211 protein-coding genes, 1 rRNA gene, 1 other RNA gene, 6 pseudogenes and 1 riboswitch (1 of these 220 running past the window's edge) are annotated in these 228,671 nt (G+C 56.9%); of the genes and pseudogenes, 112 read left to right on the forward strand and 107 right to left on the reverse strand.

The genetic code is table 11. The annotated features are described in order from the left end of the window. The first annotated feature begins 1 nt into the window (after position 1). Both rrf and V2S86_RS00010 read left to right on the forward strand, forming a co-directional pair. Positions 2-117, forward strand: a 5S ribosomal RNA gene (gene rrf / locus V2S86_RS00005). Positions 118-545: 428 nt separating this feature from the next. After that, on the forward strand, positions 546-1,856 hold the full coding sequence (locus tag V2S86_RS00010) for an MFS family transporter (protein ID WP_330760713.1): 1,311 nt from the start codon (positions 546-548) through the stop codon (positions 1,854-1,856). A 1-nt stretch (position 1,857) separates the two neighbouring features. On the opposite strand, the gene V2S86_RS00015 is transcribed toward V2S86_RS00010, so the two are convergent. The 5 genes from V2S86_RS00015 to trxC all read right to left on the reverse strand — a co-directional run bounded on the left by V2S86_RS00015 (position 1,858) and on the right by trxC (position 7,828). Beyond that, the gene (locus V2S86_RS00015) at positions 1,858-2,190 is read right to left on the reverse strand and encodes a YfiM family lipoprotein (RefSeq protein ID WP_330760714.1); all 333 of its coding nucleotides are present in this window, start codon (positions 2,188-2,190) and stop codon (positions 1,858-1,860) included. A 79-nt stretch (positions 2,191-2,269) separates the two neighbouring features. Further along, complete coding sequence (gene pssA, locus V2S86_RS00020; RefSeq protein ID WP_330760715.1) at positions 2,270-3,625, reverse strand: CDP-diacylglycerol--serine O-phosphatidyltransferase; 1,356 nt, start codon at positions 3,623-3,625, stop codon at positions 2,270-2,272. A gap of 153 nt (positions 3,626-3,778) precedes the next feature. Further along, positions 3,779-6,427, reverse strand: a complete 2,649-nt coding sequence (locus V2S86_RS00025) for a bifunctional acetate--CoA ligase family protein/GNAT family N-acetyltransferase (RefSeq protein ID WP_330760717.1) — start codon at positions 6,425-6,427, stop codon at positions 3,779-3,781. Positions 6,428-6,585: 158 nt separating this feature from the next. After that, the gene (locus tag V2S86_RS00030; RefSeq protein ID WP_330760718.1) at positions 6,586-7,290 is read right to left on the reverse strand and encodes a tRNA-uridine aminocarboxypropyltransferase; all 705 of its coding nucleotides are present in this window, start codon (positions 7,288-7,290) and stop codon (positions 6,586-6,588) included. A 118-nt stretch (positions 7,291-7,408) separates the two neighbouring features. After that, the gene (gene trxC, locus V2S86_RS00035; protein ID WP_212557561.1) at positions 7,409-7,828 is read right to left on the reverse strand and encodes a thioredoxin TrxC; all 420 of its coding nucleotides are present in this window, start codon (positions 7,826-7,828) and stop codon (positions 7,409-7,411) included. A 208-nt stretch (positions 7,829-8,036) separates the two neighbouring features. Between trxC and V2S86_RS00040 the strand changes: the two genes are divergently transcribed. Then, positions 8,037-9,128 (forward strand): tRNA/rRNA methyltransferase, encoded by a 1,092-nt coding sequence (locus V2S86_RS00040; RefSeq protein ID WP_330760719.1) that lies wholly within the window; start codon positions 8,037-8,039, stop codon positions 9,126-9,128. A 123-nt stretch (positions 9,129-9,251) separates the two neighbouring features. Here V2S86_RS00040 and emrB read toward each other — a convergent pair whose 3' ends face one another. From emrB to V2S86_RS00070, 6 genes are all read right to left on the reverse strand, one after another. Continuing rightward, the gene (gene emrB, locus V2S86_RS00045) at positions 9,252-10,787 is read right to left on the reverse strand and encodes a multidrug efflux MFS transporter permease subunit EmrB (RefSeq protein ID WP_330760720.1); all 1,536 of its coding nucleotides are present in this window, start codon (positions 10,785-10,787) and stop codon (positions 9,252-9,254) included. A gap of 17 nt (positions 10,788-10,804) precedes the next feature. Next, positions 10,805-11,977, reverse strand: a complete 1,173-nt coding sequence (gene emrA, locus V2S86_RS00050; protein WP_330760721.1) for a multidrug efflux MFS transporter periplasmic adaptor subunit EmrA — start codon at positions 11,975-11,977, stop codon at positions 10,805-10,807. A gap of 25 nt (positions 11,978-12,002) precedes the next feature. Beyond that, complete coding sequence (locus V2S86_RS00055; protein WP_330760722.1) at positions 12,003-13,454, reverse strand: efflux transporter outer membrane subunit; 1,452 nt, start codon at positions 13,452-13,454, stop codon at positions 12,003-12,005. 28 nt (positions 13,455-13,482) lie between these two features. Continuing rightward, a complete protein-coding gene (mprA, locus tag V2S86_RS00060; RefSeq protein ID WP_006318604.1) occupies positions 13,483-14,001 on the reverse strand; it encodes a transcriptional repressor MprA in 519 nt (172 codons plus the stop codon). 135 nt (positions 14,002-14,136) lie between these two features. After that, positions 14,137-14,469: a hypothetical protein gene (locus V2S86_RS00065; RefSeq protein WP_330760723.1), complete on the reverse strand. Its 333-nt coding sequence runs from the start codon at positions 14,467-14,469 to the stop codon at positions 14,137-14,139. 124 nt (positions 14,470-14,593) lie between these two features. Further along, positions 14,594-15,793, reverse strand: coding sequence for an MFS transporter (locus tag V2S86_RS00070; RefSeq protein WP_330760724.1), 1,200 nt, complete (start codon positions 15,791-15,793; stop codon positions 14,594-14,596). Between the two features lie 104 nt (positions 15,794-15,897). On the opposite strand from V2S86_RS00070, the gene V2S86_RS00075 reads away from it, so the two are divergent. Beyond that, positions 15,898-16,776 (forward strand): LysR family transcriptional regulator, encoded by an 879-nt coding sequence (locus V2S86_RS00075; RefSeq protein ID WP_004953774.1) that lies wholly within the window; start codon positions 15,898-15,900, stop codon positions 16,774-16,776. A gap of 30 nt (positions 16,777-16,806) precedes the next feature. Here V2S86_RS00075 and proX (V2S86_RS00080) read toward each other — a convergent pair whose 3' ends face one another. The 6 genes from proX (V2S86_RS00080) to V2S86_RS00105 form a co-directional block, all read right to left on the reverse strand. Continuing rightward, entirely contained in the window at positions 16,807-17,808 is a 1,002-nt protein-coding gene (proX, locus tag V2S86_RS00080) for a glycine betaine/L-proline ABC transporter substrate-binding protein ProX (RefSeq protein WP_330760725.1), read from the reverse strand. 34 nt (positions 17,809-17,842) lie between these two features. Beyond that, positions 17,843-18,838 carry a glycine betaine/L-proline ABC transporter substrate-binding protein ProX gene (proX, locus tag V2S86_RS00085; protein ID WP_330760726.1) on the reverse strand — a complete coding sequence of 332 codons (996 nt, stop codon included), beginning with the start codon at positions 18,836-18,838 and terminating at the stop codon, positions 17,843-17,845. A gap of 61 nt (positions 18,839-18,899) precedes the next feature. Beyond that, positions 18,900-20,027 (reverse strand): glycine betaine/L-proline ABC transporter permease ProW, encoded by a 1,128-nt coding sequence (gene proW, locus V2S86_RS00090; protein WP_330760727.1) that lies wholly within the window; start codon positions 20,025-20,027, stop codon positions 18,900-18,902. Beyond that, positions 20,020-21,222, reverse strand: coding sequence for a glycine betaine/L-proline ABC transporter ATP-binding protein ProV (gene proV / locus V2S86_RS00095; RefSeq protein WP_330760728.1), 1,203 nt, complete (start codon positions 21,220-21,222; stop codon positions 20,020-20,022). The genes proW and proV overlap by 8 nt, the downstream gene beginning before the upstream one ends. A gap of 416 nt (positions 21,223-21,638) precedes the next feature. Continuing rightward, on the reverse strand, positions 21,639-22,325 hold the full coding sequence (locus V2S86_RS00100) for a response regulator (RefSeq protein ID WP_330760729.1): 687 nt from the start codon (positions 22,323-22,325) through the stop codon (positions 21,639-21,641). A 51-nt stretch (positions 22,326-22,376) separates the two neighbouring features. Beyond that, a complete protein-coding gene (locus V2S86_RS00105; protein ID WP_330760730.1) occupies positions 22,377-24,002 on the reverse strand; it encodes a sensor histidine kinase in 1,626 nt (541 codons plus the stop codon). A 325-nt stretch (positions 24,003-24,327) separates the two neighbouring features. Between V2S86_RS00105 and V2S86_RS00110 the strand changes: the two genes are divergently transcribed. Together V2S86_RS00110 and V2S86_RS00115 are read left to right on the forward strand one after the other, a co-directional pair. Then, on the forward strand, positions 24,328-25,683 hold the full coding sequence (locus tag V2S86_RS00110; RefSeq protein ID WP_330760731.1) for a 2-hydroxycarboxylate transporter family protein: 1,356 nt from the start codon (positions 24,328-24,330) through the stop codon (positions 25,681-25,683). 378 nt (positions 25,684-26,061) lie between these two features. Next, positions 26,062-27,006, forward strand: a complete 945-nt coding sequence (locus V2S86_RS00115; protein ID WP_330760732.1) for an MBL fold metallo-hydrolase — start codon at positions 26,062-26,064, stop codon at positions 27,004-27,006. Between the two features lie 27 nt (positions 27,007-27,033). Here the strand turns inward: V2S86_RS00115 and V2S86_RS00120 are convergent, their stop codons facing one another. Further along, positions 27,034-27,927: a LysR family transcriptional regulator gene (locus V2S86_RS00120; RefSeq protein ID WP_330760733.1), complete on the reverse strand. Its 894-nt coding sequence runs from the start codon at positions 27,925-27,927 to the stop codon at positions 27,034-27,036. A gap of 124 nt (positions 27,928-28,051) precedes the next feature. Between V2S86_RS00120 and V2S86_RS00125 the strand changes: the two genes are divergently transcribed. Beyond that, a complete protein-coding gene (locus V2S86_RS00125; protein WP_330760734.1) occupies positions 28,052-28,792 on the forward strand; it encodes an SDR family oxidoreductase in 741 nt (246 codons plus the stop codon). Positions 28,793-28,868: 76 nt separating this feature from the next. Further along, the gene (locus tag V2S86_RS00130; protein ID WP_330760735.1) at positions 28,869-29,078 is read left to right on the forward strand and encodes a DUF1289 domain-containing protein; all 210 of its coding nucleotides are present in this window, start codon (positions 28,869-28,871) and stop codon (positions 29,076-29,078) included. Between the two features lie 69 nt (positions 29,079-29,147). On the opposite strand, the gene nrdF is transcribed toward V2S86_RS00130, so the two are convergent. From nrdF to V2S86_RS00155, 5 genes are all read right to left on the reverse strand, one after another. Continuing rightward, on the reverse strand, positions 29,148-30,119 hold the full coding sequence (gene nrdF / locus V2S86_RS00135; protein ID WP_330760736.1) for a class 1b ribonucleoside-diphosphate reductase subunit beta: 972 nt from the start codon (positions 30,117-30,119) through the stop codon (positions 29,148-29,150). Positions 30,120-30,127: 8 nt separating this feature from the next. Continuing rightward, entirely contained in the window at positions 30,128-32,272 is a 2,145-nt protein-coding gene (nrdE, locus tag V2S86_RS00140) for a class 1b ribonucleoside-diphosphate reductase subunit alpha (protein ID WP_330760737.1), read from the reverse strand. Continuing rightward, complete coding sequence (nrdI, locus tag V2S86_RS00145) at positions 32,254-32,658, reverse strand: class Ib ribonucleoside-diphosphate reductase assembly flavoprotein NrdI (RefSeq protein ID WP_006318556.1); 405 nt, start codon at positions 32,656-32,658, stop codon at positions 32,254-32,256. Before nrdI ends, nrdE begins: the two co-directional genes overlap by 19 nt. 8 nt (positions 32,659-32,666) lie before the next feature. Then, positions 32,667-32,903, reverse strand: a complete 237-nt coding sequence (nrdH, locus tag V2S86_RS00150) for a glutaredoxin-like protein NrdH (protein ID WP_330760738.1) — start codon at positions 32,901-32,903, stop codon at positions 32,667-32,669. 281 nt (positions 32,904-33,184) lie between these two features. Continuing rightward, complete coding sequence (locus tag V2S86_RS00155; RefSeq protein ID WP_330760739.1) at positions 33,185-33,616, reverse strand: carboxymuconolactone decarboxylase family protein; 432 nt, start codon at positions 33,614-33,616, stop codon at positions 33,185-33,187. Positions 33,617-33,713: 97 nt separating this feature from the next. Between V2S86_RS00155 and pdxR the strand changes: the two genes are divergently transcribed. Continuing rightward, on the forward strand, positions 33,714-35,150 hold the full coding sequence (pdxR, locus tag V2S86_RS00160) for a MocR-like pyridoxine biosynthesis transcription factor PdxR (protein ID WP_330760740.1): 1,437 nt from the start codon (positions 33,714-33,716) through the stop codon (positions 35,148-35,150). Positions 35,151-35,213: 63 nt separating this feature from the next. Here the strand turns inward: pdxR and V2S86_RS00165 are convergent, their stop codons facing one another. Then, positions 35,214-35,522 (reverse strand): DUF883 family protein, encoded by a 309-nt coding sequence (locus tag V2S86_RS00165; protein ID WP_330760741.1) that lies wholly within the window; start codon positions 35,520-35,522, stop codon positions 35,214-35,216. A gap of 228 nt (positions 35,523-35,750) precedes the next feature. Here V2S86_RS00165 and asr point away from each other — a divergent pair, with 228 nt between their 5' ends. After that, the gene (gene asr / locus V2S86_RS00170; RefSeq protein WP_330760742.1) at positions 35,751-36,209 is read left to right on the forward strand and encodes an acid resistance repetitive basic protein Asr; all 459 of its coding nucleotides are present in this window, start codon (positions 35,751-35,753) and stop codon (positions 36,207-36,209) included. Positions 36,210-36,403: 194 nt separating this feature from the next. Here the strand turns inward: asr and V2S86_RS00175 are convergent, their stop codons facing one another. After that, positions 36,404-36,784: a DUF4440 domain-containing protein gene (locus V2S86_RS00175; RefSeq protein ID WP_062791793.1), complete on the reverse strand. Its 381-nt coding sequence runs from the start codon at positions 36,782-36,784 to the stop codon at positions 36,404-36,406. Beyond that, complete coding sequence (locus tag V2S86_RS00180; protein WP_330760743.1) at positions 36,781-38,163, reverse strand: MFS transporter; 1,383 nt, start codon at positions 38,161-38,163, stop codon at positions 36,781-36,783. The genes V2S86_RS00175 and V2S86_RS00180 overlap by 4 nt, the downstream gene beginning before the upstream one ends. 106 nt (positions 38,164-38,269) lie before the next feature. On the opposite strand from V2S86_RS00180, the gene V2S86_RS00185 reads away from it, so the two are divergent. Beyond that, complete coding sequence (locus V2S86_RS00185) at positions 38,270-39,166, forward strand: LysR family transcriptional regulator (RefSeq protein WP_330760744.1); 897 nt, start codon at positions 38,270-38,272, stop codon at positions 39,164-39,166. On the opposite strand, the gene V2S86_RS00190 is transcribed toward V2S86_RS00185, so the two are convergent. After that, on the reverse strand, positions 39,126-40,163 hold the full coding sequence (locus tag V2S86_RS00190; protein ID WP_330760745.1) for an alpha/beta hydrolase family protein: 1,038 nt from the start codon (positions 40,161-40,163) through the stop codon (positions 39,126-39,128). The genes V2S86_RS00185 and V2S86_RS00190 overlap by 41 nt on opposite strands. 144 nt (positions 40,164-40,307) lie before the next feature. On the opposite strand from V2S86_RS00190, the gene V2S86_RS00195 reads away from it, so the two are divergent. From V2S86_RS00195 to V2S86_RS00205, 3 genes are all read left to right on the forward strand, one after another. Continuing rightward, positions 40,308-41,321 (forward strand): helix-turn-helix domain-containing protein, encoded by a 1,014-nt coding sequence (locus tag V2S86_RS00195; RefSeq protein ID WP_330760746.1) that lies wholly within the window; start codon positions 40,308-40,310, stop codon positions 41,319-41,321. Positions 41,322-41,415: 94 nt separating this feature from the next. Then, a complete protein-coding gene (locus V2S86_RS00200) occupies positions 41,416-42,606 on the forward strand; it encodes an MFS transporter (RefSeq protein ID WP_330760747.1) in 1,191 nt (396 codons plus the stop codon). A gap of 102 nt (positions 42,607-42,708) precedes the next feature. After that, complete coding sequence (locus tag V2S86_RS00205; RefSeq protein WP_330760748.1) at positions 42,709-43,047, forward strand: DUF2002 family protein; 339 nt, start codon at positions 42,709-42,711, stop codon at positions 43,045-43,047. 27 nt (positions 43,048-43,074) lie between these two features. Here V2S86_RS00205 and V2S86_RS00210 read toward each other — a convergent pair whose 3' ends face one another. Together V2S86_RS00210 and V2S86_RS00215 are read right to left on the reverse strand one after the other, a co-directional pair. Then, on the reverse strand, positions 43,075-43,521 hold the full coding sequence (locus tag V2S86_RS00210) for a DUF1198 family protein (protein ID WP_006318537.1): 447 nt from the start codon (positions 43,519-43,521) through the stop codon (positions 43,075-43,077). A gap of 66 nt (positions 43,522-43,587) precedes the next feature. Continuing rightward, positions 43,588-43,959 carry an MbeD/MobD family mobilization/exclusion protein gene (locus tag V2S86_RS00215; RefSeq protein ID WP_330760749.1) on the reverse strand — a complete coding sequence of 124 codons (372 nt, stop codon included), beginning with the start codon at positions 43,957-43,959 and terminating at the stop codon, positions 43,588-43,590. A 182-nt stretch (positions 43,960-44,141) separates the two neighbouring features. On the opposite strand from V2S86_RS00215, the gene smrA reads away from it, so the two are divergent. Then, a complete protein-coding gene (gene smrA / locus V2S86_RS00220) occupies positions 44,142-44,714 on the forward strand; it encodes a DNA endonuclease SmrA (RefSeq protein WP_330760750.1) in 573 nt (190 codons plus the stop codon). A gap of 51 nt (positions 44,715-44,765) precedes the next feature. On the opposite strand, the gene V2S86_RS00225 is transcribed toward smrA, so the two are convergent. Further along, positions 44,766-45,179, reverse strand: a complete 414-nt coding sequence (locus V2S86_RS00225; protein ID WP_006318525.1) for a DoxX family protein — start codon at positions 45,177-45,179, stop codon at positions 44,766-44,768. A gap of 117 nt (positions 45,180-45,296) precedes the next feature. Here V2S86_RS00225 and V2S86_RS00230 point away from each other — a divergent pair. Then, positions 45,297-45,575 (forward strand): annotated as a pseudogene (locus tag V2S86_RS00230) (GNAT family N-acetyltransferase). Between the two features lie 33 nt (positions 45,576-45,608). Here the strand turns inward: V2S86_RS00230 and V2S86_RS00235 are convergent. Together V2S86_RS00235 and V2S86_RS00240 are read right to left on the reverse strand one after the other, a co-directional pair. Further along, a complete protein-coding gene (locus tag V2S86_RS00235; RefSeq protein ID WP_330760751.1) occupies positions 45,609-45,791 on the reverse strand; it encodes a YodC family protein in 183 nt (60 codons plus the stop codon). Between the two features lie 158 nt (positions 45,792-45,949). Further along, positions 45,950-46,684, reverse strand: coding sequence for a class I SAM-dependent methyltransferase (locus V2S86_RS00240; protein ID WP_330760752.1), 735 nt, complete (start codon positions 46,682-46,684; stop codon positions 45,950-45,952). Positions 46,685-46,844: 160 nt separating this feature from the next. Here V2S86_RS00240 and V2S86_RS00245 point away from each other — a divergent pair, with 160 nt between their 5' ends. After that, positions 46,845-47,297, forward strand: a complete 453-nt coding sequence (locus V2S86_RS00245; protein WP_330760753.1) for a GNAT family N-acetyltransferase — start codon at positions 46,845-46,847, stop codon at positions 47,295-47,297. A 66-nt stretch (positions 47,298-47,363) separates the two neighbouring features. Here the strand turns inward: V2S86_RS00245 and V2S86_RS00250 are convergent, their stop codons facing one another. Beyond that, positions 47,364-48,227, reverse strand: a complete 864-nt coding sequence (locus V2S86_RS00250; RefSeq protein ID WP_330760754.1) for an aldo/keto reductase family oxidoreductase — start codon at positions 48,225-48,227, stop codon at positions 47,364-47,366. Between the two features lie 114 nt (positions 48,228-48,341). Between V2S86_RS00250 and V2S86_RS00255 the strand changes: the two genes are divergently transcribed. After that, positions 48,342-49,232 carry a LysR family transcriptional regulator gene (locus tag V2S86_RS00255; protein WP_330760755.1) on the forward strand — a complete coding sequence of 297 codons (891 nt, stop codon included), beginning with the start codon at positions 48,342-48,344 and terminating at the stop codon, positions 49,230-49,232. Between the two features lie 106 nt (positions 49,233-49,338). Here the strand turns inward: V2S86_RS00255 and V2S86_RS00260 are convergent, their stop codons facing one another. From V2S86_RS00260 to V2S86_RS00300, 9 genes are all read right to left on the reverse strand, one after another. Beyond that, the gene (locus tag V2S86_RS00260) at positions 49,339-50,160 is read right to left on the reverse strand and encodes an MrpH family fimbial adhesin (RefSeq protein WP_330760756.1); all 822 of its coding nucleotides are present in this window, start codon (positions 50,158-50,160) and stop codon (positions 49,339-49,341) included. Positions 50,161-50,808: 648 nt separating this feature from the next. Beyond that, a complete protein-coding gene (locus tag V2S86_RS00265) occupies positions 50,809-51,513 on the reverse strand; it encodes a helix-turn-helix transcriptional regulator (protein WP_330760757.1) in 705 nt (234 codons plus the stop codon). A gap of 2 nt (positions 51,514-51,515) precedes the next feature. Beyond that, positions 51,516-52,448 carry an NAD(P)-dependent alcohol dehydrogenase gene (locus V2S86_RS00270; protein WP_330760758.1) on the reverse strand — a complete coding sequence of 311 codons (933 nt, stop codon included), beginning with the start codon at positions 52,446-52,448 and terminating at the stop codon, positions 51,516-51,518. Positions 52,449-52,633: 185 nt separating this feature from the next. Beyond that, the gene (locus tag V2S86_RS00275; protein WP_330760759.1) at positions 52,634-53,422 is read right to left on the reverse strand and encodes a carboxymuconolactone decarboxylase family protein; all 789 of its coding nucleotides are present in this window, start codon (positions 53,420-53,422) and stop codon (positions 52,634-52,636) included. Positions 53,423-53,456: 34 nt separating this feature from the next. After that, complete coding sequence (locus V2S86_RS00280) at positions 53,457-54,176, reverse strand: putative quinol monooxygenase (protein WP_330760760.1); 720 nt, start codon at positions 54,174-54,176, stop codon at positions 53,457-53,459. 14 nt (positions 54,177-54,190) lie between these two features. After that, positions 54,191-54,766, reverse strand: coding sequence for an NAD(P)H-dependent oxidoreductase (locus V2S86_RS00285; RefSeq protein WP_330760761.1), 576 nt, complete (start codon positions 54,764-54,766; stop codon positions 54,191-54,193). Between the two features lie 148 nt (positions 54,767-54,914). Continuing rightward, entirely contained in the window at positions 54,915-55,949 is a 1,035-nt protein-coding gene (locus V2S86_RS00290) for an amidohydrolase family protein (protein WP_330760762.1), read from the reverse strand. A gap of 137 nt (positions 55,950-56,086) precedes the next feature. Next, entirely contained in the window at positions 56,087-56,776 is a 690-nt protein-coding gene (locus V2S86_RS00295; RefSeq protein WP_330760763.1) for a type 1 glutamine amidotransferase domain-containing protein, read from the reverse strand. Next, positions 56,773-57,096, reverse strand: coding sequence for a superoxide dismutase (locus V2S86_RS00300; protein WP_330760764.1), 324 nt, complete (start codon positions 57,094-57,096; stop codon positions 56,773-56,775). The genes V2S86_RS00295 and V2S86_RS00300 overlap by 4 nt, the downstream gene beginning before the upstream one ends. A gap of 141 nt (positions 57,097-57,237) precedes the next feature. Between V2S86_RS00300 and V2S86_RS00305 the strand changes: the two genes are divergently transcribed. Then, on the forward strand, positions 57,238-58,137 hold the full coding sequence (locus V2S86_RS00305; protein ID WP_330760765.1) for a LysR family transcriptional regulator: 900 nt from the start codon (positions 57,238-57,240) through the stop codon (positions 58,135-58,137). Between the two features lie 289 nt (positions 58,138-58,426). On the opposite strand, the gene ssrA is transcribed toward V2S86_RS00305, so the two are convergent. Beyond that, positions 58,427-58,807: a transfer-messenger RNA gene (ssrA, locus tag V2S86_RS00310) on the reverse strand. Positions 58,808-58,856: 49 nt separating this feature from the next. Continuing rightward, entirely contained in the window at positions 58,857-59,339 is a 483-nt protein-coding gene (gene smpB, locus V2S86_RS00315; RefSeq protein WP_004953643.1) for an SsrA-binding protein SmpB, read from the reverse strand. A gap of 161 nt (positions 59,340-59,500) precedes the next feature. Here smpB and V2S86_RS00320 point away from each other — a divergent pair, with 161 nt between their 5' ends. Next, positions 59,501-59,935 carry a type II toxin-antitoxin system RatA family toxin gene (locus V2S86_RS00320; protein WP_197721716.1) on the forward strand — a complete coding sequence of 145 codons (435 nt, stop codon included), beginning with the start codon at positions 59,501-59,503 and terminating at the stop codon, positions 59,933-59,935. After that, a complete protein-coding gene (locus tag V2S86_RS00325; RefSeq protein WP_330760766.1) occupies positions 59,928-60,212 on the forward strand; it encodes an RnfH family protein in 285 nt (94 codons plus the stop codon). Before V2S86_RS00320 ends, V2S86_RS00325 begins: the two co-directional genes overlap by 8 nt. A gap of 114 nt (positions 60,213-60,326) precedes the next feature. Here the strand turns inward: V2S86_RS00325 and bamE are convergent, their stop codons facing one another. From bamE to nadK, 3 genes are all read right to left on the reverse strand, one after another. After that, on the reverse strand, positions 60,327-60,665 hold the full coding sequence (bamE, locus tag V2S86_RS00330) for an outer membrane protein assembly factor BamE (protein ID WP_004953634.1): 339 nt from the start codon (positions 60,663-60,665) through the stop codon (positions 60,327-60,329). A 361-nt stretch (positions 60,666-61,026) separates the two neighbouring features. Then, positions 61,027-62,688, reverse strand: coding sequence for a DNA repair protein RecN (gene recN / locus V2S86_RS00335; RefSeq protein ID WP_330760767.1), 1,662 nt, complete (start codon positions 62,686-62,688; stop codon positions 61,027-61,029). 86 nt (positions 62,689-62,774) lie between these two features. Beyond that, the gene (gene nadK / locus V2S86_RS00340) at positions 62,775-63,653 is read right to left on the reverse strand and encodes an NAD(+) kinase (protein ID WP_004953629.1); all 879 of its coding nucleotides are present in this window, start codon (positions 63,651-63,653) and stop codon (positions 62,775-62,777) included. A gap of 124 nt (positions 63,654-63,777) precedes the next feature. Between nadK and grpE the strand changes: the two genes are divergently transcribed. Further along, the gene (gene grpE / locus V2S86_RS00345; protein ID WP_330760768.1) at positions 63,778-64,350 is read left to right on the forward strand and encodes a nucleotide exchange factor GrpE; all 573 of its coding nucleotides are present in this window, start codon (positions 63,778-63,780) and stop codon (positions 64,348-64,350) included. Positions 64,351-64,401: 51 nt separating this feature from the next. Here the strand turns inward: grpE and ung are convergent, their stop codons facing one another. Continuing rightward, entirely contained in the window at positions 64,402-65,085 is a 684-nt protein-coding gene (ung, locus tag V2S86_RS00350; RefSeq protein WP_004953626.1) for a uracil-DNA glycosylase, read from the reverse strand. A 346-nt stretch (positions 65,086-65,431) separates the two neighbouring features. Between ung and grcA the strand changes: the two genes are divergently transcribed. The 3 genes and pseudogenes from grcA (at position 65,432) to V2S86_RS00365 (ending at position 67,709) form a co-directional block, all read left to right on the forward strand. Next, positions 65,432-65,815 carry an autonomous glycyl radical cofactor GrcA gene (gene grcA / locus V2S86_RS00355; RefSeq protein ID WP_330760769.1) on the forward strand — a complete coding sequence of 128 codons (384 nt, stop codon included), beginning with the start codon at positions 65,432-65,434 and terminating at the stop codon, positions 65,813-65,815. A gap of 187 nt (positions 65,816-66,002) precedes the next feature. Continuing rightward, positions 66,003-66,962 (forward strand): phospholipase, encoded by a 960-nt coding sequence (locus V2S86_RS00360; RefSeq protein WP_330760770.1) that lies wholly within the window; start codon positions 66,003-66,005, stop codon positions 66,960-66,962. Next, positions 66,955-67,709, forward strand: a pseudogene (locus tag V2S86_RS00365) (ankyrin repeat domain-containing protein). The gene V2S86_RS00360 and the pseudogene V2S86_RS00365 overlap by 8 nt, the downstream one beginning before the upstream one ends. Before the next feature lie 59 nt (positions 67,710-67,768). Here the strand turns inward: V2S86_RS00365 and srmB are convergent. Beyond that, positions 67,769-69,094, reverse strand: coding sequence for an ATP-dependent RNA helicase SrmB (gene srmB / locus V2S86_RS00370; protein ID WP_006318472.1), 1,326 nt, complete (start codon positions 69,092-69,094; stop codon positions 67,769-67,771). Between the two features lie 99 nt (positions 69,095-69,193). Here srmB and trmN point away from each other — a divergent pair, with 99 nt between their 5' ends. Then, positions 69,194-69,976 (forward strand): tRNA(1)(Val) (adenine(37)-N(6))-methyltransferase TrmN, encoded by a 783-nt coding sequence (trmN, locus tag V2S86_RS00375; RefSeq protein WP_330760771.1) that lies wholly within the window; start codon positions 69,194-69,196, stop codon positions 69,974-69,976. 28 nt (positions 69,977-70,004) lie between these two features. Here the strand turns inward: trmN and nadB are convergent, their stop codons facing one another. Then, the gene (gene nadB, locus V2S86_RS00380) at positions 70,005-71,606 is read right to left on the reverse strand and encodes an L-aspartate oxidase (RefSeq protein WP_330760772.1); all 1,602 of its coding nucleotides are present in this window, start codon (positions 71,604-71,606) and stop codon (positions 70,005-70,007) included. A 214-nt stretch (positions 71,607-71,820) separates the two neighbouring features. Here nadB and rpoE point away from each other — a divergent pair, with 214 nt between their 5' ends. Genes rpoE through rseC form a run of 4 tightly spaced genes read left to right on the forward strand, consistent with a single transcriptional unit; the run spans position 71,821 to position 74,512 of the window. Next, complete coding sequence (gene rpoE, locus V2S86_RS00385; RefSeq protein WP_004929136.1) at positions 71,821-72,396, forward strand: RNA polymerase sigma factor RpoE; 576 nt, start codon at positions 71,821-71,823, stop codon at positions 72,394-72,396. Positions 72,397-72,426: 30 nt separating this feature from the next. Next, positions 72,427-73,080, forward strand: coding sequence for an anti-sigma-E factor RseA (gene rseA / locus V2S86_RS00390; protein ID WP_330760773.1), 654 nt, complete (start codon positions 72,427-72,429; stop codon positions 73,078-73,080). Then, a complete protein-coding gene (rseB, locus tag V2S86_RS00395) occupies positions 73,080-74,039 on the forward strand; it encodes a sigma-E factor regulatory protein RseB (protein ID WP_330760774.1) in 960 nt (319 codons plus the stop codon). Before rseA ends, rseB begins: the two co-directional genes overlap by 1 nt. After that, complete coding sequence (rseC, locus tag V2S86_RS00400) at positions 74,036-74,512, forward strand: SoxR-reducing system protein RseC (protein WP_330760775.1); 477 nt, start codon at positions 74,036-74,038, stop codon at positions 74,510-74,512. Before rseB ends, rseC begins: the two co-directional genes overlap by 4 nt. On the opposite strand, the gene V2S86_RS00405 is transcribed toward rseC, so the two are convergent. Further along, on the reverse strand, positions 74,509-75,348 hold the full coding sequence (locus tag V2S86_RS00405; protein WP_330760776.1) for a hypothetical protein: 840 nt from the start codon (positions 75,346-75,348) through the stop codon (positions 74,509-74,511). The two genes, rseC and V2S86_RS00405, sit on opposite strands and share 4 nt — an antisense overlap. 540 nt (positions 75,349-75,888) lie before the next feature. Between V2S86_RS00405 and lepA the strand changes: the two genes are divergently transcribed. The 7 genes from lepA to acpS all read left to right on the forward strand — a co-directional run bounded on the left by lepA (position 75,889) and on the right by acpS (position 82,390). Then, entirely contained in the window at positions 75,889-77,688 is a 1,800-nt protein-coding gene (gene lepA, locus V2S86_RS00410) for a translation elongation factor 4 (RefSeq protein ID WP_311994341.1), read from the forward strand. A gap of 32 nt (positions 77,689-77,720) precedes the next feature. Next, on the forward strand, positions 77,721-78,698 hold the full coding sequence (gene lepB / locus V2S86_RS00415) for a signal peptidase I (protein ID WP_006318463.1): 978 nt from the start codon (positions 77,721-77,723) through the stop codon (positions 78,696-78,698). Between the two features lie 182 nt (positions 78,699-78,880). Then, on the forward strand, positions 78,881-79,561 hold the full coding sequence (rnc, locus tag V2S86_RS00420; protein ID WP_004953587.1) for a ribonuclease III: 681 nt from the start codon (positions 78,881-78,883) through the stop codon (positions 79,559-79,561). Then, the gene (gene era, locus V2S86_RS00425; protein ID WP_004953584.1) at positions 79,558-80,466 is read left to right on the forward strand and encodes a GTPase Era; all 909 of its coding nucleotides are present in this window, start codon (positions 79,558-79,560) and stop codon (positions 80,464-80,466) included. The genes rnc and era overlap by 4 nt, the downstream gene beginning before the upstream one ends. Positions 80,467-80,474: 8 nt before the next feature. Then, a complete protein-coding gene (gene recO / locus V2S86_RS00430; protein ID WP_004953582.1) occupies positions 80,475-81,206 on the forward strand; it encodes a DNA repair protein RecO in 732 nt (243 codons plus the stop codon). A gap of 72 nt (positions 81,207-81,278) precedes the next feature. Then, positions 81,279-82,010 (forward strand): pyridoxine 5'-phosphate synthase, encoded by a 732-nt coding sequence (pdxJ, locus tag V2S86_RS00435; RefSeq protein WP_330760777.1) that lies wholly within the window; start codon positions 81,279-81,281, stop codon positions 82,008-82,010. Further along, positions 82,010-82,390: a holo-ACP synthase gene (gene acpS, locus V2S86_RS00440; RefSeq protein ID WP_126528613.1), complete on the forward strand. Its 381-nt coding sequence runs from the start codon at positions 82,010-82,012 to the stop codon at positions 82,388-82,390. Before pdxJ ends, acpS begins: the two co-directional genes overlap by 1 nt. A gap of 63 nt (positions 82,391-82,453) precedes the next feature. Here the strand turns inward: acpS and V2S86_RS00445 are convergent, their stop codons facing one another. Then, positions 82,454-82,714: a YfhL family 4Fe-4S dicluster ferredoxin gene (locus V2S86_RS00445; protein ID WP_330760778.1), complete on the reverse strand. Its 261-nt coding sequence runs from the start codon at positions 82,712-82,714 to the stop codon at positions 82,454-82,456. 215 nt (positions 82,715-82,929) lie between these two features. Here V2S86_RS00445 and V2S86_RS00450 point away from each other — a divergent pair. Together V2S86_RS00450 and V2S86_RS00455 are read left to right on the forward strand one after the other, a co-directional pair. After that, positions 82,930-83,660: pseudogene (locus V2S86_RS00450) on the forward strand (recombinase); the annotation flags it as partial. A 221-nt stretch (positions 83,661-83,881) separates the two neighbouring features. Next, complete coding sequence (locus V2S86_RS00455; RefSeq protein WP_330760779.1) at positions 83,882-84,796, forward strand: hypothetical protein; 915 nt, start codon at positions 83,882-83,884, stop codon at positions 84,794-84,796. Here V2S86_RS00455 and V2S86_RS00460 read toward each other — a convergent pair. Then, on the reverse strand, positions 84,783-85,025 hold the full coding sequence (locus tag V2S86_RS00460; protein WP_330760780.1) for a hypothetical protein: 243 nt from the start codon (positions 85,023-85,025) through the stop codon (positions 84,783-84,785). The two genes, V2S86_RS00455 and V2S86_RS00460, sit on opposite strands and share 14 nt — an antisense overlap. 120 nt (positions 85,026-85,145) lie before the next feature. Then, entirely contained in the window at positions 85,146-85,589 is a 444-nt protein-coding gene (locus tag V2S86_RS00465) for a hypothetical protein (RefSeq protein ID WP_330760781.1), read from the reverse strand. Between the two features lie 269 nt (positions 85,590-85,858). Between V2S86_RS00465 and V2S86_RS00470 the strand changes: the two genes are divergently transcribed. The 5 genes from V2S86_RS00470 (at position 85,859) to V2S86_RS00490 (ending at position 88,993) form a co-directional block, all read left to right on the forward strand. Further along, complete coding sequence (locus V2S86_RS00470) at positions 85,859-86,239, forward strand: hypothetical protein (RefSeq protein ID WP_330760782.1); 381 nt, start codon at positions 85,859-85,861, stop codon at positions 86,237-86,239. Between the two features lie 395 nt (positions 86,240-86,634). Further along, positions 86,635-86,874, forward strand: coding sequence for a hypothetical protein (locus V2S86_RS00475; RefSeq protein ID WP_330760783.1), 240 nt, complete (start codon positions 86,635-86,637; stop codon positions 86,872-86,874). A 6-nt stretch (positions 86,875-86,880) separates the two neighbouring features. Further along, positions 86,881-87,684 (forward strand): hypothetical protein, encoded by an 804-nt coding sequence (locus tag V2S86_RS00480; RefSeq protein ID WP_330760784.1) that lies wholly within the window; start codon positions 86,881-86,883, stop codon positions 87,682-87,684. 255 nt (positions 87,685-87,939) lie between these two features. Next, positions 87,940-88,449 (forward strand): hypothetical protein, encoded by a 510-nt coding sequence (locus V2S86_RS00485; protein ID WP_330760785.1) that lies wholly within the window; start codon positions 87,940-87,942, stop codon positions 88,447-88,449. A gap of 175 nt (positions 88,450-88,624) precedes the next feature. Continuing rightward, entirely contained in the window at positions 88,625-88,993 is a 369-nt protein-coding gene (locus tag V2S86_RS00490; RefSeq protein WP_330760786.1) for a phage tail fiber protein, read from the forward strand. Between the two features lie 28 nt (positions 88,994-89,021). Here the strand turns inward: V2S86_RS00490 and V2S86_RS00495 are convergent, their stop codons facing one another. The 3 genes from V2S86_RS00495 to V2S86_RS00505 all read right to left on the reverse strand — a co-directional run bounded on the left by V2S86_RS00495 (position 89,022) and on the right by V2S86_RS00505 (position 90,647). After that, positions 89,022-89,282, reverse strand: coding sequence for a hypothetical protein (locus V2S86_RS00495; RefSeq protein ID WP_330760787.1), 261 nt, complete (start codon positions 89,280-89,282; stop codon positions 89,022-89,024). Further along, the gene (locus V2S86_RS00500; RefSeq protein WP_330760788.1) at positions 89,257-89,499 is read right to left on the reverse strand and encodes a DinI family protein; all 243 of its coding nucleotides are present in this window, start codon (positions 89,497-89,499) and stop codon (positions 89,257-89,259) included. Before V2S86_RS00500 ends, V2S86_RS00495 begins: the two co-directional genes overlap by 26 nt. Positions 89,500-89,798: 299 nt before the next feature. Next, complete coding sequence (locus tag V2S86_RS00505; protein ID WP_330760789.1) at positions 89,799-90,647, reverse strand: MurR/RpiR family transcriptional regulator; 849 nt, start codon at positions 90,645-90,647, stop codon at positions 89,799-89,801. Between the two features lie 433 nt (positions 90,648-91,080). Here V2S86_RS00505 and murQ point away from each other — a divergent pair, with 433 nt between their 5' ends. From murQ to yfhb, 3 genes are read left to right on the forward strand one after another with little or no spacing between them, the layout of a single operon-like run. Then, positions 91,081-91,974, forward strand: a complete 894-nt coding sequence (gene murQ, locus V2S86_RS00510; protein ID WP_330760790.1) for an N-acetylmuramic acid 6-phosphate etherase — start codon at positions 91,081-91,083, stop codon at positions 91,972-91,974. Between the two features lie 19 nt (positions 91,975-91,993). Next, positions 91,994-93,361, forward strand: coding sequence for a PTS transporter subunit EIIC (locus V2S86_RS00515; protein ID WP_330760791.1), 1,368 nt, complete (start codon positions 91,994-91,996; stop codon positions 93,359-93,361). Between the two features lie 3 nt (positions 93,362-93,364). Further along, positions 93,365-94,021: a phosphatidylglycerophosphatase C gene (gene yfhb, locus V2S86_RS00520; RefSeq protein ID WP_065506495.1), complete on the forward strand. Its 657-nt coding sequence runs from the start codon at positions 93,365-93,367 to the stop codon at positions 94,019-94,021. A gap of 83 nt (positions 94,022-94,104) precedes the next feature. Here the strand turns inward: yfhb and V2S86_RS00525 are convergent, their stop codons facing one another. Further along, entirely contained in the window at positions 94,105-95,157 is a 1,053-nt protein-coding gene (locus tag V2S86_RS00525) for a DUF2157 domain-containing protein (protein ID WP_330760792.1), read from the reverse strand. A 183-nt stretch (positions 95,158-95,340) separates the two neighbouring features. Between V2S86_RS00525 and tadA the strand changes: the two genes are divergently transcribed. Beyond that, on the forward strand, positions 95,341-95,847 hold the full coding sequence (gene tadA / locus V2S86_RS00530; protein ID WP_004952136.1) for a tRNA adenosine(34) deaminase TadA: 507 nt from the start codon (positions 95,341-95,343) through the stop codon (positions 95,845-95,847). Here the strand turns inward: tadA and mltF are convergent, their stop codons facing one another. Then, positions 95,848-97,308 carry a membrane-bound lytic murein transglycosylase MltF gene (mltF, locus tag V2S86_RS00535; protein WP_330760793.1) on the reverse strand — a complete coding sequence of 487 codons (1,461 nt, stop codon included), beginning with the start codon at positions 97,306-97,308 and terminating at the stop codon, positions 95,848-95,850. Between the two features lie 278 nt (positions 97,309-97,586). Here mltF and purL point away from each other — a divergent pair, with 278 nt between their 5' ends. From purL to V2S86_RS00610, 15 genes are all read left to right on the forward strand, one after another. Further along, complete coding sequence (gene purL, locus V2S86_RS00540) at positions 97,587-101,477, forward strand: phosphoribosylformylglycinamidine synthase (protein ID WP_330760794.1); 3,891 nt, start codon at positions 97,587-97,589, stop codon at positions 101,475-101,477. Between the two features lie 901 nt (positions 101,478-102,378). Then, a complete protein-coding gene (locus V2S86_RS00545; RefSeq protein ID WP_330760795.1) occupies positions 102,379-103,815 on the forward strand; it encodes a sensor histidine kinase in 1,437 nt (478 codons plus the stop codon). Between the two features lie 3 nt (positions 103,816-103,818). Beyond that, positions 103,819-104,691 (forward strand): two-component system QseEF-associated lipoprotein QseG, encoded by an 873-nt coding sequence (qseG, locus tag V2S86_RS00550; protein WP_442995904.1) that lies wholly within the window; start codon positions 103,819-103,821, stop codon positions 104,689-104,691. After that, on the forward strand, positions 104,688-106,025 hold the full coding sequence (gene glrR, locus V2S86_RS00555; protein WP_330760796.1) for a two-component system response regulator GlrR: 1,338 nt from the start codon (positions 104,688-104,690) through the stop codon (positions 106,023-106,025). The genes qseG and glrR overlap by 4 nt, the downstream gene beginning before the upstream one ends. A gap of 129 nt (positions 106,026-106,154) precedes the next feature. Beyond that, positions 106,155-107,777, forward strand: coding sequence for an NAD+ synthase (locus V2S86_RS00560; protein WP_330760797.1), 1,623 nt, complete (start codon positions 106,155-106,157; stop codon positions 107,775-107,777). 13 nt (positions 107,778-107,790) lie between these two features. Continuing rightward, a complete protein-coding gene (gene glnB, locus V2S86_RS00565) occupies positions 107,791-108,129 on the forward strand; it encodes a nitrogen regulatory protein P-II (protein ID WP_004847623.1) in 339 nt (112 codons plus the stop codon). A gap of 381 nt (positions 108,130-108,510) precedes the next feature. Beyond that, positions 108,511-109,434 carry a LysR substrate-binding domain-containing protein gene (locus tag V2S86_RS00570; RefSeq protein WP_330760798.1) on the forward strand — a complete coding sequence of 308 codons (924 nt, stop codon included), beginning with the start codon at positions 108,511-108,513 and terminating at the stop codon, positions 109,432-109,434. Between the two features lie 115 nt (positions 109,435-109,549). Further along, complete coding sequence (locus V2S86_RS00575) at positions 109,550-111,013, forward strand: gamma-aminobutyraldehyde dehydrogenase (protein WP_330760799.1); 1,464 nt, start codon at positions 109,550-109,552, stop codon at positions 111,011-111,013. A 72-nt stretch (positions 111,014-111,085) separates the two neighbouring features. Continuing rightward, a complete protein-coding gene (gene ydcS, locus V2S86_RS00580) occupies positions 111,086-112,240 on the forward strand; it encodes a putative ABC transporter substrate-binding protein YdcS (protein WP_330760800.1) in 1,155 nt (384 codons plus the stop codon). A gap of 193 nt (positions 112,241-112,433) precedes the next feature. Beyond that, positions 112,434-113,462, forward strand: a complete 1,029-nt coding sequence (locus V2S86_RS00585) for an ABC transporter ATP-binding protein (protein WP_330760801.1) — start codon at positions 112,434-112,436, stop codon at positions 113,460-113,462. 7 nt (positions 113,463-113,469) lie between these two features. After that, positions 113,470-114,408, forward strand: coding sequence for an ABC transporter permease (locus V2S86_RS00590; RefSeq protein WP_442995930.1), 939 nt, complete (start codon positions 113,470-113,472; stop codon positions 114,406-114,408). Continuing rightward, positions 114,398-115,204: an ABC transporter permease gene (locus tag V2S86_RS00595; protein ID WP_006327351.1), complete on the forward strand. Its 807-nt coding sequence runs from the start codon at positions 114,398-114,400 to the stop codon at positions 115,202-115,204. Before V2S86_RS00590 ends, V2S86_RS00595 begins: the two co-directional genes overlap by 11 nt. 172 nt (positions 115,205-115,376) lie before the next feature. Continuing rightward, positions 115,377-116,801 carry an aminobutyraldehyde dehydrogenase gene (patD, locus tag V2S86_RS00600; RefSeq protein WP_330760803.1) on the forward strand — a complete coding sequence of 475 codons (1,425 nt, stop codon included), beginning with the start codon at positions 115,377-115,379 and terminating at the stop codon, positions 116,799-116,801. Positions 116,802-116,887: 86 nt separating this feature from the next. After that, the gene (locus tag V2S86_RS00605) at positions 116,888-118,798 is read left to right on the forward strand and encodes an NAD(P)-binding protein (protein ID WP_330760804.1); all 1,911 of its coding nucleotides are present in this window, start codon (positions 116,888-116,890) and stop codon (positions 118,796-118,798) included. Further along, on the forward strand, positions 118,795-119,982 hold the full coding sequence (locus tag V2S86_RS00610; protein WP_330760805.1) for a c-type cytochrome: 1,188 nt from the start codon (positions 118,795-118,797) through the stop codon (positions 119,980-119,982). The genes V2S86_RS00605 and V2S86_RS00610 overlap by 4 nt, the downstream gene beginning before the upstream one ends. A gap of 41 nt (positions 119,983-120,023) precedes the next feature. On the opposite strand, the gene hmpA is transcribed toward V2S86_RS00610, so the two are convergent. Beyond that, complete coding sequence (gene hmpA / locus V2S86_RS00615; RefSeq protein ID WP_330760806.1) at positions 120,024-121,214, reverse strand: NO-inducible flavohemoprotein; 1,191 nt, start codon at positions 121,212-121,214, stop codon at positions 120,024-120,026. A 373-nt stretch (positions 121,215-121,587) separates the two neighbouring features. Here hmpA and glyA point away from each other — a divergent pair, with 373 nt between their 5' ends. Both glyA and V2S86_RS00625 read left to right on the forward strand, forming a co-directional pair. Further along, positions 121,588-122,841 carry a serine hydroxymethyltransferase gene (glyA, locus tag V2S86_RS00620; RefSeq protein WP_330760807.1) on the forward strand — a complete coding sequence of 418 codons (1,254 nt, stop codon included), beginning with the start codon at positions 121,588-121,590 and terminating at the stop codon, positions 122,839-122,841. Positions 122,842-122,996: 155 nt separating this feature from the next. Next, on the forward strand, positions 122,997-124,148 hold the full coding sequence (locus V2S86_RS00625) for a 3-phenylpropionate MFS transporter (RefSeq protein ID WP_330760808.1): 1,152 nt from the start codon (positions 122,997-122,999) through the stop codon (positions 124,146-124,148). Here the strand turns inward: V2S86_RS00625 and csiE are convergent. Then, the gene (csiE, locus tag V2S86_RS00630) at positions 124,145-125,410 is read right to left on the reverse strand and encodes a stationary phase inducible protein CsiE (protein WP_330760809.1); all 1,266 of its coding nucleotides are present in this window, start codon (positions 125,408-125,410) and stop codon (positions 124,145-124,147) included. The two genes, V2S86_RS00625 and csiE, sit on opposite strands and share 4 nt — an antisense overlap. Before the next feature lie 178 nt (positions 125,411-125,588). Here csiE and V2S86_RS00635 point away from each other — a divergent pair, with 178 nt between their 5' ends. Together V2S86_RS00635 and V2S86_RS00640 are read left to right on the forward strand one after the other, a co-directional pair. Beyond that, positions 125,589-126,224: a DUF1007 family protein gene (locus V2S86_RS00635; RefSeq protein WP_330760810.1), complete on the forward strand. Its 636-nt coding sequence runs from the start codon at positions 125,589-125,591 to the stop codon at positions 126,222-126,224. Then, positions 126,215-127,237, forward strand: a complete 1,023-nt coding sequence (locus tag V2S86_RS00640) for a nickel/cobalt transporter (protein WP_330760811.1) — start codon at positions 126,215-126,217, stop codon at positions 127,235-127,237. The genes V2S86_RS00635 and V2S86_RS00640 overlap by 10 nt, the downstream gene beginning before the upstream one ends. A 62-nt stretch (positions 127,238-127,299) precedes the next feature. Here V2S86_RS00640 and suhB read toward each other — a convergent pair whose 3' ends face one another. Continuing rightward, the gene (gene suhB / locus V2S86_RS00645; RefSeq protein WP_004952100.1) at positions 127,300-128,103 is read right to left on the reverse strand and encodes an inositol-1-monophosphatase; all 804 of its coding nucleotides are present in this window, start codon (positions 128,101-128,103) and stop codon (positions 127,300-127,302) included. Between the two features lie 119 nt (positions 128,104-128,222). On the opposite strand from suhB, the gene trmJ reads away from it, so the two are divergent. The 24 genes from trmJ (at position 128,223) to V2S86_RS00765 (ending at position 156,222) form a co-directional block, all read left to right on the forward strand. Then, positions 128,223-128,957, forward strand: coding sequence for a tRNA (cytosine(32)/uridine(32)-2'-O)-methyltransferase TrmJ (trmJ, locus tag V2S86_RS00650; RefSeq protein WP_006318201.1), 735 nt, complete (start codon positions 128,223-128,225; stop codon positions 128,955-128,957). 194 nt (positions 128,958-129,151) lie between these two features. Beyond that, a complete protein-coding gene (iscR, locus tag V2S86_RS00655; RefSeq protein ID WP_004952096.1) occupies positions 129,152-129,646 on the forward strand; it encodes a Fe-S cluster assembly transcriptional regulator IscR in 495 nt (164 codons plus the stop codon). A 54-nt stretch (positions 129,647-129,700) separates the two neighbouring features. Next, complete coding sequence (locus V2S86_RS00660; RefSeq protein ID WP_212557650.1) at positions 129,701-130,915, forward strand: IscS subfamily cysteine desulfurase; 1,215 nt, start codon at positions 129,701-129,703, stop codon at positions 130,913-130,915. A 24-nt stretch (positions 130,916-130,939) separates the two neighbouring features. After that, complete coding sequence (gene iscU / locus V2S86_RS00665) at positions 130,940-131,326, forward strand: Fe-S cluster assembly scaffold IscU (RefSeq protein WP_004952090.1); 387 nt, start codon at positions 130,940-130,942, stop codon at positions 131,324-131,326. Positions 131,327-131,451: 125 nt separating this feature from the next. After that, on the forward strand, positions 131,452-131,775 hold the full coding sequence (gene iscA, locus V2S86_RS00670; RefSeq protein ID WP_004952089.1) for an iron-sulfur cluster assembly protein IscA: 324 nt from the start codon (positions 131,452-131,454) through the stop codon (positions 131,773-131,775). A gap of 63 nt (positions 131,776-131,838) precedes the next feature. Then, complete coding sequence (hscB, locus tag V2S86_RS00675; protein WP_004952088.1) at positions 131,839-132,360, forward strand: co-chaperone HscB; 522 nt, start codon at positions 131,839-131,841, stop codon at positions 132,358-132,360. Positions 132,361-132,386: 26 nt separating this feature from the next. Further along, complete coding sequence (hscA, locus tag V2S86_RS00680) at positions 132,387-134,237, forward strand: Fe-S protein assembly chaperone HscA (RefSeq protein WP_330760812.1); 1,851 nt, start codon at positions 132,387-132,389, stop codon at positions 134,235-134,237. 2 nt (positions 134,238-134,239) lie between these two features. Further along, a complete protein-coding gene (fdx, locus tag V2S86_RS00685) occupies positions 134,240-134,575 on the forward strand; it encodes an ISC system 2Fe-2S type ferredoxin (RefSeq protein WP_004952086.1) in 336 nt (111 codons plus the stop codon). A 32-nt stretch (positions 134,576-134,607) separates the two neighbouring features. Continuing rightward, positions 134,608-134,808 carry a Fe-S cluster assembly protein IscX gene (iscX, locus tag V2S86_RS00690; protein ID WP_006327336.1) on the forward strand — a complete coding sequence of 67 codons (201 nt, stop codon included), beginning with the start codon at positions 134,608-134,610 and terminating at the stop codon, positions 134,806-134,808. A 223-nt stretch (positions 134,809-135,031) separates the two neighbouring features. Further along, positions 135,032-136,327, forward strand: a complete 1,296-nt coding sequence (gene pepB, locus V2S86_RS00695) for an aminopeptidase PepB (protein WP_330760813.1) — start codon at positions 135,032-135,034, stop codon at positions 136,325-136,327. Positions 136,328-136,416: 89 nt separating this feature from the next. Further along, positions 136,417-137,247, forward strand: coding sequence for an enhanced serine sensitivity protein SseB (gene sseB, locus V2S86_RS00700; RefSeq protein WP_013814152.1), 831 nt, complete (start codon positions 136,417-136,419; stop codon positions 137,245-137,247). 265 nt (positions 137,248-137,512) lie between these two features. Beyond that, positions 137,513-142,504 carry an alpha-2-macroglobulin family protein gene (locus tag V2S86_RS00705; RefSeq protein ID WP_330760814.1) on the forward strand — a complete coding sequence of 1,664 codons (4,992 nt, stop codon included), beginning with the start codon at positions 137,513-137,515 and terminating at the stop codon, positions 142,502-142,504. A 61-nt stretch (positions 142,505-142,565) separates the two neighbouring features. After that, entirely contained in the window at positions 142,566-144,944 is a 2,379-nt protein-coding gene (gene pbpC / locus V2S86_RS00710; protein WP_330760815.1) for a peptidoglycan glycosyltransferase PbpC, read from the forward strand. Between the two features lie 121 nt (positions 144,945-145,065). Continuing rightward, entirely contained in the window at positions 145,066-145,491 is a 426-nt protein-coding gene (gene ndk / locus V2S86_RS00715; RefSeq protein ID WP_004952077.1) for a nucleoside-diphosphate kinase, read from the forward strand. 275 nt (positions 145,492-145,766) lie between these two features. Next, positions 145,767-146,963 carry a bifunctional tRNA (adenosine(37)-C2)-methyltransferase TrmG/ribosomal RNA large subunit methyltransferase RlmN gene (locus tag V2S86_RS00720; protein WP_004952075.1) on the forward strand — a complete coding sequence of 399 codons (1,197 nt, stop codon included), beginning with the start codon at positions 145,767-145,769 and terminating at the stop codon, positions 146,961-146,963. Positions 146,964-147,050: 87 nt separating this feature from the next. After that, positions 147,051-147,797, forward strand: coding sequence for a type IV pilus biogenesis/stability protein PilW (pilW, locus tag V2S86_RS00725; protein ID WP_330763126.1), 747 nt, complete (start codon positions 147,051-147,053; stop codon positions 147,795-147,797). Continuing rightward, positions 147,787-148,770, forward strand: a complete 984-nt coding sequence (gene rodZ, locus V2S86_RS00730; protein WP_330760816.1) for a cytoskeleton protein RodZ — start codon at positions 147,787-147,789, stop codon at positions 148,768-148,770. The genes pilW and rodZ overlap by 11 nt, the downstream gene beginning before the upstream one ends. Positions 148,771-148,817: 47 nt before the next feature. Next, complete coding sequence (gene ispG, locus V2S86_RS00735; protein ID WP_004952070.1) at positions 148,818-149,939, forward strand: flavodoxin-dependent (E)-4-hydroxy-3-methylbut-2-enyl-diphosphate synthase; 1,122 nt, start codon at positions 148,818-148,820, stop codon at positions 149,937-149,939. Positions 149,940-150,078: 139 nt separating this feature from the next. Beyond that, positions 150,079-151,353 (forward strand): histidine--tRNA ligase, encoded by a 1,275-nt coding sequence (hisS, locus tag V2S86_RS00740; RefSeq protein ID WP_330760817.1) that lies wholly within the window; start codon positions 150,079-150,081, stop codon positions 151,351-151,353. Positions 151,354-151,366: 13 nt separating this feature from the next. Then, entirely contained in the window at positions 151,367-151,987 is a 621-nt protein-coding gene (locus tag V2S86_RS00745; protein ID WP_330760818.1) for a YfgM family protein, read from the forward strand. 11 nt (positions 151,988-151,998) lie between these two features. Continuing rightward, the gene (bamB, locus tag V2S86_RS00750) at positions 151,999-153,180 is read left to right on the forward strand and encodes an outer membrane protein assembly factor BamB (RefSeq protein WP_330760819.1); all 1,182 of its coding nucleotides are present in this window, start codon (positions 151,999-152,001) and stop codon (positions 153,178-153,180) included. A 132-nt stretch (positions 153,181-153,312) separates the two neighbouring features. Continuing rightward, positions 153,313-154,794, forward strand: a complete 1,482-nt coding sequence (gene der, locus V2S86_RS00755; RefSeq protein ID WP_119804927.1) for a ribosome biogenesis GTPase Der — start codon at positions 153,313-153,315, stop codon at positions 154,792-154,794. Positions 154,795-154,891: 97 nt separating this feature from the next. After that, complete coding sequence (locus tag V2S86_RS00760) at positions 154,892-155,848, forward strand: AEC family transporter (RefSeq protein WP_006318145.1); 957 nt, start codon at positions 154,892-154,894, stop codon at positions 155,846-155,848. 152 nt (positions 155,849-156,000) lie between these two features. Beyond that, a complete protein-coding gene (locus V2S86_RS00765) occupies positions 156,001-156,222 on the forward strand; it encodes a zinc ribbon domain-containing protein (protein ID WP_330760820.1) in 222 nt (73 codons plus the stop codon). 4 nt (positions 156,223-156,226) lie between these two features. Here the strand turns inward: V2S86_RS00765 and V2S86_RS00770 are convergent, their stop codons facing one another. From V2S86_RS00770 to V2S86_RS00780, 3 genes are read right to left on the reverse strand one after another with little or no spacing between them, the layout of a single operon-like run. Further along, a complete protein-coding gene (locus tag V2S86_RS00770) occupies positions 156,227-156,568 on the reverse strand; it encodes a protealysin inhibitor emfourin (protein WP_119804929.1) in 342 nt (113 codons plus the stop codon). Then, positions 156,568-157,593, reverse strand: coding sequence for a M4 family metallopeptidase (locus V2S86_RS00775; protein WP_330760821.1), 1,026 nt, complete (start codon positions 157,591-157,593; stop codon positions 156,568-156,570). Before V2S86_RS00775 ends, V2S86_RS00770 begins: the two co-directional genes overlap by 1 nt. Positions 157,594-157,653: 60 nt before the next feature. After that, positions 157,654-158,736, reverse strand: coding sequence for a LacI family DNA-binding transcriptional regulator (locus tag V2S86_RS00780; protein WP_330760822.1), 1,083 nt, complete (start codon positions 158,734-158,736; stop codon positions 157,654-157,656). A gap of 365 nt (positions 158,737-159,101) precedes the next feature. Between V2S86_RS00780 and V2S86_RS00785 the strand changes: the two genes are divergently transcribed. Then, positions 159,102-160,409 (forward strand): MFS transporter, encoded by a 1,308-nt coding sequence (locus tag V2S86_RS00785; RefSeq protein ID WP_330760823.1) that lies wholly within the window; start codon positions 159,102-159,104, stop codon positions 160,407-160,409. Positions 160,410-160,420: 11 nt separating this feature from the next. Next, positions 160,421-162,787 carry a glycoside hydrolase family 31 protein gene (locus tag V2S86_RS00790; protein ID WP_330760824.1) on the forward strand — a complete coding sequence of 789 codons (2,367 nt, stop codon included), beginning with the start codon at positions 160,421-160,423 and terminating at the stop codon, positions 162,785-162,787. 18 nt (positions 162,788-162,805) lie between these two features. Here V2S86_RS00790 and xseA read toward each other — a convergent pair whose 3' ends face one another. Further along, the gene (gene xseA, locus V2S86_RS00795) at positions 162,806-164,191 is read right to left on the reverse strand and encodes an exodeoxyribonuclease VII large subunit (RefSeq protein ID WP_330760825.1); all 1,386 of its coding nucleotides are present in this window, start codon (positions 164,189-164,191) and stop codon (positions 162,806-162,808) included. 170 nt (positions 164,192-164,361) lie between these two features. Here xseA and guaB point away from each other — a divergent pair, with 170 nt between their 5' ends. From guaB to V2S86_RS00810, 3 genes and pseudogenes are all read left to right on the forward strand, one after another. Beyond that, a complete protein-coding gene (guaB, locus tag V2S86_RS00800) occupies positions 164,362-165,825 on the forward strand; it encodes an IMP dehydrogenase (RefSeq protein WP_004952045.1) in 1,464 nt (487 codons plus the stop codon). 177 nt (positions 165,826-166,002) lie between these two features. Then, the gene (guaA, locus tag V2S86_RS00805) at positions 166,003-167,580 is read left to right on the forward strand and encodes a glutamine-hydrolyzing GMP synthase (protein WP_062868280.1); all 1,578 of its coding nucleotides are present in this window, start codon (positions 166,003-166,005) and stop codon (positions 167,578-167,580) included. 242 nt (positions 167,581-167,822) lie between these two features. Continuing rightward, positions 167,823-168,002, forward strand: a pseudogene (locus tag V2S86_RS00810) (IS481 family transposase); the annotation flags it as partial. On the opposite strand, the pseudogene V2S86_RS00815 reads toward V2S86_RS00810, so the two are convergent. Then, positions 167,968-168,102, reverse strand: a pseudogene (locus V2S86_RS00815) (xylose isomerase); the annotation flags it as partial. The pseudogenes V2S86_RS00810 and V2S86_RS00815 sit on opposite strands and share 35 nt — an antisense overlap. 496 nt (positions 168,103-168,598) lie before the next feature. Between V2S86_RS00815 and V2S86_RS00820 the strand changes: the two are divergent. From V2S86_RS00820 to V2S86_RS00835, 4 genes and pseudogenes are all read left to right on the forward strand, one after another. Next, positions 168,599-170,038 carry an MFS transporter gene (locus V2S86_RS00820; protein ID WP_330763127.1) on the forward strand — a complete coding sequence of 480 codons (1,440 nt, stop codon included), beginning with the start codon at positions 168,599-168,601 and terminating at the stop codon, positions 170,036-170,038. A gap of 62 nt (positions 170,039-170,100) precedes the next feature. Further along, positions 170,101-171,780, forward strand: a complete 1,680-nt coding sequence (locus V2S86_RS00825; protein ID WP_330760826.1) for a glycoside hydrolase family 43 protein — start codon at positions 170,101-170,103, stop codon at positions 171,778-171,780. A gap of 76 nt (positions 171,781-171,856) precedes the next feature. Then, positions 171,857-172,038, forward strand: a pseudogene (locus V2S86_RS00830) (hypothetical protein). 188 nt (positions 172,039-172,226) lie between these two features. Further along, positions 172,227-173,606, forward strand: coding sequence for a carbohydrate porin (locus V2S86_RS00835; RefSeq protein WP_330760827.1), 1,380 nt, complete (start codon positions 172,227-172,229; stop codon positions 173,604-173,606). Between the two features lie 52 nt (positions 173,607-173,658). Here the strand turns inward: V2S86_RS00835 and V2S86_RS00840 are convergent, their stop codons facing one another. The 7 genes from V2S86_RS00840 to V2S86_RS00870 form a co-directional block, all read right to left on the reverse strand. Beyond that, positions 173,659-174,849 carry a cytochrome c biogenesis protein DipZ gene (locus tag V2S86_RS00840; protein WP_330760828.1) on the reverse strand — a complete coding sequence of 397 codons (1,191 nt, stop codon included), beginning with the start codon at positions 174,847-174,849 and terminating at the stop codon, positions 173,659-173,661. A 19-nt stretch (positions 174,850-174,868) separates the two neighbouring features. Then, positions 174,869-175,624: an alpha/beta hydrolase gene (locus V2S86_RS00845; RefSeq protein WP_330760829.1), complete on the reverse strand. Its 756-nt coding sequence runs from the start codon at positions 175,622-175,624 to the stop codon at positions 174,869-174,871. A 147-nt stretch (positions 175,625-175,771) separates the two neighbouring features. Then, complete coding sequence (locus V2S86_RS00850; protein ID WP_330760830.1) at positions 175,772-177,082, reverse strand: ATP-binding protein; 1,311 nt, start codon at positions 177,080-177,082, stop codon at positions 175,772-175,774. Beyond that, positions 177,079-177,819, reverse strand: coding sequence for a response regulator (locus tag V2S86_RS00855; protein ID WP_330760831.1), 741 nt, complete (start codon positions 177,817-177,819; stop codon positions 177,079-177,081). The genes V2S86_RS00850 and V2S86_RS00855 overlap by 4 nt, the downstream gene beginning before the upstream one ends. Positions 177,820-177,924: 105 nt before the next feature. Beyond that, positions 177,925-178,896 (reverse strand): alpha/beta fold hydrolase, encoded by a 972-nt coding sequence (locus V2S86_RS00860; protein ID WP_330763128.1) that lies wholly within the window; start codon positions 178,894-178,896, stop codon positions 177,925-177,927. A gap of 53 nt (positions 178,897-178,949) precedes the next feature. Continuing rightward, the gene (locus tag V2S86_RS00865) at positions 178,950-180,275 is read right to left on the reverse strand and encodes an epoxide hydrolase family protein (protein WP_330760832.1); all 1,326 of its coding nucleotides are present in this window, start codon (positions 180,273-180,275) and stop codon (positions 178,950-178,952) included. A gap of 32 nt (positions 180,276-180,307) precedes the next feature. Beyond that, positions 180,308-180,781, reverse strand: coding sequence for a DUF6130 family protein (locus tag V2S86_RS00870; RefSeq protein ID WP_330760833.1), 474 nt, complete (start codon positions 180,779-180,781; stop codon positions 180,308-180,310). 260 nt (positions 180,782-181,041) lie between these two features. Between V2S86_RS00870 and V2S86_RS00875 the strand changes: the two genes are divergently transcribed. Beyond that, positions 181,042-181,242 carry a zinc-binding dehydrogenase gene (locus V2S86_RS00875; protein ID WP_330760834.1) on the forward strand — a complete coding sequence of 67 codons (201 nt, stop codon included), beginning with the start codon at positions 181,042-181,044 and terminating at the stop codon, positions 181,240-181,242. Between the two features lie 7 nt (positions 181,243-181,249). Here the strand turns inward: V2S86_RS00875 and V2S86_RS00880 are convergent, their stop codons facing one another. Further along, positions 181,250-181,432 (reverse strand): hypothetical protein, encoded by a 183-nt coding sequence (locus V2S86_RS00880; protein WP_330760835.1) that lies wholly within the window; start codon positions 181,430-181,432, stop codon positions 181,250-181,252. Further along, positions 181,422-181,796, reverse strand: coding sequence for a winged helix-turn-helix transcriptional regulator (locus tag V2S86_RS00885; RefSeq protein WP_037433513.1), 375 nt, complete (start codon positions 181,794-181,796; stop codon positions 181,422-181,424). Before V2S86_RS00885 ends, V2S86_RS00880 begins: the two co-directional genes overlap by 11 nt. 123 nt (positions 181,797-181,919) lie before the next feature. Between V2S86_RS00885 and V2S86_RS00890 the strand changes: the two genes are divergently transcribed. Beyond that, on the forward strand, positions 181,920-182,753 hold the full coding sequence (locus V2S86_RS00890; protein ID WP_330760836.1) for an enoyl-CoA hydratase/isomerase family protein: 834 nt from the start codon (positions 181,920-181,922) through the stop codon (positions 182,751-182,753). A gap of 39 nt (positions 182,754-182,792) precedes the next feature. Here V2S86_RS00890 and V2S86_RS00895 read toward each other — a convergent pair whose 3' ends face one another. Together V2S86_RS00895 and V2S86_RS00900 are read right to left on the reverse strand one after the other, a co-directional pair. Beyond that, complete coding sequence (locus V2S86_RS00895) at positions 182,793-184,574, reverse strand: hybrid sensor histidine kinase/response regulator (RefSeq protein ID WP_330760837.1); 1,782 nt, start codon at positions 184,572-184,574, stop codon at positions 182,793-182,795. Continuing rightward, on the reverse strand, positions 184,571-185,203 hold the full coding sequence (locus V2S86_RS00900) for a response regulator transcription factor (protein WP_330760838.1): 633 nt from the start codon (positions 185,201-185,203) through the stop codon (positions 184,571-184,573). The genes V2S86_RS00895 and V2S86_RS00900 overlap by 4 nt, the downstream gene beginning before the upstream one ends. Positions 185,204-185,382: 179 nt before the next feature. On the opposite strand from V2S86_RS00900, the gene V2S86_RS00905 reads away from it, so the two are divergent. After that, positions 185,383-185,697 carry a hypothetical protein gene (locus tag V2S86_RS00905; protein WP_006318086.1) on the forward strand — a complete coding sequence of 105 codons (315 nt, stop codon included), beginning with the start codon at positions 185,383-185,385 and terminating at the stop codon, positions 185,695-185,697. A 230-nt stretch (positions 185,698-185,927) separates the two neighbouring features. After that, positions 185,928-188,999: an autotransporter outer membrane beta-barrel domain-containing protein gene (locus V2S86_RS00910; protein WP_330760839.1), complete on the forward strand. Its 3,072-nt coding sequence runs from the start codon at positions 185,928-185,930 to the stop codon at positions 188,997-188,999. 69 nt (positions 189,000-189,068) lie between these two features. Here the strand turns inward: V2S86_RS00910 and rluF are convergent, their stop codons facing one another. Together rluF and V2S86_RS00920 are read right to left on the reverse strand one after the other, a co-directional pair. Beyond that, positions 189,069-189,830: a 23S rRNA pseudouridine(2604) synthase RluF gene (gene rluF, locus V2S86_RS00915; protein ID WP_330760840.1), complete on the reverse strand. Its 762-nt coding sequence runs from the start codon at positions 189,828-189,830 to the stop codon at positions 189,069-189,071. A 349-nt stretch (positions 189,831-190,179) separates the two neighbouring features. Beyond that, on the reverse strand, positions 190,180-190,623 hold the full coding sequence (locus V2S86_RS00920; protein WP_330760841.1) for a winged helix-turn-helix transcriptional regulator: 444 nt from the start codon (positions 190,621-190,623) through the stop codon (positions 190,180-190,182). A gap of 94 nt (positions 190,624-190,717) precedes the next feature. On the opposite strand from V2S86_RS00920, the gene V2S86_RS00925 reads away from it, so the two are divergent. Then, on the forward strand, positions 190,718-191,959 hold the full coding sequence (locus V2S86_RS00925) for an MFS transporter (RefSeq protein ID WP_330760842.1): 1,242 nt from the start codon (positions 190,718-190,720) through the stop codon (positions 191,957-191,959). Here V2S86_RS00925 and V2S86_RS00930 read toward each other — a convergent pair. Beyond that, on the reverse strand, positions 191,936-192,616 hold the full coding sequence (locus V2S86_RS00930) for a class I SAM-dependent methyltransferase (RefSeq protein WP_330760843.1): 681 nt from the start codon (positions 192,614-192,616) through the stop codon (positions 191,936-191,938). The genes V2S86_RS00925 and V2S86_RS00930 overlap by 24 nt on opposite strands. A gap of 346 nt (positions 192,617-192,962) precedes the next feature. On the opposite strand from V2S86_RS00930, the gene V2S86_RS00935 reads away from it, so the two are divergent. Continuing rightward, a complete protein-coding gene (locus tag V2S86_RS00935) occupies positions 192,963-194,213 on the forward strand; it encodes a glycoside hydrolase family 68 protein (RefSeq protein WP_330760844.1) in 1,251 nt (416 codons plus the stop codon). A 78-nt stretch (positions 194,214-194,291) separates the two neighbouring features. Here V2S86_RS00935 and V2S86_RS00940 read toward each other — a convergent pair whose 3' ends face one another. After that, the gene (locus V2S86_RS00940) at positions 194,292-194,717 is read right to left on the reverse strand and encodes a GNAT family N-acetyltransferase (RefSeq protein WP_006327257.1); all 426 of its coding nucleotides are present in this window, start codon (positions 194,715-194,717) and stop codon (positions 194,292-194,294) included. Between the two features lie 68 nt (positions 194,718-194,785). Next, a riboswitch (TPP riboswitch) is annotated at positions 194,786-194,877 on the forward strand. 36 nt (positions 194,878-194,913) lie between these two features. On the opposite strand from V2S86_RS00940, the gene thiM reads away from it, so the two are divergent. The 3 genes from thiM to V2S86_RS00955 all read left to right on the forward strand — a co-directional run bounded on the left by thiM (position 194,914) and on the right by V2S86_RS00955 (position 197,050). Then, a complete protein-coding gene (thiM, locus tag V2S86_RS00945; RefSeq protein WP_330760845.1) occupies positions 194,914-195,708 on the forward strand; it encodes a hydroxyethylthiazole kinase in 795 nt (264 codons plus the stop codon). Continuing rightward, entirely contained in the window at positions 195,705-196,505 is an 801-nt protein-coding gene (thiD, locus tag V2S86_RS00950; RefSeq protein WP_330760846.1) for a bifunctional hydroxymethylpyrimidine kinase/phosphomethylpyrimidine kinase, read from the forward strand. The genes thiM and thiD overlap by 4 nt, the downstream gene beginning before the upstream one ends. Before the next feature lie 86 nt (positions 196,506-196,591). Further along, positions 196,592-197,050: an inhibitor of vertebrate lysozyme family protein gene (locus tag V2S86_RS00955; protein ID WP_330760847.1), complete on the forward strand. Its 459-nt coding sequence runs from the start codon at positions 196,592-196,594 to the stop codon at positions 197,048-197,050. Positions 197,051-197,092: 42 nt separating this feature from the next. Here the strand turns inward: V2S86_RS00955 and gutQ are convergent, their stop codons facing one another. The 16 genes from gutQ to V2S86_RS01035 all read right to left on the reverse strand — a co-directional run bounded on the left by gutQ (position 197,093) and on the right by V2S86_RS01035 (position 213,013). Further along, a complete protein-coding gene (gene gutQ / locus V2S86_RS00960; RefSeq protein ID WP_330760848.1) occupies positions 197,093-198,064 on the reverse strand; it encodes an arabinose-5-phosphate isomerase GutQ in 972 nt (323 codons plus the stop codon). Continuing rightward, on the reverse strand, positions 198,057-198,830 hold the full coding sequence (gene srlR, locus V2S86_RS00965; RefSeq protein WP_004951988.1) for a glucitol operon DNA-binding transcriptional repressor SrlR: 774 nt from the start codon (positions 198,828-198,830) through the stop codon (positions 198,057-198,059). The genes gutQ and srlR overlap by 8 nt, the downstream gene beginning before the upstream one ends. Positions 198,831-198,913: 83 nt before the next feature. Beyond that, positions 198,914-199,270: a transcriptional regulator GutM gene (gutM, locus tag V2S86_RS00970; protein ID WP_330760849.1), complete on the reverse strand. Its 357-nt coding sequence runs from the start codon at positions 199,268-199,270 to the stop codon at positions 198,914-198,916. A gap of 44 nt (positions 199,271-199,314) precedes the next feature. Next, the gene (gene srlD / locus V2S86_RS00975; RefSeq protein ID WP_330760850.1) at positions 199,315-200,094 is read right to left on the reverse strand and encodes a sorbitol-6-phosphate dehydrogenase; all 780 of its coding nucleotides are present in this window, start codon (positions 200,092-200,094) and stop codon (positions 199,315-199,317) included. Positions 200,095-200,104: 10 nt separating this feature from the next. After that, positions 200,105-200,467, reverse strand: a complete 363-nt coding sequence (srlB, locus tag V2S86_RS00980) for a PTS glucitol/sorbitol transporter subunit IIA (RefSeq protein WP_330760851.1) — start codon at positions 200,465-200,467, stop codon at positions 200,105-200,107. 23 nt (positions 200,468-200,490) lie between these two features. Further along, positions 200,491-201,471, reverse strand: coding sequence for a PTS glucitol/sorbitol transporter subunit IIB (gene srlE / locus V2S86_RS00985; protein WP_330760852.1), 981 nt, complete (start codon positions 201,469-201,471; stop codon positions 200,491-200,493). A gap of 15 nt (positions 201,472-201,486) precedes the next feature. Beyond that, complete coding sequence (gene srlA, locus V2S86_RS00990) at positions 201,487-202,035, reverse strand: PTS glucitol/sorbitol transporter subunit IIC (RefSeq protein WP_004941528.1); 549 nt, start codon at positions 202,033-202,035, stop codon at positions 201,487-201,489. A 234-nt stretch (positions 202,036-202,269) separates the two neighbouring features. After that, positions 202,270-203,319 (reverse strand): class I fructose-bisphosphate aldolase, encoded by a 1,050-nt coding sequence (fbaB, locus tag V2S86_RS00995; protein ID WP_330760853.1) that lies wholly within the window; start codon positions 203,317-203,319, stop codon positions 202,270-202,272. A gap of 251 nt (positions 203,320-203,570) precedes the next feature. Beyond that, on the reverse strand, positions 203,571-204,257 hold the full coding sequence (locus V2S86_RS01000) for a GntR family transcriptional regulator (RefSeq protein WP_006318231.1): 687 nt from the start codon (positions 204,255-204,257) through the stop codon (positions 203,571-203,573). A 109-nt stretch (positions 204,258-204,366) separates the two neighbouring features. Next, on the reverse strand, positions 204,367-205,839 hold the full coding sequence (locus tag V2S86_RS01005; protein WP_330760854.1) for a mannitol dehydrogenase family protein: 1,473 nt from the start codon (positions 205,837-205,839) through the stop codon (positions 204,367-204,369). Between the two features lie 48 nt (positions 205,840-205,887). Beyond that, entirely contained in the window at positions 205,888-207,177 is a 1,290-nt protein-coding gene (locus V2S86_RS01010) for an MFS transporter (protein WP_330760855.1), read from the reverse strand. Positions 207,178-207,260: 83 nt separating this feature from the next. Next, positions 207,261-208,277 (reverse strand): Zn-dependent oxidoreductase, encoded by a 1,017-nt coding sequence (locus V2S86_RS01015; protein WP_330763129.1) that lies wholly within the window; start codon positions 208,275-208,277, stop codon positions 207,261-207,263. A gap of 14 nt (positions 208,278-208,291) precedes the next feature. Beyond that, positions 208,292-209,506: a D-mannonate dehydratase ManD gene (gene manD / locus V2S86_RS01020; RefSeq protein ID WP_063197340.1), complete on the reverse strand. Its 1,215-nt coding sequence runs from the start codon at positions 209,504-209,506 to the stop codon at positions 208,292-208,294. A 192-nt stretch (positions 209,507-209,698) separates the two neighbouring features. Then, positions 209,699-210,598 (reverse strand): lipid kinase YegS, encoded by a 900-nt coding sequence (gene yegS / locus V2S86_RS01025; RefSeq protein ID WP_330760856.1) that lies wholly within the window; start codon positions 210,596-210,598, stop codon positions 209,699-209,701. A 487-nt stretch (positions 210,599-211,085) separates the two neighbouring features. Beyond that, on the reverse strand, positions 211,086-212,438 hold the full coding sequence (trhP, locus tag V2S86_RS01030) for a prephenate-dependent tRNA uridine(34) hydroxylase TrhP (protein ID WP_330760857.1): 1,353 nt from the start codon (positions 212,436-212,438) through the stop codon (positions 211,086-211,088). A gap of 236 nt (positions 212,439-212,674) precedes the next feature. Further along, a complete protein-coding gene (locus V2S86_RS01035) occupies positions 212,675-213,013 on the reverse strand; it encodes a YegP family protein (protein ID WP_126484534.1) in 339 nt (112 codons plus the stop codon). A gap of 255 nt (positions 213,014-213,268) precedes the next feature. On the opposite strand from V2S86_RS01035, the gene V2S86_RS01040 reads away from it, so the two are divergent. After that, a complete protein-coding gene (locus V2S86_RS01040; RefSeq protein WP_330760858.1) occupies positions 213,269-213,550 on the forward strand; it encodes a hypothetical protein in 282 nt (93 codons plus the stop codon). Here V2S86_RS01040 and baeR read toward each other — a convergent pair. The 6 genes from baeR to V2S86_RS01070 are packed head-to-tail and all read right to left on the reverse strand — an operon-like array spanning position 213,545 to position 224,530. After that, on the reverse strand, positions 213,545-214,261 hold the full coding sequence (gene baeR / locus V2S86_RS01045; RefSeq protein WP_330763130.1) for a two-component system response regulator BaeR: 717 nt from the start codon (positions 214,259-214,261) through the stop codon (positions 213,545-213,547). The genes V2S86_RS01040 and baeR overlap by 6 nt on opposite strands. Next, a complete protein-coding gene (gene baeS / locus V2S86_RS01050; protein ID WP_330760859.1) occupies positions 214,261-215,643 on the reverse strand; it encodes a two-component system sensor histidine kinase BaeS in 1,383 nt (460 codons plus the stop codon). The genes baeR and baeS overlap by 1 nt, the downstream gene beginning before the upstream one ends. Beyond that, positions 215,640-217,073, reverse strand: a complete 1,434-nt coding sequence (locus V2S86_RS01055) for an MFS transporter (RefSeq protein ID WP_330760860.1) — start codon at positions 217,071-217,073, stop codon at positions 215,640-215,642. The genes baeS and V2S86_RS01055 overlap by 4 nt, the downstream gene beginning before the upstream one ends. 19 nt (positions 217,074-217,092) lie before the next feature. Beyond that, positions 217,093-220,173 (reverse strand): multidrug efflux RND transporter permease subunit MdtC, encoded by a 3,081-nt coding sequence (gene mdtC / locus V2S86_RS01060; RefSeq protein ID WP_330760861.1) that lies wholly within the window; start codon positions 220,171-220,173, stop codon positions 217,093-217,095. Continuing rightward, entirely contained in the window at positions 220,170-223,286 is a 3,117-nt protein-coding gene (locus V2S86_RS01065; protein ID WP_330760862.1) for an MdtB/MuxB family multidrug efflux RND transporter permease subunit, read from the reverse strand. The genes mdtC and V2S86_RS01065 overlap by 4 nt, the downstream gene beginning before the upstream one ends. Continuing rightward, on the reverse strand, positions 223,286-224,530 hold the full coding sequence (locus V2S86_RS01070) for an MdtA/MuxA family multidrug efflux RND transporter periplasmic adaptor subunit (RefSeq protein ID WP_330760863.1): 1,245 nt from the start codon (positions 224,528-224,530) through the stop codon (positions 223,286-223,288). Before V2S86_RS01070 ends, V2S86_RS01065 begins: the two co-directional genes overlap by 1 nt. Before the next feature lie 268 nt (positions 224,531-224,798). Between V2S86_RS01070 and V2S86_RS01075 the strand changes: the two genes are divergently transcribed. Together V2S86_RS01075 and V2S86_RS01080 are read left to right on the forward strand one after the other, a co-directional pair. After that, complete coding sequence (locus V2S86_RS01075; RefSeq protein WP_330760864.1) at positions 224,799-225,752, forward strand: aldo/keto reductase; 954 nt, start codon at positions 224,799-224,801, stop codon at positions 225,750-225,752. A 68-nt stretch (positions 225,753-225,820) separates the two neighbouring features. Then, positions 225,821-226,438 carry a pyridoxamine 5'-phosphate oxidase family protein gene (locus tag V2S86_RS01080; protein WP_330760865.1) on the forward strand — a complete coding sequence of 206 codons (618 nt, stop codon included), beginning with the start codon at positions 225,821-225,823 and terminating at the stop codon, positions 226,436-226,438. Here the strand turns inward: V2S86_RS01080 and V2S86_RS01085 are convergent. The 3 genes in view from V2S86_RS01085 to yegD are tightly spaced (at most 47 nt apart) and all read right to left on the reverse strand, a layout consistent with a single transcriptional unit that may run on beyond the window. After that, complete coding sequence (locus tag V2S86_RS01085; RefSeq protein WP_330760866.1) at positions 226,435-226,944, reverse strand: AAA family ATPase; 510 nt, start codon at positions 226,942-226,944, stop codon at positions 226,435-226,437. The genes V2S86_RS01080 and V2S86_RS01085 overlap by 4 nt on opposite strands. After that, on the reverse strand, positions 226,938-227,501 hold the full coding sequence (locus tag V2S86_RS01090; protein WP_330760867.1) for a GNAT family N-acetyltransferase: 564 nt from the start codon (positions 227,499-227,501) through the stop codon (positions 226,938-226,940). The genes V2S86_RS01085 and V2S86_RS01090 overlap by 7 nt, the downstream gene beginning before the upstream one ends. A gap of 47 nt (positions 227,502-227,548) precedes the next feature. Next, positions 227,549-228,671, reverse strand: partial view of a molecular chaperone gene (yegD, locus tag V2S86_RS01095; protein ID WP_330760868.1) — the 3' portion only. 230 nt of this gene lie beyond the right edge of the window; the window shows 1,123 of its 1,353 coding nt (coding positions 231-1,353); its start codon lies beyond the right edge, outside the window; its stop codon occupies positions 227,549-227,551.

Consider the following 228,671-nt stretch of genomic DNA (forward strand, 5'->3'; position numbering starts at 1 on the left):
GCCTGGCGGCAATAGCGCGGTGGTCCCACCTGACCCCATGCCGAACTCAGAAGTGAAACGCCGTAGCGCCGATGGTAGTGTGGGGTCTCCCCATGCGAGAGTAGGACACTGCCAGGCATCAAATAAAGCAACAAGCCCTACGTGAAAGCGTAGGGCTTTTTGTTTTATTTATTTTTGGGTGTTCTATTCGAGCATGGGCATGCGAAAAGTCCGTCGGGAACGGACTTTAACGCCGCTTGCGGCGGCCCGGAAGGGGCGAGTCTCAGGATGAGACGAGTATTGTAGGACACTGCCAGGCATCAAACAAAGTCGAAAGCCTCATGCGAAAGCATGGGGCTTTTTGCTTTGCAAAAAACAAGCTGTAATCTCCTCTTATTTTCATTTCACTATTTAATATTCATCACAAAACCCGCGCTTTACTTCCCGTTTCACCAGATATCCTTCGCCTGCTATCAGGTTTAATTGTTAACTTAAACATAACAAAAAAGTAATAATTAAACGGCAGGACGCCGACTTCACTACTTATCTGGCTCGGAGAAAACAATATGACAGAAACAACCTCGGTTATTGGGGATGGGGATGCCGCCGATCTGGCGGTTCAGGATAAAAAGCAGCGTATTTTCGCTATCGTGGGCGCTTCATCGGGCAACCTGGTGGAGTGGTTCGATTTTTACGTTTACTCTTTCTGCTCGATCTATTTCGCCGCCTCGTTCTTTCCCGCCGGCAACAGCACAACCCAACTGCTGCAGACCGCTGGCGTCTTTGCCGCGGGCTTTTTTATGCGCCCGATTGGCGGTTGGCTGTTCGGTTATATTGCTGATAAACATGGCCGCAAAAATTCGATGTTGATTTCGGTCTGCATGATGTGCGCCGGATCGCTGGTGATCGCCTGTTTGCCAACCTATGACTCGATCGGCAGTTGGGCGCCGGTGTTGTTATTGGTTGCTCGATTGTTCCAGGGCCTGTCCGTTGGCGGTGAATACGGCACCAGCGCTACCTACATGAGTGAGGTGGCAATCAAGGGAAAGCGTGGGTTCTATGCTTCTTTCCAATATGTGACGCTGATTGGCGGCCAATTGCTGGCGCTATTGGTCCTGGTCGCGTTGCAGCAAATCCTTTCTACGGAAGAGTTGAAAGCTTGGGGTTGGCGCATTCCATTTGCGCTGGGCGCCGTGTTGGCTGTGGTTGCGCTGTACCTGCGGCGTTCGCTGAATGAAACCTCCGATGCGAAAACCCGAAACCATAAAGATGCCGGTTCGCTGAAAGGTCTGTGGAAAAACCGCAAGGCGTTTCTGATGGTGCTGGGTTTTACCGCCGGCGGTTCATTGAGTTTCTATACCTTCACCACCTATATGCAAAAATACCTGGTGAATACCTCTGGCATGGACGCCAAGCTGGCCAGCGGTATCATGACCGCCGCATTGTTTATTTACATGCTGTTGCAACCATTGGTAGGTGCGTTCTCGGACAAAATTGGCCGTCGTAGTTCAATGTTGGTCTTCGCTTCGTTTGCCACACTGATGACGGTGCCTATTCTGATGACGCTGAAAAGCGTATCCAACCCTTATGTTGCTTTCGGGTTGATCGTCCTGGCGCTGTTTATCATCAGTTTTTACACGTCGATCAGTGGGTTGTTGAAAGCCGAAATGTTCCCGCCGGAAGTCCGTGCGCTGGGCGTCGGGCTGTCTTATGCGGTGGCTAACGCGATGTTTGGTGGCTCTGCGGAGTATGTTGCCCTGTCGCTGAAGTCGTTCGGCGTGGAGAACGCTTTCTTCTGGTATGTTTCCGGCATGTGTCTGCTGGCTCTGATCGTTTCGCTGAAGTTGCATCGCAAGGGGAAAGAGGTGCAGCTGTAAATCAGCGAGTAGCGTGATACAGACTATAGCCGGTCGCTGCTCCTGCCACGTCCCAGGCAAAATCTTTCCAGCTCCAGCCGGTGCCGCCTTCGCGACTGTCATACAGTTCTTTGGCGGCACCGAGCCCAATGGAGAACATCAGGCCGAAGCTGCGGCTTCTGGCCTCGCTCCAGTTTTGGTGATCGCCATAAGCGGTACCGGCGGCAGCGAAGGCCGCTGAGGCGACGAAATGCTGCGCCTTATCCTTACCTGTCCAGTTATCGTTTGCCACATGAGTGCAACCGCTCGTGAGAAGCAAAAAGGGCAGCGCAAGCAAGAGGCGGAACGGGCGCATAATGAAAACATCCTGTTGTCATGGCGTACAAAAAACCCCAGCCTTGGCCGGGGTCAGTGGTAACTGAATTATAGCGGGATTACAGTATACGGCTAATCAACCGGTCAATACGGATACGGCGTAGACGACGGATCAGCTTGCGCACTTTGACCGGATACTGCTGAATGCTTTGCAGTTCAAGGTAGTTGCCCACCACGGTGGTATGGGTGCGGATACACTCCAGCTCTTTGTGGCGTTGTTCGCGCATCTCCTGTTTCGGATCGTGGATCAGGATGGCATTCTCCAGATCCAGCCGCCAGGCGCGCGGGTTGAGGTTGTTACCGGTGATCAGCTGCCACTCGTCATCTACCCACATGCCTTTCAGGTGATAGCTGTTATCACCGTCTTTCCACAGGCGCACAATCAGCTGGCCGGTATCGATATAACGTTGCAGCCGGCTGAGAAAGCGGCGCAGGTTAATTTCGTACAGATAGGGTAGAGCACCGATAATTTTGAACGGCTGATCTTCAGGAATGTAGAAGTCGTTGGCGGTCTTGTCGCCGACGATGATTTCCACCTGTTTACCCTGGCGCAGCAGATAAATGATATTGCGCACCAGCAGTGCCGGCAGGTTGAAATAGGGGGTACACAGCGTCAGCTTCTGATCGGCGCAGGACATCAGATGATGAATGGTTTTATTCAACACGCTTTGTTTACCCAGCCCAACCAGCGGTGTTACCGCCAGCTCATCGTTGCCCGCGTTGTTACGGAACTGATAACCGGCACGGCGCAGGGCGAAGCGAAACAGGCGAGTTTCGTTTTTGATCTCCGGGCTTTTCGGACGATCGTCACGATCCAAACGCTGTACCGCACCAGCGGCCAACAGATGCTGTTTGATGTAATCGATCAGGGTATCGGCCAGAGCGCCGTTAGTGATCAACTGGTAACGATCGTAACGGTATTTCTCGTGCTGATGCAGATAAACGTCATTGATACTGGCACCGCTGTAAATAACGGTATTGTCGATAACAAAACCTTTCAGGTGCAGCACGCCCAAGGCTTCTCGGGTATTGACCGGCACGCCGTAGACCGGAACTTGCAGCCCCGGGTGCTGATCTGCCATCGAGCAGTACCAATCGGCATTGGTATTGGCGGCCGCGGCGCCAATGCGCCCACGCTGGGCGCGATGCCAGTCGACCAAAATGCAAATCTCCAGTTCCGGACGCCGTTGCTTTGCCTGATAAAGCGCATTGAGAATGTCGCGCCCGGCGTCGTCATGCTCCAGATATAGAGCGACCAGATAGATGCGATGGGTGGCGTTAGCGATCAATTCCAGCAGCGTAGTGCGGTAATCGGAAGGTGTGTACAAGGTACGGACATCAGCTACCGTTTGGGGGAGTTTTGGCAGTTGTGCAAGGTGTTGTTGATGTTTGCTACGTTTAAATTTTGACAACATCACAGTGCGCTTCTTCTCTCATGATTAGATGGCCGGAACGCCAAATACGGGAAAACAATAAAACGAATAATCGGGCGATAATACCACTAGTTGTCCCGATTGTGCGTATGTTTTGGCGTTAAGTGGTGGATTCGTAGCGCATTGCGACACAGGTCACTGCGCGTCGCCAGCCTGCAGCGGCAGGGTCAAATTGACGATCCCGTCCTCAAGTTGCACATCAATGCCAAAGCCCAGTCGTTGTGCCAAGGCAATCATGCCGCGGTTATTCGGCATGGTGATGCCGGTCAGGCGGGTCAGTCCGTGAGCACGGGCATAGGCGATCATCTTTTCCAGCAGTTGGCGGCCGAGGCCCAGCCCTTTCAGATCCGAGCGCACCAGCACGGCGAATTCCGCGTCGGTATTGTCCGGATCGGAAAGCGCACGCGTTACGCCGATGATTTGCTCATCGCGCACGGCGACAAAAGCCATTTCCCGATCGTAGTCGATTTGCGTCATGTTAGCCAAATCGTCGTGGGTAAACTCGTTGATCTCACTGAAATAGCGGTAGTAGAGATCTTCCTTGGTCACGCGATCGATAAAGTGCTTCAGCGCCGGCTCGTCCTCCGGCAGAATGGGCCGGAACAGGCACTGCGAACCATCTTTCAAGCGGATAGCTTCTTCCAGTTCATGGGGATAAGGGCGGATCGCCAGCCGCGCCTGCGGATCGCCCTCGAAAGGCGCAATTTGCATGGAAACGTCCAGCAGCGTGAATTCGCTGCCAGAGGCCAGCACCGGGTGGATGTCCAGCCGGGTGATTTCAGGGCAGTCGAGGATCAGGTTAGAGACTTGCACCAGCAGGCGGCTCAGCCCGGGAATATCCAGCGGCCGCAGTGCGCTGCGCCCACGGATCTTTCCTCCCTTAACCGCCTGCAGCACCAAATAGCGAGCCAGCGCCATATTCAGCGGCGGCAAGGCTACGGCGACCTGATTTTCCTGCCGCCATTCGATACCCCCTTCACCCAGCATGATCAGCGGACCAAAAATAGCGTCCTGCTCTACTGCAATACGCAGTTCCTGCGCTCCGGCACGGTTGGCCATGCTTTGCACCAGCAGGCCGTGAATGCGGGCCTGCGGATAGGTGCGTTTTACGCGATCGAGAATAGCGTCCGCCGCACGCTGGACCTCGGTGGCGGTGCGCAGGTAGAGCATGACGCCCTGAACCTCTGATTTATGAGGAATATCCGGCGAGCGCAGTTTCAGCGCCACCGGATAACCGATTTGTTCGGCGATGTGCACCGCTTCGGTACTGTCCTCGGCAATCCAGGTGGGCAGGGTGGTCAGATCATAGGCCTGCAGAATGGATTGCACTTCGTGGGTATCGAGCTGCGTAGCGCCTTCGGCCAGCGCCTGATGGATTAGCCTATGCGCATCGGCGGTGTTGGCCGTAAGGCCGATCGGGAGCGCCGGGGTCTCTTTCAGCTGCTTCTGGTTACGGCGATATTCCACCATATGCATAAAGGCGGTCACCGCGCCTTCCGGGGTGCGGTAGGTCGGGATACCTGCCTCGGTAAACAATCGGCGGGCTTCTTGCGAAGAGTATTCGCCGCACCAGTTGGTGAGCAGCGTGATGCGTTTACCGCGCGGATGCTGGCGCAGGGTATCGATAATGCGTTCAGCGGTGGCGGTGCCCGGAGCCGCCGCGCTTGGGGCGTGGATCAGCAGCAGAGCATCGTAGTCGTGGCTGTCGAGCAGCGTCTTGACCGCCGCCAGATAACGTTGCGGCGTGGCATCATCACGCAGATCTATGGGGTTACCGGCGCGAATAGACTCCGGCAAAACTTCGCCGAGCTGCGTCAGGCTCTCTTCCCCCAACTGCGCCAGCTTGCCGTTGCGGCCTAGCAGTTCGTCTAATGCCATCGCCGCCGGTGCAGCGCCGTTGCTGACGATCATCAGGCGCTCACCGCGCAGCGGATGCATATGGCTCAGGGTTTCCACCGCGGAGAACAGTTCGTGGGTGTCCTGAACGCGCAATAACCCCGCACGCTGGATGGCGGCATCATAGGCCGCGTCCAGGCCTTGTTGGCTATTGAGCAGCAGTTGGGCCTGCTGGCTGCGGCCGCTTTTGATTACCAGTATCGGCTTATTGCGCGAAGCGCTGCGCGAGGCAGACAAAAAGCGGCGTGCGTCGCTGATGTTTTCCAGGTACAGCAAGATGGCGCTGGTTTTACTGTCGCGAGCCAGAAAATCCAGCAGGTCGTCGACGTCAATATCCAGGCTGTCACCCAGCGCGATAAAATAGGAAAAACCGACCTCGCGTTGCTGAGCCCAGTCGAGAATGGTATTGGCGACGGCGGCAGACTGCGAAATAAACGCCAGTTTGCCTTTGAGGATCGGTACCGGAGAGAAGCTGGCATTGAGTCCTTGCCAGGGGGCCAGCAGGCCCAGGCTATTCGGCCCAAGCAGGCGCATCGAGTAACGTTGCGCGCAGGCTTTCAACTCGACGAACTGTTCCGGTGGGGAGGAGAGCACAATGGCGGTTTTACAGCCGCGTTTGCCCAAGGCCTCAATCAATGCCAGGTTGCGTTGTGCGTGGGTGCAGAGTATCGCCAGATCGGGCGTCAGCGGCAGGCTGGCAACGTCCGGGTAAGCCATCACGCCGCACACGGCCTTATAACGCGGCGTGACCGGCATTACCGGCCCGCTGAAGCCACCGGCCAGCAAGTTGCTCATCATCAGGTTACCGGCGCGGCCGGGCTGTTGTGAAGCGCCGAGAACGGCAATCGATTTAGGACGTAAAAGCGCTTCTAACCCTCGCTGGCTCATGCACGGCTCCTTTATATCCGTTATCCTTCAAAAGACAGGGGTGTTGGCTGCCCTCTCTCACCCAGGTCACTTAGTTAACTAAGCTCCCAGGGATTCGTTCAGTTGCCGCCTACCTGTCTTTCGAATGCTATTGGCTATAGGCAACGTTACCCCTGATTCTAGGCGTTTTGCGGCAGCTTTGCTGTGACCGGTGCCTCCGGGCGCGTAGGTTTCCCGGCCAGATATTGTTGACGGAAATAACGAAAATGCTGGTTCAAACCCTCAGATGCGGCGGTATCGCCGGCCTGCTGTAACAACGCCGCCGCCACTTCTGCCGTGCAGTGCTGCTCGGTGCGGCTGGCTTCACGCAACTGGTAATTCGACGCGGCGGTGACATTGAGCGAAAACACCGGGAATGCGTTCAGATACGGGCTCTTGCGGAACATCTTGCTCGCCTCGGTCCAGGTGCCGTCGAGCATGATAAACAGCGGCGGTTTGCCACCGACAGGCAGTTCGCTGTACACCGGCCGCTCAGGGGCGGCGTAGGAGGCGGGGAAGACTACGTAAGGCTGGCGTTGCGGATCGTTAATCGCCTTCAGCAACTCGGGGTCGATCTCGGTGCGCGACCAGAGGAACGCTTGGGTATCCGGCAGGATATCGGCTATCAGGCGGCCGGTATTGCTTGGCTTCAATGGCTCCGCACCAAACATGATCAAACAGAAACGGCTGGCCGCCGGCTGTGGCTGGATGGTATCGCACAGGCAGTTTTTATGGGGCAGCAGGCAGCCCTGACAACGCGGTATGCGATTACCGCGCGCCAGAAAAGGGCGGGTAGAGCGTTCCAAACGAAATTGGCGCAGGCGGAGTACGGCGTTGTCAGTCATAAATATCCTGGGGAAAACCGCTATTGTAGCGCAGAAAAAAGCCCGGCGGGAGCGCGCGGGCCAGTTCGAATTGCGCCAGTGTCGCCCGCAATGGGCAACACCGCCTATACTTTCTGCGTTAAACTAGTTCATTGAGCCAGTTATCGAACGGCGTTTTCGGCATCGCGCCATTGAGCATGTCGACCATTTTGCCCTCGCGGAACAGCATGATGGTCGGAATGCTGCGGATACGGAAACGGGCGCTCAGTTCCGGTTCGGCTTCGGTGTTCACCTTCACGAAGCGTACTTTGCCGGCGCGCTCTTCGGCAACGTCTTCGAAGACGGGCGCAAAGTTGACGCAGGGGCCGCACCACGGCGCCCAGAAATCGACGACTACCGGCAAGTCATCCTGCAGCAGTTGGTCCAGCGTGGCTGCGGTGGCATTGATCACTTCGCCGTCAAATAACGGGTGGCCGCAGCGGCCGCATTTCGCACCGTCCGACACTCGTTCTTCAGGTACGCGGTTGGTGGCATTGCAAACTGCACAGACTGTATTCATGTTTACCTCGGAGACTGAGAAAGCATTCCACGCCGCAGTCAGGTTGCGGAGTTGTTTCTTTAATGCTGGTTATTATCGGTAAAAACGGGGCATTGAACAAAGAGGTTTGTTCAATGGATACGATAGTTGCTAGCTTTTAGCGCAAGTAGGTGGCTTAGCACCCCAACATCAGGTAATCTTCGCGCCCTGCGCGTTGGTGGAGAAGACAATGAACGATTCATTTAGTGGCAAAAACGGTAAAGTTAAAGTGATGTACGTCCGCAGTGACGACGACAACAGCAGCGACGACCGTAACAAGAATAAACGTCCGGCCGGCAAAGGCCGTCCGGCTGACGGTGCGCGCTCGGGCCGTACCGGTCAGGACAAGCCGCGTGGCAATAATGATCGCCGTGGCTCCGATTCTCGCCGCAGTGAAAGCGATCGTCCTCGCCGTCCGGCGCGTACTGAAGACCGTGGCGGTTATGATTCGCCGTGGAAAACCGTGTCACGCGCTCCGGAAGAAGAGCCGGCGTTCGATCACGGTGGCATCAGCGGCAAAAGCTTTATCGATCCGGAGCAGTTGCGCCGCCAGCGTGCGGAAGAAACCCGCGTCTACGGTGAGAATGCCTGTCAGGCGCTGTTCGCCAGCCGTCCGGACGCCATTGTCCGCGCCTGGTTCGTGCAGTCCGTTACGCCGCGTTTCCGCGAAGCGCTGCGCTGGATGGCGGCTAACCGCAAAGCCTACCACGTGGTGGATGAAGAAGAGCTGGCGAAAGCGTCCGGCACCGAACACCACGGCGGCGTGTGTTTCCTGATCAAAAAGCGTCAGGGTCTGGATGCGCAAACCTATCTGAAAGAAGCCCCGGCGAAAGATTGCGTGCTGGCGCTGGAAGAAGTGGGCAACCCGCACAACCTGGGCGCTATCGTCCGTTCTTGCGCCCACTTTGGCGTGAACGGCGTGCTGTTACAGGATCCGGCGGTGCTGGAGTCCGGTGCGGCGGTGCGTACTGCTGAAGGCGGCGCGGAGCACATCAAGGCGATTAACGCCGATGACTTCCTGTCGGTGCTGGATACCTTCCGCAAAGCGGGTTACACCATCGTCACCACCTCAAGCCACAAAGGCACGCCGTTGGCGCAGGCCAAGCTGCCGGCCAAAATGGTGCTGGTGCTGGGCCAGGAACGTGACGGCCTGAGCGACAGCGCGTGGCAGCAGGGGGATATGAGCGTGTCCATCGGCGGTACCGGCAAGGTGGAAAGCCTGAACGTATCGGTCGCGACCGGCATTTTGCTGGCTGACTGGTGGCGTCAAAATCAAGCGTAACGGTTAGAAAACCGGAACCTTTGAAGCCGCTGTGTCATGGGAGGCAACTCGCAATTCGCAGGGTATCATCGGGAATATAAAGAACGGGCGCCTCAGAAGGGCGCCCGTTTTGTTGGGTGAGATTCAGTGAGCGCCGCCGCCGCCGCTGCCGGAACTGAATGGCGGTTTCGCCACCCAGACCAACGCCAGCAGGATCAGGAACACCCCCGCCGCCAGCCAGAAGATCTCGTTGGCAGAGATAATCAGCCCCTGCGCAGTGATCTCGTTGGCAATATAAGCCGAGGCCTGCTGTTTGCTCATGCCAACCTGTTCCAGCTGTCGATACATCTCCTGCGACTGCGGGTTGTAAGGGTTTACAAACTCCGCCAGTTGCGAGTGGTGCTGCGACTCGCGCTGGGTCCACAGCGTGGTGGTAATCGAGGTGCCGATTGAACCCGCCAGCGTACGGGTAAAGTTCGACAGGCTCGATGCCGCCGCCATGCGCTCCGGCGGCAGGCCGGACAGCGTAATGGTGATCAGTGGCATAAAGAAGCAGGCGATGGCGAAGCCTTGCACAAACTGCGGCCAGGCCGAAGCGCCAAAATCCATTCCCGGCTCAAACGTATAAGCGCGCCAATAGAAGCACACGGCATACATAATGAAGCTGAAGGTCACCAGTCGCCGCATGTCGAGCCGGTTGCCGAATTTACCGATAATCGGCGACAGCAACACGGGTAACAGCCCGATAGGTGCGGAAGCCAGGCCGGCCCAGGTGGCGGTATAGCCATAGACCTCCTGCAACAGCTGCGGCAACAGCACGATAGAGCCGAAGTACAGCATGTAGGCCAGGCTGATGCACAGACAGCCAATGGTAAAGTTGCGCGATTTGAACAGCGACAAATCCACCACCGGGTGGTCATCCGTCAGCTCCCACACCACCAGGAACACCAGCGCCACTACGGCTACGACCGTCAGGACGATAATCTCCGTCGAGTTGAACCAGTCCAGCTCTTTACCCTGATCGAGCATCACCTGCAGCGAACCGATCCCGACAATCAGCAACACCAGACCGACGGTGTCGATCGGTTTGATCTCGGTTTTGGTTTCTCTGCCTTTCAGCGTCGCCATCGCCACCAGGATCACGAACAGGCCTATCGGGATATTGATGAAGAAGATCCAGCCCCAGTGATAGTTATCGCTGATATACCCGCCGAGGATCGGCCCGAATATCGGCGCCACGATCACCGTCATCGACCAGAGCGCCAGGGCCATCGATCGCTTGGCGGGGGGATAGTTATTCAGCAACAGGCTTTGCGACAGCGGGATCAACGGCCCCGCCACCAACCCCTGGATCACGCGGAAGAAGATCAGCATGCCCAGGCTGTTGGAAATGCCGCACAACCAGGAGGCGAGGGCGAACAGCGCCGTGGACCAGAGGAACAGGCGCACCTCGCCGATGCGCTTGGCCAACCAGCCGGTGATCGGAATGGAGATGGCATTCGCCACCCCAAACGAGGTGATCACCCAGGTCCCCTGCGAGTTGGAGGACCCGAGGTTACCGGCGATGGTCGGGATCGCCACGTTGGCGATGGTCGAGTCCAGTACCTGCATGAAGGTCGCCATGGCGAGCGCGACCGTCATCCAGGCTAACTGTGCGCCTTCAAGCGGTTTCTGTGCCAAGGTAGCCTCCCGTGCGCTTAGCCGGCATTCGCATGGATCACGTCGGCGATCATTTGATCAACCGGCGCCAGATTCAACGCCAGTGCGTTGGTCTGGTACAGCGGCTTGTCACGCACCACGTCAGACAGCACGCGGCCGTCCAGATTGGTGGTGTCTACCTTCACCTGCGTCGACAGGCCAATGCGCAGCGGATGGTCGGCAATCTGTTTGGCATCCAATTCGATACGCACCGGCAAACGCTGAACCACTTTGATCCAGTTACCGGTGGCGTTCTGTGCCGGCAGCAGCGAGAAGGCGCTGCCGGTGCCCATATCGATGCCGACGACTTTGCCGTTGTACACCACGTCATCACCGTAAATATCACTGACTACGCTTGCCGATTGGCCGATGCGCATATTGGCGATCTGGGTTTCTTTGAAGTTGGCGTCAACCCAGATGTGCTCGGCCGGGACCACTGCCATCAGCGGGGAACCGGCGGCGATTTGCGCGCCCACCTGTACGCTGCGGCGGGAAACATAACCGGTGATCGGGCTGATGATTTTAGTCCGTTGCAATGCCAGCCAGGCGTCGCGCATCTGCGCGGCAGACTGCTGAATGGCCGGTTGTTTCTCCAGCGGGGTATCCAGCACCATCGCCTGATTGGCGTTATATTGCTGTACCGCCACTTCCAGCGCCGCTTTGGCGCTGTCGACGGCATCGCGCGCGTGTTGCAGCTCTTCGCGCCCGATGGCGTCAACGCTGCCCAACACCACGCGGCGTTTGAGGTCGTTTTCCGCCTTGCTCAGGTCAGATTTGCGCAGGGCAATATTGGCCTGATACTGCTTGCTGTTGATGATCAGCTGGTGGGTTTGGCGCACGCTGTTGGCCAGGCTGGTCTTGGCGCGCTCCAACGCCTGTTCGGCATCGGTCGGATCGAGCGTCAACAGGACATCACCTTGTCTGACATAGTCGGTGTTATCGAAATTGACGCTGTTTACGCTGCCGTTCACCTGCGCCATGATCTGCACCTGGTTGCCGGATACGTAGGCATCATCGGTTTCCTGATGATGACGCAGTACCAGGAACCAATACACTAAATAAGCCACCCCAATAACAATGAAAATAACCGTCAGCAACAGCAGCCAAAACTTACGCTGTTTTTTTTTGCCGCTCGGCTGCTGCGGGTTTTGAGTCTCCGCGCTTGCGCTCATGGTGTTCTCCAAGCTCTCTATTTTATTATGCTTTTGAATCCGCTACGGCCGGGGCTTGATAGCCACCGCCCAGCGCGCGGATCAGTCCTATCTTCGCCTGCAACAAATTGCTGCTGGCCGTCAGTTCCGCCTGTTGCTGCTGCAAGAGCTGCGTCTGGCTGGTCAACAGTTCGTCGCGCCCGATAATCCCTGCCTGGTATCGTGCGTTTGCGACTCGGTACACCTGCTGCATCGATTGGGACGCGGATGCCGCCTGCAGCTGCTGTTGCGCAGTACTTTGCTGGACGGTGATGGCATCGGCGGTTTCCTGCACGGCATTCAGGATGGTTTGGTTATAGGATTCCACGGCTTCGTCATACAGCGCGGACTCCTCACCCAGCTTGCTGCGCAGCGCACCGGCGTGGAAGATCGGCAGCGAAATCGCCGGCATCACGTTCCAGGCCTGGCTGGCCGCTTCAAACAGATTCGGGCTGGTGCCACTGGTATTGGTGGTGGTCAGACCGGCAAAGGCTGAAATGGTCAGGCTGGGGTAAAACTCTTTACGCGCGGCGCTGACGCGCTGGTTGTAGGATTCCACCAATTGACGCTGGGCGGCGATATCCGGGCGTTTACCCAGCAGATCGGCGGTCAGTTCGCCTTGTGGCGCCATCAGCGTATTGGCGGGCAGCGCCACCGGGCGCAGGTTTTGCGTGGCGCTCGGGCCTTGGCCGGCGAGGGCCGCCAGCTGGTGTTTCAGCTGTTCAATCTGCGACTGCAACTGCAGGATCTGTTGTTTGGCGCTGTCGGCCTGCGCCTGGGTTTGTTGCGGAATATCAATACCGGTGATGCCGGCTTTATATTGCCGCTGGCGTAGTTCTGTCAGGCGTTGGTTGTTGTCCACTTCCTGTTGCAGCAGTTTTTCCAGTGCGAAGTTGCTCTGTAACAGGTAATAGGAGGAGGCCACGGAGCTGGTCAGCGTCAGTGCCGCCTGTTCCTGCTCGGCGCGGGCCGCATCGACCTGGGCCTTGGCGGCGTTGACCTGGTTGCGGTATTTTCCCCACCAGTCAAATTCATAGGCCAGGTTCAGCCCCAGCGAGTTGGAGCTTTCATAGATTGGCTTATGCGGATACCCCAACCCCATATTGACGTTTTGCGGCACGCGTTGACGTTCAGTACTGGCGTTCAGATCCAGATTCGGGCCGTTGGCCGCATTGGCCTGGCCCATCACGCTCTGCGCTTCACGCACGCGGGCAGCGGCCTGGCGCAGCGTCGGCGAGCTTTGCAGCGTTCGGGTCATCAGGGCATCGAGCTGCGGATCGTTAAGCGCACGCCACCACTGCGGGCTGACGTTCAACGAGCTGACTTTCGGCTGCGACAGCTGCAGGCTCTGCGAGTCCATCAGCGTGGATTGCGGGGCAATATTATCGGTAGACGCACACCCGGCCAGCAGCAATACCGCGAACAGCGGGGTGAACCTCCAGTTAAATGGGGATCGCATAAGTAAGTACCTGAACAGAAATTGTGAATTAGGATAACTGTTCTGTGATTTCCATTTGATCCAGACGTGCCAATAGTTTGCGCGTCAGCTTTTCAAGCTGTTGCTGTTCATCATTGTTCAGCGTGGACCATAGGAAATGCAGACATTTGTGCTGCGGTGGCAGCAGTTGACTGAGAAACTCTTCGCCCTGGGGCGTCATATGCAGATGCAGGCAGCGGCGGTCATGGTCGCTTTCCCGGCGCTCAATCCAACCGCGTTTTTCCAGCTCATCGGCAATACGCGTAGCATTGGTGCGCGAAGAACCCAGAGCAGAGCTTAGCTCAGAAGGCTGAATGCTGTGATTTTCCTGCGCATCCAGGGTAATCAGCGCCATAAACAATGTTTCGTTAATCCCTTGTGCCTTGAGCATTTTATTGCGATTTTCCAGCAATTTACCTTGCATGTGCATGCACAGCCGGGTCAGCAGAATTTCCTGATAAGGGAAATCCTTCTGACGTTTTGCACGAAAATTAAGCATTTGTTCAATGGGAGTAAACGAGCTTTCCATAATTTAGGGCCTCATTAATTTCGTTCGAGATAGTAACGATAGTGATTAATAATGTAAATGTTCAGCAGAGTGAATAATTTAGCTATTCGTGTCATTTGTCAGTTTTTTGTAAATGACTCACGCCCGAAAAAAAGCTTAAGTGTGATATGGCGCACAAAATAACCGGTTATTCCGTCTGAAAACCATAAATGATTTTAATGATATACCAAAGGTTCCTGCGCCGATCGGCCTAGAGAAAATGATGTTTTTGCTGCGACAAAAGCATAGACCCTGCGCGATAAAACCGGCCGGTAGGGGCATGGCGAGTGGGGCAAAGGATTCCTGCAAGACGTAAACTCGCAGCGACATGCCGAAGGCAAAGGCCACCGACAAAGAGCCGATGATGACGGCTAAACGGTCGGCGATGCCGTTGAATAAGCGGGAACTGGCGGCAGGGAAATTGACGTTTTCTGCAGTTTGGCTGTGCATGTTTTGTTCTGATCGCAGGGTATATAGGACATCAATAGTTTATGCCCAGAACATTACCAGAGAGTGAGTAACGTTTATACCCTGCGGCGCTAATAAATTTCCAATATGATTATTCGCGTGCTAATCAGATCGCTGCCGGTCCCTGCGGGTCGTGATGTTTGCCGCGCCACCAGACCAGCAGATTCAGCACGCACAAAACGCCTCCCGTGGCGGCGACGCCTAACCACCCTGCGTGCTGATAAGCCGAAGCGGACAGCAGCGAGCCGAGCGCACCGCCGATAAAATAGCTGGTCATGTAGCCGGCAGTCAGACGGTTACGCGCTTCCGGCATAATACGGTACATCACGCTCTGGTTGGTGACGTGCACGGCTTGCACCGCCAGATCGAGGATCAGAATACCGGCGATCAGCGCCCACAGCGATTGTGCAGCGAAAGCGATGGGGATCCACGACAGCAGCAGCAGCACCAGGCCCAGGGTAGTGGTCAACCCGGCCTTGCCCTTGTCCGCCAGATGCCCGGCACGGGAGGCGGCCAGCGCACCGGCGGCACCCACCAGACCGAACAGGCCGATCACCCCTTCGGAATAACCAAACGGCGGCGCAGCCAGCAGGAAGGCCATTGAGGTCCACAGCACGCTGAAGTTGGCGAACGACAGCGCACCAATCGCGGCGCGGGTGCGCAGCAGCGGCGTGCCGTAAAACAGGGTAAAGATCGATTTCAGCAACTGGGGATAATTCAGACCCGAATGCAGTTTGTAACGCGGTAGCGCACGCCACAGGATCAGTGCCATCAGGATCATCAGCCCGCTGGCCACCCAGTAAATGGTGCGCCAGCCGCCGATCGACGCCAGCGCCCCGGCCACGGTACGTGCCAGCAAGATGCCGAGCAGCAGGCCGCTCATGATGATACCGACGGTTTTGCCGCGCTTTTCCGGATGCGACAGGGTTGCCGCCAGCGGGACCAGAATTTGCGCCACCACCGAGAACAATCCGGTAAGCGCGGTACCGAGGATCATCATCGGCAAGGTGGTTGAACTGGCGGTGATCAACATGCCGCCTGCTGCCAGCAGCGTCATGAAGACGATTAATCCGCGCCGTTCAAACATGTCGCCGAGCGGGACCAGCAGCAGCAAGCCAACGGCGTAACCCGATTGCGCGGCGGTGACGATAAAACCGGCCTGATTGACCGACAGCTCAAAGTGCTTGGCGATGGTTTCCAGCAACGGCTGCGCATAATAATTACTGGCGACGGCCAGGCCGGTGGCGATAGCGATCAGGACAATCAGCGCCGGGCTGAGGCCCGGATGTGGATTTTGTGGGTTCATGAGGGCTTAGTCACAAGAAGAAGTGATGCGAAGTATCGGGCAGGACAGCACATGAAACCAATGTATAATTTTCATTTGATTAATCTCCTTTTGCGATAGATTCCATGAACCTGAAACAGATCCGCTTTGCACTGGCGGTAGCCGAAGAGCAGAGTTTTACCCGTGCGGCGCAACGCTGCCACACGGTGCAGTCGGCTCTCAGCCATCAAATTGCCAAACTGGAGGAAGAACTGGGCTGTACATTGTTTGAACGTACCTCGCGACGGGTCAGGCTGACCAGCGCCGGGCAGGCGTTTATTCTGCCTGCGCAGCGGCTGCTGGCGGCCAAACAATCACTGGTGGAAGAGGTGGTGGCGGCCAATGGGACGATTTCCGGTACCTTGACCATCGGGACCATCTCCACCATAAACGCGATAGATCTGACCGAAAAACTGAGCAAGTTTCATCGCCACTATCCGGCGGTTAACATCAGGTTATATGTGGGCATGAGCGAGGAGTTGCTCGAAGATGTCCGCCAGCAGAAGACCGATGTGGCGTTTGTCGGGATCTGGCCGGGGGATATCGATATGCTGCCGGTATCCCATCGTCAGTTGACCGATGAGCCCCTGGTGGCGCTGGTGGCAGCGCAACATCCTTTGGCCAGTCGCCAGCGGGTCAATCTGCAAACCCTGTCGGAAGTGCCGCTGGTGGATTTTTACAGCGGTACCGGCGCCCGGCGTCAGACCGATCGCGCGTTTCAGGCGGCGGGCATCAAGCGGCATATCAGTTTTGAAATCGATCATATCGAATGGCTGGAGAATCTGGTGCAGCGGGGATTGGCGGCGGGCATTGTGCCGATCTCGACGGCGCAGCGTCTGAGTGCGCTGGTGTCGATCCCGATTGAGGATGGCCCGCGGCGGCAGGTGTATTGCGTATGGCCGCAGCAACTATCGAGAACCGCCGAGCGCTTCTTGCAGTTCAGCGGGATTGAACTGACGCAATAGGGGGCGCAGCAGCCTGCGCCCCGCAGAGCGTTATTTCTTCGCGGCTTCCGCAGCGGTTTTCACCCAACCGTCGAAGGTCGCCTGGTGCGCCTTGATCCAGCCGTTAACATGGCTTTGGATATCGGCGTCCGACGCCTGGCCTTCATGCATGCGCAGATTCTGCGCATTCACGTCGGCAATCGGCAGCTTCATAATGGCGAACAGCTTGGCGGCCGCCGGGTTGGCTTCTGCCCATTTTTTGTTGGCGGCGATGCGCATGGTGTTCACCGGGAAACCATAGTTGGCACCGTTCGGCAGCTTGGTATCCACATTTTTCTGCTCGCCCGGCAGGGAAGAGAACGGCACTTGCAGCCAAACTACGTCACGGCCCGGCACCAACACGTCGCTTACCCAGTACGGTGTCCAGGTATAGTAGAGTATCGGTTTGCCTTCTTTGTAGCGGGTAATGGTGTCGGCGATCATCGCCGCGTAGTTGCCCTGGTTGTGCTCGACGGTTTTGCTCAGGCCATAAGCCTCGATATGGTGGTTAATCACTGCCTCGCAACCCCAACCCGGCGTACAGCCGGTCAGATCCGCCTTGCCGTCGCCGTTGGTGTCAAACAACTTGGCGATTTTCGGATCTTTCAGCTGCTCGACGTTGGTAATGTGGTATTTATCGGCGGTTTTCTTGTCGATCAGGTAACCCTGCGCCGCGCCGTTGACGTACACCCCTTCACGATAGAACTTGGCATCGCCACCGGCGGCCTTGTACTGATCGGCGTGCAGCGGATCCCAGTTCACCGCGAGGAAGGTGGCGTCGCCGGAGGCAATAGAGGTATAGGCGACGTTATAATCCACTTCACGGGTGTCTTTAACGTCATAGCCCAGCTTTTCCAACGCCTTGCTGACCAGTTGCGTCTGGAAGGTTTCTTCGGAAATGGTGCTTTGTACCGGCTGTACCGTTACGCCTTTTCCCGGTAAGTCAGCGGCGAAAACCGCCTGCGAGCCAATCAGTGTCGTAAGGGCAACCGCCCAGATTCCTGTAGTGCGCATAGTGAAATACCTTTTTTATGTTGTGAAGTCGGGGTTATTTCGCTGCCGCGGCAGCGGTGTTTACCCAGCCGTCAAAAGTGGCCTGATGGGCTTTAATCCAACCGTCTACGTGACGCTGTATATCGTCCGTCCCGTTCTCGCCGTTGTGCATGCGCAGGTTTTGCGCGTTCACGTCCGCCAGTGGCAATTTCATGATGGCGAACAATTTGGCGGCGGCCGGGTTGGCCTGTGCCCACTGTTTGTTGGCGACGATGTGTTCGTTATTGACGGCGAAACCGTAGTTCTTGCCGTTTGGCAACGCGGTGTTGCTGTCTTTCAGTGAACCCGGGCTGGCGGAGAACGGAACGGTCAGCCAGACAACGTCGCGGCCGGGCACCAGTTCGTCGCTGACCCAGTAAGGTGTCCAGGTAAAGTACAGCACCGGTTTACCCTGCTTATAGCGGGTCAGGGTGTCGGCGATGATGGCGGAGTAGTTGCCCTGGTTTTGGGTTACGGTACCGCTGAGCCCGTAGGCCTTGATATGGGTGTCAATCACGCTGTCGCACACCCAGCCCGGCTCACAGCCGGCCAGATCGGCCTTGCCGTCGCCATCGGCGTCAAACAGTTTTGCCAGCTTGGGATCTTTCAACTGGGAAATATCGCTGATGTGGTATTTGTCGGCGGTTTTTTTATCGATCAAATACCCCTGCGCCGCATTGGTGATATAAGCGCCCTGGCGATAAAACGTCTTGTCGCCGCCGGCGCTGTTGTACATATCGGTTTGCAGCGGATCCCAGTTTACCGCCATGTAGGTGGCGTCGCCGGAGGCGATAGAGGTATAGGCGACGTTGTAATCCACCTCACCGGTGGGTTGGACGTCGTAGCCCAGTTTTACCAACGCGCGGTTGACCAGCTCGGTCTGAAAACTTTCTTCCGCGAGTGTGCTTTGCAGCGGTTTAACCGTGACGCCTTTGCCGGGAAGTTCGGCGGCGAACGCCTGTGTGCTTAGCAATGAAGTCAGGGCAACAGCCCAAATTCTTGTCGAGCGCATAGTGTTTCCTTCGGTTTTATGGAGCGGCCGGGCCCCCGACGGTTTGCCGGGGGCAGGGCTATTAAGGCTTTTTGATGAAGGGGCGGGTGAGCAGCCCGATCGGGCCGTGAGCGTACCAGCGGCCCATGCCTTTGCTGCGGCGATCGCGCCCCAGCGACTGGGTGAGACGATCGAGAATAATCGCCAGGATCACGATGCCGACACCGCCCACGGCGGCCAGCCCCATATCCAGCCGGCCGATGCCGCGCAGCACCATTTGCCCCAGACCGCCGACGGCGATCATCGAGGCGATGACCACCATCGACAGCGCCAGCATCAGGGTCTGGTTAACACCGGCCATGATGGTCGGCATCGCCAGCGGCAATTGCACCTTGAACAGCAACTGACGCGGGCTGGAGCCGAAGGATTCGGCAGCTTCTATCAAATCTTCCGGTACCTGTTTGATGCCGAGAATGGTCAGACGCACGATCGGCGGCAGCGCGAAGATAATGGTGACCACCACCCCCGGTACGTTGCCGATACCGAACAGCATGACGATCGGCACCAGATAGACGAACGCCGGCGTGGTCTGCATGGCATCGAGCAGCGGGCGTATGACCTTGGCGGCATGTCTGCTGCGCGCCAGCCAAATGCCAAGAGGCAATCCGATGACAATGCAAAAGAACAGAGCGGTCAGCACCAGCGCCAGCGTTACCATAGCCTGCGACCAGGCGCCAATCGCCCCTATCGCAATCAGGGACACCAAAGTGGCGGCCCCCATGCCGAAGCTGGAGATCTGCCAGGCGATCAGTGAAAACACCAGAATGGCGATCGGTGCCGGCATGCCGAGCAGTAACTGCTGGAAGCCGCTGAGGATAAAGTCGACCGGTACGCGTATCCCCTGGAACAGCGGGCGGAAGTGCAGCACCAGCCAGTCGATGCCTTGAGTCACCCAGGAATCGAACGGCACCCAGGCCTTGTGGAACGGATCGAGCAGGTTGAAATGCTCCGGCTGGGCCGGTGCGCTGTTAAGCCAGTCAGCACCCTGAGCGGCCTGATTGGCTGCGTCGTGTGTTGCCGGTGGCGGTGCGCTGGACCAGGCATCGCCAGCGCCATCGGCAGGCGCTGCGGAAGCGGCGGCATCGGTCGCCGGTGCGGCGCTGGGGTCGGCAGGCGCGGTGGCCCATGGATCCTGTGTTGTATCACTCATTCGCTGGGCCCTCTTTATCCAGGGCCTGCAGCAGCATGGCCTTGGAAATAATTCCAAGATAGTTATTTTCTTCGCAGACTACCGGCACCGCGCAGGGGGCCTGGGCAACCAGGGAAATCAGTTCGCTCAGCGGCATATCCGCCGGTACCGGGGCTGGGGCGTCCAGCAGGGCGTCATCCAGCGTCAGGTTGGCGGCCAGCGCCTGTTTGAGCGAATCTACCGACACCACGCCGATAAATTTCTTTCCGCGTTCAACAACATAACCATAATCGCGGTCTTCATCGCGCAGCAGCTGCAACGCCGAGCGCGGACCAAAACCGGGGGTTTTACGAATCAGGGCTACCGGGCGGCGTTTGGCGATATCCTTTGCGCTGAACACGTGGCTGATATCCACGCCGCGGAAGAAGGTGCGGACATAATCGTTGGCCGGTTTATTTAATATTTCCTCCGGCGTACCGACCTGAATTACCTCACCGCCTTGCATAATCGCAATGCGATCGCCAATACGCATCGCTTCATCCAAATCGTGGGAAATAAACACGATGGTGCGCTGATGCCGGGCCTGTAATTTGACCAGTTCATCTTGCATTTCGGTACGGATTAAAGGGTCCAGCGCAGAGAAGGCTTCATCCATCAATAATATGTCCGGATTATTCGCCATGGCGCGGGCTAATCCCACCCGCTGGCGCATCCCGCCGGAAAGCTCATCGGGATAAGAATGCGCATAATTCTCCAGACCGACCTGTCGCAGGGCTTCCAGGGCTTTTTCCTGACGCTCCTGTGGCGGTATTCCGGCTAATTCCATGCCGAAGGCGGTATTATTCAATACGTTCATATGCGGCATTAAGGCGAATGACTGGAACACCATGCTGATCTTATTTCGGCGTACGGTGCGCAGCGCATTGTCGGATATTTTCGAAATATCCTCACCGTCAATCAGCACCTGCCCGCGAGTGGGTTCTATCAGACGATTGAGAAGGCGTACCAGGGTAGATTTTCCTGAACCGGAAAGCCCCATGATGACAAATATCTCGCCTTCTTCAATGGCCAGAGAGGCGTCTTTCACGCCAAGCGATAATCCGGTTTTTTCAAGCAGTTGGTCTTTTGTCAGACCTTTCTCAATCAGTTTGAACGCGCGTTCCGGATGTTCGCCAAATATCTTATACAGGTTCTTTACTTCGAGTTTAATTGCCATGCAATTTGCTGTTTCCTCTGATGAATTATCAAACGATAAAAACGTCCTAATAGAAAATAATAGTCGCCTATACCCTAACACAGTGAAGTTCTGAGACAACCCTCAATGTCTCGGAATGAGGATATTGGCGGTTTACATCGTTCTGCCGATTAGTTATGGTAGCTTGGCCCACGTTCAATTAAGTTTAGGATATTTCTTAATTATATTTCTCGTCGAAGGTGGACATTTCACAGGAATAATGGCAAGAAAATCCCGCTTTATTTCCCCTTCAGGCTGCCGTGCAGACAATAAAAAACCCGACCATAGGCCGGGTAAAAGTCATCAGTATTTCATCAGTATTCAACGACAGGTGCCGATATCGAGGGGGATATCGTCGCAAGCAATGTACACCCTTTATATGACAGCCATATTGCAGCTTAAGCTTTGCGATACAGGCGGCGCGGATGGCCGATATTGCCGTACATCATCTCCACGCGCACGAATTGGCTGGCGACGCAGTATTCCAGGTAACGTCGGGCGGTGGTTTTGCTGATGCCGACCTGCTCGACGACGTCTTCCACCGCGTGCGCGATCTCAGGCCGGTTGATAAACAGCGCCTGTACCAGCTCCAGCGTATTGGCTTCAATGCCTTTGGCGCTCGGTTCGCTGGAAAACTGTTTGGATTGCAGGTTATACAGCGCGTCGACGCTGCTCTGGTCTATCACTTTGAAGCTGCGCTGGGTTTGCACAAACTGCATAAAGCGCTCCAGCGAGTTACGCAGCCGCTTGTAGGACACCGGTTTGATGATGTAATCGAAGGCACCGTTGCGGATCGCCTGGCTGCAGGTATTCATATCGCTGGCGGCGGTAATAAAGATCACCGAACACCCGGGGTTTTTCACCGCCGGCTCTTCCATCAGTTCAATGCCCTGGCCGTCCGGCAGAAAGTTATCCAGCAGGATCAGCCGTGGCTGGTGCGCGTTGACGTTGGCCCTGGCTTCGGCCAGCGTGGCGGCATGAGCCACCACCCGCAGAGCAAAGTTCTGCTCGATGAACTCTGCGTGCAGCGTCGCCAGCTGCGGCTCATCTTCCACGATCAAAACGTCCAGTGCTTCGTGTTGCATAATCGGGTGCTCAAGACTGTTATAAGGTTTTAGGTCTTTATCCGTCGTCTTTCAAACCTCGGCATTGTTGCTTGCGGCTCGAAAGTCATAGGGGATAAATAAGGAAAATATGGCGCCGTGCGGATCGTTGTCCGACACTTCTATGCTGCCGTGCGCCTGTGCCACATGGCTGGCGACCAGATGCAGGCCGATACCGTGGTCGCCTTTGTCATCTTTGGTGGTGACGCCCTGCTCAAACAGCGTATCGCGCACCTCCGCCGCAATGCCGGTGCCGCGATCGGCCACTTCAATCACCAACTCATTGCTGCTGTCGCTGATATAGAGTTCTACCGCTTCGTGCGGCGCATCGCAATGCAGCGTAGCTTCTACCGCATTATCCAGCAAATTACCGATGATCGACATCAGTTCGGTTTCGTTCAGCGCCGCCGGGATCTGCCGCAGTTGGCAGGCGGGATCAAAGCGCAATTCGACGCCTTTTTCCTTCGCGCTGGAGTACTTGCCCAACAGCAAGCCGCACAGCGCGGCCGAACTGAAGCGCTGAGAGATGAAATCGAGGATCTCCTGTGCGCCTTCCGACTGAGCCTCTACATAACGGATTGCCTCGTCGTAACGCTGCATATGCAGTAATCCGGCGAGGGTAGCGGTCCAGTTCAGTTGTTCATGGCGCATAATGCGCAGGTTGTCGGCATAGCGCTTTACCTGGCTTAGCTGGCTGCTCAGGGTATTGATGTCATTTTTGTCGCGGAAACTGATCACCCAGCCTTGCAGCACATCTTCTTGCATGATGCGCACCCGGCTGGCGATCACCCGCACGTGGTTGAAGCGGCACACTTCATCGTGAGTGTCATGCCCCAGTTGCGACGCACCGAAGAAGTCCGGCTGCGACTGGATCACTTCGCCGATTTCACGGCCCATCAGGGTGCTGGCGGGTTGCCGCAGATCCAGCAGTTCGCGCGCCGCGTGGTTGATGGTGATGATCCGCAACTGGGGATCGACGGCAATAACGCCTTCATAGATCGCTTCCAGCAGGGCTTTTTGCTGGCGCACCAGCAACGCAATTTCTTTGGGCTCAAGCCAGAACATTTGGCGTTTTAAATTTTTCGATAGCAGCCAGGAAAAAATAAACAGGGCAATTAACAACAACACAATGGAACCGACGATCTGCGTCAGGGTTCGCGCATTCAAATTGTCGATATGTGACTTCAGATAGCCAACGGAAACAATGCCGATGACATGATTATTGTCATCCAGTATCGGTGCTTTGCTGCGCAATGAAATGCCGATGCCGCCTTTGCGGATCGAAATAATGCTTTTCCCTTCCAATACTTCTTTATTATCGCCGCCGACCATCGGCGTACCGAAGCGATCGGCGTATTCAGAATGGTAAAGATGCCTGGCGCGATTATCGCCGATGACAATATAACTGGCATCGCTGCTGGCGCGTATTTTCTTCATCAGCGCAGCGATTTGCCCAAGGTCGTTTTTTTCCACGGCGCTGACCAGGGAGGGGATCAAAGCAATCTCCCGCGCCTGTACCTGCGCCCGCACCCCAAGGTCGCGATGCAACTGGGCATCCAACTGATGGTAGGTATAGGCGCCAATCAGCGTCAGCAGCAGACAGGAGAAGGCGACCAGGCACAGGAAAAGCTTGATTTGAAATGAGAGTTTTACGCGCATGGCCTGGGTTCACCCTGAGAGATCCTGAGCGCTTACCCTATCATGAGTCATGATTAATGTAATATTGCGCTCGAGCAAGTTGTGATCGCAGACACGGGATTATACTTACCGGGTATCGCTATTCAACGGCTGCGATAAAACGGATAAATTTTAAATAAAAATAGCATTAACACCATTAACACCGCGCCATATTTTACATAATCCCAATTAACACCATAGAAACCATAACCACCATTAAAAACCCTTTTTAATTTTGAACAAAATCACAACAGATAATCCGTGCATTTCTCTATGATGGCCGAACAAACTAATAAGAGGCCAGATTATGAGCACAACAGATGATTCTTACCTCGTCGCCAAAGACAAAACGGCTGAAATACCGCTGAGAGAAAAATGGTGGCACATACTGGACAATTACAAAGTAGGGATTATTCCGTTACCGTTCTTTATTCTGGCCGGCGTACTTATTTTACTGGATTGCCTGGAGGGGAAATTACCGAGCGATATCGTGGTAATGGTCGCCACGCTGGCTTTCTTTGGCTTTGCCTGCGGCGAGTTTGGCAAACGCCTGCCGCTGATCGGCAAAATGGGAGCGGCGGCGATCTGCGCCACCTTTATTCCTTCCGCATTGGTGCATTATGGTCTGCTGCCGGACGTAGTGGTGGAATCGACCACCAAATTCTATAAATCGACCAATATTCTTTATCTCTATATCTGCTGCATTATTGTCGGCAGCATTATGAGCATGAACCGTCAGGTGCTGATTCAGGGCTTCCTGCGGATCTTCGCGCCCATGCTGTGCGGTGAGATTGTCGGCATGCTGGTGGGGATGGCGGTCGGTATGGCGCTTGGGCTGGAGCCGTTCCAGATCTTCTTCTTCCTGATCCTGCCGATCATGGCCGGTGGCGTCGGCGAAGGGGCTATACCGCTGTCGATGGGGTACGCGGCGATCCTGCATATGGAACAGGGCGTGGCGCTGGGCCGTATTCTGCCGATCGTCATGCTCGGCAGCCTGACCGCCATTATCCTTGCCGGCCTGCTCAACCAGCTCGGCAAACGCTATCCGCACCTGACCGGCGAAGGCAGCCTGATGCCAAGCAAACAGGGTGACGGCGATATGGCCGCCGTGGATAAAATCAGCGGCAAGGTGGATGTCAGCACCATTGCCTGCGGCGCGTTGTTGGCTATTTTGCTGTACATGGTGGGGATGTTGCTGCACCGCATGATTGGTCTGCCTGCACCGGTCGGCATGCTGTTTGCCGCCGTAGCGGTGAAGCTGGCGCACGGCGTGTCGCCGCGCATTCAGGAAGGTTCGCAGGTGGTGTATAAATTTTTCCGCACCGCAGTGACCTATCCGATTCTGTTTGCCGTCGGCGTGGCGATCACCCCGTGGCAGGAACTGGTGAATGCCTTCACCCTGCAGAACCTGGTGGTGATTGTCAGCACCGTCTGCGCGCTGGTGGCGACCGGCTTCTTCGTCGGCAAGAAAATTGGCATGCATCCCATTGATGTGGCGATTGTCTCCTGCTGCCAGAGCGGGCAGGGCGGCACCGGTGACGTCGCCATTCTTACCGCCGGCAACCGCATGTCGCTGATGCCGTTTGCCCAGATTGCTACCCGTATCGGCGGCGCGATTAACGTTTCGCTCTCCCTGCTGGTACTGGCTAAATTTTTCGCATAATAACCAATAAGACCTAAGCATTTCTTTGCCTTTCCCCGCCCCCGCGGGGATTTTTTTGCCCGTTCCACACCCTGGCGGCTGGATTCAATCCGCGCGCATTTCCAACAGTTCCAAAACGTTGCCATAGCGCCACCTTCAAACACCAGATTTTCAAATTGATAGTTCATAATAATTCCTTACTCGTTGTTTAGGGGCGTAAGGAAAATAACGGATACGTTTTTATTAAATATTGAGTGAGGTTGTTTAGATTTTCAGAAAAAAAGCATTAAAATTAAATATTTCTTTGAAAAAGAAATAATTTAATTTTATTTGTTGTGCAGGCGCATCGGCGGTTTTGGGGTAATACTTACCGCTGTCTAATCACAACAAGGAGTCATCATGTTCTGGAAACGCTACCTGTTAGGTGCGGCATTGGCGGTTATGGCGTTGCAGGCTACGGCCGCCGCACCGCAGGTAAAAACGCCTTCACCGGGTTTTTATCGCATCATGCTGGGCAGTTATGAAGTCACGGCCTTGTCCGACGGCGTGATCCGCCTGCCGGTGGATAAACTGCTGCTCAACAGTACACCGCAACAAATTGCCGAGGGCCTGGCGGAACATCATCAGAGCCTGCCGGTGGTTACCTCGGTCAATGCCTATCTGATCAATACCGGCAGCAAGCTGGTCATGATCGATGCCGGAGCCGGTAAGCTGCTGGGGGATGGCCTGGATCAACTGGTGACTCATCTTCGGGCGGCCGGTTATCAGCCGGAACAGGTGGATGAAATTTATCTGACCCATATGCACCCGGATCATTTAGGCGGGCTGACGGAAAACGGTCAGGCGCGTTTCCCGAATGCCTTGGTGCGCGCTTCACAGCAGGATGCCGATTTTTGGCTGAGCGAAAAACACCTGCAACACGCGAAGGCGGAAGATAAGGCCAATTTTGAAAACGCCATCGCGGCGATCAAGCCCTATCAGGCCGCCGGGCATTTCAAACCCTTCAGCAACGACGGCGAGCTGTCGCCGGGTATTGCCGCATTTGCCACCCACGGCCATACGCCGGGCCATAGCGTTTATCAGGTGACCAGCCAGGGTAAAAAACTGCTGTTGTTGGGCGATTTGATCCACGTGGCCGCAGTACAGTTTGCCCATCCGCAAGTGGCGATCAGTTTCGACAGTGACCCCAAAGCGGCGGTCGTGCAACGGCTGCGGGTGTTTGGCGACAGCGCCCGACAAAGTGAACTGGTCGGAGCCGCGCATCTGTCTTTCCCTGGGCTGGGTTACCTGAACAAGCAGGGGGAAGGCTACAACTGGGTGCCGTTGGATTACGGCGCGTTATAGACCGCAGGCCGCCGAACAGGCGGCTTATTATTGATTGCGTGCAGCGAAAACCTCGCTGAACCAGTCGATAAAGACCCGCACCCGTGGCGACAGCTGGCGGTTACGCGGGTAGAGCAGCGAAACCGGCATCGGTGTGGACGGGCATTGCGGCAGCAGCGGCACCAGTTTGCCGCTGGCCAAATCGTCAAGCAGGTGATAGCGCGGTACCTGGATAATCCCCAGCCCCATGCGCGCCGCCGCGACCAGGCTTTCCGCTGCGCTGACCGACACCGTAGTGGGCAAAGTCACCTGTTGCGGCCGGCCGTTGACGCTAAACTCCAGCGGCATCACCGCGCCGGTGGCCGAGGAGCGGAAACCGACCATATGATGCCCCTGAAGGTGATCAAGGCTGAGTGGCGTACCGAAGCGCCGCAGGTATTCCGGCGCGGCACAGGTGACTTCTTCCAGCTCCCCCAAGCGGCGCGCCGCCATATCGCTGTCTTTCAGCTTGCCGACGCGCACCACGCAGTCGATGCCTTCCCGTACCGGATCCACCAGCCTGTCACCTTCGCTCATGTAAAATTCGATATCCGGATACTGAGCTAAAAAGTCGGGCAAGCCCGGCAGCAGAAAGTGCCGCGCCAGCGTGCCATGCACGTCGATGCGCAACAGCCCGCGCGGCTTGGCGCCGGCAAACGCCATCTCGGCATCTTCGATATCGGCCAGAATGGTCAGGCAACGCTGATAGTAGGCTTCGCCATCCAGCGTCGGGCTGACATGGCGCGTGGTACGCTGCAGCAGCCGCACCTGTAACCGCGCCTCCAGCTGTTTGATGGCATCGGTCACCGTCGAACGCGGCAGGTTCATATCCTGTGCGGCTTGAGTAAAACTGCGCTGTTCCACCACGCGGGTGAACAGGCGCATGGCATCGATTCTGTCCATTGTTATTGTTCGTTTATTTCGGATAGTGATAACGAATTTTAGGTGATTATTCGCCGGTGCGAAAGGTGCATGATCACTCCACATCGGCAAGCCTGCCGACGCTGACCTGACGAGGATTGAGAAGATGAACAACAGCAACCCGAAAATCGCCCTTGTGACCGGAGCCTCTCGCGGCATTGGCGCCGCCATTGCCGAGCGGCTGGCAGCGGACGGTTTTACCGTGATCGTCAACTATTCGGGCAACCAGGCATTGGCCGATGAGCTGGTGCGTAAAATTGAACAAAACGGCGGCCGCGCGCTGAGCGCCAAAGCCGACGTCAGCGATGCGGCTGCCGTCGCCCAACTGTTTGACCGCGCCGAACAGGCTTTCGGCGGCGTCGATATCCTGGTGAATAACGCCGGAGTGATTGCTCTGGCGCCTGTGGCGGAAATGAGCGACGCCGACGTCGATCGCCTGATCGACATCAACCTGAAAGGCACCTTCAACACGCTGCGCGAAGCGGCAAAGCGTTTGCGTGACAATGGGCGCATCATTAACTTTTCATCCAGCGTGGTGGGGCTGTTGCAGCCGGGTTACGGCATGTACGCCGCCAGCAAGGCCGCCGTTGAAGCGCTGACCAGCGTATTGGCGAAAGAGCTGCGCGGCCGCAACATTACCGTCAATGCGATTGCGCCTGGGCCGACCGCCACCAGCCTGTTCCTGGACGGCAAAACCCCGGATCTGATCGAGCGTCTGGCGAAGATGGCGCCGCTGGAACGCCTGGGTCAACCGCAGGATATCGCTGCAGCGGTCTCCTTCCTGGCCGGTGCCGACGGCAGTTGGGTCAACGGTCAAACCCTGCGTGCCAACGGCGGCATCATCTGATCCTGCGCAAAGTTCGCGATTTCCCGTTGCCGGATCGGGTATCCTGTGGCGGGCAAATTTAGGGCGGGAGCGTTTTATGGCGGGTAACAATAACTCAGGGGACGACGGCGTTCGGTCGCCCTGCGTCGCCCTTTGTCGGATCGATGCCGATAAGCAGTGGTGTCGGGGTTGTTGGCGCACGCTGGATGAAATCGCCGCCTGGCCAACCGCCAACGACGAGGAGAAACGCGCCGTCTGGCAACGTCTCCGGCTGCGTGCGGAGATGTTTCTCCATGATGAAGAGTAGGGCGCGGCATGCCACGCCCGCTCACCGGCGAGTACTGCAGGGGCGAAGTGACTCGCCGCCGCGTCCCCCTCAGAAATCCCAGTCTTCATCCTCGGTATTGACCGCTTTGCCAATCACGTAAGACGAGCCGGAGCCGGAGAAGAAATCGTGGTTCTCATCGGCATTCGGCGACAGCGCTGACAGAATGGCCGGATTGACCTCCGCCATCGCCGGTGGAAACAGCGCTTCATAACCCAGGTTCATCAACGCCTTGTTGGCGTTGTAGTGCAGGAAGGTTTTCACGTCTTCCGTCCAACCTACGCCGTCATACAGCTCCTCGGTATAGCGCACCTCGTTGTCGTACAGATCCTGCAGCAAATCGAAGGCGAAATTTTTCACCTGCTGGCGCCGGGTGGCGTCAACCTTCTCCAGCCCTTTCTGGAATTTATAGCCGATGTAATAACCGTGGACCGCTTCGTCGCGAATGATCAGGCGGATCAAATCGGCGGTGTTGGTCAGCTTGGCGCGGCTCGACCAGTACATCGGCAGATAAAAGCCCGAATAGAACAGGAAGGATTCCAGGAACACGCTGGCGACCTTCTTCAGCAGCGGATCGTCGCTGCGGTAGTGGGCCAGAATGATGTGGGCTTTTTTTTGCAGCGCGCGGTTCTCCTCGCTCCAGCGGTAGGCATCGTCCACGTCCGGCGTCTGGCACAGGGTGGAGAAAATCGAGCTGTAAGAGCGGGCGTGTACCGCCTCCATAAAGCCAATGTTCGAATAGACCGCCTCTTCGTGCGGCGTCAAAGCATCGGCGATCAGTGCCGGCGCGCCGACGGTGTTCTGAATGGTATCCAGCAGCGTCAGCCCGGTGAACACGCGGATGGTCAGCTGCTGCTCTTTTGGCGTCAGCGTGGCCCAGGAAGGGATGTCGTTCGACAGCGGCACCTTCTCCGGCAGCCAGAAGTTGGAGGTCAGACGGTTCCAGACCTCCAGATCCTTGTCGTCCTCGATGCTATTCCAGTTGATGGCGCGCACCAGCGGCGCCGGTTTATTGATGGTCATAAGTTGCCTCACAGCGCGCAGGACACGCAGCCCTGTACCTCGGTGCCTTCCAACGCCATCTGGCGCAGGCGGATGTAGTAAATGGTTTTGATGCCCTGACGCCAGGCGTAAATCTGCGCCCGGTTGATATCGCGGGTGGTGGCGGTATCGCGGAAGAACAGCGTCAGCGACAGCCCCTGATCGACGTGCTGGCTGGCGGCGGCGTAGGTGTCGATAATCTTTTCCGGGCCAATGTCATAGGCATCCTGGTAATACTCCAGGTTGTCGTTGGTCATATAGGGTGCCGGATAGTACACGCGGCCAATTTTTCCCTCTTTGCGGATCTCGATGCGCGACACGATCGGATGAATGCTTGAGGTCGAATTGTTGATGTAGGAAATGGAGCCGGTTGGCGGCACCGCCTGCAGATTTTGGTTATACAATCCGTGCATCATCACCGACTGACGCAGCGCCAGCCACTCTTCACGGCCTGGAATGGCGATATTGGCATCGGCGAACAGCGTGCGAACCCGTTCGGTCCGCGGCAGCCATTCCCGCTCGGTATATTTGGTGAAGTAGTCGCCGGAAGCGTAGGTGGAATGCTCGAAGCCTTCGAACGCGCTGCCGCGCTCGATCGCCAACCGGTTGGAGGCGCGAATGGCGTGGTAAGCCAGGGTATAGAAATAGATATTGGTGAAGTCGATGCCTTCTTCCGAGCCGTAGAAGATACGTTCACGCGCCAGATAGCCGTGCAGGTTCATCTGGCCCAGGCCAATGGCGTGCGAGCTGCGGTTACCTTCGGCGATTGACGGCACCGAGCGAATATCGCTCATGTCGGCCACGGCGGTCAGCGCGCGAATCGCGGTGTCGACCGCTTTGCCGAAGTCCGGCGCATCCATGGTTTTGGCGATGTTCAGCGAACCGAGGTTGCAGGAAATGTCCTTGCCCACCCGATCATAACTCAGGTCATCGTGATAAGTGCTGGCGCGGTTGACCTGTAAAATCTCAGAGCACAGGTTGCTCATATTGATGCGCCCGGCGATCGGGTTCTCGCGGTTGACCGTATCTTCGAACATCATGTACGGGTAGCCGGATTCAAACTGAATCTCCGCCAGCACCTGGAAAAACTCGCGTGCATTGATGCGCGATTTGCGGATGCGTTTGTCATCCACCATCTCGCGGTATTTCTCGCTGATGCTGATGTCCGAAAACGGCACGCCGTACACCTGCTCAACGTCGTAAGGCGAGAACAGGTACATTTCTTCGTTGTTTTTCGCCAACTCGAAAGTGATATCCGGGATCACCACCCCCAGCGACAGCGTTTTGATGCGGATTTTCTCGTCGGCGTTTTCGCGCTTGGTATCGAGAAAACGCAGGATGTCGGGATGGTGCGCATTGAGATACACCGCGCCGGCCCCCTGACGCGCACCCAACTGGTTGGCGTAGGAAAAGGCGTCCTCGAGCATTTTCATGATCGGGATGACGCCGGAGGACTGGTTTTCAATACGCTTGATGGGGGCACCCACTTCACGAATGTTGGTCAGCAGAAACGCCACGCCGCCGCCGCGTTTCGACAATTGCAGCGCGGAGTTCACCGCCCGGCCGATCGACTCCATATTATCTTCGATGCGCAACAGGAAGCAGGAAACCAGTTCGCCACGCTGCTGTTTGCCGCAGTTGAGGAAGGTTGGCGTCGCCGGCTGGAAACGGCCGGAAATCATCTCTTCCACCAGATCCTGCGCAAGCCGGGTATCTCCCGCCGCCAACGTCAATGCCACCATGCATACGCGGTCTTCGTAACGTTCCAGATAACGTTTGCCGTCAAAGGTTTTCAGCGTATAGCTGGTGTAGTATTTGAAGGCGCCGAGGAAGGTCTCGAAGCGGAATTTTTTGGCATAGGCCTGCTGGAACAACCGTTTGATAAAGCTGAAATCGTACTGCGCCAGCACCGCCTGCTCGTAATAGCCTTCCTCCACCAGATAGCGCAGCTTCTCTTCCAGATTGTGAAAGAACACGGTGTTCTGATTCACGTGCTGCAGGAAATAGTGCCGCGCCGCCAGCCGATCCTTATCGAACTGGATACGGCCTTCGGCATCATAAAGATTGAGCATCGCGTTGAGCGAATGGTAATCCAGCGCGCCGGAGGCGGGCCTGGTCAGTTCTGTCGTTGCCAAAATGCGGTTACTCCCTGTCGAACGTTTGCAACGTCTTGCGTGGTGCCGAGCAGCTCAAAGCGATAAAGAAAAGGCACCTGACATTTTTTGGCGATGATGTCGCCGGCAATGCCGTACGCTGCGCCGAAGTTGGTATTCCCGGCGGCGATAACGCCGCGCAGGTATGAACGGTTCTGCGGATCGTTGAGAAAGCGGATCACCTGGATCGGCACGGCCCCCACGGCGCTGCCGCCGCCATAGCTGGGCACAATCAGGATATAGGGTTCTTCCATCAGCAATTTGCTGCGTGCGCCGGCGATCGGGATGCGCCTCGCCGGCAAGCCCAGTTTTTCAACGAACCTGTGGGTGTTCTCCGAACTGCTGGAGAAATAAACCAACGGGTGCATGGCGGGCCTCAAGACGCGAGAGCGTGGGCCAGGGCGCCAATCTTGTCGGGACGGAAACCTGACCAATGATCGTCGCCGGCGATAATCACCGGAACCTGCTGATAACCCAGCGATTTAACATGATTTAACGCCTGTTGATCCTGAGTGAGATCGATCACCTCATAGCCGATGCCTTGTCGATCAAAGGCGCGATAGGTGGCGTTGCACTGGACACAGTCCGGTTTACTGTAAATAATAATGCTCATGATTCGCATTTACCTTTTAAGATGAAGGAAAGGCGGACAGGTCAGATAACGGAGCATTGAACGGCGTTTCTGACGGCGTTACCCAGCGACAAATCATACCGACACCGGATAAGCTGAATACTATATGTGGATATTTTATTTATCAACCACGCTATATATAGTGTTTTGATGGTTTTTTCGCTAAGGCCGCAGCGGGGCTGGATCTGGGGGCGGGAAATTTATTTCGAGGGCCTGCCGCTTGGAGGTACCCCCTCACAAGGAGAGGGGGAAATGCAGCCCGATTACTGGCGCATGCTGACTGCCAGGCGGTTAAAGGCGTTCATGATGCTGATGGCGAAGGTCAGATCGGCAATTTCTGCGTCACTGAAGTGCATCTGCAGCGCCTCAAATGCGCTATCCGGTGCGCCGGTAGCGGCGATAAGGGTCACGGATTCCGCCCACTCCAGCGCCGCGCGTTCGCGCTCGCTGAATGCATTGCTGACGCGCCAGCCCGCCAGTTGGTCCAGTTTGTCGTTACTGATGCCGCTTTCGCGCAGCGCCTTGCCGTGCATCTCCAGGCAGAAGGCGCAGCCGTTGATTTGGGAGACGCGCATAAACATCAGCTCGATAGTCGTCTTGTCCAGTGCGCCTTTCTCCAGCGCCATCAGCGCGCTTACCAGGCCTTTGTAAGGGGCGGCAGAGAGTTCGGCGTATTTCAATCGTTGCTTAATCATGGTCAACCTCAGTTAGCGGATAGCAAAATCATGGGGGCTACTTTAGCGGCGACATGGACTATGCTATAGAGCCATAAAATGATTATTTAACCGGGCCATGATGCGCCAATTTCTTTCCTCCCTGCGGCTGGATAACCAGCTTGCCGAACCGCTCTACCGGCAGATTTATCTGCGGATTAAAGACGCCATTGCGCAGAGGGCGCTGACGGCGGGCAGCCGGTTGCCTTCGGTGCGTGGATTGGCGAGCGATCTGGGCGTCGCGCGCGCCACCGTAGAAAGCGCCTATGCTCAGTTGATTGCCGAAGGTTTTTTGCAGAGCCGGGGGCAGGCGGGCACCTATGTTTCACCGCAGTTACCTAACCTGCCGGCACGCGCCGCGTCGGTGGCGGAACCCATGCCGGCGGTGGCGCCGAACTCGCTGCATCCGAACGGGACGATGCCGCCGTTTCAACTGGGGCTACCGGCGCTGGACGCCTTTCCGCGCGCGCTGTGGCAGCGGATTGTCGCCCGTCAGTTGCGCACCGGCACCATGGTATCGCTGGCGCATCCGCCCACCAATGGCCTGCCGGAACTGCGGGCGGCCATCGCCAACTATTTGCATCTTTCCCGGGGCATCAGCTGCCGGCCGGAGCAGGTCTTCGTTTGCGCCGGTTATCAGGCGTTGCTCGATCGGGTTATCGGCACCTTGTTAACGCCGGGTGATGACGTGTGGCTGGAGGATCCGGGGTATCCGGTGACGCTGCCGCTGTTTCGCGCTGCCGGCATGCGGCCAGTGGCGGTACCGGTTGACGAGCAGGGGATGGATATCGCCGCCGGTATTAGCGCCGCGCCAGGCGCACGCATGGCGGTGTTGACGCCGACGCATCAAAGCCCGCTGGGCGTGTCGCTCAGCCTGGCAAGGCGTGTGACGTTGTTGGAATGGGCGCAGCAGCGCGCGGCGTGGATCCTTGAGGATGACTATGACAGTGAGGTTCGCTATCACGGCCGGCCGCTGCCGCCGCTGAAAAGCCTCGATCGCCAGGGACGGGTGCTGTACGCCGGTACCTTCAGCAAAACCCTGTTCCCGGCGTTGCGGATGGCTTATTTGGTGGTGCCTGTCGGGCTGGTGGAGGCCTTTGGCCACAGCAGCCGGCTGCGGGGCTGCGGTTGCCCGCCGTTGATGCAGGCCAGCGTGGCGGACTTTATCAATCAGGGGCATTTTTATCGCCATTTGAAGCGAATGCGGCCGATCTACCGTCAACGGCGTGAATGGCTGGCGCAGGCGATCGAGCGACAGTTGAGCGAGCATCTTGCCGTGGCGTCGCAGGCGGGCGGCATTCAGTTATTGGCTCGCCTGACGGCGTCTTCGGGGCTGGATAAGCGTCTGGCGCAGCGTGGCTGGGAAGAAGGGGTGTCGCTGCAGGCGTTGTCGGATTGGCAGATAACTCACCCTTCAGGAGAGGGGCTGCTAATGGGCTTTGCCAACTTTACTCAGCGGGCGGATGCGGAACGGGCAGTGGCCAGGCTGGCCAGGTTATTCAACGGCGGAAATTAAACGGCCCGCGGTTTCCCGTGGGCCAGACGCACATCTGTTTTATCTTTATGACTGCAAGGGGTGTTAACGCCGGGCCAGCAGAACGCCCAGGACGATGCCAACAGCGGCCCCGATCCCTACGCCCTGCCAAGGTTTGTCGTGCACATAGCTGTCGGCTTGATCGACGGCGTCGCGTGCGTGTTGTGTCAGACTGCTGGAACCGTTGAAGCGTGCGCGGGCATCGCGTAATACGCCTTTTGCCTTGCTGTGCAGCTCTTTCAGTTCCTCTTTGGTCTTGTCACCGGATTCGCGTAGCACCTCATCCAACGTATCCGCCAGAAGGGTGACGTCCTGATCGATGTCGCGTTCTACTTTTTCTGATTTCCTAAACATTCGACTCTCCGTTTCGACACATGTCTATTAAGTGTAGACCCTTTTTCAAACTGTGTTGGCGATCACGGAAAAAACCGCACCAGGGTTGGCGCTCATTGCCTCGTTCTCGCTTGTACATTTGGTTACGCGGCGAAACCAATCACTCACGGAAGCGGCTCATCGATTCCTCTAGTATCTGTTTCAACGGCCCAACAGGGCTTACCGAAAAAACACTCTGAGGAATTAAAGATGAAAAAAGTATTAGCCCTGATCGTTGCTGCTACCATGGGTCTGTCTTCTGTTGCTTTCGCTGCCGATACTGCGACTGCTGCTCCAGCAACTACCACTCCGGCTGCAACCACCACCACTACTACCGCTGCGCCGGCCGCTGCTGCTGAGAAAGCACCAGCTAAAGCAACGCATCACAAGAAAGCGAAGCATCACAAAAAAGCCCCAGCTCAGAAAGCTCAGGCCGCTAAAAAGCACCACAAAAAAGCCGCTGTTCAGAAAGCCCAGGCTGCCAAAAAGCACCACAAAGCCACCAAGCAAGCGCCAGCTCAGAAAGCCCAGGCTGCTAAAAAACACCACAAAGCGCCAGTGCAGAAAGCCCAGGCCGCTAAAAAACACCACAAAGCGCCAGTACAGAAAGCTCAGGCCGCTAAAAAACACCACAAAGCTGCCAAAAAAGCCGCTACTCCAGCCGCTTAATTGAGTGAAAAATGCGGGGCCTGAAGGCGCCGCATGATCCAGACAGTATTCAGACACCCGGTCCGCCGGGTGTTTTCTTTGAGGGCTATCTCATGATGATCAATCGCTATCTGTTTGAAGTGATTTTCAGCGCCGTCACCCTGTGCGGGCTGATCGTCGCCTGGGAACTGTTTCTGGCCGACGGTTTCCTGTGATTATTGTGCGAGGGGGGTCTCATGCAGATGCCGCCAGCCCAGGCCGCTTTGGGTCTGTTCAAATACGACCGTTGAGTTACGCAGCGTGGTTGCCTGTCCGGGCAGCGTTTGCCTTTCGCGATAACTGACTACCGCCCCCGTCGGCCATTCGGCCACCAACGTCATTTCTTCTATTGCGATTTCCAGGCCCGGTTTGGCAGCGCGATGCGCGCGGAAAAACGCGCACAATGCGGTGAAGTCCAACCTGCCGCCGTTTAGCGCAATCATGCTGAAGGCCGGATCAAAACGCGCCAGCAGCGCTTGTTCGTCACCCGCTCCTTTTTCAAGCCAGTTTTCAATAGCGGCGTGAGCGTCGATCACTTCGGTAAAATATCGGTTCATGAGGTTTCCTGTTGAGCGTTGAGACGGCGCACGATGGCGCGATTAGCGATGCGCAGACACAGCAGCAGCGGGATTAGCGTGCTGGCGGCGGCAAGGTAAAAACAGCTTCGATAAGCGACAATCGGCGGAAAATGCTCAAGCAGCAGATTGAGCAACAGGCTGAGCAGCGCGACGCCCAGGCAAAAACTGAGTTGGCGATTGATATTCCACAGCGCACTGGCGTCCGCCAACTGTTCATCGGCGATATGCAGGAACGCGCTGCTTTGTGCGGTGCTGCTGCACAGGCTGCCGCCAAAGCCCATCAGGGCAAAGGCGCTAATTTGCCATCCATGATCCCCGGCGTGAGCAATCTGCGACAGCGCCAAAATGCCCAGCCCCTGCAACAGGCAGCCGGCAATAAATAGCGGCCGTGGCCCAAGGCGGTTGAATTTCTTGCCGGTCAGGGTGATGGCCAGGAAGGAGGCCAGCGACCAGGGCAGCATCAGGCTGCCAACCTGCGCGGCGCGCATGCCCAGTTGATTTTGCAAATACAACATGGCGACCAGGCTAACGCCGATAAACAGGCCGGGAATGCACTGATAAATCATCATCGAGGTGCGCAGCAGAGGATCCCGCACCAGCCGCAGGTTCAACAGCGGCTGGGCGACGCGCAGGCTGCGCCGCAGGTAATGGGCCAACACCAGCGCGCCACCGGCCAGCAACAGCGTGCCCTGCAGCAGGCTATCGACCTCACCCAGCCGGGTCAGGCCAAGCAGGATCAGTGTCAGGGCGACGCAGGCGCTGATCAGCCCCTGAACGTCGAGCGGTTTGCGCTGTGGATCTGGGGCCTGGGCGCGCAGCCAAAATGCAGCCAGCAGCAACGCCAGAGCCGCCAACGGCAGATTGGCGAAAAATACCCAGCGCCAGTCAAGCCGATCGACAATCAGCCCGCCCAGCGCCGGTGACAGCGCGGGAGCCAGCAGTCCGACCAGCATAATGGCGGCGGAAAGCCCGGCGCGTTCATGACTGCGGTAGAGCTGATAGGTCAGCGTCTGACCGATAGGGATCAGCAGCCCGCCGCCCATGCCTTGTACCACCCGCCAGCCAATCAACTCGCCGATGGAGCCGGCATAGCCCGCCGCCGCGGTCGCCAGCATAAACAGCGTCAGCGACAGCAAAAATACCCGCCGCCCGCCAATGCGCTGCGCCAGCCAGGCGCTGAGCGGGATCACCAGCGTCAGGCCGAGGATATAGCCATTGCTGACCCAGGCCAGTTCGCTGACCGAGGCATGCAGCGCATGGCCGATGGACGGATAGGCGACATTGGCGATAAACATGTTGATCAGATCGACGAAAAATCCGAGCAGATAGACGATTGCGACTTTGATGCGATAGGGCATGGTGCCTCCGGTTGAAGGCTGGCAGTGTAGCGGTGACGAAAGTGCGGATAAATCGGCCACGGACGATTACACTGTCAAAATTATTTTGACAATAAAGGGCGGCAGCATGCTTAACCTGCAACGGTTGGCTATTTTCGTGGCGGTGGTGGACGCCGGGAGTTTCACCGCTGCGGCGGGGGCGCTCGGGCAAACCAAGGCGGTGGTGAGTTTCAATATCAAACAGTTGGAGAGCGAACTGGGCGTATCGCTGCTGGTGCGCAGCACCCGGCGGTTGGCGCTGACCGATGCCGGCGAGCGATTTTATCAGCGCTGTTTGCGGCTGTTGCAGGATGCGGAAAACGTGCTGGATGATGTGCGCCGCGATCACCACGGATTGAGCGGCGTATTGCGCATCACCACCACGCCGGAATACGGCGCTCAGGTGGTGGTGCCGGCGCTGGCGGCATTTTCACAGTTGCATCCGCGTTTGCGCATTCAGCACGTTTCTTCCTCTTACCATGCCGACTTGATTTCGGAACGGTTCGACGTGGCTATTCGGCTGGGGCAATTGGCGGACTCCAGCCACCGTGCCGCGCTGATCGACAGCTTTGCCATTCTGCCGGTCGCGGCGCCGGACTATCTGGCCCGCCACCCGGTCGGCTCGTTGACGCAACTGGCGCAGGCGCAGTGGATCGCCCACAGTCGCCTCAGTTCGCCGCTGAGCTGGCAGGTGATCACCCCGCAGCGGCAAGCGGTGTTGTTCAAGGTGGAAGACGCCGCCACGCTGATGGGCGACAGCGCCGCCGCGCTGCTGGCGTTTGCCCTGCATGGCGCAGGGGTGGCGCTGTTGCCCGAATGGCTGGTACGGCCGGCCATCGCCGAAGGCAAATTGTGCGCGCTGCTGGCGGACCATCAGTTTCCCGCGCAAAGCATTTATGCGTTGTATCCCAATACTCGCCACGTACCGGAAAAGGTGCGGGCGTTTATTGATTTCCTGCGTGAGCGGGTAGCCACGGGCGGATAAACGCCAGGATAGCTGCCAACGTTTGCCGGTGTACCGCTGCGCGCTGTTCGTCGGAAGCGGCGCACAGCATTTCACCGTCGCCTTCTTCTTCCAGAATTTGCCTCCCGTTGGGCCGGCAAAGCGGCAGAAAATCAAAATGATTGCCGCCGGTCAGCTTGAGCGCGCGGATCGGCTGTCGCCCGGCGTACGCAGCCAGTGCCGCGCCGCCAAGGCTTTGTTGTCGGTTGCCGGGCAAATAGCGTTGCGGCTCGACGATCAGCAGCGGCGCGCCGAGCCGATGCAGGCTGGTCGGTAACAGATAGGGCGCCATTCCGGGATCGAGCGCGACGGCAAAGCGGATGCGCGGGTCCCTGTAATCGGCGTCAAACTGCCGGGCAGGGAGTTGGGCCAGTTCGACCTTTGCCTGAGTATAAAACTGGCAGTCAGGTGACTGAGGGCGTTGCCGACAACCGGCGATAAAATCACTCAGCCTGATCCTGCCACCGAGGGCGGCAATGGCGCTGTAGCCGCCCTTGGAGTGGCCGATAACGCCGATTGCCTGACGGTTGATTGTCGGGCGCCAGCGGGGATCGTCGGTCATGGCGCCAATTAATGCGGAAATATCGCCGGTCTGTAGCCACAGTTGGGCGGAAAGCGCAGGAATTGAGTTGCCGGTGGTACTGCCCGGATGATTGGCCGCTACCACTACGGCACCCTGCTGAACCAGCGCTGCCGCCAGCCACGCTTGGCTGGCATTGTTGCCGCCGCTGCCGTGGCTGAGCACGATCAACGGGAAACGCCCCTTGGCCACCGGCGCTTCCGGCTGGCTTTCGATACCGGTAAACACCGGGTTTTCCCCGACCCACTCCGGCGCACCCGCGGCCAAGGTCGGGTAATAAATGCGGCTCGCCAATTGGCGTGCACCGGTCCGAAATACCTCATCGTGGGTGGCGACCCGGTAAGTGGCGGCATTAGCCGTTCCACACAGCAGCAACCACAGAAACAGCGCTCTTTTCATTTTGACTCCTCAAGGTGTATGCCAATGCGCCGAGGCTGGCATTTGCCGCTTCATCCGGCGACCTCGATCGCGATCGAGGCCGTTAAACAATTGTTTTAACAGGTTTAAGGTCCTACACTGCGAAGCTCGAATAAAGACAACAAGATGTCGCCGATGCCGCTCATTCCTGTCACTTTTCTGTTTGGCCTGCTGTGTTTGGGGTTGCTGTATCGTCTCGGCCGGCCGCAGGCGCGGCGCTGGGTGTTTCAGCTGTTGTTGCTGTTATGCGCCTGGCAGAGCTTGCTGGTGGGTCTGCGTTACGGCTATGGACTGACGCTGTTCAACGGGCTGCAACCCTTAGGTGCGGTGGTGATACCGCCGCTGACCTATCTGGCATTTCTTGCCAGCACCCAGGGAAGATTGAGGTGGCGTGAGCTGTGGCACCTGACGCCGTTATGCCTGACGTTACTGGCAAGCCTCAGAGCACCTTTCTGGCTGGATACGCTGATCGTCGTCACCGATCTCGGCTACGGCACTGCCCTGTTGTACGCGCTGCGGCACGGCGAAAATGCGTTGCAACAGGTGCCGCTGGCGGAAAGCTGGCTCAGCTATCGGCTGTGGCGCGGGTTGGGGATGTTGCTGGTGGCGATAGCGGCGGCAGAAGGGGTGATTGTGCTCGATTTCGCTTATTTCGCGGGGCGACACGCCGCCATGCTGGCGACCTTCGACAACCTGCTGGTGGCGTTGAGCGTTTATCTGGTGCTGTCCCGCAGCCGGCCTTCGGAAACCCCGGCAGAGAGAGTGCCGGAGCCGCCTGACAGCGTCGCGGAAGACGAAGAGCGGCTGGCGGAGTGGTTCGATGTGGTGCAACGGCGGCTGCGGCAGGATGACCTCTATCTGGAGCCTGAGCTGAATCTTGCCCGACTGGCGCGCAAGGCAGGTTTACCGGCGCGGCGCGTTTCACAGGCCATTAATCGGCATACGGGGATGAATGTGTCGCAGTATGTGAACCAACTGCGTATTAACCAGGCCGCGCAGTGGCTGCTGGACGGCGACGATCCGGTGACGGATATCATGCAAAGGGCCGGGTTTACCACCAAATCAAATTTTAACCGTGAGTTCCTGCGTATCCAGGGCGTCAGCCCGAGCGAATGGCGCAGACAGCAAAAGGTTAGTTAAATAATAATTCGTTATAACTCTCATATTTATGATCGGATCGCGCCGGGGTATGCTGAGCGCTGTTGTTTACCCCGTTTGATGCGAGCCGCCTTCGATGACCGCAGTCAGTGCCAAAGAAAACACCTTCCAGCTTAACCGACGTATCTTGTCCGTGGTGATGTTTACCTTCGTCTGTTATCTGACCATAGGTTTGCCGCTGGCGGTGCTGCCGGGGTTTGTGCATAACCACCTCGGATACAACTCGGTGCTGGCCGGGTTAATCATCAGCGCGCAGTATTTCGCCACGCTGTTCAGCCGGCCGCATGCCGGGCGCTATGCCGATCAACTCGGGCCGAAAAAGGTGGTGTTGTTCGGGCTGGCCTGTTGCGGCATGAGCGGGGTGTTTTATGCCGTCGCTTTTTGGTGCGACGGCCAGCCGCTGCTGAGCCTGATGCTGCTGTGCGTCGGCCGGGTGTTTCTCGGCGTCGGCGAAAGCTTCGCCAGCACCGGTTCCACGCTGTGGGGCATTGGTCGGGTGGGGCCGATGCACACCGCTCGGGTGATTTCGTGGAATGGCGTGGCTACCTACGGCGCGATGGCGGCCGGCGCGCCGCTCGGCGTTTACCTCAATCAGCTTTGGGGGCTGGCCGGGGTGGCGGCGTTGATTGTGTTGGCGGTGGCGGTTTCGCTGTGGTTGGCGGGCGGTAAACCGAACGTGTCGATCTCCGCCGGCCAGCGTCTTGCCTTCAGCGCGGTGTTTGGCCGTATCTGGACCTATGGCCTGGGGTTGGCGCTGGGCACCGTGGGCTTTGGCGTAATCGCCACTTTTATTACCCTCTACTACGCTGATAAGGGCTGGAGCGGGGCGGCGTTCTCGCTGACGCTGTTCAGCTGCGCCTTTGTCGGTATTCGCCTGATCTTCAGTCACACCATTAACCGTCACGGTGGCTTGAAAGTCACGCTGGTGTCATTCCTGATTGAAATTGCGGGGCTGTTGCTGATTTGGCTGGCCAAGGATCCGCTGATGGTGCAGGCCGGGGCGTTGCTGGCCGGTGCCGGTTTTTCGCTGGTGTTTCCGGCGCTGGGCGTAGAGGCGGTGAAGCAGGTGCCACAGCAGAATCAGGGCACCGCGCTTGGCACCTACTCGGCGTTTCTCGATTTGGCGCTGGGGATCACCGGGCCGCTGGCCGGTTTGCTGATGAGCCGGATGGGCGTGCCATCGATCTACCTGGCGGCAGCGTTGCTGGTATTTCTGGGGGCATTACTGACGCTGCGCTTGCTGTTGCAGAACCGAGCAAATACCTAGTTAAGGATTATTCCTAAACCCACATCCATACCGAGAAATTTATTGTTTCATCTCATGATTACGGTAAGGTCGCTCAGCGGTCCAGAACGAGAGGAGAAATCGATGTATTTACGGCCGGATGAAGTGGCTAGAGTGTTGGAGAATACCGGCTTTGTACGTGATTATGTCACCGATCAAGCCTATGGTTACCGCAAGGGTGAGCACTACGTGTATGTGAATCGCGAAGCGCGCATGGGCAGAACTGCGCTGGTGATCCATCCTGCGCTGAAAGAGAAAAGCGTGCATTTCGCCACGCCGACCTCACCGGTTCGCGCCAGCGAGCAGTACCTTGAGTTTCCCCTGGATTTAAGCAGCGATGCCCCGAGTGCGCGTTATGGCATTCCGCACGGCTTCAGCTCGCGTGATGCGCTTTCGCGCTATCTCTACAGCATGTTCCTGTAATCTATCCCCCGCCTGCGGGGGAGTACCTCACCCGTTGGCGATCGCCTCGCGGTTAAAGCGCTCATTGTAGGCGCGGCGAAACTGCGCCAGTTCGAACGCGTCAATATCCAGATCGGCAAAGTAAAACAGCGCGGCCTCGGTGTGCTCGGCATGCAGCTCCGGCGACAGCCCGGCACGCAGCAGCGTTTCACGCCACAGGGCGATTTGCTCATCGCTCGCCTGCTTGATAAAGGTCAGATAGATAAACAGCAGATAGGCCGCTTGGTGCATCTCTTCGGTGTAACCGTTATTCAGCGTGCGGATAAAGGTCTGGCTGTTGCGGCTGCCCATTTCCTGAATCATGGATTCAATCAGCATCGGTTTTACTTTCAGCAGATGGGCCAGTGAGTCGATGGCTTTGCGGGTGTCTGAAGTCAGAATGCGGTAACCAATAATAAATACAACGATCAGGGCAGCGATGATGATCCAGGTCATTTATGATTTATTACACTCTCAGAGCGCCAGTATTTGGCAGAAGGCGCTGTGCTACAGCGCCCGGGATCAACGCTGATCGCCGCTAAAGTTGTCGGCAGCCCGCTGTTGATTGCGCAGGTGATGGTTGAACGTGGCGGCGTCTTTAGCCAATGCATCCAGGTGCGCGCCCAGCATTTTGATTTGCTTCACCAGCGCGTGCTGTTCCGGTACCGAGCTGGCCGTGCTCAGCTTGCGCACCAACTGCTCATTCTGCACACGCAGCGCCGCTTCGCGCTGTTTGGCTTCTTCCAGCAACGCGGCTTCGCGTTGTTTGGACTCTTCCAATAACTGCTGCAGAGCCTGATAGCTTTGCTGCCATTCGCGGTGCTGCTTTTCGAAGCTGGCCTGCAACTCACTCATTGCATTTTGAAACTGGATTTCCAGCTCGCGCATTCTCATGGTCTCTTCCTTTGCGGCACTCAATAATGGTTTGCAGTATAACGAAAACTGCACAGAACCTCACCCGTTGACGACGATTGCGGACAAACTCCGCTGACAATTCCGGCTTGCAACCGGGACGCGGCGTCTTACAATCAGATTCATCCGCGCCAAAAGGCTTCCCGTCCAGGAGTGGCAGTGAGATGAGCAACCAGGAAAAAGATGTTTTTGCGCAGGCGATGGCCGATGTCATCCCGTTATCCCGCGGGTGCCAGACGCTGTACCTCAAACCGCAGGAAAGGGGGGATAAAAGCGCGCGCCGCGAAGCGCAGGCGCTGCGGCAGGAGAATTTCCTCAGTACCGGTTTTCTTGAGGTGATCCCCTGCGGGCTGCCGCTGGAATACAAAGGCGAGGGCATTCAACAGGGCGTGCTCGATAAGCTGCGCAATGGCCGCTACCCGCCGCAGGCCAACCTCAACCTGTTGAGACAGCCGGTCGAGACCTGCCGGCAAGAGCTGTTCCGCTTTATTCTGCTGGCGGAAAAGCACAATCTGCGTTCGTTGTTGATTGTCCATGGTCGGGGGCGTGAGGACGAGAGCCACCCCAATATTGTGCGCAGCTACCTCGCCAAATGGCTGGCGCAGTTTGAGCAGGTGCAGGCATTTTGCCGGGCGCTGCCGCGCGACGGGGGAGAAGGCGCTTGCTACGTCACGTTGCGTAAATCGGCGCAGGCCAAGGCCGACAACTTCGAGCGTCATGCCAAGCGTAGTCGCTAGGGGGTAAATAAGGGAAGAGCAGCCGGCAGCATGACTGCCGGCTGAATGGGGCTATTTATTAAAGAATTTATAGTCCAGCGAATAACGCCCGGCACCGGTGACCGCCAACAGCAGCAGCCCGCCGATAATACTGATGTTTTTGAAGAAGTTGATTTCATTGCCCATCATTTCCATCCCGGTCATTTTCCAGAATGGATGGCCGATAAAAGCGGTGCCAAGCACATAGACGGCGAAAATAACCGCAATAGGGCGGGTAAATATGCCGAGAATAAGCGCAATGCCGAAAACAAACTCAACCACCACGGCGATAATCGCCGCCAAATACGGCATTGGCGTGCCGTAACCCTCCATTGCGCTTACCGTTGCGCCAAAGCTGGTCAGTTTCATCCAGCCAAAAATGATAAACAGAACCATCAACAATATTCGGGATAGCAGAATAACGCCGTCTCTTGAGCCGTCACCCATTTTGAACTCCTCAGCCACTGCGGAATTATGTTGTGTTGCTGTTTAAATAATAGACTAACCTTAGGTTATTTCTAGCAGTTGCAAACCATTACGCATTTAAATATCAGGAGAAAGGCTGTGGATCTCGACATTCTGGAAGATGATAAACGTTTCTATATAAACGATCGGCAGGGGAAAACGATCGCCGAGATATCTTTTGTGCCGAGCGGGGATAAATTAACCATTATCGATCACACCTGGGTAGATGAGGTGTTGAAAGGCTAGGGGGTGGGTAAAAAGCTGGTGGCGCTGGTGGTGGCGAAAATGCGTGCGGAAAACCGTAAAATCATTCCGCTGTGCCCGTTCGCCAAACACGAATTCGACACCACGCCGGCATATCAGGACATTCGTGCCTGAAGGTTTAGTGGGGCGCTGCTGCGCCCCGACTGCTCAGCATACGCCAAAATCACCGTCTTCATGATAGAGCGCAACGTCGCTGGCCTGGACTTCCGCACGCTGCTCGCTGCCCAGTTCGTTCCAACTGCAAACCAGTGTGTCACCATCAATGGCCACCACGATCATTTTTGGGCCGCCGGTGGTGCGCTGTACAAAATCGCCGATAGCAAATGCCATTGTTTTCTCTCCGCTTCAAAGGGGGAATAGTTTAAGTATAGTCGGCTGTTGGCGGGCTTTGCGCAAGAAGGCGCAGCGCTACGGGTGGAATAAAACCTTGGGGGGAGGCGGCCTCCCCAGGAATCTATGTGTTAAGGATGTACTGCGAAAGGGAATAATCAGGCGGGTTTACGGGCGGCCAGGATAAAGATCATCGGGCGTTCTTTTTCTTCATCGAGTGCCGGGTTTTCCGCGATTTGCTGCGCCGAAGGGCCCCATTCATTCAAATAGGTGACGATGAATCCCTGTTGTACCAGCAGGTTGATATAGCTGCCGAGCATACGGTGTTGCTTGATGACGCCTTCCGCCAGCCAGTTGGAGGTCCGTCGCCCTTCCTGCTGATAGCCGTTGACCGGCCAGGATTTTTGCCCGTGTTGATCGACCAGCCAGCCCTGATGCTGCGGCGCAGTATAAATCGGGTGCTCTGCGGTGAAGATAAACTGCCCACCCGCCGCCAGCGCCTGATAAACCGTGGCGAACAGCCGGGCCAGATCTTCGATATAGTGCAGCGTCAGCGAACTGTAGGCCAGATCGCAGGATGCCGGCGGCAGTTGAAGCTGTTCCAGATCTTGCCGGCGGTATTCAATGCCGGCGTCCTGCGTCATCTCCCGCGCTTTGTTCAGCATTTTCTCGGAGAGATCCATGCCAAGCACGCTCGCGGCGCCCTGTTCGCGTGCGCTGCGGCAGAACCAACCGTAACCGCAGCCGAGATCGACCACCTTCTTGCCGTGCAAATCTGGCAATATGCTGCGGATAGTCGGCCATTCCGGCGCGCCGTCCAGCCCGTTTACCGAGCGGCTGAGCTGGGCATAACCGTCGAAGAAGGCCTGATTGTCATAAATATTTTGCGTCATAACGGCTCCTGTTTGGGAAAACACTGCCGAATCTTTGGGCAGTGCCGCCATGTTATCCGTACATCCGGCTGATTTCTATCATAAATGCCGTGCTAACCCCTGTCGCTTGTCGCATAATTTTAAGCCGGTTTAAGCAGGGAAAATCACCACAGGAACGGATATGAACATGATTTCGGTGCGTCAATCACCCGAGTTTGCGCAACAAGCGATTCGCTATTTCCAGCAACATTGGGCTTCACCAGACACCCTGATGATGTATGAAGATGCCATCACCCGCTGCATTGGCGCAGCCAATCCGCTGCCGCAGTGGTATTTGCTGATGGATAACCACGACATCCTGGGTTGTGCAGGGTTGATTACCAATGACTTTATCAGCCGTGGCGAGTTGTACCCCTGGCTGTGTGCGCTGTATGTGGAAGAAGCGCACCGTGGGCGCGGTTACGGTTCGCTGCTGATTAATCATGTGGCGGAAGAGGCTCGCAAATTTGGCTTCCCGCAACTGCATCTGTGCACCGATCTTGAGGGCTATTACGAAAAGCAGGGTTTTGCTTTTAACGGATTGGGCTATCACCCCTGGGGCGAGGCTTCACGGGTGTATACGCGGGCGCTGTAAAGACCGCCGCAGCCAGGCCGCCGTAGCAATAAGGCGAATCTGGCAAACGCGGCGTGAGGGGCATTGTCAGGCGAGGGCATCCAGCGCTTTAGCGATATCCTCCGTCCACGGCAAATCAGGTACCGCGAGGTTTTCGCGCAAATGACCGATGGAGGAGGTGCCCGGTATCAGCAGAATGTTGGGCGAACGATGATACAGCCACGCCAGCGCGGTTTGCAGAGGCGTGGCCCCAAGACGCACGGCGATATCTGATAACGCCGAGGATTGGAGCGGCGTAAAGCCGCCGAGCGGGAAAAACGGCACATAAGCGATGCCTTCCTGGGCCAGATGGTCAATCAGCGCATCGTCGCCGCGGTTTATCAGGTTGTAGTGGTTTTGCACGCAAACAATGCTGCAAATCTTGCGCGCCTGCGCCACCTGGGTCGGTGTCACATTACTCAGGCCTATATGTTTCACCCACCCCTGGCGTTGAAGCTCTGCGAGGATCGTCAGGGGTTCTTCTATCGAGCCTTCTGCCGGGCCATGGGTATCAAGCATGATCCTGAGATTGACCACGTCCAGCGTTTCAAGACCCAGGTTGCGCAAGTTGTCATGTACCGCGCTGGTCAGTTCTGCGGCGGAAAAGGCCGGTAGCCATGAGGCGTCCGCCCCGCGGCGCGCGCCGATCTTGGTGACAAGGGTCAGATCGTCCGGATAGGGGGCCAGCGCTTCGCGAATCAATTGGTTAGTGATATGCGGGCCGTAAAAGTCGCTGGTGTCGATATGGTTAACCCCCAGCGCAACGGCTTCCCGCAGTACCGCCAGGGCGGCATCAGGATCCTTCGGGGGCCCGAACACGCCGGGGCCGGCCAACTGCATGGCGCCGTAGCCGAGCCGCTTGACGTTTCTATCGCCAAGGGGAAAGGTGTGCTGCTTGTCGTTATTGGACATAACTTGTCTCCTGTTGGGGTAGTCAGCGGGGTAGTCGCATTTATTTATAATAGGCGCGGGTCATCCCCGTGATAAGTAGTGGAGCAGTGAACGGGGTGTACGGGGAAACGAACAATGAAAACCGATTTAGAAGACCTGCATGCTTTTCTCGCCGTCGCGCGCTCAGGGGGATTTCGTGAAGGTGCGCGAACCTTGGGCCGGAGCGCGTCCGGGGTCAGCGACGCCATCCGGCGCCTGGAAAAGCAGCTTGGCGTGCGGCTGTTTAACCGTACGACGCGCAGCGTAACGCCAACCGCCGCCGGTTACGGCCTGCTGGAAAGGTTGGGGCCGGCGCTCGCCGAGGTGCAGGGCGCGCTCGATGTGGTGAATGGCTTTCGCGATAAACCCGCCGGAACGCTGAAGCTGAATGTCCCGGTCAGTGCGGCACGTCTGGTGTTGCCTGCGTTGATTCCCGCCTTTCTTGCCGCTTACCCGGATATCAAGGTTGAAGTGCAGACGGAAGAAAGCTTTGTCGATGTGCTGGCCGCCGGCTGCGATGCCGGCATCCGTTATGAAGAGCGGCTGGAAAAAGACATGATTGCCGTACCTATTGGCCCCAGGGTTCAGCGTTTTGCCGCAGGCGCATCTGCGGATTACCTTGAACGGCGTGGGCGGCCTGCGCATCCGCATGACCTGTTCTCGCACGCCTGTATCAATGGCCGTTTCCCCAGCGGGAAAAGTTATCCCTGGGAGTTTGCAAAGGGCGGGGAGAATGTCTCTTTTCACCCTGAGGGGCCGCTGACGGTACAGGCCGGTGGTGCGACGGAGCTGGCCATAGCGGCGGCGGTAGCCGGTGTGGGGATTGTCTATCTGTTTGAGGATTGGTTGAAACCTTACCTGACCAAAGGGAGCCTGGAGCCGGTGCTCGAACCTTGGTGGCCGCAGTTTTCCGGCCCGTTTCTCTATTATTCCGACCGGCGGTTTATCCCCGCGCCGTTGCGCGCCTTTATCGATTTTATTAAGTAAGAACCCCGCCACAGGCTTCAAAACAGTTTCATGATGCCTTCTACCCTAGGCAGGATGGGCAGAACCCTACAGGCCGGCATCATGAAAAATGCATTGCGTTCGGTATTCAAGGGAGAGCCAACAGCGCCACTGCGCTCCCCTGGAAAGGGCCTGCCTCAACGTTTCCTACCGTCCTTAATACGGAACTGACTTGTACGCTGGTACCGGTTGGCCCTACCGATAGGGCAATACCTTTGCTGGCCGGCTGGCCATTGAGTTTGAGGTTCGAAAATAAACTGCCGTCGCTACGAAGCATGACCCCTCCAGTGCCTTCACTGATATAGAGCTGGATGTTTGTCTTTTGATCACAGGTAAGCAATAGCGAGTCGGTAGCAGTATTGTTATTCAATTGCTCCGGGGCTAAGACTCCGTGATTCAGCGTTAATTGAGGTGTTTTTATTTCACAGGAGTTTGTTTCATCTGGTGGCATAGCGCATATAGATCCTGGTAACCTTGTTAGCCCACCAACAACGCTCCGTGTCGTATAAAAAACACTTACACAACCTCTGGTGCCAGTAAAACTGGAGTATGGGAAACTACCAGCGCGAGGTACACCTACAAATTGTTTGAAGTTTTGACCTAAAATACCCATTGTTTCAGAATTGGATACCCAAGGATATTCATTCGCCTTCCAGAAACCATCAGTGTCAGCAGTACTTAACGTAAAATTATGAGAGCTGGTGATCATTAACATACAATTTGATTTTTTGTAGCACGGGTTAGGAGTGTCGTCATCTGTCGTCCAATCAAGTAGCTCATAATAAAATCTTCCGCCAAACCAGTTGCCGTCTCTTTTTGTAACCTGCGTATATATGGCTGCATGTGCTGCGTTGGTATAAATAAATACCGCGGAAATAATGAGAATGGCATATTTTTTTATATTCTTCATAAGAATGACCTTGGTGGTATGACGCTTATTTTTTACTTTTCAAGAATAGCATCTTTATTCTTGTTTTTATATTATATACTGAAAATGAAGATAAATTAGATTTAAAATCTGCAATTGAAATTTTGTTGGGTTTTTATTCTGATTTATACTGTTTTGTGACCGATAGATTCCGGATTGTGACGCTTTGTATATAAAAAATTTATTAATTTATTGTGAGGGTTTCTTTTGGTGTATGGGTTAATGCCAAATTTTGAGTGACTTCATGGAGGTTTTTTTAATTTTTCAGCAATTATCGTCGTTGCGTGTGCTCTCAGAAGTTGTGCTCATGTGAAATTTTTATAATCCGATTTTTTTGATGTGGGAAGTTAACAGATTGCAGTATGCATTGCACTTGTTGGGCATTAGCGGCGGCTCCAGTGTATCACCGGTGGCCTATTTGGGCAGTAAACTATCAACTTTGGGTTGTCTGGCTGAAATAAACCTACTGAAAGACAGAATTTAAACCTTGGGAAAGGTTCCCTTTCAATATAATGATAATGGCTATTCGTAGCGATCTTGCGTGTTATCGCCGGCGTAACAGTATGCTGATTCAAACTGATGTGGCTTCATGTTTGCTGATGGGAGAATCTCTTGAGCCCACGACTTTAATCAGCAAATGTCGCCCTGACCGTTGCACGGCCGCATCTCGAGAGCGCGCCACTCCTTGACGAGCAGCCGGCGGCTCCGCAGGTAGCGTTCGGCAAGAACTTCCGCGCTCGTGATATCGTCCATGCCGATCACCCGGAACTGTTCATCCAGCTCGCACCAGGCTGCGACAAACCGCTTGGCTTCGATAAAGCCCAGCATGATCGGCCATATTACCTGTTCATCTTCCGGTGCGTGTTCGAGAGACAGCTTGATGCGCAGCTTACGCTGCTCGCGCAGCGCTCGGCGGATTTCGCTCAGATCAAGATGGGGCGAGCCTTTCAGCGAATGGCCTACATAGATAGTGTCATCGTCGAAGGCCGATCGCATGTCGGGCGGAAGCACGGCGTTGATTTTGGCGAGCGCGTTTGTCACCGCAAGGGCTAACCTGGCGTCGGTCTGGCGACTGACCCACTTGGCACCGGTCGCGAGCGCCAGGATCTCTTCTTCGGTAAAAGACATTGGGGGCAGCAGAAACCCTGGCCGCAGGATGTAGCCGACGCCTGCCTCTCCGTCGATGTCGGCTCCCATGCCTTGCAGTGTGGCAACGTCGCGGCGGATGGTTCGCAGGGACACGCCCAACTCACGCGCCAGTGCCTGGCCCGACACCGTTCTACGGTGCCGGCGGAGCACTTGCATCAGGTCGAACAATCGATGACTTCTGGCCATGCCTACTCCATCGCCACAATGCCTTTACCGCCGAGCTTGCGGCCCTTTTCAAGCTCGGTGATCAGTTTAATCGCCCCCTCCAGAGCAACGGTTTCGCCAATCGCCATTTGGAACTTGCCCTCTTTAGCGGCACTGGCAAGCTTTTCCAGGATGTCGGCTCGCGGCGAACCAATGACAGGCTTCAACCGTCGATCGAAGACGGCCCGAATGAACTTGCCCAGACCGGGGTTGAGATCAAGGAACACGCCCCCGCGGCGTAGCATAGCCACGCCGGCGGATAGGGTCATTGTCGCAGCAGTGTCGTATACCACATCGAAGCGCGTGGTTATTGACGACAAATCCGTTGCGCGATAGTCGTAGACCGTCTCTACGCCAAGAGATTTAGCGCGCTCCATGTCTCGGGAGCTGCAACTGCCGGAAACGATCGCACCGAAAAGCCGTGCGATCTGCACGGATGCTTCCCCCACCGCTCCGGCACAGCCATTAATGAAGACGTGCTGACCCGCTTGCAGCTTGGCCTTGTCGATCAGTCCGTTCCATGCGGTCACGCCCGGCGTACCCAGACAGGCAGCATCCTCGAAGGAGATACTCTCGGGCTTCCTGGCCAGGAAGTTTTCTTTCGTTATCACTGACTGGCCAAGCGCACCGCTTTCCTTGAAGCGAGCGAGGCCGAAGACGGCGTCGCCTACCCGGAAGCGCGAGACACCTGGGCCAATGGAGGTGACGATACCGGAAAAATCCATTCCCATGGCGCGGGGAAAACGTCTGCCGGTGACGATCTTCATCAGTCCGCTGCGCAGCTTCCAGTCGATGGGGTTGATTGCCGCGAACCTGACTCGCACGGCCACTTCATCGTTACCGGGCATGGATAATTCAAACTCATCGACCCGCATCAACTCCGGGCCACCATAACTGTTGTACTGAATACGTTTCATTTGTTTCACCAAGGTTTGAGCGGTTCTGGTCGAAGTAGGGTGCAAATCCTTCTAAAAGACAGGAGGCGATGAGCGCGATTTGGATGCCTCTTCTGCTTGCGAAGACATCCTATAACGCCGTGATGACAGTTTCTGGCACCATTCATCGGGCTCTTTTTGCACCGCTAATCCAGGGCGCTCTATCCTTATCGGGTGCGTAGCACTTCACCGACCACGGGGGCTGCCGAAAAGGCATTTGGCCAGCCGGCATAGAAAGCGCAATGGGTGACGATTTCACCCGCTTCCTCGGCGGTCAATCCATTATCCATGGCCCGGTTAAGGTGGTAACCGATTTGCGCGCTTTGCCCCGATGCTATCAGCGCGCTTACCGTCACCAGACTCCTGTCCCGGGGCTTAAGCGCCGGTCTCTGCCAAAGATCGAGAAAGAGAGGGGCGGTGGTGAATTTGACCAGCCCGGGGGAGATTGGCGCGACATTTTTTTCCACCGTTTCTGAACGCTGTCGTTCAGCATCCCGATTAAGCGGCAGAAGTGCAGGAGAGGCTTCGGCTAACTGTTCTGCAGTGACGCCACGCTCCTGAAAAACACCTTTAGTTACTGCGATAGCCGACATCGCGCTTGGCCATCCGGAATAGAACGCAAGGTGCGTGATAATCTCCGATACTTCGGCCGGCGTGACGCCGCTGTCGAGCGCAACCCCGACATAATGCTTTAGCTCGCTGGGCTGATTCCTGGCAATAAGAATGGCCAGGGTAACGATGCTGCGGTCACGTTGCGAAAGCTCGTCACGTTTCCAGAGATCGTCCGTAATGGCATCGCTACCGAAGCGGGCCAGGGCTGGAGAAACGGATTGGATATCGGCAACTGAAAGGCCCGATGGGTTAATTTTCAACATGGCTTCACCTCTTTTTTCTTCTGCACCCGCGAAATCTGCCAGCACAAGCGACATCACTGCAGCGGCAATCACCTCTTTCATTGCAAACCTCATCTAATCGACTGGCGTTCCGGCGTTAATCATCAAACTGCAGGGCGCCTTTATTTCTGAGAAACACGGGCACGACAGGGATTGATTCCTTCGCGGTTGTCATTTCTGAGGTTTGCTCTATATACCCCCGGAAGTGCGGTGTCTGCCGGTGCCGTTGATAATCAGCTTCGCTGGCGTAAATTTCATAGAAGTACCAGCGATTCTCATTTTTCGCATCGGTTGCGGCATACATAGCCCGCACACCCTCTTTAAGTTTCAGGGAGTCGGACATTTCCGCGAGGACGATATGTTTGAAGGCCTGTTGGTGCTCGGGTTTTACATCGACAATAACCAGGTTATTTATCGTTCTCTCGTTTTGTACTATTCGCTTATCGCCAAGGAATTGCGGTGTGACATCTGTTTTGCTTTTTTTATCTGTGATTTCAGGCGCACGCTCAATAAACGTCTGGTACTGCTCTGAATCTAAGTGTTTTTTATAGGCCTCCTTTCCGGCGTAGATTTCAATCATGTACGCCTGATTGAGATCATCCTTGCGTTTGAGCGAGTACATTGCCAAGGTGCCACTTTCAGACTCAACGGAAGAGGAGATAGTACTTCTGGCGACTTCATCATACTGCCGGCTTTTCCCCGCCTTGATGCCCAGCTCGAAAATATTCATAACGGTTTTATCCAGAGGGGATGAACTGGCCGCAAATGCGGGACTACCGACCAGCAGGCAGAGTGTCATGGTGATGATATTTTTCACGGGATACCTTTGTTTTATACAGCCAGTTTCAATTCTGGGGATAAGGATTTCAACAGCGCGAGCAGTCGTGAGGCATGCTCTTTGGCCATTGTTTTCTGTTGCGCTATTTTATTTTCATCCCTGTCGGCATAACTGATGCCACAGGTATACACCGGCATTTGCAAATCCAGATTGCAAAGTCTGGCGGTGGTTTCAAACTGGGCAAGGTAATTTTCAAGGCTATGGCCAAAAAATCCTTCCGATGAATAGAGCGCTTGCGGTGCGCCGGTGGTAAACGAAAGAATAAGTTTTTTACCGCCAAGTTTTGCCGTTGAACCATGTGCGAACCCGTGGACAAAAACCTCATCCAGCCATAATTTCATCACGCCCGGGAGTGAATACCAGGAGAATGGAAATTGCCAGACGATCACATCTGCTTTCAGCAGGCTTTCCTGCTCGGCTTTTACATTGATTTTGTTGTCCGGATAGAGCCAGTCCAGGCGGCGAATTTCAGCCTCTGGCAATGCCAAGGCTATCTCATCCAGGATAGTCGCGTTACCAATTGACTCGTTAAGATTCGGGTGTCCGGAAATAATCAGGATATTTTTCATTTTCAATAGATTAGAAGTTAATTGTTTACCAGGTCTCCAGTATAGATTGACCGTATTCTGTTTTTTAGGGTATTAATAGCTCAATAACTTTTAGCTAAAAGCTAATAATCACCCTGATTGACTCAAGGCTTCCGTAAAGCCTTTTTTATCAATATGTTAATCCTAGTAACCGCTCCGCATTGCGGAAGGCTATCGCTTCTTTCGCCTCTTCAGGAACAGGCAAACTCTGGATAAATGCCTTCACGCCATCCAGCGTCTGGTAGGGATAATCCACAGAAAAAAGGATCCGCTCGGCCCCCAACAGCGCATAGATAAACTGAAAATGCGGCAGCGTCAGCATTCCTGATGGCGTCACATACACCTGCTCGCGAAAGGTCTGCGTAATGGTGCGTCGTAACCCCGTAGCGGCCTGGGGGAGGCTATCGTCCAGGCGCTGTAACCAGAATGGCAGCATCTCTCCCCAGTGGCCGCTTATGACCTGCAGGTTCGGATATTTATCAAAGGCTCCGGACAGGATTAACCGCAGCAGATGGATGCCCGCTTCGTGATGCCAGCCCCAACCAAACATCGATAGCCTGGCGGTAACTTCATCACTGAAGCCGCTGTAATAAGCCTGTTGTACGCTGCGAACGGGAAGCCCCGGATGGAGATAGAGCGGGACGCCAAGAGCGTTAAAGCGGGCCAGCAGTCCGTCGTAATCCGGATGGTCGAGAAAATGGGTTGATGGCCTGCCGTTTAGCAGAGCGCCTTTAAAACCCAACTCTTTAACCGCTCGCTCAAGTTCTTTTTCTGCCGAATCGGGCTGAGCCCATGGAAGCGTGGCGAATGCGGCAAAGCGGTCTGGATGAGCGTTAATCGCGTCAGCGAGGCGGTCATTAGCCGCGCGGTTCAAATCCACCACCTCAGCAGCCGGTGCCAGGTGCGGAAATCCGCCAACCGAAAGCACCTGCATGGTGATGCCTGCCTCGTCCATATCGTCCAGACGCCCACGACCTATGTCTGCGCCCTTAACGTTAATCAGGTCGTTTTTTTCAATTTGGGGGCGGCTTCGATCGGGAAGATTGCCGTCAGTAATCGTTTTGCCCCAGTCGCTCAGAAATGGTGCCTGCGCAAGTGCAGCCGGCATGGATGCCAGAACCAGCGCTTTATCCAGAGTGTGTTCTTCAAGGCAAATGATTTTCATCGCTTTTGATTTCCGCTCAGTGTTTTGACATAGGGGAACTGCCGTAGAACAAGGGAGAATGCTTGAAATGGCGATGCCTGCCAGAACGCGGAGTCCCGTCTTGAGGACATTGCGACGCCCAGCCGAACACACTGATTTCAACGCTGCACTTGCAGTGCCTCCATCAACGCCACGCCAACGCCGTGCGCCGAGGCAGGGTTCTGACCGGTGATCAGGCGACCATCCGTCACCACGTTCTCAGACCAGTTGGGGGCTTCATGATGAAGTGCGCCGTGCTCCCGCAGGGCGGTTTCCAACAAATAGGGGACCACCGCAGTTCCCTGGACTTCGTCTTCTTCTTTATTGGTGAAGGCTGCCAGGTTCTTCCCTTTCACCAGGTATTCACCGTTGCTGAGTTTCGCGTCAACCAACGCGGCCGGGCCATGGCAGACTGCCGACACTATCCCGCCGCTTTCGTATACCTCTCTGATAATGCGCTGCGTGTCCGGGTTATCGCGGTAGTCCCACATTGTGCCGTGCCCGCCGGCAAAAAAGACTGCGGAATAATCGGCCCCGTTCAGCTCAGATAAAGGCGGCGTGGTGGCGAGGCGATGCTGGAAATCGGTCTCGTTCCAGAACCAGGCGTTAACGGGATCGCTGAGATCGAAACCGTCAATCGGCGGTTGGCCCCCACGAATGCTGGCAATCACCGTTGGGATCCCCGCATCTTCCAGCACTTTCAGGGGATGAGTGAGCTCAGCCATGAAAAAACCGGTAGGTACGCCGGAAACGCCTTTTATCGGATGGCTGGTGACGACGCACAATACGGGTTTGCGGTCTGCTTTCATTTCATCGCTTCCTCTGACTGATTTTTGAACTCTCCGGCAAACAGGTGTTCCCAATTGGCAAATGATCCCAAGGGGATACATTCGAAGGTAAGCAGACCGGCTTTTGCCAACGGGAAGTCGGCCATCACCACCTGGGCTTTTTCCACCGAATCACATTCAAGAAAAATCGCTACGCCGGGCCGATCCTGTCGAAAATAAATATCCCGGATGCTGCCGGATTTATATAAACCCCAGGTATGCAACACTTCTGAAGTCAGATGCGGAGCGTATTTTTCCAGCGAGGCGCCGGAAGCGGGAATATCCAAACACAAAATGCGCATTTCAGTCTCCTGAACTTAACGACGAAGGGGGAACTGAAAAAAGTATAAGCTCGCGATTTTGATAAGATTAGGCCCTTATTGACTTAAGGATATTTAGCCTGTAGTTAATAATCAGTGGGCCATTTGCTTCAGGATGACGTGATGAATAACGTGATTTACAACCAGATACGCATCTTTCAGAGCATTGCCCGGGAAGGCAATATTTCGGCTGCGGCCAGGAAGCTTGAGATTACGCCGCCCTCCGTCAGTAAGGCGCTTAAGCTGCTTGAACAACACATAGGTCACCCTCTTTTTGTCCGTACGACACGGCGCATTGAACTGACGGAAGCTGGACAACAGCTGTTGGAGCAAACCGTAGCGGCAGTGGACTCGCTTGAAACGTCGCTGGAAAACATCCGCGACCAGAACCAGGAACCCTCCGGCCTGGTCAGGATTACGCTCTCCCGCTTTGCTTACCTGCTCATACTCAAACCGGCTATGGCGGCCTTTTGCCGGCAATATCCCGGCATTAAACTTGAAGTTTCGGTTTACGACGGCACCGTCAATATTATTGATGAGCGCTTTGATCTGGGGATACGCTTTGGCGATATTCTTGAAGGCGGAGTGGTGGCTCGCCAGTTGATGAAGCCGTTTAGGGAAGGGCTGTATGCGTCATCGGCCTATCTGGAGGCGTTCGGTACGCCCACTACGCCGGCAGAGCTCCATCAGCACAACCTTATCGGCTATCGATTCATCACCAATAACCGCATTCTTCCGCTGATTCTGGATCACAAAGGCGAGCAGCTAACCGTTGAGATGCCGGGCCAGTTAATCAGCAACGATATTGAGGTTATGGCCGATGGAATACGGAACGGACTGGGTATCGGAAGGTTGTTCGAGCCCATTCACAGCTTGCAGCCCGACAAAGAGAAATTTATTCCCGTGATGGAGAATTACTGGAAAACCTACCCGGCCGTTTATCTCTATTACCCGAAAAATGCGGGCAAGACCAAAAGAGTGAAGACGTTGATTGATTTTTTGATTGAAAGAAAAGCCGTTTAAAATGAATATCACTCATGTAAACCTCATACATGAGCGACACTTTTTATGCCTTGGTTTTTATAAAACTGACTGTTTGTACAGGGATTAGGTCTCTCACGAAGAAAGACACTGGAGTGGGAAGCTACGAGGTGGAAGACCAGCAGCGTACCCTGTTCTGCAACATAGACTAATAAATTCCAGGTTGAACGGGGTACTCTCGGAGTACGACAGACACAAAAAAGCCCGCAACTTAGTTGCGGGCTTTTTCGCTATTATCGCCGGATCTATCTGGTATCACCGGTGACCTATTTGGTGGAGCTGGGGGGATTTGAACCCCCGTCCGGAATTACTACACCGTCGGCACTACATGCTTAGTCCAATCATTACATTCGCCGGTCAGCTGCGGATGGACACGCCACTAACAAACTAGCCTGATTGGGTTTAACGCTTCAGCCCCAGGCAGGACATCCACGCGATCTCTTTTGGGTTTGACCTCTCTTGATCCCCGTCCTAAGAGCGGAGGCTAGGGAGAGAGGGAATCTTCAGTTTCTTAGGCTGATTAAGCTGCTAAAGCAGCAGATTCGAATTGCGAGTCGTTTGCAATTATTTTTTTTGCGGCTTTTTACGAGGCCAACCGCCCCTCGGCATGCTCCTAAGGCCTCACAATCCCGTCGAATCCAGAATCAGCCCCAAGTAACTTTGTTCAGTATACCAGAAGTTTAACCCGTTAAGCCAGAGGCTTATCGGTTGGCATGCTTCATGATACGGGATTTCGCCGTCTGCCATTCACGATCTTTGATGTCATCGCGTTTATCGTGTTCTTTCTTGCCTTTGGCTACGCCGATCTTGATCTTGGCCCAGGCATTTTTCCAATACATGGACAAGGCAACCACGGTGTAGCCGTCGCGGTTTACGCGGCCGAGCAGTGAGTCCAGCTCACGTTTTTTCAGCAGCAATTTACGAGTACGTGTCGGATCGCATACCACATGCGACGAGGCTACGTTGAGCGGTGAGACGGTGGCCCCAAACAGATAGGCTTCACCATCGCGGAAGGTCACGTAGCTGTCGCTAATGTTGGCTTTGCCGGCACGCAGCGATTTTACTTCCCACCCTTGCAGAGACAGGCCCGCCTCGAACTCTTCTTCAATGAAGTATTCGAAACGCGCTCGCTTGTTCTGCGCAATGGTGGCGGAACCGGGTTTGTGTGCTTTTTTCTTTGTCATAGTTTGTTCATTATACTGGATGATTCGACGAAAGAAATCCTTTACCGCTCAGCACCTGCGCAATTTTTCGCATTTTTGGCCCTCGCGTTGCATAGCAGATTTTTTGTTTGGCGATAGATAAATGGTATTATCTGTATGTTTTGTGTCTCACAGGAAATGATATGCCCCAGATCAGTCGGTCTGCGTTAGTGCCGTTCAGCGCCGAGCAGATGTATCAGTTGGTTAACGATGTTCACTCTTACCCCGATTTTCTGCCAGGATGCACCGGCAGCCGGGTGATTGACGCGTCCAGCAATCAAATGACCGCCGCAGTTGACGTTGCCAAAGCCGGTATCAGCAAAACCTTCACTACGCGCAATACGCTGCAGGATAACCAGAGCATCAATATGCAACTGGTTGATGGCCCGTTCCGCAAGCTGATGGGGGGCTGGCAGTTTACGCCGCTGAGCCCGGAAGCCTGTAAGGTTGAGCTGCACCTGGATTTTGAATTTACCAACAAACTGATCGAGCTGGCGTTCGGCAAGGTGTTCAAAGAGCTGGCCGGTAACATGGTGCAGGCTTTCACCCAGCGGGCGAAAGAGGTTTACAGTGTCTGATATTCAGGTAGAGGTGGTTTACGCCTTGCCGGAGCGTCAGTATCTGCGCAAGGTTACGCTGGCGGAAGGCAGCAGTGTTGAGCAGGCCATTACGGCCTCCGGGTTGCTGGAACTGCGTAGTGACATTGACTTGCAGAGTAATAAGGTGGGCATCTACAGCCGCCCGGCCAAGCTGGGTGATGTGCTAAACGATGGCGACCGGGTCGAAATTTATCGCCCCCTGATTGCCGACCCTAAAGAACTTCGTCGGCAACGGGCAGAGAAAGCAAAAAAATAAGGCGCTGAATGCGCCTTATTTTTTATCAGAATTTTATCTTCCGAGTTGCAGCCTGTTACTGTCATGAAGAACCTGAATCGCCCCTCACGGGCCGGACGATAGCTCCTGCGCTGATTATTTGGTCAGCGCAGGTTTGTTCTGAATATCGGTCAGCACGCCCGCGCTATCAAAGGTCAGCGTCAGGGTTTGCTGGGTGATATCTTCATGGCCAGGTTGCTGGCGGAATACATAGAACCACGTCTGAGTACCGAACGGATCCTGTAACATTGGGGTACCCAATGTATAAGCGACCTGTTGCTGGGTCATACCTTTTTGGATTTTGGCCACGTCGGTCGACGTCAGGTAGTTCCCTTGGTTGATGTCAGGCCGGTAAACCACCTTCTCAAAAGTAGAACAGCCTGCAGTCAGCATCACAAGAACCACAGCGGCAGCAGCCAGCGTTTTACAGCGCATAGTAATCACATTCCTTTAGGGCATAGGATGCCGATGATAATAGACCTTGCAGCAGTTGGAAACCTTTATACCCTTCATCTTTCAAGTTGTAGCGGCGTTGCCTTCCCTCGCTCACCCCAGTCACTTAGTTGACTAAGCTCCTGGAGATTCTCTCGGTTGCCGCCTTGCTACAGCTTGAAATCTATTGGGTGTACCCTTCATCTTTCAAGTTGCTGCTGCGATTGCTTCGCTCTCGCACCTCAGGCGCTGAGCTGATGAAGCACCTGAGGGATGGGGCGGTTGTCGCCTTGCCGCACTTTGAAATCTGCCAGGTAAACAGCGCCAAAGTCAGACCTCGGAAAAGTGAAAAAGTTGAGCTTTTTTATGCGGCCAGCAGTTCTTTTGCGTTTGCCAATGTGTTGCGGGTGACTTCACTGCCGCCAAGAAGGCGCGCCAGCTCTTGCAGGCGGGCGCGTTTATCCAGCGGCGACATCTGCGTTTCGGTTTCGGTGCCGTCGGTCTGTTTGCTGACAAACAGATGCTGATGCCCGCACCCCGCGACCTGCGGCAGGTGGGTGACGCACATCACTTGCGTAGACTCCCCGAGCTGGCGAAGCAGGCGGCCCACGATGGCGGCGGTCGGGCCGCTGATACCCACGTCCACTTCGTCGAAAATCAGCGCCGGGGTTTCCATCTTGCGGGCAGTGATGACCTGAATCGCCAGCGCGATGCGTGACAATTCGCCGCCGGACGCCACTTTAGCCAGCGCCTGCAGCGGTTGCCCCGGGTTGGTGGACACGCAGAACTCGGTGCGGCTTGCCCCTTCGGCGCTCAAATATTGGGGCTCGAAGCGCACATCGATGTTGAATTTGCCGTGTGGCATAGAGAGCGCCTGCATGCTGTCGGTAATCAGCGTGGTCAGTTCGGCGGCGTAATGCCGGCGTTTTTGGTGCAGTTGCTCCGCCAGAACCAGCGCCTGCTGATGGTGCAGGGCGACCGCTTCGTTAAGGTGCTCGTGGTCGCTTTCCTGTTGCGACAGCAATTGTTGCTCATCGAGCAACTGCTGGTGTAGCTGCGGCAGTTCTTCTGGCGCCACGTGATGTTTGCGCGCCAGGTTGATTTGCCGCGACAGGCGCTGTTCCAGTTCATGCAGGCGGTTGGGATCGAGATCCATGCGATCGGCATAGTGGCGCAGTTCATCGCTGGCCTCGCTGATCTGGATTGAGGCTTCTTCCAGCATGTTCAGCAGTTCGCCGAGTTTTTCATCCATGCCGGCCAGTTCGACCAGCAGGTGTTTGGCGGTGTAGAGCTGGCTGAGCATGTTGTGTTCTTCGTCATCGGCCAGCAATTGCAGCGTTTGCTGGCTAAGGGTCAGCAACTGGCCGCTGTTGGCCAGGCGTTTGTATTCCGCGTCTGTTTGTTCGAACTCACCGGCCTGCGGGGCGAACTCATTCAGCTCTTTCAACTGGTATTGCAGCAGCTGTTTGCGCGCGTCACGCTCAAGGGACTGTTGTTGGTGGTGCGCCAGTTCGCGGCAGCTTTGGTGCCAGCGCTGGTAAGCCTGTTGCATTTGCGCCAGCAGGGCAGGTTCATCTGCATAGGCGTCCAGCAGCTGTTTTTGATGGTCAGGTTTGAGCAGCAGCTGATGAGCATGCTGGCCGTGGATTTGAATCAGGCGTTGGCCAAGTTCGCGCAGTTGCGAAAGCGGCACGGCGGTGCCATTGATAAAGCCGCGCGAGCGGCCGTCCGCATTGATCACCCGGCGCAGCAGGCACTCATTGCTGTCGTCCAGCTGGTTCTGCTCAAGCCATTGGCGGGCGGAAGGGGTATCCGCCAGCGAGAAGCGCGCGCAGATATCGGCACGGGGGGCCCCCAGGCGCACCACATTACCGTCGGCGCGGTTGCCGAGGCACAGGCCCAGCGCGTCGATGGCGATGGATTTGCCGGCACCGGTTTCACCGGTAATCGCCGTCATACCCGGTTGAAAATCAATCTCCAACTCACGAACGATAGCAAAATTGCTGATGGTCAATTGCGCCAGCATGGGAACCTTCCTGTGTATAAACACATAACTGTAGTTTCATACAGTATAAACTGGTTTTATATACAGTAAAGTAGCTGGCGACGTTTTTAGAACAATTTTTTTGACCAGCCGAGTTTTGTGCTTAACGTATTGAAATAGCTGTAGTCCTTTGGATGAATAAGATTCAGATGGAAATCACTGCGGCGTATCAATACCTCTTCGCCTTCCTGGATAGGCAGCGCGATCTGGCTGTCGCAGCTGATTTCCAGATCGCTGCCGATCTGCGAAAATTTCAGCCGAATGGTGCTGTTGCCGTTGATCACCAGTGGGCGGGCGGAAAGGGTGTGCGGGAACATCGGCACCAGCGCAATGGCCTCCAGCGAAGGCGTCAGGATCGGCCCGCCGGCGGAGAGCGAATAGGCGGTCGACCCGGTCGGCGTGGCGATAATCAGCCCGTCGGAACGCTGCGAGAAGGCGAAACGATCGTCGATATACACTTCGAATTCGATCATGTGCGCCACTTTGCCGGGGTGCAGCACCACTTCGTTGATGGCGGTACTAATGCGGCACTGCTGGTTCTCTTTGTGCACGATGGTTTCCAGCAGGAAGCGCTGTTCATCGATATACTCGCCTTCCAGCACGTCGGCCAATTGCTGCAGGGCGTTGTCGGGGTCGAGATCGGTCAAAAATCCGAGATTGCCACGGTTTACGCCGATCACTTTAATATCGTAACGCGCCAACACGCGCGCTGCGCCGAGCATATTGCCGTCGCCGCCGACCACCACGGCCAGGTCGGCTTTCTGGCCAATGTCTGCCAGGCTGCCGGTCACGACGTCTTTCAAGCCCAAATCCTGGGCTATCTGCCGTTCGAGCATCACCGAGTAGCCCCGGGCGACCAACCAGTGAAACAACATCTCATGCGTTGCCAACGCTGAAGGGTGGCGCGGGTGACCCACAATGCCAATACAGGCGAATTTCTTATTCATTGTTGTGATTTTCCTCACCGGGACGAGTTTATGCCCCACATTGTGACCGGTTGACTTGAAACCCCGGTTTTGATCCCCATAATAAGCCAAGTTGCGAGATTAATGCTAAAACGCGGAGATATTCATGAGTAGTAAAGAACAGAAGACGCCAAACGAGCAAGTCTCGGAAGAAATGGAACACCAGGAAGTCTTGCCGGAAGCGGCTGAAGGCGTCGATCTGCGGGATGCGCGCATTGCCGAGCTGGAAGCTCAGCTGGCAGAATCCCAGCAGCATGAACGCGACAGCCTGCTGCGCGCCAAGGCGGAAATGGAAAACGTGCGCCGCCGTACCGAGTTGGATATCGAGAAAGCGCACAAATTTGCGCTGGAGAAATTCGCGGGCGACTTGCTGCCGGTGATTGATAACCTGGAGCGCGCGCTGGATCTGGCGGATAAAAGCAATCCGGAACTGACGGCAATGATCGAAGGCATCGAACTGACGCTGAAATCCTTGCAAGACGCAGTGAGCAAGTACGGTATCGAAATCGTCGGCGACATCAACGTGCCGTTCAACCCGGACGTGCACCAGGCGATGAGCCTGATGGAGTCTGCCGATCACCAGCCGAACCACGTAATGATGGTGATGCAGAAAGGCTATACGCTGAATGGCCGCCTGCTGCGCCCGGCGATGGTTGCGGTTTCCAAAGCCAAGGCTTAAGCGGAATTAAGTAAGGAAAAGGCACCTGCGGGTGCCTTTTTTGCGTCTGACTTATGCCTGCGGCAGTTGCGGCAGCCAGTCGATAGGTTTCAGCCCCTGTTGTTCCAGCAGTTGATTGGCCTGGGAGAAATGGCGACAACCGAGGAAGCCGCGGTGGGCCGAGAGCGGCGAAGGATGCGGCGCTTTCAGCACGTGGTGGCGCTTCCTGTCGATAATGTTGCCTTTCTTCTGGGCATGCGAGCCCCACAGCAGAAACACCACGCCTTCGCGGTTGTCGTTCAGTGCGGCGATCACTCTATCCGTAAAGGTTTCCCAACCCAGTTTGGCGTGGGAATGCGCCTGGCCGCGTTCAACGGTCAATACCGTGTTCAGCAACAGCACGCCCTGTTCTGCCCAGCTTTGCAGGCAGCCGTGGCTTGGCCGCTCAAAGCCCGGGATATCCGTCGCCAATTCTTTATACATATTCACCAGCGAAGGGGGAGCCGGCACGCCGGGCAGCACCGAGAAAGACAGACCGTGGGCCTGATTCGGGCCGTGATAGGGATCCTGGCCGAGGATCACCACTTTTACGTCCGCCAGTTCGGTATAGCGGAAGGCATTGAACACGTCTTTTTGTGGTGGATAAATGGTCTTACCGGCCTGACGTTCAGCGGCAACAAAGGCAAGCGTTTCATGAAAATAGGGTTGCTCTTTTTCCTTGCCGATGACGTCATGCCAGGTGAGAGGGGTGGACATAAACGCTCTCCTTTGTTTTCGTTAACAATTCACTGACCATAGCTTACCGTTTAGCGTCATCCAGTGAAACCCGCTTTTGCCGTTGGGCTAGCCATCTTGGTATAAAGATTTTTTAAAATTTACAAAAATAATTGTTCTCGGCGGCAAAGAGAAAATTGACACAAAACATAAACTTGTCCCTTCCTCATGTGTGGGTACGCTGTAAAAATTGATTTTAATCAAAGAATTGCCCAGACCAGACTGGTATACAGAACAATAAGACAACAATGGTTTTACCAAATGGCCGAAACCAAAATTGAATTTTCTCACGAAAGAGAATTTTTCGTCCTTGTACGGAGGCAACAAAATGATTACTGGTATTCAAATCACTAAAGCGAACGACCAGGCGCTGGTGAACTCTTTCTGGCTGCTGGATGATGAAACGTCAGAAGCCCGCTGCGTTTGCGCTAAAGCCAACTATGTCGAAGATCAGGTTGTGCCGGTCACCGATCTGGGCCAGATCGAGTACCGTGAAGTGCCGCTGGAAATGCAGCCAACCGTGCGTGTAGAGGGTGGCCAACACCTGAACGTAAACGTGCTGCGCCGCGAGACGCTGGAAGATGCGGTCAAGCACCCGGAAAAATACCCGCAGCTGACCATTCGCGTGTCCGGCTATGCGGTGCGCTTCAACTCGCTGACGCCAGAACAGCAACGTGACGTAATTGCACGTACCTTTACTGCCAGCCTGTAATTACCGGCGCAGTCACTGAGGGAGCTTCGGCTCCCTTTTTTATTGCTCGCCGGCCAGTAAACTGAATCCGGATCACATTCCTCGCAAAGATAATCGCCTGCATTACAGAACGGCTCCGACCTGCCGATAGCTACTCTGGCACCCGCATTGGGTGCGGCATTGATAAGCCTATCGACAAGGAGTCGGCATGAGTATGTCTTTGAGTTTTACCTCTGCAGTTAACCCTGCGGCCATTCAACCCCCTGTAGTACGTGCGGCACTGCAATCGATGCGTTCATCGCAACCCGCTGAATCAGCTGCAGCCGGGGCTGCGGCCACGCTTTCACCGAGCAGCCTGAATGCCCGCAACCTGCTGAATACATTGGTCAGCGATATGTCGGCTGCCGTGCCGGCCGCCACGCCGCAGGGGGTAACCCGCGGTCAGCAGCCTCAACAGGGAGATTATACGCTCGCGTTACTGGCTAAAGATGTTTACAGCCTGAACGGCCAGGGTGCGGAAGGATTCAGCCGCCTGAGCGACAGCGCGCTGCTCGGCGCGGGTATTGATCCCGCCAGTTTGCATGATGCGGCGTCGGGTTTTCAGGCCGGTATTTATAGCGACAACCAACAGTATGTCCTGGCCTTTGCCGGCACCAATGACATGCGCGATTGGCTGAGCAATGTGCGGCAGGCGACCGGTTACGATGACGTGCAGTACAATCAGGCTGTCGCGGTAGCTAAAGGCGCCAAGGCGGCGTTTGGTGATGCGCTGGTGATTGCCGGTCATTCTCTTGGCGGCGGGCTGGCGGCAACGGCGGCGCTGGCGACCGGCACCGTGGCGGTCACTTTCAACGCGGCCGGCGTTTCCGACTACACATTGAACCGTATGGGCATCGATCCGGCAGCGGCTAAGCAGGATGCGCAAGCCGGCGGTATTCGCCGCTACAGCGAACAATACGATATGCTGACCGGAACGCAGGAGTCCACTTCGCTGATCCCGGATGCCATCGGGCATAAAATTACCCTGGCCAATAACGATACCCTGAGCGGCATTGACGACTGGCGACCAAGCAAACATGTGGATCGCAGCTTGACCGCGCACGGCATTGATAAGGTCATCAGTTCGATGCTGGAGCAAAAACCCTGGGAGATGAAGGCCAATGCCTGAAAGGCGTCGGGTTCGGCAGACGTTGATTATCGCCGTGCTGGCGCTGATAGCGGTCGCCGGTTTGCTGATTATGGCTAAGGAACAACAGATGAATCAGTCTATTTCCCCGTTCAACGGGCGCGGCAATCAAGCGTTGGCGCAGGCGGTGATGCGCGGTGATGTGCAGGGCATTGCCGAACAGGTAACACCGCAGCGTTTGAGCGAGCAGGGCGACCGTCAAATTACGCTGCCTCAATGGGCGATTTTGTCGCAGCAACCGCAAAGCCTGAGCGCGCTGCTGGCGCTGGGGGTTGATGCCACAGTGCCGGGGCTGGAGGGCAACAGCGTGCTGCATACCGCCGCAACAGTGCAGGATCCGCAGTATTTGCGGCTGCTGCTGGCGAACGGCGTGCCGGCTAACCTGCGCAATGCGGTGACCGGCGCGACGCCTTTGTCCGCTGCGGTACTGGCGGGGCGCGAGGAGCAATTGCGGCTGCTGCTGGCTGCCGGTGCGGATACCACGTTAAGCGATAGGTTGGGGGACTCGCCTTTGCACGTGGCGGCGAAAATCAATGCGCCGCAGTTGGCGTTGATGTTGCTGCAGGCGGGGGCGGACGGCAAAGCCCGTAACCGGCAAGGCGTGACCTTCCAGTTCTATTTCTCGCTGACGCCTGCACACTTGCAGAGTGAAGAGATGCCGATGGTTATCGACAACTGGATGTCTGGTTAAAAGCCCATCACCAGGCGACGCTTTACGCGCAGCCGTAATGGGGCATAAAAAAACGCCTTCAGATGAGTGAAGGCGTTTTTGATTCACGGTGGCAGCATTACTTCGCGCCGCTGCTCTCAGGCTTGGCCTTTGGCTGGCGGCGTTTGCCCACGTTTTTCGCATCGCGATGACGGACCTTCACCTTGGCTTTTTCTTTGTTCTTTTCTTTGTCTTCTGCGCGCTTGGCCAGCACCTTCTTCGAAGGTTTGCCGTTGCTCTTTTCGCTCGGCACTTTGGTTGACGGACGCAGCTCATCGATCACCCGCGCTTTCAGCGGTTCGTTCAGGTAACGGCCCACTTTGCCCAACAGCAGGTGGTCGTGCGCCTCAACCAGCGAAATCGCGGTACCTTTGCGCCCGGCGCGGCCGGTGCGGCCGATGCGGTGCAGATAGGTGTCCGCCGTACGCGGCATATCGAAGTTGAACACGTGGGTAATATCCAGGATATCCAAACCACGGGCAGCGACGTCGGTGGCGACCAGCACGTTGACGCGGCCGTCCATCATGCGTTTTACCGCTTCGTTGCGCTTGGCCTGCACCATTTCGCCTTCGAGGTAGCAGGTGTTGATGCCGGCCTCGCGCAGCCAGGCCGCCAACTCGTGCACGCGCTCGCGTTTACGGACGAAGATCACGGATTTCAACACGTCCGGCTGTTGCAGCAAATGCACCAGCAAGGCGGTTTTATGCTGCACGTCGTCGGCACGGTAGTACCACTGCAGGATCTTTTTGCGCTCGCGGCGTGAAGGGTCGGCTTCAACTTCCACCGGCTCTTTCAGAATACGCTCGGCGAATTCGCGGATGGCGTCGCCTTCCAGCGTCGCGGAGAACAGCAACGTCTGGTTGCGCCAGCGGGTTTCGGCGGAGATGGTTTCGATATCCTGCGCGAAGCCCATGTCCAGCATGCGGTCGGCTTCATCGAGGATCAGCGTTTCTACCGCGCGGCAGTCGAAGTTTTCTTCTTTGATGTACTGCAGCAGACGACCGGTGGTGGCGACTACCACGTCCTGGTTTTCGCTGAAGACTTCCGCGTGGTTCATATAGGCGACGCCGCCGGTAATGGTGGCGATATCCAGCGAAGTATGGGCAGCCAGTTCACGTGCCTGGTCGGCTACCTGCATCGCCAGTTCGCGCGTCGGGGTGAGGATCAGTACGCGCGGTGGGCCGGACTTTTTGCGTGGAAAGTCCAGCAGATGCTGCAATACCGGCAGCAAAAATGCGGCGGTCTTGCCGGTGCCGGTTGGCGCCGAACCCAATACGTCGCGCCCATCCATCGCAGGTGGGATAGCCTCGGCTTGAATGGCGGTCGGGCGTTCGTAGCCTTTATCGCGCAGGGCTTTTATCAGGCGTTCATCGAGATCGAGTTCGGAAAAATTGGTTGCTGTCATGGTCTACCTCTACTTGGGGCGCCGATTATAGACGGGTTGGCCGCGTTCTTCACCTATTTAAGCGGAAAGCATCTCTTTTCCCACAAATCAGATTGCCTTATGCTACGCCAGTTTTGTATCCAGGTGGTTATTGTGAGCAATCAATCGAAAGCAAATTTTACCCCGCGTCGCGGCGGTTTTACCTTCAAACAATTTTTTGTCGCTCACGACCGTTGCGCAATGAAAGTGGGTACCGACGGCGTGCTGCTCGGCGCTTGGGCGCCGCTGGCGCAAGCGCGGCGGGTGCTGGATATCGGCAGCGGCAGCGGGCTGATTGCGCTGATGCTGGCACAAAGATCGGCCGATAATGTGTTGATCGATGCGGTGGAGTTGGACGAGGCCGCTGCCGAACAAGCGCGTGACAACGTGCTGGAATCCCCCTGGCCGCAGCGCATTCGGGTACATGCGCAGGATATTCACCATTTTGCCCGGCATCATGCGGGTGAGTATGACCTGATCGTCAGCAACCCGCCGTATTTCGAGCCGGCGGTCGCCTGCCGCGATCGGGCGCGCCACAATGCGCGCTATACCGAAACCCTGACTCACGATGCCTTGCTGGTAAGCGCTGAGCAACTGATCGCCGAGCGGGGCGCTTTTTGCGTGGTGCTGCCGCATGATATTGGTGAGGCATTTGAAAGCAATGCGCAACGGCGTGGCTGGCATACTGCACAGCGATTGAACGTCAGCGACCGTGCCGATACGCCGCTGCACCGGATGTTGTTGGTGCTGATGCGTCAGCCGGTCGAAGAAAAGGCAGAACAAAGTCTGGCGATTAAACAGGCCGACGGCAGTTACACCGATGATTTCCGCCGCCTGATTACCGATTTCTATCTATTTTACTGAAGCCGCCAGGGCACCCTGGCAGCGTCAATCATGGCTGCAGTATGGTCGGCAGTGCTTCCGGCAACATTTCCGGATAGTCCAGCGTATAGTGCAGCCCGCGGCTTTCTTTGCGCTCCATGGCGCTGCGGACGATCAGTTCCGCGACCTGCACCAGGTTACGCAGCTCCAGCAGATTGTTGGAAATACGGAAGTTGGCGTAGTACTCATCGATTTCGGCCTGCAGCGTATTGATGCGGCGCAGTGCGCGCTCCAGCCGTTTGGTGGTGCGCACGATCCCGACGTAGTCCCACATAAATAGCCGCAGCTCGTGCCAGTTGTGCTGAATCACCACCCGCTCATCCGCATCGTCTACGCGGCTTTCATCCCACTGCGGCAACTGTTTCGCCAACTGGATAAACGGCAGGCGCAGCTTGATGTCCTCCGCTGCCGACCAGCCGTAGACCAGGCATTCCAGCAGCGAGTTGGACGCCATGCGATTGGCGCCGTGCAGGCCGGTGTAACTGACTTCGCCAATGGCGTAAAGCCCGTCCAGATCGGTACGGCCGTGCTGATCGACCATGACGCCGCCGCAGGTGTAATGCGCCGCGGGCACGATAGGGATCGGTTGTTTTGTCAGATCGAACCCCAGCGTCAGCAGTTTTTCATGGATCATCGGGAAGTGCTGGGTAATGAATTCAGCCGGTTTATGGCTGATATCCAGATACATGCAGTCCGCACCCAGGCGTTTCATTTCGTGGTCGATGGCGCGCGCTACGATATCGCGCGGTGCCAGTTCGCCGCGCGGGTCAAAATCGGGCATAAAGCGGCTGCCGTCCGGCCGTTTCAGATGGGCACCTTCGCCGCGCAACGCTTCGGTCAGCAGGAAATTGCGCGCCTGCGGGTGGAACAGGCAGGTCGGGTGGAACTGGTTGAATTCAAGGTTGGCGACCCGACAGCCGGCGCGCCAGGCCATGGCGATACCATCTCCGGACGAGATGTCCGGGTTGGTGGTGTACTGATACACCTTGGCTGCCCCGCCGGTGGCCAGCACCACCGTTTTGGCGCGGTAGGTTTCCACCTGCTCCAGCTCGCGGTTCCAGACATAGGCACCGACCACGCGGCGAGTACCCGGCAGGCCGATTTTGTTCGAGGTGATCAGATCGACCGCGTTACGGCGCTCCATCACGCAAATATTCGGGTGGGTGCTTGCTTTCCCTACCAGGGTGGTCTCTACTTCTTTACCTGTAGCATCGGCGGCATGCAGAATACGGCGGTGGCTGTGTCCTCCCTCACGCGTCAGGTGGTAATGTTCCTCACCCTGAGCATTGACTTCGGTGTCGAACAGTACGCCCTGATCGATCAGCCATTGTACGCAGTGGCGCGCATTGCCGGCGATAAACTCAACGGCGTCCTTGTCACACAGGCCGGCTCCGGCAATCAAAGTGTCATCAACGTGTGAGGCAATGCTGTCCGTCTCATCGAAAACCGCGGCGATCCCGCCTTGGGCATAAAATGTGGCGCCTTCGTTGAGCGGCCCCTTGCTGAGTACGGTAACCTTGCAATGCTGCGCCAGGCGCAGAGCCAGTGACAAGCCCGCAGCACCGCTGCCGACGATCAAGACATCGCTAACATGTTCAGATGATGGTTGCATAACGTATGATGTGTGCAGAAGAAGAGTGAAATTCATGTTAGCCTAATTGTCCGGGCAAAAGCCACGGATTGGATGACATCAACAGAAAAAACAATGGCGATACGGAACTTCGTGTTCCGTATGAACTCCAAGCGAGTGCTTGCTCAGGAAAATAATGTATGGCTGGCAGTACAATTTTACGCGTGGAGACGGATTTGGGGAGAATTTACCTCGGATGAGCGAGCAGTTAACGGATCAAGTTCTGGTTGAGCGGGTCCAAAAAGGCGATCAGAAATCGTTTAACTTACTGGTGGTGCGTTACCAGCATAAGGTTGCGAGCCTGGTTTCCCGATATGTGCCGCAGGGCGATGTGCCCGATGTGGTGCAGGAGTCGTTCATTAAAGCCTATCGCGCACTGGAATCATTCCGTGGGGATAGCGCTTTCTATACCTGGTTGTATCGAATTGCCGTGAACACGGCAAAGAATTATCTGGTTGCTCAGGGGCGTCGTCCGCCATCCAGCGATGTGGATGCCAACGATGCTGAAAATTACGAAAGTGCGGGCGCACTGAAAGAAATTTCGAACCCTGAGAACTTAATGTTGTCAGAAGAGCTGAGACAGATAGTTTTCCGTACCATTGAGTCTCTCCCCGAGGATCTTCGCATGGCGATTACCCTACGGGAGCTGGATGGTCTAAGCTACGAAGAGATAGCTGCCATCATGGATTGCCCGGTAGGAACCGTACGCTCGCGTATTTTCCGCGCCAGGGAGGCTATCGATAATAAAGTTCAACCGCTGATTCAACGTTAGCAATGGCGGACACAGGAAGGGTACTTAGGCATGCAGAAAGAAAAGCTTTCCGCTCTGATGGATGGGGAATCGCTCGACACTGAGCTGCTGAGTTCATTGTCTAATGACAGGGCGCTTCAACAAACCTGGCAGAGCTATCACCTGATACGTGACACACTACGGGGTGATATCGGACAAGTAATGCATCTCGATATCGCAGATCGTGTTGCTGCTGCACTTGAGAAAGAACCTGCGCGTCTGGTTCCTTCTGCAGTACCGGAGTCTCAGCCGCAACCGCACACCTGGCAGAAAATGCCGTTCTGGGACAAAGTGCGTCCCTGGGCCAGCCAGATCACTCAGATTGGCATGGCTGCCTGCGTTTCGCTGGCGGTGATTGTAGGCGTACAGCAATACAATCAACCGGCCGCGCAGTCTGGCGCAGCTGAATCACCGGCGTTTAACACCCTGCCGATCATGGGGCCGGCGTCACCGGTTAGCCTCGGCGTGCCGGCAGACAGTTTCTCCACCGGCAGCGGGCAACAGCAGCAGGTGCAGGAACAGCGCAAACGTATTAACGCTATGCTGCAGGATTATGAATTGCAACGCCGTTTGCATTCCGATCAGTTGCAGCTTGAGCAAAGCAACCCACAACAGGCTGCCGTTCAGGTTCCCGGAACTCAGTCTTTAGGAATGCAACAGCAGTAATGAAGCAACTTTGGTTCTCCGTCTGTCTATTGACGGGCAGCCTGCTCTACTCAAACATCGCCCCGGCGCAGCCCACTGCGTCCGGGGCGTTGTTACAACAGATGAGCAGTGCCAGCCGTTCACTCAATTACGAACTCGCCTATATCAGCATCAGCAAGCAGGGGATTGAGTCGCTGCGCTATCGCCATGCGGTAATCGACAAGCAGCCACTGGGTCAACTTTTGCATATGGACGGCCCGCGCCGTGAAGTATTGCAACGTGGTGAAGGCATCAGCTATTTTGAACCGGGCCTGGAACCCTTTACGTTGTCGGGCGATCATATCGTCGATGCGTTACCGGCTATCGTCTACGCCGATTTTGACCGCCTGGCGAAATATTACGATTTCATCTCTGTTGGCAGCACCCGAATCTCTGATCGTCCCTGCGAGGTGATTCGTGTGGTTGCGCGTGATGGTTCGCGCTATAGCTATATTGTCTGGATGGATGTGGATACCAAGCTGCCGCTGCGTGTGGATTTACTCGATCGTGATGGCGAAACGCTGGAACAGTATCGGGTTATTTCGTTTGTGGTGGGGCCGGAAGTGCAGGGTGTGATGCAGGGGCTGATCAAAGCCAATCTGCCGCCGTTGCTGTCGCTTCCTGCGGTCGAAAACGTCAAACTGGGCTGGAGCACCGGCTGGTTGCCGGCAGGCGTGAATGAAGTGGCGCGCAACCGCCGAAAACTGCCGAATGTGACCGAACCCGTCGAGACGCGGTTATACAGCGATGGCCTGTTCAGTTTCTCGGTCAACGTCAGCCCGGCGGGAAGTGGTGCCGGCCAGCAGTATTATCGCCAGGGGCGGCGTACTATTCAGACTGAAGTGCGTAACGGCAATGAAATCACTATCGTTGGCGAACTGCCGCCGGCGACAGCCAAGCGTATCGCTGACAGTCTTTCCTTCAAGGTGTCACCGCAATGATGAAAGAGTGGGCCACGGTGGTTTCGTGGCAACAAGGCGTAGCGTTGCTGCGCTGCGAACCCAAAGCCGGCTGCGGCAGTTGCACGGCCCGGTCGGGCTGTGGCGCGCGCGCATTGAACGAACTGGTGCCGGAAACGGAACATCAGCTGCAGGTGCGTATCGAGCAGCCGCTTGAGCCGGGCCAGCGGGTCGAGGTGGGTATCGCCGAGGGGAGCTTGCTGCGTTCGGCTATGCTGGTTTATCTGACGCCTTTGCTGGGCATGATGGTGGGCGGGAGCCTGCTGCAATACTGGCTGGGTACCGATGCTTCTGCGGCGCTCGGCGCGCTGCTTGGCGGCGGTGCGGCCTTTCTGTTGGCGCGTAGCCTGGCGCACCGCCTCGGCGAGCAAGCGAATTACCAACCCATAGTTCTGCAAATAGGGTTGCCGCCTGGGGCTATGCGCCTGCAGACGGACACTGAACCCCTGCGTTAAAACGGCTGCCGCGTCATCGCCGGATTATGATAGGCGGGGATGCGGTTGTAGATCATATGCTCCAGCAGCGCCATAAACAGATCGGCGCTGAGCAGCGAAAAATAGCCTATCGTAAACAGCGCATTACCCTGATTATCCAGCAACCGGATGATACCGCGCTGCGTGTTATTCTCCAGCGTGCGGATCTGCTCTATCGGGATACTCTCCTGCGGCGTGATCAGCGCCGTAGCGCTCAACTGCAGCGTTTGGGGCGTTTGCTGCTTGCGGTTGCCCGGCAGCAAATGGTTCAGCCAGAGGGCACTGCAGCTCAGATAGCTAAATGACAACACCTCACCCTGATAAAGCGCATTCAGCGCCAGTGGCCCACGCTGCTGGATCTGCTGGTTGATGATGACATCGACCAACCGCCAGGAATGGGACAGATTGCTGAACACCGTGCACCAGGGCTGTTCGGCAGTAGTACGAAATGCCATCACGTTGCACAGCCCGCCCAAAAAACGCCCGCCGCGAAAACGATAAATATCACCAATTTTTTCAAAGGGGATAAACCGTTCTTTGTGGCTGTGGTCATTGATCACCCGAACGCCGTGTTCGTACAGACGATAAGTCAGCGTAGGCCGCAGGCAATGGCGCAGCGCCAGCAGTATACCGCCGAGTAAAATAGTGGCTGCGCCGGTTTGCAGCAAGATCAGTACCGCATTTTCATCCATGTTGCTCAGCAGCGGCAGCAACAGCAGCGCCGCACCGACAGTTAACAGCAGCGATGCCGCTGCCAGAATGCCCCAATTGACCTTAGAAAAATCGTGCCGGCTCAGCATTTGCCCTTTATCGATCATTACGCACCTTCCAATCATCGCACAGAGATATGCCGGTGAACTCCGGTGGGCATGCCGATGTAGAGCCCTGAATAATATTTTGTCGCGGAGTTCTTCCCCCTTTCTATAGGAGGCTCCGGAGAGCGTATATGGGTTTTTTCCTAAAGCCGGAAAGGGGAAATGCAATTCTAAGATGTTGATCCCAATATTATTTTTTTCTGATTTAGGAAGGGGTTTATTGCGTTATCGCCGGTTATGTATTAACGCCGAAAGTGAAGGTATGCGCAGCACGCAATTTCCGTGGATTCGGCGGGGTAAGCAGTGGTTTTTCATTGATCGGCTTTTGTTAACATCTGCTTTCACAACCTGGAGCGCCGTGTAACACTAAAGTGCGCATAATAGAATGCCTTCACTGCACCGATCGCTAGGTTTTCAGTGTTGTGGCATGTAGAATGCAGCGATTCAGGCGGAAGACGGCCGAACCCATTCACTGTCGCTTTAGGTCCGTACGGGTTTCTATAGGCGAGTAATCAGAAATACCAAGGCAGAAAAACTTTTATAATGAAGCATATACGAAATTTCTCCATTATTGCCCATATTGACCACGGTAAGTCGACGCTGTCCGACCGTATTATCCAAATTTGCGGTGGCTTGAGCGAGCGCGAAATGGCGGCGCAGGTGCTTGATTCTATGGATCTTGAGCGCGAGCGTGGCATTACCATCAAAGCGCAGAGCGTCACGCTGGACTACAAGGCGACAGACGGTCAAACCTACCAGCTCAACTTTATCGACACCCCCGGGCACGTTGACTTCTCCTACGAGGTTTCTCGCTCGCTGGCCGCTTGCGAAGGCGCGCTGCTGGTGGTGGATGCCGGGCAGGGCGTAGAAGCTCAGACGCTGGCCAACTGTTACACCGCGCTGGATATGGATCTGGAAGTGGTGCCGGTACTGAACAAAATTGACTTGCCGGCCGCCGATCCCGATCGCGCCGCGCAGGAGATTGAAGACATCGTTGGCATCGACGCTACCGATGCGGTGCGCTGTTCGGCCAAAACCGGCGTCGGCGTGCCGGAGGTTCTCGAACGCCTGGTGCGTGACATCCCGCCGCCGGAAGGCGATCCCGAGGCGCCGCTGCAGGCATTGATCATCGACTCCTGGTTCGACAACTATCTGGGCGTTGTTTCCCTGGTGCGCGTCAAGAACGGCACTATGCGCAAGGGCGACAAGATCAAGGTGATGAGCACCGGCCAAACTTACAACGCCGATCGCCTCGGGATCTTTACCCCGAAACGCGTCGATCGCGACGTGCTGAACTGCGGCGAAGTAGGCTGGCTGGTTTGCGCCATTAAAGACATCTTGGGCGCGCCGGTGGGCGATACCCTGACGCTGGCGCGTCAACCGGCAGACAAAGCGCTGCCGGGCTTCAAAAAAGTGAAGCCGCAGGTTTACGCAGGTTTGTTCCCGATCAGCTCGGACGACTATGAAGCCTTCCGCGACGCACTGGGCAAACTGAGCCTGAACGACGCCTCGCTGTTCTATGAGCCAGAGAGTTCCACCGCGCTGGGCTTTGGCTTCCGCTGTGGCTTCCTCGGCCTGTTGCACATGGAGATCATTCAGGAGCGTCTGGAGCGTGAATACGATCTGGAGCTGATCACCACTGCGCCAACGGTAGTTTATGAAGTTGAAACCACCGGCAAAGAAACCATTTACGTCGACAGCCCGTCCAAGCTGCCGCCGCTGAACAACATCATGGAGCTGCGCGAGCCGATCGCCGAGTGTCACATGCTGATGCCGCAGGAATTCCTGGGTAACGTCATCACGCTGTGTATCGAAAAACGCGGTGTACAGACCAACATGGTCTATCACGGCAACCAGGTCGCGCTGACCTACGAAATCCCGATGGCGGAAGTGGTGCTCGATTTCTTCGACCGTCTGAAATCCACCTCCCGTGGTTATGCGTCGCTGGATTACAACTTCAAACGCTTCCAGACCTCTGACATGGTGCGCGTCGACGTGCTGATCAACAACGAGCGCGTGGATGCGCTGGCTTTGATCACCCACCGCGACAACTCGCAGTACCGTGGTCGTGAGCTGGTGGAGAAGATGAAAGAGCTTATTCCGCGCCAGCAGTTCGATATCGCCATTCAGGCAGCGATCGGCACCCATATCATCGCGCGTTCCACGGTGAAACAGCTGCGTAAAAACGTTCTGGCAAAATGCTATGGCGGTGACGTCAGCCGTAAGAAGAAGCTGTTGCAGAAACAGAAAGACGGCAAGAAACGCATGAAGCAGGTCGGTAACGTTGAGTTGCCGCAAGAAGCGTTCCTGGCCATTCTGCACGTCGGTAAAGACGGTAAGTAACCGCGATAAGGTCGCGTAATTAGGGAGTTTGCATGGCGAATATGTTTGCCTTGATCCTGGCTATAGCCACATTGGTTACCGGGATCATATGGGCTTTTGAGCGCTTCAAATGGGCGCCGGCCCGCCGGGAGAAGATTGCGGCGGTGAATGCGCAGACTGCGGGCGCTGTAGACGATAAGACGTTGGCGAAAGTGGCGAAGCAGCCAGGTTGGATCGAAACCGGCGCGTCGGTTTTCCCGGTATTGCTGCTGGTGTTTGTGGTGCGTTCGTTTATTTACGAACCTTTCCAGATCCCATCGGGCTCAATGATGCCGACGTTGTTGATTGGCGATTTTATTCTGGTGGAGAAATATGCCTACGGCATTAAAGATCCTATTACCCAGACCACGCTAATTGAAACCGGCCATCCGAAGCGTGGCGATATTGCGGTATTTAAATATCCGCTGGATCCGAAGCTGGATTATATCAAACGTGTCGTGGGGCTACCGGGTGACCGGGTATCTTACGATCCGGTTAATAAACGCGTGACCGTTCAGCCATCCTGTAATAACGGCCAGCCTTGCGATACCGCGCTGGCGGTGACATACACCGATGCGCAACCGAGCGATTTTGTACAGATGTTCAGCCGCAGCGGCATGGGCGAAGCCAGCAACGGTTTCTACCAGATCCCGCAGAGCGACAATGTGCCGCAGGGCGGGATTCGCCTGCGTGAGCGCCAGGAAACGCTGGGCACCGTCTCTCACCATATTCTGACCGTGCCGGGCACGCAGGATCAGGTGGGCGCTTACAACCAGCAGCCGGGTAATCCACTGGCGGAATGGGTTGTTCCGGCGGGGCATTACTTCATGATGGGCGATAACCGCGACAACAGCGCCGACAGCCGTTATTGGGGCTTCGTGCCGGAGAAAAATCTGGTGGGTAAAGCCACGGCTATCTGGATGAGTTTTGAAAAGCAGGAAGGTGAATGGCCAACCGGCGTAAGGTTTAGCCGCATCGGTGGAATTCATTAATCGCGCGCTTATAAACGCAGCATTATATTTCCACTCGTTGTAGAATACCCCCTCGAGCGATAAAAAGTTGGCTCCCTGTTGGGAGCCACTGCAAACGAAACAGCTTTGGATTGGCTTTCGGCGAAGCAGGCCTGTTCCGTATGCTGCAAGTTTTTGACGCATTCTTGATCTATTGGTAACTCATGAACCCCATCGTAATAAACAGGCTGCAGCGGAAGCTGGGCTACACTTTTCAACAGCAGGAGCTCTTACTGCAAGCGTTGACTCACCGTAGCGCCAGCAGTAAACACAATGAACGTCTTGAGTTTCTGGGTGACTCGATTCTTAGTTTTGTCATCGCCAATGCGCTCTATCATCGTTTTCCTCGCGTAGACGAGGGTGATATGAGCCGCATGCGTGCCACGTTGGTGCGCGGTAATACGCTGGCAGAGATGGCGCGCGAGTTCGACCTGGGCGAATGTCTGCGTCTCGGACCGGGTGAGTTGAAAAGTGGTGGATTCCGCCGCGAATCAATCCTGGCGGATACGGTGGAGGCATTGATTGGCGGCGTGTTCCTGGATAGCGATATTCAAAACGTCGAACGACTGATTTTGGACTGGTATCGCAGCCGGTTGGACGAAATCAGCCCCGGTGATAAGCAGAAGGACCCGAAAACCCGCTTGCAGGAGTTTTTACAAGGTCGTCATCTGCCGTTGCCTTCTTATCTGGTGGTGCAGGTTCGCGGTGAGGCGCACGATCAGGAGTTTACTATCCACTGCCAGGTGAGTGGTTTGAGCGAACCTGTTGTGGGTACCGGCTCAAGCCGCCGTAAAGCCGAACAGGCAGCAGCGGAACAAGCGTTGAAAAAGCTGGAGCTTGAATGAGCGAAGAAAAACAATACTGCGGTTTTATTGCGATAGTCGGTCGTCCCAACGTGGGCAAATCCACGTTGCTCAACCAACTGCTGGGGCAAAAAGTCTCCATCACTTCGCGTAAACCGCAGACGACCCGTCACCGTATTATGGGTATCGACACCGATGGTGCCTATCAGGCTATCTACGTCGACACCCCGGGTCTGCATATCGAAGAAAAACGCGCCATCAACCGTTTGATGAACCGCGCGGCCAGCAGCTCAATCGGCGACGTCGAGCTGGTGATCTTCGTTGTCGAAGGCACTAACTGGACTGCCGACGATGAAATGGTGGTCAACAAGCTGCGCAGTCTGAAATGCCCGGTCCTGCTGGCGATCAACAAGGTCGACAACGTTACCGACAAATCCAAGCTGTTGCCGCACATTGCATTCCTTAGCCAGCAGATGAACTTCCTTGACGTGGTGCCAATTTCTGCCGAAAAAGGCATGAATGTGGACACTATCGCCGCTATCGCGCGCAAGCTGCTGCCGGAAGCGGAACACCACTTCCCGGACGATTACATCACCGACCGTTCCCAGCGCTTTATGGCGTCGGAAATCATCCGTGAAAAGCTGATGCGTTTCCTGGGTGAAGAACTGCCTTACTCGGTCACGGTTGAGATCGAACAGTTTGTGCCGAACGAACGCGGCGGTTACAACGTGCACGGGCTGATCCTGGTCGAGCGCGAAGGCCAGAAGAAAATGGTCATCGGCAACAAAGGCTCGAAGATCAAAACGATCGGTATCGAAGCTCGCCACGACATGGAACAGATGTTTGAAACCAAAGTGCATCTGGAACTGTGGGTGAAAGTGAAATCGGGCTGGGCGGACGACGAACGTGCGCTGCGCAGTCTGGGCTATACCGACGACCTGAAGTAACTTCTCCAATGGACGGCTGGGAGCGCGCTTTCGTCCTGCATGGGCGACCGTACAGTGAAACCAGCCTGATGCTGGACATGTTCACGGAAGGTCATGGGCGGGTGCGCTTGCTGGCAAAAGGCGCGCGCAGCCGCCGCTCCAACCTGAAGGGGTGCCTGCAACCCTTTACTCCCCTGCTGGTGCGCTGGGGCGGCCGTGGCGAAGTGAAAACGCTGCGTAACGCCGAAGCGGTCTCCCTCGGTTTACCCCTCAGCGGCATGATGCTGTACAGCGGCCTGTACGTGAACGAACTGCTGTCGCGTGTACTGGAGCAGGAAGCCAACTACTCGGTATTATTCTTCGACTATCTGCAATGTTTGCAGGCACTGGCGGCGGAAGATATTTCCCCGGAGCAGGCGCTTCGTCAGTTTGAGCTGGCATTGCTGAATCACCTGGGCTACGGCCTCGATTTCCTGCACTGCGCCGGCAGCGGCCAGCCGGTGGACGATGGCATGACCTACCGTTACCGCGAGGAAAAGGGCTTTATCGCCAGCCTGGTGGTCGATCATTACAGCTTTACCGGCCGCGAGCTGCGCGCGCTGGCGGAGCGTCAATTCCCCGATGCGCAAACCTTGCGCGCCGCCAAACGCTTTACCCGCATGGCGCTCAAACCCTATCTTGGCGGCAAGCCGCTGAAGAGCCGCGAACTGTTTCGTCAGTTCGTCCGCAAGCAGCCGGATACGCCGGTCGACGACGCCTGACCTTTTCCCCTTTTGCGGCCCTGCGCCCGCGTGTAAACTGCTGACACTGAAAATTGTTTTTTAGAGGTTGTCATGGCTGATTTGCTGCTGGGCGTTAATATCGATCACATCGCCACGTTACGTAACGCGCGCGGAACCCAATATCCGGATCCGGTTCAGGCGGCATTTATCGCCGAACAGGCAGGTGCTGACGGCATTACCGTCCACCTGCGTGAAGATCGCCGCCACATCACCGATCGCGACGTGCGTATTCTGCGTCAAACTATCCAGACGCGCATGAATCTTGAAATGGCCGTGACCGACGAAATGTTGGATATCGCCATTGAAGTGAAACCGCAGTTTTGCTGCCTGGTGCCGGAAAAACGCGAAGAAGTCACCACCGAGGGTGGGTTGGACGTTGCTGGGCAACAGGACAAAATGGCCGTGGCGGTTGAGCGTTTGACACAGGCCGGCATTTTGGTTTCGCTGTTTATCGACCCGGATCATCGCCAGATTGATGCGGCGGTGGCGGTTGGCGCTCCCTATATTGAAATCCATACCGGTGCCTATGCCGAAGCCGAAGGCGAACTGGCGGTGAAGGCCGAGCTGCACCGTATTGCGGTCGCGGCTACCTATGCCGCAGGCAAGGGGCTGAAGGTCAACGCCGGTCATGGCCTGACTTACCATAACGTCCAGCCGATAGCTGCGCTGCCAGAGATGTATGAGCTGAATATCGGGCATGCCATTATCGGCCAGGCAGTCATGGGTGGATTGCCGGCGGCAGTTGCCGACATGAAATTGCTGATGCGGGAAGCGCGTCGCTAATGGCCGTACTGGGGCTGGGTACCGACATCGTTGAAATGGCGCGCATCGAAGCCGTGGTGGAGCGCAGCGGCGATCGCCTGGCACGCCGCGTGCTGAGCGCGGCCGAGTGGGAGGTGTATCAGCAGCATCAGCAGCCGGTCCGCTTTCTCGCCAAGCGCTTCGCGGTGAAAGAAGCGGCCGCCAAGGCTTTCGGTACCGGTATCCGCAACGGGCTGGCATTTAATCAGTTTGAAGTCTTCAATGACGGTCTCGGCAAGCCGAACATTCGTCTGCACGCGCGCGCCGCCGAGTTGGCCCAGGAGATGGGCGTTACTTCCATCCACGTCTCGCTGGCGGATGAACGCCGTTACGCCTGTGCAACGGTCATTATCGAAGGGTAACGCGGTATCGGCCGTAAAACAAAAGGGCGCCTGTTGGTGCCCTTGTCGATCGGAAGGTAGCGGTTACAGTCGATCGGCGTGATGCAGCACCACAAACTTGTCCCACAGCTGTTCGTTGCTTTCCCGGTGCTGTGGATTAACGACAATGGTGTTATCGATCGGGCATACCTGCTGGCAGGTTGGAATATCGTAATGGCCAACGCATTCGGTGCAGCGATCGCTATCGATCCGGTAGATATCCTCCCCCATCGAAATGGCCTGATTCGGACATTCCGGCTCGCACATATCGCAGTTGATGCACCGCTTTGTAATTAGTAACGCCATATCAATCACTTACGCTTTTATTCTATTTAAATCATGCAGTTACCTGCATTTCCTATTGCGCACGATTCCGCACTATGTGTATATTTATACAGTGTTTCAAACATTGAAAAACCATGTTCAGCAACACAGAATGGCAACACATGCCTTTTTTAGCCTCCAGATATAACCTCATGTGTGAGCTTCAAGCTGGTGGCCTCTGATACAAGGAAATATCAATGCCGCGCACTGTAACACAGATGCAGGATAACCCCAATAATGATGAGTTCTTAGCCACATCTGCGCGTTGGGAGGACTGCAAACCACCATACGCAAGCTCACACATAAGAATCTGTGTTACTGCTGCCAAAATCATTTTAGCGCACGTAGGGCAGGCTCGGCGCTCGAAGTACGAAAAGGATAACTATCTCCGTATAGATTTCAGTAAAGCAGGAAAGGTTACGTTCTATGCTGAGTTCCCAAAGAAGATGGGATTGAAGGGTAAAAAGCTGGGGGAGTGGCCAGAAATGGCTATGCAGATTGCTAGGGAGAAAGCGAAGGATATTGCGATCATGGCTTGAAAGCGGAGTCAGTTCAACAGGCGATCAAAGAGTATGAAGGGGACTTACAGGCTAAGGTTGATCGTCAAAAGCTTGGTGAAGATAGCTTTAAAACTTACTGTACCAGGACAAAGCAAATTGCCGCCGCATTTGGTGAGCGTGAAGTTTTCAGCGATATAACATACAACCGCCTGCTGGAGGTTCTCGACCTATGGATTGAAACTAGGTCCAATAACCAGGCACTTGAACTTTCGGCAGAACTGAGGCGTTTCTGGAAGTTTAGCGCACCTCGTTATTGTAATGGTCGCAATGTCGCCGCAAGCCTACCCAGCGACTATATCTCGTTGCGTGTCCAAAAGCCGACGCCAACCCGGCTGTATATCGATATAGAGTCGATCGAGGAACTGTGGTTCGCTTGAAACGTCGCTATGGCCGAACTTGCGAATAGCGGCAACACGTATGGTGCGCATTTCCCTGCGAGCCCTACGGCGGCAGCGGTTGGTTAAGATGGTTTTCATGATTTTTGGTCTTTGCCTGCTGGATAATGTGCTGGGTATGCATACAGTGGGGTTGTATGTTGAACTGTATGCTGTGGTAGTATCTGATCTCCACAATCCAAGAAGGGATAAGCATGCTTTACATCAAAGAAGGCGGTGTTCTGATAAAGCTTGATGATTGGGAGCAAGTCTACTCAAGGCCCAACTTTATTAAGGACCTCAACCTTAAAGATAAAAAACTTAAAACTTTGGTTGGGTATTATAAAAATGAGCCTCCGAGAAAATGTGGAATTAGTAGCTGCCATCGCACCCACAAAATGGGAGCGATTGTTATCACAGAAGATAATTGTGAGGCTTCTATTGGTCATATGTGCGGTTCAAGAAAGTTTGAAGAAAAATTTGATGTTCTCGTAAAACAGCTTGAAAAAGAAGTTGATGCAGAGATTTATAAAGAGGCAGTTGCTTCCCGCAAAGATCGTGTCTTTGATTACTGGAATCAGGCTGCAGCCTTAACTGTTGGCGCTAATGGAATACTTAAGCTTGCAGAAAAAATATCACAGCTAAGAGATCCGCTTGTTGTTGGTCGTTTTTCATCAATGGAGTTGATGAGTATGGCTGCAAATCAACGCACTAAAGTTACCAAGCCTGAGTGGGTTGAGAAATCCAAGAGCGAACTCACTGAGGAGGAACTTAAGAGCGGAGAGAAAAAATATAAACTTGAAGATATTGTAATTGGCCAGATAAAAAACACCGAAGTCATGCTTTCTGCAAATGACATGGCTAAATTATATCATGAAGAAATAGAGCATGTTTTAGTTGCCTTGCAACATCTTGATTTAGATAAAGCCACCCCAAAACAGATAGGTAACGTTGGTCGAAGGGTGGCAGTACTTGATACCAGGATTGCGCGAGCCAATACGTTAAAATCGCTCGCTATTGAGTTTTTGACCCACAAAAATCTTTACCCGCTGTATGAGAAAATGTATCCAATGGATACAGTTAGCCGAAAAGATTTAGAGCTATACGAGACGTTCATTAACTCTCTATAACGCCGCCAGCATCGGGCATGGATGCCCACGCTTTAAAATCTTGTTGATGGAATGGGTAGCCTGAATTTCCAATGCTATCCACAATGAAACAAATGAAGTCTCCGGCTTCGTCAAACATCGGGTGTCCCAAAAAGTAGTCATCCTCATCGCAGATGATCAGGTGTTTTTTATCCTGTGATTCTGGGGCCGAGGTAATACTTGATGGGTGAAACCCCAGTTTAAAGTTCATCGTATCAACCTCTAGTTAATGGTTTTATGCCTACAGCCCTGTGTTAGCAGCGGCAGGGTAAATCCACGAATTTCAGGCAATAAAAAAACCGCGATTGCGAGGTTTTTTTGGATTCGTATTTTACTTTTTCGGATTGAAGTCGTGCATGCTTTTGGCGACGGTGGATAGCCTGGTTCTTATTGTTGGTGTATCAAGCCCGTTTCGGACGTCCACGTTAAGTGAGGATATCTCTTCCGCCCAGCCTTCAATTGTTTCTTTGAATTGCTTGGCCCTACTGGCTTGTCTTTTCCTGCTGCTTTCCATTTCTGCTATGCGCTGCTGATCTTCAATTTGATCTTTACCAATCCCGACCCTAAGTGCCTCCTCAGCAACAGCGGTCAACTCAGCCCTCATTAGTGGGTGGAAAAGCTCAGCTCCAAGTATTACTGGTTTACTAGCACTAGCCTGGAGAAATAGGCATTTGGTTTCTTGTTTACTTTTGGTGTCAACGCAAAGCAATTCAACTACGGGGACGGCACCAAACTTTTTAACTCTCAATGCTGTGTAGGTCATTGGACTTTTCAATGATGACTCCTTTCATTGTCTGATTTTTATACCCCATAACTTATAGTGCTTTTAGTAAAGCGTTCAAGCGAACGCTTCGTAAAAACACTTATTTCCCTAAAGAACGTCACAGATCGGTCTCTCTCGGGGTTTGTGGGTGATTACGTCGCTCAGCCATGTATCAGCTGGCATACCTATGGGAAGTTGAAGTGCAGCGGCGGCAGCGGTGTTTGAGGGCAAATCATGCCTGAGCAGTGGGACAATGAAAGTGCGGCCCGTATCGTGAAATAATGGCGGACTTGCGCACCCTCGGCTATCGCGATGAAGAGCAGTTGAAGAAGGCAGCCACCATCCTCTGGCCTCAACGCTTTCTGGAATCAATGCTGGTGGCTGCTGATGCCGGGGAGGAATACGACTCCATGGAAAAAGCGGTTCTGGCGTCGATGAAGCATGACAATCCGGTCTATGTGATAGGCAAGTTGTTCTACACGGGCGGCAACGACACCGTGTCGGTACTTGGGCGTTATATGCAAAATCATTACGCTCTTTGGCTGACCCGCGATCAGGTGGATGATAGGGTGCGCTGGTGCATTGAAATATTCAACTCTGCTGTCTTCTTCGCTGTTTGTGAGGTTATCTACATCGAAAATGCAAAGAATTACAAAAAATAATGTGATAGTAGCCAATGAAAGTGCATAATCATAATACAGGTATATTTTCGCGAAGCTGTGCCATCAAGCGATGCAACAGAATGACCCGTCTATGAGCGGGTTTTTTTACGCAAAAATGTTGCGCACGAAAGTTACTTTCTTACCTGTATTCCACACAACAACGCTCGATAATGCACCGAACATGTCGACTATGTGCATTACCTTAATGGTAATGTGCTGCGAAAGTGCAGATATCTCCGCTTAAACGGAATGTAAATGCGGTGAACAAGACGCTAAGATGAGCAACTTAATCTTGCTTAATTGCCGCCCGGGCTACTACAATGGCTTTACGGTATGTCGACGAAAGCATTTCCGGTAGTCGACAAGTTCTTATAAACGAAAGATAGGAGGATGGTATGACTAGATTGTTTACTCTTGTTGCTCGTGCGATCATCTCTCCAGAGAAGATCCTCAAAAAAATCGCGGACGTCACCTCAAGCTGTGACAACACACCGAAAAAGGCTTATGATGATAAGTTCTTCATCGACAGCAATGGTTCGGTCGTCCTTAACCGCAATAATGCAGAAGTGCAAAAAGCTTTTGCGAACAATATCGCTGGATTGAGCACCGTTAAGACCGACAAGAAGACAAGGTAATCTTCAATGTGGGCAGCGCTCATCGTTATTGTTCTAGTTTGCGGTTATCACTACACAAAATGCCATTTACCATCTAGGTATAAACAAAATAAAGCCGTTGGTTGGAATGCTTACTTTGATGTTGCTCTCAAAGGTGGTGAATTTCTAATCAGCGGCATTTTGTTGGCCTGCCTCATCGTTATACTCATGTTTTCTGCAATGATTGCATTGAATCTGCTTGCTTATCTAGGCGTCCCATACGAGAAGTTTACATTTGCAAAAGATCTATGGAGCACCCGCTTTTTTGGGTTGAGTATGTTCTCTACCCTAAGTTTGGGGTGTACCGTGATTATGAGTATTGGGCAGGCATCGCAAGCGACCAAGAATTTTAAAGACCCGCAAAAAAGAGTCGAGATATTCCGCGAGATTGCAGCCCATAGCGCAATAGAAAACATCCTTTTGGAGTCAATCGAGAGAGGGTTACTGCTTCTGGTCACTTTGAAGTCCAGGAAGGTATATGTAGGCATGATAGATGAGGCTCGGTTTAATCAGCTTGATACCAATACTTTGGTGCTCATCCCGTTCATGTCAGGGTACCGCCACAAAGATACACTGACATATTGCGTAGAACACAATTACGTAGACCACTATCAAAGCCAGGGCATCACCCTCACCTCCGAACCTCTTTCTGTTTACCAGTTTCGTCACGTGCTTCCGTTTGATCAGATTGAGTCATTTTCTTTGTTTAACGTCGATACTTATGAAACTTTCCAAGAAATAATTAAACAGAAGAAAGAGCTGGAAGGTGGGGTTGAGACTGAAGCAGCCTAGTTCTGATAAATTATGCAGTAAAGCCCGCCTTGAGCGGGTTTTTTATGGAAAAACTAAAGCGAAGCCTCATTCGAATTTAACCCGATGCCCCAACTGAGGGGTTGTGTCGGTATCTGGTGGATGGGGCTTCGCCTTAATGTTTGTATAGCGATGGAGTCAAGCTCTCCCTAAGGTCTAGATAGTGTTGCCGCTAACTCTTAAGATGGGGATTGAGGTATTATAAGGTCTGGCTAACTTTGTCTGGGAGACGGAATAATGATTACATTCAATGATTTCAAAGAAAGGCGTAAAGCCCGAAAAGAAGATCGTAAAGCATACACACAGCGAGTGAGAGAATGTGCAGGAAAGCTAGTTAGTCTCTATGTCGATTCCCTACAGCTTCCGAATGACACCTGGAAAGACTCAGCAGGTAAGGCTTATCCATATGTCTTCCTTCAGGATTTAGAGCCGCGTACTGGAGATGGGAATCATGCCAAACCTGAAGAACTGACGGTAGACTCCAGTGCCGGTGCCAGGTTTGTTTTGTTTACAATTACAGATGATGACCCCAACAAACCCCAGCATGAAAGTACTCGCATTACAATCTCACTCGTTGGTGATGATCTTGAAGTAGATATTGAAGGTTTGAATGCTTTCTCTCCAATTGATTCAGATGAGAAATACTCAGAGTTATGCGAGTTCATTAAGGAAAGAATACTTGAATCTATAGGTGGCAATGGATTTGGGAAAAAGCAGCCAAAAGAATCGGTAAGCCTATGGGACTGAAAGAATCTCAATAAAGATCAGGTGTAGTTAGACTTTCAATTTAAAGAAACAATACCGTCGACACCTGCGGCGAAAATTGAAAGGCAAAAAATTCAGAAGCTGAGCTAACGCTCGGCTTTTTTCGTTTCTACCACCCGACGATCGGGCACAGCCCCGGCAGGGGGAGGATATGAGAATGCCAAACAATCCGCATGGCTGGACGGAATTCAGTGAAATGTTTGCGAGCTGGTGGCGCGGTGATGTGCCGATTTCTATCGAGGTCTACAAGGTCACCGGTTCGTTGGGCTTCGCTGAGGAAGGCTGGAATATTGAGGTGCCCCAAGATGTGAACGGAAACCGCCTGTGCTTTGTGGAAACCAGCACCGGTAAGGATGGCACAATCTATGTGAAGGTCAGCAAACGCCGCTTTGACATCGATACAGCCGCAATTTTGGCCGGTGATCCGATGGATATTCCAGCCGGTCGCTGGATTGACTTGCGGCTTGAAATGCCTGTGCTGGAAGTTGTTGAAGAGCCAATCCCAGATGAGCAGAAAGAACCATGAATTTAAAGCCGGATTGAACGCCGGCTATTTAAAAAAGCTTGTAGTAGTCGTATGCCATCGCGATCTCAACGGCTTCACCTTGTGTTTTGAAGGGGGTTTCTGATATGAGAGGCCAGCGCCCCTTATGCAGAAAATAGACCCAAAACTTGCCTTCCTCGTCTTCGCGCAAAGCGAACATGGGGGGCTGTTGATAGTTGGTGAAGGGTAGCGATCGTTTTCTGTCAGAAGGAAAATCTGCCGTCCATTTATTCTGAGGCTGCCCATCAGATATCAGTGACAAGCCACTCATCGGCTTCTTCGAACATCTCTTCCAACATCCGATTCAGCTTTTCTCTGTCGCTTTTGTTTGCGTCGGAGTTAAGGCCGTTCGCCTGCATTGGCTTCACTCTCACATCGGCATCGGGGAAAATCCGATGCACTCGCTTAGTCAATTCTGCTTTGATAATCTCTGCCGCGTCAGGCAAGCCATTAACATTACGTTTATCAAAAACCAGTTCTACAAACATTTCACGCCTCAATTTATGCTGTATATATAGCCAGTATTATCAGCTCTGATCTGGCATTTGATCAAGTAGCGGCATGCTGAAATTGGAAAGATTTGTGTTACTGGTGGTGCGGAATGGGAAAAGTGAGGATAAAACTCAGCAACGCAATTAATAAAACTAATAAATAACACGCTGATTAACAATGTAAAAATATCAATGCTCGCACATATCGCAGTTGATGCATTTGCGTGTGATTAGCAGGGCCATGGTTTATCTCTTATCATTAATAGGGGTATTTTGCGCAGCGCGGATTATAACGTCTAAACCAGTTTTTTCACTAACTGTTCGCTGTGTTTGATGCGGTCCCGGGCATGATCGAGATCATGCTGAATCAAGGCCATAAACAGCAGGTCGGTGAGGGCGAACTGGGCGGTGCTGGAGGAAATGGCGGCGCTGCGGGTGTCGGGTTCCTCAGCGATGGTATACAGGCAGTGGTCGGCGCGTTGCTGCAGCCCGTTTGGCGAGAAACTGGTTAATGCCAGCACCTTGGCGCCGGCCAGGCGAGCTTCTTCCGCCGCCAGGTTGATTTCCCGCCGTTCTCCACTGAATGAGATTGCCAGCAGCAAATCCCGCTTATCCAGCGCCTGGACCGCCGCCAGTTGGACGTGCATATCCGGCTCTGCTATCGCCATCACGCCAATTTTCAGCAGCTTGTAGGAGAAATCCTTGGCGACCAACCCGGAAGCGCCGATCCCCACCAAAATGATCCTTCGCGCCTGACGCAACATGTCCAGCGCCTGATGCAGACGCTCTTCGCTATTGATATCCAGCGTCGCGCGCAGTGCGGCCTGCTTTTCTACCAACAGCTTTTCGCCGACCGTTTTCAGCGCATCGCTGCTGAGGATCCGGTTATGCACGGTGACCGCCGGTTCAGCTTGCGGTTGGGCCAGGGTTTCGCTCAGCGCCAGCTTCAATGCAGGGAAGCCTTTGTAACCCATCTTCTGAGCAAATTTCACCACGCTCGACTGACTGATCCCGGCCAACTGGGCCAGCTTTTGCGAGCTGAGATGGCGTGCCTGCTCGGCGTTATGCAGCAGGAAATCCGCCAGTTTGCGGTCGTTTTGAGCCAGCGTCGGATACATCTGACGAATGCGAAGAAGGGTACTCATAAGGTTGTGTCCCATAATTGATCGTGGCAGCGTCGCAGACCCAAAAGTCCGTAATCAAGGCGGAGGGTGCAAAGCATAGCTGACCTATGTTTAAACCCGACAACACAGAGTGCGGGCTTTTGGGGCGCGACCCGAAGGGCTGGGGCCATTTGAACGCGCATCGGTGTTACGAGCCGCTTATTTGGCCCACCAACCTCACGACTCGTGCCTGGTTGCGCGCTCACATGACCGCCAGCGGTGCTCGCGTGCAACTATGGGGCGCAACCTCTATTTCCCTGGAAACCCGCGGGTATTCTGCCACGCCGGTGGCGAAAACGCGCAGTGAAAATTTTTTGTGAGCGGGTCTTTAAAATAGCAAATAGTGCTCGCTTTAATGAATAAAATATTCAAATAATGTTTTTATGTTTGGAATTAAAAATTCAAAGGTAAACAAATGAACCTAGGCGCATTGGTATCTGAAACCCGTAACCCAGCCACCATGGGGTTGGACGAAATGTCGACGCTGGAAATGGTGAGCTGCTTTAACCGGGAAGACCGCAAGGTACCGGAGGCGATTGAAAAGGTGCTGCCGGCCATCGCAGAGGCGGTGGATCTGGCGGCGACGGCGCTGAAGGCCGGTGGCCGGTTGATTTATCTGGGGGCGGGGACCAGCGGCCGTCTTGGCGTGCTTGACGCCTCCGAATGCCCGCCCACCTTCGGCGTGCCGCACGGCAGGGTCGTTGGGCTGATTGCCGGTGGCCCAGGCGCGTTGTTGAAGGCTGTGGAGGGGGCAGAAGATGATGCCGCCTTGGGAGAGGCCGATTTGAAAGCGCTGTCGCTGACGGCCACCGACATGGTAGTGGGGCTGGCGGCATCCGGGCGGACCCCTTATGTGATCGGTGCTCTGCGCTATGCGCGTCAGTTGGGTTGCCCGACGGCGGCGATTTCCTGTAATCCGGATTCGCCTATCGCCCATGAAGCGCAGGTGGCGATTTCACCGGTGGTGGGGCCAGAGGCGCTGACCGGCTCGACGCGCATGAAATCAGGCACCGCGCAAAAATTGGTGCTGAATATGCTGTCGACCGGCGCGATGGTCAAACTGGGCAAGGTTTATCAAAACCTGATGGTGGACGTGAAGGCTACCAACGTAAAACTGGTGGATCGCGCCTGCCGCATCGTCGTGGAAGCCACCGGTGCCGAACGCGGCCAGGCGGAGGCAGCGCTGACGCAGACCGGTTTTGAAGTCAAACCGGCGATTCTGATGATTCTGGCCGGTATTGACGCTGAAGAAGCGCAATGCCGCTTGCAGCAGCACGATGGCTATTTGCGCGCGGCGTTAACGCGTTAAACCACACTTGGGGCGGGCGATGGACAAGACAGCGGCACTGGCAACACAGATTCTGACGGGGATTGGCGGCGAGGGGAATATCCTCAGGCTGGAGAACTGCATGACGCGGGTTCGCGTCGAGGTCCGTGACGAACAGCGCCTTGATTTACCGGCGCTCAAGCAGTTAACGGGTATTAAGGGTTATATCAAGCAGGGCGATCAGCATCAGTTTATTGTTGGTCCGGGTGCCGCCGCCAAGGTGGTTGACGCCATGCGTACGCTGCTCAACGGCGCTCCCGCTGTGGCGGTCGGGCGTGATGATATCGCCCGCACCAAGGCGCAGGCCAAGCAAAAATATGCAGCGCCGATGAGCGGGGCGTTGAAAAAACTGGCCGATATCTTTATCCCCTTGATACCGGCATTCATTGCCTCTGGCCTGATTACCGGCATCATTAACCTGCTGAAGCGGCCCGACATCGCCGGTGAGTTGGCGGTAAACTACCCGAACGTGCTCGGGCTGCTGGCGATTTTCGGCAGCGCGGTATTCGCCATCATGAACATTCTGGTGGGGGTTAATGCCGCCCGGGTATTTGGTGGTTCGCAGGCGATGGGCGGCGTGATGGCCGGCATTCTCTCCAGCCCGGCGCTGGCGCAGATTACGCTGTTCGGCGAGGCGTTGCAGCCGGGGCGCGGTGGGGTGATTGCCGTTCTGCTGGTGGTGGCGCTGATGTGTTGGGTGGAAAAACGTCTGCGCAACCTGCTGCCGGAGTCGATCGAGCTTATCCTCAATCCACTGTTGACCACGCTGGTCACCGCGTCGCTGGCGATTGTGATTTTGCAACCGCTCGGCGGCTATATCTCGGACGCTATCGCCCACGGCGCCAATCTGGCGATCGACAAAGGCGGATTGCTGGTGGGCGCGGTGCTGTCCGGGCTGTTCCTGCCGCTGGTGCTGTCCGGTCTGCATCAGGGATTGGTACCTATACATGTCGAGTTGGTGCAGGCGCACGGCTCCAACCCGCTGCTGCCGATCCTGGCGATGGCGGGAGTGGGGCAAGTGGGTGCTGCACTGGCAGTATTAATGAAAACTCGCAATGCGCGCCTGAAAAAGGTGATCAAAGGGGCGCTGCCGGTCGGTATTCTCGGCATTGGCGAGCCGCTGATTTTCGGTGTGACCCTGCCGCTGGGCAAGCCTTTTATTGCCGCCTGCCTCGGCGGCGCGGTGGGGGGCGCTTTGATCAGTTACTGGAAGGTGGCGACGGTGATTACCTTCGGTATTTCGGGTTTACCTTTGGCGCTGACCATTGTCTCGGGTAAGGTGATGTTGTATCTGGCCGGTATGGTGATTACGATTGTGGCTGGATTTATGTTCACCTGGATAATGGGATTCAACGATCCTGAGGAGTAACGTTTGAGCGAGAAGCAGAGCCAGGAGGCCGTGGAAGGCCGCCGCGTGGTGTTCTTTGATCTGGACGGTACGTTGCATCAGGAAGACATGTTTGGCAGTTTCTTGCGTTTTTTGCTGCGCCACCTGCCGCTGAATCTGCTGTTGGTGGTGCCGCTGCTGCCGGTGGTCGGGCTGGCGATGCTGCTGATGGGGCGCGCTGCGCGCTGGCCGATGAGCGTCCTGTTGTGGTCGATCACCTTTGGCCGTTCGGAGGCCAGGTTAAAGGCGCTGGAACTGCAGTTCGTCAGTTATTTCCGCGACAAGGTGACCGCGTTTCCGGTGGTGCAAATGCGCCTGCGTCAATACCTCGATGTGCACGATGCCCAGGTGTGGCTGATCACCGGTTCACCGGAGCGGCTGGTTGAGCAGGTTTATCGGGACTCCGCTTTCCTGGCGCGGGTACGCCTGGTCGGCAGCCGCATTGTGCGGCGTCATGGCGGCTGGGTGCTGGCTATGCGGTGTCTCGGCGTCCAGAAAGTGATGCAACTGGAACAGCGTCTCGGCGCGCCGCTCAGGCTGTACAGCGGTTACAGTGACAGTAAACAAGACAACCCGCTGCTGTACTTCTGCGAGCACCGCTGGCGGGTCAGCAAGCTGGGTGAGTTGCAGCAGTTGGAGTAAGCAAAGGGGCGGATTTCCGCCCTTTGCCGTTTATATCCCCTCTGGTTTTCCAATTGCAGCGTGAAAGGCGGCGGCCATACGCCTTAATCGTCGGTCTGCTCGTGCGGTTTGCGTCCCAATTGCCATATCTTCTCTGCATAATGCCCCAATGCCCACAGGCTCAGGCCGAGCACCACAAAGAAAATCGCCTTGGGCATGCTGTCCCAGAAAAACTCGAAGAAGCGGGTATAAAGGTTGATGCACAGGAAGGTCAGACCGAATCCGCGCAGCATGGCGTCATCGCGTTTCAGCCCCAGCCAGATGACCACGGCGGCGGCGATGCCGAACAGCAGGCTCCAGTGGAACAGTTCGATCTGGCGTACGCTGTACCAGCTGTCCAGATCGCCGTAATTGCCGAAGATCGACAGCAGCCACAGGGCGATAAATAAATACAGCAGCCCCATCGCCAGCGAAACCCGCTCCAGCCTACGCCGGGCCAGCAGCGGTTGCAGCAGCAATGCTGCGGCGATCAGGACTGCGCCGAAGGCGATAAAGCGAATCGGGAAGCTCATACCCAGCCAGTAAGCGCCCCAGCCGGACAGGTAACCGGTTTCGGCACCGAAGGCGTTGCCGAGTGACAGCAGGGCAAACCACCACACCAGCCCGGAGCGGCTGAACCAGCCAATCAGGCCGTAAAGCAGCGCGGCGAACATCAGCAGCAATGAAACCCGGCCACTGCCGTTGTCCAGCCAGACGCCCATTTGCCACAGCGCGCAGGCGGTGAAGAGCACGGCAATGAACAGCGCGGCCTCATTACCGTAGCGTTTTTCCGGATGACGGCGACGACGGCGCAAGGCCCAGACATAGGCCAGCGCCGCCAACACGCCGGCCATTGCCATGCGAACCGGCGCATCGAAGCGGAACAATCCGCTCAGCCAGTCCAACAGATCGCTGTCGGCGAACAGGCTGGTGATGGCAATGACCAGCGAGGCCAGCGCGGCGAGAAACGCATAACGCGCGAGCCGCCGCCAGTCGAAAGGCTGCACTTCCACATGCTGCAACAACTGTTCTTGCTGTTGCGCCGTCAGCGCCCCCTCGCCGACCCAGCCGTTCAGGGCTTTGCGTACCACGGCGGCGTTCTTCTTGCTGAATTTCATGTTTCTTATCCCTGATAACATCGCTATTCGTTGAGTATATACCCGTCGCCTTTCAAGCCGCAGCGTTCGACGCCGTCCCCGGCCGGCAGGGGCGAATATATTCACCCCGGTTAACGCGGGCGCAGCATGCAGCGCACCTACTGTGTATAATGCCCGCCGCAAAAGCGCACGAGGAATTATGCGATGACTGAATATAACGATGAATACTGGATGCGCCAGGCGTTGCTGCTTGCCCAGCGTGCTCAGGAAGAAGGCGAGGTGCCGGTGGGTGCGCTGCTGGTGCTGGACAATCAGGTGATTGGCGAAGGCTGGAACCGGCCGATTGGCCGCCACGATCCTACCGCGCATGCGGAGATCATGGCATTGCGGCAGGGCGGCGCGGTGTTACAGAACTATCGCCTGTTGAATGCCACGTTGTATGTCACCCTGGAACCGTGCGTGATGTGCGCCGGCGCAATGGTGCACAGCCGCATTCGTCGGCTGGTGTACGGCGCGGCCGATGTGAAAACCGGTGCGGCAGGGTCGCTGGTGGATATTTTGCGCCATCCCGGCATGAACCATCAGGTGGAGATCGCTTCAGGCGTGCTGGCGGACGAATGCGCCGCGACGCTGAGCAACTTTTTCCGCCTGCGCCGCGAGCAGAAAAAAGCGCTTAAGCTGGCGCAGCGTGCGGCGGATAAGCCGGAGTAATTAGTGGTTAAGCGCCAGTTCCGGCATAACGACCGGATAGCCTTTCCCCAGCGCTTCCCGTTCGGCCGCTTCCTGCGCCGCCTTCCTCTCTTTTTCTTGCAGATAGCCGACCAGGCTGACCTGATAGCGGCGAATGTTTTCCACGTAGTTATAGGCTTCGCGCCCGCGCGCATAGCCGTAGGTCAACTGCGGGTAATAACGTTTTTGGCTGAGCATCGGCAGGCGCTGTTTGACGTCCACCCAGCTGTCCGGGTTGCCTTTTTGCATTTTGGTCAGCTTGCGGGCGTCGAGCATATGGCCCCAGCCCATGTTGTACGCCGCCAGCGAGAACCAGATGCGTTCGTCTTCCGGCACGCTGTCGGGCACCTTGGCCATTAACCTCTGCAGGTAAAGTGCGCCGCCCTGAATGCTTTCCTCGGGATCCAGACGATCGTTGACCCCCAGGCCGTCGGCGGTGGCCCGCGTCAGCATCATCAGGCCGCGTACGCCGGTGGGGGAGGTTGCCTGCGGGTTCCAGTGCGATTCCTGATAGGCGATGGCCGCCAGCAATTTCCAGTCGATCTCATTGGCGTACTTTTCAAACAGCGAGCGGAAGGTTGGCAGCACCGAGTCGATGGCCGACAGGAAGGTTCTGGTATCGACGTAATCGAAACTGCCGACGTGGCCGAGATACTTCTCCTCCAGCCGCGCCAGCGTGCCGTCGTCTACCATCTGGCTATAGAAATCCAGCATCGCCGCATACAGGCTGTCGTCGTTGCCGCGCTTCAGATACCAGGTGACCGGCTCTTCATCGGTAACGTCGAACGCGACCGCCAGCTGCGGATGGATGCGCTGCAGCAGGGCGATGGTCACGGAGTCGCCGAGGGTATAGTCCAGTTTGCCGTCGGCCACCTGCTCCAGCAGCTCTTTTGAGGTCAGATCGCTGGAGGCTTCCCAACTGAGGTCCGGGAATTTACTTTGCTTAAGCTGTTTCAGCGTGCTGACATGCGCGGAACCGGAGGCGACCGCCAGCTTGCCTTTAATATCGGCAAAGGTTTTTGGCCGTGGGGTGCCCAGGCGATAGACCAACTGCTGGGAGACGGAATAATAGGCCGGGCCGGTGCGTGCGCGGCTGAGGCGATCCCGGTTGTAGATCAGGCCGGCGGCCAGCAGGTCGGCGTCGTCATCGTCCAGATCGTCGAACAGGTCATTGATATTGTTGTGCGGGATCACCACCAGCTTCACGCCCAGGTAAGTGGCGAAGCGTTTCGCCAGCTCGTAATCGAGCCCACCCGGCCCCTGTTTGGTGGTGAAATAGGTTAGCGGCGTGTTCAGCGTACTGATACGTAGCTCGCCACGGGATTTGATCTCTTCGAGCTGCCCGCCCTGACCACCGCGCCAGGCAATATTGGGCCACAGGGCGAGCGCCAGAAGCAAGGTAACAACACCGATGAGAATGTAGTTTATTTTTAGGCGTTTCAAATAGTTATCCAGTGGTGGTACGGGTGCTCCGGTGACCGGGAGTCAGGCTTTTCTTATGGTTAAATCACCAGTGCGGGAGCATTTTGCGCAACAAAACGCCAGCGTGCAACTTTATTGACACGTTATGACAATTCGAGGGGGGCGACAGCTTTTATCAATAATAGCTGCGCAAACGGTTTCGTCGGCGGCGCAGATTCTCTATAATGGCGCGCGTTTTCCCCTGTTGCGCCCAAAGAAGTGCTGAAGTCAGTTGCTTCGAAGACGAGAGAACTTTGATTATGGAAATACTGCGTGGTTCGCCCGCTTTGTCGGCTTTTCGCATTACCAAACTGCTGTCCCGCTGTCAGGACGCTCAACTTCCGGTCAGTGATATCTACGCCGAATACGTCCACTTTGCCGATGTTAGCGCACCGCTGAGTGCCGAAGAACATGGCAAGCTCACGCGCCTGCTCAAGTACGGCCCCTCTCTCGCCGAACATGCCCCTGAAGGCCGCCTGCTGTTGGTGACGCCGCGTCCGGGTACCATTTCACCCTGGTCTTCCAAAGCCAGCGATATCGCCCACAACTGCGGTTTGAAGCAGGTGGTGCGGCTGGAGCGCGGCCTGGCGTTTTACGTCAAGGCACCGACGCTGACCGAAGCGCAGTGGCAACAGCTTGCCGCATTGCTGCACGATCGCATGATGGAAACGGTATTCAGCGAACTGCAGCAGGCAGAACAACTGTTTGCTCAGCATCAGCCGGCGCCGTACCAGACGGTCGATGTGCTGGGCGAAGGGCGCAGCGCGCTGGAACAGGCCAACCTCAAACTGGGGCTGGCGCTGGCGCAGGATGAAATCGACTATCTGCTGAATGCCTTTACCGGTCTGGGGCGCAACCCGACGGATATCGAACTCTATATGTTCGCGCAGGCCAACTCCGAGCACTGCCGCCACAAGATTTTCAACGCCGACTGGATCATCGACGGCGAACAGCAACCGAAGTCGCTGTTCAAAATGATCAAAAATACCTTCGAGCAGACGCCGGATTACGTTCTGTCTGCTTATAAAGACAACGCGGCGGTCATGGAAGGTTCTCAGGTCGGCCGTTTCTTCGCCGCACCGGAAAACGGCCAGTATGACTACCATCAGGAAGATGCGCATATCCTGATGAAGGTGGAAACCCATAACCACCCGACGGCGATCTCCCCATGGCCGGGTGCCGCTACCGGTTCCGGCGGCGAGATCCGCGACGAAGGCGCCACCGGCCGCGGTGCCAAGCCCAAGGCCGGTCTGGTGGGCTTCTCGGTTTCCAACCTGCGTATTCCCGGCTTCGAACAGCCGTGGGAGCAGGACTTCGGCAAACCGGATCGCATCGTTACCGCACTGGATATCATGACCGACGGCCCATTGGGCGGTGCGGCGTTCAACAACGAATTCGGTCGTCCTGCGCTGGTAGGTTACTTCCGTACCTATGAAGAGCAGGTCAACAGCCACAACGGCGTCGAACTTCGCGGCTACCACAAGCCGATCATGCTGGCGGGCGGTATCGGCAACATCCGCGCCGATCACGTGCAGAAAGGCGAAATTACCGTGGGCGCCAAGCTGGTGGTGCTGGGCGGCCCGGCGATGAATATCGGTCTGGGTGGCGGTGCGGCTTCTTCCATGGCGTCCGGTCAGTCCGATGCCGATCTGGACTTCGCCTCGGTGCAGCGCGACAACCCGGAAATGGAACGCCGTTGTCAGGAAGTGATCGACCGCTGTTGGCAACTGGGGGAACAAAACCCGATTCTGTTTATCCACGATGTCGGTGCCGGCGGCCTGTCTAACGCTATGCCGGAACTGGTCAGCGACGGCGGCCGCGGCGGCCGTTTCGAACTGCGCGATATCCTTAACGACGAGCCGGGCATGAGCCCGCTGGAAGTGTGGTGCAACGAATCGCAGGAACGCTATGTGATGGCGATTGCGCCGGCGCAGATGGCGCAGTTTGACGAAATTTGCCGCCGTGAACGCGCGCCTTATGCGGTGATCGGCGAAGCCACCGAAGAGCTGCATTTGACGCTGAACGACAGCCATTTCGACAATCAACCGATCGACATGCCGCTGGACGTGCTGCTGGGCAAAACGCCGAAAATGACGCGTGACGTGACCAGTCTGCAGGTCAAGGGCGAGCCGATCCAACGTGCGAACATCACCCTGGAGGATGCGGTAAAACGCGTTCTGCATTTGCCGGCTGTGGCAGAAAAAACCTTCCTGATCACTATCGGCGACCGCACCGTAACCGGTATGGTGGCGCGTGACCAGATGGTTGGCCCGTGGCAGATCCCGGTAGCCGACTGCGCGGTGACCACCGCCAGCCTGGACAGTTACTATGGTGAAGCGATGTCGATCGGCGAACGTGCGCCGGTTGCCTTGCTGGACTTCGCCGCCTCCGGCCGCCTGGCGGTAGGGGAAGCGCTGACCAACCTGGCAGCGACCGAAATCGGTTCGCTCAAGCGCGTGAAGCTTTCCGCAAACTGGATGGCGGCAGCGGGTCACCCGGGTGAAGACGCCGGCCTGTATGCAGCGGTGAAAGCGGTGGGCGAAGAGCTTTGCCCGGCGCTGGGCATCACCATTCCGGTGGGCAAAGACTCAATGTCGATGAAAACCCGCTGGCAGGAAGGCGAAGAGCAGCGCGAAATGACGTCGCCGCTGTCGCTGGTGATCACCGGCTTTGCTCGCGTGGAAGACGTTCGCCACACGGTGACGCCGCAGCTGCGTACCGATAAGGGCGACAGTGCGCTGTTGCTGATTGACCTGGGCAATGGCCATAACGCGCTGGGCGCTACCGCACTGGCGCAGGTTTACCGCCAACTGGGCGACAAGCCGGCCGATGTGCGCAACGTAGAACAACTGGCGGGCTTCTTCAACGCGATGCAGCAACTGGTGGCCGATCGCGCGCTGTTGGCTTACCACGACCGTTCCGACGGTGGTCTGCTGGTTACGCTGGCGGAAATGGCGTTTGCCGGTCACTGCGGCGTGAACGTGGATATCCAAGGGCTGGGCGACGATGCGCTGGCAGCGCTGTTCAACGAAGAGTTGGGCGCGGTGATTCAGGTCACGGCCGACCGGCTTGAAGCTGTGCAGCAGGTCTTTGCTCAACACGGCCTGACGGACAATGTGCATCACATCGGCAGCGTGCAAGCCGGCGATCGCTTTGTCATTACTCAAGGCGACAAGGCGCTGTACAGCCAAAGCCGCGCGACCTTGCGCACCTGGTGGGCGGAAACGACCTGGCAGATGCAACGCCTGCGCGATAACCCGGAATGCGCCGATCAGGAGCACCAGGCCAAGCAGGACGAGCGCGACCCAGGGCTGAACGTCAAGCTGACCTTTGCGCCGGAAGAAGACATTGCCGCGCCTTACATCGCCAAGGGCGCACGCCCTAAAGTGGCGGTGCTGCGCGAGCAGGGCGTGAACTCCCACGTTGAGATGGCTGCCGCGTTCCACCGCGCCGGCTTCGATGCGGTAGACGTTCACATGAGCGATCTGCTGGAAGGGCGTCGCGATCTGCAAGACTTCCATACGCTGGTTGCCTGTGGCGGTTTCTCTTACGGCGACGTACTGGGGGCCGGTGAAGGCTGGGCGAAGTCGATTCTGTTCAACGACCGCGTTCGTGACGAATTCGAATCCTTCTTCCACCGTCCGCAGACCCTGGCATTGGGTGTGTGCAACGGTTGCCAGATGATGTCGAACCTGCGCGATCTGATCCCCGGTGCCGAACACTGGCCGCGTTTCGTACGCAACCTGTCGGATCGTTTTGAAGCGCGTTTCAGCCTGGTGGAAGTGGCGGCCAGCCCGTCGTTGTTCATGCAGGGCATGACCGGTTCACGCATGCCGATTGCCGTATCCCACGGTGAAGGGCACGTTGAAGTGCGCGATGCTGCGCACCTGGCGGCGCTGGAAAGCAATGGCCTGGTGGCGTTGCGCTTTGTGGACAATGCCGGTCAGGTAACGGAAACCTATCCAGCCAACCCTAACGGTTCGCCAAACGGCATCACCGCAGTGACCAGCAGCAACGGCCGCGCGACGGTGATGATGCCGCATCCGGAACGTGTATTCCGTACCGTGAGCAACTCATGGCACCCGGAAGAGTGGGGCGAAGACAGCCCGTGGATGCGCATGTTCCGCAACGCCCGCAAGCAACTGGGTTAAGCGGTTATCAGGCGGTGACGAAAAGGGGCGCAAGAGATTGCGCCCCTTTTTACTTATTGTGCGGGTACCGGTTTGCAGCTGTCTGCATTTTGCGACAGGGTACCTTTTTCGTGTCTCTAAAAAGAGACACTTAACTCATTGATTTGTAATGGTGAATAATTAATTGGCTTAAGTTGTCGGTTTTTGACGACAGTGCGGTTGTTTTTTCAACGCTTCGCGGCGAGGCAATTTGAGTGTATGGGTTGCGTTTTTATTTATTTATAAATAAATTCAATGTGTTAATAAATATGTTGAAAAGTTGGCATGCTAAGTGCATTATTCTCTCCAGTTGCTCATTCAACTTTTTATGATGGCCCCGTATTTAAACGGAAAATTTGCCTCATAAGCCTCCGAATGATGCCAAAGAAATGGTGCCTATCGTCCAACCAAACCGATAACAGACGCGCAAGCGGCTTTATCAAGCATCGGGCGACACGTGGAGTGAGGCACCGCCTGTATCCAACTGTGATGAATGTTCATCAATCCCGGATACTTATGGATGCTATTCGTCCTGTTCGATGCCAGCCTTGTGCTACATCACCCTGGGGACGAGATTCAAGGGCATCCGCACTTTCTTGCGATGGGGCAGTCCTGCCCCAGCGTCAAATACCCCTCATACTTGAAGCTGCATCTGTGTTGACTGCACTTGTGCGCCCCAGTCACTTACTTGAGTAAGCTCCTGGGGACTTGCAAGCTTGTCGCCTTGATGCAACTCCAATTATTTTGGGTATATACGATAAGTCCAAACGCAAACTCCCTACCTACGGTACGCTTCCCTATATTTTCCTGACGCTTCGCCGAACGCCGGGCTTTCCTCTCACCGGTGACTCGGTTAGCATCGAAGCAGATGAGAGACAATGAGATGATTTCGTTGAAAAGATGGCGTTTATTCCCCCGCTCGCTGCGTCAGTTGGTACTGATGGCGTTTCTGCTGGTGCTGCTGCCGCTGCTGGTGCTGGCTTATCAGGCTTATCAAAGCCTGGATCATCTCAGCGCGCAGGCCGCGGACATCAACCGCACCACGCTGGTGGATGCCCGGCGCAGCGAGGCGATGACCAGCGTGGCGCTGGAGATGGAGCGCAGCTATCGTCAGTATTGCGTGCTGGTGGATCCCACCCTGGAGCGGCTGTACCAAAATCAACGTAAACAGTATTCGCAGATGTTGGACGCCCATGCGCCGATCCTGCCGGATGAACGCTATTATCAAACGTTGCGCAGCCTGCTGACCCAACTGGCCGCGATTAAATGCCAGAGCAGCGGGCCGGACAAACAGGCATCGACGCTGCTGGAGTCTTTCTCGCGTTCCAACGCCGAGATGGTGCAGGCCACCCGCGCCGTGGTGTTCTCGCGCGGCCAGCAGTTGCAGCAGGCGATTGCCGAGCGCGGCCAGTTCTTCGGCTGGCAGGCGCTGATGCTGTTTCTGGTCAGCGTGCTGCTGGTGGTGCTCTTCACCCGCATGATTATCGGCCCGGTGAAAGCGGTGGAGCGCATGATCAACCGTCTGGGGGAAGGGCGGGCGCTGGGCAGCGCCGAATCGTTTAAAGGCCCGCGTGAGTTGCGTTCGTTGGCGCAACGCATTATCTGGCTGAGTGAGCGCCTGGCGTGGCTGGAGTCGCAGCGGCATGAGTTTCTGCGCCATATCTCGCATGAATTGAAGACGCCGTTGGCCAGCATGCGCGAGGGCACTGAGCTGTTGGCCGACGAAGTGGCCGGCCCGCTGACCTCCGATCAGAAAGAGGTCGTGACCATTCTCGACGGCAGCAGCCGCCACCTGCAGCAACTGATCGAGCAACTGCTGGATTACAACCGTAAACTGGCCGATGGCCCGGCGGAGCATGAGAATGTCGAGCTGCGCGATATGGTTGAGTTGGTGGTCGCCGCGCACAGTTTGCCGGCCAGGGCCAAAATGATCCGCACCGAGATCACATTGGATGCGGAAATCTGTTGGGCAGAGCCTACGCTTTTAATGCGCGTGCTGGATAATCTCTACTCCAATGCGGTGCACTACGGCAAGGAATCCGGTAACATTTGGATCCGCAGCCGTCAGGTTGGGCACCGGGTGCAGATTGATGTCGCCAACAGCGGCACGCCAATCCCCGAGGCTGAACAAACCATGATTTTCGAGCCTTTTTTCCAGGGTAGCCACCAGCGAAAAGGGGCAGTAAAAGGAAGCGGTCTGGGGTTGAGCATCGCTCAGGATTGTATCCGCCGGATGCGCGGAGAGTTGCAACTGGTCGAAGTCGCCGGCGCAGACGTCTGCTTCCGCATTGAATTGCCATTAACCGCCGAGAATGAATAAATAATGTACACATGGTCTAAACGCCTTCGCCTATCGCAGACCGAACGTTCACCGCGTGCCACGCAGAGCGCGCCACTCGGCAAGCGTCGTCTTTCCTTTTTAGGCAGCGTTCTTTGCGTGCCGTTTTTGCTGGCGGGCTGCGTCGATCGCGCGGTCAGCAGCGGCCTGAGTCAGCAGCAGCAGGAAGCGATCCCGGACACCAAAGTGGTGGATTACCGCATCGCGGCCTGCGATACCCTGTGGCAGCTCGACGACAAAGACGCGCTGAATAATTCACTTTACTGGCTGCGCGCGATGGATTGCGCCGATCGCGTTGGATCGACCCAGGCGCGCTCGCTGGCGAAAACCCTGCCTGGCGACAGCTGGGACGGCATTTTCAAGCAAAGCATTCTGCTGGGCAGCGCCGAGCCGACGTCGGGCGAACGTCGCCAGATGATCGATCGTCTGAACAGTTACCGTCTGGCGTTCCCAAGCTCCTTGCGCCCGTTGCTGCAACTGTGGCGCCAACAGCAGGTTCTGCAGATCGCCTTGTTCGATGAAAAGGCGCGCTACCAGCACCTGCAGGAAAGCTCGGACAGCCAGATAGATGCGCTGCGCCAGAGCCAGATCCGCTTGCAGGCCCAGTTACAGGATACTTCGCGCAAACTGGAGAATCTGACCGATATCGAACGTCAGCTCTCCTCGCGCAAGCAGTTACAGGGCGAAATCCCGGATAACGGCGCGACACAGCAAAAAACCGACGCCGCAGATAAAAATGCCGTGCCGGGCAAGGCCGCAGAACCGGAGGCCGAACCGGAGAAGGGCACTGCCCTGCCGGTGGATCCGGAAGATACCTACGTGCCGCCCCCCGCCAACAAGGAGTCTCACGCGCGATGACAGCACGCAAACCGGCCAATTTGTTATTGGTTGACGACGATCCCAGCCTGCTCAAGCTGTTGGGGATGCGCCTGACCAGCGAAGGTTTTCATGTCACCACCGCCGAAAGCGGCCAGGAAGCGCTGCGCCTGTTGGGGCGTGAACAGATTGATCTGGTGATCAGCGATCTGCGGATGGACGAAATGGACGGCATGGCGCTGTTTGCCGAAATTCAAAAGCATCAGCCTGGCATGCCGGTGATCATTCTTACCGCCCATGGTTCGATCCCGGATGCGGTAGCCGCCACCCAGCAGGGCGTGTTCAGCTTCCTCACCAAACCTGTGGATCGCGATGCGCTGTACAAGGCCATTGATGAAGCGCTGTCGCTCTCGCTGCCGGCCGGTGATGACAGCTGGCGCGAAGATATCGTCACCCGCAGCCCGATTATGCTGCGCCTGTTGGAGCAAGCGAAAATGGTGGCGCAGTCCGACGTCAGCGTGCTGATCAACGGCCACAGCGGCACCGGTAAAGAAGTGTTGGCTCAGGCTATCCACGGTGCCAGCCCACGCGGCAAGAAAGCCTTTATCGCCATTAACTGCGGTGCCTTGCCGGAACAACTGCTGGAGTCCGAGCTGTTCGGTCACGCCAAAGGGGCGTTTACCGGCGCGGTCAGCAGCCGTGAAGGGCTGTTCCAGGCGGCGGCGGGCGGCACGCTGTTTCTCGATGAGATCGGCGATATGCCGCTGTCGTTACAGGTCAAGCTGCTGCGCGTGCTGCAGGAGCGCAAGGTGCGCCCGTTGGGCAGCAACCGCGATCTGGATATCGACGTGCGAATTATTTCCGCCACCCACCGTGACCTGCAAAAGGCAATGGCGAAAAACGAGTTCCGCGAAGATCTCTACTACCGCCTGAACGTGGTGAACCTGAAGATCCCTGCGCTGAATGAACGGGCTGAAGATATCCCGCTGCTGGCCAATCATCTGCTGCGTGAATCCGCCAAGCGTCACAAGCCGTTTGTCCGCAGCTTTTCTTCCGACGCCATGAAACGCCTGATGACCGCCACCTGGCCGGGCAACGTGCGTCAACTGGTGAACGTGATCGAACAGTGCGTGGCGTTGACGTCCGCGCCGGTGATCAGCGAAGCGCTGGTGGAGCAGGCGCTTGAAGGGGAAAATACCGCGTTGCCGACCTTTGTCGAGGCGCGTAATCAGTTTGAATTGCACTATCTGCGCAAGCTGCTGCAGATCACCAAGGGTAACGTAACCCAGGCCGCGCGCATGGCGGGACGCAACCGTACCGAGTTTTATAAATTGCTGTCGCGCCATGAATTGGACGCCACCGATTTTAAAGAATGACGTGTTCCGTCAGGGCCTGCGAATGCAGGTTCTCAACAAACGCGGCGGAATGATTTACACTCCGTTCTCTTTGTCGCGGCATGACCGGGCATAGAGAATCATGGAACGTATTGAGCAGGATCCTAAACAATGAGCAGATCACTTTCCATCGCATTGGCCCAGCTGAATTTGCTGGTCGGTGACATTGAAGGCAATACAGAACGCATGTTGCAAACCGTGCAAGAGCAGCAGAAGGCGGGAGCCGATCTGGTCATGTTCACCGAGCTGGCGATGTCCGGTTATCCGCCGGAAGACCTGCTGTATCGCGACGACTTCTACCAGCGCTGTGACGAGCAGCTTCATCGTCTGCAACAGGCGTCCGCCGGAGTGGCGATTTTGGTCGGCCACCCGTGGCGCGAAGGCGACAAGCTGTATAACGCGCTGTCGCTGTTCTCTGAAGGACAACTGGCGGCGCGCTATTTCAAGCAACAGCTGCCGAACTACGGCGTCTTCGATGAGAAACGCTACTTCCACGCCGGCACCGATACCTGCGTGGTGGATCTGAAAGGCTATCGTCTGGGCTTGCTGATTTGCGAAGATCTGTGGTTCCCGGAGCCGGTCGATGCTGCCAGGGCCGCCGGCGCCGAAATGATTTTGTCGATCAACGCCTCGCCGTACAATCGCGAGAAGCCGTATATCCGCAAGACGCTGATGGCTGGCCATTGCCAGCGTACCCACCTGCCGCTGGTGTACCTGAACCAGATTGGCGGGCAGGATGAATTGATTTTTGACGGTTGCTCGAAGGTGTTCGATGCGGCCGGCAACATGACCCACCGCCTGGCGGCGTTCGCCGAGCAGGTTACCCTGCTGGAGTTCGATGATCTGGACGTGGTGCCGATGACTGACCCGGCCGCCGAGCTGCCGCAGTTGGCGCAGGTCTATGAAGCGCTGGTGCTGGCGGTGCGCGATTACGTGACCAAAAACGGCTTCAAGGGCGCGGTATTGGGGCTGTCCGGCGGTATCGACTCGGCATTGACGCTGGCGATTGCCGTCGATGCGCTGGGCAAAGACAAGGTGCAGGCGCTGATGATGCCGTTCCGCTACACCGCGGATATCAGTATCGCCGACGCCAAGGAAGAAGCTGAAATCCTCGGCGTCGAGTTCGATATCGTCTCCATCGAACCGATGTTCGACGCCTTTATGGGCCAGCTGACGCCGATGTTCGCCGGGACCGAACGCGACACCACCGAAGAAAACCTGCAGGCGCGCTGCCGCGGCGTGGTGCTGATGGCGCTGTCCAACAAGCGTCGCAGCATCGTGCTGACCACAGGTAACAAAAGCGAGATGGCCGTAGGCTACGCCACGCTGTATGGTGATATGGCCGGTGGCTTCGACGTACTGAAAGACGTGCCGAAAACGCTGGTGTTCAAACTGTCCGAATACCGCAATACCGTCTCCTACGTGATCCCGCAGCGCGTTATCGATCGTCCGCCGTCCGCCGAGCTGGCACCGGATCAGGTCGATCAGGACAGCCTGCCGCCGTACGACATTCTGGATGCGATTCTGGAAGGTTACGTCGAACACGATAAGTCGGTTGCCGATCTGGTGGCCGAAGGTTTTGACGAGGCGATCGTGCGCAAGGTTATCCGCCTGGTGGATATCAACGAATACAAGCGGCGTCAGGCCGCCGTCGGGCCGCGCATCACCGCCCGCAATTTCGGCAAAGACCGCCGCTACCCAATCACATCCGGCTTTGGCCGCAAAAATTGGTAATTAAGGAAAGACGATGAAAAAAATTGACGCGATTATCAAGCCGTTCAAACTGGATGACGTCCGCGAGGCTCTGGCTGAAGTCGGCATTACCGGTATGACCGTGACCGAAGTGAAAGGCTTTGGTCGCCAGAAGGGCCACACCGAGCTGTACCGTGGTGCGGAGTACATGGTCGATTTTCTGCCGAAGGTGAAAATTGAGATTGTCGTGGCCGACGATATCGTCGACACCTGCGTGGAAACCATCATGCAGACTGCGCAAACCGGTAAAATCGGCGACGGTAAAATCTTTGTCTTCGACGTGGCGCGCGTGGTGCGTATTCGTACCGGCGAACAAGACGAAGAAGCGATTTAATGTGATCGTCTACCGAGCACCGCCGGCTTGAGCTTGGGCAGTGCTCGGCCTCCTCGCGTACTGCGTGTACGCTTCCGAACACCGCCAGCTTGAGCGGTGTTCGGCTTTTCACTCTGCGCTAAAAATCCTCTCAACGTTCAATACTGAGAACATTTCCGCTATAAGCATTCTAAAAAAGCGAAGGCTATCGCGTTTTTGATAGTTTTTTCGATCGCTTTCCTCACGGCATCTACACTCAACTCAACTCTTTTGATTAAGGCGATCCCCAATGAATGTCAAGTTGCAGCCAGACGGCAAGGGCGTGCATCCCCAGGAGCTTACTCAGGTAAGTGGTTGTAAGCGCATGCAGATAACAGCGCAACGGCTTGAAAGGTGATGGGGATGATGACGCTGCGCCAAATCCGCCACTTTATCGCCGTGGCGGAAACCGGTTCGATCTCCGCTGCCGCCCAAGCGGTGTTCGTTTCACAGTCGTCGCTGACGCTGGCCATCCAGCAATTGGAAACCGACATTGGCGTGCGGCTGTTTGATCGCCATGCCAAGGGCATGAACCTGACGCATCAGGGGCATCAGTTCCTGCGCCAGTCTTACCTGATCCTCGCCACGGTGGATAACGCCAAGCGCAGCCTGCAACTCGGCACCGAAAGCCTGACCGGCAAACTGACCATTGGCGTCACCAGCCTGGTGGCGGGCTACTTTTTGGTGGAACTGCTGAAGCGGTTTAAATCGGCCTATCCCAACGTCACCATTCAGGTGATAGAAGATGAACGTCCCTACATTGAGCACCTGCTGGTGAGCGGGGAGATCGACATCGGGGTGCTGATCTTGTCGAATATCGAAGACCGCGATGCGCTGCAAACCGAAGTGTTGATGCACTCGCCCTATCGCCTGTGGTTGCCACCGTTGCACCCGTTGCTGGAGCACGAAAGCATCAGCCTGGCAGATGTGGCAAAGCAACCGCTGATCCAGCTTAACGCCGACGAAATGGACGTGCATGCGCGGCGCATCTGGGCGCGCGCCGGGCTGAAACCGGAGATCGCCATGAAGACCGCTTCAACCGAAGCGGTGCGTAGCCTGGTGGCGGCGGGGATGGGGGTTTCCATCCAGCCGGACATGGCGTACCGGGCCTGGTCGCTGGAAGGCAATATGATTGAGGCGCGCAAGCTGGTAGATCTGCTGGAGCCACTGGATATCGGCCTGGCGTGGCGGCGGGGCAGTGCGCGGCCGGAACTGGTCACGCCGTTTCTCACCATCGCGCGTGAGAATGGCAATATGCACGCCGCCGGCCTGAAGCATTCGATTTAATCGAACGCGGCCTTCAGTATTTAGAATTTGTTGGCTGCCTGATGCTCGCATAGTCTGATTAAAACTAACTTATTCACATTTGGTTAACGTTTTCGTCACTCAGGGGCAGCAGGCAATGGCAGATGTGCATTTCCTTACAGGCTTGACCTGTCAGCAATTTATTAACGGTGAATCGGTTGAAGGTGAAGGCCAGCAAGAGTGCATCGTTAATCCCGCCAATGGCGAAACGCTGGTTTCGATTACCGAGGCCTCATCGGCGCAGGTCGGCAGTGCGGTCAAGGCTGCGCAACAGGCTTTTGGTCAATGGTCGCGTACCACCCCGGCTTACCGGGCTTCTATTTTGTTACGCATCGCCGACGCTATCGAACGGCAGGCCGAGTATTTGGCCGGGTTGGAGGCGCTTAACTGCGGCAAGCCGCTGCACCAGGCACGCAGTGACGATCTCCCGGCAGCCATCGATGTTTTCCGCTTTTTTGCCGGCGCAGTACGAACTCAGCAGGGGCAGCTAGCCGGCGAATATATCGAAGGGCATACCTCAATGATCCGCCGCGATCCGATCGGCGTGGTGGCCTCGATTGCGCCGTGGAATTATCCGCTGATGATGGCGGCATGGAAAATCGCCCCGGCGCTGGCCGCGGGCAATACCGTGGTATTCAAACCTTCCGAACATACCCCGTTGAGCATTTTGGCGCTGGTGCCTGCGTTGCAGGAGATCCTGCCGCCGGGGGTGCTGAACGTACTGTACGGCGGCGGGGAGGGCGTCGGCAGCCATTTGGTCGGCCACCCGCAGGTTCGGTTGGTATCGGTGACCGGCGACATCGTGACCGGGCAAAAAATTCTGCAGGCGGCGGCGAAAAGCGTCAAGCGCACGCATCTTGAACTGGGCGGTAAAGCGCCGGTGATTGTCTGTGACGATGCCGATCTCGATGAGGTGGTCAACAGCATCCGCACTTACGGCTATTACAACGCCGGCCAGGATTGCACCGCCGCCTGTCGTATCTACGCGCAGGCGGGGATTTACCCGAGGCTGGTGGACGCGTTGGGTGAAGCTGTCGCCAGCCTGCGCTTTGCCCGCAAGCGTGATGAAGACAACGAAATCGGCCCACTGATCAGCAGCCGTCAGCGCGATCGCGTCGCCAGTTTTGTCGAGCGGGCGCTTAGCCAGCCGCATATCGAATTGATCACCGGTGCCGCCGCGCACTCCGGCCCGGGATTTTACTACCAGCCAACGCTGCTGGCCGGCTGCCTGCAAAGCGATGAGATCGTTCAGCGCGAAGTGTTTGGCCCGGTCGTGAGCGTAACCCGCTTTGAGCATCTGGAGCAGGCGGTCAACTGGGCCAACGATTCCGAATACGGGCTGGCCTCATCGGTATGGACGCAGAACATCGACAAGGCGCTGCATATCGCAGCCCATCTGCAATACGGCAGCACCTGGATCAACACCCATTTCACCCTGGCGAGCGAGATGCCGCACGGCGGCCTGAAGCGTTCCGGCTACGGTAAGGATCTTTCCAGCGACTCGTTGCAGGATTACAGCGTTGTAAGACACGTAATGGCGAAATTCAAAGCCAGCTTCTAGCGGTTTCATAAAGCAAAAACCGCGGCAGCCGTTCCCTGCCGCACACAGATACGCAACACAGGGGTAATTACGATGGGAAAAACTACCGCAGTCACCACCACGCTCTCCGCGCTCTGTATCACCGTGCTTTGCGGCTTGGCCCAGGCGGCCGAGTTGCCGCAGGCGCTCGGTAAAGGCGAAGGGCGGCTGGATATCATCGCCTGGCCCGGTTACATCGAGCGCGGTCAGTCCGACAAAAACTATGACTGGGTCACCCAGTTTGAGAAACAAACCAGCTGTGCGGTGAATGTGAAAACCGCCGCAACCTCCGATGAAATGGTCAGCCTGATGGCCAAGGGCGGTTACGATCTGGTCACCGCGTCCGGCGACGCCTCACTGCGATTGATCCTCGGCAAGCGGGTACAACCGATCAATACCGCGCTGATCCCCAACTGGAAAAGCATCGATCCGCGCCTGCTGAACGGCGCCTGGTACACCCTGGACGGCAAAACTTACGGCACGCCGTATCAGTGGGGGCCAAACCTGCTGATGTACAACACCAAAACCTTCCCGACACCGCCGGACAGCTGGGGCGTGGTGTTCCAGCAACAGAACCTGCCGGACGGCAAAACCAATCAGGGGAGGGTGCAAGCCTATGACGGCCCGATTTATATCGCCGATGCGGCGCTGTTCCTGAAGGCCACTCAGCCGCAACTTGGCATCAGCGATCCGTATCAGCTTAATGAAGAGCAGTATCAGGCGGCGTTGAAGCTGTTGCGTACTCAACACGCGTTGATCCACCGCTACTGGCACGATACTTCGGTACAGATGAGCGATTTCAAAAATGAAGGCGTGGTCGCTTCCAGCGCCTGGCCGTATCAGGCCAACGCCCTGAAAGGCGAGGGCCAGCCGATCGCCACGGTCTTCCCTAAAGAAGGGGTTACCGGCTGGGCGGATACCACCATGCTGCATGCCGACGCCAAACACCCGAATTGCGCCTATCAGTGGATGAATTGGTCGTTGGAACCGAAGGTACAGGGAGACGTGGCCGCCTGGTTCGGTTCAGTCCCAGCCTCTCCGGCGGGCTGCAAGGCCAGTGCGCTGCTGGGCGAGAAGGGTTGTGAAACCAACGGGTTTAATCAGTTCGACAAGATCGCCTTCTGGAAAACGCCGCAGGCGCAGGGTGGCAAGTTCGTGCCGTACAGCCGCTGGACGCAGGACTATATCGCCATCATGGGTGGCCGATAATATCCCCTTCATACTTCAAGCTGCCTCTTTGTTGGCTGCCCGCCTTACCCCGGTCACGTACGATTTGTACGCTCCCGGGGATGCGTTTGGTTGCCGCCTCGATGCAACTCGAATTATTTTGCGGATAGGTCTGGCTGGGTTACGGGTTTTCGCCAAACCCGCCGAAATCATTTGATTTTTTGGAGTGCAGATCATGACCATTGCCGTGCAATTTATCGATGTTTCGCGGACCTTCGGCGATGTTCGCGCCGTAGACCGGGTGTCTATCGAAATCCAGGACGGAGAATTTTTCTCCATGCTCGGGCCTTCCGGCTCGGGGAAAACCACTTGCCTGCGGCTAATCGCCGGTTTTGAACAACTGAGCGCCGGCTCGATCCGCATTCACGGGCAAGAAGCCGCCAATCTACCGCCGTACCAGCGTGACGTGAATACCGTGTTCCAGGATTACGCGCTGTTTCCGCACATGTCGGTGCTGGAAAACGTCGCTTACGGGTTGATGGTCAAAGGCGTCGCCAAACGCGAACGGCTGGCGCGTGCGCAGGAGGCGCTGGACAGCGTGGCGTTGGGGTTTGTGGCCGAACGCAAACCGGCGCACCTTTCGGGTGGCCAGCGGCAGCGCGTGGCGCTGGCCCGAGCCTTGGTCAACCGGCCGCGGGTGCTGTTGCTCGATGAACCGCTCGGTGCGCTGGATCTCAAACTGCGTGAACAGATGCAGGGCGAACTGAAAAAGTTGCAGCGCCAGCTGGGCATCACCTTTATTTTCGTCACCCACGATCAGAGCGAAGCGCTGTCGATGTCCGATCGCGTGGCGGTGTTCAACAATGGCCGAATCGAGCAGGTCGACGCGCCGCGTGAGCTGTATATGCGGCCGAAGACACCGTTCGTCGCCGAGTTTGTCGGCACCTCCAACGTGGTGCGCAGCGAACTGGCGCAGCGGTTGCTTGGCCAGACCGCCACCTTCTCGATTCGCCCGGAGCATATCCGCCTGGCGGATCAGGCCGGTGCGGCACCGGATGAAATCCAGGTGCAGGGCAGGTTGCAGGAGATCCATTATCAGGGCGCGGCAACGCGTTATGAAATCGCGCTGAGCAGCGGCGAAAAACTGCTGGTCAGCCAGGCAAATCCCCAGTGGCATGCCGGCGGGCAGCAGCGTTTGATCGGGCAGCCGGTCACCGCCTGCTGGTCGCGTGAAGCGATGGTGCCGCTGCTGGAGGAGAGGTGAGATGGATATGAGCATCGACTTTCCCGCGCCGCGCCGCGGTACTCTGCGCGCTCTGTCGACCTGGTTCTATCGCCGCCCGACGCTGTATCTGTTGCTGCTGTTGGTGCCGCCGCTGCTGTGGTTTGGCGCGGTGTATCTCGGCTCGCTGTTGACGCTGCTGTGGCAAGGGTTCTACACCTTCGACGACTTCACCATGACGGTGACGCCGGATCTGACCTTCGATAACCTGCGGGCGTTGTTCAACCCGGCCAACTACGACATCATCCTGCGTACCCTGACGATGGCGGTGCTGGTGTCGCTGGCCAGCGCGGTACTGGCGTTCCCGATTGCCTATTATATGGCGCGCTACACCAGCGGCCGCGTCAAAGCGTTCTTCTACATTGCGGTGATGATGCCGATGTGGGCCAGTTATATCGTCAAGGCCTATGCCTGGACGCTGCTGTTGGCTAAAGACGGCGTAGCCCAGTGGTTCCTGCAACATCTCGGGTTGGAACCGGTTCTGGCGGCAATCCTGAGCGTGTCGGGCGTAGGGGGCAACACCCTGTCGACCTCCGGGCTGGGGCGTTTTCTGGTGTTCGTCTATATCTGGCTGCCGTTCATGATTTTGCCGATCCAGGCCGCATTGGAGCGCTTGCCGCCTTCGCTGTTGCATGCCTCGGCGGATCTGGGCGCGCGCCCGGCGCAGACTTTCCGTTATGTGATCCTGCCGCTGGCGGTGCCGGGCATTGCTGCCGGGTCGATCTTCACTTTCTCGCTGACGCTGGGGGACTTCATCGTGCCGCAACTGGTGGGGCCGCCGGGTTACTTTATCGGCAGCATGGTGTACGCCCAACAGGGGGCGATCGGGAATATGCCGATGGCGGCGGCCTTTACCCTGGTGCCGATCGTACTGATCGCGATTTATCTTTCCATTGTGAAACGTCTGGGGGCTTTCGATGCACTCTGAACGCGCGCCGTTAGGGCTGAAGTTGGCCGCCTGGGGCGGTTTGATCTTCCTGCATTTCCCGCTGGCGATTATCGCCATCTATGCCTTCAACACCGAGGATGCTGCGTTCAGCTTCCCGCCAAAAGGGTTTACGCTGCATTGGTTCAGCGTGGCCGCCGGCAGGCAGGATATCCTCGATGCGATGCTGCTTTCGGCGCAAATAGCCGCGCTGGCGACCGCCGTGGCGCTGGTGCTGGGCACCCTGGCGGCAGCGGCGCTGTATCGGCGTGATTTCTTCGGCAAGGACAGCATTTCGCTGCTGCTGTTGTTGCCGATCGCGCTGCCGGGCATCGTCACCGGTCTGGCGCTGCTGGCGGCATTCAAGGCACTGAATATCGAGCCGGGGGTGCTGACCATCGTCATCGGTCATGCCACCTTCTGCGTGGTGATTGTGTTCAATAACGTGATTGCCCGTTTCCGCCGCACCTCTTACAGCCTGATCGAGGCGTCCATGGATTTGGGCGCCGACGGTTGGCAAACCTTCCGTTACGTGATTTTACCCAACCTGGGGTCGGCGCTGCTGGCCGGCGGCATGCTGGCGTTCGCGCTGTCGTTTGACGAAATCATTGTCACCACCTTCACCGCCGGGCATGAGCGCACGTTGCCGTTGTGGCTGCTAAACCAGCTCGGCCGCCCGCGCGATGTGCCGATCACCAACGTGGTGGCGTTATCGGTGATGTTGCTGACCATGATCCCGATTTTGGGTGCCTATTACTTGACCAAGGGCGGCGAAAGCGTCGCCGGCAGCGGCAAATAACTTTCCCCTTCGTCTTTCAAGCTGCAGCGTTGTTGGCTGCGAGTGTAAACCCCAGTCACTTATTTTGTATAAGCTCCGGGGGATTTACGCTCTTGCCGCCTAGCTGCAACTTGAAATCCATTGGGGAAAGGGATCGTGTCGCTAAAAATAAATAACTGAGGGTTTCTTCTATATGCAAAGCCAACTGTTGATTAACGGCCAACTGGTTACCGGCCAGGGGACGTCGCTGCCGGTGTATAACCCGGCGACCGGAGAGGTGATCTTGCAGGTAGCGCAAGCCAGCCTGGAGCAGGTGGATCAGGCGGTGCTGGCGGCCGACGTCGCCTTTGCCGAATGGGGGCAGACCACGCCGAAAGAGCGTGCCGACTGTCTGCTGAAGCTGGCGAATCTGATCGATAGCCACGCGGAAACCTTTGCCCGGCTGGAATCGCTCAACTGCGGTAAGCCCTATCACTGCGTGCTGAACGACGAACTGCCGGCCGTGGCCGACGTATTCCGCTTCTTCGCCGGTGCCAGCCGCTGCCTGAGCGGGCTGGCGGCCGGCGAGTATCTGGCCGGGCACACCTCGATGATCCGCCGCGATCCCCTGGGCGTGGTGGCCTCGATTGCCCCCTGGAACTACCCGCTGATGATGGCGGCGTGGAAGTTGGCCCCGGCGCTGGCGGCGGGCAATTGCGTGGTGATTAAACCGTCGGAACAGACTCCGCTGACCACCTTTAAGCTGGCCGAACTGGCCGCCGGGCTGTTCCCGTCGGGTGTGCTTAACGTGCTGTTCGGCCAAGGGGCCGGTGTCGGCGATCGGCTGACCGGCCATGACAAGGTACGAATGGTGTCGCTTACCGGTTCGATCGCCACCGGGGAACATATCATCGCGCATACCGCGCCGGGCATTAAGCGCACCCATATGGAACTGGGGGGCAAGGCGCCGGTGCTGGTGTTTGATGATGCCGACCTGCAACAGGTGGTAGAAGGCATCCGCAGCTTTGGTTTTTACAACGCCGGCCAGGACTGCACCGCCGCCTGCCGCATTTATGCCCAGAAAGGCATTTACCCCGAACTGGTGAAGCGGCTGGGCGAGGCGGTCGCCAGCCTGAAAATAGGGCCGCCGGAGGACGAAAACAGCGAGCTTGGCCCGCTAATCACCGCCCAGCATCTGGAGCGAGTGGCGGGGTTTGTCGAGCGGGCGAAGGCGCTGCCGCATGTGCAGGTGGTGACCGGCGGTGAGCGGGTTAACGGCCCCGGCTACTATTTCCAGCCGACGCTGCTGGCCGGTACGCGGCAGGAAGATGAAATCGTGCAGCGGGAGGTGTTCGGCCCGGTAGTCACTATCACCGAGTTTGACGATGAGGCGCAGGTGCTGGCCTGGGCCAATGCGTCCAACTACGGGCTGGCGTCCTCGCTGTGGACCCGTGACGTGGGCCGTGCGCATCGGTTGAGCGCCCGCCTGCAATACGGTTGCACCTGGGTGAATACCCATTTCATGCTGGTGAGCGAAATGCCGCACGGCGGCCAGAAGCTGTCGGGCTACGGCAAGGATATGTCGATGTACGGGTTGGAGGACTACACCGCGATCCGGCATGTGATGTTTAAACATTGATTTTACTGTATTTATCCGCACAATAGCGCACCTTCAGGCCGGTTTCGACCGGTCTGATTGATAATAAGAATTGAAAGGAAGCCAATATGGGGATCACCCGACGCGATTTTCTCAATGGGGTGGCGATCACCATCGCCGCCGGGCTGACGCCGCTGCAAATTCTGCGCGCGTCACCGCAAACCGCCAATCAAACCCTGTACTACCCGCCAGCGCTGACCGGGCTGCGCGGTAACCATCCGGGCTCTTTTGAGCACGCGCACCAATTGGGGCGCGACGGCAAGGCATTCGATTTCGGCAGCGTTCCCGCCACGGAAGAGTTTGACCTGATCGTGGTCGGTGCGGGTATCAGCGGGCTGGCCGCCGCCTGTTTCTGGCAGCAGATGAAGGGCGCACAGCAGCGTATTTTACTGATCGACAACCACGATGACTTTGGCGGCCACGCCAAGCGCAATGAATTCAGCAGCGAAAACGGCACTATTCTCGGCTACGGCGGCAGCGAATCGCTGCAGTCGCCACGCTCGAACTTCAGCCCGGTGGCGATGGGGTTGCTGCAAAAACTCGGCGTCAGCATCGACAACCTGGAAAAGGCGTTCGATAAAACCTTCTACCCGGATCTGAACCTGAGCCGCGGCGTCTATTTCGATCGTAAAAACTTCGGCGTCGACAAGGTGGTGAATGGCGATCCCGGCCGCATGGTGGCGGATGATATTCCGCGTGATCGGCTTAATGGCCGCTCCTACGAAGCTTTTATCGGCGATTTCCCGTTGCCGGAAAGTGACCGACAGGCGCTGATCGCGCTGCATACGGTGGAGAAGGATTATCTGCCGGACCTGACTCAGGAACAAAAGGGCGAATGGCTCGACAAGCACAGTTATACCCAGTTCCTGCGTGAAAAGGTTGGCCTGAGCGAAATGGCTATCCGTTATTTCCAGCAGACCACCAGCGATTTCCAGGCGGTGGGCATTGACGCCACTTCGTGCAGCGATGCGCGCATCTGCGATCTGCCCGGCCTGAACGGCATGAACCTGCCGCCGCTGGATGAGGAGTCGCAGGCGGATCTCGACGATCCTTACGTGTTCCACTTCCCGGATGGCAACGCCACGCTGGCGCGCCTGATGGTGCGTCATCTGATCCCGGACGTGGCGCCGGGCGGCAAGGATATGAACGACATCGTGCTGGCGAAGTTCGACTACAGCCGGCTCGATCGGCCGGGATCGCCGGTCAAACTGCGCCTGAACAGCACCGGCCTTCACGCGGCGAACGTCGGCGACAAGGTTGAAGTGACCTATATGAGCGGCGACAAAATGACCAAGGTGCGCGCCGGGCAGGTGGTGATGGCCGGTTACAACATGATGATCCCGTATCTGGTGCCGGAAATGTCGCATGAGCAGCAAGAGGCGCTGAAGCAGAACGTGAAATCACCGCTGGTGTACAGCAAAGTGGTGATCCGCAACTGGCAGCCGTTTATCAAGCTGGGTGTGCATGAAGTGTATTCGCCGACCGCGCCTTATTGCCGCGTGAAGCTGGATTATCCGGTGAGCATGGGCGGTTATGAACATCCTCGCGACCCGAATCAGCCGATTGGCCTGCATATGGTGTATGTGCCGACGCTGGCGGGCAGCGGGCTGAGCCCTCGCGAACAGTCGCGCAAAGGCCGCGCCTTGCTGCTGGGCACACCGTTTGAGGTGCATGAGCAGATGATCCGCGAACAGTTGCAGGGCATGCTGGGTTCCGCCGGTTTCGACCATCAGCGCGATATTCAGGCGATCACCGTTAACCGCTGGTCGCACGGCTATTCCTACTTCCTCAATGGGCTGTTTGATGACGAAGACGAGGCGAAAAAAATCATTGAGACGGCGCGTAAGCCGATAGGCAAGATTGTCATCGCCAACTCGGATTCGGACTGGAGCCCGTACGCCAACTCGGCAATAGATCAGGCATGGCGCGCGGTCAATGAACTGGCCTTCGGCCAGGCGGCCGTCAAGGAGGGAGCATGAGTCTACGTTCATGGTATCTGCTGACCTTGCTGGCGGCGGGCGGTTCGGCTCAGGCGATGTCGGCCGGGGAATACGTGGCCAAGGCCGGTGACTGCACCGCCTGCCATACCGCGCCGGGCGGCGCTTTGCTGGCCGGCGGCATGAAGTTCCCGACGCCGCTGGGCGCCATTTACGCCACCAATATCACGCCGGATAAGCAGCACGGTATCGGCGCCTATTCTTTTGACGAGTTTGACCGCGCCATGCGCCAGGGCATCGCCAAAGATGGCCATCGCCTGTATCCGGCGATGCCCTATACCTCTTACGCCAGGATGAACGCGGCGGATATGCGTGCGCTGTACGATTATCTGATGCAGGAAGTGCCGGCGCAGAACGCCGCCAACCGCGCCAGCGATATCAGTTGGCCGTTGTCGATGCGTTGGCCGCTGGCGGTTTGGAATCAGCTGTTCCATGACGATGCCCAATATCGGCCGGACAGCGGGCAGAGCGCCGAGTGGAACCGCGGTGCTTATCTGGTGCAGGGCGCAGGCCACTGCGGCAGCTGCCATACGCCGCGCGGCTGGGCAATGCAGGAAAAGGGGTTGGACAGCAAGGAACCGGCCTTCCTGAGCGGGGCCGAGCTGGACGGTTGGTTCGCGTCTAACCTGCGCGGCATGCCGCAGGAAGAGGTGGCGGCACTGTTGAAAACCGGCCGCAGTCGGCATGCTGCGGTGGCCGGGCCGATGAGCGAGGTGGTCGCCCACAGTACGCAATATCTTACCGATGGCGACCTGAACGCCATTGCCGCTTACCTGCACAGCCTGGCGGCGGAAAAACCCCAGGCAGAGAAAGCCATAGCCCCGGTGGTCGGCAGTCAACAGGCCGGGCAGCGCACCTATGCAATGTACTGTTCAACTTGCCACGGCAAGAAAGGCGAGGGCAGCGATAACACCATTCCGGCATTGGCAGGCAACGCGACGGTGACGGCGGACAATCCGCTGACCGCGCTGCGTGTGTTGCTGGAAGGGGCGCAAACGCCGATCACTCAGCAGGCTACCGCGATCGCCATGCCAGGTTACGGCTGGGCATTGAATGACCGGCAGGCGGCCGATCTGATGAGTTATTTGCGCGGAAGTTGGGGCAATCAGGCTGGGGCGGTAACGGCGCAGCAGGTGCAGGAGGCGCGTAAGCTGGCGGAGAAATAACGGCGGGGCGCGGTGCTGTTCACAGACCGCGCCCCGTTTGATTAGAGTACCTTATGCGGGCCGAAGCATTCGTAGTGGATGTTCTCGGCGTTCACGCCCATGTCCAGCAGCTGTTTGCCGACATGCTGCATAAAGGGGACCGGGCCGCAGAAGTAGTAATGCATCTGTGGATTGTCGAGCGTTTCGCGCAGTACGCTAAGGTTCATCAAGCCGCGGCTCTGATAATCGCGGCCTTCCACGTCGTCGGTGCCCGGCTCGCGGTACCAGACGTGACGGCTCAGGTTTGGCATGCGGCCGGCGATACTCGCCACTTCATCTGCGAAGGCATGAACGCCGCCGTTTTCCGCCGCGTGCAACCAGTGTACGTCCGCCAGATGTTGATTGTCGTGCAGGGTATTGAGCATACCGAGCATGGGCGTTTGGCCCACGCCGGCGGAAATCAGCGCTACCGGGGTGGTTGGCTGCACGTCAAGGAAGAAATCCCCGTGCGGCGGTGCCAGATAAAGCACATCGCCCTCTTTGGCCTGTTGATGCAGGAAATTCGAGACCTTACCTTGATCTTCACGCTTCACCGCGATGCGGTAGTATTCGCCGTTAGGCGCGGTGGTCAGTGAGTATTGGCGGATTTCCTGATTTTCCATGCTGTCGTCATTGATATAGACCGCCAGATATTGCCCCGGCTTGAAGTCAATCACGCGGCCGCCGTCAACCGGCGCCAGCACGAAGCTGCAAATCACGTCGCTTTGCGGCTGTTTTTTGACAATGCGGAAAGCGCGCCGTTCGCGCCAGCCGCCATTCGCGTTTTCACTTTCCTGATAAATCTGGCCTTCACGCTGGATGAATACGTTCGCCAATACGCCGTAGGCCTTGCCCCAGGCATCCAGCACTTCCTGGCCTGGGCTGAACATTTCGTCCAGCGTCGCCAGCAGATGGCCGCCGACAATTTGATACTGCTCCGGCTGGATATTCAGGCTGGTGTGCTTTTGGGCAATACGCTCTACCGCCGGCAGCAGCGCCGCCAGGTTTTCGATATTGGCGGCATAGGCACAGATCGCATCGAACAACGCCTGGCGTTGATCGCCGTTGCGCTGGTTATTCATGTTGAAAACATCTTTCAACTCAGGATTGTGTTCGAACATGCGATCGTAGAAATGGGCGGTCAGTTTAGGCCCGGTAGCAGCCAGCAGGGGAATCGTGGATTTTACGGTGGCGATGGTTTGGCTATCCAGCATGGTAGTGCTCCTTTAGCTTCAATTATTGGAATATTTAAATGTTGCATATTAAATGCATCTTTAAGTTTGCCCAAATATTAGCGATTTCCGTCAGGGCTGTAAATACCCTTGTTTTTGTTGCGGAGATGTTAAGCGACGATCCCGCTCACAGAACATGAAAAAACCGCATCCTCGGCATGAGTAAAAGTCCGTTGCCGGATGGCGTGATATACAGGATCAAAGCCTTGCCGCGCGTCATGCCAATCGTTTGCGTAAAAACCTCTGTCAAGACCTATCCTCGGTAGGGGAAAACAGTTTACACTGTTGCCCAGAACCCAACCGGGTAGTTATTTGGTGATTTTTTAGTTAGCCGATTTAAGTCAGGAGATGCCGGATGTTAAAGCGTGAAATGAACATTGCCGATTATGATGCCGAACTGTGGCGTGCAATGGAGCAAGAGGTCGTGCGTCAGGAAGAGCACATTGAACTGATTGCGTCTGAGAACTACACCAGCCCGCGCGTAATGCAGGCTCAGGGTTCCCAGTTGACCAACAAATACGCTGAAGGCTATCCGGGCAAGCGTTATTACGGCGGCTGCGAATATGTGGATATCGTTGAGCAACTGGCCATCGACCGCGCCAAAGCGCTGTTTGGCGCAGATTACGCCAACGTGCAGCCGCACTCCGGCTCCCAGGCTAACTTCGCCGTCTACACCGCGCTGCTGCAGCCGGGCGACACCATTCTGGGCATGAACCTGGCGCACGGCGGCCACCTGACCCACGGTTCCCCGGTCAACCTGTCCGGCAAACTGTACAACGTGGTGCCTTACGGCATCGACAAGGAAGGCAAGATCGACTACGACGATCTGGCCAAACAGGCTCAGACCCACAAACCCAAAATGATCATCGGCGGCTTCTCGGCCTTCTCCGGTCTGGTTAACTGGAAAAAAATGCGTGAAATCGCCGACAGCATCGGCGCTTACCTGTTCGTTGACATGGCTCACGTTGCGGGCCTGGTCGCCGCTGAGGTTTACCCGAACCCGGTGCCGTATGCGCACATCGTCACCACCACCACCCACAAAACCCTGGCGGGCCCGCGCGGTGGCCTGATCCTGGCGAAGGGCGGCGACGAAGAGCTGTACAAGAAACTGAACTCCGCCGTATTCCCTGGCGGCCAGGGCGGCCCGCTGATGCACGTGATCGCCGGTAAAGCGGTGGCGCTGAAAGAAGCGATGGAGCCAGCGTTCAAGGCTTACCAGCAGCAAGTCGCCGATAACGCCAAAGCGATGGTGAAGGTGTTCCTGGAACGCGGTTACAACGTGGTTTCCGGCGGTACTCATAACCACCTGTTCCTGCTGGACCTGGTTGACAAAAACCTGACCGGTAAAGAAGCTGACGCTGCCCTGGGCCGCGCCAACATCACCGTGAACAAAAACAGCGTGCCAAACGATCCGAAAAGCCCGTTCGTTACCTCAGGCATTCGTATCGGCACGCCGGCTGTGACTCGCCGCGGCTTCAAAATCGCTGAAGTGACTGAGTTGGCCGGTTGGATCTGCGACGTGCTGGACAACATCAACGATGAAGCCACCATCGAACGCACCAAGAAGAAAGTGCTGGAGATCTGCGCCCGCCTGCCGGTCTACGCATAATTCTGCTTTCTCTTTAAAAACCCGCTTCGGCGGGTTTTTTTATGCCTGTTGCCGGCAAACTGTGAACTGCTTATCACTCTATTCCCTTGATCGTGAATGAGCATTGCTCGTGGGTGTGAGCTCTGTCAAAGTATCGCCTACACACCGGAGGGATCATGGTTCTGCAATCAACGCGTTGGCTCGCTCTCAGTTATTTCACCTACTTCTTTTCTTATGGCATCTTCTTACCGTTTTGGGGCGTTTGGCTGAAAGGCGAGGGCATCGCGCCTGAAACCATAGGTATTCTGCTCGGTGCCGGTCTGGTCGCGCGTTTCCTCGGCAGTTTGCTGATTGCTCCCCGGGTTAAAGATCCTTCCCATCTGGTGACGGCATTACGCCTGCTGGCGTTGCTGACGCTGGCCTTCGCCGTCGGGTTCTGCTTCGGTAATGGCTGGGGTTGGTTGATGTTGGTGATTGCCGGCTTCAACCTGTTCTTTTCGCCGTTGGTGCCGTTGACCGACGCGCTGGCCGCCACCTGGCAAAAACAAATCACCATGGATTACGGGCGTGTCAGGCTGTGGGGCTCGCTGGCGTTTGTGATCGGCTCGGCGCTGACCGGGCAAATGGTGTCGGTTTGGGGCCATAACGCCATTCTTTACAGCTTGATCCTCAGCGTGCTGGCGATGCTGCTGGGCATGATGCTGAAACCGAGCGTGATGCCGCAGGGGGAGACGCGTACTCAAAGCGAGCCAGACCGCTCACTGCGCGAAATGCTCAAGGAAGGGCCGGTCTGGCGTTTCCTGTTGTGCGTCACGTTGCTGCAGGGCGCGCACGCCGGCTATTACAGCTTCGGTTCCATCTACTGGCAGGAGGCCGGTTACTCGGCTTCGACGATCGGTTATCTGTGGTCGCTGGGCGTGGTGGCAGAAGTCATCGTTTTCGCCAGCAGCAATTTCCTGTTCCGCCGCTGGAATGCGCGCAATCTGCTGCTGCTTTCCGCCTGCTGCGGAGTACTGCGCTGGAGCCTGATGGCCTCCAGCACCGAGCTGGGTTGGCTGTTGGTGATCCAGATCCTGCATTGCGGCACCTTTACCGTTTGCCATCTGGCGGCGATGCGTTTTATCGCTGCGCGCAAAGGGCCGGAGGTGATCCGGCTGCAGGCGATTTACTCGGCGCTGGCGATGGGCGGCGGTATTGCGATTATGACGGTGATTGCCGGTTTCCTGTTTGAACATCTGCAGGGCGGGGTATTCTGGGTGATGGCGGCAGTGGCGTTGCCGGCGCTGTTTATTCGCCCGCCGGCCGTTGCGGTCAGCGGCAGCCGTTAAGAGGCTTCCAGCAGCGCGCGGATGGCTTTGCGCTGCTGGCGTTCTAACGGCAATTCGGTATAAATCAGCGGCGGCTGCGGTTCACTGTGCACCGCCGCATACGGGCTGATCACCAGCGTGACACCCTGCGGCGCGCCGGAGCGCAGGTAATCGCGCAGTGGCAGATACTTGATGTTCAACGGCAACAGCGTTAATTCGCGGATCTGATACTCCACTTCCTCTTCCAATTGCGGATTGTCCAGCGTCAGCAACAGCACCTGTTTTTCCTGCAGCGCGTTACCCTGCATCAGCCAGGCGCCGAAACTGATGGCAACCAACCCCGCTTCCTCACTGGAAAAACGAATGTCATATTCCTGTTCGAGCGGCGCCAGCGCTTCCTGAGTGGTGCGCATCAGGCGCGGGTACATGCGTAGCACTTCCTCGAGCAACATGTTGTCAATGCCGATGTCAAAACGACAGCGTTCGACCGCAGGCGCCAGATGGGCGAACAGCTGGCTGATCAAATCCTCTTTACTGCTGAAGGTCATGCCGGAAATCTGCTGGAAGCGCTCGACCACGTTTTCAATCGCTCTCATTAACCGCAGATCTTCCTCCGAGTCGTTGCTGTGGTAGCTGTGGTTTTTCAGCATGGTGAACATCAGCACCAGAAAATCGCTTTCGCTGCTCTCGGGTAGCAGGGCGAAAAGCTGATTCAGCGATTGATGCAGCAAGCTGGCCGCCCGATGCTCGGGTTTCTGATGCAGCCAGGCGCGCTGGGTGGCGGTGAATAGCGGGTGCCGTTGGCGCTGGGTTTCCCAGGCGCAGTAACACAGGTAATGCTGCAGAAATTGGCGATCGCGTTGATCGAGAGGGCGGTTGAGCAGCGGTTCACAGCTGCTGATGTAACTTTCCAACTGTGGCGACGGATCGGCGTTTACCGCCAGCGCCTGATGCAGCCAGGGGGCAAAATGTTGGTCGATAAACTCCGGGCTGCAGCGCAGGGCTCTGCGCAACCAGTGGAGCAGGCAGAGGCGTTGGTTGAGCGCGCTTCCCTTGAGCCGGTAACCTTCGTCGGAATTGCCGACGATCTCCAGATGGTGGAAACGCTGGATTTCACTGGCAACCTCGGCTATATCTTGCCGGGCGGTAGGGTGGTCGACGCCGTTGACTTGGCTGATAGTCTCCAGTTGTACTGCGGGCTCCGGCGCATACAGCATCAGTAACAGATGGCAGCGCCGTTGTTGACCGGAGAGCTCAGGCACAGGAGCAGTGTCCAGGCTCATATCACCTTCTGGCAGGTAACGTTTAAATTATGAATAAGCATAGCAAAAGGCTGTGCAGCGGCATGGCTGCAGCACCCGGTTTTATTTCGGCTTACAACTTTCGTCACAATTATTGTGCCGATTAACGGCGGTTGAAGGTTGGTTGATGTTACTTTATAACAATAATGAGTATGCTTTGATGATGATCTTACGTTTTATTGTGGCCGGTTTTTTAGCGTTATTCAGCGCCGGCGCTGTCGCTCACCCGCACAGCTTTATTGATATGAACACCACTTTCGTGGCGAAAGATCAAAAGTTGGTCGGTTTGAAAATGGTTTGGGTAATGGATGAAATCACCTCGGCGGATCTGCTGTACGATGCGCAGAACGCGAAAAGCGACTCGGAAGTGTGGAAAAAACTGGCGGCGGAAGTCATGGCCAACGTGCTCGGCCAGCACTATTTCACCGATGTGTATCGCGACGGCAAGCCGGTGAAATACCTGAATCTGCCGACCGAATACCATTTGTCGCGCCAGGGGCACCAGGCGGTGCTGGAATTTGTGCTGCCGCTGGCCGAGCCGCAGCCACTGGCAGGCAAGCCGTTTGAAATCTCCACCTACGATCCCACTTATTTTGTCGATATGACCTACAAAGATAAAACGGCGCTGCATTTGCCGCCGGAAATGGCCCCGCAGTGCAAGTTCAGCCTGATGACGCCGAAGCCGGATTCCTCCTTGCAGGCTTACGCATTGTCCCTCGATAAGAACGATGCCCCCAGCGAAGATATGGCGCTGGGGCAACAGTTCGCGCAGCGGGTCACTTTGCAATGTCAATAAACCTCAGCCAGAACGCCACGCGCAAGCGGCACTGGGCCTTCAGCCTGTGGCCGCTGCTGCTGTTTGTGCTGTCGCTGGCGTTGGCCGCGCAGCTGGCGTGGCATTATTGGCCGCAGCTGCTGATGCAAAGCGTGGTGTGGCAGAAGGGGCTGCATCAACAACTGGCCGGCCTGTTGCAGCAGGTAAAAGCCGCCCCCCAGCAGGCCGGGCTGGCGTTGATGCTGTTTAGTCTGAGCTATGGCGTGCTGCATGCGCTTGGCCCCGGACACGGCAAGGTGGTGATCGCCACCTATTTGGCCACGCACCCGGCGCGGCTGAAAAGCAGCCTGAAACTGACTTTCGCCGCCTCTCTGGTTCAGGGGCTGGTGGCTATCGCGTTGGTGACCCTGATGCTGGTGGTGTTGCAGTTATCCTCTCGCCAGTTGCACCAAAGCAGTTTCTGGTTGGAGAAGGGCAGTTTTATTCTGGTGATGCTGCTCGGCGTACTGCTGAGCTGGCGGGCGCTGAAACGTCTGTATTACGCGGTGAAAGCGCTACGCCTGTCACCGGCGCTGCGTATCAGCAGCCTGCAACCGCTGCCGACTCATCATGTTCACAGCGAACACTGTGGTTGTGGGCACCGTCATTTACCGAGCGACAGCGAACTGCAGGCGGGCGGCGACTGGCGTACGCAAACCGCTATCGTGCTGGCGATGGGCATGCGTCCCTGCTCCGGGGCGGTACTGGTGCTGCTGTTTTCCAAGGTGATTGGCGTATTCGCCTGGGGCGTTATTTCGGCGTTGGCGATGGCGCTTGGCACGTCGCTGACCATTTCATTGTTGGCCTTGCTGGTGCATTACAGCCGCCGGTTGGCCGTGAGGCTCAGCCGTTCGCGCGCGCCTGCCGCCTGGAGCGCCGTTGCCTGGGGAGCACTGGCATTGGCCGGTGGCCTGATTCTGCTGTTCGCCGGATTGCTGCTGTATGCCAGCGCCCAGCCGGAATTCGGTGGTGGTATTCGGCCTTTCTCCCGCTGACAGGCATAAAAAAAGCGCTGCAAAAATGCAGCGCTTTTTCGTATTCAATTCACTTGGCGCTATTAACGCTTCAGCGCTTCGCTCAGCTCTTCACGCATGGTAGAAAGCATGGCTTTCACTACGCGCGGGTTGCCTGCAACCACGTTGCCGGAGCTGAAGTGGTTATGACCGCCAACAAAGTCGGTCACCAGGCCGCCAGATTCGCGTACCAACAGTTCGCCGGCAGCAAAGTCCCACGGCTTCAGGCCAATCTCGAAGAAACCGTCAACGCGGCCGGCGGCCACATAGGCCAGGTCCAGCGCTGCGGAACCGGTGCGACGGAAGTCTGCACACTGGGTAAACAGTTTGCCGACCACGTTGATGTAAGGGGTAGCGTGCTGTTTAACCTTGAACGGGAAGCCGGTGGCCAGGATGGTGCCATCCAGATCTTTGGCATTGGTGCCGCGCAGACGGTAGCCATTGAGCTGTGCGCCCTGGCCGCGGGTAGCGGTAAAGAGTTCGTTGCGCATTGGATCGTAAACCACAGCCACTTCAGTACGGCCTTTGATGCGTACGGCGATGGAAACGGAGAAGTGTGGGAAACGTTTGATAAAGTTTGAGGTGCCATCCAGTGGATCGATCACCCATTGCACATCCTGATCTTCGCCGACCAGCTCACCGCGTTCTTCGGTAACAATAGTGTGTTGCGGATAAGACTTGCGGATCACGTCGATGATCAGATGCTCTGCATCGCGATCGACGTTAGTGACAAAGTCATTGGTCCCTTTCTGGCTCGCTTCTACAGCGTCCGGGGTTTCGTAGTTTTTGGCAATCAGGTTACCGGCCTTGCGCGCAGCGCGCACGGCGATAGTCAGCATCGGATGCATGGGTATCTTCCAACTAGGATGTTAAAGAACAGGAAACGGCGCGAAGTATAGCAGCTGTTCGGCAAAATGCCTACGGCTGTGTTAAGATGCTGTGATTTTCCGCTACGCTCAGAGTTTGTATGCTGCACAACATCCGCATTGTTCTGGTAGAAACCTCCCATACCGGTAACATGGGCTCGACCGCAAGAGCCATGAAAACCATGGGGTTAACCAACCTTTATCTGGTTAATCCGCTGATAAAACCTGATTCGCAGGCGATTGCCCTGGCCGCAGGCGCCAGCGACGTGATCGGCAACGCCACTATCGTTGACACCCTTGATGATGCTATCGCCGGCTGTAGCCTGGTGGTTGGCACCAGCGCGCGTTCGCGTACTTTGCCGTGGCCGATGCTGGAACCGCGCGAATGCGGCGTACGCGCCGTGCACGAAGGTGAACATGCGCCGGTTGCGCTGGTGTTTGGCCGCGAACGCGTTGGCCTGACCAACGATGAGCTGCAAAAGTGCCATTATCATGTCGCCATTCCCGCCAACCCGGATTACAGCTCGTTGAATCTGGCGATGGCGGTGCAGATCCTGGCTTATGAAGTGCGCGTGGCCTATCTCGATCGTCAACAAGCGGGCGTGCCGCCGTTGGAAGAGACGCCGTATCCGCTGGTGGACGATCTCGAACGCTTCTATCAACACCTGGAACAAACGCTGCAGCACAGCGGCTTTATCCGCCCGGCGCATCCGGGGCAGGTGATGAGCAGATTGCGCCGTTTATTCACCCGTGCGCGCCCGGAAGCTCAAGAGCTGAGTATCCTGCGCGGCATGCTGACGTCGATAGAGAAACAGGATAAACATCAAGGTAATTAATTTGATGTGGCGTAACGGTCAGGAATAATAGTATTAGTTATCCAATGGTTATAACATGCATTTTATATGCTTTTGGTCTGGCTAAGGCCAAAATGTGCTAATACTTGAGTAAATTAGTAGGTTAAATAGTTGACTGTTTTACTCGGGAATGTCAGAATTTCGGCCATGTTTCACCAACAGGTAACCATTTAGCTATGAGACTGACATCCAAAGGCCGTTATGCCGTAACCGCTATGCTTGACGTGGCATTGCACTCCCAGGAAGGGCCCGTTCCTCTGGCGGATATTTCCGAGCGCCAAGGGATTTCGCTCTCTTATCTGGAACAATTATTCTCCCGTCTGCGTAAAAATGGCCTGGTTGCCAGCGTGCGTGGGCCGGGCGGTGGTTATCTGCTGGGGAAAGAGGCAAGTGAGATCGCCGTTGGCGCTGTCATCACTGCCGTCGATGAATCGGTAGATGCAACCCGTTGCCAGGGTAAAGAAGGCTGCCAAGGGGGGGATCGCTGTCTGACTCATACCCTGTGGCGCGATCTGAGCGAGCGCATCAGCGGGTTCCTGAACAACATTACGCTGGCAGAACTGGTGAACAACCAGGAAGTGCTGGTGGTGGCGGACCGTCAGAACAACGATACCCGTCGCACGGCCAACGGTCGTCCGCAAGAAACTATCAACGTTAATCTGCGCGCATAAGCAGCTGGCGATATTTTTTTAGTTTTTGGAAGTGATGTACGGAGCACAAGAGCAATGAAATTACCGATTTATCTCGATTACTCAGCAACGACGCCGGTTGATCCGCGCGTTGCCGAGAAAATGATGCAGTTTTTGACCCTGGACGGGACTTTCGGTAACCCGGCTTCCCGTTCCCACCGTTTCGGGTGGCAAGCGGAAGAAGCGGTAGATATCGCCCGTAACCAAATTGCTGAACTGGTTGGCGCTGACCCGCGTGAGATCGTGTTCACTTCCGGAGCGACCGAATCCGACAACCTGGCGATTAAAGGTGCGGCCAATTTCTATCAAAAGAAAGGCAAGCACATCATCACCAGCAAAACCGAACACAAGGCCGTGCTGGACACCTGCCGTCAGCTCGAGCGCGAAGGGTTTGAAGTGACCTACCTGGCGCCGCAGAGCAACGGAATTATCAGTCTGCAGGATCTCGAAGCCGCCATGCGTGAAGACACCATTCTGGTATCGATCATGCACGTGAACAATGAAATCGGCGTGGTGCAGGATATCGAAGCCATCGGCGAAATGTGCCGTGCGCGCGGTATCATTTATCACGTTGACGCTACCCAGAGCGTGGGCAAATTGCCTATCGATCTGAGCAAGCTGAAAGTCGATCTGATGTCCTTCTCCGGCCACAAAATCTATGGCCCGAAAGGCATTGGCGCGCTGTACGTGCGTCGTAAACCACGTATCCGTATCGAAGCCCAGGTTCACGGCGGCGGTCACGAGCGCGGTATGCGTTCCGGCACCCTGCCTGTGCATCAGATCGCCGGTATGGGCGAAGCCTACCGCATCGCCAAAGAAGAAATGCCGACGGAAATGGCGCGCCTGCGTACGCTGCGCGACCGCCTGTGGAACGGCGTGAAAGATATGGAAGAAGTCTATCTGAACGGCGATCTGGAACACGGCGTTCCTAATATCCTTAATGTCAGCTTCAACTATGTTGAAGGTGAATCGCTGATCATGGCGCTGAAAGACCTGGCCGTTTCTTCAGGTTCCGCCTGTACCTCCGCTAGCCTTGAACCCTCCTACGTGCTGCGCGCGCTGGGGATGACCGACGAGTTGGCGCATAGCTCGATCCGTTTCTCTCTGGGGCGTTTCACCACGGAAGAAGAGATCGATTACACCATTCAACTGGTGCGTAAATCCATCGGCCGCCTGCGCGACCTGTCTCCGCTGTGGGACATGTTCAAGCAGGGCGTGGATATCAACAGCATCGAATGGGCACATCATTAATTCTCAGGATTCAGGAGCAAGGTCATGGCTTACAGCGAAAAAGTAATCGATCATTATGAAAACCCACGTAACGTGGGCTCGTTCGACAACGAAGATCCTACCGTCGGTAGCGGCATGGTGGGTGCACCGGCCTGTGGCGACGTGATGAAGCTGCAGATCAAAGTCAACAATGAGGGCATCATCGAAGACGCCCGCTTCAAGACTTACGGCTGCGGTTCCGCCATCGCCTCCAGCTCGCTGGTGACCGAATGGATGAAAGGCAAGTCTCTTGATCAGGCCGAAGCGATCAAAAACACTCAGATCGCCGAAGAACTGGAATTGCCGCCGGTTAAAATTCACTGCTCTATTCTGGCTGAAGACGCCATTAAAGCAGCGATCGCCGACTACAAGAGCAAGCACAGCGCCAAGTAGTTTTTGTGTAGGGGCGCCGCATGCCGCGCCCGCGTTGATCGGGGCGAATCTATTCGCCCCCTACACCGGTTTGCTCCCCAACACCGGTTTTGCAAGAGGTTGGGGATATTGAGTGTGAGGTTGTGATGTCAATTACCATGAGCGACAGCGCTGCGCAGCGTGTTCAGGCTTTTATGAATAACCGTGGCAAAGGCCTGGGCCTGCGTCTGGGGGTAAGAACCTCCGGCTGCTCCGGGATGGCGTACGTGCTGGAATTTGTTGACGAAATGAACGATGACGACATCGTTTTTGAAAACAAAGGCGTCAAGGTGATCATCGACGGCAAGAGCCTGGTCTACCTTGACGGCACCGAGCTTGATTTCGTCAAGGAAGGCTTGAACGAAGGCTTCAAGTTCAACAACCCCAATGTCTCGAGCGAGTGCGGCTGCGGCGAAAGCTTCAACGTCTGACAGCCCATCGTGCTCCCCCGCAGCGCGCGGGGGAACTCCATCCGATAACGCCCAGAGCACGCTATGGATTATTTTACTTTATTCGGGCTGCCAGTTCGCTATTCCGTGGACGGCGGCCTGCTTGCCTCTCGCTATCAGGATCTGCAGCGCCAATTCCATCCCGATCGCAATGCCCTCCAGCCAGAGCGCGAACGCCTGATGGCGTTGCAGCAGGCAGCGACCATCAATGAAGCCTACCAAACGCTGAAGCACCCATTAAAACGCGCGGAGTATATGCTATCTTTGCACGGTTTTGATTTGGGCAATGAGCAGCATACTGTACGCGATACCGCGTTCCTGATGGAACAGTTGGAACTGCGTGAAGAGCTCGACGCCATTGAACGCAAAGCGGATGCGGAAAGCCTGCTGGCCGATTTTGGCGCACGGGTGAACGAGACGGTCAAACAGCGCAGCGCACTGATGGTGCAGCAGTTGGATAGCCAGCAGTGGTCCGAAGCCGCCGACACCGTGCGTAAGCTGCGCTTTTTGGACAAACTCCAGCAACAGGTTGAACAACTCGAAGAAAAACTGCTGGGTTTTGAGTAATACATTCTGATTGTGGAAGCATCAATATGGCCTTATTACAAATTAGCGAGCCTGGCCTCAGCGCCGCGCCGCACCAGCGCCGTCTGGCTGCCGGTATTGATTTAGGCACCACCAATTCTCTGGTCGCCACGGTACGCAGCGGGCAGGCGGAAACGCTGGCCGACGCACAGGGGCGCGATTTACTGCCCTCGGTGGTGCACTATCAGGCCGACGGGTTGCGCGTAGGCTGGGAAGCACGCCAGCAGGCGGCGCAGGACCCGGCCAATACCATCAGTTCGATCAAACGCATGATGGGCCGTTCGCTGGCCGACGTTCAGCAGCGTTACCCGAACCTGCCGTACCAATTCCAATCCAGCGATAACGGTCTGCCAATGATCGTCACCGCCGCCGGCCTGGTTAATCCGGTTGGTGTTTCCGCCGACATTCTCAGGGCACTTTCCGCTCGCGCACAAACGGCGCTGGGAGGAGATCTCGACGGCGTCGTGATCACCGTTCCCGCTTATTTTGACGATGCACAGCGCCAGGGCACCAAAGACGCTGCGCGTCTGGCCGGTCTGCATGTGCTGCGCCTGCTGAACGAACCGACCGCTGCGGCGATTGCCTATGGCCTGGACTCCGGTCAGGAAGGCACCATTGCGGTTTATGATCTGGGCGGCGGGACCTTTGATATTTCCATTCTGCGCCTGAGCCGCGGGGTGTTTGAAGTGCTGGCCACCGGCGGAGACTCTGCGCTGGGTGGCGACGACTTTGACCATCTGCTGGCAGATTGGTTGCGCGAGCAGGCCGGCGTGGCGGATCGCAGCGATCACGGCATCCAGCGCCAGTTGTTGGATGCAGCTATCGCCGCCAAAATTGCGCTGAGCGATGCAGACAGTGTCAATGTCGACGTGGCCAACTGGCAAGGCGAAGTGACCCGCACGCAGTTCGATTCCCTGATAGCCCCGCTGGTTAAACGCACTCTGATGGCCTGCCGCCGCGCGCTGAAAGACGCCGGTGTCAGTGCGGAAGAGGTGCTGGAAGTGGTGATGGTGGGCGGTTCCACTCGTGTGCCGCTGGTGCGTGAGCAGGTGGGAACCTTCTTTGGCCGCACGCCGCTGACGTCTATCGATCCGGACAAAGTGGTCGCCATCGGCGCGGCGATCCAGGCCGATATCCTGGTGGGTAACAAGCCGGACAGCGACATGCTGTTGCTGGACGTGATCCCGCTGTCGCTCGGGCTGGAAACCATGGGCGGTCTGGTCGAGAAAGTGATCCCGCGCAATACCACCATTCCGGTGGCGCGCGCGCAAGAATTCACCACCTTTAAAGACGGCCAGAGCGCGATGATGATCCACGTGTTGCAGGGTGAACGTGAGCTGGTGCAGGATTGCCGTTCGCTGGCGCGCTTCTCGCTGCGCGGCTTACCGCCAATGCCTGCCGGCGGCGCGCATATCCGCGTCACCTTCCAGGTGGATGCGGACGGCCTGCTGAGCGTCACGGCGATGGAGAAATCCACCGGCGTTGAGGCTTCGATCCAGGTGAAGCCGTCTTATGGCCTGTCCGACGGCGAGATCGCCGACATGATCAAAGACTCGATGGCCAATGCGCACAGCGACGTTGGCGCGCGCATGCTGGCAGAACAGCGGGTAGAGGCATCGCGGGTGCTGGAAAGCCTGCAGGGCGCCCTGGCCAGCGATGCCGCCTTGCTGAGCGAAGCTGAAAGTACGGCGATCGCCGCTGCGGTGGAAGGCCTGCAACAGGCGACGCAGGGCACCGATCCTGCCGCCATTGAAGCCGCAATTAAAACATTAGATACACAAACGCAAGATTTTGCCGCGCGCCGTATGGATGCTTCCATTCGCCGCGCGCTGGCTGGCCATTCTGTGGATGAGGTTTAATCATGCCTAAAATTGTTTTCCTGCCCCATCAAGATCTGTGCCCGGAGGGGGCAGTACTGGAAGCCGAGCAAGGCGAATCGATCCTTAACGTTGCCCTGCGCAACGGGATTGAAATCGAACACGCCTGCGAGAAATCCTGCGCCTGTACCACTTGCCACTGCATCGTGCGCGAAGGCTTTGATTCGCTTGAAGAGAGCAGCGAGCTGGAAGACGACATGCTGGACAAGGCCTGGGGTCTGGAGCCGGAAAGCCGCCTGAGCTGCCAGGCGCTGGTCGCCGATGAAGACCTGGTGGTAGAAATGCCGCGTTATACCGTTAACCATGCGCGTGAGCATTAATTGCTAGTCGCGGCGCAGAGCTGGAGATCATAATGGGACTGAAGTGGACCGACAGCCGTGAAATCGGCGAAGCCCTGTACGACCAATACCCGGACACCGATCCGAAAACCGTACGTTTTACCGACATGCATCAGTGGATTTGCGATCTCGAAGAGTTCGACGACGATCCTCAGGCTTCCAACGAAAAAATACTGGAAGCGATTCTGCTGGTCTGGTTAGATGAAGCGGAGTAAATAGCGTAACGGGCTGCCTTGGGCGGCCCGTTTATTTTGTATCCGACATACCCGTCGTCTTTCAAACTGCAGCGTTGTTACCTGCACGATCACACCCCAGTCACTTACCTGAGTAAGCTCCTGGGGATGAGATCGCTGGCCGCCTAGCTGCAATTTGAAATCCATAGGGTATGCAATAAAGCCCTAATGAAATAATAAAGGGAACATCCGGAGTGAGAAGGCTATGACAACTGAAATTATGCTGGTAACGCTGTCGCACCAACCTGCGGACGCTCGCTGGGGCGAGAAAGCGTTGCTGAGCACCAATGCGGAAGGGATGACCATTCACCTGACCGGCAACGACAAGCTGGGCAGCGTTCAGCGCGCCGCGCGTAAAATCGACGGCCAGGGCATCAAAAACGTCAAACTGGCCGGTGAGGGCTGGGATCTGGAAAACAGCTGGGCATTCTGGCAAGGGTTCCGTGGGCCGAAAGGCAAACGCAGCGTCGAGTGGGCAGAGCTGCCGGAAGACGACCGTAAAGAACTGGAACAGCGCCTGAAGATTGTTGACTGGGTACGCGACACCATCAATATGCCGGCTGAAGATCTGGGGCCGGAGCAACTGGCCACCCGCGCCGTCGATCTGCTGTGTGATGTTGGCTGCGATGCCGTCAGTTACCGCATCACCAAGGGTGAAGATCTGCGCGAGCAAAACTACGCCGGCCTTCACACCGTGGGCCGCGGTTCCGACCGTTCCCCCGTGCTGCTGGCGTTGGATTTCAACCCGACCGGCAACCCGGATGCGCCGGTATTCGCTTGCCTGGTGGGGAAAGGCATCACTTTTGACACCGGTGGCTACAGCCTGAAACAAAGCGCTTTTATGGACTCGATGAAGTCCGACATGGGCGGTGCAGCCACCATTACCGGCGCACTGGCGCTGGCTGCCGCTCGCGGCCTGAAGCAACGCGTGAAGCTGTACCTGTGCTGTGCCGACAACATGGTCAGCGGCAATGCCTTCAAACTGGGCGACATCATTCGCTACCGTAACGGCAAAACCGTTGAGGTGATGAATACCGATGCGGAAGGGCGTTTGGTGCTGGCCGATGGCCTGATTGACGCGTCCGAGCAAAACCCCGAGCTGATTATCGACTGCGCTACCCTGACCGGTGCGGCGAAAACGGCGGTAGGTAACGATTACCATGCGCTGTTCAGCTTTGACGATGCGCTGGCGCAGGAACTGTTGACCAGCGCGGCGGCGGAGCAAGAACCTTTCTGGCGCCTGCCGTTGGCCGAGTTCCACCGCAGCCAATTGCCGTCCAATTTTGCCGAGCTGAACAACGTGGCCGGCCCGGCTTACACCGCCGGCGCCAGCACCGCGGCCGCCTTCCTGTCGCATTTCGTGAAAAACTATCAGCAAGGCTGGTTGCACATCGACTGTTCCGCGACCTACCGCAAAGGCGCGGTCGATCAGTGGTCTGCCGGCGCGACCGGTCTGGGCGTGCGGACTCTGGCCAATCTGCTGCTGAGCAAAGCCAAATAATTGAAAGCCCGCCGCGGCGGGCGGTAGAATATGCTTTATCCTCGGGGCCCAGCATGCTGGGCCCCGTTATTTAATTGCTGGAGTTTGCCATGAGTTCCCATCATCACGATGCCGCCCCGGGCGAGAACGAACTTGAACGTCTGCTGAAGCTGGCGGTGACGGAGCCGGCCCATCGCCCGGCGTTTTTCCGCGAGTTGCTCGATGCCACGGTATTGATTCTCGGCGACAGCGATCAGGTGCAGCAGGACGGCGACATTACGCTGAATGCCGATACTCCGGTGAATATCCAGCACTGGGAAAAACAGGACGGCGGCAGCATCATTCCGTTCTTCTCCTCGCTGGAAGCATTGCAGAAAGCCGTCGAAGATGAACAGCCGTTTATCGCCATGCCGGCGCGGGTATTGTTCGAGATTACCGAAGGCGCGGATCTGTTCCTTAACCCGAAAGCCGAGTACGGCAAAGAGTTCTATCCCGAGGAAGTCGCGATGCTGCTGGCTACCGGCGGCGTAGCCAAGCCTGCGGAACGCTACATCGATAAGGATACCCAGATCCTGCTGGGCCAGCCGGAAGAATATCCGTCGGCGATGGTGGATGCGTTGACCACGTTGTTCAGCCAGCGCAAACCGGTACGCCGCGCGTTTTTGGCGCTGATGCATGATCAGGCGGTGGATGAAAAACCTAACCTGCTGGTGGGGCTGGAAGTGGATGGCGATCAAGGGGATATCGAAGCCTTGATCAACGAAGCCGGCAGCGTGGCCAGCGAAACGGCACCCAATGACGAACCGGTGGATTTTTGTCTGGTGTCGGAAAAAGAGCGTGGGGTCAGCCATTATCTGATCACCCATACTCAACCTTTCTACCAGCGCCGCTGGGGGAGTTGGTTGCGTAACATCATTCCCTCCACAGACAAAACGCAGTAACCCTTCTCTTGCTACCGTGCGGCGTGCAGCCCGCCGGTAGCGCTCAGTTTCCTATCTATCCTATTGTTTTGAAATCAAATAACGCTAATGGTGACAAGTAACGTTACGCAGTGTGATCGGCGTAACAGTTCTTTGCACAGCGCTTCGTCATTACGCTCGACACAGATTGAAATGTTTCACGGCCTGGGGAGCGGCGCTGCTATTATTCATCCATATCCGGATATAGCGCCGACGAGCCGCGCAAACGCTGCCAGGGAGTTAAACGATGAAACCATGCCGTTCAGGGGCATTCGCATCAGGCAAGAAACTTTGTCAGGGGATCGCATTGGCGGGGGGCTTGCTGTTGCTGGCCGCCTGTGATGATGGCGGTCAAAAAACAACTGCGGCGCAAGCTGATGGGCCGACGAGCAGCGTCACCCAGGCGAAACGGCCGGATGCCGCCGCACTGGCGGTGCTGGCGAAACGCGACGCAGGCAAGCCGCTGGCGTTGCTGGATGCTTCCGAACTGCAACTCGATGGCGCCAGCGCTATGGTGCTGACGTTTTCTTTGCCGCTGGATCCGAATCAGGACTTCGCCGCGCGGGTGCACCTGGTCGACAGCGTCAGCGGTAAAATCGACGGTGCCTGGGAGCTGTCGGATAACCTGATGGAGCTGCGGCTGCGTCATCTGCAACCCAACCGCAAGCTGGTGCTGACCGTTGAAGGCGGCCTGAAAGCGCTCAACGGCGCCGAACTGGGCCAACAACAGCAACAAACCCTCGCCACCCGCGATATCAAACCCAGCGTCGGCTTTGCCGGCAAAGGCTCGCTGCTGCCGACCAAGTTGGCGCAGGGGTTAGCGGTGATGGCGCTGAACGTCGACAACGTGGACGTTAACTTCTTCCGGGTGAAGGCCGATGCCTTACCGGCGTTCCTGGCCAATTGGGAATATCGCAACGCGCTTTCCAGCTGGGAGTCGGAGGAGTTGTTGAAAATGGCCGATCTGGTCTACAGCGGCCGTTTCGATCTCAACCCGCAACGCAATACCCGCGAACGCCTGCTGCTGCCGCTGAACGGCATTGAGGCGTTGCAGCAGCCCGGCGTTTATTTGGCGGTGATGCAGCAGGCCGGTCATTACGGTTATACCAATCCGGCGACCTTGTTCACACTCAGCGATATCGGCGTTTCGCTGCACAGCTACCACGATCGCCTGGACATCTTTACCCAGGGGCTGGAAGGCGGCGCGGCGCTAAGCGCGGTTGAGCTGCGCCTGCTGGATGAAAAAGGCCAAACCCTGGCGCAGGGCACGACCGATAAGCAAGGGCACGCTCAACTGGCGAAAAACAGCAAGGCGCGTTTGTTGCTGGCCACCCAACAGGGCCAGACCAGCATGATAGATCTTTCGACGCCGGCGCTGGATCTGGCCGAGTTTGATATCGCCGGGCCGGAAGGCTACAGCAAACAGTTCTTCGCCTTTGGCCCGCGCGATCTGTACCGGCCGGGCGAAACGCTGATCGTCAACGCTTTGCTGCGCGATGCCGACGGCAAGCCGCTGCCGGCCCAACCGGTGAAGGTGGATATCGTCAAGCCGGACGATCAGGTGGCGCGTAGCTTTGTCTGGCAGCCGCAGGACGGCTTGTATCAATACCGGTATCACATCCCCGAGGGCGGGCCGACCGGCAACTGGTCGCTGCGCTTTAATCTGGGGGACAACCAGCCGCGGCTTTACGGCTTCAAGGTCGAGGATTTCCTGCCGGAGCGCATGGCGCTCGACATCACCGCACAGAAAACCCCGCTGCAACCCGACGCGCAACTGGTGTTTGACGTCACTGGCCGCTATCTGTACGGTGCGCCGGCTTCCGGCAATCGCCTGCAAGGACAGGTGTTCCTGCGGCCCCAGCGTGAGGCGGTCAGCAGCCTGCCGGGTTATGAATTCGGCTCGGTGACGGAAGAAAGCCTGTCGCGCAATATGGACGAGTTCGACCAGGCGCTGGACAACGCGGGCAAGGTGCAGGTGGCGGTAGACAGCAGTTGGGCCGAGGTGAAATCCCCGCTGAAAGCGATCCTGCAGGCCAGCCTGCTGGAATCCGGCGGCCGTCCGGTAACGCGTCGCGCCGAACAGGCGATCTGGCCTGCCGATGCGCTGCCCGGCATTCGGCCGTTGTTCAACAAACAACAGATTTACGACTACCGCAGCGACAGCTATCAGGCTCAACCGGTCGTGGATGAAAACACCCAGGCCGGCTTTGATATCGTTTACGCCAATGCCGCCGGGGAGAAGCTGGCGGCCAGCGGGCTGAAGGCCCGGTTGGTGCGTGAGCGCCGCGACTATTATTGGCAATGGTCGGAAGGGGAAGGCTGGCAGTCGCTGTATGACAAGAAAGATCTGCCGCTGGCGGAACAGACCCTGGATATTGCCGCCAACGGCAGCGCCAAGGTGAGTTTCCCGGTGGAATGGGGCGCGTATCGCATTGAAGTGGTGGATCCGCAGAGCACCCTGATCACCAGCCTGCGATTCTGGGCAGGTTACAGCTGGCAAGATAACACCAACGGCAGCGGTGCGGTGCGGCCGGACCAGGTGAAGCTGAAGCTGGACAAGCCGGCCTATAAGCCGGGCGAAAAAGTGAAACTGCATATTGAAGCGCCGGCCGCCGGCAAGGGGTATCTGCTGGTGGAATCCAGCGATGGGCCGTTGTGGTGGCAGGAACTGGAGGTACCGGCCGGCGGTGCCGATGTCGAGGTGCCGATTAACCAGGACTGGAAACGCCACGATCTGTATCTGAGTGCGCTGGTGATCCGCCCTGGTGACAAACAGCAACAGTCGACGCCGAAACGGGCCGTGGGCTTGTTGCATCTGCCGCTGGTGGATGAAGGACGCAAGCTGGCGTTAACGCTGGAGGCGCCGCAGCGCATGCGGCCGAATCAGACGCTGACGGTGAAGGTCAAGGCGGCCCATAGCGAGGGCAAACCGCCGCAGCAAATCAACGTACTGCTTTCCGCCGTGGACAGCGGCATTCTCAATATCACCGACTACGCGACGCCGGACCCGTATCAGGCATTCTTTGGCCGCAAGCGTTACAGCGCCGATCAGTACGATGTTTACGGGCAGTTGATTGAGGGCAAAGGGCGCCTGGCCAACCTGCGTTACGGCGGTGACGGCGACGAAGAAGATGCGTTGTCGCGCGGCGGTAAAAAACCTATTACCATGGTGACCATCGTGGCCCAACAGGCGCAGCCGGTTAAGCTGGACGCCAAGGGCGAGGGCGAGATCCAGATCGCCATTCCGGATTTCAACGGCGAACTGCGGCTGATGGCGCAAGCGTGGAGCGACGAAGACTTCGGCAAGGCGGAGGCCAAAACCCTGGTCGCCGCACCGGTGGTGGCAGAGCTGGCGACGCCGCGTTTCCTGGCCGGGGGCGACAGCACCCAGCTGGCATTGGACGTCAGCAATCTGTCCGGCCAGCCGCAGACGCTGACGCTGAAATTGGCCGCCGGCGGATTGGTGGCGCTGCAAGGTGCGGGCGAACAACAGGTCAGCCTGGCAAACGGCGAACGCACCACGCTGCAGATACCGGTGCAGGCGCTGATGGGCTTTGGCCAGGGAGAGGTGGCGCTGAGTGTCAGCGGCCTGACGCTGCCGGGTGAAACGTTGAAAGATTATCAGCATACCTGGACGATTGGCGTGCGGCCGGCTTACCCGGCGCAAACCCGCCAGTTCGCCAGCGTGATCCGCGCCGGTGAAAGCTGGAGCCTGCCGGCCGATGCCGCCGCCGGCCTGGTGCCGACAACCCTGGAGGGGCAATGGCTGTTAACCAGCAGGCCGCCGATTAATCTGGCGCGTTATATCAGCGAGCTTTACGCCTATCCGTACGGTTGCCTGGAACAAACGACCAGCGGGCTTTATCCGTCGCTGTATACCAACCGGGCGCAACTGAGCGCACTGGGTATCAAAACCGGCAGTGATGAAAGCCGCCGCAGCAGCATAGATACCGGCATTGAGCACTTGCTCAGCATGCAGCGCTTTAACGGCGGTTTTGGTCTGTGGAGCCGCGACAGCCAGGAAGAGTTCTGGTTGACCGCCTACGCCACAGACTTCCTGTTCCGCGCCAGCGAGCAGAATTACAGCGTACCGGCCGATGCATTGACCGCGGCCAATAACCGCCTGCAGCGTTATTTACAGGACCGCAGCCAGATCGACGTCGCCTATACCCCGTTCCCTGATCACACCCGTTTTGCGGTGCAAGCCTATGCCGGGTTGGTGCTGGCGCGTCAACAGCAAGCACCGCTTGGTGCCTTGCGACAGCTGTATGAACGCCGTGCCGACGCTCGCTCAGGCTTGCCGCTGGTGCAGCTTGGCGTCGCGCTGAAGCTGATGGGGGATATGCCGCGCGCCAACCAGGCGATCGAGCAAGGGCTGGCGACACAGCGCAGCGCCAAAGATTACTGGCTGGAAGATTACGGCAGCCCACTGCGTGACGATGCGATGATCCTGGCGCTGCTGACCGAAAATAATCTGCTGCCGGCGGTACGCGACCAGCGCTTGCTGTCGCTGTCCGAGCGGCTTAACGGCGAGCGTTATCTGTCCACGCAGGAGAGCAACGCGCTGTTCCTGGCGGCGCGTAACCTGATCGGCAGTGCCGAAACGCCGTGGCAGGCGCAAACGGCGCAGGGCAAGGAGCTGTCCGGCAGCCAGGCACTGACGCAACACCTGTCCGCCGAGCAGGTGGCTGCGGGGCTGCAACTCACCAATACCGGCAGCGGCACGCTGTACAGCCGCGCCGATCTGGTCGGTTACCCGGAGCAGGCGCCGCAGCCGCAGAGCAACGTGTTGAACATTCGCCGTGAATTCCTGGGATTGGACGGTAAACCTGTGGATCTGACCCAGTTGAAAAGCGGACAGCTGATTCTGGTGCATCTGGATGTCTGGGCCGATAACGCGGTGCCGGACGCGCTGGTCGTCGATCTGTTGCCGGCCGGTCTGGAGCTGGAAAATCAGAATCTGGGGGACAGCAGCGCCAGCCTGGGCGAAAGCGCCAGCAGCGTGACCGAACTGTTGCAGGATATGCAGCAGGCAGATATCAAACACCAGGAGTTCCGCGACGATCGCTACCTGGCGGCGGTGAATATCGACGGATACCGTCATACCACACTGCTGTATCTGGCGCGTGCGGTGACGCCGGGTTCCTATCTGGTGCCGGCTCCGCAGGTGGAGTCGATGTATGTGCCCGCCTGGCGCGCGTTGGGCACTACGCCGCCGCGACTTGAGATTGCCCGATGACCTACCCTGTCCCGCCCCGGTGGTTTAACCGGTGGCGGGGGAAGGGAGCGATGCTTTTCTTATGACTCTCTTCCTCGCCCATTTGCGCCGCCGCGGGTTAATCTGGCTGCTGGTGATTTTCCTGCCGCCCGCTTTGCTGTGGCTGGCGGATCGGCTGTGGCCGCTGCCGCTGAAAGATGCCGAGATGGCCCGAGTGGTGGTGGCGGAAGACGGCACGCCGCTGTGGCGCTATGCCGACCATGACGGCGTGTGGCGTTATCCTGTGACGTTGCGGCAGGTGTCGCCCTATTATCTGCAAGCGTTGCTGACCTATGAGGACCGCTGGTTTTATCGGCATCCCGGCATCAACCCGCTGGCGCTGGCCCGCGCCGCCTGGCAGGACCTGCGCAGTGGACAGATTGTTTCCGGCGGCAGCACGTTGTCGATGCAGGTGGCGCGCCTTATCGATCCCCATCCGCGCACGCTGGCCGGCAAATTTCGGCAGGTGTGGCGTACCGCGCAGCTGGAATGGCATTTATCTAAGGATCAAATCCTCGAAATCTACCTTAACCGGGCGCCCTATGGCGGCACGTTGCAGGGAATTGGCGCGGCAAGCTGGACCTATCTGGGCAAACCGCCTGCGGCGCTCACGCGTGGAGAAGCGGCGTTGCTGGCGGTATTGCCGCAAGCGCCCAGCCGTTTGCGGCCGGATCGTTATCCGGAACGGGCGCAGGCCGCACGGGACAAGGTGCTGGAGCGGCTGGCGCATTACCGCGTTTGGCCGGCGCGGCAGGTGAATGAAATTCGCCAGGAAGCGCTGTGGCTGGCGCCGCGTCAGGTGCCGCAGTTAGCGCCGTTGCTGGCGCGACGCATGACGCAGAGTAACCGCAGCCAGGTCGTAACGACCACGCTGGACGCTACGTTACAGCGGCGGCTTGAAGAACTGGCGCGCGGCTGGAAGAGCCAATTGCCGGAAAAAACCTCGGTTGGCGTGCTGGTGGTCGATCACACCAACATGAAGGTGCGCGCCTACCTGGGCTCGTTGGATTTCAATGACAATGGCCGTTTCGGTCATGTGGATATGGTGGCCGCCTGGCGCTCGCCGGGCTCGACGCTCAAACCCTTTTTGTATGGACTGGCGTTGGACGATGGGTTAATCCACGCTGAATCGCTGTTGCAGGATGTGCCGCGTCGCTTCGGCGATTACCGACCCGGCAATTTTGACACCGGTTTTCACGGTCCGGTCAGCGCCAGCGAGGCGCTGGCGCGCTCGCTTAATCTGCCGGCGGTGCAACTGCTGGAGGCCTACGGCCCAAAACGCTTTGCCGCCAATTTACGCAACGTAGGCGTGGAGCTGCGGCTGCCGGCCCACGCCGAACCGAGCCTGGCGTTGATTCTGGGCGGAGCCGGCGCGCGCTTGGATCAGTTGGTCGCCGGGTTCAGCGCATTGGCCCGGCAAGGCAAAGTGGCACCGCTGCGTTTTACGCCTCGGCAAGGGCTTTACGATCGCCAGTTGCTGTCGCCGGGCGCAGCCTGGATTGTGCGGCGCATATTGGCGGGAGAAGCGCGCCCGTTACCGGATGACGTGCTGCCTGCCAGCGTGCCGCTGGCGTGGAAAACCGGCACCAGTTACGGCTACCGCGACGCCTGGGCGATTGGCGTTAACGCCCGTTACACGCTGGGCATATGGGTTGGGCGACCAGACGGCACGCCGGTGGCCGGGCAGTTCGGTTTCGCCACGGCGGTACCGCTGCTGAACCAGGTCAATAATTTGCTGCTGACTTCTTTGCGCCAACGCGGGCAAGGGATCCCGACCGATCCGCGCCCGGCGAGCGTCAGCCGCGCGGAGATCTGCTGGCCAGGCGGGCAGCCGCTTGCCGCCGGTGACAGTAACTGCCGCCAGCGACGCCTGAGCTGGATCCTCGACGGAACCTTGCCGCCGACGCTGTCTGCACCGGGCCAGGAAAGCGCGTTGGGCAGCCAACCCCTGGTGTGGCTGAATGCTCGCGGGCTGCGCGTGGCGGCGGATTGCCCGGGGGCGGTGGCGCATCGTTTGACGCTGTGGCCAACGCCGCTGGAGCCATGGTTGCCGCCGGCGGAACGCCGCGCCCAGCGTTTGCCGGCCGGCGATCCGCAGTGCCCGCCCTTGCAACAACAGGAGGCACCGCCTCTGCTGATGCTGGGCATACGCGACGGCGCGCTACTGCGGCGCCTGCCGGGTAAAAATGCGCTTGATTTGCGGGTCAGCGCCCAGGGAGGGAGCGGGCAGCGTTGGTGGTTCCTGAACGGCCGGTTGGTGGGGGAAGGGGAGTCGCTGTTGCAGACGCTGACGCAGCCGGGCCGCTATCAGCTCAGCCTGCTGGATGAGAGCGGCCAGGTGGCGCTACGCGGATTTAGCCTCGACCAGGCCGGTTTTTCATCGTCGGCCCGCACAGTGAAGAATGAAGATAATAATTTTTAATGAAATGTTGATTTTCCCGTAGGCAAGCGTTAACAGCACACATATAATCTGCGCCACTTAAGAAGGCCGGCACGCGTTTAATTGCAGACCGGTCAGTTTTGGAAGCCATACAGAGGCCATCATGACCGTAGAACGTACCTTTTCCATCATCAAACCCAATGCTGTAGCCAATAACGACATCGGCGCAATCTATGCTCGTTTCGAGCGTGCCGGTTTCAAAATCATCGCATCCAAAATGCTGCGTCTGACTCGCGAACAAGCCGAAGGCTTCTATGCTGAGCACAAAGGCCGCCCATTCTTTGACGGTCTGGTTGAGTTCATGACCTCCGGTCCAATCGTGGTTCAGGTTCTGGAAGCTGAAAACGCAGTACAGCGCAACCGTGACATCATGGGCGCAACCAACCCGGACAACGCACTGGCCGGCACCCTGCGTGCTGACTACGCGGACAGCTTCACTGCCAACGCCGTACACGGTTCTGATGCAGTAGAATCTGCTCAGCGCGAAATCGCTTACTTCTTTAACGAAAGCGAAATCTGTCCACGCTAATATCCGTCGTCTTTCAGGCTGCCGCGTGGTTGGCTGCAATTTGAAACCCATCGGATATTCCGTGTTGTGGTTTGCATGGCAAGGCATTCACCGGCTGAAACAATAAAAATGCCCTGAATGCCTTTCAGTCATGGCAACCTGCTACTAAAATTTGTACAATGCCGCGCCCCTGATGAGTCGTCTTGTCAGGGGCGCGTTTTTCAGTGCGATTTACACGCACACTTACTTTCCATTCTTTAGCGCCATAACGTGTAACAACGAGGCCAGAGATCATCATGTTAGAACCCATCACGTCCGAGCACATCGTGTCTGAAAATAATTCGCTGACTACTCAATCCGTTAACGCGGAAACCCCGGCTGCGGCCAAAATTAACCTGCTGGATTTGAACCGTCAGCAAATGCGTGAGTTCTTCGCCAAAATGGGCGAAAAACCTTTCCGCGCCGATCAGGTCATGAAGTGGATATACCACTATTGCTGCGATGATTTTGAGCAGATGACCGATATCAACAAGGTGCTGCGCAACAAACTGCAGAGCGTCGCCGAAATTCGCGCGCCGGAAGTGGCAGAAGAACAGCGTTCAGCCGATGGCACCATTAAATGGGCGATCACAGTCGGCGATCAGCAGGTCGAAACCGTGTTTATTCCGGACGGCGATCGCGCGACCCTGTGCGTGTCATCCCAGGTGGGGTGTGCGCTGGAGTGCAAATTCTGTTCGACCGCTCAGCAGGGCTTTAACCGTAACCTGCGCGTGTCGGAAATCATTGGCCAGGTGTGGCGTGCGGCGAAAATCATCGGCGCACTGAAAGTCACCGGCGAACGCCCGATCACCAACGTGGTGATGATGGGCATGGGTGAGCCGCTGCTTAACCTGAACAATGTCGTGCCGGCGATGGAAATCATGCTGGACGATTTCGGCTTTGGCTTGTCCAAACGCCGCGTTACCCTGTCTACTTCCGGTGTCGTACCGGCGCTGGACAAATTGGGCGATATGATTGACGTTGCGCTGGCGATCTCGCTGCATGCGCCAAACGACAAGATCCGCGATGAAATCGTCCCCATCAACCGCAAATACAATATCGAAACCTTCCTGGCTGCGGTACGCCGCTACCTGGAGAAATCCAACGCCAATCAGGGCCGGGTTACGGTCGAGTACGTGATGCTGGATCATATCAACGACAGCACCGACGATGCGCACCAATTGGCGGAGGTTCTGAAGGACACGCCATGCAAGATCAACCTGATCCCATGGAACCCGTTCCCCGGCGCGCCTTACGGCCGCAGTTCCAACAGCCGCGTGGATCGTTTTTCCAAAGTGTTGATGGAATACGGCTTTACGACTATTGTTCGTAAAACCCGTGGTGATGATATCGATGCCGCTTGCGGGCAACTGGCAGGTGAAGTGATCGACCGTACCAAGCGTACCCTGAAAAAGAAAATGGCCGGGGAACCTATCAACGTGCGTGCGGTCTGAATCCTATAGCATGATTTTTTTGTTATCTAACAGTCTGTTATGTGAATGGACGTCAAGATGACATCAGATAAGGAAATGAATGCGGGCATGAAGCTGAATCTGTGGGGCATGTTGCTGGCGGCCGGTTTACTGGCCGGCTGTTCCGGGTCGTCACCGGAAAAAGACGCGCAACCTGAAGCGGGCCAGACGCGTTTGCAACTGGGGCTGGAATATCTGAAGCAGGGTGATTTGGACGCCGCGCGGCAGAATCTGGAAAAAGCGGCGGACGCCGCCCCGCAGGATTACCGTACCCAATTGGGCATGGCACTTTACGAGCAGCGGATAGGTGAGAATGGCGCGGCTGAACAGCGTTATCAGCAGGCGCTCAAACTTGCGCCAAACAATGGCACCGTACTGAATAATTACGGTGCGTTTCTTTGCGGTTTAGGGCAGTATGTACCGGCACAACAGCAGTTTAGCGCCGCGGCCCTGGCACCGGATTATGGTCAGGTCGCCGACAGCCTGGAAAACGCAGGTTACTGTTTTCTCAAGGCCGGACAGAACGATGAAGCACGCACCTTGTTAACGCGCGCCCTGAAGATCGATCCGGACAAAGGCACTCCACTGTTGGTGGAGGCAGAAAAGCAATTTGGAGAAGGGAAGCGCGCTCAGTCGCAACTTTTATTGGATAGTTATCAACATGTTCTGCCGGCTAGCGCCGACAGCTTATGGTTACAGATTCGTTTCGCCGCGTTAGCAGGCCGCCAGGATAGCGTTCAACGCTATGGCAAGCAGCTGGCGCGAAGTTTTCCACAATCCAAACAGTACCAGCAGTTCTTAGCTAATGAATACTGAAGCCTCCCAAGATAAAACCGTATCCATGACGACAGGCCAACGTCTGCGTCAAGCCCGTGAACAACTCGGGCTGAGTCAACAGGCCGTTGCAGAACGCCTGTGCCTCAAAATGTCTACCGTGCGCGACATAGAAGAAGACAATCTCTCCGCAGACCTTGCTTCGACTTTCGTGCGTGGTTATATCCGTTCCTACGCCAAGCTGGTGCATTTGCCGGAAGATGAACTGCTGCCGATGCTGGCCAAGCAGGCTCCGCTGAAGGTGGCAAAAGTTGCGCCAATGCAGAGTTTCTCGTTAGGCAAGCGCCGCAAAAAACGCGACGGCTGGCTGATGAGCTTCACCTGGCTGATTGTGTTCGTGGTAGTCGGTCTGACCGGCGCCTGGTGGTGGCAAAACCACAAGGCGCAGCAGGAAGAGATCGCCACCATGGCCGATCAATCTTCCGCCCAGCTTTCACAAAACAATGAAGGCCAATCCGTGCCGTTGACCGACAGCAATGCCGACAACAGCGCGCTTTTGGCTGACAATGGTTCGACGCCGGTAGATACCGGCGTAGCGCCGGCGCAACAGGCAGCACCGGCTCCGGCCGCCACCGGCAGTGAAACCGCGCAGCAACCTGCGGTGGTTTCGCCAAGCCAAGCTCCGCTCCCAGAGACCGCGCCTGCGGCTCCGACGGCGCAAGCGCCGCTGCCGACCGGCGAAGCGGGCCTGGCAGCACCGGCTGAAGATCCCAATGCGTTGGTGATGAACTTCTCCTCTGACTGTTGGTTGCAGGTTAGCGACGCCAGCGGCAAGACGTTGTTCAGCGGCACCCAAAAGAGCGGCGGCAAGCTGAACCTGGTAGGCACCGCGCCATATAAACTGACTATTGGCGCACCGGCCGCAGTACAGATTCAATATCAAGGTAAGCCGGTGGATTTAAGCCGGTTCGTTAAATCAAACCGTGTTGCTCGTCTGACCATTGCCGCGCAGTAATTGCGCGGCCATTGTCGTGAAGCCAGAGCAACAATGGAGAGTAAGTAATGCATAACCAAGCGCCCATCAACCGTCGAAAATCAACGCGAATTTACGTCGGCAAGGTGCCTATTGGTGATGGCGCGCCGATTGCCGTGCAGTCGATGACCAACACCCGTACCACCGATGTTGAAGCAACGGTTAATCAGATCAAAGCGCTGGAGCGCGTGGGCGTAGATATCGTCCGCGTTTCAGTTCCCACCATGGACGCCGCCGAGGCGTTCAAGCTGATCAAACAGCAGGTTAACGTGCCGTTGGTCGCCGATATCCACTTCGATTACCGCATTGCGTTGCAGGTTGCCGAGTACGGCGTGGACTGCCTGCGTATCAATCCGGGCAATATCGGCAACGAGTCGCGTATCCGCTCGGTCGTGGACTGCGCGCGCGATAAAAACATCCCGATTCGTATTGGGGTGAACGGCGGCTCGCTGGAAAAAGACATTCAGGAAAAATACGGCGAACCTACGCCGGAAGCGCTGCTCGAATCGGCGATGCGTCATGTTGATATCCTCGATCGCCTCAACTTCGATCAGTTCAAGGTCAGCGTCAAAGCCTCCGACGTATTCCTGGCGGTGCAATCTTATCGCCTGCTGGCCGCGCGTATCGATCAACCGCTGCATTTGGGCATCACCGAAGCCGGCGGCATGCGCAGCGGTTCGGTGAAATCGGCGATTGGCCTGGGGCTGCTGCTGTCGGAAGGCATTGGCGATACCCTGCGTATTTCGCTGGCGGCCGATCCGGTGGAAGAGGTGAAAGTCGGTTTCGATATTCTGAAATCGCTGCGCATTCGTGCGCGCGGCATTAATTTCATCGCCTGCCCGACCTGTTCGCGTCAGGAGTTTGACGTTATCGGCACGGTGAACGCGCTTGAACAACGCCTGGAAGACATCATCACGCCGATGGACATTTCGATTATCGGTTGTGTGGTCAACGGGCCGGGCGAAGCGCTGGTTTCCACGCTGGGCGTGACCGGTGGCCATAACAAGAGCGGTTTTTACGAAGACGGCGTGCGCCAGAAAGAGCGTTTTGACAACGAGCAGATGATTGACCAACTGGAGGCGAAGATTCGCGCCAAGGCGTCGATGATGGACGAAAGCAATCGCATCTCGGTCAATCTGCTGGAAAAATAAGCGTTATCGCTACATGGCGGGCTGATTAGCCCGCTTGTTTATGAACCCGGGGGGCAGAAAGCGGCACCCGCGTTGAATACGGGGCGGCAAAGTCCCTATAATCGGGTTCATTTTTATAGACAACGGACAGAGAAATCACGTGGCAAAGAACATTCAAGCCATTCGCGGCATGAACGACTACCTGCCGGAAGATACGGCATTATGGCAGCGTATTGAAGGCACACTGAAGCAGGTGCTGGGCAGCTACGGTTACAGCGAAATCCGGTTGCCGATTGTAGAGCAGACCCCGTTATTCAAACGCGCGATCGGCGAAGTGACCGACGTCGTGGAAAAAGAGATGTACACCTTCGAGGATCGCAACGGCGAAAGCCTGACGCTGCGTCCGGAAGGGACGGCCGGCTGCGTTCGCGCCGGCATCGAACATGGTCTGCTGTACAATCAGGAACAGCGTCTGTGGTACATCGGCCCGATGTTCCGCTATGAGCGCCCGCAGAAAGGTCGCTATCGCCAGTTCAATCAGCTGGGTGTGGAAGTGTTCGGCCTGCAAGGCCCGGACATCGACGCCGAGCTGATCCTGCTGACCGCCCGCTGGTGGAAAGCGCTGGGTATTTCCGAGCACGTGAATCTGGAGCTGAATTCAATCGGCTCGCTGGAGGCGCGCGCCAATTACCGCGATGCCCTGGTAGCGTTCCTGGAACAGCATAAAGAAAAGCTGGACGAAGATTGCAAACGCCGCATGTACAGCAACCCGCTGCGCGTACTGGACTCCAAAAATCCGGAAGTTCAGGCCTTGCTGAACGACGCACCGCGCCTGTCCGAGTATCTGGATGAAGAATCCAAAGCCCACTTCGACGGCCTGTGTGAACTTTTGGCTCAGGCAGGTATCCCATATACCATCAATGAACGCCTGGTGCGCGGTCTGGACTACTACAACCGTACAGTATTCGAATGGGTGACCACCAGTCTGGGCGCTCAGGGAACGGTGTGTGCCGGCGGCCGTTACGACGGCCTGGTCGAGCAACTGGGCGGGCGTGCGACGCCGGCGGTCGGTTTCGCGATGGGTCTGGAACGTCTGGTATTGCTGGTTCAGGCAGTGAATCCGGATTTCAAAGCCCCAGCGACCATTGACGTGTATGTTATCTCTTCCGGCGCCGGCGCCCAAAGCGCGGCGATGCAGTTGGCAGAAAACGTACGTGATGCGGCACCCCAGTTGAAATTAATGACCAACTACGGCGGCGGCAACTTTAAGAAACAGATCACCCGTGCGGACAAATGGGGCGCACGCGTCGCTTTGATCCTCGGTGAGAACGAAGTCGCGGCACAGCAGGTGGTGGTTAAGGACCTGCGCAGTGGTGAACAAGAAACGCTGGCGCAAAGCGAAGTCGCAGTGCGTCTGGCAACGATGTTAGGTTAAGGAGAAGGACACCGTGGAAGTCTATACCACTGAAAACGAACAAGTCGACGCCGTGCGTCGGTTCTTTGCCGAGAACGGCAAAGCGCTGGCGGTAGGTGTGGTGCTCGGAATTGGTGCCCTGGTCGGCTGGCGTTTCTGGCAGAGCCACCAAAACTCCAACATGATGGCTGCGTCCCAATCCTATCAGGAGGCCAGCGATCGTCTGGCGGCCGGTAAGCCGGACGACGTGTCCGCTGCGGAGGCGTTTGCCAAGGCCAACAGCAATAGCTATGGCGTATTGGCCTCGCTGGAGCTGGCGAAGCACTTCGTTGAGCAAAATGATTTTGCCAAGGCAGAGCAGCAGTTGGTACTGGCTCAGGGCCAGACCAAAGACGATAATATGCTGGCGATGATTAGCCTGCGTCTGGCGCGTGTCCAGTTGCAGGAGAAAAAGCTGGATGAAGCGCTGAAAACGCTGGATGGCGTGAAAGGCGAAGGTTGGGCGGCGATGGCGCAAGATGCACGCGGCGACGCGTTGCTGGCCAAAGGCGACACCAAAGGTGCGCGTGAGGCTTACAGCAAAGGCATTGAGTCCAACGCTTCTCAGGCGCTGCAGGTTCTGCTGCGCATGAAATTGAATAACTTGTCCAGCTAAGGGGAATTCCCATGCAATTGCGTAAAACACTCTTGGTCGGACTGGTTTCCGTCGCCTTGCTGAGTGGTTGCTCGCTGTTTAACAGTGAAGAAGACGTGGTTACCATGTCGCCGCTGCCAAAAGTTGAAAATCAGTTCACGCCGAACAAGGCGTGGAGCACATCGGTAGGTAACGGTGTCGGTGAGTTTTATTCTCACCTGCGTCCCGCTTTCCAGGACAGCACTCTTTATGCTGCTGACCGCCACGGTATCGTGAAAGCGATGAATGCCGACAGCGGTGACGAAAAGTGGAAGGTCGATCTCTCCGAGAAAACCGGCTTCTTCTCCAGCAACCTGCCGGCACTGTTGTCAGGCGGCCTGGCGGTCGCAGGCGACAAGGTTTACGTCGGCAGTGAAAAAGCAGTGGTTTACGCGTTGAATACCGCAGACGGTAAAGTGGCGTGGCAGACCAAGGTAGCCGGCGAAGCGATTTCTCGCCCGGTAATCAGCGACGGCATGGTGCTGATCCATACCTCCAATGGCCTGCTGCAGGCGCTGAACGAATCTGATGGTGCGGTGAAGTGGACGGTTAACCTGGACATGCCATCGCTGTCATTGCGCGGTGAGTCCGCACCGGCCGTTGCCTTTGGCGCGGCGATTGTCGGCGGTGATAACGGCCGCGTCAGCGCAGTGCTGATGCAGCAAGGCCAGTTGATCTGGCAACAGCGTATTTCCCAGCCGAGCGGCGCGACCGAGATCGATCGCCTGAACGATGTGGACACGACGCCGGTGATTGTTGAAGGCGTTGTCTACGCATTAGGTTACAATGGCAACCTGACGGCGCTGGATCTGCGTTCCGGCCAGATCATGTGGAAGCGTGAACTGGGTTCCGTGAACGACTTCATCGTGGACGCGGGCCGCATCTATCTGGTGGATCAGAACGATCGCGTGGTAGCGCTGAGCACCGAAGGCGGCGTAACAGTGTGGACGCAGAGCGATCTGCTGCACCGCAACCTGACCCCGCCGGTGATGTATAATGGTTATCTGGTAACCGGCGATTCCGAAGGTTACCTGCACTGGATTAACACCACGGACGGCCGTTTTGTTGCCCAGCAGGAAGTGGATAGCTCCGGCTTCCTGTCTGCGCCGATGGTGGCCGACGATAAGCTGGTTATCCAGGCCAGAGGCGGAAAAGTTTACGCTTTCACCCGCTAACGCTGCCGGTCATCGCACGGTTTGCAAACGGCTCCTGAGTGTTCAGGGGCCGTTTCGTATTTTATAAGCTGCACTTCCGGTGTCTATCCGTGGTGTAGTAACGCATTGATTATTAAGTAATGAGGCTTCACAATGATACCTGTCGTCGCGCTGGTTGGGCGCCCGAATGTGGGTAAATCCACCTTATTTAACCGTTTAACACATACGCGCGATGCGCTGGTGGCGGATTTCCCCGGGCTAACGCGAGACCGCAAGTATGGTCGTGCCGAAGTTGAGGGTAATGAATTTATTATCGTCGATACCGGGGGCATCGACGGTACCGAAGACGGCGTTGAAACGCGCATGGCCGGCCAATCGCTGTTGGCGATTGAAGAAGCGGACATCGTGCTGTTCATGGTCGACGCTCGTGCCGGCCTGATGCCGGCCGATCAGGGCATTGCCCAGCATCTGCGCAACCGTCAGAAGGCCACCTTCCTGGTCGCCAACAAAACCGACGGCATGGATCCGGACATGGCCACCGCCGATTTCTACTCGCTGGGCCTGGGTGACGTGTATGCGATCGCCGCTTCGCACGGACGTGGCGTAGCACAGCTGATCGAACACGTGCTGGTGCCGTTTGTCGGTGAAAAACCCGAAGAAGTCGAGCTGACCGAAGAAGAGGCCAACGCCGCTTACTGGGCTGAGCAGGAAGACGAAATCCCGGAGGACGAAGAGCCGGAAGACGACTTCAACCCGCAAGATTTGCCGATCAAGCTGGCGATCGTTGGCCGTCCTAACGTAGGTAAGTCCACACTGACTAACCGCATCCTCGGCGAGGAGCGTGTGGTGGTGTACGACATGCCGGGCACGACCCGCGACAGCATCTATATCCCGATGGTACGCGACGAGCGCGAATACGTGCTGATCGATACCGCCGGGGTGCGCAAACGCGGCAAGGTCACGGAAACCGTAGAGAAATTCTCGGTAATCAAAACCCTGCAGGCGATCGAAGACGCCAACGTAGTGCTGTTGGTGGTTGACGCGCGCGAAGGCATTTCCGATCAGGATCTCTCGCTGCTCGGCTTTATCCTCAATAGTGGGCGCTCACTGGTGATTGCGGTCAACAAGTGGGACGGCATGAGTGAGGAAGATCGCGAGCATGTGAAAGAGATGCTGGATCTGCGCCTGGGCTTTGTCGATTTCGCCCGCGTGCACTTCATCTCTGCGCTGCACGGCAGCGGCGTCGGCAACCTGTTCGAATCCGTGCAGGAAGCCTACGAGTGCGCGACCCGTCGCGTGAACACCTCCATGCTGACCAAAATCATGCAGATGGCTGCCGAAGACCACCAGCCGCCGTTGGTGCGTGGCCGCCGCGTGAAGCTGAAATACGCGCACGCCGGGGGTTACAACCCGCCGATTGTGGTGATCCACGGCAACCAGGTGAGCGATCTGGCCGACTCGTACAAACGTTATCTGATGAACTACTTCCGTCGTTCACTGAAGGTCATGGGTACGCCAATCCGCATCCAGTTCAAAGAGGGTGACAACCCGTTCGCCGGCAAGCGCAACCTGTTGACGCCGAACCAGATGCGCAAGCGTAAACGCCTGATGAGCCACCTGAAGAAAAGCAAATAATCTTCAAAAAGAGCGCGGTAGCAATACCGCGCTCTTTTTTATTGGCCCGAAGTCGTTCTATTATCTGCATATTGTCACCGCCAGTTGAAGGAACACCATGTCCTGGGAAACCTGGAGTTTTGCGTTCAGCGTCACCGTACCTAATCTTTTAATGATGCTGCTGGGCATACTGCTGCGCCACTGGCGGCTGATGGACGATCGTTTTATCGATGGCGCCACACGCTTGGTGTTCAATCTGGCGCTGCCTTGCCTGCTGTTCTTCAGTATCGCCACCAATCATCCGCAACTGCTGGGCAACCTGCCGTTGGTTCTCTATGGCGCGATCGGCACCATCGCCACCTTCCTGCTGCTGGAGGTGGCGGCGGTCTGGTTGGTTAAGGAACCGCGTGAACGGGGCGTGTTCGTGCAGGGCGGGTTCCGCGCCAATACCGCCATTGTCGGCCTGGCATACGCCATGACGGCCTATGGCGACGAAGGGGTGGCGCTGGGTTCGTTGTACCTGACGGTCACGGTGATCCTGTTTAACGTGCTGTCGGTGATTACCCTGACGCGCAGCCTGCAGGGCGGGCATGGCAAGAAGATCGGCCGTTTGTCGCTGCTGCGCAGCATTGTCACCAATCCGCTGATTATCGGCCTGGTGTGCGGGCTGCTGTTCGCGCAAACCGGCCTGGCAATCCCGCAGGTGATCCGGCAGACCGGCAGCTATATCTCCGGGCTGTCGCTGCCGCTGGCGCTGCTGTGCACCGGCGCAAGCCTGGATCTGCGTGCCATGTTCCGTTCGTCCAACGTTGCCGCGTTGTCATCGTCGGCCAAGCTGTTCCTGGTGCCCGTATTGATGACGCTGGGCGGCTGGCTGTGGGGCTTTCATGGTGCGGCGCTGGGGATTATCTTCCTGTTTTCCGCCACGCCGACCGCCTCGGGCAGCTATGTCATGACGCGCGCCATGGGCGGCAACGCCACGCTGGCAGCGAATATTATTGCCATTACCACCGTCGGTTCGTTTTTTACCACCGCGCTGGGGATATACTTCTTGCGCTCATGGGGCGTGATCTAAAGCCTGTACACCAGGCTATTTTACTTGCCACTTTGGGATTGGGCAGTGCTCGAACGCCTCACGTACTCTGTGTACGCTTCGGGTTCTGCGCGCTGCCCGCACCCAAATTGGCCGCGACAATAACGCCTGCTGAGCAGGCTTTGGGAGTCAGTATGGAAGCGCACTGTCCGCAATGCGATCAAACGATGGAGTGGGTGAATGGTCACTACCATTGCGCAGCCTGCACACGCGATTATCGGCAATTGGCCCATTGTCCGGACTGCGGGCAGCCGTTGCAGGAGCTGAAGGCTTGCGGCGCGGTGGATTATCTGTGTCAGAACGGCCACGGGCTGATATCCAAAAAGCGCGTGCTATTTGATTATCAGCCGTTGTAAGCATTCACTCATCCACCTGGCCGGTTTTCCATAAATCGATCAAAGCCTGCGGTGCGCTGGTTTCCGGGATCAACAAGACGATTTCACTGCACAGATTCTGGCTGTAATAGCTGATTTGCACGCGAAAGTAGCGCTGGTCGCCGCAGCCGGGGGAGCCCGGTTTTCCCTCTTCCTGCGCGTAGGGCAGCGTTTGATTCAATAACTGGCTCAGACGTTGGCGCTGCTCCGGCGTAATATCGGCCAGCGCAATGCGCCGCTGGCCCGCCAGTTTGGGAATAAAGGCAAAACCGCCTTCACGCGCCAGCTCAATGACCGTGTCCTGATTGAGCGACGGCAAGGGTTTCATTATTTCACCCCCACCTGATGCCAGGCTTGCTGCACTTTGTCCGCCACGGTGCGGTCGAAACGCTGCTGCGCATGTTTCACCGTGGTGCGGGCGAAGGTGGCGAAGTCGGCATCCTGCGGCAGCGTTTTGTCGCACAACGTGTCATACCAGACGTAGCCGGCTTTCTCCCAGGCGAAGCCGCCGAGCGCGGTAGCCGCCAGATAGAAGGCGCGGTTGGGGATACCGGAGTTGAGATGCACGCCGCCGTTGTCCTCTTTGGTCTGAATGTAATCCTTCATGTCGGCCGGTTGCGGATCTTTGCCCAGCAGCGGATCGTCGTAGGCGGTGCCGGGCGCAGACATCGAACGCAGGCCCTTGCCGTTGATGCCCTTGGCCAGCAGACCCGCGCCAATCAGCCAGTCGGCCTTGTCGACGGTTTGCCGAAGATGGAACTGCTTGACCAACGAACCGAAGACGTCAGACATAGACTCATTCAGTGCGCCGGCCTGTTGGAAATAAATCAGCCCGGCTTCGCTTTCGGTTACGCCGTGCGCCAGTTCGTGGCCGACGACATCGATAGCGATGGTAAAACGGTTGAAGATCTCGCCGTCACCGTCGCCAAATACCATCTGCTGACCATTCCAGAAGGCATTCTGATACTCGTGGCCGTAGTGGACGCTGCCGGTCAGCGGCAGGCCTTTGTTGTCCAACGAGTTGCGCTCAAACGCCTGCCAGAAGAAATCGTAGGTTACGCCGAGGTAGTCATAGGCTTCGTCCACCGCCACGTCATGGTTGCTGGCCTGGCCCTCGTTGCGCACTTGCTTGCCGGGAAGCTGAGTGCCGTTTTGAGCGTCGTAGATATCGCGGATGACTGCGCCGCCGCCGGCGATTTTCGCGCCGGGCGCACGCAGCGGCTTGTTGCCGAGCAGGCTTTGGACGTGGTTCAGGGTGTGCAATGCGCAGTCGCGCTGCGGTGCGCTGCCGTGTTCAATAATTCTGCGCAGCATATAAGGGGGGATGACTGAACGCGCGGTCAGGGTCGGCATAGGGGCTCTCCTTAAGCAAAATTACCCTCAATAAGTCAATATTCCACCACTAAGTGTAGTTCAGACATCGTAAAGACGATGATCGTGGGTGCTGACCGCCGGGCTGGTCTTGTGCGGGCTGATGCGCTTGACCGAGGCGCGTACCGCCAGTTTCCCGTGCAGCAGCAGGTTGCACGGCGGCGCATCGGCGCGCAGCATTCGGCGTTGCAACAGTTGGATCGCCTCATGCCCCAGCTCGTCTCGCGGCACATGTACCGAGGTGAGCGGCACATCGTGAATTTCCGCCAGGTTAAAACCGTCGGTGCTCATGACCGAGATATCTGCCGGTACGTTTAACCCCAGTTTGTTCAATGCCTTGACCGCACCGACCGCCATATAGTCGCCCCCGGCGAGAATAGCTGTCGGCAGCTGCGAGCGCTGGCTGACCTGATTGATAAAGGTGGTCAGCGCCTGCTCGGCTTCTTCGCTGCCAAAGCCGGAGGTCGTGACCAGGTGGCGGCCTTCGTCAAAGACGATGTTGTGCTGCGCATAGGCCTGTCTGATGCCCGCCAGCCGCAGCTCCATGGTGTGTCGGCGCAGGCATTGCAGGTTCAGAATATGGCTGTGGCCCTGTTGGATCAGATAATTGGCGGAGAACTCGCCGATCAACTGATGATCGGGGGAGACGCTGTCCAGCCGCATCTGGCGATCGGTACAGTTGATCAGCACGCAGGGCTTGTGCAGATCGGCGGCCAGCTGGTGAATGTGCTCGTCGTCGATGCCGATAATCAGCGCCGCCTCGGTCTGCGGATCGCTCATTTTTTCCAGGAACAGCGCGCCGTCGCTGTGCTGCTCTTCAAGTCCGCAATAGCGGATACGCACCTCATGCTCCGCCAGCGCGGCGGTGATCCCCTGGATCACCTTGTGATAAAAGATGTCGGTGCGCACGTCGAAGGCGCGTTGCGGGGCAAACACCATGACGTTGTTCAGCATCAGCCGGCCGTTGGACAGGCCTTGCAAGATACCGTTCTGCTGGGCGCAGGCCAATACTCTGTGACGCGCCTCGGCGCTGGTGTTGGACTTGCCCGCGAGTACGCGTGAAACGGTGCTGATCGACAGCCCTGTTTGGCGGGCGATTTCCTGTATTTTCAGCTTTCCGTTCATTCTGTGATCTCCTTCAAATTTGCTGGTGAAAATATTTTCACCGCGTTTTTTCAGCGTACTGTCTGGCTTGGGTCGCCATTATGGCGAGCTTTTAGGCTGTATATGAAAATTTTTGCAAAAAACCACGTTTCGCTCACGCTCACGGCTGGCTAGTCTGCATTGGTACACCAATTTTATAGACTTATCAGTCCAATTTACCGGCTGAATTATAAATAAAATGAAAATAAATCATGTGGTTGTGAGCGTGATGAGTGGTTTTTCGTGATCGCCATCGCAAATTTTAGCAACCCATACCTTCGATACCAAAACGTGCCCTACCAAAAAGCGAGCTGTTTCACCGGGCAGCCGCCGTGGAGAGAAGACAGATGAGTGTTGAAATTAATCAGACGGTCGCGCACAGCAGTCGGCGCAAGTTTAAATCGCTGCGTTGGTGGATGCTGGCGCTGTTTCTGCTCGGCGTTACGGTCAACTACATTACCCGTAACTCGCTGGGTATCCTGGCGCCAGAACTGAAAACCAGCCTGAACATGACCACCGAGCAATATTCCTGGGTGGTGGCGTCGTTCCAGCTGGCCTACACGGTATTTCAGCCGATCTGCGGCTGGCTGATCGATGTTATCGGCCTGAAGATGGGCTTTTTGGTCTGCGCCAGCATCTGGGCGGTGGTGTGCATGCTGCATGCTGGAGCGGGCACCTGGGTGCAGCTGGCTATTCTGCGCTTCTTTATGGGCGGGGCGGAAGCGGCGGCCACGCCGGGCAACGCCAAGGCGATCTCCGACTGGTTCCCGAAAAAGGAACGGCCGATTGCCGCCGGCTGGGCGGGCGTAGGTTTTTCTATCGGCGCCATGCTGGCTCCGCCGATCATCGTCATCGCCCACATCTCTTTTGGCTGGCAGGGCGCCTTTTTGTTCTCCGGTGCGCTGGGGTTGATCTGGGTGGTGCTGTGGTGGCTGTTCTACCACGAACCTTCAAAGCACCCGAACCTGAGCCAACAAGAGCTGGATCTGATCCGCCAGGATAACGAACCGGTATTGCCGAGGCTGCCGTTTTTAAAATCATTGGCGATCTTGTGTAAAAACAAAAAGTTCTACGGCATCGCCATCCCGGCCTTTCTCGCCGAACCGGCCTGGGCGGTGTTCAGCTTCTGGGTGCCGCTGTACCTGGCCACCGAGCGCGGCATGGATTTAAAGCACATCGCCATGTTTGCCTGGCTGCCGTTTTTGGCGGCGGATATCGGCAGCGTCGCCAGCGGTTATCTCACCACCCTGTACCGCAAATGGTTCGGCTGCAGCCGCGTCAACTCGGTGGTCGCCAGCTCGGTCACCGGCGCCTTCATGATGGTTTCGCTGGCGTTTGTCGCGATCACCAAAGATCCCTATGTGGCGATCGCGTTGATCTCGATCGGTGGTTTCGGCCACCAGGTGATCTCCTGCATGCTCAGCGCGCTGGTGGTGGAGTCGTTCGATAAAAACCAGATGGCGACGGTCAACGGCATGCGCGGCTCCAGTGCCTGGATCGCCAGCTTCCTGTTTACGTTGCTGATCGGTGCGGTTTCCGACACCGTCGGCTTCAATCCGCTGTTTATCGCCATGGGCTTCTTCGATCTGATCGGCGCCCTGTTCCTGATTGCCTTGATCGCCGAGCGCGGCGGTAAAAAAACACTGAATAGTTAAGTTGGATGCCTATGAAAACGTTAAAAAAATGGACGCTGGCAGGCGAATATGCCGATCGCGTTGAACTGTTGGTCGACGAGCGTCATCTGTTCTGCCTGTACGTGCTGGAAGACAACCTGTTCCGCGTGCTGATCAAGCGCAACGGCGAGCTGGCGCTGGACCGCACCTGGAGCATTGCGCCGCAGGCTGACGTGCCCTGGGAAGGGCGCGATCGCCTGAGCGTCGCCGGTTTTGGCCTGCCGGGTTATCAACTGCAACAGCATGAGGATCGGCTGGTGGTGACCAGTGCCGCGCTGCGCGTTACTGTGCATCAGCCGCTGTGGCTGGAGTGGGAGCACCGTAGCGCCGCCGGTGAATGGCGGCCGCTGGCGGCCGATCGGCCAACCAGCGCCTACCTGCTCAATCCGCAGGGTGACGGCGTGGCGCACTACCAGCGCCGCTTTACCGGCGAACGCTATTATGGCCTGGGCGAGAAGGCCGGCGATCTGGAGCGCAGCGGCCGCCGCTTTGAAATGCGCAATCTGGATGCGATGGGCTACAACGCCGCCAGCACCGATCCGCTGTACAAACATGTGCCCTTTACCATCACTCGCGGCGCAGAGGCCAGTTTCGGGCTGTTTTACGACAACCTGAGCAGCTGTTGGCTGGATTTGGGCAACGAGATCGACAACTACCATCTGGCCTACCGCCGTTATCAGGCCGAGGCGGGGGATCTCGATTATTACCTGTTCCTGGGGCCGCAGGTGCTGGACGTGACCAAAGCCTTTGTGCGCCTCACCGGCAAGACCCACTTCGGGCCGAAATGGAGCCTCGGGTACAGCGGTTCGACCATGCATTACACCGACGCGCCGGACGCCCAGCAGCAGTTGCAGCAGTTCATTGCCTTGTGCAAGCAGCACGATATTCCCTGCGATTCGTTCCAGCTGTCTTCGGGTTACACCTCGATCGGCAACAAGCGCTACGTGTTCAACTGGAATTACGACAAGGTGCCGCAGCCGAAGCTACTGAGCCAGGCGTTCCACGCCGCCGGGTTGAAGCTGGCGGCCAACATCAAACCCTGCCTGTTGCAGGATCACCCGCAGTATCGGCAGGCGGCGGAGCAGGGGCTGTTTATCCGCGATTCGGAAAGCGACCAGCCGGAGCGTTCCAGCTTTTGGGACGACGAAGGCTCGCACCTCGATTTCACCAATCCGGCGACGGTGCGTTGGTGGCAGCAGGGCGTCACTCAACAACTGCTGGAGATGGGCATAGATTCAACCTGGAACGACAACAACGAATACGAAGTGTGGGATGCGGAAGCGCGCTGCCAGGGTTTTGGCACACCTATCGCCATCAAGCATATCCGCCCGGTGATGCCGTTGCTGATGATGCGCGCGTCGATGGAAGCCCAGCAGCGCTTTGCGCCCGACCTGCGGCCATATCTGATCTCCCGTTCCGGCTGTGCCGGCATGCAGCGTTACGTGCAGACCTGGAGCGGCGACAACCGCACCAACTGGCAAACCCTGCGCTACAACATCCGCATGGGCTTGGGCATGAGCCTGTCCGGGTTATATAACCTGGGGCACGACGTCGGCGGTTTTTCCGGCGACAAACCGGACGCCGAACTGCTGGTACGCTGGGTGCAAAACGGCGTGATGCACCCGCGTTTCACCATTCACTCCTGGAACGACGACGCGACGGTTAACGAGCCGTGGATGTATCCGGCCGCCACGCCGGCCGTCCGCGAGGCGATCAACCTGCGCTATCGACTGATGCCCTATTTCTACACCCTGCTGTGGCAGGCCAGCGCCGACGACGAGCCGATGCTGCGCCCGACCTTCCTCGATCACGAGCATGACGAACGCACCCTGAAAGAAACCGATGATTTTATGATTGGCCGCGATTTGCTGGTGGCCAGCGTGGTGGAGCAGGGGCAGCGTGCGCGTTCGGTCTATCTGCCGGATAACGGCGAAGGCTGGTACTGTTTCCACAGCGGCCAGTGGTTCAGCGGTGGCCAGACGGTGGTGCTGGATGCGCCGCTGGAGCGTTTGCCGCTGTTGGTACGCGCCGGGGCGGCGTTGCCGCTGTCATCGCGCTTGGCGCACGTCGACGTTGCCGCCGACGATCGGCGCGAGTTGCACCTGTACCCGTTTAAAGGCTGTGGCAGCGCTTCTGGGCTGTTGTTCGAAGACGATGGGGAAAGTTATGGCTGGCAGCAGGGCAACGCGCTGTGGCTGCGCTGGGAGATGCACAGCGATAATCGGCGCGTCATGCTGAACGTCACCACCGAAGGGCAGTTCAAACCGGCATGGCGGACGCTGACGGTCAGCCTGCCTGCCGGAGAAACGCGGGAACTGTGGATCAACGGTGAGCCGGGCGAGAGTTTTACGCTGAAATAACGGAAATAACGGAAACAGCTATTCGGCCGAGTCAGCCGCGCGCTTTTTGCGCGGCTTCTTGGCGACGATGACGTTTTTCACTTCGCTTTCCACCCAGCCATCCTGCAGGCGGGTTTTCAGCAGTTCGCCGACCTGGGCCTGTTTGGTGGTTTTCAGCACTTCGCCGCGCGGGGTTTGCGTCACGCTGTAGCCGCGCGCCAGCGTCGCCAACGGGCTGACCGCTTCGAGCTGGCTGCAGGCCACGCCGAAACGCTGGCGGTAAGCGTTGAGACGGCGCTCCAGCGCCTGCTGCAAACGGTATTCCTGTTGCTGCACGCGTTGCTGATAACGGTGAATGCGCGCCTGCGGCTGTACCTGCGCCAAACGCTGTTGCGCCCGATCGCTGCGGCGTGAAGACAGGCGCAGCTGGTTTTGCATGCCGTCTTCCAACCGGCGTTGCAGCTTGAACAACAGCGTCTGCTGGCGCGCCAGGCGCAGGTGCGGATGCTGCTGTTGCAAGCGGTGGTTGATGCGGGTGAACTGCTGCTGACGCTGGGCCAGATAGTAATCCATCGCCATTTCCATCCGCTGCTGCTGGGATTGCAACTGACGCAGCAGCTCTAGCTGATTGCGGCTGACCAGCTCGGCGGCGGCGGAAGGGGTTGGCGCACGCAGATCGGCGACAAAGTCGGCAATGGTGACGTCGGTTTCATGGCCGACGGCGCTGACGATCGGGATGCGGCTGGCGAATATCGCCCGCGCTACGCGTTCGTCGTTAAAACTCCACAGGTCTTCCAGCGAGCCGCCGCCACGGCCGACGATCAGCACGTCGCATTCGTCACGGCGGTTGGCCGTTTCGATGGCGCGCACGATCTGCAATGGCGCTTCCGCGCCCTGCACCGAGGTCGGGTAGATAACGATAGGCAGCGAAGGATCGCGCCGTTGCAGCACTTGCAGCACATCGTGCAGCGCCGCGCCGCTGGCGGAGGTGATCACCCCGACGCGTTTGGCCGGGTTGGGCAGCGGTTGTTTGAACTGTTGGTCGAACAGGCCTTCGGCGCTCAGGCGCTGTTTCAGTTGCTCGAATTGCTGTTGCAGCAGGCCGTCGCCGGCGGGTTGCATGCTTTCGGCAATCAGCTGATAGTCGCCGCGCGGTTCATACAGCGTGATGCTGGCGCGAACCAACACTTGCTGGCCGTTTTGCGGGCGGAAGGTGGTGCGGCGGTTGCTGTTGCGGAACATCGCGCAGCGCACCTGCGCGCGGTCGTCTTTCAGCGTGAAATACCAGTGGCCGGAAGCGGGTTGAGAGAAGTTGGAGATCTCGGCGGAGAGCCAAATCTGGCCCATTTCCATTTCCAGCAGCTGTCGAACCGTCTGATTCAGGCGGCTTACGGTAAAAATAGACGGCGAAACAGGTAGCGACATGTGACCCAGATCAAATTCCAAAACAACCACTTAATTGGTCGATACTACAGGGCTGAAAAAGGTAATCAAGAGTTTTTGTGAGAAAGTGCTGGAGGCAACCGATTACGCTCTGTATAATGCCGCGGCAATATTTTATCTTTTTCACAGCCCACTCTGGTGAGATATTGCCCATGCTACGTATCGCGAAAGAAGCACTAACGTTTGACGACGTTCTCCTGGTTCCAGCTCACTCTACGGTTCTGCCTAATACCGCTGAGCTCGGCACCCAACTGACCAAAACTATCCGCCTGAATATCCCTATGCTGTCCGCAGCCATGGATACCGTAACCGAAGCCGGCCTGGCCATTGCGCTGGCGCAGGAAGGCGGCCTGGGCTTCATTCACAAAAACATGTCCATCGAGCGTCAGGCTGAAGAAGTCCGCCGCGTGAAAAAACATGAAAGCGGCGTAGTTACCGACCCGCAAGCCGTGACCCCCTCCACCACGCTGAAAGAAGTGAAAGAACTGACCGCGCGTAACGGCTTTGCCGGCTACCCGGTAGTGACCGAAGAGAATGAACTGGTCGGTATCATCACTGGCCGTGACGTGCGCTTCGTGACCGATCTGAACCAGCCGGTTACCGCCGTGATGACGCCGAAAGAGCGCCTGGTCACGGTGAAAGAGGGTGAAGCGCGTGAAGTCGTGCTGCAAAGAATGCACGAAAAACGCGTTGAGAAAGCGCTGGTGGTGGACGACAACTTCCATCTGCTGGGCATGATCACCGTAAAAGACTTCCAGAAGGCGGAGCGCAAGCCAAACGCCTGTAAGGACGAGCATGGCCGCCTGCGTGTTGGCGCTGCGGTTGGCGCCGGTGCCGGCAACGAAGAGCGCGTTGACGCGCTGGTCGCTGCGGGCGTTGACGTACTCCTGATCGACTCCTCTCACGGCCACTCCGAAGGCGTATTGCAGCGCATTCGCGAAACCCGCGCCAAATACCCGGATCTGCAGATCGTTGGCGGCAACGTCGCTACGGCCTCCGGCGCCAAAGCGCTGGCCGACGCCGGCGTGAGCGCGGTGAAAGTGGGGATCGGCCCTGGCTCCATCTGTACCACCCGCATCGTGACCGGCGTGGGCGTACCGCAGATCACCGCTATCGCCGACGCGGTTGAAGCGCTGGAAGGCACCGGCATCCCGGTTATCGCCGACGGCGGCATCCGCTTCTCCGGCGACATCGCCAAAGCCATCGCGGCTGGCGCATCCTGCGTGATGGTCGGCTCCATGCTGGCGGGCACCGAAGAATCGCCGGGCGAAATCGAGCTGTATCAGGGCCGTTCGTTCAAATCCTACCGCGGTATGGGCTCGCTGGGCGCCATGTCCAAAGGCTCTTCCGACCGTTACTTCCAAACCGATAACGCCGCCGACAAACTGGTGCCGGAAGGTATCGAAGGCCGCGTGGCTTACAAAGGCATGCTGAAAGCGATCGTGCACCAGCAAATGGGCGGTCTGCGCTCTTGCATGGGCCTGACCGGCTGCGCCACCATCGACGATCTGCGCACCAAGGCTGAATTTGTGCGCATCAGCGGCGCCGGCATTCAGGAAAGCCACGTGCATGACGTGACCATCACCAAAGAGTCACCGAACTACCGCATGGGCTGATTTCAGGGGCTGCGGCCGGCGCATTTGTTCGCCGTCCGCTGCTCGCATTGCTCATTGACGACATGTCAACTGCGCATGCTGTGCTGCGGGCGACAACCAACTGCCTGGCCTCGCCGACTGAAATCGTCCCTGACGATTTGATTTTTCCTTTTATTTTGTTGCTGGAATTCGCCTCACATGACAAATAATATCCATAAGCATCGCATCCTTATTCTGGATTTTGGTTCGCAATACACTCAACTGGTAGCACGCCGCGTGCGCGAAATCGGCGTTTACTGCGAGCTGTGGGCCTGGGACGTTAGCGAAGAGCAAATCCGCGAATTCAATCCAAGCGGCATCATCCTTTCCGGCGGGCCGGAGAGCACCACCGAACATAACAGCCCGCGTGCGCCAGAATACGTGTTCACCGCCGGTGTGCCGGTACTGGGCGTATGCTACGGCATGCAGACCATGGCGATGCAGCTGGGCGGCCATGTGCAGGGTTCCAACGAGCGTGAGTTCGGCTATGCGCAGGTGGAAGTGACCACCGACAGCGCGCTGGTTCGCGGCATCGAAGACGCTCTCAGCTCCGCCGGCAAACCGCTGCTGGACGTGTGGATGAGCCACGGCGACAAAGTGACCGCCATCCCTTCCGACTTCGTGACCGTCGCCAGCACCGATACCTGTCCGTTCGCCATTATGGCCAACGAAGAAAAACGCTTCTACGGCGTGCAGTTCCACCCGGAAGTGACCCACACCCGTCAGGGCCAGCGCATGCTGGAGCGTTTCGTATTGGACATCTGCCAGTGTGAAGCCCTGTGGACGCCTGCGACCATCATCGAAGATGCGGTTGAGCGTATCCGCGAACAAGTGGGCGAAGATCACGTGATCCTCGGCCTGTCCGGCGGCGTGGATTCTTCCGTTACCGCCATGCTGCTGCACCGCGCCATCGGCAAACGCCTGACCTGCGTGTTTGTCGACAACGGCCTGCTGCGCCTGAACGAAGCCGACCAGGTGCTGGAGATGTTCGGCGACCACTTCGGCCTGAACATCGTGCACGTCGCGGCGGAAGAGCGCTTCCTGAGCGCGCTGGCCGGCGTTGACGAACCGGAAGCCAAGCGCAAGATCATCGGCCGCGTATTCGTTGAAGTGTTCGACGAAGAAGCCTGCAAGCAAGACGAAGTGAAATGGCTGGCGCAAGGCACCATCTATCCGGACGTGATCGAGTCCGCCGCTTCCGCCACCGGCAAAGCGCACGTGATCAAGTCGCACCACAACGTGGGCGGCCTGCCGAAAGAGATGAAGCTGGGCCTGGTCGAGCCGCTGAAAGAGCTGTTCAAAGACGAAGTGCGCAAAATCGGCCTGGAGCTGGGCCTGCCGTACGACATGCTGTACCGCCACCCATTCCCGGGGCCAGGTCTGGGCGTGCGCGTGCTGGGCGAAGTGAAGAAAGAGTACTGCGACCTGCTGCGCCGTGCCGATGCCATCTTCATCGAAGAGCTGCACAAAGCCGACCTGTACAACAAGGTCAGCCAGGCGTTCACCGTATTCCTGCCGGTGCGTTCGGTCGGCGTGATGGGCGACGGCCGTAAATACGACTGGGTTGTTTCACTGCGCGCAGTGGAAACCATCGACTTTATGACCGCGCATTGGGCGCACCTGCCGTACGATTTCCTCGGCCGCGTCTCCAACCGCATCATCAACGAAGTGGACGGCATTTCCCGCGTAGTTTATGACATCAGCGGCAAGCCACCGGCTACCATTGAGTGGGAATAATTTGGCTGCCGGCTTAAGCTGGCACTGACAGGCACTAAAAATAACTAAACCCGCGTAATTGCGGGTTTTTTTGTTTTTGTGATTGGCATTTTCTGGCAGATGTTAGCAACGGGAAGCACGGTTTTATTCAATGGAATTTTTGGGAGGAGCAAAATTAACTGGAATTACTCACCAAGACTTACGTGCATTAACCGATAACATTGTCGAGAGTGGAAAGGTTCCGGTGTAGTGGCACTACACAACTGAATGACCCTGTGCTGCCATTTTATGCGTCTCATGGCCTGCCAAAGCTGAGAATACTGACTGACAGAGGCACTGTGTTCTATGGCAACGTGGAGCAGCATGATTACCCGCTTTACCTGGTGAGAAATGACATCGATCACATGAAATCAGGGCGATTTCTTCTACGCTGTTCGGGAATCGGTCTGTATCCCAAACCTGTTGCGGCTCGCCACGGTTGGCATCAACGGGGCCGAAGATACTCAGAGCAATTGCGCTGGCAATTTCATGGTGGGAAGAATACCAGCATGGTTGGCTGTCTCAAACGTACCTGGTCAAGTTGATAGAAATAAGCTTGCATAATGAACTCCGTAATCCTGGAAGCGGAAAATAAAAAATGCAGTATCATCCTGTATTTTCCCGGCCGGTTGCTCAATTACGTTATTTCACTCTGTGATTAAGAGAATGCTCAAATGTGAACCATATCTCAAAAAATACGGTCATGTATTTAACGCGTTAATATCCATGCGGAGCGTTCGCTTTTCAGGGGAAGATGACAAGAGATTAAAAAATACCGCTTTTTTAGGGGGCTCAGCTACTGCAGATATTGCTAAGGAGTTTCCAATCAACACTTTGGATATGCTAACTATATAAGACCTTTGTCACAATGGTCACGGAAATAAAAAAACATAATTAATAAATATAAAAACGTAATAGATCCCCTGCGGTAATCTGTGTCAGAAAGTATTCCGCATTCACAAAAGAGGTAGGAGATGTGATTAAAATGAGTGGAAACATAATGCATAGTCGGCATGATGAGTATCATAAACTAACTCGTGGAGAACGCATTGGTTATGGCATGGGTGACTTTGCCCAAAACCTTGTTTTTGGTACCATAGGCGGCTTTCTTGCTCTCCACATGTTGACTGTAAATACAATAAGCACAGCAGCTGCAGGGTTTATATTTCTTTTTGTCAGAATTATCAATGTTTTTTGGGATCCCATTGTTGGCACTTTTGTTGATAAACGGAGTTCAAAAGCCGGAAAGTATCGCCCTTGGCTTTTAAGAGCAGGAATTCCACTCGTTATTCTTTCCGCTCTACTTTTTGCACCAATTCCCGAAGTCATAGGTTCAATTCCTTTTGCATTTGTTGTTTATCTTGCATTGGATTTGGTTTATTCAGTTGTGAATATTCCTTATGGTTCTCTTAATGCTTCATTAACAAGAGATCCTGAATCTATTGATAAACTTACAAGTACGCGAATGATGCTGGCCAATAGTGCCAATCTTCTTGTCTATACCCTATTTCCAATGTTTGTACAAATGGCCGCCCCAAAAGATCGAAGCCTCAAGGATACAGGATTTTTTGGACTTGAGTTAAACCTGGGGAATTATACCGATCCATCAGCTAGTTATGCCTGGTTTGGCGTTTACTCAGTTTATATGATAATAGGGTTTGTTGCACTTTTACTCTGTTATAAATTAACAAAGGAACGTGTTGTAGCCACAGCAGAACAATCTGCCAATGTAAAAACGACAGATTTATTCCTTGAGCTCAAAAATAATCGACCGCTTGTCGTTCTCGGGATTTTTTTCATGTTGGCCTTTACATTCATGTTTTTCATGAACACTGTTAATGGATTTTTCAATCAGTTTGTTGTCGGCCATTCAGAATGGATGGGGGCTGTTGGTCTTGTAGCCTCAATTCCAGGTATTGTATTTCCAATTTTTTGGCCAAGACTCAAGAAAATTTTTGGTAAAAAAGGTTTTTTTCATCTTTTTCTTGGCATGTTTATTATCGGTGAATTTTTGACTTACATTTGGTCTCTCGATGGAATGCATGATGCGCTCTGGCTTGCTTACATCGCAACATTCATAAAACAATGGGGCTTAACTTCGGCTACCGGCTTCATGTGGGCACTTGTCCCTGAAGTTATTGCTTATGGTGAGTTAAAATCAGGTAAGCGAAATGCCGCAATCATTAATGCTATTATGGGGCTTTTTTTCAAGATTGGTTTTACTATCGGCGGTGCTGTTCCACTTTGGCTGCTGGCTGTTTATGGCTTTAATGAAACAGGTATACATCAAAATGAAAATGCTATCGCTGGAATAAATATGACAGCGATTTGGATCCCAATAGTTTTAGCCTTTGTGTCGATGATCGTCATTCAATTATATCCCATATCAGATAAAAACATTACAGATATCAACCGTAGGCTTGATGAGATACGTACATAGTTTAACTGATTTAATTAGAACCCTTAGTTAATGCGGAAACTTATTTAAAAAAGGTAAATAATATGTCACTTATTCAAAACCCTATATTGCCTGGATTCAATGCCGACCCAAGTATTATCCGTGTAGAGGACACTTACTATATAGCAAACTCTACATTTGAGTGGTTCCCTGGTGTTCGTTTACATGAATCAAAAGACCTGGAACACTGGAATCTTCTCCCTAGCCCATTGTCAACAACAGCTCTTTTAGATATGAAAGGAAATCCTTCATCAGGTGGGATTTGGGCTCCGGCTCTCTCTTATGCCGATGGCAAATTCTGGTTGGTTTATACGGATGTGAAAATCACGGAGGGTGCTTTTAAAGACATGACAAACTACCTGACCACCGCAACAGATATTCACGGTCCATGGACAGATCCCATCAAACTTAATGGCGTTGGTTTTGATGCTTCACTTTTCCATGATGAAGACGGTCGTAAATATTTAGTTCAACAAACCTGGGACCATCGCGAGTACCATCACCCTTTTAATGGTATTACGTTAACTGAGTTTGATCCAAAGATACTGAAATTAAAACCAGAAACAGCGCGTACCATTTATCGAGGCACTGCCGTTGCACTTGTTGAGGGACCACATCTCTACAAACTGCACGGGTATTATTATCTTTTTGCAGCTCAGGGGGGAACAGTATTTACCCATCAGGAGGTTGTTGCTCGTTCAAAAACCTTGGACGCCAACAGTTTTGAAACAGCGCCAGGGGAGGTTTTCTTGACTAACGTAGATACTCCAGACAGCTACATTCAAAAACAGGGACATGGCAGTTTGGTTTCAACCCCCAAAGGAGAATGGTATTACGCCTCGCTCTGTGCTCGCCCTTGGAATCATGCTGGTGAGTCTGTCTATGATCCTCGTGGTTGGTCAACACTTGGCAGAGAAACGTCTATCCAAAAAGTTTTTTGGGATGAAGCTGGCTGGCCACGTATTGAAGGTGGCCACGGCGGAAAAACCTTTGTCGAAGGTCCAAGGGACGCCATTTATACCCAAAGTGCAAAAGATCATAGCCAGCAAGATGAGTTTACAACTTCGATACTCAATCTCAACTGGAATACCCTCCGCGTCCCGTTCACAGAAAAAATGGGCACAACAGGCGATGGAAAATTGACTTTAATTGGGCAAGGTTCTTTAGCGAATACTCATGACCTCTCGCTTATTGCCCGGCGTTGGCAAGCCTTTTATTTTGATGCTCAAGTTAAAGTGAAATTCAATCCATTTAATTATCAACAAATGGCAGGATTAACAAATTACTATAATGATCGTCATTGGAGTTTTGTTTTCATTACCTGGAATGAAATTAATGGTTCAGTCATCGAAGTTGGAGAGAATAATCGTGGGAAATATACATCATATCTGAAAGATGAAGCAATCAAGATCCCAGAAGATACCGAATATGTCTGGTTTCGCACCAAAGTCAGAAAAGAAAGTTATACTTATGAATATAGCTTTGATGGGATGAGCTTCACTGAAATTCCTGTCAAGTTAGATGCCGCAATTCTTTCGGACGATTATGTACTACAAAGTTATGGTGGGTTCTTTACCGGGGCGTTCATTGGTCTTGCAGTAGTAGACTACTCTGGTTACTCTGCCAGTGCAGAGTTTTATAATTTCGATTATCAGGAACTTGGTGATTTATTAATTGCGAATGACACTTATTGCTGGGAAGCAAGTGAATCACGATTTAATTAAATACTAACGCGCCAATTCAGATAATAAGAGCAACGCCCGACCATGATGATGAGGAGGGGGTTGCTACTGATAAGCGCTGCACGCCGTGGGTAAAGGCGAATTGGCGGAAGCCTGAACTCTGCTGCGGGAAGCAGATGGTTACGCACGCCAGGAGCACCAAATGCCAACCCAGCTGATTGAGCATGATTCAGGAGAAGCGCGCCAGCCATTATGGTGTACGCGCAGAATTATCTTATGAACTCCTTACTGGGGCGTTAATTAGCGGAATGAATTATTCACCTCTATTAATTTTTAATTACTATGATTACGGAGACGCTCACTACGCTAATTATTTAACTGTACCTCTGCGAAATAAAAATAAAATCAACTTGTTTTGGTGACGTTCTTTCTATTTAAACCGAAACGGGATGGTCGTTTTCTGAGAATATATTTAATTTGAGATAGCCATGAAAACTGTAAAAAAAATTCATTTAGCTATGGCAGTTATCGTCGCACTGTGTCCTATTTCCTTACAGGCGCAGGAATTCACTCAGGAACAGATTGACGCCATCGTCGCTAAAGCGGTCGATAAAGCACTGGCCGAACGGCAGGCGAAAATTACCGCCGCCGCCGATAAAAAGGTCGACGTCATTACCAACCCGCAAACCACTGCGGCCTCGCCGGATTTAGCGATTCCATTCGGCCTCAAGTTCAGCGGCTACGCCCGTTATGGCGCCCATTTCCAGACTGGCGATCAGAAATATGTCGGCGTCGACGGATCCTATAACGGCGCTTCGGCGATCGGCCGTCTGGGTAACGAAAGCAACGGCGGTGAATTCCAGATCAGCAAAGCCTTCAAAAGCACCAACGGGGCGATCTGGGATATTAACGTCATGTTTGACCACTGGAGCGACGAAGTGAACCTGAAAAAGGCCTACATAGGCGTCACCAACGTACTCGAATCGCACCCGGATGCTTATCTCTGGGCTGGCCGCGACTTCCACCAACGTCCGCAACAGGGGATCAACGACTACTTCTGGATGAACCACGACGGTCAGGGGGCCGGGGTGAAGAACTTTGATATTGGCGGCGTACTGTTTGACGTGGCGACGGTGTCGCAGGTGAAATCCTGTAGCCCGGAAGTCATGGCCGATGAGACTAACCCATCACGCATCACCTGCACTGGCAGCTCCGATACCGGCGATAACGGCCATTACGCGCTGACCACCAAAACCCACGGCATCAAGGCCGGGCCGATCGACGTCGAAGTATACGCCAACTACGGCTTTGACTCGAAAGCGGTGGATAGCGACGAGCGACTCGATGCCTGGCAGGGCGGACTGGTACTGAGCCATTCCAACGACAGCGGGGTGAACAAGGTCATTCTGCGCTACTCCGACAACTCGGATAACAGCGTCTACAACAAAACCGACGACCTGACCACGGTCTACGCCAGCCTCGAAGGCAGCCATAAATTCACCCAGCAGGCGCAGATCGAATATCTGCTGGCCTTCCACGATTACGATATCGGCAAGGACAACTCCGACAACCGTAAAAACTACGGTGCCATCGTGCGGCCGATGTACTTCTGGAACGACGTGCATTCCACCTGGCTGGAAGCGGGCTACCAGCGCGTGGACTATGATCGGGGCGGGGATAACAAAGGCTGGAAGCTGACGCTGTCGCAGAACATCTCCATTGGCATGGGGCCGGAATTCCGTCCGATGCTACGCTTCTACGTGACCGGCGGCCAGGTGAATAACGAGCATACCGCCAAAGTAGATGGCACCGGCAACGAGCGGCTGGACTCACTGAATATCGGCGGCATGTTTGAGGCGTGGTTCTAAGTTAGCTTGATAAATCCTTTAAGGGGAGGGGTTTTTTTGCCCCTCCCTGGATTCAGGCCCGTGCTTCCTTCAACAACTGCTGAATGACTTGCTCTTGTTTCGCGTAGTCACCTTCGCCAAAAGCGGTGTACCGCAGCTTTCCACTTGCGTCAAAAATGTAATGCGCCGGCCAGTACCTGTTACCGAAATTGTTCCAGATGGCGTAGTTGTTGTCGGCCACAACAGGGTAGGGAAGCCGCCATTTGGCGATGGCCTTCGCCACCGCATCGGGGTCGCGCTCCCAAGGATATTCAGGCGTATGCACTCCCAACACCACCAAACCATCCGTCTGGTACTTGTTTGCCCAATCGCGCACATGCGGCAGCGTGTGCTGGCAGTTGATGCAATCGTAGGTCCAGAAATCCACCAGCACCACCTTGCCTTTTAGCGAGGCGTTGTTCACCGGGCTGCCGTTAAACCAGCGAGTGCCACCCGCCAGCGAAGGCATCCTGTTGGTGATTTGCGGTTCAACAACCGGTTGTAGTTGTACCCGGGGCTGCTGCACCGAAAGGTGCCGGCTAAGGCGTTGCTCCAGATTCTGAGCGAATGCCGGTGCGCTTTGCAGGACGTTCTGGGTACCGGAGGCAATCAGCACTACCGATGCCAGCATCAACCCCCCCGAGATCTGGCGAAGACGCGCCATGATTGCCATCCCTGGTCGCAAACGCATCATCAATCCGTGTCCCGCCACCCCTAGCAACGCCAGCATCAATGCGCAGCCGCTGCCGTAGGCGGCAATCAGCAGGCCGACAGAAACCGGCTCCTTACCCACTGCCGCAAGGCTAAGAAGTGCCCCAAGCACCGGGCCTGCGCAGGGTGACCACAATAAGCCAATTGCCATACCGGCCAGCAGCGCCGCGATAAGCCCGCGGTGACGATGGCTGGAGTCATTGACGCGATTGCCCAACGATATCAGCGGTGCGCCAATAAACTGCGCCACCCGTGTGGAAAGCAGTGTCAGAGCGGTGAGTGCGAGGAAGGCCAGCGCGAACCAACGGCCGGCAGCGGTGATGCTTGCTACCCAATGGCCGGCGATCGAAACCAGCAACGCCACGGCAGTAAACATCATGACCATCCCGGCGAGCAAGACCATCAATTGACCTTTTTTGCCGCGTACACTGGCGAAGACGAACGGAATGACCGGCAAGGTACAGGGGCTGAGCAGCGTCAGCATGCCCGCCAACAAAGCAATTATCAGCGACATAATATTCATCCGTATGGGGTTAATGAGCGTCAATCTTATCGACGGCTTGAGTGATAACCTGTGTGACGGTATCGGGCTGGCTCAGCATAGAGACATGACTGGCAGTTACGGTCGTGACCCTGGCATGAATGGTCTTCGCCATCGCGCGTTCGAGGCCGGGGTCAATCATGCGGTCATCGGCGCTGACCACAAACCAGCTGGGTTTCTGCTTCCACGCTGCGTGAGTCACCTTGTCGCCGAAAGCCGCGGCACGTATCGGCCCCTGAGTCGCGGTCAGGATATGCTGCTCAGTGGGTGGCAGGTCTTGAGCAAAATCCCGGACGACCGAGGCAGGCGGCAGATAGAGAAAACCGTTCGCGGTTTTGGCAATGCCTGCGCTGCCCGGTGGGGCGGGAAAACTGTTGGCCAGCTCGGCGGTAGATTGTCCGTCGTTGGGAGCGAACGCCGCCACATACACCAATGCCTTGACGCGCGCATCGTTGCCCGCTTCGCTGATCACCGTTCCGCCCCAGGAGTGGCCGACGAGCACCACGTCACCGTGCGCACGGGCAATGGCGCGGCGCGTGGCGGCAACATCCTCCTGGAGCGAGGTCAGCGGCAGTTGAACGGCAATCACGTCAATGTTACGCGTCTGCAGTTTTTCAATGACCCGGTTCCAACTGCTGCCGTCGGCAAATGCGCCGTGTACCAGCACCACGCTTTTGTCGTTTTCCGCATAGGCGGTACCGACGGTGAAGAGGGCGAACAGAACAGCGGCAAGCCTGAACTTTTTCATAATTAACCTCGTAAACAGCATTGAGTGGATTGATGACTGCGTTATTTGGCAGTGGAATCATTAAACCCATCGCTTGTGTTCACGAAGTGTCCGAGATCGCCCGGATTTGTCAGCATCCTTATATCGGGGCGGCTGAGATACAAAAGGCTACAATGTCTCATTACGCAGGATGACGCGAGCGTCAAGGCCACCCTGAGGCAAGTTGCTCAATGTCAAGGTGCCCGCCATCTGGCTCACCAACTGAGAGGCAATTGCCAGCCCAAGCCCGGTGCCGCCGGTGTGGCGATTGCGCGAGTTTTCCACGCGGTAAAAAGGCGCCAGCACAGCCTGAAGTTCGCTTTCAGGGATCCCCGGCCCATTGTCGCGCACGTGGAGTTCAACCTGGCCCAGCTGCGGCGTTGAAAGCGTGATTTCGGCATGGCTGCCAAATTTCAATGCATTGTCGAGCAGGTTGGTCATGATGCGCCGCAGCGCCTGTGGACGCACGGCGAAGCGGTCGTCGCCGCTGCAAGGCAAGAAAGCGACCGCTTTACCGATGTCCTGATAATCGCAGGCCATGCTGTCGAGAAAAGCGTTCAGGCTAACGGTCTGGCGTTTTTCCTCCAACACTTCCGCCGAACGCGCAAAGGCGATCCCCTCGCGCACCAACCGGCTCATATCGTCCAGATCGTTCAGCAGCTTGTCGCGCAACTCCGGCTGTTCCGACATCTCCACGCGCAGTTTCATGCGGGTGATCGGCGTTTGCAGATCGTGTGAGATGGCGGCGAGGATCTGCGCTCTCTCTTTCAGGTGAACCTGAATGCGCGTCTGCATGGCATTAAAGGCCCGTGCCGCCTGCCGTACTTCCACCGGCCCGCTTTCGGGCAGGGTTTGCGGGGCGCTTGAGGTTGGTTTCAGTGCGTCTACGGCTTGGGTAAAGCGGATAAACGGCCGCACTACCTGGCGCACGGCCAGCCAGGCACAGCCCAGCAAAAGCAGCAACTGACCTATCAGTACCGCCGGCAGCCAGCGTGCGATAGCCGGCATGCGCGGCCAGAGATCGAGCGTTAAGGGCGCGCCGTCGTGCAATGTGAGGTGTACCTGAATGTGCTCGCGCGGGCCGGGAATGGCGCTGATGCTCATTTGATATCGGCCGCCAAGGGTTTCCTGCAATGAGCGTACCGCGCCTTGCGAGCGCCAGCTGGTGGGATAAGGGCCCGGCAGCCCTGTTGAAAGTTCATAACGGTAGTTGCCGCGCGCCAGCTTCGGTAACCACTGTGCCCGCTCTGCTGCCGGCAGACGATCGAGGATCGCGACGCTGGTCGCCACGTCGTACTCCAGGTTACCCAACATCACGCTTTTTGCGCTGCTCATCCGCTCGATCATCAGGCTGACCAGCGTCATGCCATTCGCCAGCAGTAGGCCAAACAGCACGATCAGCAGCAGACGCGACAGCAAGGATCGCGGCCACAGCCTCATGGATTAACCTCTTTAATGATCACCGGTGCGGCGAGGACATAACCTTCGCTGCGCACCGTTTTGATGTAGGCGGGTTCGCGCGCGTCTTCGCGCAGTCGCTGACGCAGCCGGCTGACCAGCAGATCGATGGAGCGTTCGAACAGCTCGGCATCGCGGCCCTGAGTCAGGTTGAGCAGCTGATCGCGCGACAATACCCGCTGCGGATGATCGAGAAACACGCGCAGCAACCGGTACTCGGCGCCGCTCAGTGCCACTATGGTGCCTTCATTGTCCAGAAGGTGGCGTCCGGAAGTATCCAGTTGCCAGTCGCCAAAGGCAATAATTCTACCCACCTCAGTGACTTGCAGGTTAGGCGGCAGTGCGCGGGTGCGGCGCAGGATCGCCTTGATCCGCGCCAGCAGTTCGCGGGCGACAAAGGGTTTCACCAGATAGTCGTCTGCCCCCATCTCCAGCCCGAGAATGCGATCGGTATCTTCGTTGCGCGCAGTAAGCATCAGTACCGGCAAATTGCGTTGCGTGTCGTTACGCAACTGGCGGCACAACGTGAGGCCGTCGTCGCCCGGCATCATGATATCCAGCACCACCAGATCAATGTGGCTGTTGGCGAGTACGGCTCGCATTTCACGACCGTTAGCCGCACCGGTAGCGCGATAGCCCGATTTCATCAGGTAGTCGGTGATGAGTTCGCGGATATCGCGGTCGTCATCCACGACGAGAATGTTATCAATGTGCTCCAAATGAAACTCCTGATTGCAGATTTGCGAAGGGATCGTCATCCAAACCAAAAAAGACCGGCTCTGGCAGCCCGGTCCGTGAGGATAGACGCTGTTTTACCGTATCGCTTACATTCCCGCTGCATCTACCACGGCTTTGACAAACTCGTTCGGCGCTTCTTCCGGCGGATTATGTCCGATGTTGCCGGTAAAAGTGCGGTGCTCGTATTTACCGCTAAATTTCGCTCGATACGTTTCCTGAGCGGGGTGCGGTGCGCCGTTGTTATCACCTTCAATCGTGATTGTCGGTGTACTTATCACCGGCAGCGTGGCTAATTTTTTCTCATAATCATCGTATTTATGCTCACCCTTTTCCAACCCCAGGCGCCAACGATAATTGCTGATGGTGATCGCGACGTGATCGGGATTATCCAGCGCTTTGGCACTTTGATTGAACGTCGCGTCACTGAATTTCCAGCCTGGTGATGCCTGCTGCCAGATCAGTTTTGCAAAGTCATGGGTATTTTTCGCATAACCTTCGCGGCCGCGTTCGGTGGCGAAATAGAACTGATACCACCACTGTAGCTCAGCCTGCGGCGGTAGCGGTTTCTTGCCGATTTCCTGGCTGCCAATCAAATAGCCGCTGACCGATACCAGCGATTTCACCCGCTCCGGCCATAGCGCCGCCACAATATCAGCCGTGCGTGCACCCCAGTCAAAACCGGCGAATACGGCTTGTTTGATGCCCAAGGCATTCATCAAAGCCACCGTGTCTTCGGCCATCGCTGACGGTTGACCATTACGCGGTGTACCGGCCGAAAGAAATCGCGTGCTGCCGTAACCACGCAGGTAAGGCACGATGACGCGATAGCCTTTTGCTGCCAATTGCGGAGCCACGCCGGCATAACTGTTGATATCGTAAGGCCAGCCGTGCAGCAGAATAATCGCCTCACCCTGGCGCGGGCCAATATCAACGTAGCCGACGTTCAGCACGCCGGCGTTAATGTGATGAATATCTTTAAACGCCGCAGCATAATCTTCCGCCGTCGACGGGGCTGCCGCAGCGTTGCCTGCTGTGGTCAGAATCAGTGCTGCCAGCATTGATTTTCCAGTAAAATATTTCATTTTTTGTTCCTTAATGAATTCGAGCGAGATCAGAGTTTGTCGCGCAGCGGCCGGAAGGCATTGCGCAGTTCAGTGGCGAAGATGTCGGGTTGCTCCCAAGCCGCAAAATGTCCGCCGAGCGGAGCAATCTGATAATAGAACAAGGTCGGAAACGCCTTTTCTGACCAGCTTTTCGGGGCCTGGTAGATCTCTCCCGGAAACACGGAAATCGCCACGGGAACCTGGACTTCCCGCGTTTGTTGCGCGGCCGAACTAAAGTTGTTGTTGTTGTTTTCCCAATAGAAACGCGCCGCTGAAGCTGAAGTATTGGTTAGCCAATACAGAGAGAGGTCGTCAAGAATTTCGTCGCGAGTCAGCACGCGTTCCGGCTCGCCGTGGCTGTCTGTCCATTGGGCAATCTTGTCGTAAGACCAGGCCGCCAGCCCGACCGGAGAATCATTCAACGCGTAGCCAATCGTCTGGGGACGCGTCACCATCATCGCGCCGTATGCCGCGTTGCGGGTGAAGAAGCGGCTCAGCTTATCGAACGCGCGCTGCTCCTCAGGTGCCAACGCCAGCGGGGAAGGCAGCCCCTCATTAATCGCAGGGATAAGCGCATCTGGGACAGTGGCGGGCATCGTCAGATGGATACCGAGCAACCCAGCCGGCGCCTGGCGGCCCATGACATTGGAAATGACCGAACCGTGATCGCCGCCCTGCGAAACATAGCCTGAATAGCCAAGGCGTTTCATCAACCGGTCCCACATCCGGGCAACGCGCGCCGGTTTCCAGCCGGTATCCTTAGGGCGTTCTGAAAAGCCGTAACCGGGAATGGAGGGAATGACCACGTCGAATGCGTCTTCGGCATTGCCGCCATGTGCCGTAGGGTCGGTCAGCGGCCCGATGACTTTCAGAAATTCCAGCACTGACCCCGGCCAGCCGTGAGTCAAAATCAATGGCATGGCGTTGCGGTGGCGCGAACGCACGTGGATGAAATGTACACTCAGACCGTCGATGCGAGTAAGGTACTGTGGCAGGCCATTCAGCCGGCTTTCCACTTTGCGCCAGCTGTAGCCGCTCGCCCAATACTCCACCAGGGGGCGGAGTTTTTGCAGCTGCAATCCCTGCGAATCGTCGCCGACGGTTTCCTTATCCGGCCAACGCGTGCGCGACAGGCGGAACTTAAGGTCGAGCAATTCGCTATCCGCAATGGCGATGGTAAACGGATGAATTTTGCCGTCATCTGCGATTTCCGCCGTAGTGTTCGGTGCGGCTAACGCGTTATCGAGCAGGCCCATCGCTGCTATGCCTGCGGCCGACGCAATCAGTAAGCGGCGGCGTGACTCATCGGGTAAATCGTTAGGTAACTTTTTCATATTTCACCTGATCGTTAATCTATGCGCGTCTCTTAATGCATTACATGCGGGGCAGCCGCATGGGGCGGCACGGTAAATTCCACGGTTTTGCTGTCGAGAGGTTGGTGCGTAGGATCGGCAAGGATGATCGTCACTTTATGTTTGCCTGCGGGGAGCCCAACCAGAATCACCGGCTCGCCGCTGGCATCCGCCCAATGCCAGGGATTGTTATCCAGGACGACGTGAATATGGCCGATGCGCGGTGTGACCTTGAGCGCTTCAGGACCGAAAACCGGTTCGATGCGCAGATTCTCCGCACGGTATTGAATAAAAACGGCCCCCTTGCGCAGCGGGCCGGCCAGCGGCGCGTCGACAATCAGCTTTGCCGGCGGTTGAGGATGTTCGAGCGGGGCGACGGCGGCGAGGCCGACAATGTCGGCAGCACTGCGCCCGGCCAGGTCTTCGGACCAGGCACAGGTCGCAGAGGTAAAAATGAGCAGGGGGATCAGCAGTAGTTTACGTAGCATGGCGATATCTCCATTAAGTGGGTGACAAGTGACAACGCTTATAGGAGAGCACGGCTGTGTATAGGGATTGTTTGCATAAAGCTGGTTTATTGCATCAGGGTGTAATCTGCCCAAGAGCAGATACATTGCGATACAGTGGATTGAACGTTGATTGCGCAAGCGTATTTTTGCTTACCGCTGTAAAGCTTTCCCTGCGTTATAATATTGACCGTTCGTTCCAGTATTTTAGGGGGGAGACATGGCGAGAAATAAAGAATTCGATGTTGAAGGTGCGCTTGACGCCGCTATATGTCCGTACGCAGGAATTGCTGCGTGTGCATTCGGCATTGCTGTTCGATTGGGTGCGCGAGGGCAAGCTGAAGGTCTTCAACGGAGGTGAGTATCCTTTGCGCGATTCGGCTACTGCCCATACTGAAATGTGGAATCGCAAGACTTCAGGAAAGCTCGTGCTTATTCCTTAACCTTTCGCTAACAGGATGCCCACTGCGACGGCAACGCATACAGTTTCGCCGGCCCCAACGGCTTTCTCAATGCCAGATAATCCTCCTGCTCGGCCTCTTGCAGAATCGGTGAGTTGAACTCGCCACTGCCCATGGCGCCGCTGGCGCTTGGCACATCCGCGCAATAGTCATAGCCAGCCTCAATTTTCAATCTGGTTGTTCTGCTCATCATACCTGCGCTGGCAGTCCTGAATCGCTTCCATGTTCCCCAGCGTCCAGTTGAACAGTATCGAGAATGGCCCCTGCAAGGATTCGCCAAGCGGCGTCAGTGAATACTCGACGCCAAGCACCCGCCCATCCAACACCTTGCGTTTCACCATGCCGTTGCGTTCCAGCTTGCGCAGCGTTTGGGTCAGCACGCGTTGAGTGACGCCATCCAGGCGGCGCTTGATGGCGTTAAAACGCTGCGGTTCACGCAGCACCTCCAGCACCATCATTGACCATTTGTCGGCGATCTGGTCGAGAACGATGCGGCTCGGGCAGTCTGCGCGGTAGATCGGGTCAGTCTTGTCCATAGGTATTCTCCAGCATCCCTGGGATGCTTAAGGTGCGTAATTGACGCCAGGTATGCAAAGTATACCATTCGACAAACGGCGCGAAAATCCAGCACCGCTATCCCAGGCAAACAGGACATTGATATGAAAGATACAGATTTCAGCAAGCTCAGGCTGTCTCACGCGCACGGTGTATTGACGATCGCTATCGATAATCCGCCGGTAAACGTGCTTGATGTGGCTCTGATGTCGGAAATGAGTCGTCTATTGCTCTCGGTACGCGACGATCCGGACACGCGCGTGCTGGTTTTCCAGAGCGCGGATCCCGAGTTCTTCATTGCGCATGTTGATATGACCCTGATCGATGAGCCGCACGCCTTCGATGAACTGGCGCGCAACGCGCCGGAGGGGCTGAATCCGTTCCAGGCCTTTGGCGAACTGATGCGCAGCCAACCGCAGGTCACCCTCGTTAAGCTGGCCGGTCTGGCGCGCGGCGGCGGCGCAGAATTCGTTGCGGCGGCCGACATGGCCTTCGCCGCGGAAGGGCGGGCGGGGCTTGCCCAGTGCGAAGCCCTGATGGGCATTACGCCCGGCGGTGGTGCGACCCAATATCTGACGAGCCGCATGACGCGCGGCCGCGCGCTTGAAGTGGTCCTTGGCGCCGATCTTATCGACGCGGCAACCGCAGAGCGCTACGGTTGGATTAACCGCGTATTGCCCGCCGCCGAGCTCGATGCGTTCGTCGATCGGCTAGCGCGTAACATCGCGGCATTGCATGCCGGGGTTATCGCGGCGGCCAAGCAGGCGATGCCCGCGCCGGACCTGCGGGCGGGTTTTCAGCGCGAGCACCAAGCCTGGGCGGGTTTGTTTGCCCGCCCGGCAGCGGAGCAGCTGATTCGCGGAGGGCTTAAGGCCGGCGCCCAGACTAAAGAGGGTGAGCGCAACCTCGAGGGCCTGCTGCGCGGGCTTGGCGTTTAAGGTGTTTTGGCGGTGGGGCCGGGAGCCAGTCTGTGTTCGCTAACTACTCGCCCACTGGCTCAACAACGCATGCAGTTTCGCCGGCTCCAGCGGTTTTCTCAATACCAGGTAGCCTTCCTGCTCGGCCTCTTGCAGAACCGGCGAGTTGAATTCCCCGCTGACCATGGCGCCGCTGGTATCCGGCAGGCGCTCAAACAGCGCTTTCAAGATATCGAAGCCGCTCTCGCCGGAGCGGAGCCGTTGATCGCACAGCACGGCGAAAGGCGAGAAGCCTTCGTCGATAATCGCAAAAGCCTCCTCGGCGGAAGCCGCGCAGCGCACGGTGATGCCCCAGGTGCTCATCAAACTCTCCCAGGCGGAGGTCACCAGCGGGTCATCGTCCACCACCAGGCAGGCGCCACTCAATGACTCATAGCGGGTTGGGGCGCCGGTGTTGGCGTAGCTGTTAACGCTTTCCGGCGGGTGCTCTTCGCCGGTATACAAGGCAAAGCGCATCCAGAAACGCGATCCTTTGCCTTCAATGGAGCGCATGCCGTATTTCACCTTCATCAATTTGGCGCAGCGCGCCACCACCGCCAGCCCCAATCCATGGCCGGCGCTGTCGATTTTCCACGCTAGCTCGGGGCGATAATAGGGGGAAAAGATTTTACCTTTCTCTTCGTCGGCGATGCCGACGCCGGTGTCCCACACTTCGATCAGGCATTCTTCGCCCCGTGGGCGGATCGCGATCAATACGCCGCCTGCTTGCGTATAACGCAGCGCATTTTGTATCAGGTTGATCAGCGATTGCCGGATGAGCAATTGATCGCCCATCACACAAATCCGCCGTTTGGGTCGCCATGTGCGCAATGATAATGCCCGGCTGTTGGCCTCTTCGCGGAACAGGGTGATCACCGAATCCAGTAGCGTTCCAATGTCCACATGGGTGGTCGCCGTACTGACGTTGCCGGACTCAATTTTGCTGAGATCGAGCAGCGAATTGAACATAAGATGCACCGATCGCACGCTTTGTTGCAGATCCAACAGCTGAGGGATCAGCGTGGCGTCGCGATTCTTATGGATGATGGCCTCGATCAGAAAGCCCATCGCGTGTACCGGCTGGCGCAAATCATGGCTGGCGGTGGTCAAGAATTGGTTTTTGTCCAGCAAGGCTTGTTCCGCCTCTTCTTTGGCCTGCCGAAATTGTTCCGCAAGGCGCGAGCTTTTCTCTTCGAGCAGGGCTTGCTGAATAAAGAAGGCATGCGAGGTTAATGCGTGCCGGTAAATGGCGAACCCATAAAGCAAATTGAGCATCAGCACGATCGGCATGACATCGCCCAGTCGCCAGATAATGCCAAGATTAAGCACACCCCAGGAGGCGAAGAAAAAGCGCGTAAAGGTGCTGATGACCGGCGTCAGATGGGTTGCATTGGCGGCGACGATGGCCGCGATACTGATGTTTAATAACAGGAAAAAATCGAAGCTGTTTTTTTCTGGGGCGATTAAATATAAGGATGAAATACCCAAACCATGCACGAAGGCGACGTTATTAATGCGCGGCAACCAACGGCTAATCACTGTGCTGGCATTATTTTTCTGAGTATCATGACGATAGCGGCGATGCCATAATCTGATGGCCAATGCGCAGAGAAAATATATCAGTATCCAGACAATAATCGGCGTGAGTTCTTTCCCCAATAAATAGAGCCAAATGGCGAAAGGAATACCGACAAAGGGCACGGCGGTAAAGCTGAAGACCAACCGCATGAAGGTATTGTCCAGCAGGCGGATCTGCGCGCGTGGGGAGATTTCATCATTTTGTAATGATTGAAGTAATTTCATTGCGAATGATCCTGCCTGCCATGCAGCAGGGTGATGGCTTCCACCCGGCTGTTTACGCCTATTTTTTTGAGAATGTTGCTGATGTGTTCTTTAACCGTGGGTTCGGAAATAGACAACTGCGAAGCTATTCGCTTATTGGGGAAACCGCGCATCATCATGATTAATACATCTATTTGCCGCGGGGTTAAATTGAATTTTTGCAGATGACTGTGAGCATTGGTTACACATTCCCCGTGTTCCAGAGGGAACCATTGTCGATTTTCAATCAGAGCGGAAACGGCTTCGGCGAATAATTCAGGTGGCTCATTTTTAAGTACGAAACCGTGCCCGCCGGCATCACGCACCTTTTGCCATATTTCATTGTTCTCATCGCCGCTGACCACCAGAAAACGAATCTTCGAATACTGGTTTTTTAGCTCTTTGAGTAACTTTAACGCCGTCCCCTCGGACAACCAAAAGTCGATGACCATTAAGCGCGGGGCGCCATTCTCCAGAATGTGGCGATAACAATTAGCTTCGTTGGTTACCACATAGGCATGTTTAAAACGACAATGCGTATTCAGGTAATTGGCGATGCCGCTTGCCACCAACGGATGGTCATCGACAACCAGTGCATAATCCTGCTCCAAAGAGATCTCCTTTCGTGTAAACGTACCAGATTGGCTCCGATGACTCGTTATTATCAACCCTCCCTACTTTAGGAGGGTTTTTTAACTTAAGAAAGGGAAATATATTATTCGGGGATTTGGATAAGGTAAAACATAAAACCATTCAGCGATTGGAACTGTCTGGTTACAAAGGATAATTTATGAAAAAACCACTTATCGCTGTAGCCGTTACTTTACTGGTCGCCGGCTGTTCAACGTTGAAAACCGATCAGGCAATACCCTTGTTGCAGGCGGAAACGGCTAAAATGCTGGGCCTGGGCTCATCGGATGAAATAACTGTGACCAATGTCAATGGCGCTCAGCCCGATGCCCTGGGCGGGCAAAAACTTTCTTACCGCGCCACCACCGAGAAAGGCCGTATTTTCGACTGCTCATCGCTGATGATGCCGGGTATTTTAGGTTCGGCGCCATCATTGAGCGCACCGAGCTGTACTCCTGTCGTCACGCATAAATAATTCGCCTCAGGCGCGAGCCGGAGTTGGCAATCAGGACTGATCCGCAGTCCCCATAATTTTGGCATCGGGGCATTGGCGCTGGGGGGCAATAAGCCGGCGTCTCGATGACAATCCCTCTGTGCTCGCCCTCTGTGTTCGTGAATAACGCACCACGCATCCTCTAATGCATTGAGTTTTTCATATAAATAATAACTTTGATGGCATCAAGATAATTGGGCCGGAGAGAGAACATGAAAGATCAAACATCGCACCACTTAGCGGTAAAAAAACCGCTTTCCAAAGTTTACCTCGCACTTTTTTCCGCGCCATTGATATTGATTGGGCCCGCCGATATGGCGCGCGCCGATGATGCTATTTTTGATGGCGACTCCCGCATTACGGAACCTTTGAGTTACGCAGGCAATGTTTATGTCGGCCGTAATCAAGGTGGGAACCTGTTGATCGATAATGGTGAAGTCAATGCCTATAACATCAATATCGGCACCCGCGCCAATGGTCAAATTTATGAAAGTTCGGTTACGGTCAAAGGGCCGAATGCGGTATTGAACGCCATCAATGACCCATCCGTCATGCACGGCAATATTAATCTGGGGCTGGGCGCATTGCGGGTGGAAGAAGGGGCGCTGGCCAGCGCGAAAGAGATCGTCGTCGGCTCCAACCGCGGCTACGACAGCCATCTTGTCGCGACGGGCGCCGGTTCCAGAGTCATCAGCAATTTTCTCAGCGTCGGCACCGATCTGGGGGCCCGATCCACTCTGTCGATTGAAGACGGCGCGGTGCTGAACACCACGTTCGATGCGCGCATCGGCAACGGTTCCGGGCCCGGCGAGACCGATAAGCTAAGCCCGAAAGCCACGGTTACGGGGGCGAATTCGCAGTGGCATGTCGGCCGTGCGCTCACGCTCTACGGCGATCTGGACGTGCTGAACGGCGGCGCGGTCAACGTCGGTAGCATCGAGGTGGCGGGCGTCTCCGGCGCGCGTAAAACCGCCGAACTCTACATCGCCGGCGACGGATCGCGCTTTACCAGCGGGAGCCATGTCAACGTGGGGGATTACGGCAACGGCGTGCTGTCGGTCGTTGACGGCGGCGAGTTTTCCGCCGGTGCAAACGAACTGCGGTTGGGCGATACCGGCTCCGGCTCGAACAGAGGCGCGCTGATCATCGGCAGCCGCGGCAATATGGATACCGGCACCGGATTGACAGAACCCACGCTAGGCGCGGCGGGTGGTGCGGGCACTGTCGATGCTCAGACGGCGATCAACCTGCGGGGCGGCTTGTTCGGCAGCTATGTTTACTTTAACCATACTTCCGACAACTACGACTTCCGCAACAAGATGATGGGGGAAGGCGAGGTGATCAATACCGCCGGGCGCACGACCCTGAGCGGCGATCTGACCCAGCTCCAGGCGAATGTGACCGCGCGGGGCGGCAAAATCATCATCGCCGGCGATATCAATACGCAACCAGAAGACAGTCCTTTCGATGTGCAGACGCTGAGCGCCGAGAACGGCGGTACCTTGATCCTCAACGGCACGGCCGGTTCTGACGTCAGCAATGGCCTGGGTTACAGCAGCGCCGCGTCGATCAAATCCGGCGGTACCTTGGGCGGTAACGGCACCCTGGGCCAGACCGAGATCCAGTCCGGCGGGCATATTTCCCCCGGCGACGGCAATATCGGCACGCTTACGCTGAAACGCTATCTGAATTTCCTCGGTGAATCTTTCTACGACGTCGATATCGCCGGCGACGGTAGCAGCGACAAACTGGTCGTCGCGGGTAAAACCACCATCAGCGAGCAGGCCAAAGTGCAGGTTACCGCGCTGGATCCGCAAACCAGTTATAAGACAGGACAAAGCTATCGCATTTTAACCTCGGAGGGCGGGATTGACGGCCGCTTCGCCGAGGCTATCTCAAAATCTGCCTTTTTGGACGTGGCGCTCAACCAGAGTACGAATGCCGTGGATCTGACGATTGCGCAAAAAGGCGGTAACCCAGGCGAGGGCGGTAACCCAGGTGAAGGCGGTAACCCAGGTGAAGGCGGTAACCCAGGTGAAGGCGGTAACCCAGGTGAAGGCGGTAACCCAGGTGAAGGCGGTAACCCAGGTGAAGGCGGCAACCCAGGCGAGGGCGGCAACCCAGGTGAGGGCGGCAATCCAGGTGAGGGCGGCAACAAGCCCGGTATTTTCCAAACGGTGGCGCAAACCGGCAACCAGTGGAATACCGCCGGCGCCCTGTCGACGTTGGCGCAGAGCGGCCCTTCACTGGCCTTATACAACTCCTTGCTGTTGTTGAACGCGCCGGAAGCCCGCGACGCATTCAATCAACTGTCAGGTGAAGTTTATCCCTCCATTCAGTCAAACCTGATCGCCGGCAGCACCCAATTGTTCAATGTCCTGAATCAGCGCATGCTGCGCGCGTTTGATAATGATGCGCTGCCCGTTCCACCGCTGGCGATGACGCTGGTTCAGCCGGCCAATGCCGAAAATAACGGCGTATGGGGGCAAACCTTCGGCTCCTGGACAAGAAACAGCGGTAACGACAACGTGGGGAAACTGGACGGTAACACCAGCGGTTTCCTGATCGGTGCCGATCGCAAGCTCACTGACCACAGTATCCGCGTTGGGGGATATTTCGGGTATAGCCGCGGCGATTACGATATTGCTAGCCGCCGCTCCAAGTCCGACAGCGACAATTACCACCTGGGTCTGTATGCCGCAGGGCAGCAGGATGCCTTCTCCTTGCGCGGTGCGCTGGGTTACACCTGGCATCGGCTTGAGAATGAGCGCAACGTTGATTTCGGCAATTTCTCCGATCGGCTCAAGGCGGATTACGACGCCGACTCGCTGCTGGCGTTCACCGAAGCGGGCTACCGTTTCGGTCAGCCGGACGCGAACGTCGAACCCTTTATCAATCTGAGCTACATCCGCCTGCACACCGATAACTTCCAGGAAAAGGGCGGCGCCGCCGCACTTAGCGTCCGCAATGAAACGATGAATACGTTCTATTCGACATTGGGCGTGCGCGGTATCAAAGAGTTGCCGAAAAACGTCAGCCTTTACGGCTCACTGGGTTGGCAGCATGCCTACGGCGATAAAAATACCTCATCGCGCATGGCATTTGCCGGCAGTGACGCTTTCGTCACCCAGGGGCAGGCGGTTGATGACAATCTGATGGTGGCTGATGTCGGGGTGAGCGTGAAGCTGTCGCGATCCACCACGCTGGCCGTCGGTTATCAGGGGCAATACGGTTCCGATACTCAGGTTAATGCGGTCAATGCCAACATCAAATGGTCATTCTGATTTGCTGAGGAATTAGGTTCCTGTGGTATCGAGATGTCGCCGGGCAACGGGGTGTTACCTGGCGATATCTCAGCTTCGGCGCTCTTGTGCCGCAGGGTAAGGCTCTTCGGACGAAGAGTGTTCTATCAGCTTAAATAATTCGAGCCGTTCATCCTCGGTAAAATCCCGCCACTCGCCCAGCGCCAGCCCGGTAAGATCGACATTCATGATGCGTACGCGCTCGAGTTTGGTGACTTCATAGCCGAAATATTTGCACATGCGGCGAATCTGGCGATTAAGCCCCTGAACCAGCGTGATGCGAAACACCTGCGAGGTTTCTTTCTCCACCTGGCATGGATGGGTCACTTTACCCAATATCGGCACACCCGCTCCCATACCCTGAATAAACGCATCGGTCAGCGGTTTGTTTACGGTGACCAGGTACTCTTTTTCGTGATTATTGCCGGCGCGGAGGATCTTGTTGACCAGTTCACCCTGATTGGTCAGAAAAATCAGCCCCTGTGAGGCCTTATCCAGGCGGCCGATAGGGAAGGTGCGTTGGCTGTGGTTAACGAAATCGCCGAGGTTATCCCGCTCGTGCTTGCCCATGCTGGTGAGGACGCCAACCGGCTTATTGAGCGCGATAAGCACCAGATCATCCGCGTTACGTGGCGCGATTTGCTGACCATTGACCTTCACCCTGTCCCCTGAAAATACCTGTGCGCCCACGGCGGCCAGCCTGTCGTTGATAAAAACGTTGCCCAGTTTGATGTGACGATCGGCATGGCGACGGGAACAGATGCCGCTGTCGCTAATGTATTTGTTAAGGCGAATGGATGATTGAGTCAGCATGGTTTCCCCGTAAAACGCGGACTATACCTTACGCAGGGGGCGTTGCAAGGCCGGGGCACGTTCACGTCGTTTTAAGCTCGGTCACGCCAAGCAAGGTTATTCTCCTTGCCACGTACCTGAGCACGGCTTCACGTTGTTCTGCCGGAAACCATAAAGTGTCATATTTGAACTGTTTTGTTTCTTTAGTGGCTCTGCCGATTCAAAGGTTATCTCTATTAGCCATAAAGTGTCATATCTGACACTTTTGGTCTTTTATGCATGCCGATACTCTGATTTCAGGCGTACAAGGTTCAACGATGACCTTCCTCGGTAGGTTTGCCCGACAGCGGGGCCATTGCGACGCTGATGCTCATTCCACCTTCACCACTCTGGTATTCAGCGGCGTAAGAGTTTGCCCGCCGTGGCCGGTTGGCGTCATGCGCGGGATAGGTTGACCGCCGTCGTTTTCCACCAGATGCGAGTGCGCCTCGCCCTGCGCAAACAGATGATCTTCCCCCCACTGGCGCAGGCCGACGATCACCGGGAACAGGGCGCGGCCCTTGTCGGTGAGAATATATTCCTGATAGGCGCTGCCGTCCGAAGCGGGCGCTATGTCCAAAATGCCGTGCGCCACCAGCGTGCGCAGGCGGGTGGAGAGAATGTTCTTCGCCATTCCCAACCCTTTTTGAAACTCGCTGAAGCGGCGTATGCCGTCAAAGGCGTCGCGCACGATCAGCAACGACCACCAATCGCCGATCACATCCAGCGTACGTGCTACCGGACACTGCGCATCTTCCAGACTTTTGCGTTTCATGGCTCAGTTTCCTTCATGATATCTGGTTGCATTATAAAACCTCCACGCGTAAAGTTCATTGGGTTTAATAATGAAACCACTTTAAGGGTGAACGATGAGTGACAAAACGCTGGATCCGATCTGTCCGCCGCAAAGCCCTGCGCTCAGCCGGCTACCCGTTTCGCTGGTGCTGCTGCTGGCCGGGGCCAGCGCTTTCAGCGTGGCTAACGTGTATTACGCCCAGCCGCTGTTGGATGCGATCGCTCATGATTTCAACATCAGCCTGGCGTCGGTGGGGATGGTGATCACCGCTACCCAGCTTGGCTGTGCGCTGGCTCTGTTGCTGGTGGTGCCGTTGGGGGATCTGATTAATCGCCACCGGCTGTTGGCGATACAGCAACTGTTGTTGATGGCCGCGCTGTGCATGGTGGGTTGGGCGCACAGCAGTGTGCTATTGCTGGCGGGCATGCTGCTGGTGGGGCTGCTCGGCACCGCCATGACTCAGGGATTGGTCGCCTTTGCCGCCACGCTGGCGGCACCGCATGAACGCGGGCGGGTGGTGGGCGCAGCGCAAGGCGGGGTGGTGCTGGGCCTGTTGTTGGCGCGAACCTTGTCCGGCTCACTGGCAGATATTGGCGGCTGGCGGGCGGTCTATTTTTTCTCGGCTGCGGTGACGTTGATCCTGTTGCCGGTGTTGTCGCGCCTGTTGCCAACGCCGCGCACGCCGCTGTCGACGCTCAGTTATCCGGCCTTGCTGCACTCGATGCTGGCTTTATTGCTGCGCGATCGCACGCTGCAAATTCGCGGCATGCTGGCGCTGCTGATGTTTGGCGCGTTCAGTATCTTCTGGAGCGCGCTGGTGCTGCCGCTCAGCCAGGCGCCGTTCAATTTTTCACATTCGGTGATTGGCGCCTTCGGTTTGGTCGGGGCGGTGGGTGCGCTGGCGGCGGTGCGCGCCGGGCATCTGGCGGATCGCGGATTGGGGCAAGTGGCGAGCGGTGTCTGCCTGCTGTTGTTGGTGCTGGCCTGGCTGCCGCTCGGCATGCTGGGCTACGGCCTGGCGTGGCTGGTGGTCGGCATTGTGTTGCTCGATCTGGCCGGGCAGGCGATTCACGTGCTGAACCAGAGCATGATTTTTAGCGCACACCCGCAGGCCCACAGCCGGTTGGTGGGCTGTTATATGCTGTTTTACGCGGTGGGCAGTGGGTTGGGTGCCTTTGCCAGCACCCATGTCTACGCCGTGGCGGGTTGGCCCGGCGTGTGTTGGTTGGGGGCGGGCGTCAGCCTGGTCGCCTTGCTGTTCTGGTGGCTGACGCTGCGTGGCATGCCGGCCTCAGGCGCGGCGGTAGAGCAATGACAGCCGGAAACCCAGCGCGTCGCACAGCAACTGCGGTGAGGTAAAACCGCTTTCCGTCAGCAGCAATCGGGCGCGCTGCGCCGTTAGCGGATGCCAGTTGCTGCGGGTGCGTTCAATCACCTCACGTGCGCCGTCGAGGGAATGCCCGGCGCTTTGCAGCCAATGCTGATAGTGGCTGACCGGCAGGCCATCCGGCTGATAGTCGAACAGCAGCAGCGGCGCACCTGGCGACAACCGTGCGGCCAACTGTTGCAGGAAGGCCTGCTTGGCGCCGTCATCGGCAATAAAGTGCAGCACCAGCGAACAAACGGCGGCGTCGTGCAGCCCTTGCGGCGCCTGAGACAGCAGTTGCTGGTGGAAGGTGACTCGCGGTTCACAGCCTGCCATTTCCGCCTTGCTTCGTGCAGCCGCCAGCATGCCGGCGGAAGGTTCCACGGCGCTGAAAAGCCATTGCGGGCCGATATCCGCCAACGCAATCAGTTCGCTGCCGGTGCCGCAACCGGCCAGCAGCAGCCGCGCCTGCGGCGGTAACGTCTGCGCCAGGGTGGCGGTCAGCAGCGACTGGGCGAACTGATAGCCGGGTACCAGCGTCAGAATACGGCGATCGTAGTCCGCCGCCGCGGCGTCCGGGAAACGGGTATCCGTTTGATGTTGCATGTCCATTCCTTGAATAGCCTGTAAGAGATAAACCGGAGGATAGTCTTTAACGCAAATGAAATCCATTCGCATTATTGCATTGACGTTTGGCAGCGCTGAAAGGCTCTCGGCTCACAGCGGCTAACCCGGTTGTCCCTCTCTTAACCCACTCATTTCGCCATTCTTACCTTTAGGGTTTGTCTGGCGCCTCACACAAACCTAACCGCATGCATTAGCCAAACCGATTTAGCAATATAGCGACACGGCCACTCATCAGCCGCAGCGTGCCAAATTTTGCCGCGCTCATCGTGCTCCTGCCGCCGTCGTTCCCGGCATGGGGGAGCCTACTTGCTAAGAGGAAATCATTATGACAAACGTAAATTACAAACCGACCATTTGGACCCGCGCAGAGGCGCTGAAAGTCAACGAAAAGGATCCGACCACCACGCAACCTTTGGTGAGCGCCGATTTTCCGGTAATGAGTGACAGCGTGTTCATTTGGGACACCATGCCGCTGCGCACCCTGGATGGCACCGTGGTCTCCGTCAACGGCTGGTCAGTGATTTTGACGCTGACCGCCGATCGCCATCCGCATGACCCCCAGTATATTGATGGCAATGGCAATTACGACATCAAGCGTGACTGGGAAGATCGCCACGGCCGTGCACGCATGTGTTACTGGTATTCCCGTACCGGCAAAGACTGGATCTTCGGCGGCCGGGTGATGGCGGAAGGGGTTTCACCGACGACGCGTGAATGGGCCGGTACCCCGATCTTGTTGAATAACGAAGGCGACATCGACCTGTATTACACCTGCGTGACACCGGGTGCCACCATTGCCAAAGTGCGCGGCCGCATTGTGACGTCGGATGACGGCGTGCAACTGCAGGACTTCAACGAGGTGAAATCGCTGTTCGAGGCCGATGGGGTGTATTACCAGACCGAAGCGCAGAATGCCTACTGGAACTTCCGTGACCCAAGCCCGTTTATCGATCCGCAGGATGGCAAGCTGTATATGGTGTTCGAAGGCAACGTAGCCGGCGATCGCGGTTCGCATGTGGTTGGTCCGGATGAGTTGGGGCTGGTGCCGCCGGGCCATGAAGAGGTGGGCGGCGCACGTTTCCAGGTGGGCTGTATCGGCCTGGCGGTGGCGAAGGATCACAGCGGTGAAGAGTGGGAGATTTTGCCGCCGCTGGTCACGGCGGTGGGCGTCAACGATCAGACCGAACGCCCGCACTACGTGTTCCAGGACGGCAAGTATTACCTGTTCACCATCAGCCATAAGTTCACCTATGCCGAAGGGCTGACCGGGCCGGATGGGGTATACGGTTTTGTCAGCGATAGCCTGACCGGGCCTTACACGCCGATGAACGCCTCAGGCCTGGTACTGGGTAACCCGCCGGAACAGCCTTTCCAGACGTATTCGCACTGCGTGATGCCGAATGGTTTGGTGACGTCGTTTATCGACAGCGTGCCGACCGTCGGCGAAGATTACCGTATCGGCGGGACTGAGGCGCCAACGGTACGCATTGTGCTGGAAGGCGACCGTTCCTTTGTACGCGAGGTCTATGATTACGGTTATATCCCTGCGATGCAGGATATCGTTTTGCAAGGGTAACCCGCGGCTTGTAGCCTGAGCCGCTCCAGAGGCCTGACGATGTCAGGCCTTTTCAGGTTTGGTTCACAGCAGACAAGACTATTTTTTAGGCGAATGCAGCAGGTAGTATTCTTCGCCGCCGTCGTTGCCGGTGGTGATCTTTTGCCAGCCATGCTTATGGTAAAACGCCAGCGCCTTCTCGTTTTTCACCAGGCATTTCAGCGAGCCGGTCGCGGTAAAGGTTCGCTCCGCCGCTTGCAGCAGGGCCGTGCCGACGCCGCGTGGCGGCAAGTGAGGATCGACATACAGGTTGTGAATAAAGTTATCCTGGCGATAGATCGACACGAACCCCAGCAGTTTTCCCTGATCTTCCGCCACCCAGATATCCTCGCCCAGCGTCGAGCGGTCGAAATCCTCCAGCCGGTAATCTTCGGTATCGCGCCACGTGAACGCCGCCTTGCGCGCAGCCAGATAAAGGGTGCGCAAGAACGGGCGATCGGCTTCTCGGTAGGGTCTTGTTTGCATGGCAGCTCCTTTTTGTTTTTTGACACTATAGCGCGATTGACCTCACCGGCAGCAACCCCAATAATGGCCTCCTTGACTCGGGGTGCCCCAAGGGGCTGAGATTTTACCCGTATTACCTGATCTGGATTATGCCAGCGTAGGGAAGTCTCGGTGCCCCAACCGGTACCCGCCTTCTTGAACGCCGGTTGGGAGGAATATGTTCGCTCGACCTGATGCTTTACCCGGCGCCCGCGCCGCGGCCTGTCTGACCCAATTCAAACAACAGCCCCCGCTGATTCACTGCCTGACCAACGAAGTGGTGCAGGAGCTGACGGCTAACGTATTGCTGGCGCTTGGCGCTTCCCCGGCGATGGTGGTGGAACCGACCGAAGCGGCGCAGTTCAGCCAGATGGCGAGTGCCCTGTTAATCAACATCGGTACTCTCAATGCCTCGCGCGCCGAATCCATGCTGGTGGCGGTAGAAGCCGCCAATTTGGCGGGAACGCCCTGGACGCTGGATCCGGTGGCGGTAGGCGGGTTGGCGTACCGCACCGCCTTTGCCCGTCGTTTGCTGGGCGAGAAGCCGGCGGCGATCCGGGGCAACGCGTCTGAAATTATGGCGCTGAGCGGCCGGCAGAGCGCCGGGCGCGGCGTAGACAGCACCGACGACTCGCTGGCGGCTTTGCCGGCGGCACGGGAACTGGCGCAGCTCAGCGGCGCGGTGGTGGCGGTAACCGGCGTGGTGGATTACATCACCGATGGCCGGCGCGACTGGGCGGTCGCCGGTGGCGATGCGCTGATGACGCGGGTGGTGGGCACAGGTTGCGCGCTGTCGGCGGTGGTGGCGGCATTTTGCAGCCTGTCGGGCGATCGGCTGGACAACGTCGCGACCGCTTGCCGGGTGATGTCGCTTTGCGGCGAGCGGGCCACGCACCGGGCTACGGGGCCGGGCAGCTTTACCCCGGCGTTCCTCGACGCCCTGTATCAACTGCGTGCGGAGGAGCTGCAATGAAACGGATTAACGCTTTGACCATCGCCGGCACCGATCCGAGCGGCGGCGCCGGCATCCAGGCCGATCTGAAAGCCTTTTCTGCACTGGGGGCTTACGGCACTTCCGTGATCACCGCGCTGGTGGCGCAAAATACTCGTGGCGTACAGTCGGTATATAACATCGATCCGGCGTTTGTCGCCGCCCAGTTGGATTCGGTATTCAGCGACGTGCGCATCGACAGCGCCAAGATCGGCATGCTGGCCAACGCCGATATCGTGCAGGCGGTGGCCGAACGCCTGCGGCATTACCGGCCGCCGTTCGTGGTGCTGGACACGGTGATGCTGGCGAAAAGCGGCGATCCCCTGCTGGCGCCGGAGGCGGTAGAGTCTATCCGCCGCGAACTGCTGCCGCAGGTGTCGATCATCACGCCGAACCTGCCGGAGGCGGCGGCCCTGCTGGCGTGCGCCCCGGCGGAAAATGAGCAACAGATGCGCGAACAGGGCCGGGCGTTGCTGGCCATGGGGTGCCAGGCGGTGCTGATGAAGGGCGGCCACCTCAGCGAAAACGAAAGCCCGGACTGGTTGTTCAGCGCGGGGCAGGAACTGCGCTTCACTGCACCGCGCGTGGCGACTCGTCATACGCACGGCACCGGCTGCACGCTTTCCGCTGCGCTGGCTGCGTTGCGCCCGCGTCATGAAGACTGGGCCGGCACGGTCGCCGCCGCCAAGGACTATCTGCAAAAGGCATTGCAGCAGGCAGATACCCTGGAAGTGGGGCACGGTATCGGGCCGGTACATCATTTTCACGCGTGGTGGTGATTCAACTTTTTGTCGTTGTTGTGGTCAGACTGGATCCATGCCCGGCGCTCGCCGGGTACGAGCGGATTTAACCAAGGGAGAAGGCCATGACAGGACAAAACGCACTTCGCTGCGCCATCTTCGGCGCGTTACTCAGCCTCAGTGCGGGCAGCGTTGCCCAGCAGATTGTTACCACCTCGGACGTGATCCAGCAGCCGGGCTATCAAACCAGCTGGCAGAACATGGTGAAGGGGCAGGCTCGCCTGCCGGGCTGGGCGCGCAAGGGGATGGGCACTTCCACTCCGGCGCAAAGCCTGAGCTGGAAGGGGCAGAACTACCTGGTGGGCAATCTGTGCAAGCCGCACGACTGCGCCAACAACTTTTTGATCGTGGCGTTTAAAGAAGACAAATCCCAGGCCTGGGGCGTGCGCGTCGAGGTGGCAGATAAGCCGGAAGCGGTTGATCATCCGAAGCAGTACGCCAAATACCAATGGCTGGGCAAGCCGGACGAAAACATGAAGGCGCTGCTGAAAAAACAGTTCGAGAGCAATCCCGACTGGAAATAAAACGACCTGGGGCGCAACTGCCTGCGCCCCGAGGTAACGCACTCAGCCAATGCCGGCCTGATGCAGATCGTGCAGGTTGATCGCGCCCACCAGCACGCCATCCAGATTGACCACCGGCGCGGCGCTGATGTGCTGTTCGTGCAATGCCTCCAGCGCTTCTCCGGCGCGCCACTGTTCCGGCAAGCGGTAGCCGGGGCGGGTAATGGCCGGGCCCAACGCATCCTGCAGGCTATTGCCTTTCACCAGCCAGCGGCGCAGGTCGCCGTCGGTAAACACCCCCACCACTTTTTGCTGCGCATCGCACACCGGTACCAATCCCAGCCCGGTGCGGCTCAGTTCGAGCATCGCTTCCATCACATTGGCGTTTTCACTGACCTGCGGCAGGCGATCGCCGGTGCGCATCAGGTGGTGTACCCGATTCAACAGGCGTGCGCCCAGGCTGCCGCCCGGATGGGAACGGGCAAAGTCTTCGGCGTTGAACCCGCGTTGGCGCATCAATGCCATCGCCAGTGCGTCGCCCATCATCAGCGTATTGACCGCGCTGGAGGTGGGCGCCAGCCCCATCGGGCAGGCCTCACGTTCGACGCTGATGTCCAGCACGCAGGCGGCGGCCAGCGCCAGCGGCGACTCTTTGCCGCCGGTAATGGCGATCACCGGGATGTTATTTTCCGCCAACAGCGGCAAGATCAAATCCAGCTCCTTGGCGCGGCCGGAATAGGAGATAAACACCACCACGTCGTCGGCGCCGATCATGCCGAGATCGCCGTGCAGCGCCTCCGCAGGGTGGACGAAGAACGACGGAGTGCCGGTGCTGGCCAGCGAGGCGGCAATTTTTTTGCCGATATGGCCGGATTTGCCGATGCCGGAAATCACCGCCTTGCCCCGGCAGTTCAACAGCAGTTCGCAGGCGCAGACGAAATTGTCGTCCAGGCGCGCCAGCAGGCGCTGCGCTTCGGTCAGCTCAATTTCCAGCGTTTCGCGGGCAAAGGCCAGCAGGGCAGTAGCGTTACTCATCGGAATCTCCTACCAGAATGATATTGATGCCTTTCGCTTGCAGCGCGGCGAGGTAATCCGGATTGATGTTTTTATCGGTGATCAGCGTATCCACGGCGCTCAGGTCGCACACCACGTTTGGGCTTTTGCGGCCGAATTTCGACGAATCCACCAGCAGGATAATGCGGCTGGCAGCCTCGCACATCGCCTTGCTGACGTTGTGCACCTCGTTAAAGGTGGTGACGCCGGCGTTGAGATCGACCCCGTCCGCGCCAATAAACAGTTTGTCGAAGCTGAACTTCTGGAACGCCGACTCCGCCAGGCTGCCGTGGAACGAGGCCGATTTTTTGCGGTAGGTGCCGCCGGGCATCAGGATGGTTTGGTCGTTGTCCAGCTCCACCAGCGCGTTGACGATATGCAGGCTGTTGGTCATCACCGTGATGTTATTGAACTGCGCCAGATGCGGCACCATTTGCAGCACCGTGCTGCCGGCGTCGAAAATCAGCGAGTCGCCGTCGTTAATCAGCTTGATGGCGGCGTAAGCGATTTGGCGTTTCTTTTCGCTGTTGATATGGGTTTTACGGTCGATCGGCTGGTCGCCGTCGTCGCGGCTGAGCACCACGCCGCCGTAGGTGCGTATCACCTCGCCTTCGTCTTCCAGCAGGGTGAGATCCTTGCGGATGGTGGTGCCGGTGGTGGAGAAATGTTCGGCCAGGGCGTCCACTGCCGTTTTGCCATGCCGCTGCAGATATTCAAGGATAGCGGCCTGCCGCTGCTTTGGTTTCATCGCGATTCCCGTTCACAAGAGGTGGGCATTTCCCTTCAGCGAACAATTCAATATGAAAGGTAATGTCTTTTAATGTGAAAATATCATGATTTAGGGGCAATCGCTAACGATAGTGCAGCCCGACATGCGCGATCCTCGGGGAAGATCACATCCGGGTGCAAATCCTGTTGATGCAGGCCGTGCAAATGGGTGAGCGGCTGCGGACGGGCGAAGATGGTCAGGCCGCGCATCAGCAGGCTGCCGCACACTCGCCGCTCGGCATCGAAAGCCAGCGCCAGCACGACCCGGGGTTGAAAACGGCCGCCGGAGCGCCCGACGCCGACGCGGCCTTGCCGGCACAGGCGATCGAAGGCGCGGTTGAAATGGCGGATTTGCCACCCGCCGAGGCCGATTTGCAGCAGCCAGGCCAGTACGGCGAAGATAATCAATGCTTGAGTCATAATGCCTCCTTAATCCCCCTCCACCGGAGGGGGAGGCGATCACATCAGAACATCACCTGACCGCCGGTGATGTTAATCGACTGGCCGGTGCAGTAAGACGCCTTGTCGCTGGCATAAAACAGCAGGGTGTTCAGCACGTCCTGATAGTCGCAGCCGCGTTTCAACGGCACCTTGTCGGTGTAATATTTTTCGACCTGATCCGGCTCGATCCCCAGCTTTTGCGCGTATTGCGGCAGCAGCGACTGGAACATCGGCGACTTCAGCAGGTTGCCGAGCATCAGTGAATGCACGGTAATGCCGTATTCCGCCAGATCGAGCGCCAACGACTGGGTCAGCCCCACGCCGCCGAACTTGGCCGCGCTGTAACCGGAGTTGTGCTTGCTGCCTACCTTGCCGGATTTAGAGTTGATCTGGATGATACGCCCGGCGACGCCGTCGCGGATCATCAGGCGGGAAAACTCGCGGGCGCACAGAAAATAACCGACAAGATTGACCTGCAGCGAGCGGTCAAAATCCCCCAGCAGGAAGTCGGTGATCGGCGCCGCCTTGGCGATACCGGCGCTGTAAACCAGCAGATTGGCCTGGCCGAACGCCTGGTCAACCGCCGCCGCCAGCGCCATGACGCTCTGCTCGTCGGTGGCGTCGGCCTGGAAAGCCTGGGCGCGGCCCGCACCGAACTCATGGTTAATCTGTTGCGCCACCTGCCGGGCATTGTCCGCGTTCAAATCGGCCACCGCGACCCGGTAACCCGCCTGCGCCAGGCCGTGGGATAAAAACGCGCCCAAGGTTTGGCCGCCGCCAATCACTACCGCTACTTCAGACATGGTCTACTCCTTATGCAATAAATTTCAGCGTGCTGCCTAACGGGATATCAGCCGGCGTGGCACCGGAAACGTGGATCGAACCCGGAAACTCGGCCTGGGTTATGCCGTCGAAGCGCACGGTGACATGGCCCAGTTCACGCAGGTTTTGCGTCGCGACGCTGCCGACGGCGGTGATCGGATAGCGCTGCTCCGCCAGCTCCATCCAGCCGCCGACCTGCAGTTCGCCGGCGGTGTCGCCGTGCCGATGGATAAAGCAAAACTCTTCAATGTCCGCCGGCGCGCCTTCGCGGAAGGTAATCAGCATGTCATCGTGCAATGCCTCACGGGCGCTGCCGCCAATCTGCGTAATGGTGGTGTGGAAAATGGTATGCATGATCTTTTCCCTGCAAAACACTGTCATTGATAGATGAAGGCCGACGCGGCCCAGGCGATCAGTACCGTTGGCGCACCGGTCAGGAAACGCCCGACCAGTACCGACGGCACGCCGACCCGCACGGTGTCCTGTTTGGCTTCCGCCAGCGACAGGCCGACCGGAATAAAGTCGCAGGCCGCCTGCGCGTTAATCGCAAACAGCGCGGGCAGCGCCAGCTGCGGCGGAATATGGCCGAGACCGATTTGCACCCCGACCAGCACGCCAATCACCTGGGCGATCACCGCGCCGGGCCCGAGGAAGGGCGACAGCAGCGGGAAGGAACAGATCAGCGCCAGTGTCACCAGGCCGATAGGGCTGCTGGCCAGCGGCGTCAGGCCGTGGGCGATAAAATCACCCAGACCCGAGGCCATGATGATGCCGATCAACGCCGAGACGAACGCCATAAACGGCAGGATGGTTTTCAGCACCGTGTCGATGGTGTCGCGCCCGGCCTGGAAGAACACCGCCACCACCGAACCCATGCCCATACCGACCTTGGCCAGCAGGCCGTCGCTCTGTTCGGTGATTTTTTTACTGGTGTCGTAATCACGCCCTTTTGGCTGTGGGGCGGGGGCCTTTTGCGCCGTATCGGCTGCCGACGCCACCAGGTTGATGTTGTGGTCGCGTACGCCGGAGACGTAAATGTCCTCGAGGATAAACTGCGCCAGCGGGCCGGACTGGCCGGTGGCGTGGATATTGACCGTCGGGATGCGGCGCTTCGGATACAATCCGCAGCGCAGGGTACCGCCGCAGTCGATCACCATCACGCCAATCTCTTCCGCCGGCGGTTCGCCCTCTTTAAAGCCGTCGACTGCCGGCCAGCCGGTCAGCTCGCTGAGCCGATCGACGATCGCCGGACGTGTACCGGCGGTGATGTACACCACTTTTTTGCCGGGTTCGACAGCAATCTCCAACGGGCCGCCCCAGCCGCCGGCACCTTTCTCAATACGGATATAAGCACTCATGCTGCACTCCACGGATTAAAGTTGCACCTGGCGATCCAGGCGGATGCCCATCTTGCGTTCGAACAGACTGGTGGTGAGGTCGGTTACCCAGCCACGGAAGAAGTTGGTGAACAACCCGACCAGGAAATAGCTCACCGCCAGCGGCCCAAGCGGCAGGCCGAGAGTCGTCAGCCCGCTGGCGATACCGAGGTAAACGAACAGCTCGCCAGGGTTGATGTGCGGAAACAGACCGTTCATCGAGTGGCAGCTGTAGGACGCCGCCGCATAGTAGCTGGGCTTGTATTTCTCCGGCATAAAGCGCCCGAGACTGAGAGTCATCGGGTTACAGAAAACAAAGGTACCGATCAGCGGCAGCAGCAGATAGCGCGATACCGGGTTGCCCGCGCAGCGCTGCGCCAATCGTTCGATACGTTCCTGGCCTACAAATTTTATCAGCGCATTCATGATAACCAACAGGCTGATTAACAAAGGTAAAATGCCGGTCACCATGCCGACGAACACTTCACCACCTTTCTGAAACAGGCCGATAAACCACTCGGCGCCGTGGGTGATTAGCTCAATCATTATTGCTCTCCTGTGATGGACGATATGGCCTGGAGCGAAAAGCGGCTCTGTCGCCATGGGCCTTACACTAATCACTTTATGGATTCATTTGTTTTATATAGATCACATTTCGAAAGATAAATATTTTATTATGAAAGTTAAAAATGAAAGAAAAGTGAGGATGAAGCGAAAGGATTGACGAAAGACGGGCACAAAAAAGCCCGGCGTACCGGGCTGTGAGGGCTGGAGAAGGGATCAGGCGATGGTGACGTTCTTGTCCAGATAGGTGTCCTGCACCGCGTTGATCAGCGCCACGCCTTCTTTCATCGATTTCTTGAACGCCTTGCGTCCCAGGATCAGGCCCATGCCGCCCGCACGCTTGTTGATGACGGCAGTGCGCACCGATTCCTGCAGGTCGTTTTCACCGGCGGCGCCGCCGGAGTTGATCAAGCCCGCGCGGCCCATATAGCAGTTGGCCAACTGGTAACGCACCAGATCTATCGGGTGATCGGTGGTCAGCTTGTTGTAGACGCGGTCATCGGTATAGCCGAATTTTACTGCGCGGTAGCCGCCGTTGTTTTCCGCCATTTTTTGCTTGACGATATCGGCGCCGATGGTGGCGGCAATATGGTTGGCCTGGCCGGTAAGATCGGCGCTGGAATGATAATCCACGCCGTCTTTGGTGAACGCCGGGTTACGCAGATAGGCCCAGAGTACGGTGACCATGCCCAACTCGTGCGCGCGTTCGAAGGCGGCGGAGATCTCCTCGATCTGGCGGCGAGATTGCTCGGAGCCGAAGTAAATGGTTGCGCCGACCGCGACCGCTCCCATATTGAAAGCCTGCTCGACGCTGGCATACAGCGTCTGGTCGTATTGGGTCGGGTAGCTCAGGGTCTCGTTATGGTTCAGTTTGACCAGGAACGGAATTTTGTGGGCGTAGCGGCGTGAGACCGACGCCAGCACCCCGTAGGTGGAGGCGACGCAGTTACAGCCGGCTTCGATTGCCAGTTCCACGATGTTCTTCGGATCAAAATACAAGGGATTGGCGGCGAAAGAAGCGCCCGCCGAGTGTTCAATGCCCTGATCGACCGGCAGAATCGACAGATAACCGGTGCCGGCCAGGCGGCCGTGGTTGAGCAGGGTTTGCATGGAGCGAAGGACGGTGTTGGGGCGGTTGTTATCGAGCATTATCCGGTCGACAAAGTCGGCGCCCGGCAGGTACAGATTTTCAGCAGGGATGGTGGTACAGCGGTGTTGCAACAGGTCTTCCGCTTCCTTTCCTAACAACTGCGCGATATCAGTCATGATTAACTCCCGATTTAGCTCCCTCATACACCGGCAATGCCATCCCCGTCGTCTTTCAAGCCCTGGCTGCAACTTGAAAGCCATAGGGGATATTGGGTCACCGGCATAGCAGACAGCGGTGATTAAAGCTGAAAAAACGAGACTACTGAATTTCCTTTGGCAAGGAGAAACAATAGATGCGATTGAGAGGAAATTCCATTTGCAGGGGAAAATACGCGAGGGCGATCGCCCCCGGCGCGGTAACGGGCTGATTACTCGATATCAAACCACTCGGTGTTTTGCAGGGCGATCGGCGTAATAGAGTAGATCATCTCCTGCAAGTGCTCATGAATGGCGCGTTCGGCGGCGTCCGCATCTTGAGCCTTCAGCGCGGCAAAGATCCGATAATGTTGCTGGATCAAGCTTTCCGGCGGCGACACCTCGCTCAGGCTGAGAAAACGCACCCGGTCCATGGTGGCCTTGATGGTTTCGATGGTCTCCCAGGCCAGCGGGCAGTCGGCGAACTGGGTCAGCAGCTGGTGGAACTCATCGTCCAGCGTCAAAAACTCGCGCGTCTGTTGGTTTTGCGCCGCCAATTCCTGGCGATGCAAATTGTGCTCCAGCGTCATCAGCTGTTCCGGCGTGATCCGCTGCGCCACGCGGCGGACGATCGCGCATTCCACCGCCTGACGGATAAAGCGCCCGTCGGCCACCCGCTTGGCGGAAATCTTCATCACGAAAGTGCCGCGCTGCGGCAGTATCTGCACTAAACCGGCTTCCGCCAGCTTGATAAAGGCCTCGCGCACCGGCTGGCGCGAAACGCTAAAGCGGGTGGAAATTTCTTTCTCGGAAAGCAGCGTGCCGGGCGGAATGGTGCAGTCGACAATGTCTTTACGCAGGAAACGGTAAATTTGCTGGTTGACCGGAAGGGTGTTGGTGAGGCTGTAGGATTCGGACATGGCGACAATCAGTGACCCGACTTGCTGTGAATGCCACCATACTAGCAGATTATCTTGGGGCTGCGGGCGGATAAATCCCGCCGCAGCCTGATGAATTTCAATCGATCTATCAACTAACCGCTAATCCGGCGACGGCGGCTTTTGCTCCCTTATCCAACAGCGCCAAATAGGCCTGGGTTACTGCGCTGACGAAGCGTGGGCTGTCCGGCAGGTCATGGCCAAATACCCGTTCCAACTGGAGCAACGCAAGCACGCGCGGTGGGCCTTCCTCGCTGCCCGCCACCAAATCGGCAATGCGTTCGCGCAACGGATCGCTGATTTCTATCGGCCGGCCCTGTTCATCCAGGCCGCCGACGTAACGCATCCAACCGGCCACGGCCAATGCCAAGGCGTCAAAACGGCTGCCGTGCGCCAGATGGTGGCGAATGGGATCCAGCAGGCGTTGCGGCAATTTTTGCGTGCCGTCCATGGCGATCTGCCCGGTGCGGTGTTTCAACGCGCTGTTGCGGTAGCGCTGCAACAGCGAGTCGGCGTAATGCGCCAAATCGACACCGCTTACCTGCAGCGTCGGCGCCTGTTCCGCCAACATCAAATGGCGAGCGGCGCGGACAAAATCCTCATCTTGCATGCAGTCGCTGACGTGCGAATAACCGGCCAGATAACCGAGATAGGCAAGGAACGAGTGGCTGCCGTTCAGCATCCGCAGCTTCATTTCCTCATACGGCAGCACGTCGCTGACCAGCTCGGCACCCGCGCGCTCCCACTCAGGCCGCCCCTGCGGGAAGTCGTCTTCGATCACCCATTGGCGGAATGGCTCACTGGCCACGCCGACCGCATCGCTCACGCCGCCCAGCAATGCCTGCAACTGGCCTTGGGTTTCCGGCGTCACCGCCGGGACAATGCGGTCTACCATGGTGGAAGGAAAACGGACGTTTTGCCGCACCCAGTCGGCCAACCCGGCATCCTGCCGCTGCGCCAGTTGAGCGACGACGTTGCGGGTTACCTGGCCGTTGGCCGGCATGTTGTCGCAGGACATCACGCTAAACGCCGGCAGGCCGCGCTCCCGGCGCAATCGCAGCGCAGCCAGGATCAGCCCCGGCGCGGACCGCGGCCGCCGCGGGTTGGCAATGTCGTGTTGAATGTCCGGGTGATCGAGCATCAACTGGCCGTTGGCAGGTTGGTAGCAATAACCTTTCTCGCTGACGGTCAATGAAACTATGGCAATTTCTGGCTGCGCCATGGCGTCGAGCACCGCTGCCAACCCGTCGACCTGCAGGTGCAGCGCCTGCCTGATCACGCCGATCGTCCTGCCGCGCCAGCCGTTGCCGTCCATTTCGGCCACCGTGTACAACAAATCCTGCTGCTGCAGATCGGCGATTTTTTGCTGGCCGTTATGCATGCTGATCACGCAGTAACCCCAGTCGCCGGCGTGATCGTTGGCCAACTGCTCGGCATACACAGCCTGATGTGCGCGGAAAAAGGCGCCAAAGCCGAGGTGGACAATGCGGGGCTTTATGCGTTCACGGGCGTAACCTGGCTGGGCAATTGCCGCCGGCAGCGCGCTGTTGCTGGAAAGTATCATGCTGAAAATCTCTGAAAGAGCGGGGCGAGGTTGGCCGCCCCGCAGGGGTTAGTGTTTCGAGATCTGCGGTTGCGCGGCATTGCGCGGTGCCTTGATCACCAGCAACACCAGCACGGCGCCGAGCGCGGCCACGCCGCCGGCCAGGATAAAGGCGCTGTCGAACTTGCCGGTGTTCTGCACGATATAACCGGTCACTACCGGGCCAATGATCCCCGATACGCTGCCGATCATATGAACGAAGCCGCTGGCGCCGCCGACCCGGGATTTATGCACCACGTCCTGAATGATCGCCCAATAAATGGCCCCGGTGATATACAGGAAGAAGATGGAGACCGACATCAGTATCACCGCCGGCACCACGCTGCTGACGGTGCCCGCGAATGCTACGCAAATGGCCGCCGCCAACAGGCTGGTCACCAGGACGATCTTGCGTGACAGCAGCAGCTTGCCGGTGATATTGAAAATCTTGTCGGAGATATAGCCGCCGAGCGCCAATCCAACGAAGCCGACAATCCACGGGATCATGGTGGTGAGGCTCATTTCCTTGATGTTCAGGTTGTGCGCCTGCACCAGATACGCCGGGAACCAGCTCAGGAAGAAGAACAGGATGTAGTTGTAGCAGAAGAAGGCGAACGCGGTGACCAGGATGATCGGCTGCTTCAGGTAGTAGCCCAACCCATGCGCGGCGTCGCTCAGCTCTTCTTCTTCGCTGATTTTTTCCTCTTTCAGTCTGTTGATCAGTGCCCGCTCGTTTTCGCTGACGTGCTTGCTCTTGGCCGGGTTATCCGCCACCACGAAGAACCACACCAGCATCCAGACGATGCCGATCGCGCCGATGATCATGAACGCCATTCGCCAACCGAACGCCAACGCCAGATAGCCGACGATCGGCCCGGCTACCGCGCCGCCCAAAGGCGAACCGGCGCTGAGCAGACCCATGGCGGTGGCCGCCTGTTTCTTCGGGAACCAGCCATTGATCATTTTGTTGGCGGAAGAGCTGATCGGCCCTTCGGCCATGCCGAACAGAATGCGCAGGATCAGCATCGAATAGAAGCCGGTGGCGAACGCCGTCATGCCGCAGAAGATTGACCATAAGGCCACGGCGATGCCGAGCACCAGCGTCGGGCCGTACCTGTCGACCGCCAGCCCGCCGATGAAGTTGAAGATGGCGTAGCCGAAGAAGAAGCTGCCGAAGATAAGGCCGAACTGCTCGGCGTTCAGCATCAGATCTTTTTCGATCATCGGGACGGTAATCGACAGCGCGACGCGGTCGAGGTAGTTGATCATAAAGACCATGAACAGCAGGAATACTATGGTCCAACGCAGGTTTTTAAACATGAAAGCACTCCATATATTTCTAGTTTTGATGCTTTGTTGTCTGCAAGGGCGACTGGGCCGCCCTATGCCCCGGTGTTAAAAAACTAACTGAATTGCAGCAACACCTTGCAGCAGGTGCGCTGGTCTTTTTCGAACATCAGCATCGCCTGTTCCACTTCACCGGCGGCTACGCAATGGGTGATTAACCGCTGCGGGTCGATTTTTCCGCCGGCCATCCAGTCGATAACCTGCGGGAAACGGGCGCTGTTGAGGCGCGAGGAGAAAATCGACAGCTCCTTGCTGGTGATGCTTTGCTGGGTGACGGTGCAAGCATCGCCGGAGAAACCCATGATGCCAATGCGCGCCGCCGGTGATGCCAGATGAATGGCTTCCTGCAAAATGGCCGGGTGGCAGGCGGCGTCGACGATCAGCGTCGGGCGGATGCCGCGCTGTTCCAGTTCGGCCGGCAGCGAAGCCTCGGCGTTATTGAACGTCCAGTCGGCACCGTTTTCTTGCGCCATAACCAGCCGCTCAGCAATGCGGTCGGTGACAATCACCTGCTTCACGCCGTAGACCCCTTTCAGCGTCTGGATCACCGTCAGCCCCATCGGCCCGGCGCCGTAGATCAGCGCGATATCATCGGCCCTGGGCTGCAGATGGGCGGTGATATTGGCGGCAATGGTGAAAGGCTCGACCATCGCGGCGTGGCGATCGCTGATGCTTTCAGGAATGCGGTAAGCGTTGCGCGCCGGGGCGCAGGCATAATCGCTGAAGCCGCCGTCACGGTGCACGCCGATCACCTGCAGCTCGGTACAGACGTTGGGGCGCCCGATGGAACAAGGATAACAATGGCCGCAGCTCACTACCGGATCCACCGAAACGCGTTCGCCGATGCGTTGCGGGTCGACATCGCTGCCCACCTGGTCGATCACGCCGAAAAATTCATGGCCGATCACGCGCGGGTAGCGGGCGAATGGGTTATGCCCATGATAAATGTGCACATCGGAGCCGCAGATGCCGGCAAACTTCACCTTTACCCGCACTTCACCGGCCGCCGGCTGCGGCAGCGGGCGCTGCTGGATAACCAGCCGGCCAGGTTGTTCAATCACCACGCTTTGCATAGTGCGTTCTCCCGTTACCAGTTCCATAAGGTGCCGTCCTCCAGGCGCGCGACCGGCAGATAGGCCGGTTCGTACGGATAGCGTGCGGCCAGTTTTTCGTCGAACTCAATGCCCAACCCCGGTTTATTGCCCGGATGCATGTAGCCGTCGTTGAAGGTCCAGCTGTGCGGGAACACCTCGAGCATTTGTTCGGAGTACCCCATATATTCCTGTACGCCAAAGTTCGGTACCCACAGATCAAAGTGCAGCGCCGCCGCCATGCAAATAGGCGACAGATCGGAAGGGCCATGCGAACCGGTACGCACCTGATACAGCGAGGCAAAATCGGCGATGCGGCGCATGCCGGTGATACCGCCAGCGTGAGTGAGAGTGGTGCGGATATAGTCGATAAGTTGTTCTTCAATCAGCTGTTTGCAGTCCCAGATGCTGTTGAAGACTTCGCCGACGGCGATAGGCGTAACGGTATGCTGGCGGATCAGCCGGAAGCATTCCTGGTTCTCCGCCGGGGTCGGATCTTCCATCCAGAACAACCGGTACTGTTCAATGCTTTTGCCAAAACGCGCGGCTTCGATCGGCGTTAACCTGTGGTGCATGTCGTGCAGCAGATGTTCGTCAAAACCGAACCTGTTGCGCACTGCCTCGAACAGTTTGGGGGTGAAATCGAGGTATTTTTCCGTGGACCACAGCTGTTCTTCCGGCCAGTTGCCTTTGGTGGCCGGCTCATAGGCCTGCCCTTTGCCTTTGGCCATGCCATAGGTGGTTTTCATGCCCGGCACGCCGCACTGGGCACGGATGGCTTTAAAGCCCAGTTCTTTATGTTTGGCGTAGTCGTCGAGCACTTCGTCGATGGAATGGCCGGTGGTGTGGCAGTAAACCATTACGCCGGTGCGCGATGCGCCGCCCAGCAGCTGATACAGCGGCATATTGGCGGCCTTGCCCTTGATGTCCCACAGCGCCATATCGACGGCGGAGATGGCGGACATGGTGACCGGGCCGCGCCGCCAGTAGGCGCCTTTATAGAAGAATTGCCAGATGTCTTCGATCTGGTGGGCATCGCGGCCGATCAACTGCGGGCAGACATGATCTTTCAGGTAGGAGGCTACCGGCAGTTCGCGGCCGTTGAGGGTGGCGTCGCCGATGCCGGTAATGCCGTCGTCGGTGGTGATCTTCAGCGTGACAAAATTCCTGCCTGGGCAAGTGACAAACACCTCTGCGTTAACAATTTTCATAACGTCTACATCCTGTTCCCACGGGTCATTAATAGGGGAAAAATACGCCATGAACTAACTACCATACAAGTATGATTTAAAGGATTTGCCGGGGAAGATCACATTTCATCGCGTAATGAGGGAAGGGAGAAGGGGGGAACCGGCGGAGGGCGCAGCAGGCTGGCTGCGCCCAGGGATCAGAGAAAGAGCGGCTTAGCCCAGCAGCTCGCAGTTGGGCGGCAGGCGGCATTCAATGGCGTTCGGCAGCACTTCGATGCGGAAATGGGTGCCCTTCAGCGGTTCGCCGTCGAGGTTAAAGGTGATCTCGTGCGGCGCATTGATTTCCAGCCACGGCAGCGCGGCGCTAACCACGTTTTTGTTTTCCTCGCCGTTAACCAGGCTGGCCACCAACGCCGGCAGCAGTTCGTCTGCGATCAACAACCTCAGTTGCAGCAGCCCGTCATTGATTAATGCGTCCGGGCACAACTGCTGGCCACCCCCGGCCTGCTTGCCGTTGCCGATGCCAATCACCAGCGCGTCTCCGGACCACTGGAAATCCGGCCCGCGGATCTCGCAGCGGTCGGCTTTCAGCGTATCCATGCGCAGCAAGCCATGAATAAAGTAGGAAACGCCGCCCAGTGCAGCCTTTAATTTTTCCGGTGTCTCGGTGGTGATGCGGGTGCCGAAACCGCCGGTCGCCATGTTGATAAAGTAGCGCTCGTCATTGACCTTCGCCAGATCGATCGACACCGCGCGGCCTTTCATCGCCAACTGCAACGCCTGTTCCGGCATCAGCGGGATATTGCAGGCCACGGCGAAATCATTGGCGGTGCCCAACGGCAGTACGCCCAGCACCGGACGGTTGCCCGCAGGCAGTGCTGTCAGCGCGGCGGCCACTTCGTTGATGGTGCCGTCGCCGCCGCCGGCAATCAGGGTGGCGACCCCCAGTCGGCAAGCTTCCTTCACATAGCGCGCTGCGTCACCCTGTTCCCAGGTCACGCGGACGTGCAGGGTTTGGCCCTCATCCCGCAGCTTTTGCACCGCAAGGCGCACTTCTTCGTTGCCGGCGCCTTTGCCATTAATGATAAGAAGCGCTGACGTGTGTTGACTCATTCCCTCTCTCCCGGCTGACAAATGCTTTGGCCTGAAACGATAAACTACAAGTGGAGAGCAGACCATCAGAATATTCAGTTAATTCTGATTATCGTCGATAGCCCAGCGATTATTTCTGAATGATTGACTTAATTTAAGATATAGGCACTGTATCAGTGACGAGTTTTTGTTAATGGTTTAATTAATCTCTGTCGTTGGTTTTTATATGGAAGTGTGGAGCGACCTGTTATTAAAATAGATAACTCGACAGTTTTAAATGTCGAAAAAATAGGGAGGATTGTATTGCCGGGTATTGTGAGGACACCAAAGAAAAAGCCAGCCCAAGGGAGATTGGACCGGCTAAGGAGGTGGTTCCTAGTATTGCTATGCAAATATTTTTCATTCTTGGTTTTAAGCAGCCTGATAATAACCAAGCTGAGAAGTCATTGATGTGATCCAATTCTAATATTTACTAAAAATCGCCACCGAAGGGTGGCGATGGGTGTTTTTACGCGGCAGGGCTCGGGGCGTCCGACAAATTTCTGATCAGCAATGCATAATTGAGATCGATATCCTGTGGGATCGGCAAATAAACGATATGGCCGTTGCCGGGTGCCACGTCGATCGCTTCGCCTTTTTTATTTTGCATGCTCTCCAGGGTAAACAACACGTTACCGCCGGGGGTCATCATCTCCACACTGTCGCCGATCATAAACTTGTTTTTCACGTCCACTTCCGCCCAGCCGTCGCGCCTTACGCCGGTAAATTCGCCGACGAACTGTTGGCGTTCGGACAGCGAGGAGCCGTAATCGTAATTTTGCTGGGCTTCATGCACGTGACGGCGCAAGAATCCTTCGGTGTAGCCGCGGTGCGCCAAACCTTCCAGCGTGGTCAGCAGCGTGGGGTCGAACGGCTTGCCTGCGACCGCATCGTCAATGGCGCGGCGGTAAACCTGTGCGGTGCGCGCGCAGTAGTAAAAGGACTTGGTGCGGCCTTCAATCTTCAGCGAATGCACACCGAGTTGAGTCAGCCGCTCTACGTGCTTGATGGCGCGCAAGTCCTTCGAGTTCATGATGTAGGTGCCGTGTTCATCTTCGAAAGCGCTCATGTATTCATCCGGCTTTTGCGCTTCGGAGAGCATGAACACCTTGTCGGTCGGTGCGCCGATACCCAGCGTCGGCTCGACGGTCTGCACCGGGATCGGCTCATGCAGATGCACGATGTTGCCGGTGTCATCCTCTTTGCCTTCTTCCGCCTTGTACTGCCAGCGGCAGGCGTTGGTGCAGGTGCCTTGGTTGGGATCGCGCTTGTTGATATAGCCGGACAGCAGGCAACGGCCGGAGTAGGCCATGCACAAGGCGCCGTGGACGAAGATTTCCAGCTCCATCTCGGGGACCTGGGCGCGGATCTCGGCGATCTCCTCCAGCGACAGCTCACGCGACAGGATCACGCGCGTCAACCCCATCTGCTGCCAGAATTTCACCGTCGCCCAGTTGACCGCATTGGCCTGCACCGACAGATGAATGTCCATCTGCGGGAAGGCTTCGCGCACCATCATGATCAGGCCGGGGTCGGACATGATCAGCGCATCCGGGCCCATGTCGATTACCGGTTTAAGATCGCGCAGAAAGGTTTTCAGCTTGGCGTTGTGCGGGGCGATGTTCACCACCACGTAGAACTTCTTGCCCAGCGCGTGGGCTTCGTTAATCCCCTGTGCCAGATTCTCGTGATTGAATTCGTTGTTACGCACCCGCAGGCTGTAACGTGGCTGGCCGGCATAAACCGCATCGGCGCCATAGGCAAAGGCGTAACGCATGTTTTTCAGCGTTCCGGCCGGGGAGAGAAGTTCCGGTGTAAACATAATGAGTCTCGGTCTGATTTCAGGTCAGTATACCTGTGTCTTTCAAACTGCAGCGTTGTTGACTGCAACATGAAAGCCAGTGGGTATAACGCACCACCAAATGGCGCAGTAAAAGCGGGGGATTGTAGCGGCAGAGCGGCAAAAAATCAGCAGTTAACCGGATTTATTACAGGGGGATTGATCCTGGTCATAAGAAAAAACGCGCGATGACGACCATCGCGCGCCGGGTGACGAAGCTACGCGCTTAAATCGCGCACGTCGGTGCTCGGACCGTTCTTGATCACCGACTGAATGCCGTTTTTCGCCGCGGTTTCAGAACTGTACATTTCACTGACGCCGATCACCTGATGGTTCTTGGCTTTCAGTACAAAGTAAGGTTGATTGCTGGTGCTGTGTTTCAATTCATACTGCGCTTCGTGAGGAGAATTGGTTTGCACCGAGGCAATGCCATTCTCCGCCGAGGCTTTGCTGGCGTACATCTCACTGCCCAAAATGATTTCGCCATTACTGGCTTTCAGGTTGAAGTGGTATTGCCCATTCTTTGCTTTTTTCAGCTCATAGTGACCGATTGCCATGTTTCCTCTCCTGTGGGTTCCGATAAGTGATGTAAGTGTAGCCAATAGCTTGAAATTGGGCGGCTAATAAACATCCCTTGCGCAGCATAGCTTAAAAAAGACGCAATTTTTTTGCGTTGGCGTTGAGTTTCTTCAGCAAGGGGCGCCAAAGCACGGGAAGCTAATGGCGATCCCGATGCCCAAATTGCGCAGCTTGCCGCACATTGGATAACGCGGTATTCCGCTGGAGGGCATTGCGCGTTAAGGTTTGCCGCATTGCAAAACAATGCGATTAAAAAACAAGCGAAGCATTTGGATATCGACGCTCAACAGGCATATTCTTGGAAAGGAATTCGTCAAAAGGAGTCAGGGATGGAAAGAAACGCAAAGCAGTTTAGAGACGGCAAAAGCCAGGTTAACCCGGATAATTGGGATTTATTGCTGGCAATGATCGCCAAAACAGAGATGCCCCATGATTTTCTGACGGCTGAGGAACGCCGGCAGGAGGTTGTTGACCGCGACCCTTTTCGGAGCGCAGCCAGTTTACCCTCCTTATAGCCCGTTTATCAGCCGACAAGGCTCGGATTCCCAGCGATAACCCACGCCGTATACCGAGCGAATAAACGACTTCTCGCCGTCGATCAGCTCCAGCTTGCGCCGCAGGTTTTTGATATGGCTGTCGATGGTTCGGTCGGTGACTACCCGGTAGTCGTCATACAGATTGTTCAGCAACTGCTCACGCGAGAAGACGTTGCCCGGCTGGCTGGCCAGGGTTTTCAACAGGCGGAATTCCGCCGGGGTGAGATCCAGCATCTGGCCCTGATAGCTGGCCTGAAAGCGCGGTTCGTCGATATGCAGCTGTGTTTCTTCCTGCTGGTTTTCCAGCGGCCGGTAGCAGCGGCGCAAAATGGTTTTCACCCGCGCCACCACTTCTCGCGGGCTGTAAGGCTTGCAGATGTAATCGTCCGCGCCAATCTCCAGCCCCAGCAAGCGATCGATCTCCTCAATCTTCGCCGTCACCATCACCACCGGGATATCGGTAAAACGGCGTAACTCGCGGCATACCGTCAGCCCGTCGCTGCCCGGCAGCATTAAATCCAGCAGGATCAGCGCCGGGGAGTGTTCATGCACCGCCGGCACCACTTCGCTGCCGTTGGTCAGCCAGCGGGTGGCGTATCCCGCGGCCTGCAGATAGTCCACCAACAGCTGGCCCAGCTTGGGTTCATCTTCAACAATCATGATTTGCAACGGCTGATTCTGGGATTCCATCATGGCGCCTTATTCATTATCGGGGTGGCAAATTCTACTGTAATCTGCACGCCGCCCAAAGGCGAGTGCGCAGCAAAGATCCGGCCGTTGTGGGCTTCCACGATGTTTTGACAGATCGACAACCCCAGGCCGGAACCGCCGCTGGCGCGGTTGCGCGAGCCTTCGGTGCGGTAGAAGCGTTCGAAAATGCGCGCCAGCTGTTCGTCGGTGACGCCCGGCCCGCTGTCCCGCCAGTAAAGCCGTAACCGGCCCGGCAACTGTTCTGCGCCAATCTCCAGCTTACCGCCGGCGTCGGTGTAGCGCAGGCTGTTCTCCAGCAGGTTGTTGAACAACTGATTGAGACGATCGGGATCGCCGAACAGCGGCGCCTGTTCCGGCAACAGGGTGACGATTTCAAGCCCTTTGGCGCGAAAACGTTCGCGGAAGGCGGCGACCGCAATTTGCAGCAAATGCACGCAGTCCACCGCCGATTTACGGTAAGCCAGCGCGCCGAGATCGGACAGCGAAAGCTGATGCAGATCGTCCACCAGCTTGGTCAGGGTGGTAACTTCCGCCTGCAGCGAGCTGAGTGAAGCCTGCGTCGGCTGGCGCACGCCGTCCTGCAATGCCTCCAGTTCGCCGCGCAGCACCGCCAGCGGGGTGCGCAGCTCGTGCGACACGTCGGCCATAAAAGCGCGCCGCATCTGCTCGTTCTTTTCCAGCGAGGTGGCGAGCTGATTGAAATCCTGCGCCAAGCGGCCAAGCTCATCCTGGCTGTCGACGGTCACGCGGGTGCTGAAATCACCGGCCGCCAGCCGGTGGGTGCCGGCGACCAGCCGTTTGACCGGTGCCAACAGCCCGCGCGACATCAGCCAGGTCACCGCCGCCGCCAGCAGCGTGGAGAGTGCGACGATCATCCAACTGGTGCGTTTTTGCTGCTGATCGAAATTGATATCGGTATTGCGGGTCAGCCGCTCGACCGGCGTGGTGATCACCCAGCCGACGATTTCGTTGTTGTAGCGGATCGGGTGGCGCGGGCCTTCTTTGGGCACCGGGCCGGAATGCCCCACCAGCCGGTTGAACTGGTTGTCCACCACCCAAAACTGAGTGCGCCAGCCTTTGGGCGGCAGATTGTGGCTGCTGTCGCTGTTTTGTTCGAACGAACGCATGATCTGGAAAACCACCTGATCGTTATTGCGCAGGAAAGCCCAGTTGCCGTGTTGGCTGTACTGCTCTTCCAGCGCTTCGCTCAGCATGTTGGTGCGCTGCTCGTTGCTGTGCTTGATGTAGTCGATGAAGCCGCGTTCAAAGCTGACGCGCACCCCCCAATGCATGGTGATCAACACCAGCATGCAGGTGGCGAAGATGGCCAGGAACAGTTTCCCGGTAATGCCTATTCTCATTTTTGTAACCTCGTTGAGCCGGTGCCCGGCTCTTTGGTCAGCGTACGGTTTGGCGCGCTATCCGGCGGTACGCGGGCGAAGGCGAGCGCGGGCAGGGCAATGATTAACGCCATACAGCCGTAGCTGTAAATAAATGCGCTGTGTATCGCCGGGCTGTCGGTGATCACCTGGTGATGGGCAAAGCTGCCAATCAGGATCCCGGCGATGCTGACGCCGAGGCTCATGGACAGCTGCATCACCATCGACAGCAGGCTGTTGCCGCTGCTGGCCAGGCGGTCCGGCAGATCTTTCAGCGTCAGGGTATTCATTGCCGAGAAGCGCAGCGAGTTGACCATGCCCTGGAAGAACAGCACTACCGGCAGCAGCCAGATCCAGCCGATCATCGCCACCAGCGGGAAGCTCAGGCTGATCAACGCCAGCATCAGCGTGGCGGCCACCAGCACGTTGCGGTAACCGAAACGGTTAACCACCCGTACCACGATGCGTTTCATCCCCATGCTGCCGATAATCATCGGGATCATCATCAGCCCGGCGTGGAACGGGGAAAACCCCATGCCCACCTGCATGAACAGCGGGGTCATAAACGGCAGCATGCCGCTGCCGATGCGGCCCAGCAGGCTGGCGGTCAGCCCCACTTTGTAGGTTTGGGTCCTGAACAGCCGCAGGGAGAACAGCGCCCGGCCGTTACCGCGCGCATGCCACCAGTAACCTGCCAGCGCCGCAATGCCCATCGCCACCAGCCCGGCGATAGTGGCGATGGACAACCCCATGCCCTTGTGGCCGTCAAGCGCCAGCGTCAGCGTCGCCATCCCTATCGCCAGCATGATAAAGCCGCCGACGTCGAAGCGCCGGGTCTGCATGCGGTAGTTGGGCATCAGCAGCAGCGTGGCGATGGCGCCGACAAGGCCGACCGGGATATTGATCAGGAAAATCCAGTGCCAGCTGGCGTACTGCACCAAAAAGCCGCCCAGCGCCGGCCCCATCAGCGGGCCGATCTGGCCGGGCAGGGTGACGAAGGTCATCGCCGCCATATATTGCTCGCGCGGCACGATCTTCATTACCGTCAGGCGGCCGACCGGCACCATCATTGCGCCGCCGATGCCCTGGATCACCCGCGAGGCGATCAGCTCATTCAGGGTTTCCGAACGGGCGCACAGGATTGAACCCAGGGTGAACAGCACGATGGCGCTGAAAAACACCCGCTGCACCCCAACCCGGTCCGCCAGCCAACCGCTGGCGGGCAGCATCACGGCTACCGTCAGCACGTAGGAGACGATCACCGATTGCATGCGCAGCGGGTTCTCCCCCAGGCTGGCGGCCATCGACGGCAGGGCGGTATTGACGATGGTGGTGTCCAGCGTCTGCATAAAGAAGCCGAACGCCACGATCCAGAGCTGCCACTGTACTGAGGCGGTGCGTTTTATGATCATCAGTCAACCGGGTTAATCATCAATGAGGCAACGGATCCAATTTCTTGCCGCGCCGGAACTTCATCTGCAGCCGGTCAAAATACAGATACACCACCGGCGTGGTGTACAGCGTCAGCAACTGGCTCATGATCAAACCGCCGGCGATGGTGATGCCGAGCGGCTGGCGCAGCTCCGCGCCGTCACCGCTGGTCAGCACCAGCGGCAGCGCGCCGAACAGCGCCGCCAGCGTGGTCATCATGATCGGCCGAAAACGCAGCAGACAGGCCTGGAAAATGGCTTCTCGTGCGGCGATACCGCCGTTGCGTTGTGCATCGAGGGCGAAGTCGACCATCATGATGGCGTTCTTCTTCACGATGCCGATCAACAGCATAATGCCGATCAACGCGATCAGGCTGAAGGGGGCGCCAAACAGCTCCAGCGCCAGCAGCGCGCCGACCCCGGCGGAGGGCAGGGTCGACAAGATAGTCAGCGGGTGAATATAGCTCTCGTAGAGTACGCCGAGCACGATATACACCGTGGCGATCGCGGCGGCGATCAGGAACAGCTGGGATTTCAGCGTGTCCTGGAATACCTGCGCGGTTCCGGCAAAGGCGCCGCGCACCGTGGACGGTACGCCGAGCGTCGTCATGGCGCGTTCCACCGCGGCGGTGGCGTCTGACAAGCTGCCGCCGTCCGGCAGATTAAAGGAGATGGTCGAGGCCGCCGACAGCCCCTGATGATTGACTGACAACGGCGCATTGGCCGGCTGCCAGCGGGCGAAATAGCCCAGCGGGATCGCCTTGCCGTCTTTGTTTATCACGAACATCTTGTCCAGCGAGCTGACGTCCTGGGTATAGGGCGGCGCCACTTCCATCACCACCTTGTACTGATTGAGCGGCTGATAGATGGTGGAAATCTGCCGCTGGCCGAAGGCGTTGTTCAGCAGGGCGTTGGCGTCGGAGACCGAAATGCCGAGCCGTGCCATGGTTTCACGGTCGTAGATCAGATCCATCTCCGAGCCTTTGTCTTGCTGATCGGAGTTGACGTCCGCCAGCTCCGGCAGCGCGGCCAGCGCGGTACGGATTTTCGGTTCCCATTCGCGCAGCGCGGCGAGATCGTCTGCCAGCAGCGTGTACTGGTAGCTGGCGTTGGATTGCCGGCCGCCGACGCGGATGTCCTGCACCGCCATCAGGAACAGGCTGGCCCCCGGTTCTTTCGCCAATCGGGCGCGCAGCCGGGCGATCACCTTCTGCGCGTCATCGCTGCGTACCGAAAGCGGCTTCAGCGAGATAAACATCGACCCGCTGTTGGTGCGCGAACCGCCGGTAAAACCGGTGACGTTTTCCACGTCCTTGTCTTCACGCACGATCTTCATGAAGTCTTCCAGTTTCACGCGCATCGCCTGGAAGGAAATGCTCTGGTCGGCCTGGATAAAGCCCAGCAGGCGGCCGGTATCCTGTTCCGGGAAGAAGGTTTTCGGGATGCTGACATACAGCCAGACGTTGAGTGCGATGGTGGCGAAAAATATCGCCAGCACCCACCGCGAGTGGCCGAGCACCCAATTCAGCGAGCGGCCGTAGCCCTGTTGCAAGGCCAGCAACATTTTGCCGAAGCCGCGAATGCGCCGCTGCGCGCGCGCCGGCTGGTGGCGCAGCAGGTAGGCGCACATCATTGGCGTCAGCGTCAGCGAGACGATCAGCGACAGCCCTATCGACACCGACAGGGTGACGGCGAACTCGCGAAACAGCCGCCCGGGCAGGCCGTCCATCAGCAGCAACGGGATAAACACCGCCACCAGCGACACGCTCATCGACAGCACGGTAAAGCCGACCTCTCGCACCCCTTGCAGCGCGGCGTTGAGCGGTTTCATGCCGGCCTCGACGTGGCGCGAGATATTCTCCAGCACCACGATGGCGTCATCGACCACAAAGCCGGTGGCGATGGTCAGCGCCATCAACGACAGGTTATTCAGGCTGAAGCCGCACAGGTACATGGCGGCGAAGGAGCCGATCAGCGACACCGGCACCGCGACCGCCGGGATCAGCGTGGCGCGGCCGGAGCGCAGGAAGATGAACACCACCAGGATCACCAAACCTATGGCGATCACCAGCGACTGCTCCACTTCCGCCAGCGAGGCGCGAATGGTCGGCGAACGATCCTGGGCGATATTCAGCTGGATTGACGCCGGAATACTGTCCTGCAACGTCGGCAACTCGGCGCGAATGCGATCGACGGTTTCAATGATGTTGGCGTCCGGCGCGCGGCTGATCGCCAGAATAATCGCCGGTTTGGCATTGGTCATGCCGGCGTTGCGCACGTCCTGGACCGAGTCTTCGACCTCGGCCACATCCCCCAGCCGCACTGCCGAGCCGTTGTTGTAGTGGATAATCAACGGCCGATAGGCGTCGGCGGTTTTCAGCTCGTCATTGGCCTGTATTTGCCAGCGCTGCTGCGGGCTTTCCACCGAACCCTGCGGCCTGCGCACGTTGGCGCCGCTGATGGCCTGGCGCACGGCGTCCAGCGATACGCCCTGGTTGAACAGGGCGGTCGGGTTCAACTCCACCCGCACCGCAGGCAGCGAGCTGCCGCCGACCGAGACGTCGCCCACGCCTTCGGTCTGGGCGATTTTCTGCGCCAGTTGGGTGGAGGCAAAGTCGTACAGTTGGCCCTGGCTGTAGGTTTCCGAGGTCAGCGTCAGGATCATGATCGGCGCGTCGGACGGGTTGACCTTACGGTAACTCGGGCGGTTCGGCATGCCGGTGGGCAGCAGGCTTTGCGCGGCGTTGATCGCCGCCTGCACGTCGCGGGCGGCGCCGTTGATATCGCGATTGAGATCGAATTGCAGGATCACCCGCGTGCTGCCCAGCGAGCTCATCGAGGTCATCTCATTGACCCCGGCAATCCGCCCCAGTGCACGTTCCAGCGGCGTCGCCACCGACGAGGCCATGGTTTCCGGGTCGGCGCCCGGCAGCGAGGCGCTGATCGAAATCACCGGGTAATCGACCTGCGGCAGCGGCGAGACCGGCAGCAGGCTAAAGCCAATCACGCCGCTGATGGCTATCGCCAGCGTCAGCAGCGTGGTGGCGACCGGCCGGTAGATGAACAGGGCGAAGAATTTCACGGCAGCTCCTGCGCATCAGGCTGGCGGCGGGTGTTGCGCGCCAGTTTGTCAAACAGCAGGTAGATCACCGGCGTGGTGAACAGCGTCAGGATCTGGCTCATCACCAGCCCGCCGACCATACAAACTCCGAGCGGGTGACGCAGCTCTGCGCCGGCGCCGGTGCTGAGCATCAGAGGCAGCGCGCCAAGCAAAGCGGCCAGCGTGGTCATCAGAATCGGCCGGAAACGCAGCAGACAGGCCTGATAAATCGCGTCGTACGGCGTCATGCCCTGTTCACGTTCGGCGGCCAGCGCAAAGTCGATCATCATGATGGCGTTTTTCTTCACGATACCGATCAGCAAGATGATGCCGATAATGGCAATCACGTCCAGCTCGCTGCCGGCTATCATCAGCGCCAGCAGCGCGCCGACCCCGGCGGTCGGTAGGGTGGAGAGAATGGTGACCGGATGAATAAAGCTCTCGTACAGTACGCCCAGCACGATATACATCGCCACCACCGCCGCCAGGATCAGCCACAGCGTGCTGCCCAGAGCTGCCTGGAACGCCAGCGTTGCGCCCTGGAACTGGGTGGTGATGTCTTTCGGCATGTTGAGGTTTTTTTCCGCCAGGGTGATGGCGTCTACCGCTTCGCCCAGCGAATGGTTGCCTGCAACGTTAAACGAGATGGTCGCCGCCGGGAATTGATCGAGATGGTTGACCGACAGCGGCCCAAAGCGTTCCTCGATTTTGGCGATGGTGCTCAGCGGCACCGTGGTGCCGTTGCTGCTGGTCAGGCGGATATCGTTCAGCGCCGCCAGCCCCGGCGTGGTGCTGACATCGTGCTCCAGCACCACGCGATACTGGTTGGCCTGGGTGTAAATGGTGGAGATCAGCCGCTGGCCGAAGGCGTTGTACAGTGCGTTATCCACGTCGCTCATGCTGATGCCAAGGCGCGAGGCCGAATCGCGATCGACATTCACGTAAGCCACCAGCCCCTGATCCTGCCAGTTGCTGGTTACGTCCGCCAACTGCGGCGTCTGTTTCAACTCGGCCATCAGTTTGGGTACCCACAAGCTGAGATCGTCCAGCGACATCGCCTGCAAGGTGAACTGGTATTGCGTACGGCTGACCTGGGTGTCGATGGTCAGATCCTGCACCGGTTGCAGATACAGTTTCACGCCGGGGAACTGCGCGCTCTGCTGTTGCAGACGGGCGATGATCGCCGGAATGCGTTCACTGCGCTCGCTCAGCGGTTTAAGGTTGATCTGCAAACGGCCGCTGTTGAGCGTGGCGTTGTTGCCATCGACGCCGACGAACGACGTCAGGCTTTCCACCGCCGGGTCTTTGAGGATTTCCGCCGCGACCTGCTGTTGGCGTTCGGCCATATTGCTGAACGACACCGTCTGCGGCGCTTCCACCGTGCCCTGAATGATGCCGTTGTCCTGCAACGGGAAGAAGCCTTTGGGGATCAGCAGATACAGCAGCACCGTCAGCGCCAGAGTGCTCAGCGCCACCCCGAGCGTCAGCCACGGGTGGTTCAACACGATTTTCAGCCACTTGCCGTACTGCGCAATCACCCGGTCGAAGAAGCGCTCGGAGGCGGTGGAAAAGCGGTTCTGCTTGCGCAGCGATTCGTGGCTCAGCATGCGCGCGCACATCATCGGCGTCAGCGTCAGCGACACCACGGCGGAAATCAGGATCGCCACCGCCAGCGTCACGGCGAACTCGCGGAACAGCCGGCCAACGATATCGCCCATAAACAGCAGCGGAATTAATACCGCCACCAGCGAGAAGGTCAGCGAGATGATGGTGAAGCCGATTTCGCCGGCGCCTTTCAGCGCCGCGTCGAGCGGTTTTTCACCCTTTTCGATATAGCGCGAGATATTTTCGATCACCACGATGGCGTCATCGACCACAAAACCGGTGGCGATGGTCAGCGCCATCAGCGTCAGGTTATTGATCGAGAAATCGAGAAAATACATGGCGGCAAAGGTGCCGACCAGCGACAGCGGTACCGCGACGCTCGGGATAATGGTGGCCGGCACGTTGCGCAGGAACACGTAAATCACCATCACCACCAGCGCGACCGCCAGCAGCAATTCGAACTGCACGTCGTTGACCGAAGCGCGAATGGTGGTGGTGCGATCGGTCAGTACCTTGACGTCCACCGACTTCGGCAGGCTTTTGATCAGCTGCGGCAGCATTTCGCGAATGCTGTCGGCGGTGGTGATCACGTTCACGCCCGGCTGGCGCTGAATGTTCAGCACGATCGCCGGCTGCTTGTTAGCCCAGGCGGCCAGGCGGGTATTTTCCGCCCCCTGCTCGATGGTGGCGACATCCTGCAACCGAATGGCCGCGCCGTTTTGGTAGGCGACAATCAGCTGGCGGTAGTCGTCGGCGGATTTCATCTGATCGTTAGCGGAAAGCGTCACCGAACGCGTCGGCCCGTCCAGGCTGCCTTTGGCGGAGTTAACGTTAGCGTTGCCGATGGCGGTGCGGATGGTTTCGCTGTCCAGACCGTAAGCCGCCACCGCCGCGGCGTTGAGCTTCACGCGCACCGCCGGCCGCTGGCCGCCGGAGAGGGTAACCAGACCTACGCCGGTCACCTGGGAAATTTTTTGCGCGACGCGGGTTTCCACCATGTCTTCCACCTGAGTCATCGGCATGGCGGTCGAGGTGACGGCCAGCGTCATGATCGGCGGATCGGCAGGGTTGACCTTGCTGTAAATCGGCGGGTAGGGCAGATCGTTCGGCAGCAGGTTGGTGGCGGAGTTGATCGCCGCCTGCACTTCCTGCTCGGCGACGTCGAGCGGCAGCTCGAGCTGGAATTGCAGCGTGACCACCGACGCGCCGCCGGAGCTTTGCGACGCCATTTGTTTCAGGCCGGACATCTGGCCAAACTGGCGCTCGAGTGGGGCGGTAATGGCCGAAGTGACCACGTCCGGGCTGGCGCCGGGGTACAGCGTGACCACCTGAATGGTCGGATAATCCACCTCCGGCAGGGCGGAAACCGGCAGGGCGCGGTAGCCGATAATCCCCGCCAGCAAAATAGCCACCATCAACAGCGTGGTGGCGACCGGGCGCAGAATAAACAGGCGGGAGGGGCCGCCGCCGTTAGGTGGCATCACCTGCATCAGGATTTCCCCTGTGCGAGCGGTTGATGGCTTGGTGTGGCCGCCGCCGGAGTGGCCTGCGGTGTTACCACTTCAACCTGCATGCCTTCGGTCAGACGATCGATGCCGTCGGTCACCACCCGGTCGCCGGCGTTCAGGCCGGCGCTGATGACCACCTGCCGGCTGTCCTGCACGCCGGTGGTCACGCGGTGCTTGCTGACCTTGTTGTCTTCGCTCAGGGTCCAGACGAAGTTGCCTTCGTTACCCATCTGCAGCGCGGCGGTCGGGATGACAATCGCGTTATGCAGGGTATCCACCTTCAAGCGGGCGTTGACGAACTGGTTCGGGAACAGCGCGTCGTCTTCATTGGTGAAACGCGCCTTCAGCTTGATGGTGCCGGTCGTGGTGTCAATCTGGTTATCCAGGCTCAGCAGCGAACCTGTCGCCAGTTGAGTCTGGTTGGTGCGGTCCCAGGCTTCTACGCCGATCGGGCCGGCTTTTTGCGCCTTGAGCAAATCGCCGATATTGCCTTCCGGCAGGGTGAACACCACGTCGATAGGGTGGGTCTGGGTGATCACCACGATGCCGGTGGCGCTGCCGCTGGTGATGTAGTTGCCGACGTCGACCAGCTTCAGGCCGACGCGGCCGTCAATCGGCGCGGTGATGCGGCTATAGGTGATTTGCAGTTTGGCGCTGTCGACCGAGCCTTGATCGGCTTTGATCGCGCCTTCGGTTTGTTGCACCAGTGAGAGCTGGGTGTCCAGATCCTGACGTGAAACCAGGTTGGTTTTCGCCAGTTGCTGGTAGCGCGCCAGATCTCGCCGCGCATTGGCGAGCGTCGCCTGGTCCTTGGCCAATTGCCCCAGAGCCTGCGTCAGTTGCACTTCAAACGGGCGCGGGTCTATTTCGACCAGCAGATCGCCGGCTTTGACCTGTTGGCCTTCGGTAAAGTGGATAGCCATCAGTTGGCCGTCGACCCGGCTGGTGACGGTGACGGTATTGGCGGCGGTGGCGGTGCCCAACCCGGAGAGATAGCGCGGTACCGTCTGTTCGGTGGCGGTGGCCGCCTGTACCGGCGACATCGGCGCTCCGCGTCGGCCGCCCGCAGGGGCTTTGCTACCACCGGCGTGACGGGCGGCAGCGGCAGTATCGGTTGCGGGAGCAGCAGCATTGAAGTGACGCCAAATCAGAACGGCGGCAATGACCACTATCACCACAACCAGCAGGCGCGGCAGCAGTGAACGACGTTGGGTTTTTGCATTCATGGTGGCGAAAATTCTCTCCAAAAGGCAGGGGTGCGGGCATTCATTGCCACAAAAGTTACACTCCTTACAGAATACTAGTTTAGCCAGTAAAGACGGCATAAAAATGAAGGAAATATGGAGGAAGCGTCAGCATCATCTAATAGAGTGTCAATTTTATCCTGCTATGTTTATAAGCGGCCGGCTTTGACTTATAGCCAATGCGTTTTAACGATTTCTTGATTCTGCGCTAATAATTACCTTGCAAATTATTTATCCCATGGAGCATGCAATGAGCAAAAGAGAATTGGGCCGTTCGGGCATTCAGGTGCCGGCATTGACCTTCGGCGGCAATGTGTTTGGCTGGACGGCGGATCGCGAGACGTCATTCAGCCTGTTGGACGCGCTGGTGGAAAACCAGCTCAATTTCATTGATACCGCCGACGTCTATTCGAGCTGGGCGCCGGGCAATCAGGGCGGCGAATCGGAGACCGTGATTGGCGAGTGGCTGAAAAAAAGCGGTAAGCGTGACCAGGTGATTATCGCCACCAAGGTGGGCAAGCCGATGGGCGAAGGCAAACAGGGGTTGTCGCCGCGCTACATCCAACAGGCGGTGGAAGACTCGTTGCGCCGCCTGCAGACCGACTATATCGATCTCTATCAATCGCACGACGATGACCGGGACACGCCGCTGGCGGAAACCCTGGCCACGTTCGATGCGCTGATCAAGGCCGGTAAGGTGCGGGCGATAGGCGCTTCCAATTATCAGGCCGATCGCCTGGAAGAGGCGCTGAACGTGAGTGAGCGTGAGGGGCTGGCGCGCTATGAAACCCTGCAACCGGAGTACAATCTGTATGCGCGCGAAGGATTCGAAAAAGAGCTGGCGGCGGTGACGCAACGCCACGGCCTGGGGGTGATCAACTTCTTCTCGCTGGCCAGCGGCTTCCTGACCGGCAAATACCGCAGCGCGCAGGATGAGGGCAAAAGCCAGCGCGGGGACCGCATTGTGGCGCAATATCTCAACCCGCGCGGTTTCCGCATTTTGGCAGCGTTGGATCGGGTGGCGGAAAAACACCGCTCTTCGCCGACGCAAGTCTCGCTGGCCTGGTTGATTGCCCGGCCGGGCATCACTGCGCCGATCGTCAGCGCTACCTCGTTAAAGCAACTCGATGAGCTGATCGCCGCTACCCGGCTGCAACTGGACGCCGACGACATCGAGGTACTGAACGAAGCCAGCGCCTGGTAATACGGATTGCCGGGCGGTAATTTTGCTCTATCCTGAATGGGTCAATGTGACCCATTCAGGGAGCAACAATGCAAAGCGATATTATCAACGACCTTGCCGCGTTGGAGCAGCTGTACGGCAAACCCGCCGCGCCGTCGGTATTTAAAGAAGTCAGTTACATTCATCCGATCTACCGCCCCTTTATCGACGCTGCGCCCTTTGCCGCGTTGTCCACCGTTGGCCCGGACGGGATGGACGTCTCCCCACGCGGCGATCCGCCCGGTTTTATTCATATCGAAGACGAGAAAACCCTGCTGCTGCCGGACCGGCGCGGCAACAACCGCATCGACAGCCTGCGCAATATCCTGCACGACAACCGGGTGGCGCTGCTGTTGCTGATCCCCGGTATCGGCGAAACGCTGCGGATTAACGGCCGCGCGGAGATTGTTGTGGCGCAAGAGGTGCTGCAACGCTTCGCCCACCGCAAAATGCTGCCGCGTTCGGTGCTGCGCATTCATGTGGAGGCGGTGTTTTTCCAGTGCAGTCGGGCGATATTGCGCTCAGGGCTGTGGAACGAAGCCAGTCACCTTGAACGTTCGGCGCTGCCCAGCACCGGCAACATTCTGGCCGAGGTGAGTAAAACGCAGTTTGACGGCGACGAGTACGACAGCGCACTGCCGCAGCGGTTGCTGGATACGCTGTATTAGCGCGGCGCGGCGTTTAACAAGGCCAGCAATCGGGCGAGGCAGCTTTCCACCGGTTGGCCGGCGGTATCGATGCGGGCCACCGGCGTGGCCCAGGGCGTATAGTCATGGCCGATAACGCTCTGCCAACCGGGGAGTTTCAGCCCGGCGATATCCCCGTCGCGGGTTTCCACCCGGCGGCGGTGTTCGGTGCTGTCGGAACAGTAGACTTCAATATCAAAGCAAGCGGTGCCGGCCCGTTGCGCCACGCTATGCCAGGCAGCTCGCGTCACCGGCAGCGGGTTGACCGAGTCGGCAACCACCCGGTGGCCCAAACGCAGGTTGTCTTCGGCCACGCCATAAGCGGCAAAGTAACCGGCCGGCCCAATGTCGCCCGCCAGCATGCCGCTGTTGCGGACCGCCTGTTCGATAGTGTCTATGCGCAGATGGATGGCCGGCAGCGTGGCTGCCAGCGCTCGCGCCAGTGTGGTTTTACCGCTGCCCGGTAGCCCGGAAAAAACGATCAGCATTGCTGTGCCCGCCATTGTTGCCGTCCCAGCCGATACACTACATGGTTTTGCAGCGGATGGCCCTGCGGCAAGCGCGGGTGCAGGAAACTTTCGCCGTTGAACGTCATGCCGATACGCGCCATTACCCGGCGCGAAGGTTGGTTGACGGCGGCGGTAAAAGACACCACTTCATCCAGTTGCAGCGAGTTAAAGGCGGTAGCCAGTACCGCCCTGGCCGCTTCGCTGGCGTAGCCGTTGCCCCAATGGGGGGCCGCCAGCCGCCAGCCTATCTCCACGCAGGGGGAGCAGGGCAGATCGTCCGCCGGCATCGCCAGCCCGACAAAGCCGATAAAAGGCGCGCCGCCTTTCACTTCCACTGCCCAAAACCCCCAGCCATGCCGGTGCATAAACCGGCGGATGTTGTCGGCCTGGGCGTGGCTCTGATCGGCGGTCATCACCGAGGGGAAATAACGCATGACTTGCGGATCGGCATTGAGGGCGGCAAATGCCGGCAGGTCTTCGTCGCGCCAGGCACGCAACCGCAGCCGAGCGCTTTCAGGGGTGAGTATTTCAGACATCACTGGCCTCCAATGGCCGGGGTGCGGCAGGCCGCACCCACGGGCAATTAACGGAACAGCGTTTGCGCCCAGCGCGCCAGCCCGGCGGTAACCGAGCCGAAGTCGTTGCCGCCGACGATAGGAATGCCAGGCAGCTGTTGTTGCAGTGCGGCGCGCAGCAGCGGTGAGCGCGCGCTGCCGCCGGTGAGGTAAATCACCTCCGGCGCGGTCTGGCTGCTGGCCAACGCGGCGCTGACCTGTTCCTGAATGCGCAACAGCGGCTGCGAAATGGCCTCAGCAAGCTGATCCTGGCTGATGGTTTCCGCCAGTTCCGGTTGGACGAACGCCAGCGGCGCGTTGGTGGTTTGCTGTGCGGACAGGGCGATTTTACTCTCCTCCGCCGCGCGCACCAAACGGTAGCTCAGACGTTGCTGGTGGACTTTCAGCAGGCGCTTGACCTTTTCCGGCTCGGCGGCGTCGCGGATCAGATCCCGCAGCATGCGGCCGTTGGCGGCGCTGTAGAAGTCGATCTGCGCCGGCACGTCGTTGGTGGCCACCGCGTTCCAGTAAGGCAGCGCAGGCAGGGCGATGCCTTTTTCGGTTTCGCCGCCCATACCGAACAGCGGCATCAGCTGTTTGAACGCCAGCATAATGTCCAGATCGTTACCGCCGACGCGGCAACCGCTGTGCCCCAGCAGGCTCTGCTGGCGATCGGCGCGATCGCGCCATTGCGGCCCCATCAACAACACCGAACAGTCGGTGGTACCGCCGCCGATGTCCACCACCAGCACGGTTTTCTCTTCGCCCAGCGTGGCTTCGAAGTCCAGACCCGCCGCTACCGGCTCGAACTGGAATTCAATATCCTTAAACCCGGCGCGTTCGGCGGCGCGTTGTAAAATGCCTTGCGCCTGCCGGTTGGCGTCTTCACCGGCGATGCCCTGGAAGTTGATCGGGCGGCCAATGACCGCCTGGCTGATGCTGCTCTGCAGCACGTTTTCCGCCTGGCGTTTGATGTGGAACATCATGGCGCACACCAGATCTTCGAACAGCGCGATCTGTTGCGGCTTCAGCCCGTTGGCGCCGAGGAAGGATTTCGGCGAGCGGACAAAATAGACTTCTTCCGGATCTTCAACGTAGTGCGCCAGTGCCTGCAGGCCAAATTGCACGCTGTCGCTGCCGACCGGAATGTCT

Source organism: Serratia sp. C2(1) (assembly GCF_036352655.1).
Taxonomy (GTDB): Bacteria; Pseudomonadota; Gammaproteobacteria; order Enterobacterales; family Enterobacteriaceae; genus Serratia; species Serratia inhibens.

Excerpts from the sequence above, each read along its gene's own strand:
- glyA (WP_330760807.1), top strand. The coding sequence starts at position 121,588 with ATGTTAAAGCGTGAAATGAACATTGCCGATTATGATGCCGAACTGTGG.
- V2S86_RS00455 (WP_330760779.1), top strand. The coding sequence starts at position 83,882 with ATGCTTTACATCAAAGAAGGCGGTGTTCTGATAAAGCTTGATGATTGG.
- ndk (WP_004952077.1), top strand. The coding sequence starts at position 145,066 with ATGACCGTAGAACGTACCTTTTCCATCATCAAACCCAATGCTGTAGCC.
- V2S86_RS00180 (WP_330760743.1), bottom strand. The coding sequence starts at position 38,163 with ATGCCCTATCGCATCAAAGTCGCAATCGTCTATCTGCTCGGATTTTTC.
- V2S86_RS00070 (WP_330760724.1), bottom strand. The coding sequence starts at position 15,793 with ATGAACCCACAAAATCCACATCCGGGCCTCAGCCCGGCGCTGATTGTC.
- recN (WP_330760767.1), bottom strand. The coding sequence starts at position 62,688 with ATGCTGGCGCAATTGACCATCAGCAATTTTGCTATCGTTCGTGAGTTG.
- V2S86_RS00765 (WP_330760820.1), top strand. The coding sequence starts at position 156,001 with ATGGAAGCGCACTGTCCGCAATGCGATCAAACGATGGAGTGGGTGAAT.
- baeR (WP_330763130.1), bottom strand. The coding sequence starts at position 214,261 with ATGGAATCCCAGAATCAGCCGTTGCAAATCATGATTGTTGAAGATGAA.
- gutM (WP_330760849.1), bottom strand. The coding sequence starts at position 199,270 with ATGACTCAAGCATTGATTATCTTCGCCGTACTGGCCTGGCTGCTGCAA.
- V2S86_RS00445 (WP_330760778.1), bottom strand. The coding sequence starts at position 82,714 with ATGGCGTTACTAATTACAAAGCGGTGCATCAACTGCGATATGTGCGAG.
- V2S86_RS01015 (WP_330763129.1), bottom strand. The coding sequence starts at position 208,277 with ATGCAAAGCGTGGTGATTGAACAACCTGGCCGGCTGGTTATCCAGCAG.
- guaB (WP_004952045.1), top strand. The coding sequence starts at position 164,362 with ATGCTACGTATCGCGAAAGAAGCACTAACGTTTGACGACGTTCTCCTG.
- V2S86_RS00270 (WP_330760758.1), bottom strand. The coding sequence starts at position 52,448 with ATGAAACGTATTCAGTACAACAGTTATGGTGGCCCGGAGTTGATGCGG.
- V2S86_RS00030 (WP_330760718.1), bottom strand. The coding sequence starts at position 7,290 with ATGACTGACAACGCCGTACTCCGCCTGCGCCAATTTCGTTTGGAACGC.
- pepB (WP_330760813.1), top strand. The coding sequence starts at position 135,032 with ATGACAACTGAAATTATGCTGGTAACGCTGTCGCACCAACCTGCGGAC.
- pssA (WP_330760715.1), bottom strand. The coding sequence starts at position 3,625 with ATGTTGTCAAAATTTAAACGTAGCAAACATCAACAACACCTTGCACAA.
- baeS (WP_330760859.1), bottom strand. The coding sequence starts at position 215,643 with ATGAGAATAGGCATTACCGGGAAACTGTTCCTGGCCATCTTCGCCACC.
- V2S86_RS00360 (WP_330760770.1), top strand. The coding sequence starts at position 66,003 with ATGAGTATGTCTTTGAGTTTTACCTCTGCAGTTAACCCTGCGGCCATT.
- V2S86_RS00470 (WP_330760782.1), top strand. The coding sequence starts at position 85,859 with ATGGCGGACTTGCGCACCCTCGGCTATCGCGATGAAGAGCAGTTGAAG.
- V2S86_RS00175 (WP_062791793.1), bottom strand. The coding sequence starts at position 36,784 with ATGAACCGATATTTTACCGAAGTGATCGACGCTCACGCCGCTATTGAA.
- V2S86_RS00125 (WP_330760734.1), top strand. The coding sequence starts at position 28,052 with ATGAACAACAGCAACCCGAAAATCGCCCTTGTGACCGGAGCCTCTCGC.
- V2S86_RS00850 (WP_330760830.1), bottom strand. The coding sequence starts at position 177,082 with ATGAGGCTGTGGCCGCGATCCTTGCTGTCGCGTCTGCTGCTGATCGTG.
- V2S86_RS00260 (WP_330760756.1), bottom strand. The coding sequence starts at position 50,160 with ATGAAGAATATAAAAAAATATGCCATTCTCATTATTTCCGCGGTATTT.
- bamB (WP_330760819.1), top strand. The coding sequence starts at position 151,999 with ATGCAATTGCGTAAAACACTCTTGGTCGGACTGGTTTCCGTCGCCTTG.
- nrdH (WP_330760738.1), bottom strand. The coding sequence starts at position 32,903 with ATGAGCATTATTATTTACAGTAAACCGGACTGTGTCCAGTGCAACGCC.
- V2S86_RS00285 (WP_330760761.1), bottom strand. The coding sequence starts at position 54,766 with ATGAAAAATATCCTGATTATTTCCGGACACCCGAATCTTAACGAGTCA.
- nrdF (WP_330760736.1), bottom strand. The coding sequence starts at position 30,119 with ATGACCATCAATAAACCGGCGCCGCTGGTGCGCGCCATCAACTGGAAT.
- tadA (WP_004952136.1), top strand. The coding sequence starts at position 95,341 with ATGACTGAATATAACGATGAATACTGGATGCGCCAGGCGTTGCTGCTT.
- V2S86_RS00305 (WP_330760765.1), top strand. The coding sequence starts at position 57,238 with ATGAATAACGTGATTTACAACCAGATACGCATCTTTCAGAGCATTGCC.
- rseB (WP_330760774.1), top strand. The coding sequence starts at position 73,080 with ATGAAGCAACTTTGGTTCTCCGTCTGTCTATTGACGGGCAGCCTGCTC.
- V2S86_RS00885 (WP_037433513.1), bottom strand. The coding sequence starts at position 181,796 with ATGGACAAGACTGACCCGATCTACCGCGCAGACTGCCCGAGCCGCATC.
- yegS (WP_330760856.1), bottom strand. The coding sequence starts at position 210,598 with ATGAGTCAACACACGTCAGCGCTTCTTATCATTAATGGCAAAGGCGCC.
- V2S86_RS00265 (WP_330760757.1), bottom strand. The coding sequence starts at position 51,513 with ATGGCCAGAAGTCATCGATTGTTCGACCTGATGCAAGTGCTCCGCCGG.
- V2S86_RS00480 (WP_330760784.1), top strand. The coding sequence starts at position 86,881 with ATGTGGGCAGCGCTCATCGTTATTGTTCTAGTTTGCGGTTATCACTAC.
- hscB (WP_004952088.1), top strand. The coding sequence starts at position 131,839 with ATGGATTATTTTACTTTATTCGGGCTGCCAGTTCGCTATTCCGTGGAC.
- rodZ (WP_330760816.1), top strand. The coding sequence starts at position 147,787 with ATGAATACTGAAGCCTCCCAAGATAAAACCGTATCCATGACGACAGGC.
- V2S86_RS00760 (WP_006318145.1), top strand. The coding sequence starts at position 154,892 with ATGTCCTGGGAAACCTGGAGTTTTGCGTTCAGCGTCACCGTACCTAAT.
- proW (WP_330760727.1), bottom strand. The coding sequence starts at position 20,027 with ATGAGTGATACAACACAGGATCCATGGGCCACCGCGCCTGCCGACCCC.
- V2S86_RS01000 (WP_006318231.1), bottom strand. The coding sequence starts at position 204,257 with ATGTCCGAATCCTACAGCCTCACCAACACCCTTCCGGTCAACCAGCAA.
- V2S86_RS00560 (WP_330760797.1), top strand. The coding sequence starts at position 106,155 with ATGAGCAGATCACTTTCCATCGCATTGGCCCAGCTGAATTTGCTGGTC.
- V2S86_RS00250 (WP_330760754.1), bottom strand. The coding sequence starts at position 48,227 with ATGTCCAATAACGACAAGCAGCACACCTTTCCCCTTGGCGATAGAAAC.
- V2S86_RS00210 (WP_006318537.1), bottom strand. The coding sequence starts at position 43,521 with ATGACCTGGATCATCATCGCTGCCCTGATCGTTGTATTTATTATTGGT.
- V2S86_RS00860 (WP_330763128.1), bottom strand. The coding sequence starts at position 178,896 with ATGCTGGCAGCACTGATTCTGACCACAGCAGGCAACGCTGCGGCAGCC.
- xseA (WP_330760825.1), bottom strand. The coding sequence starts at position 164,191 with ATGTCGCTACCTGTTTCGCCGTCTATTTTTACCGTAAGCCGCCTGAAT.
- V2S86_RS00495 (WP_330760787.1), bottom strand. The coding sequence starts at position 89,282 with ATGAGTGGCTTGTCACTGATATCTGATGGGCAGCCTCAGAATAAATGG.
- ispG (WP_004952070.1), top strand. The coding sequence starts at position 148,818 with ATGCATAACCAAGCGCCCATCAACCGTCGAAAATCAACGCGAATTTAC.
- bamE (WP_004953634.1), bottom strand. The coding sequence starts at position 60,665 with ATGCGCTGTAAAACGCTGGCTGCTGCCGCTGTGGTTCTTGTGATGCTG.
- V2S86_RS01080 (WP_330760865.1), top strand. The coding sequence starts at position 225,821 with ATGCAAAGCGATATTATCAACGACCTTGCCGCGTTGGAGCAGCTGTAC.
- V2S86_RS00245 (WP_330760753.1), top strand. The coding sequence starts at position 46,845 with ATGAACATGATTTCGGTGCGTCAATCACCCGAGTTTGCGCAACAAGCG.
- trmJ (WP_006318201.1), top strand. The coding sequence starts at position 128,223 with ATGCTGCACAACATCCGCATTGTTCTGGTAGAAACCTCCCATACCGGT.
- V2S86_RS01075 (WP_330760864.1), top strand. The coding sequence starts at position 224,799 with ATGAGCAAAAGAGAATTGGGCCGTTCGGGCATTCAGGTGCCGGCATTG.
- proV (WP_330760728.1), bottom strand. The coding sequence starts at position 21,222 with ATGGCAATTAAACTCGAAGTAAAGAACCTGTATAAGATATTTGGCGAA.
- emrA (WP_330760721.1), bottom strand. The coding sequence starts at position 11,977 with ATGAGCGCAAGCGCGGAGACTCAAAACCCGCAGCAGCCGAGCGGCAAA.
- V2S86_RS00545 (WP_330760795.1), top strand. The coding sequence starts at position 102,379 with ATGATTTCGTTGAAAAGATGGCGTTTATTCCCCCGCTCGCTGCGTCAG.
- V2S86_RS00825 (WP_330760826.1), top strand. The coding sequence starts at position 170,101 with ATGTCACTTATTCAAAACCCTATATTGCCTGGATTCAATGCCGACCCA.
- V2S86_RS00640 (WP_330760811.1), top strand. The coding sequence starts at position 126,215 with ATGTCAATAAACCTCAGCCAGAACGCCACGCGCAAGCGGCACTGGGCC.
- ydcS (WP_330760800.1), top strand. The coding sequence starts at position 111,086 with ATGGGAAAAACTACCGCAGTCACCACCACGCTCTCCGCGCTCTGTATC.
- lepA (WP_311994341.1), top strand. The coding sequence starts at position 75,889 with ATGAAGCATATACGAAATTTCTCCATTATTGCCCATATTGACCACGGT.
- V2S86_RS00475 (WP_330760783.1), top strand. The coding sequence starts at position 86,635 with ATGACTAGATTGTTTACTCTTGTTGCTCGTGCGATCATCTCTCCAGAG.
- V2S86_RS00505 (WP_330760789.1), bottom strand. The coding sequence starts at position 90,647 with ATGAGTACCCTTCTTCGCATTCGTCAGATGTATCCGACGCTGGCTCAA.
- V2S86_RS01085 (WP_330760866.1), bottom strand. The coding sequence starts at position 226,944 with ATGCTGATCGTTTTTTCCGGGCTACCGGGCAGCGGTAAAACCACACTG.
- fbaB (WP_330760853.1), bottom strand. The coding sequence starts at position 203,319 with ATGACTGATATCGCGCAGTTGTTAGGAAAGGAAGCGGAAGACCTGTTG.
- glnB (WP_004847623.1), top strand. The coding sequence starts at position 107,791 with ATGAAAAAAATTGACGCGATTATCAAGCCGTTCAAACTGGATGACGTC.
- V2S86_RS01010 (WP_330760855.1), bottom strand. The coding sequence starts at position 207,177 with ATGTTTAAAAACCTGCGTTGGACCATAGTATTCCTGCTGTTCATGGTC.
- V2S86_RS00525 (WP_330760792.1), bottom strand. The coding sequence starts at position 95,157 with ATGAAATTCAGCAAGAAGAACGCCGCCGTGGTACGCAAAGCCCTGAAC.
- V2S86_RS00935 (WP_330760844.1), top strand. The coding sequence starts at position 192,963 with ATGACAAACGTAAATTACAAACCGACCATTTGGACCCGCGCAGAGGCG.
- V2S86_RS00605 (WP_330760804.1), top strand. The coding sequence starts at position 116,888 with ATGGGGATCACCCGACGCGATTTTCTCAATGGGGTGGCGATCACCATC.
- V2S86_RS00930 (WP_330760843.1), bottom strand. The coding sequence starts at position 192,616 with ATGCAACATCAAACGGATACCCGTTTCCCGGACGCCGCGGCGGCGGAC.
- recO (WP_004953582.1), top strand. The coding sequence starts at position 80,475 with ATGGACGGCTGGGAGCGCGCTTTCGTCCTGCATGGGCGACCGTACAGT.
- V2S86_RS00255 (WP_330760755.1), top strand. The coding sequence starts at position 48,342 with ATGAAAACCGATTTAGAAGACCTGCATGCTTTTCTCGCCGTCGCGCGC.
- qseG (WP_442995904.1), top strand. The coding sequence starts at position 103,819 with ATGTACACATGGTCTAAACGCCTTCGCCTATCGCAGACCGAACGTTCA.
- nrdI (WP_006318556.1), bottom strand. The coding sequence starts at position 32,658 with ATGCACCCGTTGGTTTATTTCTCCAGCAGTTCGGAGAACACCCACAGG.
- V2S86_RS00940 (WP_006327257.1), bottom strand. The coding sequence starts at position 194,717 with ATGCAAACAAGACCCTACCGAGAAGCCGATCGCCCGTTCTTGCGCACC.
- V2S86_RS01005 (WP_330760854.1), bottom strand. The coding sequence starts at position 205,839 with ATGATACTTTCCAGCAACAGCGCGCTGCCGGCGGCAATTGCCCAGCCA.
- srlR (WP_004951988.1), bottom strand. The coding sequence starts at position 198,830 with ATGAAACCAAAGCAGCGGCAGGCCGCTATCCTTGAATATCTGCAGCGG.
- srlA (WP_004941528.1), bottom strand. The coding sequence starts at position 202,035 with ATGATTGAGCTAATCACCCACGGCGCCGAGTGGTTTATCGGCCTGTTT.
- V2S86_RS01035 (WP_126484534.1), bottom strand. The coding sequence starts at position 213,013 with ATGGCAATCGGTCACTATGAGCTGAAAAAAGCAAAGAATGGGCAATAC.
- acpS (WP_126528613.1), top strand. The coding sequence starts at position 82,010 with ATGGCCGTACTGGGGCTGGGTACCGACATCGTTGAAATGGCGCGCATC.
- V2S86_RS00840 (WP_330760828.1), bottom strand. The coding sequence starts at position 174,849 with ATGTCGCTGATAATTGCTTTGTTGGCGGGCATGCTGACGCTGCTCAGC.
- V2S86_RS00625 (WP_330760808.1), top strand. The coding sequence starts at position 122,997 with ATGGTTCTGCAATCAACGCGTTGGCTCGCTCTCAGTTATTTCACCTAC.
- pilW (WP_330763126.1), top strand. The coding sequence starts at position 147,051 with ATGAAGCTGAATCTGTGGGGCATGTTGCTGGCGGCCGGTTTACTGGCC.
- V2S86_RS01070 (WP_330760863.1), bottom strand. The coding sequence starts at position 224,530 with ATGAATGCAAAAACCCAACGTCGTTCACTGCTGCCGCGCCTGCTGGTT.
- rluF (WP_330760840.1), bottom strand. The coding sequence starts at position 189,830 with ATGCTGACTCAATCATCCATTCGCCTTAACAAATACATTAGCGACAGC.
- murQ (WP_330760790.1), top strand. The coding sequence starts at position 91,081 with ATGAACCTAGGCGCATTGGTATCTGAAACCCGTAACCCAGCCACCATG.
- lepB (WP_006318463.1), top strand. The coding sequence starts at position 77,721 with ATGGCGAATATGTTTGCCTTGATCCTGGCTATAGCCACATTGGTTACC.
- V2S86_RS00200 (WP_330760747.1), top strand. The coding sequence starts at position 41,416 with ATGACCGCAGTCAGTGCCAAAGAAAACACCTTCCAGCTTAACCGACGT.
- V2S86_RS00105 (WP_330760730.1), bottom strand. The coding sequence starts at position 24,002 with ATGCGCGTAAAACTCTCATTTCAAATCAAGCTTTTCCTGTGCCTGGTC.
- V2S86_RS00925 (WP_330760842.1), top strand. The coding sequence starts at position 190,718 with ATGAGTGACAAAACGCTGGATCCGATCTGTCCGCCGCAAAGCCCTGCG.
- V2S86_RS00065 (WP_330760723.1), bottom strand. The coding sequence starts at position 14,469 with ATGCACAGCCAAACTGCAGAAAACGTCAATTTCCCTGCCGCCAGTTCC.
- glrR (WP_330760796.1), top strand. The coding sequence starts at position 104,688 with ATGACAGCACGCAAACCGGCCAATTTGTTATTGGTTGACGACGATCCC.
- sseB (WP_013814152.1), top strand. The coding sequence starts at position 136,417 with ATGAGTTCCCATCATCACGATGCCGCCCCGGGCGAGAACGAACTTGAA.
- V2S86_RS00015 (WP_330760714.1), bottom strand. The coding sequence starts at position 2,190 with ATGCGCCCGTTCCGCCTCTTGCTTGCGCTGCCCTTTTTGCTTCTCACG.
- trhP (WP_330760857.1), bottom strand. The coding sequence starts at position 212,438 with ATGTTTACACCGGAACTTCTCTCCCCGGCCGGAACGCTGAAAAACATG.
- V2S86_RS00295 (WP_330760763.1), bottom strand. The coding sequence starts at position 56,776 with ATGAAAGCAGACCGCAAACCCGTATTGTGCGTCGTCACCAGCCATCCG.
- grpE (WP_330760768.1), top strand. The coding sequence starts at position 63,778 with ATGAGTAGTAAAGAACAGAAGACGCCAAACGAGCAAGTCTCGGAAGAA.
- V2S86_RS00705 (WP_330760814.1), top strand. The coding sequence starts at position 137,513 with ATGAAACCATGCCGTTCAGGGGCATTCGCATCAGGCAAGAAACTTTGT.
- V2S86_RS00775 (WP_330760821.1), bottom strand. The coding sequence starts at position 157,593 with ATGCCGACCCTGACCGCGCGTTCAGTCATCCCCCCTTATATGCTGCGC.
- srlB (WP_330760851.1), bottom strand. The coding sequence starts at position 200,467 with ATGCATACCATTTTCCACACCACCATTACGCAGATTGGCGGCAGCGCC.
- V2S86_RS00905 (WP_006318086.1), top strand. The coding sequence starts at position 185,383 with ATGAAAAAACCACTTATCGCTGTAGCCGTTACTTTACTGGTCGCCGGC.
- V2S86_RS00235 (WP_330760751.1), bottom strand. The coding sequence starts at position 45,791 with ATGGCATTTGCTATCGGCGATTTTGTACAGCGCACCACCGGCGGCCCA.
- V2S86_RS00215 (WP_330760749.1), bottom strand. The coding sequence starts at position 43,959 with ATGAGAATGCGCGAGCTGGAAATCCAGTTTCAAAATGCAATGAGTGAG.
- V2S86_RS00195 (WP_330760746.1), top strand. The coding sequence starts at position 40,308 with ATGTCGCCGATGCCGCTCATTCCTGTCACTTTTCTGTTTGGCCTGCTG.
- purL (WP_330760794.1), top strand. The coding sequence starts at position 97,587 with ATGGAAATACTGCGTGGTTCGCCCGCTTTGTCGGCTTTTCGCATTACC.
- gutQ (WP_330760848.1), bottom strand. The coding sequence starts at position 198,064 with ATGAGTAACGCTACTGCCCTGCTGGCCTTTGCCCGCGAAACGCTGGAA.
- V2S86_RS00720 (WP_004952075.1), top strand. The coding sequence starts at position 145,767 with ATGTTAGAACCCATCACGTCCGAGCACATCGTGTCTGAAAATAATTCG.
- V2S86_RS00240 (WP_330760752.1), bottom strand. The coding sequence starts at position 46,684 with ATGACGCAAAATATTTATGACAATCAGGCCTTCTTCGACGGTTATGCC.
- V2S86_RS00790 (WP_330760824.1), top strand. The coding sequence starts at position 160,421 with ATGAAAACGTTAAAAAAATGGACGCTGGCAGGCGAATATGCCGATCGC.
- V2S86_RS00780 (WP_330760822.1), bottom strand. The coding sequence starts at position 158,736 with ATGAACGGAAAGCTGAAAATACAGGAAATCGCCCGCCAAACAGGGCTG.
- V2S86_RS00770 (WP_119804929.1), bottom strand. The coding sequence starts at position 156,568 with ATGAAACCCTTGCCGTCGCTCAATCAGGACACGGTCATTGAGCTGGCG.
- nadK (WP_004953629.1), bottom strand. The coding sequence starts at position 63,653 with ATGAATAAGAAATTCGCCTGTATTGGCATTGTGGGTCACCCGCGCCAC.
- V2S86_RS00010 (WP_330760713.1), top strand. The coding sequence starts at position 546 with ATGACAGAAACAACCTCGGTTATTGGGGATGGGGATGCCGCCGATCTG.
- V2S86_RS00610 (WP_330760805.1), top strand. The coding sequence starts at position 118,795 with ATGAGTCTACGTTCATGGTATCTGCTGACCTTGCTGGCGGCGGGCGGT.
- V2S86_RS00275 (WP_330760759.1), bottom strand. The coding sequence starts at position 53,422 with ATGAAAGAGGTGATTGCCGCTGCAGTGATGTCGCTTGTGCTGGCAGAT.
- V2S86_RS00100 (WP_330760729.1), bottom strand. The coding sequence starts at position 22,325 with ATGCAACACGAAGCACTGGACGTTTTGATCGTGGAAGATGAGCCGCAG.
- srlE (WP_330760852.1), bottom strand. The coding sequence starts at position 201,471 with ATGAGTGCTTATATCCGTATTGAGAAAGGTGCCGGCGGCTGGGGCGGC.
- V2S86_RS00595 (WP_006327351.1), top strand. The coding sequence starts at position 114,398 with ATGCACTCTGAACGCGCGCCGTTAGGGCTGAAGTTGGCCGCCTGGGGC.
- V2S86_RS01055 (WP_330760860.1), bottom strand. The coding sequence starts at position 217,073 with ATGATCATAAAACGCACCGCCTCAGTACAGTGGCAGCTCTGGATCGTG.
- era (WP_004953584.1), top strand. The coding sequence starts at position 79,558 with ATGAGCGAAGAAAAACAATACTGCGGTTTTATTGCGATAGTCGGTCGT.
- V2S86_RS00120 (WP_330760733.1), bottom strand. The coding sequence starts at position 27,927 with ATGGACAGAATCGATGCCATGCGCCTGTTCACCCGCGTGGTGGAACAG.
- V2S86_RS00110 (WP_330760731.1), top strand. The coding sequence starts at position 24,328 with ATGAGCACAACAGATGATTCTTACCTCGTCGCCAAAGACAAAACGGCT.
- V2S86_RS00845 (WP_330760829.1), bottom strand. The coding sequence starts at position 175,624 with ATGAAAAAGTTCAGGCTTGCCGCTGTTCTGTTCGCCCTCTTCACCGTC.
- V2S86_RS00165 (WP_330760741.1), bottom strand. The coding sequence starts at position 35,522 with ATGTTTAGGAAATCAGAAAAAGTAGAACGCGACATCGATCAGGACGTC.
- der (WP_119804927.1), top strand. The coding sequence starts at position 153,313 with ATGATACCTGTCGTCGCGCTGGTTGGGCGCCCGAATGTGGGTAAATCC.
- V2S86_RS00205 (WP_330760748.1), top strand. The coding sequence starts at position 42,709 with ATGTATTTACGGCCGGATGAAGTGGCTAGAGTGTTGGAGAATACCGGC.
- thiM (WP_330760845.1), top strand. The coding sequence starts at position 194,914 with ATGTTCGCTCGACCTGATGCTTTACCCGGCGCCCGCGCCGCGGCCTGT.
- V2S86_RS00320 (WP_197721716.1), top strand. The coding sequence starts at position 59,501 with ATGCCCCAGATCAGTCGGTCTGCGTTAGTGCCGTTCAGCGCCGAGCAG.
- proX (WP_330760726.1), bottom strand. The coding sequence starts at position 18,838 with ATGCGCTCGACAAGAATTTGGGCTGTTGCCCTGACTTCATTGCTAAGC.
- grcA (WP_330760769.1), top strand. The coding sequence starts at position 65,432 with ATGATTACTGGTATTCAAATCACTAAAGCGAACGACCAGGCGCTGGTG.
- rseA (WP_330760773.1), top strand. The coding sequence starts at position 72,427 with ATGCAGAAAGAAAAGCTTTCCGCTCTGATGGATGGGGAATCGCTCGAC.
- srmB (WP_006318472.1), bottom strand. The coding sequence starts at position 69,094 with ATGACAGCAACCAATTTTTCCGAACTCGATCTCGATGAACGCCTGATA.
- proX (WP_330760725.1), bottom strand. The coding sequence starts at position 17,808 with ATGCGCACTACAGGAATCTGGGCGGTTGCCCTTACGACACTGATTGGC.
- trmN (WP_330760771.1), top strand. The coding sequence starts at position 69,194 with ATGCTACGCCAGTTTTGTATCCAGGTGGTTATTGTGAGCAATCAATCG.
- V2S86_RS00820 (WP_330763127.1), top strand. The coding sequence starts at position 168,599 with ATGCATAGTCGGCATGATGAGTATCATAAACTAACTCGTGGAGAACGC.
- V2S86_RS00405 (WP_330760776.1), bottom strand. The coding sequence starts at position 75,348 with ATGATCGATAAAGGGCAAATGCTGAGCCGGCACGATTTTTCTAAGGTC.
- V2S86_RS00490 (WP_330760786.1), top strand. The coding sequence starts at position 88,625 with ATGCCAAACAATCCGCATGGCTGGACGGAATTCAGTGAAATGTTTGCG.
- hscA (WP_330760812.1), top strand. The coding sequence starts at position 132,387 with ATGGCCTTATTACAAATTAGCGAGCCTGGCCTCAGCGCCGCGCCGCAC.
- rseC (WP_330760775.1), top strand. The coding sequence starts at position 74,036 with ATGATGAAAGAGTGGGCCACGGTGGTTTCGTGGCAACAAGGCGTAGCG.
- V2S86_RS00300 (WP_330760764.1), bottom strand. The coding sequence starts at position 57,096 with ATGCGCATTTTGTGTTTGGATATTCCCGCTTCCGGCGCCTCGCTGGAA.
- V2S86_RS00130 (WP_330760735.1), top strand. The coding sequence starts at position 28,869 with ATGGCGGGTAACAATAACTCAGGGGACGACGGCGTTCGGTCGCCCTGC.
- patD (WP_330760803.1), top strand. The coding sequence starts at position 115,377 with ATGCAAAGCCAACTGTTGATTAACGGCCAACTGGTTACCGGCCAGGGG.
- iscA (WP_004952089.1), top strand. The coding sequence starts at position 131,452 with ATGTCAATTACCATGAGCGACAGCGCTGCGCAGCGTGTTCAGGCTTTT.
- V2S86_RS00910 (WP_330760839.1), top strand. The coding sequence starts at position 185,928 with ATGAAAGATCAAACATCGCACCACTTAGCGGTAAAAAAACCGCTTTCC.
- V2S86_RS00485 (WP_330760785.1), top strand. The coding sequence starts at position 87,940 with ATGATTACATTCAATGATTTCAAAGAAAGGCGTAAAGCCCGAAAAGAA.
- V2S86_RS00460 (WP_330760780.1), bottom strand. The coding sequence starts at position 85,025 with ATGAACTTTAAACTGGGGTTTCACCCATCAAGTATTACCTCGGCCCCA.
- V2S86_RS00115 (WP_330760732.1), top strand. The coding sequence starts at position 26,062 with ATGTTCTGGAAACGCTACCTGTTAGGTGCGGCATTGGCGGTTATGGCG.
- pdxJ (WP_330760777.1), top strand. The coding sequence starts at position 81,279 with ATGGCTGATTTGCTGCTGGGCGTTAATATCGATCACATCGCCACGTTA.
- V2S86_RS00055 (WP_330760722.1), bottom strand. The coding sequence starts at position 13,454 with ATGCGATCCCCATTTAACTGGAGGTTCACCCCGCTGTTCGCGGTATTG.
- V2S86_RS00955 (WP_330760847.1), top strand. The coding sequence starts at position 196,592 with ATGACAGGACAAAACGCACTTCGCTGCGCCATCTTCGGCGCGTTACTC.
- mprA (WP_006318604.1), bottom strand. The coding sequence starts at position 14,001 with ATGGAAAGCTCGTTTACTCCCATTGAACAAATGCTTAATTTTCGTGCA.
- V2S86_RS00635 (WP_330760810.1), top strand. The coding sequence starts at position 125,589 with ATGATGATCTTACGTTTTATTGTGGCCGGTTTTTTAGCGTTATTCAGC.
- V2S86_RS00785 (WP_330760823.1), top strand. The coding sequence starts at position 159,102 with ATGAGTGTTGAAATTAATCAGACGGTCGCGCACAGCAGTCGGCGCAAG.
- V2S86_RS00570 (WP_330760798.1), top strand. The coding sequence starts at position 108,511 with ATGATGACGCTGCGCCAAATCCGCCACTTTATCGCCGTGGCGGAAACC.
- V2S86_RS01090 (WP_330760867.1), bottom strand. The coding sequence starts at position 227,501 with ATGTCTGAAATACTCACCCCTGAAAGCGCTCGGCTGCGGTTGCGTGCC.
- iscU (WP_004952090.1), top strand. The coding sequence starts at position 130,940 with ATGGCTTACAGCGAAAAAGTAATCGATCATTATGAAAACCCACGTAAC.
- nadB (WP_330760772.1), bottom strand. The coding sequence starts at position 71,606 with ATGCAACCATCATCTGAACATGTTAGCGATGTCTTGATCGTCGGCAGC.
- V2S86_RS00075 (WP_004953774.1), top strand. The coding sequence starts at position 15,898 with ATGAACCTGAAACAGATCCGCTTTGCACTGGCGGTAGCCGAAGAGCAG.
- suhB (WP_004952100.1), bottom strand. The coding sequence starts at position 128,103 with ATGCATCCGATGCTGACTATCGCCGTGCGCGCTGCGCGCAAGGCCGGT.
- pbpC (WP_330760815.1), top strand. The coding sequence starts at position 142,566 with ATGACTCTCTTCCTCGCCCATTTGCGCCGCCGCGGGTTAATCTGGCTG.
- iscX (WP_006327336.1), top strand. The coding sequence starts at position 134,608 with ATGGGACTGAAGTGGACCGACAGCCGTGAAATCGGCGAAGCCCTGTAC.
- V2S86_RS00585 (WP_330760801.1), top strand. The coding sequence starts at position 112,434 with ATGACCATTGCCGTGCAATTTATCGATGTTTCGCGGACCTTCGGCGAT.
- V2S86_RS00590 (WP_442995930.1), top strand. The coding sequence starts at position 113,470 with ATGAGCATCGACTTTCCCGCGCCGCGCCGCGGTACTCTGCGCGCTCTG.
- V2S86_RS00890 (WP_330760836.1), top strand. The coding sequence starts at position 181,920 with ATGAAAGATACAGATTTCAGCAAGCTCAGGCTGTCTCACGCGCACGGT.
- V2S86_RS00185 (WP_330760744.1), top strand. The coding sequence starts at position 38,270 with ATGCTTAACCTGCAACGGTTGGCTATTTTCGTGGCGGTGGTGGACGCC.
- pdxR (WP_330760740.1), top strand. The coding sequence starts at position 33,714 with ATGATGCGCCAATTTCTTTCCTCCCTGCGGCTGGATAACCAGCTTGCC.
- rnc (WP_004953587.1), top strand. The coding sequence starts at position 78,881 with ATGAACCCCATCGTAATAAACAGGCTGCAGCGGAAGCTGGGCTACACT.
- V2S86_RS00865 (WP_330760832.1), bottom strand. The coding sequence starts at position 180,275 with ATGAAAAAGTTACCTAACGATTTACCCGATGAGTCACGCCGCCGCTTA.
- V2S86_RS00190 (WP_330760745.1), bottom strand. The coding sequence starts at position 40,163 with ATGAAAAGAGCGCTGTTTCTGTGGTTGCTGCTGTGTGGAACGGCTAAT.
- smrA (WP_330760750.1), top strand. The coding sequence starts at position 44,142 with ATGAGCAACCAGGAAAAAGATGTTTTTGCGCAGGCGATGGCCGATGTC.
- V2S86_RS00225 (WP_006318525.1), bottom strand. The coding sequence starts at position 45,179 with ATGGGTGACGGCTCAAGAGACGGCGTTATTCTGCTATCCCGAATATTG.
- V2S86_RS00155 (WP_330760739.1), bottom strand. The coding sequence starts at position 33,616 with ATGATTAAGCAACGATTGAAATACGCCGAACTCTCTGCCGCCCCTTAC.
- hmpA (WP_330760806.1), bottom strand. The coding sequence starts at position 121,214 with ATGCTGGATAGCCAAACCATCGCCACCGTAAAATCCACGATTCCCCTG.
- V2S86_RS00920 (WP_330760841.1), bottom strand. The coding sequence starts at position 190,623 with ATGAAACGCAAAAGTCTGGAAGATGCGCAGTGTCCGGTAGCACGTACG.
- V2S86_RS01065 (WP_330760862.1), bottom strand. The coding sequence starts at position 223,286 with ATGCAGGTGATGCCACCTAACGGCGGCGGCCCCTCCCGCCTGTTTATT.
- V2S86_RS00025 (WP_330760717.1), bottom strand. The coding sequence starts at position 6,427 with ATGAGCCAGCGAGGGTTAGAAGCGCTTTTACGTCCTAAATCGATTGCC.
- V2S86_RS00500 (WP_330760788.1), bottom strand. The coding sequence starts at position 89,499 with ATGTTTGTAGAACTGGTTTTTGATAAACGTAATGTTAATGGCTTGCCT.
- guaA (WP_062868280.1), top strand. The coding sequence starts at position 166,003 with ATGACAAATAATATCCATAAGCATCGCATCCTTATTCTGGATTTTGGT.
- csiE (WP_330760809.1), bottom strand. The coding sequence starts at position 125,410 with ATGAGCCTGGACACTGCTCCTGTGCCTGAGCTCTCCGGTCAACAACGG.
- V2S86_RS00575 (WP_330760799.1), top strand. The coding sequence starts at position 109,550 with ATGGCAGATGTGCATTTCCTTACAGGCTTGACCTGTCAGCAATTTATT.
- trxC (WP_212557561.1), bottom strand. The coding sequence starts at position 7,828 with ATGAATACAGTCTGTGCAGTTTGCAATGCCACCAACCGCGTACCTGAA.
- ung (WP_004953626.1), bottom strand. The coding sequence starts at position 65,085 with ATGTCCACCCCTCTCACCTGGCATGACGTCATCGGCAAGGAAAAAGAG.
- srlD (WP_330760850.1), bottom strand. The coding sequence starts at position 200,094 with ATGTCTGAAGTAGCGGTAGTGATTGGCGGCGGCCAAACCTTGGGCGCG.
- iscR (WP_004952096.1), top strand. The coding sequence starts at position 129,152 with ATGAGACTGACATCCAAAGGCCGTTATGCCGTAACCGCTATGCTTGAC.
- manD (WP_063197340.1), bottom strand. The coding sequence starts at position 209,506 with ATGAAAATTGTTAACGCAGAGGTGTTTGTCACTTGCCCAGGCAGGAAT.
- V2S86_RS00290 (WP_330760762.1), bottom strand. The coding sequence starts at position 55,949 with ATGAAAATCATTTGCCTTGAAGAACACACTCTGGATAAAGCGCTGGTT.
- V2S86_RS00660 (WP_212557650.1), top strand. The coding sequence starts at position 129,701 with ATGAAATTACCGATTTATCTCGATTACTCAGCAACGACGCCGGTTGAT.
- V2S86_RS00875 (WP_330760834.1), top strand. The coding sequence starts at position 181,042 with ATGTTGAAGGTGCGCTTGACGCCGCTATATGTCCGTACGCAGGAATTG.
- V2S86_RS00870 (WP_330760833.1), bottom strand. The coding sequence starts at position 180,781 with ATGCTACGTAAACTACTGCTGATCCCCCTGCTCATTTTTACCTCTGCG.
- smpB (WP_004953643.1), bottom strand. The coding sequence starts at position 59,339 with ATGACAAAGAAAAAAGCACACAAACCCGGTTCCGCCACCATTGCGCAG.
- V2S86_RS00515 (WP_330760791.1), top strand. The coding sequence starts at position 91,994 with ATGGACAAGACAGCGGCACTGGCAACACAGATTCTGACGGGGATTGGC.
- V2S86_RS00835 (WP_330760827.1), top strand. The coding sequence starts at position 172,227 with ATGAAAACTGTAAAAAAAATTCATTTAGCTATGGCAGTTATCGTCGCA.
- V2S86_RS00040 (WP_330760719.1), top strand. The coding sequence starts at position 8,037 with ATGAACGATTCATTTAGTGGCAAAAACGGTAAAGTTAAAGTGATGTAC.
- V2S86_RS00895 (WP_330760837.1), bottom strand. The coding sequence starts at position 184,574 with ATGAAATTACTTCAATCATTACAAAATGATGAAATCTCCCCACGCGCG.
- asr (WP_330760742.1), top strand. The coding sequence starts at position 35,751 with ATGAAAAAAGTATTAGCCCTGATCGTTGCTGCTACCATGGGTCTGTCT.
- rpoE (WP_004929136.1), top strand. The coding sequence starts at position 71,821 with ATGAGCGAGCAGTTAACGGATCAAGTTCTGGTTGAGCGGGTCCAAAAA.
- thiD (WP_330760846.1), top strand. The coding sequence starts at position 195,705 with ATGAAACGGATTAACGCTTTGACCATCGCCGGCACCGATCCGAGCGGC.
- fdx (WP_004952086.1), top strand. The coding sequence starts at position 134,240 with ATGCCTAAAATTGTTTTCCTGCCCCATCAAGATCTGTGCCCGGAGGGG.